Below are 230,686 nucleotides of genomic sequence, written 5' to 3'. Positions count from 1 at the left end.
ATGTGATGTACTTTTTCATAATGTAGGTTTTACGGTTGTCTATCACAAAGTTAGCGTTTGGTTTACATTAAAAAAACTTTTTGGTAACAATTTGGTAACATTGGTTGAAAACTTAACATTGGAAAATAAAAAAACCGGCGTCAAGCACCGGTTTTATTGGGGTTTCCGAGATTCTCGGAAATTGCCGTTATTTCAGTAATTCATCCAATTGCGCGGTCAAACCAGGATCAGAAGGCCGTTTTGCATCGGCATCGACCACTTTTCCGTCTGGCCCGATCAGAATAAAACGCGGGATGGAATTGATATCGAAGGCACGTATAAAGTCTGAACTCCAGTCTTTGTCGGCCATTAATTGCACACCGCCCAATTGCTTTTCCTTGACGAAATTCTTCCACTTGTCGTGGTTTTTCATCTCGTCAATCGAAATGCTCACGAACTCAATGTTCTTCCCGTGGTATTTCTCCTCAATTTTCTGCAGGAATGGGATTTCCATCCGGCACGGGCCGCACCAAGTTGCCCAATTGTCGATGTAAACATATTTCCCTTTGAAATCTGACAACTTCGTTTTGCCGCCTTTGTAGTTTTCAAAGTTGAAATCCGGCGCAGGCTTGTTGTTCCATTTCGAGGCAGCGGCGGCCTTGGCATCCATGTATGCTTTCATTTGCGCCTGCTGCTCGGCTACCGCGGCTTTCTGCTTGTCTTCGTAGGCTTTTTTCAGTCCGGGATCTACACCGTCGGCCGTAAGCTTCTTCTGAAAGGTAGCGTTGTGCGTCATGATGATTTTCTGGACTTCCATCGGCTGGTCTTTCACCGCCATGAGCTGTTCCTCCAGCTTTTCTTCCGCCAAGGTATTTTGGGCCAGTATGTTGTTCTCGTTGGCGCCTTTCCCTTTGTAGCTGATGGATTCGTCGAATTGTGCCGTATCGAGCGACATCGTCAAATCGAAACCATTCTTGAGGTAAACTTCGCTGTATTCGGCGCCGTCAAACAGTTCATACAGGCCTTCAGGTGCGTTGAAGGAAGCCGAAAAACTACCGTCCTTGGCCACCGGGATAACCTGTTTGAATGTGCCGTTTTTCAAGACAAGCTTGTCGCTGTTAGGGTTCTTGATCTGGCCCGAAAATTTGACCACATCTTGTGCGAAGCAGCTAACCGTGGCGAGCAGAAAACATAAAATGGTGTTTTTCATTGGAAGGTGATTTTTAGAATGAACCCAAATGTAATAAAAATCCATTCTTTCCCCGACGATTTTTAATTCAGATTTAACCTATCGAAATTGACAATTACTATTTAAATTTGCGACAAATTTTTCACCATGTACAGAAGCCACAACTGCGGAGAACTTACCGCCGCACACATCAATACCGAAGTCACCCTGGCCGGCTGGGTCCAGAAATCACGCGATAAGGGATTCGTGAATTGGATTGATTTGCGCGACCGTTACGGCATTACCCAGTTGGTATTCGATGAAAGCCGGACCGACAAAGCGGTATTCGAGCTTTCGAAAACCCTCGGCCGCGAGTTTGTGATCCAGGTGAAAGGCAAGGTCATCGAGCGTGAATCGAAAAACAAGAACATCCCGACCGGCGATATCGAAATCCTCGTGGCCGAACTCAATATCCTCAACCCGGCCTTACTCCCGCCGTTTACCATCGAAGACGATACCGATGGCGGCGAAGACATCCGGATGAAATACCGCTACCTCGACATCCGCAGAAATCCGGTGAAAAACGCCTTGCTGTTCCGCCATAAGGTCACGATGCAAGTGCGCAATTACTTGTCGGACCAAGGTTTTTGCGAAGTGGAAACGCCGTACTTGATCAAATCGACACCGGAAGGCGCACGTGATTTCGTCGTTCCTTCGCGCATGAACCAAGGACAATTTTACGCCTTGCCGCAATCGCCACAAACCTTTAAGCAGCTCTTGATGGTGGGCGGCATGGACAAATATTTCCAGATCGTGAAATGTTTCCGTGACGAAGATTTGCGCGCCGACCGCCAGCCCGAATTTACGCAGATTGACTGCGAGATGGCGTTCGTGGAACAGGAAGACATCCTGAACATTTTTGAAGGATTGACGCGTCATCTGTTGCTGAACATCAAGGGCATTGAAGTGGATAAATTCCCGCGGATGACCTACGACCACGCCATGAAAACCTATGGTAACGACAAGCCGGACATCCGTTTCGGAATGGAATTCGGCGAACTCAATGCCGTGGCGCAACACAAAGACTTCGCCGTATTCAACAACGCCGAACTCGTCGTGGGCATCGCGGCCCCGAAATGCGGAGAAATGACCCGCAAGGAAATCGATGCGCTCATTGACTGGGTGAAACGTCCGCAGATTGGCGCTTCGGGAATGGTTTACTTAAAATGCAACGAAGACGGCAGCTTTAAATCTTCTGTCGATAAATTCTATGATCAAACCGATTTGGCGAAATGGGCCGAGGCCACCGGCGCCAAAGCCGGCGACATGATTTTTATCCTGTCAGGCAACGCACACAAAACCCGCACACAGTTGTCGGCGCTGCGCATGGAACTGGCCACTAGGCTTGGCTTGCGCAACCCGAACGAATTCGCGCCGCTTTGGGTCGTGGATTTCCCGTTGCTGGAACAGGACGAGGAAAGCGGCCGTTGGCATGCGATGCATCATCCGTTCACCTCGCCAAAGCCTGAGGACATGGCGCTGCTGGAAACCGATCCGGGCAAAGTACGGGCGAACGCGTACGATATGGTGTTGAACGGCAACGAAATCGGCGGCGGATCGATCCGAATCCACGACAAAGCTACGCAACAACTGATGTTCAAATATTTAGGTTTCACCGACGAAGAAGCGCGCAACCAATTCGGCTTCTTGATGGACGCGTTCCAGTTCGGCGCGCCACCGCACGGTGGCTTGGCCTTTGGCCTCGACCGTTTGGTGGCGATTTTGGGCGGACAGGAAACCATCCGCGACTTTATCGCGTTCCCGAAAAACAACTCCGGCCGCGACGTAATGATCGATGCGCCATCGGCCATCAACCCGGCGCAATTGGAGGAACTTGCCATTAAGGTGGATTTGCAGAAAGTTTAACCTTTCCTTTAAAAATATATTTTCGGGCGGAAGCGTTTGTAAAAGAAAACGCCTCATGGAATCTGCTGCCCAACAAAAAGCCTGGATGGCCAAGATATTTGGCTCCTGCTATTTCATCCTTTTAGGATTCACTTACGCCATCATGGAATTGGTCTCCGGACATTTCTCCTTTGCCGATTTGTGCGTGCTGCTTTGGGCCTGCCTGCCGATTCTCATCAACAAACGTTGGCTTTACGTAGTATTCGGCGGCGTAAACCTCTTGGTCTGGTCGTACATCGCACTGGGAATGATGGTCATAAGCGGCGGCGATGCGGTCGGTTTACTCTTTATGGCGATCATTACCGCCGGCGCGGTTGTGGCTTCCTTGCTGCTGATTTACTCGGCCATCAGCATTTCCGAGAAACGGTTTAGCCTGATTTAATTATTTTTTTGCGATTCGGCGTTTGTATCAGTTAAAAGTATATTTTTACGCATTATTAAATTATTATCCATATTACAATGCGTACAGGTACAGTAAAGTTTTACATTGAGTCCAAAGGTTTTGGGTTCATTACAGATTCAGAAACCGGCAAGGACATTTTTGTTCACGCCAGTGGCCTCAAAGTAGAGGCGATTCGTGAAGGTGACACAGTAAGTTATGAAGAAGAAGAAGGCCGAAAAGGGAAAATTGCCGCTCAGGTAACCACCATCGAAGCCTAACAAACATATCTTTTGTTATCAGGAAAGCGCCCCGTTGAAGGGCGTTTTTTTATGGCCGGAAGTCATCGGTTTTTGTCCTTATTTATAATGATTAAAAATTAGGCGTAAAACTGTCGCAAACCCAAAACGAAAACGCACATGCATTGCATTTTATATTTTGGAAAAGTATCTTTGCCGTTGATTTATCTAAAAGTTTCCGCTATGCAAAGCACCCAGATCGATTACTTCCCGATTATCATGCAGTTGCTGCTCGCCGTAGGATTCGTCGCCGGCACCATCGCTATTTCCGGTTTGCTCGGCCCAAAGCGCAATTCGGCCAACAAAGACAAGAACTTTGAGTGCGGGATCGAATCCGTCGGCAACGCAAGGATTCCATTTTCGGTGAAATACTTTTTGGTGGCCATCCTGTTTGTCCTGTTCGACGTAGAGGTGATTTTCCTTTATCCGTGGGCGGTCAACTTTAAGGAACTCGGCATGGACGGCATGATCAAGATGGTCATTTTCATGGCGCTTTTGCTGATAGGTTTCTTCTACATCATCAAGAAGAAAGCGCTGGAATGGGAATAAAAAGACAAGGATGAATTTTGAATGATGAATTATAAATGAGGCACCGCTGCGAAATAATTTAGAATTTAAAATTTATAATTTAAAATAACTCAAGCAATGAGCGATTCAAAAATAAACACCAACGCACCGGCTCCGGAAGGCTATTCCGGAGAAGGCTTCTTCGCGGGGAAACTCGACGATATTGTTGGACTCGCCCGCGCCAACTCGCTTTGGCCGCTGCCTTTTGCCACCTCTTGCTGCGGCATCGAATTCATGGCCACCATGGCCTCGCACTATGACTTGGCCCGTTTTGGATCCGAGCGTGTGAGTTTCTCGCCGCGTCAGGCCGACATGCTCATGGTCATGGGTACGATTTCCAAGAAAATGGCCCCGATCCTGCGCCAGGTTTACGAACAAATGTCTGAACCACGCTGGGTAATTTCGGTGGGCGCGTGCGCGTGCTCAGGCGGTATTTTCGATACGTATTCTGTGTTGCAAGGCATCGACAAAGTCATCCCGGTAGATGTTTACGTTCCGGGTTGCCCACCGCGTCCGGAGCAAATCGTGGAAGGCGTGATGAAACTACAGGAACTCGTAAAAAGTGAATCGGTACGGCGCAGGAGTTCAGACGAATACAAAGAACTGCTCGCTTCCTATAACATCAAATAAATGGCATTAGAAAATTCTGTCATCCAGGACAAATTGACGTCAACCTTCGGGAATGACGTATTCGATTTCGACCCTACCAAAGATATGCTGACTTTTGAGGTGTCGCCCGATATCATCACCGCATTGCTGTTGTTCCTCAAAAACGACGAAACGCTTCGGTTCAATTTCCTGACCACGATGTGCGGCATCCATTATCCCGACAACGATGTGGAAAGGCAATTCGCGATGGTGTATCAGATGCACAACTGGATCGACAATGTCCGCATCCGCATCAAAACATTTCTGAACGGGGAAAATCCCGAAATAAAAACGGTAACGACCATTTTTGACTGCGCCAACTGGATGGAACGCGAAGCCTATGATTTCTACGGCATCAACTTCATCGGGCATCCGCAATTGAAAAGGATTTTGAATATGGACGAAATGGTGTCGTTCCCGATGCGCAAGCAATTCCCGATGGAAGACAGCGGCCGCACGGATAAAGACGACCGTTTCTTCGGACGCACCGTAACCAACCAACCTTTATAATCGAAGCCATGTCAGATCTTTTGTTACCACCAGAACACCGATACGCCGAGATTATCAAGCAAAGGCGAAATGACGACGGCGCCGAATTGTCGATCCTGAACCTGGGCCCGACACACCCGGCCACGCACGGTATTTTCCAAAATATCCTGTTGATGGACGGCGAACGCATCCTCGAAGCCGAACCTACTATTGGTTACATCCACCGCGCCTTTGAAAAGATTGCGGAGAACCGTCCGTTCTACCAGATCACGCCGCTTACCGACCGCATGAATTATTGTTCATCGCCCATCAACAACATGGGCTGGTGGATGACGGTCGAAAAACTGCTCGGCGTGGAAGTCCCGAAACGTGCGCAATACCTGCGCGTGATCGTCATGGAATTGGCGCGCATCGCCGACCACTTGATTTGTAATTCCATCCTGGGCGTCGATACCGGCGCATACACCGGGTTCTTATATGTATTCCAGTTCCGCGAAAAAATCTACGAGATCTACGAAGAGATTTGCGGCGCGCGACTCACCACGAACATGGGCCGCATCGGCGGTTTCGAGCGCGATTGGTCGCCGAAAGCCTTCGAACTGCTCAACAAGTTCCTCGAAGAATTCCCGCCGGCCTGGAAAGAGTTTGAAAACCTTTTCGAACGCAACCGGATTTTTATTGACCGTACCGTAAACGTGGGCGGAATTTCAGCCGAAAAAGCGTTGCAGTATGGCTTTACCGGTCCAAACCTGCGCGCTGCAGGCGTAGATTATGACGTTCGCGTGGCCTCGCCATACAGTTCGTATGAGGATTTTGATTTCGTGGTTCCGGTAGGCAAATCGGGCGATACGTATGACCGTTTCTGTGTCAGGAATGCAGAAGTATGGGAAAGCATCAGCATCATCAAACAGGCCTTGGCGAAGATGCCCGAAGGTCCGTACCATGCAGATGTTCCGGATTATTACCTGCCGCCGAAAGAAGATGTGTACAACAACATGGAAGCGTTGATTTATCACTTCAAGATTGTCATGGGCGAAGTGCCGGTGCCGGTGTCCGAAGTGTATCACGCCGTAGAAGGCGGCAACGGCGAACTCGGTTTTTACTTGATTACCGATGGCAGCCGCACGCCATACCGCTTGCATTTCCGCAGGCCGTGTTATATTTATTACCAAGCGTATCCCGAAATGATTAAGGGCGCGATGCTCTCGGATGCCATTGTGATTTTGTCGAGCTTAAACGTCATTGCGGGCGAACTCGACGCGTAAATTATTATAAATTATGGATTATAAATTTTAAATTATCTCGGGCTTCTCCATTTAAAATTTAGAATTTAGAATTTAAAATAACCGAAAATGGGCGGACATGTAACATACGGCGCAATCAAACAGGACATCAATATGACCGATGCCCTGATGGCGCGCATCAACGAACTCATCAGCCACTATCCTGAAGACAAACGCAAATCTGCGCTCTTGCCGGTGTTGCACGAGGTCCAGGACGCGCACGACAACTGGCTCTCTATCGAACTGATGGACAAAGTGGCCGAAATCCTGCGCATCAAACCGGTGGAAGTGTATGAAGTGGTGTCGTTTTATACGATGTTCAACCGCCGCCCGATCGGGAAATTCATGTTTGAATTCTGCCAGACTTCCTGCTGTGCGACGCGCGGCGTGGAAGACCTGATGGATTACACGTGCCAGAAACTGGGCGTCGGCATCGGCGAACCTACTCCGGATGGCCTATTTGAAGTACGTGGCGTAGAATGTCTCGGCGCTTGCGGGTATGCCCCGATGATGCAGTTGGGCGACACCTACCGCGAGTTCCTGACCAAAGAAAAAATCGACCAGATCATTGACGATTGCCGCGCAGGAAAAGTCAATCTATATTTCAACGCTGATCACAATGAGTAAGAAAATATTATTAGACAAGATCAACGTCCCGGGCATCCGCACCTACGAAGTGTATCGTAAGGAAGGCGGCTATGCGTCGGTAGAGAAAGCGCTCAAGACCATGACGCCCGACGAAATCGTCAACGAAGTGAAGACTTCAGGGCTGAAAGGCCGTGGCGGCGCCGGATTCCCAATGGGCATGAAATGGAGTTTCATCGACAAGAAATCGGGCAAGCCGCGCCATTTGGTGTGCAACGCCGACGAGTCTGAACCGGGTACATTCAAAGACCGCTACCTGATGGAATTCATTCCGCACCTGTTGGTGGAAGGCATGATCGTATCGAGTTTCGCTTTGGAGGCGAACCTGTCGTATATCTACATCCGCGGCGAATACATGTGGGTTTACAAAATCCTCGAGAAAGCCATCAAGGAAGCGTATGCTGCGGGCTGGCTGGGTAAAAATATCTTGGGCACCGGATACGATTTGGACCTGCACGTCCACGTGGGTGCCGGCGCCTACATCTGTGGCGAAGAAACTGCGCTCATCGAATCGTTGGAAGGCAAACGCGGCAACCCGCGCATCAAGCCGCCATTCCCTGCGATTTCCGGCTTGTGGCAAAATCCTACTGTGGTGAACAACGTGGAATCGATCTCTGCCGTGCCGTGGATGATCTTGAACGGCGGTGCAGAATATGCCAAAATCGGGACGGAAAAATCTACCGGAACCAAGTTGATTTCGGCTTCCGGACACATCAAAAAACCGGGTGTTTATGAAATTGAACTCGGCATTTCGGTGTACGATTTCATCAACTCAGACGAATACTGCGGTGGCATGCTGGACGACCGCCCTTTGAAAGCGCTCGTTCCGGGCGGTTCATCGGTGCCTATTTTGCCCGCACACTTAATCTATAAAACGGCTAATGGCGAAGACCGATTGATGTCTTACGAATCCATGTCGGACGGTGGATTTGCCTCGGGTTCCATGATTGGTTCCGGCGGATTCATCGTGTACAACGACACGACCTGTATCGTCCGGAATACGTGGAATTTCTCGCGTTTCTATCATCACGAAAGCTGCGGACAATGTTCGCCTTGCCGTGAAGGAACAGGCTGGCTGGAAAAGGTATTGCACCGCATCGAAACCGGTCACGGACGCGAAGAAGACATTGATCTTTTGTGGTCGATCCAGGCGAAAATCGAGGGCAACACAATTTGCCCGTTGGGCGACGCGGCAGCCTGGCCAGTGGCAGCGGCCATCCGTCATTTCAGGGATGAATTTGAATACCATGTTCGTTTCCCTGAAAAAATCAAGGATCGGAACCATTTCGTCCACGAACCATTTGAAAAAGTAAAACATCTCGTGAGTAAAGCCACAGTATAAGTTGAATGTCTGTTAGCGGTTCTTCTAGCCACTAGCAACTAGCAACTAACAACTAATATTATGAAAGTAACCATAGACGGACAAAGCATCGACGTTGAACCAGGAACAACGATCCTGCAGGCGGCGCGTATGATTGGCGGGGAAAGTGTTCCGCCGGCCATGTGCTATTATTCGAAACTCAAAGGAAGTGGCGGCAAATGCCGTTGCTGCTTGGTGGAAGTTTCCAAAGGCAGCGAAGCCGATCCGCGTCCGATGCCAAAACTCGTCGCATCTTGCGTAACCGGCGTCATGGATGGCATGGAAGTGAACAGCGTTTCTTCTGAACGTGTGACCGAAGCCAGGAAATCGGTGACGGAATTTTTGCTCATCAACCACCCGCTGGATTGCCCAGTGTGCGACCAGGCCGGAGAATGCGACTTACAGAATTTGAGCTTCAAGCACGGGAAATCGCAGACGCGTTTCATTGAAGAGAAAAGGACGTTTGAACCGGAAAATATCGGGCCGAACATTCAGTTGCACATGAACCGTTGCATCTTGTGTTACCGTTGCGTCATGGTGGCCGACCAACTCACCGACAACCGCGTGCACGGCGTGATGGACCGCGGCGACCACTCGAACATTTCCACCTGCATTTCCAAGGCGATCGACAATGAATTTTCGGGCAACATGATCGACGTTTGCCCGGTGGGCGCGCTCACCGATAAGACCTTCCGATTCAAATCTCGGGTTTGGTTCAACAAGCCTTATGATGCGCACCGCGACTGCCCGACGTGTTCCGGAAAAGTAACCGTCTGGATGTTCGGCGACGAGATACAGCGTGTGACGGGCCGCAAGGACGAATACCACGAAGTGGATGAATTCATCTGCAACACCTGCCGTTTCGACAAGAAAGATGTAAACGACTGGGTGATTGAAGGACCGCGCAAGTTTGAAAAAGACTCGGTCATCAACCAAAACAACTACACGCGCAAACTGGATAAAGTGGTGATCGAGACCGAAAAGAACATTCTGTTGGGCCGCGATGAAGACCGCAAGAAAATCAGTATGACCGAGATCGATTACAACGAAGGAATCGACGGAAACCTAATAGACCCGAAACATGGATAGTGCGTTCATCATAGAAAAAAGTATTTTCATCACCGCCATTTTCGCCATTACGATGGTTATGGCGATGTATTCCACTTGGGCCGAGCGCAAGGTTGCCGCATTTTTGCAAGACCGCATCGGGCCTAACCGGGCCGGTGTCTGGGGATTGCTCCAACCATTGGCCGACGGATTGAAATTGTTCTCGAAAGAAGAGTTTTTCCCAAATACCCCGAACCGTTTCCTGTTCATCGTTGGGCCAGCCATTGCCATGAGTACCGCTTTGATGACCAGCGCGGTGATGCCGTGGGGCGACAAGCTCATCATCGGCGGACGTGAAATTATTTTACAGGCAACGGATATCGACGTGGCGCTTTTGTATGTGTTCGGCGTGGTGTCTGTGGGCGTGTATGGCATCATGATCGGCGGATGGGCATCGAACAACAAGTTTTCGTTGATGGGCGCCGTGCGTGCGTCTTCGCAGATGATTTCATATGAAGTGGCGATGGGCTTGTCAATCATTGCGCTGTTGATGATGACCGGAACCTTGAGCCTGAAAGAGATTGCCGCACAACAAAGCGAATGGCGTTGGAACGTGTTGTACCAGCCGGTATCGTTCCTGATTTTCCTGATTTGTGCATTTGCCGAAACCAACCGGACGCCATTTGACTTGGCGGAATGTGAATCGGAATTGATTGGCGGCTACCACACCGAATATTCGTCCATGAAAATGGGCTTTTACCTGTTTGCGGAATATGCGAACATGTTCATTTCCTCGGCGTTGTTGTCGGTGCTGTTCTTTGGTGGTTACAACTATCCGGGGATGGCATGGGCGATTGAAAACTGGGGCGTGAATACGGCGAACATCTTAGGGATTTTAGCGTTGTTCATCAAGATTTGCGGATTCATCTTCTTTTATATGTGGGTGCGCTGGACGATTCCGCGCTTTAGGTATGACCAGTTGATGAACCTGGGCTGGAAGATTTTGATCCCGTTGGCGATTGTGAATATCGTGGTGACGGGAGTTTGTATGCTGGCTTTTAAGTAGGCCTGATAGAATACGGGATTTGAAGAATAGCCCCGATGGAGGCGGTATCCTTTTTTGCGGGTTCGAGTGCGGCGCAGCCGTGTATCGAGAACCGGAAAAAATATAAAGCCGAAAGCGGGACGAAACAAGATAGCAAGAGCGCTGCTGTGCTCCTAAAAAAACAACAAAATGTCAATAGAAACGATTTCATTATCGGGACGTAAAAAACAGGTTTCCAACAAGGAAATGTCTTTCATAGAAAGGCTATACCTGGTGGCCATCGTCAAGGGATTGTTCATTACGATCAGGCACTTGTTCAAGCGCAAGGTGACCATTAAATATCCGGAAGAAGTGCGTCCGCGGAGCGAAGTGTATCGCGGCCAGCACATGCTCATGCGTGACGATCAAGGACGCGAGCGTTGCACCGCCTGCGGATTGTGCGCGTTGTCTTGTCCGGCCGAAGCCATCACGATGAAGGCCGAAGAGCGCAAACCCGAAGAAAAGCATTTGTACCGTGAGGAGAAATACGCCTCGATTTACGAAATCAATATGTTGCGTTGCATTTTCTGCGGACTGTGTGAGGAAGCGTGCCCAAAACAGGCCATTTACCTGACCAAATCAAAAGAACTCGTACACACCGAATATACCCGCGAGGATTTCATTTACGGAAAAGACAAACTGGTGATGCCGCTTGAAATGGCCATTGCCAACACCAAAGCTTAATATGGATAACTTACTCATCCTTTTTTACGTACTGTCGGCAGTGACTTTGGGCACGGCGCTCTTGACGATCATCAGCAAGAACCCGATCCATAGCGCCATTTACTTGGTGATCTGCTTTTTTTCGATTGCGGCGCATTACTTTTTGTTCAATGCACAATTCCTGGGCATCGTCCACATCATCGTGTACGCCGGCGCCATCATGGTGTTGTTTCTCTTCACGATCATGCTCATGAACCTCAACAAGGAAGACGAACCGCACAAACCATTGGTCACGAAAATGGCCGCAACGGTTTCGGCCTGCCTGGTAGGTTTGGTGCTGGTGGCCGCATTCGTCCGGGCACAACAAACCGTGGCACCGGAATATGTAGTATCGGGCGAAGATTACCAATCGATCAAAAAACTCGGGCAGGTATTGCTCAGCGACCAGGAAGGCGGCTTCATGGTACCGTTTGAGTTTGCATCGATCCTGCTTTTGGTAGCCATGATTGGTGCGGTACTATTGTCTAAGAAAGAAAAACAGATGGATTGATGGAAAATATCCTGCAACATATCGGCATTGAGAATTACATTTTCCTGTCGGCTTTATTGTTCTGCATCGGCGTTTTTGGTGTACTGTACCGACGCAATGCCATTATCATGTTCATGTCAATCGAGATCATGCTCAACGCAGTGAACCTGTTGTTTGTGGCATTTTCTACGTATCACCAAGACGCGCAAGGACAAGTGTTCGTGTTCTTCTCGATGGCCGTAGCCGCTGCAGAAGTAGCGGTTGGATTGGCGATTTTGGTGGCCATTTTCCGAAACCTCGGTTCGATTGACATCGACAATTTGAAAAACTTAAAAGGATAACCCCGCATGGATAACAGCATGATTTTACTTTTACTCTTGTCTCCGCTCGCCGGGTTTGTCATCAACGTCTTTTTTGGGAAGCAACTCGGGAAAACCGCTGCTGGTTGGCTTGGCACCGCAGCAGTGGCCGTGTCATTTGCCGTGACGTTGAATTTCTTCCTTCAAGTGTCGCAATCGGGGCAACCCATCAACGTATCGCTCTTTGATTGGATTTCCTTCCAGAATTTTACCGTCGATGTGGGCGTACAATTAGACCAACTCTCATTGTTGTGGCTGATGTTCGTTACCGGAATCGGATCTTTGATTCACATGTACTCTATCTCGTATATGCACGACGACGAAAACCTGCACAAGTTCTTTGCATACCTGAACCTGTTCGTGTTCTTCATGATTGCGCTCGTCTCGGGCAGCAACCTTTTGGTGATGTTCATCGGTTGGGAAGGCGTTGGTTTGTGCTCGTATTTGCTCATCGGCTTCTGGTACAAGAATCAGGATTACAACGATGCCGCCAAGAAAGCCTTCATCATGAACCGCATTGGTGACTTGGGCTTCCTGATTGGTATTTTTATCCTAGCAATTACATGCAAAACACTGGATTATGTTGCCTTGAAACAAGCCATTTTATCCGGCGCAGTCAGCCCGTATTGGTTGGGAGCAGCGGCATTGGCCTTATTCATCGGCGCTTGCGGAAAGTCGGCGCAAATTCCTTTGTACACCTGGCTTCCGGATGCAATGGCAGGCCCGACTCCGGTTTCGGCGCTCATCCACGCCGCGACGATGGTTACCGCCGGTATTTTCATGGTCACCAGAATGCACTTCCTGTTTGACCTTGCACCTGAAATACAGACCGTGATTGCCGCTGTGGGTGCGTTCACTGCATTGATGGCCGCAACGATTGGCTTGGTTCAAAACGACATTAAGAAAGTACTCGCCTATTCTACCGTTTCGCAGTTGGGACTTATGTTCCTCGCGCTGGGTTGCGGTGCTTACGAAGTCGCCGTTTTCCACGTAATCACGCACGCATTCTTCAAGGCTTGCTTGTTCCTTGGCTCGGGTTCAGTGATCCACGCGATGCACGGCGAACAAGACATGCGCAACATGGGCGGTTTGAAAAAGGCCATGCCGATTACGTTTTGGACGATGATGATTTCGTCGTTGGCGATTTCGGGGATATTCCCGTTGGCTGGCTTCTGGTCCAAGGACGAAATCTTGCTGACCGCATTCCACCACAACATTCCGCTTTGGGTTATCGGCTCGATTGCGTCCATCATGACCGCATTCTACATGTTCCGATTGATGTACCTGACGTTCTTCAAGGACTTCCGCGGTACCGAACACCAAAAACACCACCTGCACGAAAGCCCGGCATTGATTACCATTCCGTTGGTGATCCTTGCGATTCTCGCGGCCATCGGTGGCGCCATCAACCTTCCGGGAAGCACGTGGCTCAACCATTATCTGGCTCCGTTCCTGGACAAAGTAGGACACGGCGAACACCATCTGGACAACACGGCGTATATGCTCATGGGCATTGCTACGGTTGGTGCGCTTGTCGGCATCGGCATCGCATACGCCAAATACATCAAGCAATCACAAGTGCCGGAATCTGATGAAAATATCTCCGGATTCGCCAAGGTGCTATACCACAAATATTATGTCGATGAATTGTACAACGCCTTGTTCGTAAAACCGTTGCACGCTTTGTCTCGCTTTTTCCGCGATGTCTTGGAACGCGCGCTTTCGGGCTTCGTTTATGGCTGGGGCAGAATGGCGAATTCCATCGGCACGCAAGGCCAAGCCATGCAGAACGGCAACATCGGGTATTACCTTTTTGCTTTCGTACTGGGCGTTTGCAGCATCTTGACTTATCTATTCCTAGCATAACAAACCAAAAATGGACGTAACTACAATACTGATTATTCTGCTCCTCGGCGCGCTGGCTACTTACTTGAGCGGCGACAAACTCGCGTCGAAAGTTGCGTTGTTGTTCAGCGTGGGCGCATTTGCCGCTACGATTGCGCTGTTGGCAAGCGCAAACAATGGTGCCGATGTGAGTTTCTCAAGTGTCTGGATTTCCAACCCGCAAATCAACCTGGCCTTTTTGGGCGACGGCCTGTCATTGGTGATGGTTTTACTGACCACGTCATTGATGCCTTTGATTGTCTATTCAGGTTTTGGCACCGACTTTAAGAATGCACGCGCCATTTACGGACTGATGCTTTTCATGGCCTTTGCGATGTGTGGCACATTCCTGGCCGGCGACGGACTTTTATATTATATTTTCTGGGAACTGGCGCTCGTCCCGATTTACTTCATCGCACTGCTTTGGGGTAACGGCGATGCCGAAGAACGCAAGAAAGCCGTCGTAAAATTCTTCATCTACACTTTTGCCGGATCGCTTTTCATGCTGGCAGCATTTGCCTATCTCTATCAAAAAACCGGCAGTTTCCTTTGGGAAGATCTGGCCGAAGTCAACCTCACGGAGCGCGAACAATACTGGACGTTCCTGGCATTCTTCGCGGCTTACGCCATCAAGATTCCGCTGATCCCGTTCCATACGTGGCAAGCTGCCGTTTATCAGAAAGCGCCAACCGTGGGTACCATGTTGCTCTCGGGCATCATGCTCAAGATGGGCTTGTACAGTGTCATCCGTTGGCAATTGCCCATCGCGCCGTTGGCCGCCAAAGCCTGGTTGCCGATATTGCTTGGCGTAAGCATCGCCGGTGTGATTTACGGATCAATCGTTGCGCTTCGCCAGAAAGATTTGAAACGCCTGCTTGCCTATTCATCATTGGCGCACGTGGGCTTGATTGCCGCAGGTTGTTATACTTTGACGCTCGATGGTTTGAAAGGCGCGGTCTTGCAGATGATTGCACACGGTTTCGTGATCGTTGGCTTGTTCTTCGCCGCAGAAATCATCTACCGCCGTTACCAAACACGTACGATTGCAGATATGGGCGGCATCAGGATCCAGGCGAGTAAATTTGCGTCGATGTTCATGATTCTGGTGTTGGCATCGGTCGCCTTGCCGTCAACGTTCAACTTCGTGGGCGAATTCATGGTGTTGTACAGCTTGTCGCAGATTGACATGGTGTTTGCCGTGTTGGGCGGTTTGACGATTATTCTCGGCGCAGTATACATGCTCCGGATGTTCCAGCGCGTCATGCTCGGCGAAGCGAATGCAAAACCTTTCGCCGAGGTAACGTTCAACGAAGGTCTGCTTATGGTGTTGGTGATTGCCGTATTGCTTGGCTTCGGCTTTTTCCCGAAACCATTTACAGATATGGTCACCCCAAGCCTTGAAAATATTTTAACGCACATTAACCGATACAATTCCTAGATGAATACACTCATTGCCATTATAGGATTGGGCATCATTTGCCTGCTGATGGAAATCCTCAACGCGCGTAAAGCCATTGTCGCCGTTACGGTGATTGGTCTTTTGGCGGTGCTCGGGCTTACCGTTGCCGAGTTCGGGATCGCTGATTCGCGCTTCAACAACATGGTCGTCAACAGCAAATTCGCTACGTCATTTTCGGGACTGTTCATCATCCTGACGTTGTTCTTGGTATTGCTCGGCGGCGATTTCTACAAAGCACATCCAAAAAAATTGTCAGACTATATTGCCATGAAAATCTTCTTGTTGGCCGGTGCCGTCGCGATGGTGTCGTTCGGGAATCTGGCCATGTTTTTCTTGGGTATCGAAGTCCTGTCGATTGCACTTTACGTGTTGACCGGCAGCAACCGTTTGAGCCTGAAAAGCAACGAAGCCGGCATGAAATATTTCCTGATGGGTTCGTTCGCTTCAGGGTTTATCCTGTTCGGGATTTGCTTGATTTACGGTGCGACGGGTTCGTTCGATGTGGCCGAAATCTATGAATTGTCCAAATCAGGACTGATTCCGCAGTGGTTCAATATCGGTCTGGGCATGATGGTGATTGGGATGCTGTTCAAAGTAGCCGCGGCACCATTCCACTTTTGGGCGCCAGACGTTTACGAAGGCTCGCCATCGTTGACTACCGCACTCATGAGCACGCTGGCAAAGGTTGTGGCCATTGCGTCGCTGTACAAACTCGTGAGCGGCCTGAACGCCGAAACCGATTTGCGTTTTGAATGGGTCATCGGAATCATTTCGGTATTGTCTATGACCGTGGGCAACCTCTTGGCCTTGCGTCAACAAAACGTCAAAAGGATGTTGGCGTTCTCGGGTATTTCACACGCAGGCTTCATGCTGCTGTTTTTACTGAACCTGACCGTTTCTCCAGGCACACTGCTCTACTATGCCGCAGCCTATGCGTTGTCGGGCATCGCATCGTTTGCCGTCATCATTTATGTGTGTAAGGACAAAGACAATGAGAACATCGTCAACTTCAATGGACTTGGCAAAACCAACCCAGTAATGGCCGCGGTGTTGACTTTTGCGTTGTTATCGATGGCTGGTATCCCGATTTTCGCAGGCTTCTTCGCGAAGTTCATGCTGTTCACGCAAACGGTTGAAGGCGGCTATCTCGCTTTGGTGATTGCTGGTGTGGTGAACTCGATTGTGAGCGTCGGCTATTATTTCAAATTGATCCTGGCTATGTACACCAAAGATGCCGAAGCCGAGAAACAATCGGTTCCCGTGGCCTACTACATCGTGGCCGTGGTTGCCATTATACTCAATGTTGGCATGGGTTTGTTTCCGTCGGCCATCGTTGATTTACTGTCATAAAAACCGGATGTAAAAATACAGAGGCGGCTTTCGGGCTGCCTTTTTTTATTGGCCGACTTTTTCCAGAATCGATTGCAGTAATCGTTTTTGCTCTTGAAGTTCCATTTCCAACTGGTTGATTTTCTCCTGTTGCGTTGCTGCTGCTGTCTCCAGCGCGGCATTTTTATCGTTCAGTTCACGTATCGCATTGACCGACGCAATCAAAATGGCGTGCATATTAAAGTTTAGGTAACCATCTGCGTCCGTGCCCACCGCTTCCGGGAAAATCTGCCGCACTTCCTGCGCGAGGAAACCAGGGAATTCTTCATCGAGCACTTTCTGCTCAAACTTCCGGTCGCCGACATTTTTGTAATGGTACCGCACCGGCCGGAGTTGTGCGATGTCGGCAAGACCTTTCTCATAAACGCCGGAAACGTCTTTCAACCGGGCGTCGGATACAATCGTCCACGTGTTCGTGCCCGGTTTGCGGCCTTCATTCAACGACAGCTCGAATTGGCCGCCCGGTGCTGCCGTCCCGATGCCTACATCGCCGGTTGCCGTAATCCTGAGTCTTTCATTGAGTATGCCCCCCGAGTTGGTCTTGAACGACAGGTAACCGTCGCTGCTTCCGCTGGTGGCATTGGCCTTTCGACCTTCGACGGTGCCGAAAACCCGGTACACCGTTCCGGCATCGTCTCGGTAGCCGCCAAGGGAAATCGAGCCGCCCACGTCAATGCCTTGCACGTTGTTGCTCATCACATTCAAGATGCCCGGCGTGGCGCTGGCTGTCACCACATTTGTGCCTTCAATGTCAAGTTCAGTTCGCGGCGATGTTGTCCCGATACCTACATTAACGGAACTTGTAGCGCCGTTTACACCTGCAATGCTCCCCAAAACCATCACGTTTGACGTTGTTGCCATCGCGCGCGCGCCAATAGCCGTGCTGTTGCTGTTGTTGCCCACATCAGTCAAATAACCCACACCGGTGCTTTGGCTACTGAATAAACTCGTGTTCAATGCACTATGCCCGATGGCCACGTTATTCGCTGCAGCAGTGCTGTTGCCAAGCGCGCTCTTGCCCAACGCCGTATTATTTGAACCTATACTATTTGACGACAAGGCTAAATGACCCACGGAAACATTGTCTGTTCCAACGGTGTTGGCCTGGAGCGCCCGACTGCCGAAAGCCGTATTGTTACCTACAGAATTCACGCGAAGCGCATTGAAACCGAATGCGGTATTGTCATTCAACATAGCCCCGGACAAAGCATCGACACCGAATGATGTACTATTGTTGCCCAAGCGGCCAGACAAAACGTTGTTGCGCTTGAAAATAACGTCCTGATTGTCTATCGTTCCGATGAAATTCGTAGCCGATGATGTGCCTGCATTGCCGTTGATTCCCCAAGCATTGGCTGATACATTTTGCCAAGTGGCCGTTCCGTTGGCATCACTGGTCAATACCCTACCGGAAGCTTGATTCCCGTCTACCATACGGATGTTGCCCACCACGTGGAGACGATCGGCGGGTGTCGTGGTGCCGATGCCTACATTTACGGTTACGGATGCACCATTGAAGCCACTAATACTGCCTAGCACCAGTGCATTGGAAGCCGCAACCTGGGCATTTGCGCCAAACGCTGTGGCATTGGTAAGGCCTGCAGCCGAAACGTCTGAGTTGTACCCGATGGCAGTGTTGAAGGAACCCGTAGTGTTGGTATTCAAGGCTTGCATACCGATGGCAATATTGTTGTCTCCGCTAGTATTGCTTGAAAGCGAATAACTTCCTATACCGGTGTTCTGGTCGCCACTGATGTTATTTTCAAGCACAGATCGGCCCACTGCGACATTGTAAAAACCATCAACATTGTCCCGCAGCGCGTTCGCCCCAAAACCAGAGTTGTTGTGTCCGTCGACATTTGACTCCAAAACGCCGCTCCCAAAGGCAGCATTCAGGAAACCGGCAGTGTTGAGCGTCAATGTATTGGCGCCAAATGCGGAATTCGAAAAGCCTCCATTTGAAATGAATGAAGATGCACCAAACGAAGTATTGGAGATTGCGAGCCTTCCGGAGACGACATTATTACGCCTAAAGACCAAGTCTTGATTGTCTGATGTCCCGACGAAATTTGTTCCCGGAACCGTTCCTGAATTGCCCAATAAACCCCAGGCGTTCGCCGACGCATTCTGCCAAGTGGCCGTACCGTTCGCATCACTGGTCAAGACTTTACCTGCCGCCTGATTTCCATCTACCATCCGGATGTTGCCGGCCACGTGCAACCTGTCTTGCGGGGTCGTTGTCCCGATGCCAACGTTGACTGAACTGGTTGCGCCGTTAACCCCGGCGATACTACCCAATACCATGCTGTTACTTGCTCCAACCGAAGCATCTGCACCAATCGCAGTCGCGTTGGCAAAGCCGCCTGCCGTGGCGTTGCTCCCAACCATGGTCATCCGGCTCGCATTCGACGATCCTGCACCAGCAAAATAGCCGATCGCGACATTATTGTCTCCTGTGAACAACCGTCCGGCAGACACCCCGAGCGAAACATTTTTTGATCCAGCCCCGGCCAACCCGCCTGCCAACTTCCCGACAAATACATTTTCAGCGCCCGAAATATTACTGGCACCGCTGAAACATCCAATAAAAGTATTGTCTATTCCCGTGGTGCTGTTTTGTCCTGCGGAGGCGCCAAAAAGCGAGTTGAACCCACCGGCATTGGTGAGGTTCTGCCCGGCATCCATTCCGAAATGGATACCGGTGCCGCTGATACTTCCGGCCTTACTGGCACCCATTTTAAACATGAGCGGTTGACCGTCGGTGGTTCCGATGAAATTCGTGGCTGGCGATGTTCCGGCATTTCCCGTCAAACCCCAGGCATTGGAAGTATTTTTTCCCACGCCAACCCAACTCACGGACGCATTGTCCCAATAATAAAATCCGGGCTGGTTACTCCCGACGACAGTCGTCAGAAAAACCATCATGCCGTTTTGGTTGGCGGTGGGGTTCACGGCCGGAAACGCATTGACGCGCGGTATGAGAATACCGTCCGTGTTGGCTGGTGTAGCGATATTCGAAGCCGAAATGTCCAGTTGGGCTTTAGGATCTGTATTTGCGATTCCGACCTGCGCGAAGCTTTGCAAACCGAACAGAACGATTAGGGAAAGGGCCAGCTTTTTCATACCATCAAATTTGAGATACTCAAAAATGTGTTTTTCCACAAGGCTGTACAATACGTATTTAGGGGTAAGATACTTTTAGGACAAACACGTCCAACCCCATGAAAAACAAGTAATTATGCCTAATTCACCGATGAAGGCAGAAGAAACGACGGTATAGCGCCATTGTGGTTAAAAAATTAACTACGCACAACCGCGTACACCATTTTCTTACAGATTCTGAAAGGGGATTACCGGGTCGGGAAAGGCACCGAAAAAATGACGGTCAAACCGTACGCTTCTTGATATTTTACTGTGCCCCGTAAAGACGATATGCGTTTCTGGACATTGCGCAGCCCATTTCCGAATTGGTTGGTTTGCGACGCGCCCGACCCGTTGTCTGAAACAACAATCTGCAGGCCTTTGCGATTAGGCGAGCCAATCGTGACTGAAATCTCGGTCGCACCGGAATGTTTCACAGCGTTGTTGATGGTTTCCTTGATGCAAAAAAATAGGTTTTTCCGGAAGTATCCGTCGAGTGGTCTTGCTTCGACACCCTGAATAGCCTGCGAAAACCGAAACGCTACGCCAGAACCGTCGAGCAATTTGGAACCGTATCGGTGCACATATTCACAAAAATGCGACACGTGGTTATTTTCAGTATGAAGCGACCAGATGAACGTGTTGAGCCGTTCGGAAATCTCGGTGCCGGTTTGGGCAATTTTGTCGAGCAGCAATTTCTGTTTGTCATTGGTATCGAAGTTTTTGATGAGCAGATTCGTGTTGATCAAAATGCTGCTGAGTTCGCTACCGATATCGTCGTGCAAATCCTGGCTGATTTCACTCTTCTGGTCGAGCAACAACCGCTGGAGTTTGTTCTTCCGCCTGAAGAAAATGGCAACGAACAACAACACTAAGAAACCGAACAGCGCCGCCAACAACTGCAGAATCCGGATATCACGCTCTTGATCGAGCTCATTGATACGCGCATTGAGCAATTTATTTTCATTGGTCATGTAACGTTCCATGATGTTCTGTAGGTAGCGGTTCGCACGGCCATTGGTTTGCTCGTTTACGGCGATGATCTTTTCCTGGAGTTGGCTCACCTGATCCTTGTCGCCCATTTTCTTAAGAACCGCCAATGCCTCTGCGTAAAAATACCGCTTGTAGGTATTGTTGATTTCGTGGTTGCCGATAAAATCCAAACCTTTCTGGTAGTACTGACGCACTTTTTCGGAATCGCCTAAATGCACTTTCATCAGGTAGGCGCAGTTGATTGTCGCGACGTCCTCCATCCCGTACTTTATCGCAGAATTCAGGCTTCGGGTCAGGTAGTGCGCCGCGCTGTCTGCTTGTTGCTTTTCAGCGTAGATCAACCCGAAAGTCTGTTCGCCGTTTACGATTCCGCGGTAATTCTTACCTGTTTTGGCCAGCGCATACACTTTCCTGTTGTAGAAAAATGCCGAATCGAGTTGCTTGAGTTGCAGCTTGATTTGCGCGAGATTGTTGTAGATGTAGGCTTTTCCGATGATTGTTCGGACGTGTTTGCCGACATCTCTAGGATAATATTTCTCGGATAGGTGCAAGTCGCGTTCGGCTGGCGCCAGGAGTTTCATCTCGATTTGATTGATGCCCTTAAAAAAATGCGCGTCGGCTAGAAACGCGCTATCCTTTAAAATCTTGGCACACTCGATTCCTTTTTCGGCCTCGTGCTGCCCGAATTGGTACAATTCCGTGTAATAGAAAATCTCAGACTGCAGGCTGTTGATAAAATAGGAAATACTGTCGCGTGATTTACCCCGGTGGATTTTCTTGGCGTAATTCAGCCATTCCTGGGCTTGGTCCATGTGGTCGGTTTCGACGAATAACTCAGCGATTTTCACCGACTCAGACAGCGCGCACACTTCTGTATCACAGGCCTTGAAAGCTTTGATTTTCTCCTGGACGGTTTGGTCCTGACCGAAAACAAAAACCGGCATCAACATCACTATCGCTAAACTGGATCGCATCATCGCTTGAGGTAAATGTTGACGGCTTCAACGCGCGTGTTGACGTGCAGTTTCTCGTAAATATTCTGGATGTGTTTGCGCACCGTTCCGGGACTGATGTCCAAAGCATCGGCGACTTCTTTGTTGAGCTTACCCTGGGCCAGCAAATCAAGGGTTTGTCGTTCGCGCGGCGTGAGCGACTGTATTTCTGCATGTTGGGTTTCGAACCTCGAAAAACTGGCTACCACTTTGCGGGCGATGTTGCTGCTCATCGGGCTTCCGCCTTCGAAGAGATCGGCCAAGCCGTCGATGATTTTTGTTGGGCCGTCGGTTTTGAGGATGTAACCGCTTGCACCAGCTTCAAGACTTTTGAAGATTTTTTCATCATCTTCATAGGACGTGCATATCACGAACAAGATTTCAGGATGTTCGCGCTTGAGTATCGACACGCACTCGATGCCGTTATAACCCGGCAGGTTGATGTCCATGAGCACCGCGTCTGGCTTGGTTTCCGGAATGAACTTGAGCGCGAACTCGGCGTTTTCGTAACTGCCACAAACTTCGAAATTCTCGGCAAACTGGATCATGAGCGCCAATGCTTCGCGCAAATCACGGTTGTCTTCTACGATGGCGATTTTCTTCATCCTGTTTTTCGTGGCAAGTTAAAGATAGTAAACCGCGGGTGAAATACGAAATAGCGCGTAGGAATAGGCAGAAATGTGAAGATTATCGGAAATCCCTGCTTTTCAACAGATTGTTTTGGAAGACTCGCGGCATCGGCGTTATTTCACATCATCAAAATGCTTAAACGCTGTTGGGGCAAAAAGCAGCACGATATAAAACACCAATTCACAATCAATTCTGAAAAGTCCGGCAGTCAAACCGGACTTTTTCTTTTGTAGTGGTTTGTTAAAAAACCATTTAGAATTTAGAATAATAAAAAAACCTCTCAAAAAGAGAGGTTTTTTGTACCCGGGGCCGCAAACTAGGTGGTTTGCGAGCCCAAAAAAAAAGCCCCAGATTTCTCTGAAGCTTTGTACCCGGGGCCGCAAACTAAAAGATTTGCGAGCCCAAAAAAAAAGCCTCAGATTTCTGTGAAGCTTTGTACCCCGGGCCGCAAACTAGGTGGTTTGCGAGCCCAAAAAAAAAGCCCCAGATTTCTCTGAAGCTTTGTACCCGGGGCCGGGCTCGAACCGGCACGGTTTCCCACAGGTGTTTGAGACCAGCGCGTCTACCAATTCCGCCACCCGGGCATTCAAAACAGGACATTGTCATGTTTCGAGAGTGCAAATGTATAAAATATTCTTTTTTGTCAAAGAAAAATACTTAAAAATATCCTTTAGGGATTGGATTTTATTCCTAAATTTGCACCTCGCTAACGCGAAACACAACCAACTAACTACATCCGAGACGCTTACACACGAGACTTTACGGCCAACTGTGCAACCGCCCCGGAATAAAAACAACACACAATGTCGCACCTTGAACCGGAAGCAAAGATTTTTGCTTGTTCTGAAAGTGTATACCTGGCCGAAGAAATTGCCAAGCATTATGGCACCGAGCTGGGTAAAGTAACGTTCTCAAAATATAGTGACGGAGAGTTCCAGCCTTCTTACGAAGAATCGATCAGGGGTTTGCGGGTCTTCATTGTTTGTTCGACGTTTCCGAGCGCCGACAATTTAATGGAACTGCTGCTCATGGTGGATGCTGCGAAAAGGGCTTCGGCCAGGCACATTACTGCGGTTATCCCGTATTTTGGCTGGGCCAGGCAAGACCGTAAAGACAAGCCGCGCGTCCCGATTGGCGCCAAGCTGGTCGCGAAATTGCTCGAAGCAGCCGGCGTAACGCGCATCATGACGATGGACTTGCACGCTGATCAGATTCAGGGATTTTTTGAAAAACCGGTGGATCACTTGTTTGCTTCGACCATCTTTTTGCCTTATGTAAAAAGCCTGAACCTCGAAAATTTAACCATCGCGTCGCCGGACATGGGCGGATCGAAAAGAGCGTATGCCTATTCGAAATTCCTGGAATCTGACGTGGTGATTTGTTACAAGCAACGCAAGGCCGCCAACGTGATTGATACGATGGAGTTGATCGGCGAAGTGAAAGGTCGTAACGTCATCCTGGTGGACGACATGTGCGACACCGGAGGCACGCTGGCCAAAGCCGCCGATTTGATGATCGAACGCGGCGCGCTGAGTGTCAGGGCGATTTGTACGCACGCGATTTTGTCGGGTGACGCGTATGAGAAGATTGAAAAGTCAAAATTGACCGAATTGATTGTGACGGATTCGATTCCGTTGAAGAAACAATCATCGAAGATACGTTCTGTAAGTTGTGCGCCTTTGTTTGCCGAAGTGATGCACATGGTTCATCATAACAACTCGATCAGCGGGAAGTTCTTGATGTAAGACAGTGGCTAGTTGCTAGTTGTTAGTGGCTAGAAGAAAGTCTGACCGATTGTTCTTTCGGAAGATTGATTTTGCGTGCGTAGCACAGTGGATGATTTGCGTTAGGGATTGAAGCAAGCTACCATGTAGCGCGGAAAGCCCGGCCCGCAGGGAAACGCCAAAATAAAAATGGAAAGTTGAAAGTGTTTTTCTAACAACTAGCAACTAACCACTAGAAACTGAATTTTATTTATTAATTATATTTTACAAACAATGAAATCGATTACGATTAAAGGATCTGAAAGAGAAAGCGTGGGCAAAGTTTCGACTAAAGCCTTGCGTAATGCTGGAATGGTTCCTTGCGTGTTATACGGAGGAAATCAGACGGTACATTTCTCGGCGGAAGAAATTGCATTCAAAAACCTGGTTTACACTCCAAACGCGCACACTGTTGTGATTGATTTGGGCGACAAGAAATTCAATGCGGTGTTGCAAGACATCCAGTTTCACCCGGTAAACGACCGCATGTTGCACGTTGACTTTTTCCAATTGTTCGACGACAAGGAAATCACCATGGAAGTTCCTGTACGCATCGTGGGTACTTCTCCGGGCGTATTGAACGGCGGCGTACTTCGTTTGAACCAACGCAAATTGAAAGTGAAAGCGTTGCCTAAAAACCTTCCTGACTACGTTGATGCCAATATCAGCGAGCTGGAAATGGGCAACAAGTTGTACGTAACCAAACTGGTAAGCGACAACTACAAACTGTTGCACCCAGACAACACGGTTGTGGCACAAGTGAGGATTTCACGTGCGGCGATGAAAGCGGCCCAGGAAGCTGCAAAAGCTGCAAAAGGTGCTGCGCCTGCAAAAGGAAAGAAAAAGTAATTTTTTCCAGCATAATAATAAACACCGGTCTTTTGATCGGTGTTTTTTTATGGGCGTTGCGCAAGCGCCGGGCCATTCTCTCCAATCTTTTCCCGTTCGAGTGCGGCTGGAAGCCGTGTATCGAGAACCGGGAAAAGGATTTCCGTTGCTGTCCCTAACGCGTACTATCCAAGTGCTGCGCACGCGATCAATTACCATTAAAAGTTTGAGGTTAGCATCGACTAACTTCCAACTTTAACTTTAAACCACTTCTAAACTATTAAATTTGCCACATGAATTGGCTCACGAACATTTTCAAACCGAAGCAACAATCGTCTGAACCAAATCCGATAAAACCTCTCGTACAAGAACAAAAACAACATCAAACCGTGAGTAAAAAGTTTCTCATCGCGGGCCTAGGAAACATCGGCGCCGAATACGTCAATACCAGACACAACATTGGTTTCAAGATTCTGGATTTCCTCGCTTCAAAAGAATCGTTATCTTTTGAAACCGCCAAGCTCGGGGCAATCGCCGAATACAAATTCAAAGGCCGTACGTTTTTTCTTTTGAAGCCAAATACCTATATGAACCTAAGCGGCAAAGCCGTCAAGTACTGGATGGATAAGGAAAATATTCCTCTGGAAAATGTCTTGGTTATTACCGATGATTTGAACTTGCCGTTCGGTTCCATCCGCATCCGGCCTAAAGGAAGTGACGGCGGCCACAACGGATTGAAATCAATCCAGCAAACCTTGGGAACGGCCGATTATCCGAGGTTTCGTTTTGGCATTTCCGACGAATTCAAAAAAGGCCAACAAGTGAACTATGTCTTGGGCGAATGGGGCGAAGACGAAAAAACAAAACTCCCAGAACGTCTCGAACTCGCCGCAGAAATCATCAAGTCTTTCGGAACGGCCGGCATCGGAAATACGATGACTGCATTCAACGGTAAATAACCTCATTTGATTCCATAAAAAAAGCGGCCCAAGAGCCGCTTTTCTGTTGTCTATAAATCTAAGGTTATTCAACCACGATCTTCTTCACCATTTTCTTGTTTCCGTCTTGAACGGTTACCAGATATATTCCGGTTTCTGCACTGTTTAACGCAATGTTCTGCATGAACATACCGGTGTTGGTGTATTTGCTTTCAAATACTTTCCTTCCGCGGATGTCGTGAACCATTACGGCAACGTCTCCAGCTGTTGGCGAAGTGTACTGAATAGAGAAGTTTCCGTTGTTCGGGTTAGGGTAAATCGCGAAATCACTTTCGTCTACGCCTGGTGTTCCAAGCACGCATCCAAAATCAACACCCCACGAAACAATGCTTCCAGTATCTTGGTTAAAGAAATCCTGAATGTTCAGCTGCCATGTACCATTCGTTACTTTGCCGTTGAACGCTGCCAGTGTTTGTGATGGCGCGTAAGTCAAGCCATTGTTGGCATTAGGACAGTTCGTGGCATTCAGGGCCAAGCCGCCGTCTTGGAAAACTACATTCACGCCTGACTGTTGCGGGTTGTTGCAACTGCGGTTCCACAGTGTACGGGTTGTTCCATCAGGGTGAATCACCTTCACAACCATATCACCAGCCCAAGTGTGATCAGACTGGAACATAACTTTCATATTACTGATGGTACCAGCTTGAACAACGTTGATAGTTGTTATCGCCGCTGAGCCTGGGCTGTTTGCCCCCAAACCGTCAGGGATAGAAAGTCCTGGGTTATCGCTCGCCACATTACAACTGTAACCGATAGAAAACGGCTTTGAATTCACTGCAAAATAGATGTTCCCCGTTGGTTGAATCCAAATGCGGCAGTTTTGGGCAGTTACACTAGGAACTGTAATGGCTTCGCTACCATCGTTTGGAGTGTTTGACGCCAGAGTATATGGCCAAGTTACGCCACCGTCGGCAGACATTTTAATATCTACGTTAGCCGAACCAACCAATGAAGTTGTACCTGCAACATCCCAAGTAATGGTTTCGGTGCCGCCTTGCTGCCAGCTCACACCTGCGGCATCTTGTGAAGTCACAACGAAAGGCCCAAATGTGCTACTTACAGTGATCAGGGTAGCATCTTTTTTTGTTTGTCCCCCGTTCGGATGACTGTCGCGTGCCGTGAAGTTGAAATTCAAATTCCTTCCTACTGTCGAAACGCTTTCCCAAGTGCCTTCCAGATTGCCTGCCAATACCGCGCTCAATTGTGGCATGATACGCACAGGACTGGCTGTAGGCAAGAATGACCTCCAGTTAGGACCAACTGTTTTCGTTCCGTATGCAAAACTGTTGTCGCCGGTTACGGCCGCTGTAGCATTGTCGTTCTGTTCCCAAACATAGCTGAGCGTATCGCCATCGGCATCTGAACCTGTACCGGTAAGGATAAAAGCTGTTCCCTTTGGAATCGTCCAGTTTGGACCGGCATCCACAACTGGAGGCGTGTTTGTTAACGGCGTATTGGTCGAGCAATTGTGTGCTGCCTGAGCCAAATTGGTTTGCATTTGCAAGATGCTCCTGTACGCATACATTGCAATAGAATGCGACTGAACATCATAGCCTCCGGTCACACCGGCATATCCCATAATGGTGACACCAGAACCTGGTTCAATGTTAACTCCGGCGCCTTCCACCTGATGTGAGAACGTGTGGTTCGCACCCATTTGGTGGCCCATTTCGTGTATTACGTAGTCGATATCAAAACTATCGCCTTGTGGAATGCCATCGGCTGGCGAGGTGTAGCCGCTGCCTTTGTTTTTATCAGTGGTAGAGGCTGTATCGTCCACACAAATACAACCAATGCAACCGGCATTTCCGCCGCCGCCAGAAGCACCAAACAAGTGACCAATATCATAAGCGGCATTACCCAACACGCTCGTCAGGTTGTTTTGCAATTCAGTATTCCATGCGCCACCAGACCCAGCGCCTGCAGCAGAATAAGGATCGGTAGCTGCGTTGACATAAACAACAGCCGAATTTCCTGGAATGATTTCCAGCTTCACTGCCATATCGATGTCCAAAACACCATTTACACGGGTCATGGTTGCGTTCATGGCCGCCAATGCACCCGCAACCGTCCCGCCATGATATGCCCCGTACTCACCTGTACATGACAAGGCCAACCTATAAGTCCTGAAAACTTGGTTGTCTGCCCTTGAGGTTTGCGCCTCGGCTTGGGCAACCAAATCATGGTTGATGGCGACGTCTTCGGTGCCACAATTGAATGGCAACCGGTTCTTCACACGGGTTTTCGCATCAAACGCAACATAAACCGAATTGTCTGAAGTATATGGCTCGATGAATTCAGTGCCGTTATCTGGCCTGATGACCATCGTTGAAAGGCCTTTTTCAGGGGAAATACTAAACCTGATGTAAGCCGCAGGATCTGTAATGCCGCGTCCTACGTATGATTTAATGTCCGGGAATTGCGCCCTGAGTTCAGGGGCAAAGTTAGAGGTTTCCCAAACCTTGAACTTTTCTTCACCACTTACAGTAGGGAGTGTAATTTCAGTGCCTCGTCCGGTGCCCACTTCAGCGACAGCCGTCAAGGATTGTTTAAAGCCCTGCAAGTCGAGTTCCATCAATTTCTGGTTGGCAGAATAAACGCCTTCCCGAATCCGGTTTGCATTGCTAAGCTTTTCTGTTGATGCTTCGCGCCATGGCAAACGCTTCTGGGCCCCGGCAAAACCGAAGACCAGCATCAACGCCACGCATAGTAATAGTTTTTTCATTTTTTTTAGTTGATTTGAAATAGAAAAAACAAAAATAGCATATTTTTTTAATTGTCAATGGAATGACTCGCAATTTAATAGGTAAACAACAGGGCTACATTCCGCAATTTTAAAAAGTATAATTACCTTTGCGCTTTCAAAAATAGCGTGAGGGTTTTTAATTCTATAACGACTTTTCAGTCTCCGAAAAAAACGGTGGTAACCATCGGCACGTTCGATGGCGTGCACATCGGCCACAGGAAAATCCTGTCGCGGGTACTGCGTGATGCTTCTGAGTTGGATTGCGAAAGTGTCGTGCTGACGTTCTTTCCGCATCCGCGAATGGTTTTACAAGGGAATGACGGCATCAAACTGTTAAATACCATCGCCGAAAAAGAGCTCCTTTTGAAAGAAGCAGGGCTCGAAAACCTCATCGTTCACCCGTTTGACAAGGACTTCGCAAACCTCTCGGCCCGCGAATTCGTCGAAGATGTCCTGGTCAAAAAACTGCGCGTTCAAAAAATCATCATCGGGCATGACCACCGCTTCGGTAAAAACCGTGATGCCGGCATTGACGATTTAATTTTGTTCGGGGAAGAATTCGGTTTTGAAGTCGAACAAATCCCCGTGCATGAAATCGATGATGTCGCGGTGAGTTCCACCAAAATCCGCCACGCGCTCAACGAGGGCAAAATGGATTTGGCCAACGATTATTTGGGTTATCCGTACTTACTAACCGGAACCGTCGTCAAAGGCCGCCAATTGGGCCGGACGATTGGTTTCCCAACGGCTAACCTACAAATCGAGGAGTCGTATAAGTTGATTCCAAAAAATGGCGTGTACGTCGCCCAAAGCAAAATTGACGGCCAGACGGTAAACGGCATGCTCAGCATCGGGACAAATCCGACCGTGGGTGGAAAAGACTTGTCCATCGAAATTTACTATTTGGATTTCAATGCCGATCTGTACGGAAAAAACCTGCTTATTTCCATACTTCATTTCATTCGGGACGAGGACAAATATGACTCGATTGACCTGCTGAAAACTGCGATTGAAAACGACAAGGCCGCAACCTTGGCCTTCCTGCGTAAGTAACCTCAGGGACATTTTCCGGTATTAAAGTTTTACTAAAACGAAAAAACGCCTTTTGTTTTTTGGCTAAATTTATAATAGCACGATGGCTTGCCGCCGTCATTTTTATTCATCCACCAAAAAACCAACGTTATGAAATTCAAGAGAGAACTTACCAACGGAATCCTAATTTTCGTCCTGATGGGCATTTATTTCCTTATCATGGAATCGGCCAAACTTTCACACATTTTCTATCTGCGCATCTTCAATATCGTCTTTGTCATTTACGGCGTCAACCGCACCATTAAAGGCAACTACGAAGCGGGCGTGCGAGGTTACTTTACGCATCTCATGGGTGCCATGATGACGTCCATGATCGGCGCGGTACTGAGCATTGCGGCATTGCTGGTTTACTTAAAATCGAAAGGCGGCGCTGGTTATTTGAACGACCATCCGATGCGTTACATTTTCGGGTCCGAGACCACAAGCGTAGAATATTTTTGCATCGGACTCTTTTTCGAAGCCGCTGCCGCGTCCTTGGCCGTTTCGTTTTGCCTCATGCAATACTGGAAAGACAAAGTGGAAGTCATCAACAAAGTAGATTGATAGACCTAGAAAATCATCATAAAGCTTGCCCCGCGGCAGGCTTTTTTTGTGGCCGAATAAAACTTTTTTACTCCATTTGAATTGGTTACTTTTGGCAAGACAAAACCACATCCATGAGCGACATCAAACACCACTGGACCAAGGAAGAAATCATTGAAATATACAACAAACCGTTGATGGATTTGTTGTTCGAGGCGGCATCCGTACACCGTAAATACCACGATCCTAATGTGGTACAGGTTTCCACATTGCTGTCTATCAAAACCGGCGGTTGTCCTGAAGACTGCGGTTATTGCCCGCAAGCCGCCCGCTACCATACTGATATTGAAGGAAACGACCTGATGTCTGTCACGCAGGTGAAGGCGCAGGCCTTACGTGCGAAAGCCAGCGGATCCTCGCGCGTTTGCATGGGTGCGGCGTGGCGGAATGTCAAGGACGGACCCGAATTCGACCAGGTCTTGGAAATGGTGCGAACCATCAACAAACTTGACATGGAAGTATGTTGCACACTGGGCATGCTTACCGAAAACCAGGCGCAACGTCTCGCCGAAGCCGGATTGTACGCCTACAACCACAACCTCGACACCTCTGAAGAATACTATAAGGAAGTGATTTCCACGCGCGGTTTCGAAGACCGTTTGCAGACGATTGAAAATGTCCGAAAAACCAATGTAACGGTCTGTAGCGGCGGCATTATCGGCATGGGCGAAAGCGTCGAAGACCGCGCCGGCATGTTGGTGGCTTTGGCGACATTGAACCCTCAGCCGGAATCGGTGCCGATCAACGCGTTGGTTGCTGTAGAAGGCACGCCGATGGAAGACGAAAAACCGGTGGAAATCTGGGAAATGATCCGAATGGTTGCCACGACCAGGATTGTTATGCCCGAAACGCAGGTGCGCCTGTCTGCCGGACGCACGAACATGAGCCGCGAAGGCCAGGCCATGTGCTTCTTTGCGGGCGCCAACTCTATTTTTGCGGGCGACAAACTGCTTACGACGCCAAACCCTGACGTAAACGAAGACATGAAGATGTTTGAAATGTTAGGCCTGCAGCCACAGAAACCATTCATCAAATTGATGCAACCGAAAACCGTTGAAGCGGAAGATTCGCAATTCCAATCTTTGGGCGAAAAACCAAAATGGTCGCGGCCAGGACATGCCATCGAGCGCAACTTGGCAGCTTCCGGAAAAGGAAAATAAGAGCAATACATGCATAAAAAAATCCCGTTTTGAAGCGGGATTTTTTGTTTTTATTGAAATGTCATTCGCTGTTATTTCGACACTACTTTCTTGCTCACCGTTGCGCCGTTATCGAGCGTAACTCTTACGATTAAGGCTTGTTGTCTGGCGATATTACTGATGGTAAATTCGTTCGCATCGATGCCGGATTTCTCGAACAACTGACGGCCCAGAATGTCATATACAGCCACCGACTCGATATTGGCCATCGGCGATGTCACTTTGATGACACCATCGGCAGCGGCCACAAAAATCTGGGTTGCCGCTATTTCAACTTCTGGGTTGCCCAGCGAAGACGCGGTGTAGCGCAATTGAAAGCGTTCGTCAAAAGTACCGGCTTGCGTATCAAAACTGTAGGCTGATTCTTTGAGATTGTGGATCACGTTGAGCCATTTATCTTCAATGTAAACCGGCATAGCTTCATCGGCGAAAATACCTTCGGTCTGGCCAATGGTGATGGAATAATTCCCCGGCGCCATGGCATAGTAGCCCAATGGGACGATATCGTCCGCATCAAATGCCGGACGTGCTTGGATGCGATAAGGTTCATTATCAATCAACGAATAAAAACTCACAGAATTCTGCGACGGATTTACCCTGCCGTCGAAAGCGGTGTCAACACCCAAAGTCGTGTTTTGGAAATAGGCCACCAATTGTTGGCTGAACAAACCATTGGCATGCGTGAAATTAAGCCATAACCTGTCCTTTTGCGAAACTTGTGCCTGTGCTGACGATGCCATCCTGAAAAACTGACTGTTGTTATACGTCTTGCTCCGCATACTGTTGTTGAATGTGGCGGCGGTTGCACCCGTAGCGGCTTCCACGAAAAATCCTTCGCCCGAGGCAATTTCGCCCGTTGGAATGGCGCTTCCGGTAGCGCTGGCCACGCCGCCAGACATCGTATAAGATGCATAGTCAGCGGTGATGAAATTGTATTGATTTGGCCCCGGGATCGGCGCGATTGGCGCGTTATGCGTCCAGAAATACAATGTTCCTGTAATCTGATTCGACAAGACCGCATTGGCATTGATAAAATCGTATCCCGACAAAGCGGACGGATATGGGTTGCCAATCAGGTTAAAGTCGTCGTTTGTGTTTGCCACATTCTGACTTTGCGCCAACGGAATGGTAATCACACCATTGTTGACCGCGCCGGAGAAGTTCACCGTTGCCACAGCAGTCGGCGAAAACACCACCGATGTCGGCCCCATGATCGCGTAGCCTTTGCCATTCACCATCGTGGTCGCCGGACCGGCAAATTGCCAAGCATCGCCGTTGTCATCAAACCCATCGGCAGGCGCCAAACCGGTAGAAGCCGTTAAAACATCCATGAACGTTGCCGTATTGAAACGGAAGGAATAATCTGTACGCCATCCGGTAAATGTGGTGCCGATATTGGCGTTGGCCACCGGCGACGACCAATACGTATAATCGAACTTGCGATACGGAGCCGTAATTCTCGTGACTTGCGTCGTGCCGCTGTTGGTTACTACGCCGGCATCGTCTATCATCACCAGCGAACCGTCATCCTGGACGGACAATGTGCCGCCGACATTTACCGTTAAATCATTCTGAATGTTCACATAATCGTTCGGCGAAACCGTCAATGTCGCTGGGCTGTTCACCACAAGACTACAGGCATCGATATCGCCATTCACACTCGTATTATATGACCCATTGATGACGGCGATGTTGCCGATGGTCGGCGCACTTGGCGACCATGTTGTGCCGTTCCAAGTGCACGTGAGCGCTTCACTGATTTTGATCGCGTTTGTCGCGGTGTAACAAGTACCGGTATTCTCCCTGATCTGGCAATAATACTGGTAGCCGTCAAGTCCTGCAATGTTCGAGATGTTCAAGGTTGCCGCCGTGGCGCCGGAATAAACGCCGGAATTCGTCAATGCCGTCCATGTAGCCGTGTTCGGTGCTACAGCATACCATTGGTAGGTAAGCCCTATGAGATCCGGGAAGCCTTCGGTACCGGCAACCGTCATCGAAATGGCTTTACAAGACGGTGTGTAGTTAGGGTTTTGCGTGACTGTCGGTGGCGTGCCCGTTGAAAAATCGTAGATGCCTACATTGGTGTAATCGTTGTCGGCACAGGCTGTCCCTGGATAATCGATGATGTTCCAGTCGTTGTTATTGTACGTTGTATTCGGCAAAGGCGACACGGTATTCTTTCTTCGGAAAGTGGCGCCATTGGTTCCGATTGATGCCGGTGCCCAATTCGTGCTCCCGAAAACACCCCAACTGTCAATTTTTGTTGCGGCTTTAAACAATCCAATGTGGTCATGCCCGCCCGACGTAAAGTTGACACCGCCGCCCGCATTCACCTGTACAGCATAAGAACCGTCTCCGCCAGGTGTCGCGCAGGAATTGTCATCGCCTAAAGCAATCACATAAGTCGCTCCGGCGGCGATTGTTCCGGTCAGTGCGAGTGTGAAACCGAATGCGCCACCATTGTTCGCCGTCTGGATGGAGTACGACCCCGCTCCGAGGTTAATCGCCGAAGCGGTTGGATTGTAGAGTTCTACATAGGAAAGCCCGCCGTTATTGGAATCGGTAACCTCGCTGATGAAAATCTCCGTCAACGTCGCACCGCCCAAGCAAGTCGCTATCGCATTATCCACTACCGTAAAAATATTCGATGCCGTACAGCCTTGCGCATTGGTCGTAACCAAGTTACCCGTTACCGCGCCGGCCGGCACTATTACTTTGATGTGCGTGGCGTCTATCGGTGTAACGGTGGCTGCGATACCGTTGAAGGTAACGGTGGCTCCCGTAAGGTTATTGGCCACTGCGGTGATGGTTACTTCGGTTCCCACAGGTCCGGAAGTTGGCGTCATGGTGTTGGTTGCCGTGGCACAATTCCCGCTACCTTGTATGTTGAACGTATATGTTGGTTCGTCGGCATCATCGCTGTAAACCGTCACCGTCGCGTTGCGCGTACCAGCGGCCGTCGGTGTAAACGTGACGCTGAAAGTGGTGTTGCCACTCGCGGCTATCGACGTTGCAGGCATCACCGAAATGGCAAAATCTCCGGGGTGTGCGCCGCCAAGTGTGACGAAAGAACCGGTCAACGTCAAGGTCGCAGTTCCCAAATTCTGTATTTCATAAACCTTAGGTGCAGAGGTCGTGGCGATTGTCTGACCCGCAAACAAGGTAAAGTCCAGTCCGCTTGGCGTGTTGCCCGGCGGGATTGTGATGCTGTTGCCGCGAATGTTGATCTCCGGTGCCGGCACGACGCCAACTCCTGTAAAATTAATGGTGTACGAAGCTTCGTCCGGATCATTGCTCGGAATCACGATGCTGCCCGTAAACGTACCGCCTGCCAATGGCGTAAAAGTCACCACGAAAGTTTTTGTGCCCGATGGCCCGCTAACGTTTCCTGCAGTATATGCCGTTGTGTAAACGTAAGGCGCAGCGGGCGATGTGGTCGGTAAGCCCACCGTCAAAATCTGCTGCCCAATATTCTGGATCGTAAAAGTGACTGCGTTGGTGTTACCAACCAAAATGCTCCCGAAATTATACGTCCAACCCGAAGCATTACTTACCACGCTTGCACCGCCGTAAACATTGATGTCTGGATCGCGCCGTCCGGCCGTGACGTGGTTGGTTGCCCCAACGGTACAAGGAACCGTATTGGTGACATTTGTGACGGGATTCACAGTACTGCCTCCGTTAGACCATACCGTTCCGTTCCATTTGTTACCGATGTAGTTGGCTTCTTGTGCGGGCGAATTCACATCAACGTCCAAGTAAGTTCCACTGGCCGTAAATGCAGTTGGCGCCGTAATTCCCGAAGTCGTAACGTCCCAATAACGAGTGATGTATTCACTGGTTGCGTCAAAACTCGGATGCTTAATGTCATTGACCGCAACACCCGCATAAGCGCTGGCATAGGTGCCGCCAGTAAAACTGACCGTTACCGGGGAATACTGTGATCCGTCAGCGGAAGCCGCACGATCACCTACAGGAAACGTGTAAGCGCCGGCCGCCGTAAATATTTTTCGAAGAGATGCAGAAGCGCCGTAACCGCCATCGGCGATAACATAATTGGTCGACGAAGACGTAATACCTGCCGCGGCAGCCATTGTCAACGGATTATTACCCAAGTCCAGACAACCGCTGGTCAAAACCAGGTTGGCGTTTACCGTCAGTGGCGTACCCAATGTACAGGCAACTGGTGTAACGGCGGTACGGTTTATCGTAAACGTTCCTAAATTCTGAGCGCCGGCCGTGAAGTTCATGGTGCCGATGCTTCCCGTTCCCAATAGTGAAATATTGGAACCTGTGGTTCCTGAAAAAGTTCCTGCTCCGGATATGGTGTTGGCGATGCCCGCTGATCCGATAGTCAGCGTCCGACCCGAAGAAATTCCGAAGATGTCGGCAGCGCTGCCGAAACTGATGGCGTTTCCACCGATCGGCGCAGTAACCGTTAAGTTCCCCACGCCAGATAATTGTACGGTACGGCTACCAACGGAGTCAAAAACAATATAGGGTATGGTAAGCGCTGTGGAAGAGGTAATCGATTGTGTTCCTGACGACTTTGTAAACCAAACCGCGCGGTTATTGCCGTTAAAGGTTCCAGTATTAGAGAAATCGCCGCCAATACGAAGATCATCACCTGCGGCGTTCCCCAAGGTCATCGTTCCTGTAAGTGTGAGATTTCCGGCGATTGTCAGCGTACCGCCCGAGGCGCCGCCGCCGTCGGCCATATTGAAATTCGCAGCCGTAGCAACCGTAAGGTTACCTGCAATGGCCTTGGCCAAAGGCGTTCCGTTATTGTAATTAAGTGTAGTTCCGGGGCTGACGATTACGTTGTTCGGATAACCCGGCGTTACGCCAATCGTGCCCACGCCCAACGCCATCCATTCAAAGCCACGGCCATACGGTGCGCCTGTATTGTAATTTAAGGTCGATGCGGCGCCATAAATCACGGCGTTGCTAGCGAAGTAGCCGCCCGAATTGATCACGCACGAGCCATTCATGGTCAAAGTTGACCCGCCGTTGAACGTAACACCAAGCGAGCCACCTACGTTACATGCACCGGAAATCGTTCGAGACGTGCTGTTCAACGTGATGCCGCCCTGGATCAGGCTTACGTCCACCGGCCCAGATGCTGCTGGCCAATACGGATCGGTGTTGGCGACGCCGTAATTTCCGGATGTATTGAAAATCAGTCTTCCGGCAGCGCCATATGTAAATGCAGTGCCCGTAACCGAACCGCCGGTATTGATTTGAAAAGTACCATTTACGGTAGTCGATGCCGAACGGGTAATTCCGGCCGCCACGCTCACATTATCGCCCGCCAGAATGGTCACTGTGTCGCCATTGGCCGGAACGCCTACCGGATTCCAAGTAGCCGCGGTATTCCAATCTCCGCCGCCCGTGCCGTTGGACACTTTCCCTGAAGCAGCAGAAAGCGACCCTCCGATGGCCAAACCATACTGACCCGCCGCCGGAGAATTGAATCCCCAGCCACCCGTTGTGGTTTGCCCGCTGGCGTAAAAGCGCAAATAAACAGTTGTTCCTGCCGCGACATTTTGCAATGCCGCAATGCCGGAAACGTCAATCTGCGTTAGCGTAGCTGGAGTTCCTATGAGCACTTGGGGAGAAGCAATCAGCGTAAACGTTGTACCGTCCAAACTATACGCAAATTGATTGGAAACACCTGGTGATGCCGCAAAACTTGCTGTTCCCGCAAAACGCGCATCTATAGTGCTCAAGGACATTTGATATCCGGTCGATGCGGACAGCGTAATTTGAAAGTAGTCTGTGTTAGCCGTAGCAATACCATTGTTCTGGAAACCAGTCGTACGAAATGAATTGGCTCCAGCACTGGCTGCGGCGCCACCACCACGGGTCATCGTAGAAGATGCGTCCATATTGGCGTCATAAACTTCGGCAACCGAAGTGGCAACGGTGTTTTCACCGGTGAAATCCCAAGCGGCAATTTGCGCTTGCGAAACCTGACCTGTCAAAGCAATTACAAGCGCGATAAAAAGTAATCTCAATTTCATACTGTAGGGCATCTTTCTGGGTTGACATTCGCTCGGGCTGGCGTGCGGTTAAATCACAACAGTCCGGCCTACAAAATTAGATTTAATTTGCTTAATTTCAATACTTTTGCATTACTAATTTGTTAACACAATATCACCTGTTCTCAAACGATTTCGCATGCAAAACCCGTTGACAATCAATGAAGTTACGAAAAAGATGGAAACCTACTGCGCCTATCAGGAACGTTGCCATGCCGAAGTGGTTTCAAAAATGCGGAATCTTGGGCTGAAGTCTGTCGAAATAGATGAGATCGTCGTGCATTTGATTGCGCAGAATTTCCTCAATGAAGAGCGGTTCGCTCAAGCCTTTGCGCGCGGCAAGCACCGTATTAAAAACTGGGGCGTCCAGCGCATCGTCAATGAATTGAAAGCCAAGAACATATCGTCTTACAACATCAATACAGCGCTGAAGGAAATCGATGCCGATGAATACCTGACCGCATTTCACACGCTGGCGGAAAAACACTGGGAAAGCCTGACGGAAAAAAATGCGCTCAAAAAACGAAAGAAGTTTTGTGATTTCTTGTTACGAAAAGGATACGATGCCGATCAGGTTTATGCGAAAGCGAAGTGGCTGGAAAAAAACACTGACTAAGACTTGCGCAACAACACGCTTACTGCATTTCCGCCAAAACCCACGGAATTGACCATAATGTAATCCAGCTTTTTCGCAGTTTGTTGCGGCTGGAAAGGCGTACCAACGAACACCTGATGCTGCAACATCAATATTGCCATTTCTACGCTCAACATGCCCGAAGCGCCAAAAGTGTGGCCGGTTTTCCATTTGTTTGTCGTGACCAAAGGCCATTTATCCCCAAAGATTTTTTGGACGGCTTTGAGTTCTGACATGTCACCCGAAATTGTTCCCGGCGCATGCATGACGATCGCGTCAACGGTTGGGTTTCCGGCGTCGGCAAGCGCCATGGCCATTGATTTTTGGAAACAATCAGCCGCCGCGGAAATGGAAACCGGATGTTCCAGGATTTCTGTGGCGTAACCAATGCCGGCGATGAGCGCAAGTGCACGTGAAGTATCTTTTTCCACGCAACAGACTGCGGCGCCTTCGCCCAATATCATCGTATTCTGCTTTTTGTTGAAATCGCCGGCGCGACACGGAAACGCGTCGTCTTGCTTGGCGTAAATTTTCATGGCCTGCATTTGCGCAACCGTAAAACCCGTAAGTGGTGCTTCGCTGCCGCCCACAAGGAACTGCGACGCCATGCCGGACCGCAACCAAGCCACGCCGTTGAGCAGCGCATGTAGTGCTGTTGAGCAGGTGATGGAATGTGAAATATCGGGGCCGGACGCCTTTAAATCGTGCGCCACCCAAGAGGCGATGTTGCCCAATGTCGTGGTGGGCGATGCCAATGTTTTGGTGCGGCCTGTCTGGATGAAATCAAGGTGATGTTGTTCAAATAAAGCCGTGGCACCCCGCGACGAACCGATGTTAACCCCAAAATTACCGTCGTGCCAGCCCGCGTTCTTGACGGCTTGGCGTGACGCAGCAATCGCCATCAGGACGGAGCGGTCCAACAATTTGTAATGCGCGTCACTTTGGCGGAGCTGGGCAAGGATTTCCTCGGACGAAGCATCGAGCGGGGCGACCGGCGCGCTTTGGTTGCCGAAGGATTTTTCGGTGAAACAATGGCGGCCGGATTGATAATTTTTCCACACGTTTTCGGCCGAATGCCCAAGCGGGGAAACGGATGCGATGGCGGTAATGGAAATAGGCTCGTTCACGGGAATTTTTTGCAAAAGTACGATAAAATAAAAGTGTGTTCCGGGAATTTTTACACTGGAATGATCAGGCCGCGGCCCGCGTGAGGGATGGAAGCGGCAGCCCGCAGCGCCAGCGAGGACTACAGCGGACAGCCCGACGGCTTGACGACTGCTGTTGGGATAAATGAAGCCGCATAAGCCGGCACGCCCAAACCCGCGTACAATGCTCCTGAAATCATGACTTTAACTGACCTGATCCAGCGCTTTGGCGACTGTAGCGTAAATGGTGGCGAGTTGTTCGTTGGTGATGACGTACGGCGGCAAGATGTAAACGATGTTCCCGACTGGGCGAAGGATGACGCCGTTTTGAATGAAGAAATCGTAGAGTTTGTTGCGCAGGTTTCCGTAGTAACTTTCGTGGTTGTCTGTCTTGATTTCGATTGCGCAGATGACCCCGATCAAGCGGGTTGTGGCTACGCGTGGATGGGTTTTAATGGTGTCGAGAAAGTTGCGGTGTTGCATATTGATGCGCGACACATTTTCCTGCATGCCGGGTTGTTGCCAGAGTGAAATGGCGGCGAGTGCGGCGGCGCAACCAGTCGGGTTGGCCGTAAAGGTATGCCCGTGGAAAAGCGCTTTGTTGATGTCGTCGCTGTAAAACCCGTCGAAGATTTGTTGTGTGAATGTTGTAATGGCCATAGGGATGGTGCCGCCGGTGAGCGCTTTGGACAAACACATCATGTCCGGCTGCCGTGCGAGATAGTCGCAGGCGAACGTTTTGCCGGTTTTGCCGAAGCCGGTCATGACTTCGTCGGCAATGGTCAGAACATGACTTTCTTTACAGATGGCAATGAGTTCATCCAGAATTTGCGGTTCATACATGACCATTCCGGCCGCGCCGAGTACGAGCGGTTCGAAAATGAACGCCGCGCAGTCGTGGTTTTGGATGGCCTCGCGCAAGGCGGCCTTGCTGTCTTGTTCGCGTCCCGGAACTGGCACGGGAATGCGCACGACGTCTATCAACATGCCTTGGAATGCTTGGGTGAAAAAGGAAATTCCGCTGGCTGCCATCGCGGCAAACGTATCACCGTGGAACGCATCTTCAAAAGCAATGACTGTGGTGCGCTTCTGGTTTTGGTTGTGGAAATATTGGAGCGATGCCTTGAGGGCGACTTCAACTGCCGTAGAGCCGTTGTCGGAAAAAAACAGTTTTTGCTGGTTGCGCGGCAGGATTTCGATGAGTTTTTCAGCGAGCAATACGGCGGGTTCGTGGGTAAATCCGCCGAACAACACGTGCTCCAATGAGGTCAATTGTTTGTAGATGGCATCGGCAATGAAACGGTTTGAATGCCCGAAAGGATTCACCCACCAAGAGGCGATGGCGTCTATGTATTGCTTGCCGCTTTCGTCCCAGAGCAATGCGCCTTGGCCACGTACAATAGCAACAGGCGGTGCCGCAGTTTTGTGCTGCGTATACGGATGCCAGAGGTGTTTTCGGTCGCGGTCTGTAAGTGACATGGTAGTTGTAGCGTTGATTATCGGTCTAGTGCCAGTAAGTTATCGCGGAACTGGTCGGCGTAGTCAAGGATAACATTCTTGTCAAAGTATGGTTCTTGGTTGATGCGGCCGAGCTTGTCGAGGCCCGTTTTCTTGAGGATGATGTTTTCGGTGGAAGGGTTTTCATCGCCATTGAAAATGATACCGGCGATGTTGGTTTTCCTGTTGCGCAGCGCTTCCACGGTGAGCAGCGTATGGTTGATGCTGCCCAGGTAATGCCGCGAAACAACAACGATTTTATAATCTTCCCGAATCAAATCCGCAATCGTAGCCGTATCGTTCAAGGGCACGAACAATCCGCCGGCACCTTCAATGACGAGATGGTTTTCGGTTTTCGGTTCTTTGATTTTCTTCACGTCGATGTTCACGCCGTCAAGCTCGGCGGCCAAATGCGGGCTGGCCGGTGTGCCGAGCGCATAACTGTTTTCATGGATGACGGTTTTCTTGTTGGACAATAAAGCCGTGACTTTGTGGCTGTCTGACCGGTCCAGATCGCCAGCCTGAATCGGCTTCCAATAATCGGCCTGCAAGGCTTCTGTGATGATGGCCGAGGCGATCGTCTTGCCCACGTCTGTCCCGATTCCGGTTACAAATATCTTCATACGGATACAATTGGCTGCAAAGATACGCAAGCCATTTGATGACGCAGGCGAACAAGGGAGAAAATTGCCGTGACGTTTACTGGTCGGCTTTGAACTCGAAACCGCAGTCATTGCAACGGTAGCGGTATTTGATGAAGGGCAGCGCGCCGAGCAACAACGTCACCACAAAACCAAGTTTGGAGGAATCGTCTTTTACCGATGTCATCATGGTGACTTTTCTTCCGCTGCAATTCGGGCATTGCAAAGGTTCGCCGTTCTCGCCGAGCGAAACTGCACTGATAGACGAATACACCTGCTGCGCCTTCTCGATCTGTTCAGTCCTGACATACAATTTCACGCCGCCTACCGCCGTACTGTACAACGGATTGGCTTCCACGATATGGTTGTCGCGCAACGCCGTGTCAATGCCTTCCGCCTCGAGTTTGCCTTGGACGATGTAGGCTTCGGACGGAATCGAAAAGGTTTCCAACAACGTAAAGATTTCTTCCATCACAGTAATTTTTGCAACGCGTCGAGCAAGCCGGACATTTCGGTTTCGGTATTGTAGCTGTGCAAACAAATGCGCAATCGTTCTTGTCCAACCGGCACCGTCGGCGACAAGATGGCCTTCACTTCAAAGCCTTGTTGCTGCAACTGCAACGCGACAGATTTCACTTTTTCGTTTCCGGGAATGATGGCAGACTGTATGGCCGACTTACCATAGACGAACAACGGTTTCAACCCGAGCCGAAGCTTTTCACGGTTAAAGAAATTGATGTTGTCCCGAAGCGCTTGCCTTGCCACGGCGTCGTTCTGCAAATGTTGATACGCGGCGGCAATCGTGGCGAGCGAATGCGGCGGCAATCCTGTCGTATAAATAAAACTCCGGGCGAAGTTTACCAGATACTTCCGCAAGTCTTCGGCACCGATTATGGCCGCGCCATGGCAACCCAACCCTTTTCCGAAAGTCATGATACGAGCGAAAATGCGGTCGCCGAAAGGTTGCGCCAAGCCTTCCCCGCAATCCCCGAAAACACCCAGCGCGTGGGCTTCGTCGAGAATCAGGTAGCAACCGTACTCTTGGGCCAGCAAAACCATTTGTTCCAGTTGGGGCGAATCGCCGTCCATGGAAAATACCGATTCCGTAGCGATATATATTTCGGTAACGTTGTCTCGGTGCTTTTGGATCAACGACCGTAATTCGTCCAAATCATTATGCGCGAACTTAAACGATTTGGCGGCCGACAACCGAATGCCGTCGCGGATGGACGCATGCGAAAGTTCGTCAAACAGAATCACATCGTTGCGTTGCGGCACGGCGCTGAAAAACCCGACATTGGCATCGTACCCGGAATTGAAAAGCAGTGCCGATGGAGCCTGATGGAACTTTGCGATCTGGCGTTCGGTTTCCTCATACAACGGATAGTTCCCGGAAATCAATCGTGAGCCGGTGGCGCCGTTTTGGACAATGCCCTGACGGACCAAAATCTGGTGCGCAGCTTCAAAAATCGCTGCCGATTTGGAGAATCCGAGATAGTCGTTGGAGGAAAAATCGATCCTGTTGGAATGGACAGGCAACTGGCGCAAGGCATCGGCGCTTTCGCGTTGTTGCAATTTCTGTTGTAAAGATGCGGGAAAGTTGTCCATGAGGCAAAAGTAGGAAAACTTTACGGACGGACTGTCGTCGTCGCCCCGCAAGGTAAAAACAAAAAAGCCCGACAGTTGCCGGGCTTTTCCAATATATAGGCTGGTCTTAGTCGACCAGGACAATGACTTTGTTGTGGTTCATTTCAATCGTTCCCGATTGGATGGCCAGTGTGTAGGTCTTGTCATCAACCTTTGTGAATTTATCTTTGGTTTCCTTGCTGAACTGAAACGCATTGGCTGCAATCCTGATGACACCTGCCTTAAGGATGGATACAATGGGCGCGTGGTTGTTGAGCAATTGGAAACTGCCGTCCACTCCTGGAAGCGTTACCGAAGTAACTTCTCCTTTAAATAATGATGCTTCGGGCGATACGATTTCTAATGTCATAACTTCAATTGTGAATTATGAATTGTGAATTGTGAATTGGCGATCATTCACCATTCACCATTTACAATTCACCATTTATTAAGCTTCCGCCAACATTTTCTGTCCGGCCTCGATAACGTCCTCGATGGTACCTTTCAGGTTGAACGCCGCTTCCGGCAAGTGATCCAGTTCACCGTCGATAATCATGTTGAATCCTTTGATGGTGTCCTTGATGTCAACGAAAACGCCCGGGATACCGGTAAACTGTTCGGCCACGTGGAACGGCTGCGACAAGAAACGTTGTACACGACGCGCACGTGATACGGAGAGTTTGTCTTCTTCGGACAATTCTTCCATACCCAAGATCGCGATGATGTCTTGCAATTGCTTGTATTTTTGGAGGATTTCTTTTACGCGTTGTGCACAATCGTAGTGCTCATCGCCCAAGATTTCCGGAGTCAAAATCCTTGAAGTCGAATCGAGCGGGTCAACCGCAGGGTAAATACCCAACTCGGCGATTTTACGGGACAATACGGTGGTCGCATCCAAGTGGGCGAATGTTGTTGCCGGCGCCGGGTCGGTCAAGTCATCCGCAGGTACGTAAACCGCCTGTACAGAAGTAATGGAACCTTTGTTGGTCGATGTAATACGTTCTTGCATCGCGCCCATTTCCGTAGCGAGTGTAGGCTGGTAACCTACCGCCGATGGCATACGGCCCAAGAGTGCAGATACTTCTGAACCTGCTTGTGTAAAACGGAAGATATTGTCAACGAAGAACAGTACGTCTTTTCCTTGATCTGAACCGGCTCCGTCACGGAAATACTCCGCGATAGAAAGTCCTGACAAAGCCACACGTGCTCGTGCTCCTGGCGGCTCGTTCATCTGTCCGAACACGAAAGTCGCTTTGGATTCGCGCATACCCGGCTTGTCTACTTTAGACAAATCCCAGCCGCCGTTTTCCATAGAGTGCATGAAATCGTCACCATACTTGATGATGCCAGACTCCAACATCTCACGCAACAAGTCGTTTCCTTCACGCGTCCTTTCACCTACACCGGCGAACACGGAAAGACCGCCGTGGCCTTTTGCGATGTTGTTGATGAGTTCCTGGATCAATACAGTCTTGCCTACACCGGCACCACCGAAGAGACCAATTTTACCACCTTTTGCATAAGGCTCGATCAAGTCAATTACTTTAATCCCGGTGAAAAGTACTTCAGATGAAGTAGAAAGGTCTTCGAATTTCGGGGCCGGACGGTGAATTGGCATCCCGTCGTTACCTGCTTTAGGCAAGTCGCCCAAGCCATCGATAGCGTCGCCGATTACATTGAAAAGACGGCCGTAAACGTCCGGGCCGATTGGCATCTGGATTGGGTTTCCGGTAGCGACAACTTCGTAGCCACGGCTCAAACCGTCGGTCGAGTCCATCGAAATGGTACGAACGGTATTTTCACCAATGTGCGACTGTACTTCCAATACCAGTTTGGTACCGTCTTCCCTAGTGATTTCGAGTGAATCGTAAATCTTAGGAAGCTCAACATCCTTACCGCTGAAAACCACGTCCACAACCGGGCCGATGATCTGCGCAACTTTTCCTGTAACTTTTGACATTGCTTATGTTATTTAAATAGCTGTTTGAGATTGTTAAAGCCTGTTTTTCAACGGCTTCATTTTCGGGTGCAAAGGTAGCTTTTTAAAATAAAAAATCAATAACTTTTTGATAAAAAAATATCACCCATTTGCACTATTCTTTGCGCCGATGGCCAATCTTGAAAAATATCGTATGGATTGGCCAAAAATAAAAAAGCCATTCCGCTAGGGAATGGCCTTTTTACGTAAAGAGTGAGGTTAGAGTTGGGCCGGATACTGGATCTGGTAATCCGCAGGATCCACGCCCTTAAAGTTCGAGCCGTATTTGGCGTTGATGGCTTCAAGCATTTTGTTGGCGATGAGTGCGTAACCGCGAGCGCCAGGGTGAACACCGTCAAGTGAAAATGCACCGCCGGTCACGAATGACGCAGACATGTGGTAATTCCCGAAACGGATGCCACCGTTGTACACTTGCTGCAACAGCGAGTTGGCATCAAACAAGGCCAATCCTTTAGAATCAGCCAAAGTCGCGATAGACGCGTTATAGGCATCGGTTGCAGTCTTGATTTCGGCCACTTCGTCCTTAGACAATACCCAGCTGTCGGCCAATGGCACTGATAGCCCGTTTACCGCTGCAGGATTTCCGCCTACTGTTGTACCGATGAAACTGCGTGCCGTAAGCAAAATCAAATCTTCAGCAGTCGCCTGACGATAAGAAGGCAAACTCAAGCCCGCCAAGTTGGTTAGGTAACTATCAACGATAACAACTTTGTTGCCCGCGCCGGCCTGAAATGAAATCGTACGCCTTGTGGCTTCCTCCGGAGAAATCAATCCGTTGGCTGCTGCCACCTGCAAACCGCCGTTGTACGGAGCGAATCCGGCATTCAGCTGAGCAGCCGTCGCGGCATCAAGCGGCACCGGGTTGTACGGAACGGTCCTGAAGAACGGAATCGTTGTTACGTAAGGAATATTGCCAACCACGCCTTTCGCGCCATTGGCCGTCATGCCATCAAGCAAACCACTATATACGTTAGCGAAAACGCCCGGGTCGGTGATGTCGTTCGGGCCATAAGTTGCCGGGTTTAGGTTGCCCACCTGATTGGTTCCGGTTCCGCCCGAAGTAGCATACGCCAATACGTCGTTATTGCCAATCCAGAGCGAGAAAAACGTTGGGTTTTGTGCCATTGCATCACCTAAGATCGTGGACGATGACGATGAAGCGAAACGTGCGTAATATGGGTTGGCTTGCCCTGTTGCCACACCGGCCACGTTGCCATAGCCCGGCGCGATCAAATGGAAACTCTTGGCACCCGGAACGCCCATATTGTTGAATGGCCCGGTCAACTGGTTGGTCACTTCTGTTACTGGCGCAACCGGAAGGCTTCCGATATTTGGCGTGCTGCCCGAAAATCCTAGAATCGCCAAACGCGGCCCTTGGATTTGTGTGCCACCCAACAACAACCCGCCGATGTTGTCATCGCCCACGAACGGCGTCGTGAACGTGCCGCCGCCGGCCAGCGCAAATTGCTGGGACATGATGTTGGGGTAGGCATTTTCCTGTCCGCGCTTGAACAAGGCATTGTCTGAGAAACCAGCGGTGAGCGAGTTGCCCAACGCTACATATTTTGAAAAGTCGGCCGAACCTGCCGTGATGGGTTCATCTACAGTTCCGCCTTCATCATCGTCACTGCTACAGGCCGCAATGGTCAGCGAGAGCAAGAGCAGCCATTTATAATTCTTTATCATGGTTCTTTAATTTTTATGGGTTAATGGTAATCGATGCAAACCACTGTTGGCCAATTTGGCCCGCGCCAACCACTTGGATGTAATCTTCGCCGAACAAGTTAGCAGCGCCAACTTTCAATACCGTTTTCAACTTTGGAATCGCGTAGTTGATCTGTGCGTCAAGCACCGTGTTTTCAGGAACAACACCTGTTGCGAAAGATGATTGCCAGATGTACTCGCTGTTCCAACGTACATTGATGTTGAAACCAAAATTCTTGAATGCTTTCGGGTTTCCGAACGAGCCTTTCAAGCGGTGTTTCGGCGTGTTGAAACCGGCTACGAAATCTGGATCTTCTTCTTGGTCGAACTGGAACTCGGCGTAGTTGTAGTTGACGCCCAATTCGAAATCCTTGTAGACTTTTTTGGAAATGCCTGCGCCGAAGCCAAGCGATGTAATTTGCGATTCTGTGTTGGTGTACACTTGGTAAACCCTACGGTCGCCGTTGGCCAAAGCCTGAAACGATTCTACCGAACCTACGGTTCCATAATAAGGCGTGATGACGCGCGTAAAGTTGTTGAAATCATTGTAGATGTTGTAGTAGCCGCTGATGTCTACCGAAAGGTCTTTATTGACTACTGAGCGATAACCCACTTCGAACGCCTGAACCCTTTCAGGTTTGATCAGGCTGATGTTTGCTTTTTGGAGATCGGCAGGGTTGCCCGATGCTGCGAAAGCCGTTACCGAACGAAGCGTGTAAGCATTGTTGTAGGCATCTTCTCCTGTCAGGGTAACTTCAGCCGGGAAACCTTGCGCCTGTGCAGCAACACTTGTCGGGAGCGTTTCGACATAGCGTGTCAAGTTGTCTGAAGCCGAGCCAATCAACGCAAACGGGCCAAGGTCAAGACCGATATACAAATCCTGGGTGGTCGGGTTGCGGAAACCTGTTTGGTATGATGCGCGGAAGTTGTGGACTTTGTCTTTTCCTGCCGAATACACGAAGGCAACACGTGGCGACACGAATCCGTCGAACAATTTCGCCTTGTCATAACGCACCGATCCGGTGAACTTCAATCTTTCGTCTTTGAGGAATTTCTTGGTAACCTGTGTATAGATACCGAATTCTTCGTATCGGATCGGGCCGTCTGTATCGGTGAAGATTGTCCCTTCAGAATTCAACTCATATTGACGCGCCGAACCGCCGATCATGATTTCGGCGAACTTGATCACTTCCTTGAAGTTGTAGTTAACGTCTGAGTGGTAAATGCGGGAGTTGTCTTTAAACTTCGCGCCGGTGGTCAGGTTCGGGTCGTTGGTCACGGTTTCCAAAGCATTGTTGAACGCCGCAGTACCAGGCTGGAATTGTGGCAAACCGCCGCCGGTAGGAACCAATGGCAATCCCGGAGAAACGTTGGTGTCTGCGAAAGTACGTGAATAATTCGCTGCACTTTGCGCGTCAAGGCCCAAGACGGCACTAGACAGTTGATACGCCGTTGCATAATCCGTGAACCATTGCGTATTGGTTTTGGCCAAACGGTTGATGTTCCAGGCCGCGAAACGCATGTCGTATGAATCGCCTGCGTCTTCGTCGGTAACGTAAGCCCTGACAAAGAAATTGCGGTTCTTGACCTCAATCTTCCCTTGTTGCATCAGGAAGTTTTTCAAAGCGTAACGGTTTGCGCCTTGGTAAATCGTGTTACCGAAACCTACCTTATATTGTGCGATAATTTCAAAGTCATTTGCCCAAGGCTTGATGTGTGCCGAGAAATCTGCTTTGACACTTTTGATGTCGTTGTCGTTGAGGAAACGCTCTGCGTAACCGGTACGGCTCACCTGGCCCACGTTCGGGATAAAAGTCGTGACCTCATCGCCATAGATGTTCAATCCGTCATAGTTAGGGTTGGTGCGATCATTACCGCCGGAAGTGGTGCTGTTGTAATCTGCGGCAATCCATTCCGTCGCCCTGATGATATTGATGTTGGCCTTACCCGCAAAATGTGGGGTGAAGGCTTTTGCCATACGCAAACCAAAGTCGTAATAATCGTTAGTACCGGCTGCATCCTGATACGTTTTCCCGTATTTGAAATACGTCGAAACGCCTTCATTGGTGAACGGGCTTTTGCTGTTCATAAATAAAATACCGTTGAACGCATTCGCCCCATAAAGCGCAGAAGACGCGCCCGGCAGCAATTCTACGCTCGCCACGTCCAGTTCGTTAAGCCCGACAAGGTTGCCGAGTACGAAGTTGAGTGCCGGCGAGGAGTTGTCCATGCCGTCCACGAGCTGCATAAAACGCGTGTTGGCAACGGTTGCGAAACCACGGGTGTTGATGGATTTGAAAGACAAACTACTGGTGTTGAAATGTACTTCCTTGAGGTTTTCAAGCCCGTCGTAGAACGTCGGAGAAGAAGTCGCTTTGACATCGGCGGCGCTCATCCTTTCGATGGTGACCGGCGATTCGAGCACACGCTCAGGCGTTCTTGAAGCCGACACGACAATCTCATTGAGTTTTGTTTCTTCATCGGCCAGTGAAACCGTTACGGTACTGCCGGTTACGTTCACCGTCTTCGAAGCAAAGCCGATGCTGGAAACCTCGATGCTGAACGGCGGTTTTTTGTTGATGGTGAAATTTCCGCTGTCGTCGGAAACCGTCGCCGTCTCTTCGCCTGTTACTTTGATATTCGCGCCTGGAATCGGCAGCCCGTTGGAATCTTTTACAGTTCCGGAAACCGATTGCGCCGACATCATGCCACAGAAGAACAGTGACAAAATAAGCAAATACACTCTCATTTGGTTAAAGGGATTAGTTAGTTTATATCGCCAATGTACAAATAATATTGACATATAAAATACACCCGTTTTAAATTGAATGTTTATCGAATTATCAAAAATGTTGTGATTTATTCATTATCTGATATTTTTTTTAATTTTCATTAACACTTACTGCGATTGTGTGGCATAAAGTAGTATGCGTACATATAAAATTTGCGTTTTATGCAAAATCGTTAATTTTTCAACAGGTGTTTAAAACAAAAAAGCGGGACAAACGCCCGCTTTCCATAAAAATATCGAATTTAAACTTACTCCACCGTGACCGACTTGGCCAAGTTACGTGGTTGGTCTACGTTGCATCCGCGCATCACCGCAATGTGGTAAGACAAGAGTTGCAACGGAATAGTTGTCACGAGCGGCGACAAAGCGTCTGAGGTTTCCGGGATTTCAATCACGTAGTCCGCCAGTTCGCGCACTTGCACGTCGCCTTTGGTCACCACGGCAATGATGCGGCCGCTGCGGGATTTGATTTCTTGGATGTTGCTCACGACTTTGTCATAGTGGCCTTGCTTTGGCGCGATGACAATGACCGGCATCGATTCGTCGATGAGCGCGATCGGGCCGTGCTTCATCTCGGCAGCCGGATAACCTTCGGCGTGGATGTATGAAATTTCCTTTAATTTCAGTGCGCCTTCCAAGGCAACCGGGAAGTTATAGCCGCGCCCGAGATACAAACAATTGGTTGAGTCCTTGAACTTGTCGGCAATTTCCTTGCACACGTCGTTGGTGTTGAGTGTCTCTTCCACTTTGTCAGGTATGACTTCCAATTCCTGCAAATACCTGTGGAAATCTGAGTTGGACAACGTGCCTTTGGCTTTGGCCAGACGCAGTGCAATCATGGTCAAAACGGTGATTTGTGTCGTGAAGGCTTTGGTCGAGGCCACACCGATTTCAGGACCAGCGTGCGTATAAGCGCCTGCATGTGTTTCCCTTGAAATCGAAGAGCCAACTACGTTACAAACCCCGAACACAAAAGCGCCTTTTTCTTTCGCGAGCTTGATGGCGGCCAAGGTATCGGCGGTTTCTCCGGATTGTGAAATCGGGATGACGACGTCTCCGGCGTTGATGATTGGGTTGCGGTAACGGAATTCGGAAGCGTATTCCACTTCTACCGGAATGCGCGCAAACTCCTCGAAAATGTACTCGGCCACCAAACCGGCATGCCACGACGTACCGCAAGCCACAATCAGGATGCGGTCTGCGTTGAGGAATTTCTCAAGATTGTCTTCTACGCCAGCCATCTGGATGATGCCGTCGTTGGCGTGAAGCCTTCCGCGGTACGTATCTTTAATGACGCTCGGTTGTTCGTAGATTTCCTTGAGCATGAAGTGGTCGTAACCGCCTTTCTCGATTTGCTCGAGGTTCATTTTCAGTTCCTGAATGTATGGATCAACTAAACTGTCGTCCTTGATTTTGCGCACTTTCAATGGCTTGTGCAAACGGACGATGGCCATTTCTTCGTCTTCCAAGTAGATTGCGTTAGACGTATATTCGATGAATGGTGAAGCATCGGAAGCGATAAAGAACTCGTCTTTCCCGATGCCGATAGCCAACGGGCTACCCAAACGTGCCACCACGATTTCGTCGGGCTTGTTTTTGTCGAACACACAGATGGCATAAGCGCCAACCACTTGATTGAGCGCCACCTGTACGGCCTTTCCCAATTTCAATCCGTCTTTTTTCTGGACATCTTCGATGAGGTTCACCAATACTTCGGTGTCTGTATCTGATTTGAAAACGTATCCGCGCTTGATCAATTCTTTCTTGAGCGGTTCGTAGTTTTCGATAATGCCGTTGTGGATGATCGCGAGATTGCCCGAGTTAGACAAATGCGGATGCGAATTCACATCGTTCGGAACACCGTGGGTTGCCCAACGGGTATGGCCCATGCCGATGGTTCCGGATTGGCTTATTTCTTTTGCGCGCTCTTCCAGATCGGTGACTTTGCCCTTGGTTTTGGAAACCTTGATGCCGCTTTGGTCACACAACATGACGCCGGCGCTGTCATAGCCTCTGTACTCGAGTCTTTTCAGTCCTTTAATGACGATCGGGTACGCGTCCCGATGGCCAATATAACCTACAATTCCACACATAGTATTATTCTTTTTTGGTGTAATAAATCTTAAGCTGCAGCCTTTTCTCGTCTATCACCGCCGGGTTGCTGCCATACAAGACAACGCCACGCTGGCTGGTGGTTGCTGCTCCGGGAATCACATCAATACTTCCTGACAAATCCGTTCCCGGCAAGGCAGTCTTCAACTTGGTATTGTATGTACTGCTGATACTTTCGGTCACGACCAGTCCTAGTTCTACGTTGGCCGAATCGATGGCACGATCCACCAAATTACGGATGTGATTGGTCAACCTAATCGTATAGCGTTTCTTTTCCTTAATGTAAATCCCGCCGTGTACAAACTTATTGTATTGCGGCGCGCCACTCACGGTTGTCACATCGAAATCGTAATCCACAAGTCGCTTTTTATTCTTCAAATCATACAAATACAAGCGATAAGCCGGCTTTTCTACATCTGGATTCATTTGGTCTTCGTCCAAAAAGAACGACAAACTTGCGTCGTTGATCAGCCAGTTCTTCTCGCGCAATTCGTCCAATTCATCGGGAACGTTATTCGGCACGTCTACCAAGACGTTAGGAATATTCGGATCGTCTGGCGTGTCATAATCGTTGTCATCATCGTAACCATAGTTGTCCGCGCTCGGGAAAAGCTTGATCACGGCCATCGATCCCGCGCCGCCTTTCAGCCAAATCCGGCTGTCGCCATTGGTTAAATCAGGCGCCGTAACTTGGCTAAGATAATTACTATTGTATTCATTTTCAAAAAGATTGACGGTATTTCCCGCCAAGTTGAGCACCAACGTCTTCGGATCTGTACGCACGTCGCTGTCCTCGTCTTCTTTTTCGGTGTAGGTTACCGTAATGGTTCCTTGCTTGAAATTCATTTTGGCCAGACTGCCCTGATTGGGCGAGCCCGCGGCTTCCTCGACCTTGAAATACAACCCGCGGCACCATTCCTTAAAAACGTTGTTGGTCACCAGTTTTCCTTGCGCGGATGCACTGAAAAGTTTCTCCTGGAAATAGTCGTTGCGCAATTGCAGCCTCATTTCCGGTGAGCGGCGTTCGTCCACGACCTGCAGGCCATCATCGTTTGTTGTATAGGTTACTATTTCGGCCGGATCAAAATAAAACTGGTCGTTTTGCTTTTCCTGTGAACTGTTGTTCAATCGGCCGGGAATAACCGCGCCGGCAATATCATCGGCTTGGTCTGAATAGTATTTCTGCACTTCCTGAAAACCGGTTGACGGATCAAAATCGCGCAGGTAATATCCTGAGGCAAATACGCTCAATTTTATTTTGGAACTGCCCTGCAACGAATCGAGTTCGTACAAGCTGTTGCCGTCGTCGTCAACGGCTGTACGCGTTGCGAAATATGGGATGTTGAGTTCCACTTTCTCGATTTGCGGATCGAGGTCTAGATCGATGGTCGGGTTCGGGTCGTCCAACTCCAACTGTGTTACAAAGCTGGCCTTGACCTTTCCGAACACGGAATTGTTGTAATATCCTAAAGCATTTATGGGCATGTCCACCACGCTGGTGGTTGCTTTACTGGTTTGTACCGTCCCGTAGAATTGATTGTAGGCCAAAACCGGCATCAGCGCGACTTCAAAACCAAAATGGTCTTCACCAACGATACCGGAACCAATTTCATTGTAGTCTTTATCGCACGAAACGGCAAATCCTACAACAGCAAAAAAAAAGAAAATTTTTAGAAAAGAAGCACGCATTTGTTCAAGCAATTTTATTTATAGCACCGTGTTTTTGTAGAAAGAAGTATAGGCTTCCGCGAATTTTTCTTTCGGGGCGAAAGGTAAAAAAGGTTTACCCGTTGATTCTATAAATTTTGTTAAACTTGGCGAGAGGTTTTCAGACGCTATAATCACTGCATCAGAGTGGTTTACCGATACTTTTATGAGGTTTTCGTAATCTGGCGTCTGGAGGTCTGCAATGGCATCGCCTGGAATATTATCGAACTTTACTTTGTTGATCATACCCTGGTCCAGCGTACCTTCAAAACCTTGCGCATACACCGAAGTGACGATCTTGGTTTGAGCAAAAAGCGCCTCGTCTTTATAGAAATGCTTCATATAGACCGGAAGCATGCCAGCCAACCAGCCGTGAACATGGATGATGTCTGGTACCCAGTTGAGTTTCTTGACGGTTTCCACGACGCCTTTCGCAAAGAAAATCGCCCGTTCGTCATTGTCCGGATATAGCACGCCTTCCTCATCGGTAAACGTGGCTTTGCGCTTAAAATAGTCGTCGTTGTCAATGAAATAGACTTGGATGCGTTCTTTCGGGATCGAGGCTACTTTAATGATCAGCGGCATGTCCAGGTCGTTCACCACCAAATTCATCCCCGAGAGGCGAATCACTTCGTGCAATTGATGCCTGCGTTCATTGATGTTACCGTATCGCGGCATGAAAATCCTGATCTGGCAACCCTGATCATTAATCATTTTCGGCACATCGTATGACATTAGGGAAACCTCATTTTCGGCCAGGTAAGGCACTACTTCTGACGATACATACAATATCCTCTTATCCTCCATTTTCAATGCGGGTGTTTTTATATGGCTTTAAAAGCACGCAAAAGTACGAAATTTTATGACGTTGTTAACAAAAAACTTAAGTTTGCACCTCATTTAACTTTTGAATATGCTCATTTTCAACAGGCAGACAGACTTGAAGGCACACCTTGCATCGCTTCGCCAACACAAGTCTGTTGGTTTTGTCCCAACGATGGGCGCACTCCACAGCGGGCATCTGTCTTTGCTTTCGGAATCGTTGCAACACAACGAGGTGACGGTCATCAGCATTTTCGTAAATCCGACGCAGTTCAACAACGCCGAAGATCTGGCGAAATATCCGAGAACAATAGACGAAGATGTCGCCAAAATAAAAACGCTCAACCCTTCCGTTATCATCTTTGCGCCAACCGTAGATGACATGTATGGCGGCCAAACCGTGTCTGAACATTTTGATTTTGACGGACTGGAAAACCAGATGGAAGGCCGTTTCCGACCGGGGCATTTTGACGGCGTGGGCACCATAGTGAAGCGTTTGTTTGACATCGTCCAGCCCGACAATGCATACTTTGGGGAAAAAGATTTCCAGCAACTGCAAATCGTCAAGAAACTCGTATCGAAATACAACATTCCCGTAAACGTCGTGGGTTGCCCGATTCACCGCGAAGCCAACGGGTTGGCGATGAGTTCCAGAAATGAACGGCTGTCACCTGAATTACGCGAGGAAGCCGCATTCATCTACCAGACGTTGTTGCAGGCCAAAAAAGAATTTACGTCCGAAAGCATCGAGGCCCTTAAGCAAAACGCCGAAAAGGCTTTCCGCAAACACCCGGACTTTGAATTGGAGTATTTCGAGATCGCAGACGAAGCCACGCTCGAACCGGCAACCGAAAAAGAAGCAGGCAAAAGTTACCGCGCGTTCACTGCTGTTTTTGCAGGAAAAATAAGACTTATCGACACCGTTGCGTTAAATTAATTCCCTTGGTTTTTGACTTTCGACTTTTGACTTTCGACTTTTGACTTAATTAACTACCTTTGCGCCATGCAAGTCCACGTTGTAAAATCAAAGATTCACCGCGTTACCGTTACCGGTGCAGACCTCAACTATATCGGGAGCATCACGATTGATGAAGCGCTCATGGATGCCGCCAATCTGGTGGAAGGCGAAAAAGTTTCCGTCGTCAATGTCAACAATGGCGAGCGGCTTGAAACGTACGTTATTAAGGGCAATCGCTACAGCGGCGAAATCACGTTGAACGGGCCGGCGGCGCGCAAAGTCCACAAAGGCGACATCATCATCATCATCGCATACGGCATTCTCGATATTGAGGAAGCCAAATCGTTCCGCCCAAGCTTGGTATTCCCGAACGAGAAAGACAATTCCCTGAAATAATTACCGGACCGCCGTGCAAGATGCTTTAGAACATTCCGATGCCGAGGCGGTTCGAGACGATTCACCACAGCAACCCAAAACCTGGAAAAGTATCGTCAGCAAATGGCTGTCGATTGTCTTGCCATTGGCGCTAGGATTTGCGCTGATCGTTTACCAATACAACCAGTTTACGCCGCAGCAATTGCAGGAAATGAAAGGCTATTTTGTTTCCGCCAACTATTTCTACATCGGGCTTTCCTTGTTTGTGGCTTTATTCGGATTCCTGTCGCGCGCCTATCGTTGGAAGTTTGCGCTGGAGCACATGGGTTATCAGACGCATTTTAAAAACAACCTGATGGCCGTTTGCATCTCCTACTTCATCAACCTGACCATTCCGCGATCGGGCGAGATTTCGCGCGCCGTAATCTTGAAAAAATACGAAGATGTGCCGTTCTCCAAGGGTTTTGGAACCATCGTCGCCGAACGCATCGTGGATTTGGCGATATTCTTCCTGTTCGTATGTGTGTCATTGCTGTTTCAATTTCGTACGCTGAAGAATTTCATTCTCGAATATATTCCGGTCGAAAAACTGATTTGGCTGGCCGTCATCGGATTCGTTGGATTCATTGCCTTCATTGTCATTTGGATTTATTCACGGTGGACACTCATCGAAAAATTGAAAACCAAGGTCTCTGGCCTGACGGAAGGCTTGTTGAGCATTTATTACATGGAAAAAAAGTGGCCGTATCTGTTCCACTCCTTCTTCATCTGGTTCACCTATTTCATGATGTTTTACATCACCATTTTCGCGCTACCGGAGACAAGCGACATTCGGCTGGGCGCGGTGATGATTGCGTTTGTGTTCGGGAGTCTGGCCATGGGTTTCACCAACAGCGGCTTCGGTGCTTTCCCGCTACTGATTGCGCAGATTTTCCTTTTGTATGGTGTGTCCAACACGGCCGGAACGGCATTCGGCTGGCTCGTCTGGATATCGCAAACACTGCTCATTGTCGTGCTCGGATTGGTGTCGTTCATCCTGCTGCCGGTCTTAAATCGTAACAAATAATTTTATATATTGGCGAACCCGAATTGAACGCCTGCTGGTGCAATTGTTCCAACCGAAAACCAATACTATGAAACGTTTGCTGCTCTTGGCGCTCTGCCTTGCCTTTTATTCGGGCTATTCACAAAAAATCACCGATACCATCCATTCGCAAAAGCTGGACGAAGACCGCGTCATCCAGATCAGCGTGCCCGAAGGCTACAAGAAAAATCCCGGCAAAAAATACCCGTTGCTCGTGTTGCTTGATGGCGATTACCTGTTCGATGCCTTTCACGGCGCACTGGCCTATGGCGGTTATTGGGATGACTTGCCCGAGATGATCGTGGTCGGCATCAACCAGGAAAAAACACGCGACGCAGACTGTACCGTCGATGCCGAAACCGGCTTGCCGTCCGAAAAAGGGGAGCGCTTCTTCGAGTTCATCGGCGAAGTCGTGGCATCGGTCGAGAAGCAATACCGTATTGCGCCGTTTCGCATCATCGCAGGACACGACGTGACCGCTGGTTTCATGAATTTTTACCTGTACAAAGACCAGCCGCTGTTCAACGCCTACATTTCGATGAGTCCGGAATTGCCTGCAGAAATGGAAAAACGCATCCCGGAACGCCTGGCGACCATCGAAACGCCACTTTTTTATTATCAATCTACAGCCGACGGCGACCTCAAGAAAATGCAGGAACGCATTCGGGCGCTCGACAGCGATGCCAAGAAAATAGCCAAGCCGACACTGAATTACAAATTCGATGAATTCAAGGGCGCGTCGCATTATTCCTTGGTGTTGCATTCCATCCCGAGCGCGTTGTACCAGTTCTTCTCGGTCTATCAGCCGATTTCCACGGTTGAATTCAACGACAAAATCGTGAAATTGCCATCGGGTTACGTGGATTATCTCGTCCAGAAATACGAACTGTTGGAGAAAGTATTGGGAACGAAAATGCAAATCAGGATCAATGATTTCAAGGCCATCGAAGCGGCGATCTTGAAGAACAAAGCCTACGACGAATTCGACAAACTCTCAGACCTCGCCCGCAAAAGTTACCCGAAAGCCATGTTGGCCGACTATGAACTGGGTCAGATGTACGAAAAGAAAGGCGACTACAAGAAAGCCGCGAAATACTATCAGGCCGGTTTCCAGAAAGAGGAAATCGGAGATTTGACTAAGGATTTGATGCTGGAAAAGGCAGACGAAATGAAGGGAATGTAAACTAATTAATAATTAATAATGGATAATTAATAATTAATAATGTGCAGCGGCGGTTTGTCGTTAGTGTGAAAAAACTACACTGTGAACCTATTTATGCATCTTTGTTCTATTTCCCGTCAACTGTTTTTCGTTTAATTATTAATTATTAACTATTAATTGAAAATAAAAACAACCTTCTTTTGCCAGAACTGCGGCGCCCAATATGCCAAATGGCAAGGCCAGTGCAATTCCTGTAAAGAATGGAATACGATTGCCGAAGAAATCATCCAGAAGGCCGAAAAAGCATCATGGAAGCCGGACGATAATTCCAGCAAAAAGGCCGCGAAACCGCTTCGGGTCAACGAAATTGATTCGTCGGCGGAAGTACGACTCGACACGCGCGACGGCGAACTCAACCGCGTGTTGGGCGGCGGCATCGTTCCCGGATCAATGATTTTGTTGGGCGGCGAACCCGGCATCGGGAAAAGTACCTTGCTTTTGCAGATTTCGCTGCGGCTTCCGTATAAAACGCTTTATGTTTCGGGCGAAGAAAGCCAGAAGCAAATCAAGATGCGCGCGGAACGGATTACGTCGCAGGAAGACAATTGCTACATCCTGACGGAAACGAAAACGCAGAACATCTTTCGTCAAATCCAGGAAATCGAACCCGATGTGGTCATCATCGATTCCATCCAGACTTTGCATACGGATTACATCGAATCGGCCGCCGGAAGCATTTCGCAAATCCGGGAATGTACCGCCGAACTGATCAAATTCGCCAAGGAAACCGGAACGCCGGTCATCCTGATCGGGCACATCACCAAAGACGGCAACATCGCCGGGCCGAAGATTTTGGAGCACATGGTTGATACCGTTTTGCAATTCGAAGGCGACCGCAACCATGTGTACCGCATACTCCGCTCGCTCAAAAACCGTTTTGGATCGACAGCCGAACTCGGCATTTACGAAATGCAGGGCAGCGGACTTCGCGAAGTCGCCAATCCGTCGGAGATATTGATATCACACCACGAAGAAAACCTATCGGGAACGGCCATTGCCGCCACACTCGAAGGCATGCGCCCGCTCATGATTGAAATCCAAGCGCTTGTTTCAACTGCTGTTTATGGCACGCCGCAACGTTCCACGACCGGCTACAACGCCAAACGATTGAACATGATTTTGGCCGTACTGGAAAAACGTGCGGGTTTCCGTTTGGGGATGAAAGACGTGTTCTTAAACATTACAGGCGGGATTTCCGTTGACGATCCGGCGATTGATCTGGCTGTCGTGGCCGCAATTTTGTCCTCGAACGAAGACATTCCGGTGGAGAAAGACTGTTGCTTTGCGGGCGAAGTGGGTTTGTCGGGCGAAATCCGGCCGGTGAATCGCGTGGACCAGCGCATCCTAGAAGCCGAAAAGCTTGGTTTCGCGTCGATCTTCGTGTCAAAATACAACAAAATCACCGTCAAAAATACGCTCATCAAAGTCCGGCTCGTGTCCCGGATTGAAGATGTGGCGGCCGCCTTGTTCGGGTAAACTTTTATCCGTACTTTTATTCCAGCAACTTTAGGATGAGAAGGGAAACTAAGACTAAACTCAAGCGTTGGGGCGTGCTCACCGCAAAAATCGTATTGGCCTTATTGGTCTTGCTCGCGGCGGGCTATTTCATTTTTCGGGGCATGATCCTGGAGAAAGTCATCGCGAAAATCAAGGAAAAGACGCAAACCGAATACGACGCGACTTTTTCGGTGAAGGAAGCCAGATTCCGCGGGCTGGCCGGCATTGATTTGACCGATGTCGCACTCGTGCCCAACAACGCCGATTCGCTCTTTAAAGTCAGTTCGATCAAGGCCGATGTCAACATCATGAAATTGCTCGTGGGCAGCGTACAACTCGAAGACTTGGAACTTCGCGACGGCTTCATACAACTGGTCAAGAAAGATTCCATCAAGAATTTCGATGCGTTCATCAAGAACAAGAAAGACGCGGCGGAAGTGGAAGTCGTGACCGACAATAAAAAAGACTACGCCCGCAAAACGTATCGCATCTTGTCTCGGTTGCTCAACCTCGTCCCGACCGACATGAAATTGACTAATTTATCGCTGCGCATCAACGACAACGGAAAGAAAGCCGAAGTCAACCTGCAGGAATTGCAATTGCAGGACGAACAACTCGAAACGTCCATCCGCGTAAAAACAGACACATTCGCCCAGCGTTGGCGCATCAAAGGCATGGCCGACCCACGCGACCGCAAGGCCGATCTGAAATTCTTCAACCTCGACACCGGCGCCATCCGCGTGCCGTATCTGGACGAACGTTACAACCTCAAAGCGGGTTTCGATTCCATCCGGGTGAATTTGTCGAATCTCGAAATGGACGGCGGCGAACTCCACGTGGACGGCTTTGCTTCCATTGCCGGACTGCGCATCAACCACAAGAAAATCGCTTCCAAAGATGTGTACATCAACAAGGCACGTTTCGACTACAACTTCTTGTTTGGCCCAGATTTCATCAGGATTGACAGCACTTCCACCGGCACGCTGGACAAACTCAAATTCCATCCGTTCGTCGAGTATAGCATCGCGCAAGACACGACTTATGCACTCCAAATCGACATCCCGAAAATGAAGGCGCAGGACTTCATCGAATCCTTGCCGAAAGGACTGTTTTCGCATTTCGAAGGCATGGTCGCCGAAGGTTCGTTTGACTATCATCTTGATTTCAAATACAACAAGAACAAGCCGCGCGACATTGTCCTGAACAGCACGCTCAACAAAGACGGCCTGAAAATCCTGAAATATGGCGAGGCCGATCTGGCAAAAATCAACGGGAATTTCACCTACCGTGCCATCGAGAATGGCCGCCCGCAACGCCCGATTTCAGTAGGGTCAGGGCCAAATTATACGCCGCTGAGCCAGATTACGCCGCTGCTCCGGCACGCCGTGCTGACGTCTGAAGATCCGTCGTTCTTCTCGCACAAGGGTTTCATCAGCGAAGCCTTCAAACAATCCATCATCAAGAACATCAAAACCAAGAAATTCGCGCGTGGCGGCAGTACGATTTCGATGCAACTCGTCAAGAATGTTTTCCTGACGCGCGAGAAAACGCTCTCGCGGAAACTGGAGGAAATCCTGCTGGTATATGTCCTGGAAAACCAGCGCATCAGCAGCAAGGAACGGATGCTGGAAGTGTATTTCAACATCATCGAATGGGGTCCGAACGTGTACGGCATCACCGAAGCCGCGCGGTTTTATTTCCAGAAACACCCATCGGAATTGAACCTCAAGGAATGTCTTTTCCTGGCGTCGATCATCCCGAGCCCGAAACGTTTCATGTGGCAATTCGACGACCAAGGCGAACTCCGTACGGCCTATTCGCGGCATCAGGAACGGCTCACCAGATTGATGTTCCAGCGCGGTTTGCTGCATACCGAAGACACGCTGTATCAAATCAAAAAACTCCTCATTTCCGGCCCGGCGCGTTCGTACATCAAGGTGCGCGACGAGGTAGAATTGGTAAAACCCGATCCCGAAATGGACGAGTTCGATTTCTAAATCACTGATTCCTAACGCTGTTTTTTAATTCTCCGCACGCCTGCCAACCCGCGCGCCTTTTCCATGCTCTTGTCTTAAAAATCAAGAGTCATGAGAAAAATCATCATCGTGGGTTTGTTGCTGCCAATGTTGGCCATCGCCCAAAAACCTGTTTTCACGACCGCCAAGGTCAAAGCCGCCACCATTTATTACAACGCCGCCGAACTCTCGCAATCGGCTTCGATTAATTTGCCCGCCGGAACGAGCGAAGTCGTGGTCAAGAATGTCGCGAATGAGCTGAGCGAGAACACGGTTCAAATCGGCGCGCCGTCTTCGGTAACGGTGTTGTCTGTACAGTTCACCACCAATTACATTTCCGAGTTCGAACCCGACGAAAATGCACCAGCCATCAAGAAAGTACGCGACAGCATTTCGATGGTCAAAAAAGAAATCGCCAAGGTTCAAATCGAAAAGAATACAGGTTCGAAATCACTGGAACTCCTGGACCGGAACATGAGCGTGGCCGGCGCCAACACAGGTTTGAGCGTGGCAGAACTGACCAAACTCCTCGACTACAATAAAGCCAAACGCATCGAGATCAACAATGCCATCAATGCATTGCAAGAGCGCGAAACCAAGCTCAATGCCATTGTGCAACGATTGAACGCCGCACTGGAAACGAACGAAAAAGAACTTGAAAAAACCTCTAACGGCAAATTGATCCTGCAAGTGATGAACGCCGTCGCGGGGAATGTCTCGCTGGACATCAACTACATCACCAATACCGCTTCATGGAAACCATTTTACGATTTGCGGGCAGACAACATCAATGCGCCCATCAACATGCTCTACAAAGCGCAAGTGACACAATACAGCGGCATCGACTGGAAAAAAGTCAAACTCAGTCTGTCAAGTGGTTATCCGAACCAGAACAATCAGGCACCCATTCTTTCACCTTGGTTCTTGGCGTACTACCACCCAGCCGAACAACTTCAAGGATACGCATCTGATGCAGCGCTGCAAGAAGTCGTCGTACAGGCGTACAAACCTGACCGCGAAACAAAAATCCGGGGCGTGGCCAGTACGGTGGAAGCAAGACAAACCACGACGCAACTTACTGTAAATTTCGACATCGACATCCCGTATGATATCTTGTCGAACGGAAAAGCGCACAGTGTTGCCCTGAAGGAAATCAAGCTGCCGGCCAAATACAAATATTACGCAGCGCCGCGGGCCGAAACAGATGCGTTCCTGATGGCTTCACTCGATGATTATTCTGCGTACAATTTGTTGCCGGGCGAAGCCAACATCATTTTTGAAGACATGTACGTGGGCAAAACAATGATCAACCCTAACGAGACTGCGGACACGCTGAGCCTGAGCATGGGCCGCGACAAAAAGATTTCCATCCGCCGCGAAAAAATCGTCGAGAAATCCGGGACAAAATTCCTGTCGTCGTCAAAGGAACAAATCTTCACGTATGACATTATCGTTAGGAACAACAAGAAAGAAATGGTGGAACTTTCGCTGCACGACCAATACCCGATCAGCACAGACAAAGACGTCACCGTAGAATTGCTGCAGTCCGACAAGGCGAAAGAACAGCAAGAAACCGGGCTGTTGCGCTGGGAGTTGAAACTGGCGCCTAACGAAACGCGAAAAATCAGGATCAGTTACAAGGTCAAGTCGCCGAAGAACAAGACTTTCGCAAACCTATACCAATAAATCGAGCATCCTCCGGGATGCTTTTTTATGGCAATTATGTAACACATTTACAACACGTTGCTGTTTTTTTTCGGACTTATTTTTTTACATTTACACGATTAACCTAAAAAAATCAGCTATGAAAAAACTTACTTTTTTGGCGTTGCTGCTTCCTGGACTGATGCTCGCGCAGACCTTCGGTATCGCAACGTACGTGACCGGCATGAACGGCGCGGTTGAAATTGCGCATCCGCCAGGTGATTCGCGCTTGTTCGTGGTGCTGCAATCAGGCGGCATCAAAATCGTCAAACCGTCAACGCCAACGACGGGCGTGGCCAATGCCACCAACTTCTTGACCTTGACCACTACAACAATCGTCAGCGGCGGTGAACGCGGCCTGCTCGGTTTGGCGTTCCATCCGAATTATGCCTCAAACGGTTACTTTTATGTGAATTATACCCGCGCCGGCGATGGTGCCACAACCATTGCCCGATACAAAGTAAGCGACGCCAACCCAGACATTGCCGACCCAACTTCGGGAACGGTTCTGCTGACGGTGACCCAACCGTTTTCCAACCATAATGGTGGTACGATTCATTTTGGTACCGACGGCTATTTGTATATCGGAATGGGCGACGGTGGCAGCGGTGGCGACCCGGGCAACCGCGCACAGAACATCAACGACAATCTCGGGAAAATGCTTAGGATTGATGTCGATTCGGCTTCACCGTATGGCATTCCGGCGACCAACCCGTTCGTAGGCGTAGACGGAAACGATGAAATCTGGGCCACCGGATTGCGCAACCCTTGGAAATGGTCATTCAACCGTTTGAATGGCGACCTTTGGATTGCCGACGTCGGCCAAGGCGAAGTGGAAGAAGTCAACAAAGTAGCGGCACCGCTGTCTCCTGGATTGAACTTCGGCTGGCGTTGTTATGAAGGTTCTGCATCTTTTAATCCGAGCGGCTGTTTGGCAGCCTCAAATTACACGTTCCCGCTGGAAGACTACACCCAAACCGCTACCGGCGGCTGCGCGGTAACTGGCGGCTACTATTACACTGGAAGCCTTTACCCGAATTTCAACGGGAAATACATCTTCGGCGATTATTGTCTGGGCAAGATATTTTCACTTACCGACGCCGGCGTGCTCACCATTTCGCCGAACATCGCCGGAATGGGCAGCGTAACGACTTTCGGTGAAGATGTCAACGGCGAACTTTACGTGGCCAACGCCGGAACAGGCGCCATTTTCAGGATTATCGACACGTCGCTGGGCGTAGCCAATGTGGCCGAAAGTGGCTTTTCGATTTATCCGAACCCAGCCCAAACGGAAATTTTCGTACGCAATCAGTCAGGCGTTTCCGCGACGCGCTTCAGTGTTTATGATTTGTCGGGCAAACGCCTGATGAGCCAGCCGCTGAACGACATGGAAACCAATTCCGTTGATACGAGTATGCTGTCTGCCGGATTGTATATCGCCACCGTGGAAGATGCCGCGGGTGCCAGATTCACCTCCAAGTTAAGTATCGAGTAACGCCCGTCGAGCCCAGCTTGTTTAACCGGCACGGCATTGTTTTCAAGAAATAGCGCCAATCTATAAGAATGTTTTGTAAATTTAGACGCCAAAACATTTTTATGAAAAAACTTTTTTTGTCCGTTGGTTTCTTCGGGCTGTTGTGCTCTGCCCAAAACATCCAAATAGTGCCATTTGCAACGGACTTTAATTACCCCGTGGAAATTACAACGGCTGGTGACGACCGCCTTTTTGTGGTGGAAAAAGAAGGGCTTATAAAAGTCTTGAACGCCGACGGAACTGTAAATTCAACGCCATTCCTGACGATGCCGGAAGGACTGCTAAATACGATGTCAGACCGGGGTTTACTCGGCATGGCTTTTCATCCAAACTATGCTGCTAATGGGTATTTTTATGTTTACTACACGAACGGCATCACCAATTCTGTAGAATTGTCACGCTATTCGGTAAGTGCCGATCCTAACATCGCAGACGCAGGTAGCCAGACGGTATTGGTGACGATACCGCACCCTTTTTTCAATCACTATGGCGGGACGATAAAGTTTGGCGCTGACGGGTATCTCTACATTTCGATTGGAGACGGTGGAGACGGTGGCGCCCGCGCGCAAAATATTCAGGAAAGCCTCGGGAAAATCATCCGGATAGATGTAGATGCCACAGCGCCCTATATTCCTGCTGGCAATCCATTTGTCGGGGCCGACGGCAACGACGAAATTTGGGCTATGGGCGTGAGAAATCCGTGGAAATTTTCATTCGACAAACAAACCGGCGACCTTTGGATCGCAGACGTCGGTGAACTATCCCAAGAAGAAGTGAATAAGATTTCAGCACCGCTACCCTCAGGACTTAATTTCGGTTGGCCTTGTTATGAAGGAACACTTCCATATAACACCGCGGAATGTTCAGTTACTGCGATGCTCACGGCTCCGTTTGCAGTTTACGGACATAGTCAGGGTTGTTCTGTAATTGGCGGTTATGTATATCGCGGAAGTATTTACGAATCGCTTACCGGCAAGTATCTTTTCACTGATTTCTGCCGAAAGCGCATCGGCATCATTAGTGAGGCAGGAACCATTAGTTATACGCCTGATTTTGAAACGGATTACGCATTCATCACTTTTGGTCAAGACAGCAGCGGCGAATTGTATATCGCCACTGGCGCCACAATCTACAAGATTATTGATGCTGATTTGAGCACCACCGACCAACGCGCTACGTTGGCGAGTGTCGCGCCGAATCCAGCGCATTCATTTTTGAACATTCGAAATACGTCGGGTAAGACGCTCGATGCTGTCTCAATATATGATGTGTCCGGGAAGTTGTTGCATCAGCAAAAACTCGGCGAAAGTGATGTCGAAACCGTTTCTATAAACCTTAGTGCTGGTCTTTACATTGTACAAATCACGGACGCTACCGGCGGTCGCCAAGTATCCAAAATCACGGTCAACTAAAGAGATTCCTCTTTAAAGATCGTTCAACATTTTTGAAATCTCGTCCAGTTTTGGCGTCAGGATGATTTCGATGCGGCGGTTCTTGGATTTCCCTTCAGCCGATGCATTGCTCGCTACCGGCGCATATTCGCTGCGTCCGGCCGCTGTCAGGTTTTGCGGGCTAATGCTTTTGTTTTCGCTCAGTATCGCGACGATGGCTGTGGCGCGCTTGGTCGATAAATCCCAATTGTCGGCAATAGGACCGGAACCGGCGTATTCCACGTTGTCCGTGTGTCCTTCAATCAACACCGAAATATCTGGGTTGGCGGCCAAGACTTTCCCGACTTCCACTACGGCTTTCCGGCCTTCTGAACCAACGGCCCAGCTTCCGGAACCGAACAATAATTTGTTTTCCATCGACACATAGACTTTCCCGTTCTTTTGCTGCACGGTCAAGCCTTTGCCCTCGAAATTGTTGAGCGCCTTAGACAACGTTTCCTTGAGTTTTTTCATGCCCGCGTCTTTGGCGGCAATCATGCTTTCGAGCTCATTGAGTCGTTTGGAACTTTCGTTGAGTCTGGATTGTTCTTCGGCCAGCGCTTTTTCCTTGGCTTCCAATTGCGCCAACAGATCGCGGTTCTTTTTCATGTTGGCCTCCAACGCTTCGTTGCTGTTGTTTTCGAGTGCCGTATAGGAACTTTGCAGGGTTTTGAGATTCTTCTCAGATGCCGACAAGTTCGCCTGAAGCTTGTTGCGTTCGGCTGTCAGTTTGTCGATTTCGCCCTGAAGGTTGACGTTTTCGGTTTCGGCTTGGGCTTTGGCCGTACCCAGCGAATCAATCTGGTTTTGCAAATGTCGGTTTTCCTTCTTCAGGTCGGCGTATTTGCCCTCAAGTTCGGTATAGACTTTTTTGGAAACGCAGGACGCAAGCAACGCTATACTACACAATGCGAGTGATAATCTTCTAATCATTTTTGTCTTGTTTGTTAGCCGAAAAGTAAACAAAAGCCAAGTCCGGCTGTCGGGATGAAAATAAAGTTTTCAAAAACGATATTAACGAAATTGTATGCCGCCAAGTTTGTAGCCAGACAATATGAAAGTTTCCTTGCCCGGTCTGGGCCAAAATATCCAGGGATAAGCCCGCCCCTTCCCTGAAGGTAAACTACAAAACCCCGGAACGACACAGCTGCGGGAAAGCCACACTTTTCCAAACAGAGCTTGCATCGAAAACCTTAGTCTATTTCCAGCAAAATCGGGCAATGGTCTGAATGTTTTGCTTCAGGCAAAATCACCGCTCGTTTCATCCGGTCCTTCATGGGTTCAGACACCAGCGCATAATCGAGCCGCCAGCCTTTGTTGTTGGCCCGCGCGTTGCCGAAGTTGCTCCACCAAGTATATTGGTGCGGCTCTTTGTTGAAGTGACGAAAACTGTCTATGAAACCACTTTCCATGAATTTGGAAAACCACTGCCGTTCTTCGGGCAGAAAACCCGAAACCCGCACATTGCGCACCGGATCATGGATGTCGATGGCTTCGTGGCAAATGTTATAGTCGCCGCACAAAATCAAGTTCGGGCGTTCTTTTCTGAGGTTGTCGATGTAGTTGTGGAAATCGTCCATGTACATGAACTTGTGCGGAATCCGGAGCGCATTGGTGCCGCTGGGCATGTAGAAACTCATCACGGAAACATCGCCGAAATCTGCCCGGATGTTTCGGCCTTCAAAATCCATGTGGTCGATGCCGGTCCCGAAAACCACATTGTCCGGTTCTTGTTTAGACAAAATCGCCACGCCGCTGTAGCCTTTCTTTTCTGCCGAATACCAGAAGTGATACGGATAACCCGCCAGTTCAAAATCCAGCAACGGAATTTGTTCTTTCGTGGCCTTGATTTCCTGCAAACAGATGACATCCGGATCGGCGGCCTGAAGCCATTGTACAAAACCTTTATTGATCGCGGCACGGATGCCGTTGACGTTGTAAGAGATGATTTTCATGGACGGATTTTGCCCTCGAAAATAACAAAAAATACGTCTGCCACGACCTGAAAATCGCCTTTGCCCGTATGAGTTTTTTGCTATCTTTGTTTTTCCCTTATAAACAAAACTACGCATGGGTTTAGTAACCGCCAAAGAAGTTGCAAAGGCAATCAATGCTGACAAATACGGCTTTTTGGGCACCTTTTCTGGGTGGTTGCTGATGAAAGTACTCCGGATCTCGCACCTCAACGAAATCTACGACCGCAACAAACACCTGAAAGACCTTGAATTCCTCAACGCCATCCTGGATGAATTCCAGATCAAGTTCGAGATTCCGGAAGAAGACCTGAAACGCCTGCCGAAAGAAGGCGCTTACATCACGATATCCAACCATCCGCTGGGCGGCATCGACGGCATTTTGCTGCTGAAACTCATGCTCGAGCGCGAACCGAATTTCAAGATCATCGCCAACTTTTTGTTGCACCGCATCGAACCGATGAAACCGTACATCATGCCGGTGAATCCGTTCGAGACGCACAAAGACGCCAAATCGAGCACCGTTGGGCTGAAGGAAACCTTTCGTCATTTGAGCGACGGCAAACCGCTCGGCATGTTTCCGGCCGGTGAAGTCTCGACCTATAAAGATGGCAAAATCGTCGTCGATAAAGATTGGGAAGAAGGCGCCATCAAAGTCATCCGAAAGGCGCAAGTACCGGTTGTCCCGATTTATTTCCATGCCAAGAACAGCCGATTGTTTTACCATCTGTCAAAGATCAGCGACACGTTGCGCACGGCGAAACTTCCCTCGGAATTATTCTCGCAGAAAGACCGCGTGATCAAGGTCAGGATCGGCAAGCCGATTTCCGTGGCCGAACAGAATGAACATGAAACCCTCGAGCAATACTCGGAATTCCTGCGCAAGAAAACCTACATGCTGGCCAATGCGTTTGACAAAGACAGCTCGTTCCTGAACACAACCAACCTGAAAATCCCGAAATCGCCGAAAACCATTGCCACGCCGGCCAACACCGAAGCCATGGCAAAGGAAATTGCAGAATTGCGAAAAGGCGACGCCCGGATGCTGCAAAGCAAAAATTACGAAGTGTTCTTTACCGAAGCCTCAAAAATCCCGAACATCTTGCACGAAATCGGGCGTTTGCGCGAAGTGACGTTCCGTGAAGTGGGCGAAGGCACGAACGAATCCATCGACATTGACCGATACGACAAATATTACCACCACATGTTTTTGTGGGATTCAGATACCAACCAAATTGCGGGCGCATACCGCATGGGATTGGGCTCGGAAATCTTCCCGAAATACGGCATCGATGGCTTTTACCTACAGGAATTGTTCAGGTTTGAACCCGAACTTTTTGACATGATGAGCAAGTCCATTGAAATGGGCCGCGCGTTCATCACCAAGGAATACCAACAAAAACCAATGCCGCTGTTCCTGCTCTGGAAAGGCATCGTACACACGACGCTTCGTTATCCAGAACACAAATTCCTGATTGGCGGCGTGTCGATTTCAAACCAATTCTCGGATTTCTCGAAGTCGCTGATGATCGAGTTCATGAAGTCGCATTATTACGACCCGTATGTAGCGCAATACGTCTATCCGAAGAAGGAATACAAGGTAAAGCTTAAGGACGCCGACAAGGATTTCGTATTTGAGGAAGCCGAAGCCGATCTGAACAAATTCGATAAAATCATTGACGAAATCGAACCCGGGAGTCTGCGTTTACCGGTGCTCATCAAGAAATACATCAAGCAGAATGCGCGCGTGATCGCGTTTAATGTGGATCCGCTTTTCAACAATGCTGTTGACGGTTTGATGTACATCCGCATCGCTGATTTGCCGGAAAGCACCGTAAAGCCGGTCATGGAAGAATTTCAGGCCGAACTCGAACGCAGGCTGGCAGAAAAAGGCGAATTACAATAAGTCGTGCTTGACTTTTTCCTTTAGGTATTTCCACTCTGCATCGGTGAGCACTTTCTGGGAAGTGTATTTTTTCCCTTTCACATAGTCGAGAATGGCCTTGGCGCGCTCCTTTGATTCGGGGTGCGTGGACATCCAATACACGGCTTCTGGCAAGTCTTGCTCTTCGGCCATTTTGTACATCAAATCGGCAAAAGGCGTAGGGTCGATGTTGGCTTTGATCATGTAATCCACCGACGTAAAATCGGCTTCACTTTCCAGCGAGCGGTCATACGCCGAAGAAGAAAGCGCCTTCACGGCTTCGGCGGTGACGCGTCCGGCGTGGCCGCCAGAAATAGACAACAAGACCGAAAGGCCAAATTCCTTGACCATTTTCTTCATGACGTGGCGTTTCTGCAAGTGCGCGATTTCGTGCCCGAGTACGCCTGCGAGTTGCGCTTCGTTGTCGCACTCGTCGATCAGGCCGGAATACACGATCAGGTAATTGCCCGGCATCGCAAAAGCGTTCATTTCATCTTTGTCGATGATATGTAGCTTGATCTCGTCGCGTTTGATGCCGTTTTCCTTGGCGAGTTTCGTCACGAGTTTATCGACGGCGCTGTTCACCGAATCATTCCGGATGACATCTTCGGAACGTTCGATGCTTTCCCAAAATAGGTCGCCGAGTTTTTGTTCGAGGTCATCGGTCTTGGCATCGACCTTCATGATGCGCATAAAGTCAATCTGCGACAGACCAAACCAGAGCGCGACGACGATTAAAATGGCAATGAATCCTTGGAATAATGTCTTTGCTCCCATGTTACTTCCTGCAAATTAAATTAGTGAGTCCGCTGAAGAAAAAGATTTCTACGTGAATGCCTTTGCGCACCTGGACAGCCGCATAAATGGTTGAGGCAAATTCCACGAGATTGACGATGATTACAGTAAAGAGATAGGCAAAATATTCATTGCTGACAGATTCGCCACCGAACAAAATCGACATCGTCCACCAGAAACTGGCGCTGTTCAAGCCCAAAATGCAGAGTTGCGAAAAAAGCGCTTGCGTACAATGCCAGCGCACGAAATACGTGGATTTGCGGTTGGCCAGATAGAACGCAAACGTCGCGAAAAGATTGATGATCGGGATCGGCAATCCGGCCACCAGCGCCACAAGTGACATCAGGTAGCTGTTGGAAGCTTTCTCGGCTTCGTGCTCGGTAGGCTTTGTAGGGAATTTGCTCATATTTTGTAGAAGTTCCATATCCAGTTGATGAGAACCAGCGCGACCAGCACCGCGGCGATCCATTTGATGCGAACGATTTTTTCGGTTTTTTGATAAACGCCCAACAGGGTGCTTTTATTGGCAATCAGGTCATACACGAGCCACGGCGGCAAAACCACCATAATCCCGAAAATGACAAAGCCTATCGGGTTGGCATAAAATGCGCCGCTGATGTCGCCATTAAACAATCGCAGCACGGCATGCGTGGAACCGCAAGTCGGGCACGGTATTCCAAAAACATTCCTGATGAAACACAAGTGAATGCCTTCGGTTTGGCGCATTTGCCAGTTGGCATAAAAAAGCCAGCTGTATCCTACCAGACAGGCAATGCCCAAGATAAGATACAGCCGGCTTCGTGTCATGTATTAGTATGCCGACGATTGGAACGCTTCCATGTTCTTCTCGCGGGTAGCGCCCATGATCAGGAACCAATCAATGATGGTCCAGATGCCGAGGCCGCCGCACGTAAGCAACTTTGCGATGCCCAAACCGGTGTCACCAATGTAGAAACGGTCAATGCCCAAACCGCCGATCAAAATCGAAATGATCAACGCTGTTGTTGGGTCTTTGAATTGTACCATTTGCATGGCCGAAGATTTAGAATCGTCAAGGCCAACCAGCCTTTCGCGCACCGCGCCGAGATGATGGCTTTCGAAAAATTTCGAGTTCATCATCATGAACATGTCTACTTTCTGTGTATCCATTTTGCTCTGTTTATGTGTTAGGTGATAAATGTAAAAATTATTTTAAATCTTGAATTCTAAATCTTGAATTATTTTGAACAATCTCACTGTTGGCGACTTGTCATTGCAGATTTCCCCAACGGAAATCATCCTACCATCCCAATTTAGAATTTATAATAGCTATAAAAAAGCCCTATCCTTCGGTTCCCAAAGCTCAATCTTATTGCCTTCCGGATCTAATATCCAACCGAATTTCCCATAGTCATAACTTTCCGGCTCGCCCACAATGGCAACGCCTTCTTCCCTGAGTTTCGCCAGCAATGCGTCCAAATCGGCCACGCGGAAATTCTGCATGAACTGTTTTTCGGACGGGTTGAAATAATCCGTGCTTTCCTTCATTGCGGACCATTGCGTTGAACAATCGTTTCCGGCCGAATCTTTCCACCAGAACGTACAGCCGTAATCATCGGTATTCAGTCCTAGATGTTCATGATACCAAGCCGTCAATGCTTTCGGATCTTTGGCGCGGAAGAAAAAACCGCCGATCCCTGTGACGCGCTGCAACGGCTTTTCAGGTGTTTCCGGATGGTACAATTGCCTGATTTTATCGACGATGACTTGCGCCAACCGTTCTTTGCTCTCGTGCGTCCAGCCCGCGATGTGTGGCGAAAGAATCACGTTATCTGCCCGCAGCAAGTATGCAAAGGCTTCCGGCAACTCGGCTTCAAATAGGTTTTCGAACGACGTTTTTTCGTACTCCAAGACGTCCAGCCCGGCGCCCAGGATTTTGCCGGATTGCAGCGCCGCCACCAAATCATCGGTCACGACATTCTTGCCGCGCGAGGTGTTGATGAGCCAAAAAGGCTTTGCAAATGCGTTGATGAAATCGGCATTCACCATTTTATCGGTATGATTGGTCCAGGGAATATGTAGGCTGAGCACGTCGGCCTTTTGTTGCAATTCTTCCAGCGGAACCTGTTTGGCGTTGGCATCGCCCACCTGCGGCAGTATGTCATGGCATAACACCGTCACATCAAACCCGCGCAGTTTCTTCGCGAAGGATTTGCCCATGTTGCCGTAACCGATGATGCCCACGGTTTTCCCGTCGAGTTCATGGCCGCGGTTGGCTTCGCGGTTCCAGTGCCCGCTTCTGATTTCTTTGTCGGCGATATTGATTTTGTTGAAAAGCGCCAGCAGCATGGCCAACGAATGTTCGCCCACGGCATTGCGATTGCCTTCGGGCGCGGCGATGAGCGCGATGTTCTTTTCGGCGGCGTATTCGGTGTCGATGCTTTCCAGGCCGGCGCCGACCCGTGCAATGAATTTCAGGTTGGTGGCCGCATCAATGAATTGTCGGTCTATCTTGAACCGGCTGCGGATGACGATGCCTTCGTAGGCTGCCATCTTGGCTTCGATGGCGTCTTTGGGCAAAGTATAGTCTTCATGGTTTTCGAAACCGGCGTCTTGCAATTGTTGCAGCAGCAGCGGATGGTTGCGGTCTAGGTGTAAAATGGCCACAGCAAAATTCGTTTCCCCAAAGATAAACAATCTGGGGCGTTGGCGCGTTTTCTCAATTGGGCCGAATCTGTATCTTTGGCGACGATGAAAAACTTTCTCCGCAAGATTGGGCTGTTTGCCGCATTGACCTTGGCCTTGGCCATTGGCCTGCAGGCTTTTTTGTCTTGGCGGATGCACGATAAAATTTTGATCGGAAGCGACAATTTGCACCTACACGACCAACCAGCCGATTTGGTCTTGCTGGGCAGTTCACGTTGTTGGGCGCATTTTGACCCCAAGTTTTTTGAAAAAGAATTCGGCACGAAAGCCATCAATATCGGGATGAGCGGGCATTCTGAAATTGACTTGAACCGCTTGCGGCTGGAAAGTTACTTGGCGAAGAATAAAAACCCACGTTTCGTAATCTTCAATTTTGACCCGATGGCCAGCCCGGACAGCGTCAACAAAGGTGAAAATTACGTACTGAAAGATATTTATTCGCGCTATGCGTTCTGGCCCGACAAACACAACGCATCGATCCTGGATTTCCTCAAATACAACTGGGCCGAAAAATACATTCCTGCGTTTGCGCTCATCAAATACAAAATGGTCATGCCGGCATTGCGGCCGCCAAAAGAAGTGGCGTACGTAACCTACGGCTATGAAAATACCACGCGGCATTGGGACACGATAGCGCAACCGCCGTCTGGCGTGATGAAGCAATATTTCTTTACGGAAAAAGACGTGTCTGCGATTACCCGCGCGTTGGCGGCGTTGAAGAAAACCTGCGACGCGCACCGCATTAAATTGCTGTGCATCCAGACGCCAATCTACAAGTCTGCGTATGATGCAAAGGCGTTTGCGAGAACCGGCGACATCTGCAAAAATCTCGGGATTGATTTCCTAGACACGGACAGCGAAGCGTTCCGCAATTGCATTGATTGTTTCTACAACTCCAACCACATGAACCGCACGGGCGTGGAAAAGATGAATGCTGTTCTGGCCGATGACGCGCGGTTAAGACAATTTCTGCAATAGCGACGCCTGTTCCGGTAGCGGCAGCGCGTTAAGGATGGCAGCGGCAGCCCGCAGCGAGGCCACGAGCGAGGACTACAGCGGACAGCCTGGGCCAAAGGCAACGCCCTAAAAACCCAAAATCAATTTCGCAATGGAAAAGTAAATCAGAATCCCACAGATGTCATTGCTGGTGGTGATGAACGGCCCGGTGGCGAGCGCCGGATCGATTCCGAACTTGTCTAGCAACAACGGGACAAACGTGCCAATAAGCGACGCAATGACAATGACCGTAATCAAAGCAATCCCGACGATGATGCCGATGGTCGTATCAACCTGCAGCAGGAAATGCGACCCCAAAAATAGAATCGCGGCCAGTATGATGCCGTTGAGCAAGGTCAGGGAAACTTCTTTGACCAACCGTTGGAATACCGTGCCGCTCAAGGTATTGTTGGCCAAACCCTGGACGATGATGGCAGAAGATTGTACGCCTACGTTTCCAGCCATCGCGGCAATGAGCGGCGTAAAGAAAAACAGGTTGCGGTGGCCGTCCATGGCGCCTTCGAAAAGCCCGAGTACGTGGACGGAAATCATGCCGCCGAGCAACGCCAAAACAAGCCAAGGTAGGCGCGCGCGCGTGAGCTCGAGAATGCTGTCGTCGGCCTCGACGTCTTGCGAGATACCGGCCGCGAGTTGGTAATCTTTGTCGGCTTCTTCCTTGATTACGTCTACGATGTCGTCGATGGTGATGCGGCCTACCAAGCGACCCATTTCATCTACGACAGGAATGGCTTCAAGGTCGTACTTCTGCATGATGCGGGCGACTTCTGTATCTTCGGTGTCAACGTTGACCCAATTGAGCTTGCGGATGTAAATGTCGCTGATGGCTTTCTTGGTGGAACTCACCAACAAATCTTTGAGCGACAGACGGCCTTTTAGACGGTCTTCGTCATCGACGACATAGATGGAATGTACACGGGAAATGTTTTCGGCCTGGATGCGCATTTCCTTGACGCAATGCAACACCGTCCAGTTCTCGTTGACTTTCACCAATTCTTTGTGCATCAAACCGCCGGCGGTGTTTTCCTTGTAGCGAAGGAGTTCGACGATGTCTTTGGCATGCTCGATGTCCTCGATTTCCTGGATAACTTCTTCCTTCTTCTCGCGGGAAAGTTCGGCGATGATGTCTGCGGCATCGTTGGTTTCGAGCTCATCCAACTCTTCGGCGATTTCCTTCGGCGACAATCTGCTGAGGATTTTCTCGCGCAGGTCGTCCTCCATTTCCAGAAGGATTTCCGCGGTTTTCTCGGATTCAAGGACTTTGAAGATGTACGTGGCTTCGTCGATGGTGAGCTCATCGAGGATTTCGGCGATGTCTGCTTGGTGCATGTCGGCCAGCAACGCCTCTAACGCTGTACTGTTATTGCCTTGGATGAGCTCCTGGAGCTGCGCAATGAGTTCTTTGCTGATTTTAAACTCCATCCGACTGAATTTTGAGGGTCAGTTCTATGAATTGTGCCACGCCAAGCTGTTCTGGACGCAGCGCAAATATAGCATCTTCCCGCAAACTATCAGATAAATTCAGGGTTTTTAAACTGTTGCGAAGTGTTTTTCGTCGTTGTTGGAACGCGGTCTTGACGACGTTGAAGAAGAGTTTCTCGTTGCACGGCAAATGGAAATCGGGCTTCCGGGTAAGCCTGAGCACGCCTGACTTGACTTTCGGCGGCGGCGTGAAGACGTGTTCCGAAACCGTGAAAAGATATTCGGCATCATAAAACGCCTGCACGAGCACCGAGAGAATGCCATAGGTTTTGCTGCCTTGCTTTTCGCAGATGCGTTCGGCGACTTCTTTCTGGAACATGCCCGAAAACTCCGGGATGCGCTCACGGAACTCCAGTGCGCGGAACACAATCTGGCTGGAAATGTTGTACGGGAAATTCCCGATGACGGCGAACGGTTTGCCATCGAACAACGTGTTGATGTTGTATTTGAGGAAGTCGCCGGAAATGATGTGCCCGTGCAATTTCGGGTAATGCCCGTTGAGATAATCGACCGATTCTGTATCGATTTCAATCACGCTCACATTGACTGGTTTGTCGAGAAGATATTTGGTAAGCACGCCCATGCCCGGCCCGATTTCCAGGATGTGGTCATAGCCTTCGAGATTGAGCGTATCGGCTATGCGGCGCGCGGTATTCTCGTCGTTGAGGAAATGCTGCCCGAGGTGTTTTTTGGCTTTTACTTTATCCATGGAATCGTTGGTGAACAGTCGAAAGACTTGCAGGGGAACAGCTAAAAGATGAATAATTACAGTGGTCTTTCCACTTTTCGACTTTCAACTATACTGCTTTATGATCGCTGATGAACTGCAACTCCGTCCTGAACGACACGACGTGGTCGCCGAATTTCCCGCGGGTTTTGGCGCGCAAACGCTCGGCGTCTTCTTCGTAGTAACGGTCAAGCATGGCTTTGCTTTCGGTGTAGAATTGCACGGAATACGTCGTGCCGCCCATGTCTTCCTCGACGAGAACCTTGACCAGTCTGGCTTTGATGAATTTACCGGTGGCAATCATTTCAGGGATGTGTTCGTGTTGCATCCAGTGCAACCATTGGTCATGGAAGCCGTCGGCGATGTTCGAAGTGACGTTGTAGATAATCATTGTTTAAGTGTTTTTGTCGCCGCGTAACTGCCTGAACGCATTGCGGGCGTCGGTAAAATAAATGCTGTCCTGATGTTCGAAAATGATCTTTTCGTATCGCGATTTCGCCTTTTCCGGGTCGGCGAGTTTCTTCTCGTACAATTGCCCCGAGAAATACAAGGCTTCGTCTGTGTAAATGCCCTCGGCGTGCTGTTCGATGATGGCTTCGTATTGGGCAAGCGCGGCTGGGTAATTCCCGAGTTTTTCCTCGGTCTGTCCGATTTTGAGCATCGTCGCCGCTTCGATTTCGTTGCCTTTGTCTTCTACAAGGATTTTTTTGAACGCGGCCAACGCTTCGCCGGTTTTGTTCTTGTACAGCAAATAATCGGCACGCGCGAATTTCTTGAGAGCAACCTGCGTGGAATCAGCGGCAGTGTTGTCTGAAATCAACAGGAAATACTGCATGGCATCATTGGCGATGAGTTCCGAAGATGCCGATTTCAACTCCTGGAATTGTTTCTGCGCCCACTCGAAATCGCCTTTGAAATAACTGGTCTTGGCCGACTTGAGACTGGCTTCATGACCCACGGCATCGTTCTTCAAATCTTCCTCGATTTGCGAATAATTGAGCAGCGCCTGATTGAATTTTTCTTCGTACAGGAAAATATCGGCAAGCTCCATCTTGACGTCGGCACGCTCAAACTTGCTCAGGTTCAACTCCAGCGCTTCTTTTAGAATGCTCTTGGCCTTCTCCGGATTGTTCAGGTTGAACGTCAGGAATTGCGCCTGCAGGATTTGCAGTTTGAGCGAATACTGGCTTACCATGAATTCGTCGAGCAGTTTCTGCAGGTCGGCTTCGATGGCTTTGTAATCTTTCTCCTGGGCATTTTTGATGCGCATGTCCATCAAATAGTAATGCGCCTGTACGAGCAATTCCAGATCGTTCGTGTTCTCGAGCACGAAACCGAGAATTTCCTTGGCGGTTTCCTCTTCGCCTTCGGTAATAGCCAATTGCCCGAGGTTGACAATGTTGGAGAATGTTTCAGGATTGCGTTTGTAAATCGCTTTCTCTTGTATGAATGCCTTGGCGTAATCTTTTTGCTGGACGAAATACCAACTCAGGAATTGGTTCCAGAAAATGTCCTGTCCTTTCTGGGCGCGAAGCAACAACGCCTTACGGAGCGAATCGTTGAAATTGACATCGACTTCCTCGGTCATGAAACGCGACAATTGGTTTTGGATCATGACCATACTGTTCGGGTTGGCGTAGGCTTCGTCAAGGAACGTCGAAATCATCATCTCGGAATTGCCCAATTGGCCGTAGAGCAACGCCACCTGATAGTTGAAATTGAATTTCGGCTCCAGCTCCTTGCCTAGTTTGTAGGCGTTGAGTGCATAATCGAGTAGCACACGCCGTTCGAAAACCGCTGCAATGCCGAAGACTTCATTTGGATTCTTGCGGATCGCATCAATGGCTTGGTCGTAGTATTTCTTGGCTTTGTCTTCGTCTTTCTGCAGGTGGAAATTGTAGCCCAATTCTACCAGCAGTTGGCCCTGCCGGTATCTGTCGTAGCGTTCCTGGATCGCTTTGGCCGCTTTGTCGTACTGTTGCAATTGCTGATACGATTCAATCAAACGTTGGAAATAATACCCGTTGGAAGGTTGTTGGACCAACAATTCCTGATAACTGATGAGCGCTTTTTCGAAATCGCCCTTGTCGAAATAGTTCTGGGCGAGCTGCTCGTTCTGCGCGGAAACCGTCAGCGAAAACAAAAATGCAACAAGGAAAAATGCCTTTTTCATATCAAAAACAAACTGCCACTAAAGTAAACCTTTTGTGGCAGATAGTATGGTTATTCGGGAAAGATTAACGAACCCTTTAATCGATGATGTCGAAACCGCAATACGGACGCAAAACTTCCGGGATGACAATGCCTTCCGGCGTCTGGTAATTCTCGATGATGCCGGCCAAAACGCGCGGCAACGCCAATGAACTTCCGTTAAGTGTGTGCGCCAGCTGGTTTTTGCCGTCTTTGTCGCGGTAACGCAATTTCAAGCGGTTGGACTGGAATGTCTCGAAATTCGATACCGATGAAATCTCCAGCCAACGGTCTTGCGCAGTCGAGAACACTTCGAAGTCATACGTCAAGGCCGATGCAAATCCCATATCACCGCCACACAAACGCAGCACGCGGTATGGCAATTTCAATTCGTCGAGGATTGATTTGACATGTTCCACCATGCCATCGAGCGCCGCATAAGAGTTCTCCGGTTTTTCAATGCGGACGATTTCGACCTTATCAAACTGGTGCAAACGGTTGAGGCCACGCACATGCGATCCATAAGAACCGGCTTCGCGACGGAAACATGGCGTATAACCCGTAGCCAATACCGGCAGTTCGTTTTCGGACAAAATCACGTCTCGCCAAAGATTCGTGACCGGGACTTCGGCCGTCGGGATCAGATAAAGATCGTCGATGCCCACGTGGTACATCTGGCCTTCCTTGTCGGGCAATTGGCCCGTGCCGTAACCCGAGGCTTCGTTCACCAAATGCGGCACCTGGAATTCCTGGTAACCGGCGGCGGTGTTCTTGTCGAGGAAATACGAAATGAGCGCGCGTTGCAACCTCGCGCCCTTTCCTTTGTAAACCGGGAAACCTGCGCCGGTAATTTTTACCCCGAGTTCAAAATCGATGATGTCATATTTCTTGACCAATTCCCAGTGCGGCTGCGCGCCATCGTGCAAAGCCGGAATCTCGCCGGACTGGAAAACGGTCAGGTTGTCTTCGGGCGTTTTGCCTTCCGGAACGATATCGGCCGGTGTGTTCGGGAGTGTGTACAATTTCTGGGTGAGTTCCTGCGCCAACGCATCGCCTTTCTCTGAAAGCTGCTTGCTTTGTTCCTTGAACTGCGCCGTTTTTTCCTTCAGGATTTCTGCTTTGGCTTTTTCGCCCGATTTCATCAGCTCGCCAATCTCGCGCGATAACTTGTTGGATTCCGACAAAATGTTGTCGAGCGCCACCTGCGTGGCACGGCGCGCTTCATCGAGTTTTAAGACGTCGGCCACTGCCTCGGTGGCGTCGATGTTCCTTTTGGCCAAAGCCTGAATGACTTTCTCCTGATTTTCCCGGATGACGGATAGCTGTAACATGGCGTTAAATTTTGAGTGGCAAATGTAAGGAAATGTGGTGAAAGACTAAAGAGCAAAGTCAAAAGTCGAAAGACCAAAGACATCTGACTAAGGTGGCACTTGGGATTTATATTTTAAAAAAACATGCGGGTTTTCCACAACGGTAATTTTTGAGGCGTGTTATCTTCGGGTAATGGGACGGGGGCAATGGAACTCCCCTAAGAAAATAATGACAACCGTAGGTGCGGGAATACCGGAAATTATCTTAAATAGTCGAAAGTCGAAAAGGCTTCAGGCTTAAATCAGAATTAAGAAAAAGTATAGATTTCCCGCAGCCACAATTTTCAGGAAACCGTATCTTCGGGCAATGGGACGGGGGCAATGGAACTCCCCTAAAAAATAACGGCAAAAGCGGTTACGGGAATGCCGTAAATATTGTTAAAGTGAAAAGACACGCCCGTCGCAATCGTGAATCAGAAAAATAATCGGCTGAAGCACTCAAATTCACAACTCCTTAAAAATTAAACACTTTTCGTTAGAATAAATCGGCCCTTAACAATTGTTTCGTGCTTTTATCGCTATATTTGGGCGCAAAAATTTAAAGATTCAACAAAACCCAAATGAAGAACTTTTACCTGCTAGCTACCCTACTGGCGTTTTCCGGAACTTTCGGACAGGTTACCGATGTAGAACGCATCGCCGAATCGGAAATGAAATCGTCTGCATCGCTGATGAGCGTTGCGGTAAACCCGAACACGCAAAACTACGACGTCACGTACCACAAACTGGAATTGACCGTTAATCCGGCGCAGCCTTCGGGCCAATTGACCGGAAAAGTGACCACGACTTTCACCGCGCTGAACAACATGACGTCGGTGGTGTTTGATTTCAACAACGACCTGACGGTAAGTTCCGTTAAAAAAGGCGCGACCACCCTGACTTTTACCCAAAGTGCGACCGAATTGTCCATCAATCTGGGCGGCACGCAAACCGCCGGCACATCGGCTACCGTTGAAATCACGTATTCGGGCGTTCCGCAATCCAACGAAAATGCTTATGTCCGGACAACGCACAACGGGCAGCCCATCATCTGGACCTTGTCTGAGCCTTTCGGCGCCCGCGATTGGTGGCCGTGCAAGCAGGATTTGAACGACAAGATCGAATCCATCGACGTTTACATTACGGCACCGTCGCAATACACATCGGTATCCAACGGCGTGCAAATGGGAACGACCACCAGCGGCAGCAACAAAACGACACATTTCCACCACGGTTTCCCGATTCCGGCTTATTTGGTGGCTTTCGCCGTGAGCAACTACAACACTTACACGATTCAGGCGGGCACCGCGCCCAACACATTCCCGATCGTCAACTATATTTATCCTGAGGATTTTGCTTCCGCGCAAAGTGAAGTTCAGGAAACCGTTGCCATCATGGATTTGTTTGAAAGCCTGTTTGAAACCTATCCGTACCACGAAGAAAAATATGGCCATTGCCAGTTTAGCGGCGGCGGCGGCATGGAACACACGACGGTTTCATTCATGGACGGTTTTGACCGACAGCTCATCGCACACGAACTCGGCCACCAGTGGTTTGGCGACAAAATTACCTGCGGCACTTGGAAAGACATCTGGCTCAACGAAGGTTTTGCCACTTACCTTGCGATGCTGGTCTATGAAAACATCGACGGCGTGGATACGTTCATCGGATACAAATTCAACGTCGTGGAATTCATCACCTCGCAACCCGGCGGCGCGGTTTATTTGACCGATTCCGAAGCACTCAATTCAGGTCGCATTTTCAGCAGCCGTCTGAGCTACAACAAAGGCGCGATGGTCTTGGAAATGTTGCGCTGGAAATTGGGCGATGCCGTATTCTTCCAGGCCATCAAGAATTATTTGGCCGACCCGAACCTGGCCTTCAAATACGCTGTAACCGCAGACCTGAAAGCACATCTTGAAGCCGCTTATGGCCAAAGCTTGACTGAATTCTTCAACGATTGGGTGTACAACCAGGGCTATCCGATGTACGACATCACGGTTCAGGGCACGAGCGGACAAGTCACCGTGACCATCAACCAATCGCAATCGCATGCGTCGGTCGATTATTTTGAAATGCCTGTGCCGATCCGTTTTTATGGAATCGGCGGCCAAGTGCTCGACGTGACGTTGGACAATACGTTCAACGGCGAAACCTTCCAAGTAAATGTACCGTTTACGATCCAGAGTTTTGACTTTGATCCAGATGTTCATTTGATTTCCAAAAACAATTCGACGTCTTTGGGCACAACGCCAGTGAGCGAGTTGGCACGCGTGAAATTGTTCCCGAACCCGTCGGCTGCTTCGCTACAATTGTCGTTGCCTTCGGGCGTGTCGTTGAAAAGCGCCGTGTTCCACAACCAACTGGGGCAAGTGGTTTTAAAAACCGACGACCAAACCACTTGGGATGTATCCAAACTGGCTACGGGCGTACATTTCGTGACGCTCGAAACCGATGCTGGTTCGCGAACCCTGAAGTTCATCAAAGAATAAAACAGGCGGGCATTGTCCCGCTTTTTTTTGCAGTAATGGTTGCGCGGGTACAATTAACATAGTTTTAATTGGCCCAACATCATATCTAAGCAGAATAATGTACTTTTGTCCGTCGAATTTAATATTGAAAAATGGAGATTGCCATCAAACTCGCCCAATTCATCCTGAGCCTTTCTTTGCTCATTGTACTGCACGAATTGGGACATTTCATCCCTGCCAGATTGTTCAAGACGCGCATCGAGAAATTTTATTTGTTCTTCGATGTGAAATTCTCGTTGCTCAAAAAGAAAATCGGTGAAACCGAATACGGCATCGGCTGGCTGCCGTTGGGCGGTTACGTGAAAATTGCGGGTATGATCGACGAAAGCATGGACAAAGAGCAAATGGCCTTGCCGCCGCAACCGTGGGAATTCCGCTCGAAACCGGCCTGGCAGCGTTTGATCATTATGCTCGGCGGCGTGATCGTGAACTTCATTTTGGCTTTTCTGATTTACATCGGGATGACGTTTGTTTACGGTGATTCTTACATCGCCAACAAAGACGTGACCGACGGCGTTTGGGTAGCGAACCCCGTGGTCAAGAAAACGGGGTTGCAGACAGGCGATAAAATTATCTCGGTAAACGGTGTTCCAACAGACCGTTTCGAAGATGTAAACATCCAGTTGATGCTCGCCGAAGACATTCTCGTAGAACGTAACGGAAAACAAGAAACCATCCACGTGCCGCATGATTTCGTTGGGCAACTGCTCGGCGGTAAGAAACAATCCATCGTTGAATTCCGCGTGCCGTTCATCGTTAGTGAAATCGGGAACGATTCGCCGAACAAAGATGTATTCAAATCAAAAGACATCATCACCAGTTTCAACAACGCGCCCACCAAGTATGCCGACCAGGTTTTGGACCAACTCGAAAGCCTAAAAGGCAAAACGGTTCCGGCAACGGTAAAACGCGACGGAAAAGAAATTGCCGTGTCTGTCAAAGTCACGGACAGCGCGAAATTGGGCTTGGTCTATGCCGGAAGATTGCCGTACAGCAACATGGAAAAATTAGGGCTTTACAAAGTCACGCGCGAACAATATGGCTTTTTCGAATCGTTCCCTGTCGGGATTGCGAAAGGCGCCGATCAAGTATCAGGTTACTGGCAACAACTCAAGGCCATTTTCACGCCATCCACCGGCGCGTACAAAGGCGTTGGCGGCTTCAAGGCCATCTTTGACATTTTCCCTGAACAATGGAGCTGGGAAGCGTTCTGGTCTATCACGGCCTTGCTTTCCATCATGTTGGGCGTCATGAACCTCTTGCCGATTCCGGTGCTCGATGGCGGACACGTCTTGTTCTTGTTGTTCGAAATCATCACCAGACGCAAGCCGAGCGACAAGTTTATGGAGTACGCGCAAATCACCGGTTTTATCATCTTACTGGCGCTGGTATTGTTTGCAAACGGCAACGATATTTACCGTGCGATTACCCGCTAAGAAAATTTTGAATTTTTGGGATAAAATATTTGCGAAAAGAAAAAATCGCACTATATTTGCCCCGCTTTAAAAGGCATACGCCTTCCTCCTTAGCTCAGTTGGTTAGAGCATCTGACTGTTAATCAGAGGGTCCTTGGTTCGAGCCCAAGAGGGGGAGCATAAAAGCCACTTGCAAAAGTGGCTTTTTTTTATCGGCCTCGTAGTTCAACGGATAGAATAGATGTTTCCTAAACATTTGATCCAAGTTCGATTCTTGGCGAGGCTACCAAGCTGCACTACGGTGTGGCTTTTTTTATGGGCGTTGCCTATGGCCCGGGCTGACCGCTGTATCTTTTGCGCGATTTGAGAATCACTCCATCCAAGTCGCGCCACCATTATACAAATCGCGCAAAAGGATGCCGCTTCCATCCCTAACGCGTCCCAGCCGCAGCTGCAGGTTTCAAAACTTTAACACCCGACCTATGCCGCGCAGGCACGGTGTTTGGAAACCGCCAAATCGTTATCCTAAATCTTAAATCATGAAAACGCTTAATTGTCTTGTCATCGGCGTCTTGATGTCAACCTCCTTTTCTTTTGCACAAGTTTCGGTAAATGTCAATGTGGGCATTCCGGCCTGGGGCGTGCCGGTCACTACCGAAAGATATTATTACTTGCCGGACATCGAAACCTATTACGACATTCCATCGCGCGAATATGTATACCTCCACAATGGGCTGTGGGTTCGGTCGGCTGCCGTGCCGGTCGTGTACAGGCAATATGATTTCCACCGCGGGCGTAAAATCGTCATCACAGATTATCGGGGCAACGCGCCTTATGCCTTCTACAACATTCATCGCGTGAAATACGTCCCCGGACCGCACCGGATATACGCGCGGGAAAAGCACCATCACAAATACAAACATGGCCACGGAAAAGCACACAAGCGTGGCCACCGTCACTAACAGAATGCCGTCATATACTGACGGCTCTTTTATTTTGTAACAAATTCCCCGATGCCGCTACAAAGTATTGTCCAGCAAGGGTTATTTGCTATATTTGGCCCTGATTTACTGCAGACAATCAATAATTAACAACCTGATACACGATGAAAAAAAACACGTTGAGACTTCCGATTTTGGCCGCCGCCTTTTTAATGGTTTACGCTTGCGGAAAAAATGAAAAATCGGAAGAACTCATCTCCGGTATTACCGTGAAAAACATGGACACGCTGGTGAAACCCGGCGATAATTTCGACGCATACGTGAACGGCGCCTGGATCAAGAACAACCAGATTCCGGCCGACAAGGCATCGTTCGGCAACTTCGACATCCTGCAAGACAAAGCCGAAGAAAATGTAAAGGCCATTATCGAAGCTTCGGCGAAAGGCGATTTTGCGGACGGCTCAAATGAGCAAAAAATCGGTGATTTCTACGCTTCCTACATGGACATCAAAGCCCGCGACGCCAAAGGCATTACACCGCTCGAAGGCGAAATGAAAGCCATCGACGCCATTAAGGACTACAACGAACTGGCTGCGTATTTTGGCAAGGCGAACCAAACCGGTTTGTCAATTCCTTTCGGGGTGTTCGTCACCGAAGATTTTAAAGATCCAACCAAGTACATGCTGGCTACCTGGCAAAGCGGCATCGGGCTTCCGGAGCGCGAATACTACTTGCTGACCGACGCCAAATCCAAGGAAATCCGCGACAAATATGTAGCGCACATCGCCAAGATGTTCGAGCTGTGCAACCTGCCGGACGCTGCCGCATCGGCCCAGAAAATCATGGCGCTTGAAACGGCCATCGCCACACGGCACATGAAAAAAGAAGACACGCGCAACACGCCTGCCTTGTACAACAAATACGCGATTGCAGACTTGGGCAAACTCATGCCTTCATTCGGTTGGGCGGCAATGCTCCAAAATGCCAACATTCCGGCATCTGAGAAAAACATCGTCATTACGCAGGTTGACTATATGAAATCTGTTGACGCACTCATCAAATCCACGCCAATCGACACTTGGAAGACGTATCTGAAATGGAGTCTGATCGATCAAAACGCATCGAACCTGACTGCTGCGCTCGACAAACAAAATTTCGAATTCTTCGGCAAAGTCATCAGCGGAACAACCGAACAACGCCCAATGTGGCGCCGCGCCGTCAATGCCGTCAATGGCAACCTGGGCGAAATCGTGGGCGAAGTCTATGTGAAGAAGCACTTCAAACCGGAAGCCAAGGAACGCATGGAAAAACTGGTTAAAAACCTGCTCAAGGCTTATGAAGCCAGCATCAAGGAATTGACTTGGATGACGCCGGAAACCAAAAAAGAAGCGTTGAACAAGTTGTCTAAATTCATGCTCAAGATCGGCTACCCTGACAAATGGCGTGATTATTCCGCGCTTAAAGTCGTGAAAGGCGATTTGTACGGCAACATGACGCGTTCAACGGCTTTTGAGTACAACCGGCAATTGAACAAACTCGGCAAACCTGTTGACCGTGGCGAATGGGGCATGACACCGCAAACCGTGAACGCCTATTACAACCCGGCGCTGAATGAAATCGTATTCCCAGCCGCAATTTTGCAGCCGCCATTCTTTGACATGAATGCAGACGATGCCGTGAATTATGGTGCCATTGGCGCTGTGATCGGGCATGAGATCGGACACGGTTTTGACGACCAGGGTAGCGCTTTTGACGGCAACGGCGTACTGCGCAACTGGTGGACACCGAAAGATACGGAAGCCTTCAAACAAAGAACTTCCGCGTTGGTGTCGCAATACAGCGCATTCAAGGCTTTTCCTGACCTTAACGTAAACGGCGCTTACACTTTGGGCGAAAACATCGGCGATTTGGGCGGCTTGACCATTGCAGTGAAAGCCTACAAAATGAGCCTGAATGGCAAAGAAGCACCAAAAATGGATGGCTTTACCGGCTTGCAACGTTTGTTCATCGGGTTCGCGCAAGCCTTTCAGGAAAAACAACGTCCTGAAGCGCTCCGCAACCAGATTGCGTCCGATCCGCATTCACCGGCGCACTTCCGGGTGAACGGTACGGTAAGGAATGTTCCGGAGTTCTATGAAGCATTCAACGTGAAACCGGGCGATTCGCTTTACATTGCGCCGGACCAACGCGTGAAGATCTGGTAACGTCCGATTAAGAGAAAAATAAAACCCTGCCATTCGCGGGGTTTTTTATTGTCAAGTATTTCCTAACGCCGGCAGCGCTTTGGGTTTTTTGATGTAAATTAGAAAGCCAAACAACTAAACCTATGGAAGAAAATTTCAACGCAATCGCACGTGCATTGCAAGAGGCCGGACTTCAGGCTTCGGCCGAAGACGCCGCTGGAAAACCTGTAGATTTCAAGATTACACCATATTCATTGAACACCAAATTGAGCTTTCGGTTTTCGAACCTGACTGAGTTCAAGGCATTTTTGGGCCTAACTGACGCGAGTCGGGAAGAAGAGCGTTTGGCGAAAATACAGTCCGCGTTCATGGATTTAGGGCTGAACCCGGAAGAATTTTTCTATGTCAATTTCTTTGAAAAAGGCAAAGAACTCGAGATGTAGTATGAAAAATGCTGCATAAGCCTATCACGGACGTGTGTTCGACAGCTATGAAATGACCTTTCCAAAATGTTATTCCATAGTGGGTTCTTACTCGCATGCAGACTTGTAACCAGTCTGATGGATTGAGATTTTAGGACTTCAACCCACAATTTGGGATTGTCCAAACTCTTTCTCAGACAGTCGTCACGTGCATTTTACAGAATTGCCACGATGGGATTGAAAATTCCGCTGACAATCGTGTAACGCGTTTGGTACGGAAAAAGCCTTACTTTGACAGTCCAAAAATAAAGAATGCACCGCTTCTTAATTGTCAAATGATGAACATCCGCAACGCCATTCCGGAAAATCCTTACTTCCACATCCACGATCAAAGGGTCGATATTTTCTATCGGAAGAATGCTTGCAGCGTGCCCATCAAAAAAATCAGGAAAATATACCTTTCGAAAAAGAAATTCGGAAACTGGGTTACGATTACCCGCGCGGCGCTTCTCCTTCCGGACAATGGCTATAAATTCCACATCGCTACCGACGAGAAAGAAATTATCTTCCCCGTCAAATCTTTCGAAAAGCAACATTTTGTGCAGTTGATTTCCTGGATCAGGAATCATGCAACCTAAGCAAACGGCTCAATATCAATTTATTGATTTGCATTCTTCGTCTGAATCGTCTTTTTTCATTACGGCATTCTGCACAGAAAACGTTTTCGGAATTTATTTTTTACAAAAATCAACTCCACCCCTATTTTTTTAAGCCTTTGAGCATAAATTAATGACTTTCATTCGCTATTTTAGTCCGAAATAATAGGGTATGACAACGAAAATCATTAAAAAAGAGAAGCGATGGGCTGTTGCATTTACCTTTTTAGCGATAATCTCCATCATGGGTGTTTTTTGGACGCCCAGCACAATCGACCTTGCGATGTTCAACGCTTCCGATACCATCAACGGTGGCGACGTCGCTTGGATTCTTACGGCGTCTTCTATGGTGTTGTTTATGACGCCTGGCCTGTCCTTTTTTTACGGCGGCATGGTCGGCAAAAAGAACGTCATCTCGACCATGTTGCAAAGCTTTATCTGTTTGGGTGTCGTCACTTTGCTTTGGGTGACTGTCGCGTTTAGCTTGGCTTTCGGCGAACCTGTTGGCGTGAATCTGACGGAAGGTTTTTATAGTTTCTTCGGCAATCCGGGTACATTCACTTTCATGGACAACGTCGGGCTGCTGCCGCACAAGCAACTCGCGCCTACAATTCCGTTCTTGCTCTTCGCGTTATTCCAGATGAAGTTCGCCGTCATCACGCCAGCCATCATTACGGGTTCATTCGCCGAGCGCGTCCGGTTCATTTCGTTTTTGCTGTTCATTTGCTTGTTCACGATTTTCATTTACGCGCCACTTTGCCACTGGGTTTGGTACCCGACAGGATTTCTTGGCAGCTACTTCGGCGTCAAGGATTTTGCGGGCGGAACCGTTGTACACATGAGCGCAGGTTTCGCGGCATTGGCCGGTGTATTGGTCTTGGGCAAGCGCAAGAATGCCAACCACATTCCCACGAACATCCCTTTTGTATTGCTCGGAACCGGCATGCTCTGGTTTGGCTGGTTCGGGTTCAACGCGGGCTCTGCATTGGCCGCGAACGGCACGGCTGCAATGGCATTCGCAACGACCACAACGGCTTCGGCGGCCGCCATGCTGGCTTGGTTGTTTTTTGACAAACTCAACGGGAGAAAAGCCTCGGCGCTTGGTGCCTGCGTGGGCGCCGTCGTCGGGTTGGTGGCCATCACGCCGGCAGCCGGATACGTTTCCATCCCCGAAAGCATGTTCTTCGGGTTCAGCACCGCTATTGTTTCCAACCTAGTCCTGTACGCGCCATTCATGAAGAAAATCGACGACACGCTCGACGTTTTCGCCTGCCACGGCGTGGGCGGCATCATGGGCATGATCCTGACGGCCATTTTTGCGCACGGTGAAAACGCCAGTCTGCTACACGGCGGCTGGCTGGTTTTTGCGCACCATTTGACCGCGCTCGTCGTGGTTTCGGTGTTTACTTTTTTTGGCGCGCTCGTACTCTTCAAATTGACCAACGCCATTATTCCGTTACGGGTTTCGGCCGAATCCGAGCAAAAAGGGCTCGATTTGTCACAGCACGGCGAAAGTCTCGAGCAAATCAAGAACGAACCTTTGGGCATCGCCAACCTGATGAAATAGGATTTTTGTACATTTACGAAAAGCCAATCATGAAAAAACTCGTTCTCCTGTTGCTTGTCGTTACGTCGGCCATCGCACAACAACCTGACCCAGATAAAGCCGCAATAAAAGCTACGCTCGATTTGTGGCACAAAGCAGCCGCCGAAGCCCAGTTCAAACCATATTTCGCCCTGATGACAGACGATGCCGTATTCATCGGGACAGACGCCACCGAAAACTGGCAACTCGACGCGTTCAAGGCATTCGCGAAACCGTATTTCGACAAAGGCAAGGCGTGGAACTTTACGGTCATCGAACGAAATATCTATCTCAGTCCTGCTAAGGATTTCGCTTGGTTCGATGAATTGCTCGACACCCAGATGAAGATTTGCCGCGGCTCAGGCGTACTCAAAAAGGTAAATGGTCAATGGCGGATTGCGCATTACGTGCTGTCGATGACCGTACCGAATGACAATGTCGACGCCGTCATCAAACTCAAGAAAGCCTTTGACGACGATTTGCTCAAAAAACTAAAGCCGTAACTATTTCGAGAGGTTTTCCAACATCACTTTGGTCATTTCCTGCAGGTCGAATTCGTGCTTCCAACCCCAGTCTTTCCGCGCCGACGAATCATCGATGCTTGCCGGCCAACTGTCGGCGATTTGTTGGCGGAAATCCGGCTTGTAAGTGATTGCAAAATCCGGGATGTGTTTCTTGATTTCGGCTGCGATTTCCTTCGGCGTGAAACTGATGCCGGACAAATTATACGACGAGCGGATCTTGATGTTTTCGGCGGGCGCCTGCATGATTTCAATCGTAGCGCGGATGGCGTCGTCCATGTACATCATCGGCAGCGCCGTTTCTTCGGAAAGGAAACATTCGTACTTGCCGTCCTCTAGGGCTTTGTGGTAAATGTCCACGGCGTAATCTGTCGTGCCGCCGCCGGGTGGCGTGGTCCAACTGATCAAGCCCGGATAACGGATGCTGCGTACATCGACCCCAAAAATATGGTTGTAATATTCGCACCAACGTTCACCGGCCTGTTTGCTGATGCCATAAACCGTAGATGGCTCGGCGATGGTGTATTGCGGCGTGTTGTGCTTTGGTGTCGTCGGGCCGAAAACGGCGATGCTCGACGGCCAGAAAATCTTCTTGATCTTGCCCGCTTTGGCCAGATTCAAGACATGGAAAAGTGAATTCATGTTCAGATCCCACGCGAACGCCGGGTTTTTTTCAGCGGTAGCAGACAAGAGCGCGGCCATCAAATACACCTCATCGATGTCATATTGTTCAATCAGATGTTGAATCTGGTTGTAATCAAGGGCATTCACGACTTCGAACGGTCCGGAATTTACCACGTCGTTGTTGAGTTTTCTGATGTCTGAAGCGATGACGTTCTCGACGCCGTAGATTTTGCGGAGTTTGTGGGTAAGTTCGGTCCCGATTTGTCCGCAGGCGCCAATGATAAGGATTCTGGTTGACATGTTGTGTTGTTTGGGCCACAAATATAACGTTTTCGTAGCGCAAATTCCGACCGCGGATTAACAAATAATTGTCAGGCGGATTTCCATATTTACCCGAACGGATTTGTAACTTTGCGCCCGAGGTTAATCCACTTTCCCATGAAGCGTTCGCCATTGTTGCTCCTGCTTTTAGCGCTGGTCTTGTTCTCCTGCAGTGACGACGAGAAGCGCCAGGCCGAAATTGCGCGCGACCTGAAAAAACAGGAAGCCGTGTTCAAGACCGTGAGCCAAGCCTGGAATTTTAACACCGGGCCGGTAAACGAAACCTCATCGACGTTGTTCAAATCCTGGAACGAATGGCGCGTACTGATGAACGAAATGGCGCAGAAGCCTAAAAGTACGATCGGCGCGTTCCGGACCAAAGCCAAAACGATGTCCGCCAAAGCAGGCGAACTCACCAACACGGTTCCAGGGCAGTTCAATCGTCCGGAAATCAAAAGCCGCGTGTCGGTACTGCAAACCAAGATCAACGCGCTGAATCTTTACATCAACTTGGGCGACATTCCAGATCAAAAAGTCGTAGCGCTTATCGGCGACATCAATACCGAAATCCGGGCGCTGCAAAGCCAAATGGGCGAAATCGTACGGCGCAGTCAAATCCCGATTGAAGAAGGAGAAGCCGACATGTTGCGCATGCTCGACACCGCGCGCGCCATCCCGAACACGCCTGCGCCCGAGGCCGCTCCCAAACCCATGACCAAGGAAGACAAAATGCGTCGCCGTGCCGCGATGATGGATTTAATCAAGAAGTAAGTTTGAGCAAGGCCGCCATTTTCAGCCAATACGACCGCCATCCTAAAATCGGGCAACTTGCCGCGAAACTGCAGCGGCGCGACAGTAAAACCCACGTCAAGGGATTGCTGGGTTCTTCGCTGTCGTTTGCCGTGAAAGCCGTTTTCGGACAGTGCGAATTGCCGTTTTTACTGGTGTTCAACGACAAGGAAGAAGCCGCCTATTACCTCAATGACCTGGAAATGCTCATCGGCGAAAACGATGTGTTGTTTTATCCAGGTTCGTATCGGCGTCCGTACCAGCTTGAAGAAACAGACAACGCCAACATCCTCTTGCGCGCCGAAGTCCTGAACCGCATCAATTCCCGGAAAAAACCCGCCGTCATCGTCACCTATGTCGATGCCATTTTCGAGAAAGTCATCACCCGGAAAGAACTCGAGAAAAACACCTTGAAGGTTTCCGTCGGCGACCAGATTTCGATTGATTTCATCAACGAAGTGCTGCACGAATACGAGTTCCGGCGTGTCGATTTCATTACGGAACCGGGCGAATTCTCGGTGCGCGGCGGCATCATCGACGTGTTTTCTTTTTCTAACGACAACCCTTACCGTATCGAATTTTTCGGTAACGAGGTGGATTCCATCCGGACGTTCGATGTGGAGACGCAGCTGTCTGTCGAAAAACAGAAAAAAATCACGATCATCCCGAACGTGGAGAACAAATTCTTTCGCGACAAACGGGAAAGTTTCCTGGAATACATCAGCAAAGACACGGTCATTTTCCTGAAAGACACCGAACTTTTGCTGACGCAACTGGACAAATTATTCGAGAAAGCGTCGGAATCTTTCGAAAAGCTGGAAGCCACCATCAAACACGTACAACCCAGCGAATTGTTTCTGGACCGCACCCATTTCACGAGCGAAGCCAGCCGTTTTGCCATCGCCGAAATCGGATCAAAAGCCTATTTCACACCTGAGGAAACGATTACGTTCAACATCCAGCCACAGCCTTCTTTCAACAAACAATTCGATTTGCTCCTGAACAATCTGAGCGAGAACAAAGCCTCGGGCATCAGGAATTATCTTTGTTGTTCGAACGAGACGCAGGCCAAGCGGTTCCACGACATTTTCCAATCGTTGGATGAGGAAAACCACGAAGACATCCGCAAGCAATATGACACGATCGTGCTGCCGTTGTACCAAGGTTTCATCGACCTGGACAGCCGAATCGCCTGTTATACCGACCACCAGATTTTTGAGCGCTACCACAAGTTCAGCATCAAGAACGGCTATGCGAAAAAACAGGCCATCACGCTCAAGGAACTCAATACGCTGCAGGTTGGCGACTATGTGACGCACATTGACCACGGCATCGGGAAATTTGGCGGCTTGCAGAAAATCGAGGTCGAGGGCAAGATGCAGGAAGCCATCAAGCTCGTGTATGCCGACAATGACATCGTGTATGTCAGCATCCATTCGCTCCATAAAATCTCGAAATACAACGGGAAAGACGGTGCGCCGCCGAAAATCTACAAACTGGGTTCCGGCGCGTGGAAAGCGCTCAAGGCGAAAACAAAGGCGCGCGTGCGACACATCGCATTCAACCTGATTCAGCTGTATGCAAAACGACGGCTTGAAAAAGGCTACCAATACCATCCGGACAGTTACCTGCAACTGGAACTGGAATCGTCGTTCATTTACGAAGACACCCCGGACCAGACCAAGGCCACGGCAGAAGTAAAAGCGGACATGGAAAGCGAGCGCCCGATGGATCGATTGGTATGCGGCGACGTCGGGTTCGGAAAGACCGAAGTGGCAATACGCGCGGCATTCAAGGCTGTGGACAACGGCAAACAAGTGGCGATTCTGGTTCCTACGACGATTCTGGCATACCAGCATTTCCGGACATTCTCTGAACGGCTGAAGGAAATGCCCGTGACCATCGGGTATTTGAACCGCTTCCGTACGGCAAAGGAAAAGGCCGAAACGCTCAAGGATTTGGCCGACGGGAAACTCGATATCGTCATCGGGACGCACCAACTCGTCAACAAAAATGTCAAGTTCAAGGATCTAGGCCTGCTGATTGTGGACGAGGAACAGAAGTTCGGCGTGAACGTCAAGGACAAACTCAAGACGATTGCTTCCAACGTGGATACGCTCACTTTGACCGCGACGCCGATTCCCAGGACGTTGCAATTCTCGCTGATGGCTGCGCGCGATTTGTCGGTCATCACCACGCCGCCGCCCAACCGCTACCCGATTGAGACGCACGTTGTCGGGTTCAACGAGGAAACCATACGCGATGCGATATCCTACGAAATCCAACGCAACGGCCAGGTGTTTTTCATCAACAACCGGATCGAGAATATCAAGGAAATTGCAGGGATGATCCAGCGATTGGTTCCCGATGCCCGCGTTGGCGTAGGGCACGGCCAGATGGACGGCAAAAAGCTCGAGGAATTGATGTTGGCTTTCATGAACGGAGAATTCGACGTGCTCGTCGCGACTACCATTATCGAAAGCGGACTGGACGTGCCGAATGCGAATACGATCTTCATCAACAACGCCAATAATTTCGGGCTTTCGGACTTGCACCAGATGCGTGGTCGCGTAGGCCGAAGCAACAAAAAAGCTTTCTGTTATTTCATCACGCCGCCATATTCGGCCATGACCGACGACGCGAGAAAACGCATCCACGCGTTGGAGCAATTCTCTGAACTGGGCAGCGGTTTCAACATCGCGATGAAAGACTTGGAAATTCGCGGTGCCGGAGATTTACTGGGCGGCGAACAGAGTGGTTTCATCAACGAAATCGGGTTTGAGACCTACCAGAAAATCATGAACGAAGCCATAGAGGAATTGAAGGAGAACGAATTCCGCGACCTCTATCACGCCGAGGAAACCGAAGAAACGGAGTTCGTCAAGGACGTGCAGATCGACAGTGACTTTGAATTGCTGTTCCCTGATGAATACATCAACACGGTTTCCGAACGACTGGTTTTGTACAACGAACTCAGTTTAATCAAGGACGAACAATCGCTATTGGAATACGAACAGCGACTTATTGACAGGTTTGGACCGCTGCCGAAACCTGCTGTGGCGCTGCTCAACAGCATCCGCATCAAATGGATCGCGGCCAAGCTCGGCATCGAAAAACTGGTGATGAAACAAGGCAAGTTGATCGGGTATTTCATTTCAGACCAACAATCGGATTTCTATCAATCGCATCGGTTCACCAAGTTGTTGGAATTCGTCCAGAAACACGCAGACCTTTGCCGCATCAAGGAGAAACAAACCGCCAACGGTTTGCGGTTGATGCTCACTTTCGAAAACGTTCGTTCGGTGCGCCGCGCATTGGAAGTGATGCAAATGATGGAGCAATAAAAAAAGCCGCTTTTCGGCGGCTTCTCTCATGCTCGATTGTTTTCTTTACTCTTTTACGATCTTGATGTTGGCTTCTTTTCCGCCGACAAAATTCAGCTTAAAGAAATACGTGCCGGTTGAGAATGCAGAAACATCGACCTTTTTGATCAAACCGTTGTTTTTGCTCTGATACAACAACTGGCCTTGAATGTTATAGACTTTGATGTCTTCCATTTCGGTGTTCGACTCGATGTTAACCGCGCCGTTGGTTGGGTTCGGATAATATGTAAAGTCAATGACGTTGCCGAGTTGGTCGCCGCCGAGACTCTGCAGACAGGTTACGTTGGCCGCGTAGCCGCTTTCCACAACGCCTTGGTCCGAGAAGAAATCCAAAGTCAGTGCGCCGTCATTGGAGAAAGATTCGATTGGGCTAATGATATCAGTTCCAGTGAAGGATCCAATCATTACGTCTTCCGTCCCAATTCCGTTATAAACCGTCAGATAGTCATAGTCTAACTCAAGGTTAAATTGGGTAAAAGCCAACTTGATTTTCTTCTGCGGAAGGTTCGGGATCAATACACGTATGTAACGCTGATTGTTAGTGTAATCGTTATTTACGCCGCCTGTATCCGTGATAACCACTCCGTTACACCAATTCGTCGGCGTTGCAAAAACGGAACTTCTGGACGTAGACTCGGACGCCTCACATATCGGACGCACTTTGACATTGTAAAAAGTGTTGACGGACAACGTGTTTGGTGTGGTATAGGAATTTGTGCTAACCGAGACCCAATTGTCTGTGTTACTTGTAAATGGGGTCACACTTACTTCCCACGAGGCCGCGCTTCCCTGATCATTCCATGTGATTGTTGCTGAGGTCTGCGTTGGAAAAGTTACTGCGATATCGGTAACGGCATTAATACAAGTATTGATGCAGTCTGTGCTGAGACAGCCCGAACTGTTTACAGTATTCACGATAGCCGCTGCCGGCTGCGGTCCAAATCCGTTGTTTAAACCGATTCCAACACCGCCAATTAAGTGGCAATAACTCATAATCGTACCCTTTTCAGATGCACTAGGTATTGGTCCTTCTGCGCAACTCCCTTCATTATATCCTGCCTGGGTACCGCAACCGTCAATCGAAGTGTTGTTCCCGTTCCAAACGCAAGCGTGCGTGTGGCGTGAACCAAGCAAGTGACCGAACTCGTGGGTAACGACTTGTATCGTCCAAGAAAAAGTCGGCACAGTACTAAAACTGAGGTTGACATCGGAATAACTGAAATTATTCTGGCTGCACAACCCATCGATCGTCACCGCGACACCGCCCAAGCCTCCCGGATCGATGCCCACCAACTGGCCTACATCGCCGTCAAAAACCGGCCGCGTGTCGCCAAAAAGATAAAGGTAGTCGGCAGACGAATCGCCTATGCCTTCGTAAATGTCGGGTTCGGTCCAGATGTAAATTGACTTCAGTGACACCGTGATGCCATCATTTTCGTAAAGTGTCTGCACGTTGTTAAATACAGATGTCATCCAATTGGTCGTCTGCGTGGTATCGCTTCCATTTTCCTCGTACAGATTGTAATCTACCTCAAAGTACATGGTCACGCAACGGTCGGTGAGCGCGTTGCGGCCAACATTCGGATCGACATCGTGGGATGCCCCGTCGTCTTTGAACGCACAATTAAAACCACTCATTACACGTAGGTCAGTATCGGAATAGACAATATAATCTGAGGTGTTACCTGGCTTTTGGAGTTTCCCGACCACAACGTTGCCGATTCCATCCGCCGAAATAATCCCATTCAATTCGTTGTTGAAAAAGTTGAACGATACCACTGACGCGTCGTCCCCTTTAACAATACCGCGGTAATAAACACCACGCCGGTAGCTGATATCCTTTGCTTTATCGGTATCGAGATGAAAACCTTGGTTGAATGGATCTGACTGATAGAGTTCGACAATGATGCTCTCGCCCAAATATGGTATTTCAAGCTCTAAGTATTCGTAACGACTAGTGACGATATCGTTCACAGACGCGGTGTTGATTTGTGCCAACGTCGATTTTGTCACCGCACGACTTACTGCATCATCCGCCGGAAGGCTTGTCGGGGTCAGCACGGCGAGACGTTGGAAGGTAGCGCCCATTGCTTTAACCGCTGCGACTTTCCCGGCGACTTTGCGCTGTTGGGAAACGACTGCAAGACTTGTGAAAAGCAACAAAAGGGTAAGGATTCTTTTCATTTTTAAATGTTTGTAATTTTTGATGCCAAATGTAGCAATATTTTGATTTAAACCGGCTTATGATTAACTATTGTTGAACGATTTAACGCCTAAAAATAATAAAACGCATCGGTGATGTGTGTAATCCTGAAACCATTGTTTACCTTATGTACACCAACGATATCAAAACGTACTGACGCATCAATATCACGACTCGTGACGAATGCATTTACGGCCCGGACCAACAATCGGATTTTTTTCGTGTTTACAAATTCTTGCGGCAAGCCGAAATCTGTACCCGAACGCGTTTTAACTTCAACAACCGAAAGCACATTTTCCCTAAGTGCGAGAATGTCGATTTCGGCTTTTTCAAAAACCCAATTCGTTTCCAAAATATCGTACCCTTCTTTGCGGAGGTAATCTGCCGCGAGTTCTTCGCCGAGCCGCCCTAAATCATTGTGTTCGGCCATTTTGGGTTCCGATTATTCAAACGTGATTTTGACTTCGTTGCTGTTCGCGTCGATAGACACTGTTTTACCTAAGATTATCGCGCGGTTATCCTTGATGTGGCCGGCAGGAAAGCCATATATAATTGGGAATTTGTAATCCTTGAGGATGTCTTGGATGATTTCCTGCGCATCCTTTCCCCAAGGAATGTCGTTGTCGTTCATCTCGGTCATGCCGCCGACAACAACCGCCTTGACACCTTCAAACCATCCGTTTCGTTTGAGATTCATCATCATACGATCGATGTGATACAGATACTCGTCCAAGTCTTCGATGAACAGGATTTTGCCCTTGAAATCAATTTGTGATTTTGACCCCATGATGCTGTACAGTACCGATAGGTTTCCACCGACGATTTCGCCTCTCGCTTTTCCGTTCCTATTTTGCTTGTTGGCTGCGATGGTATATTGGAGTGGCTCACCAAACAACGACCGCCGAAGCGATTCCTTGGCTTCTGGCGTGGCCGATTTAGCGCTGACGGCCATCATTGCATGCAAGGTTTCGATGCCCATGTTGTTAATGTGGCTGTGCAATACCGTAACATCACTGAATCCGACGACCCATTTCGGATTCATCCTGAACTTCGTAAAGTCAATCCGATCGATGATTCTCACCGTGCCGTATCCGCCTTTGGCAGCCCAAATCGCCTTTATCGACGGGTTATCGATCATGTCCTGAAAATCAGTGGCGCGGAGCCAATCCGGACCGGCCAATTGGTTTTCTTCTTTGCCGATGCTGCGCCCGATGACCACGTGCAATCCCCAGCTTTCCAAAAGTGCTTTTGCTGGTTCAAGTGTGGATTCATCAATCTTTCTCGCGGTCGCCAAAATAGCAACCGTATCGCCTTTCTTGAGGTATTCAGGTGTAATCATTTTTCGTTGGGCTTGCGTTTTTAAACTGAAACAGCCGAAAAAAAATGTAACGAGCAACAAAAATTTAAGGCCTTTCATCGTGGGTATTTAGTTGAACAAATATAACCGAAAACCCTCTTTCGGATTTACGGTTTTGCCGCAGATGTCCACTTGTTTTCAACAGCCGGCTCCCTTTGAGCGAATTCACTGTACTACCTCTCACGCGTAGCCGCATCTTCGCCGTGCTGATTTGTCAGATGGGAGGCAACGGGGTCGAATCTCTCCTGCCAAAAAACTCAAAACTTTGTCGTATTTTTGCCGTCTATTTTATTTTTATGCAACATCCGAAAAGATATACGGTCACCGCGGCCCTGCCTTACACAAATGGGCCAATCCACATTGGGCATCTCGCCGGCGTTTACGTGCCGTCTGATATTTACGCCCGCTATCTTCGGCAGATGGGCCGAGACGTGGCGTTTATCTGTGGCAGTGACGAGCATGGCGTGGCGATTTCCATGAAGGCCAAAAAGGAAGGCATTACCCCGCAAGAAGTGATCGATAAATACAACGGCATCATCAAAAAATCATTCGATGATTTCGGGATTTCATTCGACAACTACTCGCGGACTTCAGCTAAAATCCACCATGAAACGGCTTCGGCGTTCTTCAAAAAATTGTACGACGAAGGAAATTTCGTCGAAGAAGTTACCGAGCAGTTGTATGACGAAAAAGCCCAGCAATTCCTCGCAGACCGTTTTGTTACAGGAACATGCCCAAAATGTGGCAATCCTGAAGCCTACGGCGACCAATGCGAAAGTTGTGGCTCTACACTCAACGCCACCGATTTGATCAATCCAAAATCGACCGTATCTGGCGAAACGCCCGTAGTCCGGGAGACAAAACACTGGTTTCTGCCACTCAACCGCTATGACGATTTTCTGCGGGACTGGATCTTAAAAGGCCACGCCAAAGACTGGAAGCCAAATGTATACGGGCAAGTGAAGTCTTGGATTGACGGAGGTCTCGAGCCACGCGCCGTTACCCGCGATCTTGACTGGGGCATTGACGTACCGGTGCCGGGCGCCGAGGGCAAAAAACTATATGTTTGGTTTGATGCACCCATCGGATATATCTCCTCAACCAAAGAATGGGCACAGCGCGAAGGCAAGGACTGGGAGCCTTACTGGAAAAGCGACGACACCAAACTTGTTCATTTCATCGGGAAAGACAATATTGTGTTCCACTGCATCATTTTTCCCGTCATGCTAAAAGCCGAAGGCAGTTATATCTTGCCCGACAATGTCCCGGCCAATGAATTTTTAAACCTCGAAGGCAACAAACTTTCCACCTCCAAGAACTGGGCGGTTTGGTTGCACGAATACTTGGAAGATTTTCCAGGGCAACAGGATGTTCTGCGTTATGTACTGACGGCCAACGCACCCGAGACCAAGGACAATGATTTTACGTGGAAAGATTTTCAAGCGCGCAACAACAATGAGCTGGTCGCGATTTTCGGAAACTTCATCAATCGCGTTGCGGTACTTACCCATAAGTATTATGACGGCGTGGTTCCTGAACCCAACACATTTAATGACATTGATGAACAGACGTTAGCGGAAATGCGCGCCTATCCTGACGTAATTGCTAGTTCTATCGAACGCTATCGTTTCCGTGAGGCGCTCGGTGAGCTGATGAACCTTGCCCGTCTCGGAAATAAATATCTTGCCGACGAAGAACCGTGGAAGCTCGTCAAGGAGAACCCCGATCGCGTGAAAACGCAAATGTTTGTGGCGTTGCAAATTGCCACGGCACTCGCGGTATTGTGCGAACCTTTTTTGCCTTTCACCTCTAGGCGTTTGCGTCAGATGCTGGCTATTCATCCTAGTCCAAAAGGCGTAAGCGATTGGAATGAGGTAGCCAAACCACAAACTATATTATCATCTGGAACCCAGTTGGGCGCCGCCGAATTGCTGTTCACTAAAATCGAAGATGGCGATATTCAAAAACAAACCGACAAACTTGAGGCAACCAAATCCGCAAACAAAAACGACAATAAAAAAGTGGACGCACAGAAAGACTTAATCCAATACGACGATTTTGCAAAAATGGACCTGCGCGTAGGTACCATTCTGGAAGCCGAAAAAATGCCGAAAGCCAACAAACTTTTAGTGTTGAAAGTGGACACCGGCCTCGACGTACGTACAATCGTTTCGGGTATTGCAGAAAGCTTTTCCCCTGAAGAAGTGATCGGAAAAAAAGTAACGGTTCTCGTTAACCTCGCACCGAGAAATCTCCGGGGTGTAGAAAGTCAAGGGATGATCTTGATGACCAATAGTCCGGAAGGGAAACTTGTTTTTGTAAACCCCGACCAAGACGCCGCCAACGGCGAAACAATTAACTGATGAAGCTACAGGACATTAAAGTCATCGGGTTTGACGCGGACGACACGCTCTGGGTGAATGAACCCTATTTTCAGGAAACCGAAGAAAAGTTCTGTGAACTCATGGCGCCCTATCTGTCGCGGCATTCGCTGTCGCAAGAGCTTTTCAAGACCGAAATTGCGAATTTAAAACTCTACGGCTACGGCATAAAAGGCTACATCTTGTCTATGGTTGAAGCCGCGCTTGTGATTTCCAACAACACCATCAGTGTGGACATTGTCGAAAAGATTATTCAGTATGGCAAAGAACTTTTGGAAAAACCGATTGAACTGATTGACGATGTCGAGCGGACCCTGGAAACGTTGCAACAAGATTATAAATTGGTCGTAGCCACAAAAGGCGATTTGCTGGACCAACGCCGAAAGCTGCACAATTCCGGTTTGGGTCGTTTTTTCCATCACATCGAAGTGATGTCTGACAAGCAAGAAAAAGACTATGCCGACCTTGTAAAACGACTGGACATCCAACCGTCTCAATTCTTGATGATCGGCAATTCGCTTAAATCTGATGTGCTGCCAGTACTGGGTATTGGCGGACACGCAATCCACATCCCGTTTCATACAACCTGGGCGCACGAAAGGATTGACCACAAAGTGGAACATCCGAACTTTCGGGATTTTGGACGTATATCTGAAATAATGAGCCTGTTCCGTTGAAACATTTTCTCGACATAGAAAATTGGTCACGAAAAGAACACTTTCATTTCTTCAGGAAATTCGAAGAGCCTTTTTTTGGCGTTACTGTTTCGGTGGACTGCACCAAAGCCTATGCTGCGTCGAAAAAACACAACGTTCCTTTCTTTGTTTTTTACCTGCACAAAGTCCTGCTCGCCGTCAATCAAGTAACCCCTTTTCGTTACCGGATTATGGGTGACCAGATTGAGGTATGGGACCAAATTGACGCCTCGCCGACCATCAGCCGGGAAGACGGGTCGTTCGCTTTCTCGCTGTTTACTTTTACACCATCGCTTCAGGCTTTTACAGAAATCGCCAAAACAGAAATTGAACGGGTCAACAGAACGCCAGGGCTATTCACGCGCTCTTTCGACAACGATAACATCATCCATTTTTCCGCATTGCCTTGGATTGACTTCACTTCACTTTCGCACGCCAGAAGTTTTTCTTTCCCAGACAGCTGCCCGAAAATTTCCATCGGAAAGGTCACAACAGACCGCACCGGGCGCAAAACATTTCCAGTATCCGTACACGTACACCATGGCCTGATGGACGGTTTCCATGTCGGACAATTCTTTGAGGTGTTCCAAAATGCGTTGGATACAGACTGACGGGCTTCCAAAATTCCTAAAACGAAAACGCGTCCGGCGTGAGCGGTTCAGAAGATGTACGTCCAATTCAGGCCGTCACTGATGACAATCACAGTCTTTACTAAAGCGTTCGCTGGCATGACCAAAGGTTGCGGGGTCGCGGTATTAGAGTCTTTCGCAAAAAATTGCCCGCCAGCTGCGTAAAGTGTCGCATCGACGCTATTGGAAATATTCCTGAGAATATAAATCCTTCCCGGTACGGTGGCCGCATTGGGCAAATAAAATTCAGTGCTGCCCGCGGTAGGCGTCAGGGAAATGTAAACCCCGTCGTCAATGGGCGTAGCGCTGAAGGCCGGACCGCCATATAATGGCGTTGGGATACCGATGGTTTTCACGGATAGATTCCCATTCAAATCGAGCGTGCTGAGCGGCGTAGTGGTATTGATCCCGACTTGCGCACAGAGCATAAGCGGGAACGCCAAAACAGTTAATACATGGGAAATCTTCACACGCATCGCTAAGGAATTAGGAAGGTTAATTTCTTCAATAAAAGACAATTACCTAAAAAATTAACTTACTTCCTATTCTATACACAGCCGAAAACGTTTTCGTGTTGACAACTTTATCAATGATACCTGACAAAACGACAAATAGTCTTACTTTCCGCCGAGGAGCAACAATTCATTCGCTACCACTTCGGTAAAGTATTTCTTGTCGCCGTTCTTGTCTTCATACGACCGGTGTGTCAGCTTGCCTTCAATAGCAACTTCTTTTCCTTTGGCGAGATACTTTTCGATGAGCTCTGCCGTCTTACCCCAGGCAACCACATTATGCCATTGCGTGTCCGTAATTTTCTCGCCGGCTTCGTTCTTATAGGTTTCGTTGGTGGCGATTTTGATTTTCACGACCTTTTTTCCGGAGGCCAAGGTAGTTACTTCAGGATCATTCCCCAGATTTCCGATCAATTGTACTTTGTTTCTCAATGCATTCATGGCTTGTAATAATTTAAATGGTTAATACTTCATCGCTGGAACAAATCAGCTGGACAAAATTCCAAAGCACACGTCCGATTATGCGGTATTTAATCATTTGAAATCGGTTGTAAATATTTGCAAACGTTTGCAAGTGGAAATGTTTTTCTATATTTGATTGATTTATAAGCCATATAGTGATGTTAAAAGCCTGTTTAGAATGTTCCGAAAAAATCGTCGGCCGTGAAGACAAAAAATTTTGTAGTGACGGCTGCCGTAACGCTTACAACAACAAAATCAACAAGGACAGCAACAATTTCATGCGCAACGTCAACAACCGCCTGCGCCGGAATTACAGGATTCTTTCCACATTGAACGTGGACGGAAAAACCAAGACGTCCAGGATGAAACTCGCCGGAAAAGGTTTCGATTTTGAGTATTTCACCAACATCCGGCACTCGCGCAACGGAAATACCTATTATTTTCTCTATGATCAGGGATATATGCAGTTGGATAACGATTTTTACATTTTAGTCCGAAAAGAACCCTAGCCTTTTCAGTACATGAAAAAAAACCAACCTAACCTACTATCTGCCCTTTTTGTCATCGCCGTCATCTGCTGGATTTTCTATACGATGATGCCGCGTTGGATTTCCGCCGACGACGTGCCACTTGCCGAATTTTCCACGCAACGCGCCATGCAGCACGTGACTGAAATGGCCAAATCGCCGCACTATGTCGGGTCGAAAAACCACGAAAGCGTGGCGCAATACGTCATCTCCGAACTCAAAAAACTCGGCCTTGAAGTGACCACCGAAGAAGGCACGACGCTTACGGGCTGGGGCAATCTTTCGAAATCCAAAAACATCCTCGCCCGCATTCCCGGAAGCCAGAATACCAAAGCGCTGGTGCTACTCTCGCATTACGACAGCGCGCCACATTCTTCCTCAAAAGGTGCCGCCGATGACGCGGCCGGTGTTGCAGCCATACTTGAAACCACGCGTGCATTCCTGCACAACAATACGCCGCACAAGAACGACATCTTCATTTTGTTTACCGATGCGGAAGAGCTCGGCCTGAACGGCGCCGCCCAATTTGTGATGCAAAGCAAATCAGCAAAAGAAGTCGGGCTGGTACTCAACTGCGAAGCCCGCGGTACGTCCGGGCCATCATACATGCTCATGGAAGTCAACAAAGGAAATGCGGCGATGGTGGACGGCTTTACCCGGGCTGGCGCGCAGTTTCCAGTAGCCAACTCACTCATGTACAGCATCTACAAAATGTTGCCGAACGACACGGATCTGACCGTTTTTCGGGAGCAAGGGAATATTCAAGGGTTCAATTTCGCCTTCATCGACAGCCACTACAATTACCACACAGCGCAGGATGATGCCGCCCATCTAGACATGCGTTCCTTGGCCCACCAAGGCAGTTATCTCGTGCCGTTGCTGGATTATTTTTCCAACGCCAACCTCACAAATTTGCAGGCAGATAACGACGATGTTTACTTCTCGACACCTGTCAATTTCATGAGCTATCCCTTCGGGTGGAATGTCCCGTTGCTCATACTGGCCATCGTTTTGTTCGCGTTCCTGGTCTTCGTCGGGTTGGGCAAGCGCACGCTGGTGCCATCCGAAATCGGGAAAGGTTTCCTAAACTTACTTGGCGCGATACTCATTGCCGGGCTGGCGGGGTTTTTCGGATGGAAAATCGTCTTAGCGGCATATCCCGAATATGCGGACATCCTGCACGGTTTCACCTATAACGGCCATGCCTACATTTTTGCGTTCATTCTTTTGGCGCTGGCCATTTCATTTATTTTCTACTACAAACGGCAAGGCGAAAACATCGTGATGAGCCAAGCCGTGGCGCCGATTACGGTTTTGCTGCTGGTCAACATCGGGGTTGCCCTTTACCTGCCGGGCGCCGGGTTTTTCATCATTCCGGTTTTTGCCACACTGGTCATGTTCGGATTCTATGTCGTGACCCAGCGCAGCAATATTTTCCTGAACCTAATTTGCAGCATCCCGGCCTTGGTGTTGCTCACGCCTTTCATCTGGATGTTCCCTATCGGGCTCGGGCTGAAAATCCTCTTCGGCAGCATGGCTTTGACCGTGTTGGTGTTCGGATTGCTTTTGCCGGTTTTCGGGGCTTTCAACGGAAAAGGCGCTTGGTCTATGCTGCTATTTTTGGCGTCCATCGGCTGTTTTGTCTATGCACACCTGCACGCCGGATACGAACCGGGCAAGGCCAAACCCAATAGCTTGGTCTACATCCTCGATGCCGAAAAAGACCAGGCGCATTGGGCTACATACGACAAAAACCTGGATGATTGGACACATTTGTATCTGGGCGAAAATCCGGTGAATGCCGATGTGGTCAACGCAGATAAATTGTTCAGTAAATACAACACCGCATTCACGTTTGCTGCCGAAGCCCGCGTGCGCGATTTGGCCGAACCGACCATTGAATTCCTGCGCGACACTGTCGTGGGCGGATGGCGTCGGGTGAAAATCAAGATTACGCCCAACCGAAGCGTCAATCGGTACGATATCTTCGCCAATGACCAAATGGTTTTCCATCATTTCAAGGCCAATGGCGCCCAATCCATCGAACAACGTGGCAGTATTTTCCCTCGTCACGACAGGAAACTATTGGGTTATTATGTGGTTGACAACGAACCGCTCGTGATGGAATTTACCGTAAATCCGAAAACGCCGCTTGACATGTCGCTCATGGAATCATCGTTCGATTTGATGACCAACCCAACCTTTGACGTCAAGAAACGCAGCGCCAGCATGATGCCGACACCGTTTGTTCTGAACGACGCCATCATCATCAAGAAAAAAATCCGGCCGACGCCAAAAGTGGTTCCGCCGGTGGCCGCCATACCGATCCGGATTACAGCGCCGCCGACCGTTCCCGTTACCGATACGATTCCAGATGCCGATGCCGAAAATTAGCATTCTGGGTTGCGGCTGGCTTGGATTGCCTTTGGCCGAAAGGCTATTGGCCGACGGCTACGCGGTAAAAGGCTCGACGACATCGACCGAAAAGATACCATTACTCCAGGCCGCCGGCATAGAGCCATTCGAAATTGTGCTTTCCGCAGACGGCGTTTCCGGCAACATCGAGCATTTTCTGGACAGCGACATTTTGGTGATTGACATCCCGCCGAAACTCGCGCAAGGACTGTTTACCGACAAGATAAAAGCCTTGTTGCCGCATTTGCACCGCGCTCCAGTAACACGGGTGTTGTTTGTAAGTTCCATTTCCGTTTACGCGGAAAATGCAGGCGATGTGGACGAGAACAGCGCCGCCAATCCCGAAACGGAAAACGGCAAACAATTGCTCGAAGCCGAAGCTTTGCTGCGCAGCGACACCCATTTCCAAACCACGATATTGCGTTTCGGCGGACTCATCGGCAACGGCCGGCATCCGGTGAAATACCTTGCCGGACGCGAAAACATTCCCAGTCCTGACGCGCCCATAAACCTCATCGATGCCGAAGATTGCATCGGGATTATCCAACAAATAATTGCTTTGGAAAAATGGGGCCAAACCTACAACGCTGTCGCGCGGTATCATCCGACCCGCAAAGATTACTACACGCAAAAAGCTGAAGAATCCGGGCTGTCCTTGCCGCATTTTGCAGACGACAACGCTTCCGGAAAGACCGTCAGTTCGCAAAAAATCACAGCCGATCTTCACTACGATTTTCGCAAACCGCAACTTTAATCCTAAAAAAAATCCCGGCCTGAACCGGGAGATTGTTACCATATCTTGACGCGTTTGGACGGTTCGATGTACATGCCGTCGCCGGGCTTGATCTTGAAGGCTTCGTAAAACGCATCAACGTTCAACAGCGGCACGTAGGCGCGGTATTGGCCGGGCGAATGCGGATCGGTCTTGACCATATTCTTGATGGCTTCGTCGCGCATCTTGGAACGCCACACGGTAGCCCAAGAAATGAAGAAACGTTGCTCGGGCGTAAACCCATCGATCAACCCCGGATTCCCGTTCTGCTTGAGATGGAGCATCAATCCGTCGTAAGCCGCATTCACACCGCCCAGATCGCCGATGTTCTCGCCCAAGGTGAACTTTCCATCGACCTTCGTGCCCGGCAGCGGTTCGAGCGCGCTGTATTGGTCGGCGAGTGCGGTTCCGAGTGCCGTAAACTGTTTCAGGTCTTCGTCAGACCACCAGTTCACCAGATTGCCCTCGGCATTGTAGCGCGCCCCGGAATCGTCAAACCCGTGTGAAATCTCGTGCCCGATGACCGCGCCAATACCGCCGTAATTCACGGCGTCGTCTGCATTGAAATTGTAGAACGGCGGTTGCAATATGGCCGCCGGAAACACGATTTCATTGAACGAGGCATTGTAGTACGCGTTGACGGTTTGCGGCGACATGCTCCAGCGGGATTTATCAACCGGCTTGGCCAAATCCTGGATGTCTTGGTTGTAACGCCATTTTGCGATGCTTTCCATGTTGGTGAAATAGTCGCCGCCTTCTGACTTACTGGCCACAACCATCGCGGAGTAATCTTTCCACTTGTCGGGATAGCCGATTTTGATGGCCATTTTCCGGAGTTTGTTGATGGCCGCTTTCTTGGTGTCGGCGTTCATCCAGGTCAGGTTGTTGATGCGCGCTTCGTACGCCATGACGACGTTCTGGATCATCTGCTGCGCCTTGGCTTTGGCTTCGGGCGGAAATTTTTTATCTACATACAATTTGCCTAGCGCTTCGCCGATACTGCCGTTCACGACCTGCAAAGCACGTTCGTCCGTCGGGCGTTGTTTGGCTGCGCCGCCCAAAGTCTTGCCATAGAAATCCCAATTGGCGTTTTCTATTTCGGTGCTCAGGCGTGCGGCCGTTCGGTTGAGCAAGGTCCAACGCATATAGGCTTTCCAGGCGTCGATTTTATTTTGTGTGAAAATGGTTTGCAACGCGGCCATGTATTTGGGTTGCGACACGTTGATGACACCGCCGGTTGGCATGCCTACGCCGGCGAAAAGTGACTTCCAATCAATCGCGGGGACCATTGCCTGAAGTTCGTCGATGGTTTTCGGATTGTAGGTATTTCGGGCATCTCGGCGCTCTACGCGGGTCAATCGGGGGTGTGAAAGTGCGGTTTCAAAGGCGAGGATTTTCTCTGCATTGGCCTTGGCGGCTTCCGGCTTGTCGCCTAGGAATTGTAGCATTCGTGTGAGGTGCGCCACATACTTCTGGCGTTTTTCCTTTGAGTCGGCATCGTCGGAAACATAATAATCACGATCTGGCAACCCGACGCTGCCCGGCCGGATCTGGATGATGTTCTTGTTGCTGTCTTTGGCATCCGGCCCAACGCCAATCCCGAAAAACCCGACACCGCCGAATGGTTCCATCTCGGTCATCAGCTTCTGCAGATCAGCCATATTTTTCACCATGTCGATCTTGGCCAGATAGGCTTTGAGCGGTTTGATGCCAGCCTTATCTCTGGCCACGGTATCCATCACTGCCGCATAGAGATTGATGGCTTTGCCTTGGTCTGTCTGGGAACTGTACGCATTTCCTTTGGAAGCGTCCCGCAAAATCGCCAGCATGTCTTGGTCTGTGCGCTGGCGAAGCTCGTCAAAACTGCCCCAGCGCGAACGGTCGGCGGGAATGTCTGTTTTGTCCAGCCATGTGCCGTTGACATATCGGAAAAAGTCGTTGGCCGGACTGACTTTGGTGTCCATCAATTGGAGGTTGATGCCAGGTTCCTTTTGCGACTGGCATGGCAGAAACGCCAAGGCCAGCGGCAAAAAATATAGAAAGCGTAATTTCATGTTACTTGATTTTTAGGAATACAAATTTATCTTTTAATCGGTAGTGGCGTGTTAAATTTATCAACAGCATGCCAATCTGTTTCGTACTTTTGCCACAATTTTACCCGATGGTTTTCTTGAAAAAATACCGGATTTTCTTTTTGACGATGCTTGTCATTTCCGTCGCCGCAATCACCGCATTCTATTTTGTATTGAAGCCTGAATACGCACTGAAAATCTACAGTCCGGCGGATGTAAACCCGGAACTTGTGGACAGTTTGATCCAGTACAAAAAGCGCGACCATCGTATCGCGGACTTTTCGTTTGTCAACCAGAACGGGAAAATCGTTACACAGAAAGATTACGAAGGAAAAATTTATGTGGCCGATTTCTTCTTTACGACCTGCGGCACGATTTGCCCGAAAATGACCGCGAACATGGTACAAGTGCAAGCGGCAATTAAAAATAATCCGAAAGTGATGTTGTTGTCGCATACGGTCATCCCGGAAATCGACAGCGTCCCGGTACTGAAAAAGTACGCCATCGAAAAGGGTGTGGACGATAAAAAATGGAACTTGGTCACCGGCGACAAGAAAGCGATTTATGATATGGCGCGCAAGTCATACCTTGCCGTGAAACTTGGCCGTCCCGAAGAAGCCTATGACATGGTGCACACCGAAAACTTCGTTCTGGTAGACAAAAAACGGCGCGTGCGTGGGTTTTACGACGGGACGAACCCGGAAGCGATCAAGAAATTGATATCGGATATTGAATGGCTTAGCGCCAACGAGTAGCCTTTTTCTGCAAGGCTTTGTCTACACTGATCAAACCTTAACGATTTTTGCGGCCTTTCCCGCATCTTCAGATACCGCCACTTTATTAGGGGAAAACCCATGTTCCCCCTACCCACGGCTGGAAGCTACGATTCCTGCAGAACACCACGACGGGAAAACCGCGTCATTTCATAGATCAGTTTCGTATACCTTAACGATTTTTGCGGCTTTCCCGCATCTTCAGATACCGCCAATTTAATAGGGGAAAACCCATGTTCCCCCTACCCACGGCTGCAAGCTACGATTCCTGCAGAAACACCGCGACGGTAAAACCGCGTCATTTCATAAATCCCATCGGGTTGCGTTTCTACGACATACAAAATCCACGTCGTACGCCTTTCTCTTGTGCGCTAACATTTTCCTTCGACTTTTGGCACGTTGAAACCTTGACTTTCCCCAAAAAGCGCTACTTTTGCTTATTCATTCTAAATAAGCATTGCAAACCACCATAGAATCCCTCAAAAAAGGCGAAAAGGCCGTCATCTTAGATTTTGACGTTGACCTCATGCCGCTCAAGCTGCTTGAAATGGGTTGCTTGCCGGGCAACACCGTAGAGTTGTTGCAGGTGGCACCTTTCGGCGACCCGCTTTACCTTGACGTAAACGGTTCGTTTTTGGCCATCAGGATGGAAACGGCGCGCAACATCACCGTCGAGAAAATTACGCCATGAGCAACGAAAACATCAATGTCGCGCTGATCGGTAACCCAAATACGGGCAAGACGTCGGTGTTCAATGCACTGACTGGCCTGAACCAGCAAGTGGGCAATTATCCCGGGATTACCGTCGAAAAGAAAATCGGGTTCTGCAAACTCTCGCAACACATCAAGGCAAACATCCTCGATTTGCCCGGAACATACAGCCTCAACGCCAGTTCGATGGACGAAAATGTAGTCATTGAATTGCTGCTCAACAAGAACGACAAATTGTATCCGGATGTGGCCATCGTCGTGTCCGACGTGGAAAACCTCAAGCGGAACTTGCTGCTGTTTACCCAAATCAAAGATCTGGAAATCCCGACGATTCTGGTCATCAACATGGCCGACCGCATGACGCGCAAAGGCATTTCGCTGGACATTCCTTTTTTGGAGGAAAAACTCAACACCAAGATTGCACTGGTCTCTACCCGAAAAGGCACCGGAATCGAGGAATTGAAAAACCTCATCACGCAATACAAAACCATCTCAAGCGAACCTTGCTTGAATGCCTCGGTCATCGATCCGGAATATTTTGACCGATTGCGCCGCGCGTTCCCGAACCAATTGCTGTACAAACTCTGGCTCGTAATCACGCAGGACGTGAATTTCCTCAACTTGGAGCGCAACGAAATCAAAAGTACGTTCACGCGGTCGCACTCGGAACTCAAACGGCTGCAGCAGAAAGAAACCATCAAGCGCTACCAATTCATCAACGATGTGCTCAAAGAAGGCCAAAAGATTGACGCCAGCCAAGCCACAGATTTCCGTTCGAGGCTAGACCGCGTACTCATGCACAAAGTTTGGGGTTACCTGATTTTCTTCGGGATTCTGTTTGTGATCTTCCAATCGATATTCGTTTGGTCTGAATGGCCGATGGACATCATTGACCGCTCATTTGCGACGCTGTCGTCGTATGCCGGCGAACATTTACCCGCCGGAACGCTCACAAGCCTGATTGCCGAAGGCATTATTCCTGGCATCGGAGGCATCGTGATTTTCATCCCTCAAATCGCATTTTTATTTCTGTTCATTTCCATACTCGAAGAAAGCGGTTACATGAGCCGTGTCGTGTTCTTGATGGACCGCGTCATGCGGCGTTTCGGGCTCAGCGGCAAAAGCGTCGTTCCGCTCATTTCGGGTACGGCCTGCGCCATTCCGGCGATTATGGCCACGCGCAACATCGAGAGTTGGAAAGAACGCCTGATCACGATTTTGGTCACACCGTTCACGACCTGTTCCGCGCGGCTTCCGGTGTATGCCATCATCATCGCGCTGGTCATTCCGAGCGACAAAGGCTTTCTGGGCTTCAGCCTGCAAGGCCTGACCTTGATGGGATTGTATCTGGCCGGTTTCGGAATGGCGATTTTTTCGGCCTTCATCCTCAACAAAGTCCTGAAATTCAAGAGCAAAAGTTTCTTTGTCGTGGAAATGCCCGGTTACAAATTGCCGCTCTGGAAAAATGTCGGGATCAACGTCGTCGAAAAGACAAAAGCTTTCGTCTTCGGCGCCGGAAAAATCATCCTCGCAATTTCTATTGTGTTGTGGTTCCTGGCTTCTTACGGCGGAAAAGAATTCGACAACGCAGACCGCATCATACGCTACGATAAAAATGGCGATTTCCGTAAAATAGATCCGGCGGTCGCCGATGAATTGGTCGCGTCCTACAAACTTGAAAACTCCTACATCGGCATGATGGGCCGCGCCATTGAACCGGTCATCCGGCCATTGGGTTATGATTGGAAAATCGGTATCGCCGTGATTTCATCGTTTGCCGCGCGTGAGGTTTTCGTTGGCACTTTGGCCACGATCTATTCGGTAGGCGATGCCGACAACGAGAACACCATCAAGGAAAAAATGGCGTCCGAAATCAGGCCGGACGGGCGCAAAGTCTTTGATTTTGCCACCGGGATTTCGCTCCTGCTATTTTATGCATTCGCCATGCAATGCGCCAGTACGATAGCCGTGGTCAAGAAAGAAACCAACAGTTGGCGCTGGCCACTGGTGCAATTGGTATTCATGAGTAGTTTCGCGTATGGCGTCGCACTCTTGGCCTATCAGCTTCTGAAATGATGAAAAAGATTGTCCTTGCCGCGCTGTGTTTTTTTTCACTGACACTTCATGCGCAGAAAATCGAGCGTTCCAAAGACGAACTAAAATCGTCACCCAGCCAGTCTTCGGGGAATTCGTCCGGAAGTTCAAATTCGTCGCGCAGCAACTATGCAGACGACGACAACAACATTTGGCTCGAACTGCTTTTCAACATCGCCTTCGGCGTATTTAAATATGGCCTGATTGGCGATTATACAAAGGAAAATGACCTCTACAACCGGCTCACGATGTATCCGTACGCCGATGGCTTTTCAGGAAATTACACGCCCGATTCCGTCGCCGGCAAAAAATTCAGGATCGACCTTGAAGACCACGTCTTGTACAGCAACAACAACTTGTTCGGAAATCATGTGAAGGCCAAAATCCGGCCGTTCCAATATTTCTTTGTGCAGGCAGATTACCGCGAACTTTTCGAGCGCCGTACAGACAATACCACCGACAACCTGACGTTATTCCATTTCAATATCGCCTATGACCGTATCAGGCTCAGGCATTTCAATCTCGGATGGACTTTGGGCGCGAGCTACGTCGGTTCCCAAGTGCGTAAAGCCGGCTTCAGTTACGGTTTGCAGGCCGAATATTTTGCCGGAAAACACATCAGTTTTTCGGGTTCGGCCAAATGGAGTAACATCAATGGCTATCCGGTAAACGCCTATGAGTTTCAGGGCCGCTGGCATAAAAAGCAATTCTTCGCGTCGGCAGGTTTCCAACATTTGAAAATCGCGACGCCAACGTACAACTTCTTTACCGTAGGAGGCGGACTTTATTTATGATACAGCAAATCCTCGCACTGGCGCTATTGGTGGCCGCCGTGGCCTTTCTGATCAAGAAATTTTTCCTGAAGAAAAGCGGCAAAAAGCCCGGTTGCGGCCCAGACTGCGGTTGCAGTTAAGCCAATCGGACAAACAAATTCCCTGCGATTTTCGCCGACACCGGCAACTGTTTTCCGTTGACCTTGATCACGAGCGACAGGTCGAAACGCTCGCGCGACATGACTTCAATAGACGACCCCAGCGCAATCCCGTTTTTGTCCAGGTATTTCAGGAATTCGCTCGACGAATCTTTCACGCCCACACAAATCCCTTGTTGGCCTTCATTGAGCTCAGACAGCAGTTGCTTCTCGATGGTATTGATCCGGCCCGAAGCGTCCGGAATCGGGTCGCCGTGCGGATCTTGCGTCGGGAAACCCAAAAATTCATCGAGCTTGTTGATGAGTTGCTCGCTCTTGATGTGTTCCAATTGTTCGGCAATGTCGTGTACTTCGTCCCATGAAAAAGCGAGCTTATCCACCAGAAAAACTTCCCACAAACGGTGTTTGCGCACAATCATCTTGGCCGAAAGCAAGCCGCTCGGCGTCAGGGAAACGCCTTGGTATTTCTTGTAGGCAATCAGGTCTTTGTCGGCGAGTTTCTTGAGCATATCCGTCACAGACGAAGCCTTGGTTTCAATCCGTTCTGCAATGGCATTGGTGGTCACGCCCGCGCTCGATTGCGCCTGCAAATGGTAAATCGTCTTGAGGTAATTTTCCTCCGAAAGTGTCATCATATCTTTTAATTGGGCGTTGCCTGCGGCCCGCGCTATTCGCTTCAAGTCCTCGCTCGTGGCCTCCCTGTGGGCTTTCCGCTGCTATCGCTAACGCAACCACACCCAAAACCGTCGTCATCAAAATTAAGCAACAGGATTTTATGTAGTCTCGGTCCGCAATTATTAATTATTCATTATTAACTATTAATTCTTGATAATGTACAACGGAACCTTGATCCCGTGCCGCACCTTATCCACAGTCGTCCCAAAAATCAAATCCTTGAATCCGGAATGGCCGTGCGTGCCCATGACCAGAAGGTCAAAACCACCTTCGTTCACGATTTTCGGGATCATTTTCGCCGGTTCGCCAAAGGCCAACTGGGTTTGTGCGCGGTAGCCTTTCAGCAGCAAAATATCTTTGTATTCCGCCAAAAGCTTCTCGTCCACGGAAGTTTCGTGGTCTTCAATACTGTCGCCGTACATCATCGCGCCCACGGTTTCCACGACATGGATCAGCGTATAATTCGCTTCCTCGCCGCCCAATGAAAAGGCGTGGTTGAGCGCGCCTTCATCCGCTGCAGAAAAATCCACAGAAACGGCAATATTTTTCTTTTCACGTATCGCCGCCGCACCCACTTTCAGTTTCAAGCTATGCGGCGAATGGTTGTAAATATCGGTTTTCGTCCGCGAGAAAAACGGACGGAAAATAATGTACAGCAACAGCAGCGCAAAACCAATGGCCAACGGCACGACCGTAAGCCACAGCACCGTCGGGTTCGACGAACTTTCCAGCCAGCCCGTGATTTCTTCATACACCAAACGCGCGTTGAGCGACACGATGACCAGCGCAATAATCCAGGCGGCGATCTGTGTGGGCAAACCAATGTGAAAACCTTTCATTTTGTGCTTGTCGCTCACAAAATGGATCAGCGGAATGATGGCAAAACCCAGCTGCAGGCTCAGAATCACCTGACTTAATATGAGCAATTTCCCGGTAATGCCTTCGCCGAAAATCGTAATCACGATTACCGCCGGTACAATTGCAATCAATCGCGTCAAAATCCGTCGTACCCAAGGCCTGATGCGCAAATTCAGGTAACCTTCCATGATGATCTGGCCGGCGAGCGTACCGGTAATCGTAGAACTCTGTCCGGCCGCAATCAAGGCCACGGCGAAAAGTATCGGTGCCCATTTCGTTCCCAACAACGGTTCAAGGAATTGGTGCGCGTCTTGGATTTCGGCCACGTCGAACATGCCGTTTTTATAGAACGTGGCCGCGGCCAGGATCAAAATGGCGGCATTCACGAAAAACGCAAGATTCAGCGCAATGGTAGAATCGATGAAATTGTATTTGATGGCTTGTTTGATGCCTGATTTCGTACGGTCGTATTTCCGGGTTTGCACCAACGAAGAATGTAAATATAAATTATGTGGCATGACCGTGGCGCCAATGATCCCGATGGCGATGTACAACGCGGCTTCGCCCGGCAAGGACGGAATCAATCCTGTGGCGATCTTGTCCAGTTCGGGCTGCGCGAAAATCATCTCACACACGAACGACACGCCGATGATGGCCACCAGCGTGATGATGAACGCCTCCATTTTCCGGATGCCTTTGTTGATCAAAAACAGTAACAAAAATGTATCGAGCACGGTAATGATCACACCGTCGATGAGCGAAATCCCAAACAACAAATTAAGCCCGATGGCCATACCCAAAACCTCGGCCAGGTCACACGCCGCGATGGCGATTTCGGCCAAGAAATACAGCACGTAGTTCACCGGTTTCGAGTAGGTTTCCCGCGAGGCCTGCGCCAAGTCACGTTGGGTTACAATGCCCAGACGCGCGCTCAAACTCTGGAGCAAAAGCGCCATGATGTTGCTCATGAGCAATACCCAGATCAGCGCATACCCGAACTGGCTGCCACCGGCGATATCGGTCGCCCAGTTGCCCGGATCCATATACCCGACGCTGATGAGATACGCCGGCCCGAAAAACGCCAATATCTTGCGCCACCAAGTGGTCTTACTCGCCGGATTGACCGACTCGTGTACTTCTTCCAAGGATTTGCTTGCCATACCGAATTTATTTAAATTGTTTCAAAATTACAGATAATTTATATATTTCAAAATTAATTTTTAGATTTGTCTAAATTTAAGTTTTTATGAAACATTTCTTCCCGCTTCTTGTCATGCTATTCTTTATCGGTGAAGCCGTCGCACAGGAACAGCAACAGCGCGAACCCATCCAGACCGACCGCCCAGACCAGACCGAAACCCCGGCGCTCGTGCCCACAGGCATGTTCCAGATGGAAAACGGTTTCCTGTATCAAAAGGAAAATGACGACGAAAACAGCTTGGTCACACCAACGATTTTGGCCAAGTACGGCGTGAATGAAAACTTTGAATTGCGCCTGATTGTTGAATACAACACCATTGAATCTGGCGACCAAAAAACCTCAGGCTTCAACCCAGTTTTGATTGGCACCAAAATCAAGATGTGCGATGAAAAAGGCATTGTCCCGAAAACCTCGTTCATCGGGCATTTGCTCCTCCCGAAATTTGCTTCCGAAGATTTCAAAGCCGATTACTACGCCGCGGAGTTCCGCTTTGTGATGCAACACACCTTAGCCGAAAACCTCAGCCTGTCGTACAACCTCGGCGCCGAATGGGACGGCATTACGCCAGATGCCACGTTCATTTACACCTTGGCCACGGGCTTCACTTTTACAGACAAACTCGGCGGCTACGCGGAACTGTTCGGGTTCGCGCCACAAAACGATACCGCCAACCACAGCTTTGACGGCGGCTTTACGTATTTGCTGTCAAATGACATGATGGTAGACCTTTCCGGCGGTGTGGGATTGACTGACAACGCGCCCGATTATTTCGTTTCCTGCGGGTTTTCGTTCCGGATTTAACTTATCTTCGCCTTTATTTCTGGGCGATGAAGCATTACGATTACATTTTCACCGGCGGCGGGCTTTCGGCCTTGATGACGGTTTACCGGATGGCTGTTTCCGGAAAATTTTCCGCGAAATCTGTGCTGATCATCGAAGCAGACGCGCAAAAATCCAATGACCGGACATGGAGTTTTTGGGAACCAAACGGCGGCGAACTCGATGCCGTCGTGACTCGAAAATGGGACGCTGCGCTTTTTGCCGACAGCGACTTCCGCAAGGCGCTCGACCTCTCGCCCTACCGCTACAAAACCATCCGCAGCCATGACTTCTACGACCTGGTTGATAAGGTGATTTCGGCGCAGTCCAACATCGAACGCATCCACGAAAAAGTCGTTGATTTTTACGAGGCCGGAAATCATGGTGTGGTGAAAACCGAAAGCAGAAGTTTCACCTGCAACAAAGTCCTCAACAGTATTTACAGCCCGGATTGGGCCGCGGCTCAAGACAAATATCCGGTGTTGCAGCAACATTTCATCGGCTGGTTTGTCAAGACTTCAGCACTCGTGTTCAACCCAAACCAAGTGACTTTCATGGATTTTTCGGTCGCGCAACAAGGCAACACGCGTTTCATGTATGTGTTGCCGTTTTCAGAAACCGAAGCGCTGGTGGAATACACTTTATTTTCCAAGGATTTGCTCCCGGAAAATGCCTACGAAACCGCGATTGAAGCCTATCTCAAAAATCTTGGCACGACTGATTTTGTGATTACCGAAAAAGAACGTGGCAGCATTCCGATGACGTGCTACAAATTCTGGAAACGCAACTCGAAACACATCCTGAACATGGGCTCGGCGGGCGGCTGGACCAAAGCCAGCACGGGTTACACGTTCAAGAATACCATGAAGAAATCTGCGGCGCTGGTGAAATTCCTGGAAACGCATACCGACATGCGGCAATTCCATCATACCAACCGCTTCTGGTTCTATGATTTGCTGTTGCTGGACATCCTGGATCGGCACAACGGTCGCGGGCACGAGATTTTTTCATCGATGTTCCGACGCGCAAACCCGGTCACAATCCTGAAATTCCTGGACGAGGAAACCTCGCTTTCAGAAGACTTGCACATCATCTGGAACTGCCCGAAAAAACTGTTCATCAACGCGCTTTTTAAAAGGCTTGTGCGATGAATAGCCCAAAGCTATAGCGGCGATACCATTTATCAATTGTCAATTGTCAATTGTCCATTCGTCTTTCGTAAATTTGCGTCCGAAACTTACACTCAAGATTATGTATCCAGAAGAAATGGTAAAACCCATGGAAGCCGAACTTACGGCAGCCGGTTTTGAAGCCTTACATACAGCCGATGCGGTTGAAAACGCCATCAAGAAATCAGGGACGACGCTCGTCGTGGTGAATTCCGTTTGCGGATGCGCCGCCAGAAATGCGCGTCCGGGCGCGAAAATGTCGCTCGACAACGGTAAGAAGCCCGAAAACCTCATCACCGTTTTTGCCGGTGTAGACCGCGAAGCCGTTGATGCCGCACGCCAGCACATGTTCCCGTTTCCGCCATCGTCGCCAAGCATGGCACTGTTCAAGGACGGCGAACTCGTACACATGTTGGAACGCCACCACATTGAAGGCCGTCCGGCAGAAATGATCGCCGACAACCTCAAAGACGCGTACGACGAATTCTGCTGATAAAAGCGAAAGATTTTAAGCCACGGGTTGACGGATTTTTATTCGTGAATCCGTGGTTTTGTTTTAGGGCTGGACGAATTCGGAAGGAATGGCGAATAATAAATCCTGTTCCTGTAAGAAATGCGACAGTTGCGTGATTTCTTCGTTATCGGAATCGACGTGTCCCGAAAGCAGCTTTTCAATATTCGCTTTGGTTTCGGCCGAGGTAAATTTCACCAGGAATTCCTTTCCCGGGGCGGTAATCAGACAGTCTTCGTCTGAGAAATCTGCATTGAGTTCCGGGTGGAAAACAAACTGTTTTGGCATATCCGGAAAAGCCTTTTGCAATAGTTTGTACAACGCGCCCAAGACTTTTTCGGGCGTGGTCGAGGTCAGGCAAACGCGGTCTTTGCAATTCAGGATGACATCGTAATTACAACGCAGGTCGCAATTGCCGGCCTTGCCCCAAACCACTTCATTGTGCGTGGAGAAACAGCCCCACGAACCCGGTCCGGTTGGGCCGTAAATACCCACGATGGGCACATTGAAAGCGCCGGCCACGTGCGTAATACCGGCATCGTTCCCGATATGGAACATCGCGCCGGCCATGGCTTTGCCTACATCGCCGATTCCGCCGGTGACCAATTCCACATAATCGGGTTTTTCCGCAAAATGGGAAAGCAATTCCGGATCGTCCGGGCCTTGGATGACTTTGCACCTGAGTTGCGGATACAACTTGTGGATTTGCTCAACCAGCGCGGCGTAACGTTCGGCGGGCCAGACTTTCAACTGGAAACCTGCGCCCGGATGAATCGTATAATACGGGTTCTTGAAATCGGTGCTGCGCCTGAAGTATGGGAATTTTACGCCTGTGCGATGCGCATCCGGATGGAACTTCAGCATCGCGTCGATGTAATGCCCGATGGCGTGCTGTTTGACTTTTTTGTGCGTGGCGTAGCGGATGGCATGCGGCAAATCGTATCCTCGGAATGCGGGATAATTGCCCAACTCTATGACCAAGTCGAACTCCGATTCACGTACCGGGATTTCGGTTTCATCCACTACGGTAATTCCGGGCAGGTGCTGACCGAAAAAGGAAACCAAACGCGGCGCCACGGCGAATGATACGTGTTGCGCGGTTTCTTTCAACACATACAATGACGGCAAGCAGAAAAAGATGTCGCCCAGACCGCCGTAAGACTTATAGACGAGCACGTTGCCAAGGGTTTTCTCGACCGGTTTCACCACGGCCAACGCCACAGCCACGGCGTCCCAGAAATTATCGGGCGTTTCGCGGATTTCCTTTTTGGCGCGGGCGATGTCGTTCGGATAAAAATCAAAAGAAAACGTTCCGATGCGGTCGTTGCCGATGATGTCGCAACCCGACAGAAACGCTTCGGCGGCCAACCGTCCGGAAGGTTCGGGCCAATACGGCTGGCAAAAAAAGGTCTTGGTCTTGCCCAGTATTTTCAGGACTTCATCGTTCGGTATCGGTTCCTTGAAAATCACGTTGCCCGGAATCGGCTTTTGGATTTGGTTCGCGCCATACACCACAAACCGCCTGTCCGGGTTCTCGGCGGCAAAATCAACAAATGCTTCGCCGCCTTTCAAAAAACTCAGGTCGCCGAAGAAAGGAACGGTGTATTCGTCTTTTTTGGCCGACGGCTGCAGCGCATCCACATCTACCGTTGGCGGCATGATCATGTGGTGTTTCACCGCCTCGCCGTAGAATTCCCTGTGGCTTTCGTAGTGCTTGGGCGACTGGAAGAAATTCATCCTGGAATGGGCGAACAACTCTCGGTACAAATGAAATTTATCGGTGTTGCAACACAACCTGTATTGCCGGTCAACGGTACACAAAATGTTACGCCTGACGCAGAAGTTGTAGTCGAATTCAATCTTGACGTATAGCGTCCCGCTGGAGATGATGTGCTGGAGCAATTCCAACTCAAAACGGCACCGCGACGTGCTGTTGACCACGACCAGATCGGCGCCGGTGATTTTCTCTTTCACCGACGCAAAGTGGCGCAGCAAATCATGAGAAACGCGAAAACCCCGCTTTATTCCCAGTGCCATTAACTGATTGATCGTCAACTCGGCACCGCGCAACAAAGCGAGGTTTGTATCGTGTAAAAAGAGGATGTGCTTCAAGACAATCGGTTAATCGTCATAGTAACCATCATCGTAATAGCCGTCATCGTAGTAACCGTCATCATAATAGCCATCGTCATAGTAACCGTCGTCATAATAACCGTCATCGTAGTAGCCATCGTCGTAATAGCCGTCGTTGAAGTTGTCGTCGTCGCTGCTGCAAGAAGCCAGGCTGTTGCCCACGACAAAAAGGCTCGAAGTCACCAAGAGTAACTTGCCCGATTGCGATAAGAATTTCCGTCTGTCCATAGCCGTATGTGTTTCAAATTGGTGAAAAAACGCAGGGATTGGCGTATAGGGTCGCGTCCCTGCTATCAGAGGAACAAGTATAAAACAAATTTCCCTACCTTTGCAACCTAAAATATTTTTCTCACTTAATTTGTTTATAGCATGCAACTGTACAACACGTTAAGCGCGGAAGAGCGGGCCAAGCTTATTGACGAGGCCGGAAAGCAGCGACTCACGTTGTCTTTCTACGCTTATGCGCGCATCAACAATCCTAAACAATTCCGCGACGACTTATTCTTGGCCTGGGAACCGCTAGAGGTTTTGGGGCGCATTTACGTGGCGCACGAAGGCATCAACGCGCAACTCTCTTTGCCGGCCGACCATTTCTATACCTTCCGCGACACACTCGAAGCCTATGATTTCATGCAAGGCATCCGATTGAATGTAGCCGTGGAGCAAGACGACTATTCTTTTTTAAAACTCACCATAAAAGTCCGCGACAAAATTGTGGCCGACGGACTCAACGACGACACGTTTGACGTGACCAACAAAGGCATCCATTTGAAGGCGGCCGAATTCAACAAGATGTTGGAAGATCCGAACACGATTGTGGTGGATATGCGCAACCATTACGAAAGCGAGATCGGGCATTTCGTGGGCGCCATCAAGCCCGATGTGGACACGTTCCGCGAGTCGTTGCCGATTATCGAAGACCAACTTTCGGACGCAAAATCGGGGAAGAATTTCCTGATGTATTGCACCGGCGGCATCCGCTGCGAGAAGGCGTCGGCGTATTTCAAACACAAAGGTTTTGAAAACGTTTATCAGCTGGAAGGCGGCATCATCGAGTACGCGCGCCAGGTGAAAGCCGAAGGGTTGGAAAGCAAGTTCATCGGGAAGAATTTCGTGTTTGACCATCGTTTGGGCGAACGCATTACGGACGACATCGTTTCGGAATGCCACCAATGCGGCAAACCGTGCGACAACCATACGAACTGCGCCAACGAAGCCTGTCATTTGCTGTTTATCCAGTGCGACGACTGCAAGTCCACGATGGAAAATTGCTGTTCGACGGCCTGTGTTGATGTGATCCATTTGCCGGAAGAGCAACAAAAAGCGCTGCGCCGCGGGACGATGAACGGCAACATGATTTTCAAGAAAGGAAAGTCTGATGTGTTGACGTATAAAAACCATGCGCATGGCGTGGTCGGGAAAGCGGTCGAGTCGAAAGTCGAAAGTCGAAAGTCAAAAGAAAAAATACAAAAGACCTTAATCGGCAAAGGCATCCACTTTTTTCCAAAGGCATCTATTGGGCAATTTTTGATTGAAAAAGACGAATTGAAAACCGGCGACCAAATCCTGATCAAAGGCCCAACGACCGGCGAACAAATACTGACCGTGAACGACATGTTCGTGAACGACGCGCCGGCCACTTCGGCTGCGACAGGCGATTTGGTATCCATCAAACTCGACTTCCGGATCCGGCTGTCCGACAAGTTGTACCGCATCAATCCGTAACCATGAAAAAGATAGAACTCATGGCGCCCGCCGGTGATTTTGAATCGCTGCAGGCCGCGCTCGACAATGGTGCCGATTCGGTCTATTTCGGGGTGGAACAACTCAACATGCGCGCGCGTTCCACGGTGAATTTCACACTCGAAGATTTGCCGGAAATCGCCAAAAGGTGTGCGGCCAAAAACGTCCGGACCTATCTGACGCTCAACACGATCATCTACGACCATGATTTGTCGGTGGTGAAAACACTGCTGCAGGCCGCGAAAAAAGCCAACATCACGGCAGTCATCGCGTCCGACCAAGCAGTCATTGCCATGGCGCGCGAAATGGGCATCGAAATCCATTTGTCAACACAGCTCAACATCACCAACATCGAAACCATCCGGTTTTACAGCCTGTTCGCCGATACGATGGTCTTGAGCCGTGAATTGAGTTTGCGTCAGGTGAAGAAAATCACCGCGCAAATCGAGAAAGACCAGATCAAAGGCCCGTCGGGGAAACTGGTCGAGATCGAAATCTTCGGGCACGGCGCGCTGTGTATGGCGGTTTCAGGCAAATGTTACCTGAGCCTGCATTCGCACAACTCGTCGGCAAACCGCGGCGCCTGCAAGCAAAACTGCCGCAAGAAATACACGGTCATTGACCAGGAAACCGGCTTTGAGATTGAACTCGACCACGAGTACATGATGTCACCGAAAGATTTGTGCACCATTGATTTCCTGGACCAGATTGCCGATTCGGGCGTGCAAGTCCTGAAACTCGAAGGCCGCGGCCGCGCACCCGAATATGTCGCGACCGTTACCCGCTGTTACCGCGAGGCGATTGACAGTTTGCACGACGGCACGTATTCGGACGAAAAGGCAAAACGCTGGATGGGCGAATTGGAAACCGTGTACAACCGCGGCTTCTGGTCTGGGTATTACCTTGGGCAGAAACTCGGCGAATGGAGTGCGGTTCCAGGATCGATGGCCACGCAGAAAAAAGTCTACGTCGGGAAAGGCAAACATTATTACCCGAAAGCCGGCATCGGCAGTTTCCAGATCGAAGCCTACGATTTGACCGTGGGCGACAAAATCCTGATCACCGGCCCAACCACCGGTGCGCAACAACTCGTGCTGGAAGAAATGTTCGTGGACGACGCCGCGAAAGACAAGGCGGTAAAAGGCGAGGTATGTTCGTTTGCGTTGCCGTTTCGGGTCAGGCTGTCGGACAAACTCTATAAAATCGTAGAGAACTGATGCTTGTCGTGACGCTGCAACGCCAGAAATGCATCGGCTGCAATTACTGCGTAGAAATGGCGCCGGCACATTTTGCCATGTCGAAAAAAGACGGCAAAACGGTGTTGCTCCACAGCCAGGACAACAAAGGTTTCCACACGTTCAAAACCAAGGAACATGTGCTGGAAGAAACGTTCGAGGCGGCGGCCAAAGCCTGTCCGGTGCACATCATCAGTTGCAAAACCACGTAATCGTTAAAAATGACCGGGCGCGCCACGCTGTCGGGCAAATTGCCTAACTTGCCACGCTGATTTGCCATGGACATCTACAAAATCCTCAAATTCAACCAATTCATCAAAAGCCACCGCATCAAGTTCCTGGGGTTGTGGTTGCTGTCGGTCTTGAACAAACGCTATCTCGCGATTCAGTTCGATCCGGTTTTGGCCTGTAACCTGCGTTGCAAGATGTGTTATTTCACCGACGATGAATACGTCAGGAAAAACATGAAAGGCATGTTCAAGGAAGACGACATTGAACCTTTAGCCAAAGCATTTTTCAAGAATGCACTCAAGTTGCAGATTGGTTGCGGCGCCGAACCGACACTTTTCAAGCACAATGTAAAACTCATCGAAACCGCAAAAAAGCACCGTGTTCCGTACATTTCCATGGTGACCAACGGGAATTTGCTCACCGCCGATGACGTCATGGCGTTCGCGAAAGCCGGCATGGACGAAATCATCCTGTCGATGCACGGCGTCACGCGCGAAACGTATGAGGATTTGATGGACAAAGGCGATTACGACAAATTCCACGGGGTTTTGCAAGCCGTGACCGACGTCAAGAAAACCTACCCGAATTTCAGGTTGCGCATCAATTACACCTTCAACCAGGACAATTTTTACGAGCTGAAAGATTTCTTTGACGTGTACGGCAAGTATGCCATCGACATTATTCAGTTGCGCCCGATCGACAAAATCGGGGAAACGACGTACCATGAATTCAGCCTGAAAAAAATCGAACAGGATTATGCGCAGGTTTCGGATTTCCTGAAGGACGAAGCGCAACAACGCAAAATCACCTTGCTCTACCCGAAATCCATTTCCCGAAACGAAGAAGTATCGTTGACAGTCAAAACCGAGAACAACAGTTCGTACCTCATTCCGTACACGTATTGCTACGTTTCGCCGCGCTATTCCTGGAAAGACGATTTCAATTGGCGCGAAGAATCGTTCGCGGCCTGGCAAAAACGCAACGGCTGGAACAAAGAACTGCTCCGAAACACCTTTATTTCGCTGGAAAAACTGGAGAAAATCAACCGGAACATGCTGAATTATTCGGTGGAGATCAACTAGGTTTCCGAAATACCGAAAAACTCACTTTAAGCATCGGCCAAAATAGGCGATTACGTGTCGGTAAAATAACTGTTCCGTACGGTTTGTCGGATAAATTGTATAAATTTGACGCTTAGATAAAATTTGCCAAATAGTGAAAAAATATTGCCTCGTCCTGCTATTCTTTTCTTTGTCGGTTTCTGCCCAAATCGTTTTCGTTAAAACTTTCGGCGGACCGGGAAATGATCGCGCCAATTCGATGAAGAAAACATCTGACGGCGGGTTTATTTTTGCGGGTTCATCAGGGCAAGCAGGCGGTGATGTTACCCAGGAATTTCCCGGGCAATATATGTGGGTTTGGAAAACTAGTTCATCAGGTACTATTGAGTGGCAAAAATCATTATTATTGGGAACGTTCGGTTTCGACGAAGCATTCGATATCGTTCCTGTTGCAGACGGCTATGTTTTAGCCGGATCTGAAGTGTTCTCAGCTTATGTCGCAAATGCAGCGGCCATCAAACTCGACGCCGATGGCAATGTGATGTGGCACCAACAGTTTAACTCCGGACCTGCATCTACCGGCGGTCGATACATTCGACAACTTCCCGACGGTGCCTTTGTATTTACTGGAACTACGGCTCTTCCCCATTGCTGTTCGGAATTTTTTGTGAGGAAGTTGAATAGCGCCGGTGAATTAATTTGGTCACACAGTGGCGCGTCTTATACGGCTCAAACTTTAGCGATTTACCCGAATGGTGTTAGCTTATTTGTAACTACAGGGGTAGCAGGCTCTGTTCCGGCAGGTGCTTCGGTCAAAAAATACGATGCTAATGGATTATTGTGGAATTCCGTTTATTACCCGTCTGGTTTTTCTTACTACCCAAACAGTGTAATTCTCACCGATGACGGTGGGTTTCTGTTGGCTGGCAAAAACCTTAATGACGGTATTGTTACAAAGTTTGACAGTGCCAATGCCATAACATGGAATCATATTTACAATAAAAATGCGATAGACGAGATATCTTCGATCAAACCTACACCGGATGGCGGATACATTGCCGCAGGCACTTCTGATAGTGACATTTGGCTTTTGAAAATCACGGCTACCGGAGAGTTGGAATGGGAGCAAACTTTCGGTGGTTCGGGAATAGAAATCGTCAATGAAATAATCTCACTGTCCGATGGAACTTATATGATTTCTGGCTCAACAACCTCTACAGACGGCATTTTCTCACAAAACCATGGCGGTTCCGATGGTTTTATGCTGAAATTTAATCCAAGTTTGCTTCAGATTAGCGAACATCAACAACCATCACCTGTCATTTTTCCAAACCCCGTTGCAGACTTCGCAACCATACAAGTTCCCGACGATTTGGCATTTGAAGCCTCGGTTTACGACTTGACCGGAAAATTACTTCTAAAACAAAAATCTGATTCGACAATCGATTTGCGTTTACTAGCGTCAGGTGTTTACATTATCGTCATCCAAACCGAAGCGGAATCGTATCGTCAAAAACTGGTTAAGCGTTAATCGGAAAAGTCCGCCTTCAAAGGCGAAAACTCCATTTCCCGTTAGCAAAAAAATACTATCTTTACCCACTAAACGTTTTAAGCAAAAAGTTGTGCGCGTCACAACATCGAGATATTATGGCATGTGCAAGTTGTTCAACCGGTACCGGAGGCAGTCCGGCAGGTTGCAAAAATAACGGTACTTGCGGCACCGACAGCTGTAACAAACTGACGGTTTTTGACTGGCTCGCCAACATGAGCCTTCCTAACGGAGAAGCGCCTTTTGACTGTGTCGAGGTGCGTTTCAAGAATGGCCGCAAAGACTTCTACAGAAATACCGAAAACCTTTCCCTGAGTATCGGCGACATCGTGGCTACCGAAGCCTCGCCGGGACATGACATCGGCATCGTTACCCTGACGGGCGAACTGGTGAAAATCCAGATGAAGAAGAAAGGCGTGAGCCCGAAAGGCCATGAGGTCAAGAAAATTTACCGCAAGGCATCGCAAAAAGACATCGACATCTGGTCCAAATCGCGCGATCGCGAAGAACCGATGAAAGTCCGTGCCCGCGAATTGGCCATTGCGCTCAAGTTGCAGATGAAGATTTCCGACATCGAATTCCAGGGCGACGCGTCTAAAGCGACGTTTTATTACACCGCCGAAGACCGCATCGACTTCCGCCAGCTCATCAAGGATTTTGCGCGCGAGTTCAACATCAGGATTGAGATGAAGCAAATCGGTTTCCGTCAGGAAGCCTCGCGTCTGGGCGGTATCGGCTCATGCGGACGCGAACTGTGCTGTTCGACCTGGCTGACTGATTTCCGAAGCGTGAACACCTCGGCGGCGCGTTACCAGCAGTTGTCGCTCAACCCTCAGAAACTGGCCGGACAATGCGGCAAACTCAAGTGCTGTCTCAATTACGAGCTCGACACCTACATGGACGCGCTCGCGGATTTTCCTGATTTCGAGACGAAACTCCATACCGAAAAAGGATCGGCCATCTGCCAGAAAATGGATATTTTCAAAGGATTGATGTGGTTCGCTTACCCCGAAAATTTCGCGCAATGGCACGTCCTGAAGATTGAACAGGTCAAGGAAATCATTGCCGAAAACAAAGAAAAACGCAAGGTTACGGCGATTGAAGATTACGCCATCGAGGCCGAAGCGCCGGAAAAAGAATTCACCAACGCCATGGGCCAGGAAAGCCTGACGCGTTTTGACCAACCGAAAAAGAAGCGCAACCGCAACAAAAAACGCGGCGACCGCAAGGAAACCGCCGATGCCGGGCCACGACCGCCAAAACCGCAAGGCCAACGCGACAATCGCGAACCACGTGAAAACCGCGACGGACAACGTGAAAGGCAGCCGCGCCCGCAAGGCCAAAATCAAGGCGAGCGTCCGGAAGGCGACCGCAACAGAAACAAGAACAGGAATAAGAAAAGGCCAGATTCCAGAAGGCGTCCGGGCGATGAAAACAAAGGCAATTCCAATGAGCCTAAAGCATAGCGTATGGTTTCTTGTCGTCGCGATCCTATTGGTGTCTTGCGACAAGAACAGGGTTTTTGACGAGTACAAATCTGTGGACAACGCCTGGCACAAAGACAGCGTCGTTTCTTTTGATTTGCCCGAGCTCGACCCGGCCAAAACCTACAACATGTACGTGAACCTACGCGGCAACAACGACTATCCGTACAACAACATTTTCCTGATCGTTTCCCTGGATGAACCGGGCCGCGTCACCAAAGTCGATACCTTGGAATACGCCATGACCGACGCCGACGGCAACCTTTTAGGCAACGGTTTTTCGGACATCAAGGAAAGTGCGCTGGTGTACAAAAAGCGCGAAAAGTTCAAGAAAGGACAGTACAAAATCCACATCAGGCAAGCCGTACGCGAAACCGGTAAGGTGGCCGGCGTCAAGGAACTCAACGGCGTTACCGAAGTAGGCTTCCGGGTGGAAACAGCAAAATAAGCAATGACAACAACACAAATCAAGGACATCCATTACTACAAAAGGAAATTCTGGAGGATTTTCTTTTACAGCTTGGCGGGCATTCTGGTTTTCTTCCTTTTTGCTGCCTGGGGAATTTTCGGTCACATGCCTGATTTCGAGGAATTGGAAAACCCGAACTCGAGCCTGGCCACCGAAATCATCGGTTCAGACGGCGTGACCATCGGGAAATTCTACAACGAGAACCGGACGTCGATAAAATACCACGATTTGCCCAAACACTTGGTTGACGCTTTGGTGGCCACCGAAGACGAACGTTTCTACGAACATTCCGGCATCGATTTCAGGCGCACGACCACGGCCATGATGAGCTTAGGACAACGCGGCGGCGCGAGTACGATTACACAACAGCTCGCAAAGTTGCTTTTCCACGGCGAACGTTCCAGAAACCCAATCGTGGCGGTCGTACAGAAGGTAAAGGAATGGATCATCGCCACGCGGCTCGAAAGGCAGTACACCAAGAACGAAATCATCGCGATGTATTTCAACAAGGCCGATTTCGTGAACACCGCAGTTGGTATCCGGTCGGCGGCCAGGGTGTATTTCAACAAAGAGCCAAAAGATTTAACGGTTGATGAAGCAGCTATGCTCGTGGGCATGCTCAAAAATCCGTCGCTGTTCAACCCAATTAAAAGGTTGCAGAAAACGCAAGACCGACGCAATGTCGTGCTCAAACAGATGGTGCGCAACGGCAAATTAACCGAAGCCCAGAAGGAAAGCTACCAGAAAAAACCCATTGTGCTGGATTTCCATCCGGAAAGCCACGATTCGGGGACGGCGACTTATTTCCGGGAATACCTCCGCGATTACATGAAAGCCTGGATCAAGGAAAACAAGAAACCGGACGGCTCAGATTATGACATTTACCGCGACGGACTGAAAATCTATACGACGATTGACTCGCGCATCCAGCGTTACGCCGAAGAAGCCGTGGCGGAACACTTGCCGAACCTGCAACAGGAATTCGACAGCCAGCAAAAAGACAACAAGAACAGGCCATTCTTAAGGCTCAACGAAGCCGAAACGGAGAAGATTATGGCCCGCGCGATGAAAAATTCGGAGCGTTGGCGCGAGATGGAAGCCCAAGGAAAAAGCGAAGACGAAATCAAGAAATCGTTTAACGTGAAAACCAAAATGCGCGTCTTCACCTGGAAAGGCGAGCGCGACACGGTGATGACGCCGCGTGATTCCATACGGTATTTCAAACAATTCCTGCAAACGGGTTTGATGTCTATGGATCCGCGTACCGGCCATGTCAAGGCTTGGGTGGGCGGCATCAACTACAAGTATTTCCAGTACGATCACGTGGGCCAAGGCGCACGCCAGGTCGGGTCAACGTTCAAGCCGTTCGTGTATGCCACGGCCATCGAACAACTCAATTATTCACCGTGCGATTCCATCATTGACGCGCCATATACCATTCCGAAAGGACGCCATCACGTGACTGAAACCTGGACGCCGTCCAATTCGAATGGCGAATACCGCGGCATGGTGACGCTCAAGAAAGCGTTGGCGTTGTCCATCAATACCGTTTCGGCGAAATTGATCGACAAAGTTGGGCCAGAAGCCGTCATTGAACTCACACGCAAACTCGGGGTGAAATCCGATATTCCGGCGCAACCTTCAATTGCATTGGGCGCCGTTGAAATTACCGTACACGACATGGTGGCCGCCTACAGCACATTCGCCAACCAAGGGGTGTACGTCAAGCCGCAATTCATTGACCGGATCGAAGACAAAAACGGCGTCGTGCTGTTTGAACCCATACCTGAATCTCACGATGTATTGAACAAAGACATCGCGTTTGCCGTCATCAAATTGCTTGAAGGCGTTACCGAAAGCGGTTCGGGTGCGCGGCTCAGGACGCAAGGCGGCGGCCACGGTTACAACCGCGTCACGGGTTATCCGTATGTGTTCAAGAACCCGATTGCAGGCAAAACCGGAACCACGCAAAACCAGTCTGACGGTTGGTTCGTGGGCATGGTGCCAGACCTGGTGACTGGCGTTTGGGTGGGTTGCGAAGACCGTTCGGCCCGATTCAAAGGCTTGGTGTACGGCCAAGGCGCCACAGCAGCGCTCCCGATTTGGGGACTAATGATGAAGAAATGTTACGCCGACCCGGACTTGAACATCTCGACGAAAGATTTCGAGCGACCAGCCAACCTGTCTATAAAAGTTGATTGCTGGACGCCACCGCCGGCTGTTAGAGATTCAACGGCCGTACAGGAAGAACAAAGTACCGACGAATTTGAAATGTAACGCCGGGCTGCGTTAGCGATTGAAGCGAAAATCCTTTTGTAAACCCCAAAAGGTTTTGAAAACCTTTGGGGTTTACAAAAGATTGCAGCGGAAAGCGCGACGCGAGGCCACGAGCGGAACGCCCAAAACCATATGATCAATAAGAAAGTAAACTCCGTTTCTGACGCGCTCCAAGGCATTGAAGACGGCATGACCATCATGCTGGGCGGCTTTGGATTGTGCGGCATCCCTGAGAATTCCATCGCCGAACTGGTCAAGAAAGGCACGACCAACCTGACGTGTATTTCCAACAACGCCGGTGTCGATGATTTTGGCCTCGGGCTGCTGTTGCAAAAGCGCCAGATCAAGAAAATGATTTCGTCTTACGTGGGCGAAAACGCCGAATTCGAGCGCCAGATGCTTTCCGGCGAACTGGAAGTGGAACTCACCCCGCAAGGCACGCTGGCCGAAAAATGTCGCGCCGCACAAGCCGGCATCCCGGCGTTTTACACGCCCGCTGGCTACGGGACAGAAGTAGCGGAAGGAAAGGAATCACGCGAGTTCAACGGCAAGATGCACATTTTGGAACACGCGTTCAAGGCTGATTTTTCCATCGTAAAAGCCTGGAAAGGCGACGAAGCCGGAAATCTCATCTTTAAAGGAACGGCCCGCAATTTCAACGCCCCAATGGCCGGCGCCGCGAAAATCACGATTGCCGAAGTCGAGGAATTGTTGCCCGTAGGCAGCCTTGACCCGAACGAAATCCACATTCCGGGCATCATGATCCAAAGGATTTTCAAGGGCGAAACGTTTGAAAAAAGGATTGAACAACGAACGGTAAGGAAAAAGTAATTGGAAATCGGGCAATTTGAAAATTCGATAATTGCCCAGCTTTCAATCGCTAAAACCTTTTGAGACCCCGAATTTCAAATCTGCAGGCTGGATTAATTGCAACACGACGCACGACCCAGCCTGAACCCAAACCTGTAGAAGTAAAAAATAATTTGTTGATTTCGAAAATCACTTTCTTTTAAGGGAAGACTTATTTTCAAATTTCCAAATTCTCAAATTTCCAAAGTATTATGCTCGGTAAAGAAGACATCGCAAAACGCATCGCCAAAGAAGTCAAAGACGGTTACTACGTCAACCTCGGCATTGGCATCCCGACACTGGTGGCCAACTATGTGCGCACAGACATTTCGGTAGAATTCCAGAGTGAAAACGGCGTGCTGGGCATGGGTCCGTTTCCGTTCGAGGGCGAAGAAGACGCCGACATCATCAACGCCGGCAAGCAAACCATCACGACGCTACCGGGCGCGAGTTTCTTTGATTCGGCCTTCAGTTTCGGGATGATCCGGAGTCAAAAGGTTGACTTAACCATTCTCGGCGCTATGGAAGTCTCCGAAAACGGTGACATCGCCAACTGGAAAATCCCCGGAAAAATGGTCAAAGGTATGGGTGGTGCCATGGATCTGGTCGCTTCGGCCGAAAACATCATCGTGGCCATGATGCATGTCAACAAAGCCGGCGAATCCAAAATACTAAAACGTTGCACCTTACCGCTTACCGGTGTAGGCTGCGTCAAGAAAGTCGTCACAGAACTGGCCGTCATGGAAATCACGCCGCAAGGCTTTAAACTCCTGGAACGCGCGCCCGGCGTATCGGTCGAGCACATTATCGCTTCCACCGAAGCCGACCTGATCATCGAGGGCGACATTCCCGAAATGGTCATTTAAACCCAAAACAGCAGACATAGGCCGGACATTGTTCGGCTTTTTTATTGGGCGTTGCCTAACGGCCGCGCTATACGCTATTATCTTTTTTGGCGTAGGATTGTCTGCGCCGGTTGTTTCGAAAAGCCAAAAAAGGATAGACGCTGCTATCGCTAACGCGACACCGCCGCATCAGCGCCAAAAAAACAAGACTACCGACAGCACGGTGAGTCCGCCAACGCGAAACAACAGTTTCCGGAAAAAATCATCTTTTGATTTCGAATACATCACTACCGCAATGACCAGCATCGGCACCAAGCCCAACAGCCCAATCAGCAACATCGCCGCCGCGCCCGGCCAGTGCATGATACGAAACAACAACCCGATCATCGCGCACGCCATCAAATAACCTGTGAGCAGCGCCATGGCCACACGGACTGCTTTTGGCTTGTAAAAAGTCATGTCGTTCACAACAATCGGCACTTTCGGGTCAAACAAAAAATACGACCCAATCAAATAGAAAAATAGGGCCACCGAAAGCGACAAAACAGTAAGGATGTTACCGCCCGGAATATGCGCCAATTTGAGAACGTTGCCAATGAGGATCAATGCCCACAATATTACTTCTGCTTTCTTCATACCCCAAATTGCTGTAAATGATGGTCCAGATGGATGTACATCAACGAACCCCATTCCTCATGCGTCATCCGGCCAAAAAACGGGTGTTTGTCAATCGCAATGCTGTTCGTTCCTAGTTCGCCCAGGGTGGCCACCATAGCCAGCAACTGCTGTTTTTCCGTCTCGAAATCGGGCTCGTTTTTCACCCGGAACAACGGATGTGTGGGCGCATTTTTCCCGAAGCCGCGCATTTTGAGGAAATTGTTCTTGGCCATCTTACCGAACAGAAATCCCAAAAGGCCGCCTTTGAGCGGCAGCTTGCCGGTCATGACTTCAATCGGTTTCTGGCAATGTACCAGCATTTGAGAAACGGTCATTTTTCCCCACAACGGTTTTGATTCGGTCGTGAGTTGGCCGAGCCGTTGCGCGATGTCGAGATTGTCTTGTGGGTTGAAAATGTCTTTCATGATGCAGTTTTGGTTATCAGTATTTTCTTCTAAAAATGGGGTTGATTTGCCTTTTACCGTGTTTATCTGCTTGTTGCGGAAAAAACGCGGCCATTGCCCAAAACGACAGTAACTTGCGAAAGAAATCACCTTTTTCCCAAGCTGCCGTGAAAACAAAACTACTTTTTATTTTCGTTTTTTTCGCTGTTTTCTCCCAGACTTCCCGGGCGCAGGAATACCATCCGCTTTTGGAGAATATTTCTTGGGTCGTGAGTGATTGGGTATCGTGTTGCAGGCAGCCGTATGTGCGACAGATTGCACCGTCGGTCACGGAAGAAATGGGCACTTTCACGTACCACAAATTCCGGAATCCGTTCCCGTTTTCGGGCATCGATACCGTTTATGTTCGCGAAGACGTCGTGGAGCGGAAAGTCTATCGGCACCATCCGCAGCACGGCGATGTCCTGATTTACGATTTCAGCCTTGAAGACGGCGACCAGATCACGTTGGACATGTACAATATCTATGGCGAAATCACCTTTAATGTGGCCGTTGACGAAATCACCTGCAACGTAGGCAACCGCAAACGGATTGTCCTGTCAAGCGTCGAGCAATACAACGGGCATACGTTTCAGCAGACCTGGATTGAAGGTGTCGGATCTCCGGCGCATCCGCTGTATCCGGCGGCCAATATGTACAACGTGCTTTCTTCGGGCGGCGGCACGGTCTATACCACGCGGTGTGCGTTCCAAAACCAAGAGCACATTTACGGAAACCCGGACAATTGTGTGCAATATTTGTCGGCGTCAGGCATCGAAGACCAGCCCGCGCACGTGTCGGTTTACCCAAACCCATTTGCCCGGCAATTCACCATCGGTACCGATGTATATCTGGAAAACGCCACACTAAAAATCTTCAACCTGCAAGGTCAATTGGTGCGCGAAGCCAAAGTATCGGGTCAGGAAATCACCATCGATCGTAACGCGCTCGCCTCCGGATTGTATTTTGTGCAATTGACGCAACAAGGCCAAACCGTGTTCGTCGGCAAGATCATCGCGGAGTAGCGGTTGTCAACGCTTTCCCGTCTGAATGCCGTAAATTCTATCGGACGAAAAACCAACTCGCCACGAAAATAGCGGCAATCACGCAAATCAAATCCACGAGCAACATCGCGCCAAGCGTGTAACGCGTATTCTTTACTTTTATCGACCCGAAATAAACGGCAATCACGTAAAATGTCGTTTCGGCGCTGCACTGGAAAATACACACCAGCCTTCCGGTGAAGGAATCTGGCCCGAAGTTGCGCATGGCGTCAATCATGAACCCGCGCGAACCGCCAGAAGAGAATGGACGCAACATGGCCACGGGCAAGGAATCCGTGATGTCTTTGGCCACGCCTACCGAGGCAAAACCATACGCGATCCAGTTGGAAATGATCTCGAACAAACCACTGTTCCTGAACAACGAAATGGCCACCAACATACCCAATACATAAGGAAAAATCGTCACGGCCGTAGTCATGCCGTTCTTGGCGCCGTCCACAAACGAATCAAAAACCGTCGTGTCTTTCGCGACGAACTTCTTCTCGTTGATCCAAGCAAAAAGTAACGTCACGCCGATGATCGCGATGAGCATCATGCCTGATAAATTCCCGGTAAACGAATGCTTCTGGATAATGTCAAGGCTGTTGATGTAGAACATCAGACCTGTAATGGCGCCCACCAAAGCCATGAGCGTGGCTATAAGGGAAACGCTCAGAAAGTTGATGCGCTGGCGGATGCCGATGATTAGGAATGCGGCGATCGTCCCGATGAACGAGGTGATGATGCACGGCAACATGACGTCGGCCGGATTTGACGCGCCTTCCGCCGCACGGTAACCAATGATTGAAGTTGGAATCAAGGTCAGGCCCGCAGCGTGCAAACACATGAACATGATTTGCGCGTCTGACGCACGGCTTTTGTCCGGATTCAATTCCTGCAAACTTTCCATCGCTTTCAGGCCAAACGGTGTGGCCGCCGAATCGAGCCCGAGGAAATTGGCCGCGAAATTCAGCGTCATGTAGGAAATCGATTCGTGTCCTTTGGGTACGGTTGGAAAGACCTTAACAAATACCGGACTGAGTAATTTGGCGAGCTTTTCCGCGGCGCCCGAATCAATCAAAAGCTGCATCAGTCCGCAGAAGAAAACCAGATATGCCATGAGCGGCAAAATCAAATCAATCAGCGTAGATTTACACGTCGGCAGCAACCCGTCCGACTTTTGGACGCCGCTGTAGATCTGGACGGTCTGGTTTTTATAGACATATGTCGTATCGGCATCGGCCTTGACTTGGTTCAGGACGAACGTCTTTTCGTCGGACTTGTTGATGCTGTCCTGCAGCGCAACCGGCAAGTCTTTCAGGTATTTTTCTGAAACCAGCATCGGGTCGTCCTTCTTGCCGTTGAGGATGTAATCTATCGAATAGCTGTTGGAGAGCACCACGCCTGCAACGATGAACACGATGGAGGAAATAAAGATGACGAGCCAGAACCGGGAAAGTACCATAAGCGGAATTTTTGTAAATGTAGGATTTTGGGCGGAAAGAAGAAAGTCGAACGTCAAATGTCGAACGATGGCGACGATTGGATGTCTCGTTTGATGTTCGACGTTTGACGTTCGACGGGCTGCGTTAGCGATAGCAGCGAAAAACCCACAGCGAGGCACGAGCGAGGATTTGCAGCGAATAGCGCGGGCCGCAGGCAACGCCCTAAACATGCAAGATTTCGTCGTCCACCAGCAATTCTTCGCGGCGCAACCTAAGGAATACCTGGGCGACGGCAATGACGTCTTTCTCGCAATAAGTGACAATGCGGTCTATGTCTTTCTCAACATAATACACGTGGCCAACCTGACTGCCGTCGATGTCGCCTTTCGGGGACGGAATGCCCAATACTTTCGTGAGCAATTTCAACGACGTGAAATGTTTGTAGTCACCGAATTTCCAGAGTTCGAGCGTGTCCAGATGCGGCACTTCCCAGGGTTTTTTCCCGAACAGGTTGAGCTTGTCGGGCAGCGTAATCCCGTGGATGATCATGCGCCGCGCGATGAACGGCAAATCGAACTCCTTGGCGTTGTGGCCGCAAAGCAGGTGCTGCGCCTGCGAAAAATGATTGGTCATCAAGTTGGCGAAATCTTTTAAAATCTTGAACTCGTCGCCGATGAAAGACGTTACCCGAAAATGCCGCACATCGCCTTTATGGTTGAAATAGCCGCAGGAAATACAGATGATCTTGCCGAATTCGGCCCATATGCCGGCGCGCTCATAAAAGTCCTCGGGCGTGTATTCGTCGCGGCGCTGGTATTGGGTTTTCTGTTCCCACAATTGCTGCCAATCTTCGTCGAGGTTGCGGTAATTTTCCTCGGCCGGCACGGTTTCGATGTCGAGGAACAATATGTTGTCTAGCGGAATTTTATGGATCATCGCAAGTGAATTAACCCTGTAAAGTTAGCGAAGTTTCCCTGCTACAGCTACGGGAAAACCGTAGGAAATGCAAACAATCGAACGTGGGGAACAGCTGTAAACAAACGTTAAATAAAAGTAAAACTTTATTTATTGATAGTATTACTATTATTTTTGCAAGTGTAAAATCGAAAATATGCTTGCCAGTATCAAAATACAAGTCAGCCCGAAGATCTATCTGAAAGATCCAGAAACCAGTACGCTGGGGCAAAACATCATCCGGGAAAGTATTCACCTGATCGACGAAATCGGGTTTGAGCACTTTACGTTCAAGAAATTGGGCGAACGCATCCAGTCCAACGAAAGTTCGATTTACCGGTATTTCGAGAACAAGCATAAGTTGCTGGTGTATCTATCTTCATGGTATTGGGGTTGGATGGATTATCGCATCACGTTAGCCACCACAAACATTTCGGATGTCAGGGAAAGACTATCGAAAGCCGTGACGGTGGTAACCGAAAACATCAAGGACGACTCGGCCACCACGCACGTGGACGAATCGGTTTTGAGCCGCATCATCGTCATGGAATTCACCAAGACGTTTCTCACCAAAGAGGTCGATATTGAAAATCGAGACGGGTTTTTCTTGGTGTACAAACAGGTCATCAACCGACTCATCGCCTTGATTTCGGAAGCCGATCCAGACTATAAGTTCAGTAAAAGCCTCGCCTCTTCCATCGTGGAAGGTTCGCTCCACCAGCACTTCCTGAAAGACCATCTCAAGACCATCACCGATTGTTCGGGCCAAGTAAGCCCAACAGATTTTTACCTGGACCTCATTTCTAAAACACTCCGCTAATGTCACCCGCAAAAAGACTTTTAAACCTGTTAAAGCTCGATAAGAAAGACGTGCTGCAGATTTTCTTCTACGCCGTTTTTGCCGGAATCATCAGCCTTTCGTTGCCGCTGGGCATTCAGGCCATCATCAATTTCATCCAGAGCGGCCGCGTGAGCGTGTCCTGGATCGTATTGGTTTTTGTGGTCACCGGCGGCGTGGCCTTGGTTGGGCTGATGTCGCTCATGCAGCTGCGCATCACCGAAAACCTCCAACAGAAAATCTTTGTGCGTTCGTCTTTCGAGTTCGCGTACCGATTGCCCAAACTGCGGTTCAACCAATTGTACAACACGGCTTATCCGCCGGAACTGGCCAACCGTTTTTTTGACACTTTGACCATCCAGAAAGGCGTCTCTAAAATGCTGCTCGACTTTTCGGCGGCGTTGCTCCAAATCGGGTTCGGCATCATCCTGCTGTCTTTGTATCATCCGTTCTTCATTTTGTTCGGTGTATTCCTCGTCGTGCTTTTGTATTTGATTTTCAAGTTCTCGTACAATCCCGGTTTGGAAACGAGCTTGAACGAATCGAAATTCAAATACCGCGTGGCCGACTGGCTGCAGGAAATCGCGCGGAACAATTCCAGCTTCAAGACGCCGTTCAACTTCAATTTCGCACTCAAGAAAAACGACGGTTTGGTAGGCGGCTACCTGCAATTCCGGGAGAAACACTTTAATGTGATCAAGCGCCAATTCGTGCAGCTCATCACGTTTAAAATCATTATCACTGCCGGTTTGCTGCTCATTGGCGGCTATCTTGTGCTCGAGCAGCAAATGAACATCGGGCAGTTCGTGGCGGCCGAAATCGTCATCTTGTTGGTGATCAATTCGGTCGAGAAAATCGTCCTCGGGTTGGAAACGTTTTACGATGTGCTGACGGCAACCGAAAAAATCGGGCAAGTGGCCGACATGGATATCGAAGACGGCTACAAATCTGACGCGAAGCCAAGCAGGCGTAAGATTTCGCTGGAAACCGAAAGCCTGCGTTTCCGCTACCCGGGCGCGGCCAACGACTTGCTCAAGAACATCACGATAAGCGTGTCGCCGGGCGAGAAAATCATCCTCAAAGGCCGCAACGGAGCCGGAAAGACAACGTTAATAAGAATTTTGTCCGGTTTGCTCCAGCCGACATCGGGCGTGTTTTCGATCAATGCCGACACGTTCAAGAAAATCGATTTGCCGATGTACCGCTCCATGATTGGCACCATCGTTCACGGGGAAACGCCGTTTGAAGGCTCGATTCTTGAAAACATCACGTTCAACGATCCGAACATCAGTGCAGATGACTTGCGATGGGCGCTCGATGCCGTACAATTGACATCCTACATCAAGAGTTTGCCTGATGGCCTGGAGACCAAAATCCTGCCCGAAGGCAAGCAACTTTCCTCGTCGAACGCGCAGAAAATCCTGTTGGCGCGGTGCATCATCCGCAAACCGTCCATTTTGTTTTTAGAAGACCCGACAGACCGCATGGATGCAGATACCGCCGCCGAAATCATCGACTTCATCGCCTCGGGCCAGCATCCGTGGACGGTCATCGTTTCGTCTTCGAACCCGCATTGGGAAAAATGCTGCACACGACAAATCACGATGGAAAACGGAAAAATCATTAACGACATCCAGCAACCGCCATGTTAAATATATCGACCAACAAAAAAGCACACATAGACGCCGACGGTTTCGTGACGTTGCGCTACCTGAGCGCGCGGCCGCACTATCGGATCCTGAACAAAATCATCCTCGGCTTGGCCATTACCGCCGTGCTGGTGTTGTTCCTGCCTTGGACGCAGAACATTTCCGGCGCGGGCTACGTCACCACGCTCAAACCGGGCCAACGCCCACAGACCGTACATTCGGCCATTGCCGGGCGTATCGAGAAATGGTACGTACAGGAAGGCGACTATGTCAAGAAAGGCGATACGATTTTGTTCATTTCCGAAATCAAGGAAGATTATTTTGACCCGAACTTGGTTGAAAACGTAAAAGACCAGGTCGAAGCCAAGAAAAACGCGCTGCAATCCTACGACGGAAAAGTGGGCGCACTCGAATCGCAAATGGCGGCGCTGGGCAACGAAAAGAAGCTCAAACTGGAGCAAGCCGCCAACAAAGTCAAACAATCCATCCTGAAAGTCAAGAGCGACAGCATTGATCTGGAAGCCGTGAAAACGCAGCTCCGCATCGCCAACACGCAGTTTGACCGGTCGGTGCAACTCAACAAGGAAGGCTTGAAACCCTTGACGGATGTCGAGGAGAAACGCCTGAAATTGCAGGACGCGCAGGCCAAGATCATCACGCAGGAAAACAAGTTGCTCGCGGCCAAGAACGACCTCATCAACGCCCGCGTGGAAATTGGCCGCATCAACGCCGAGTACGCCGAGAAAATCTCCAAGTCCAGCAGCGACCGTTTTACCGCGCTCAGCAGCCAGTATGACACCGAAGCCCAAGTCAACAAACTGCAGAACCAGTACGTGAATTACAGCATCCGCAACGGTATGTACTACATCACCGCGCCGCAAAGTGGCTACGTGAACCGCGCCTTGCAGTCTGGTATTGGCGAGACGATAAAAGAAGGCACATCGGTAGTGAGCATCATGCCGGCGGCGTACGAAATTGCGGTGGAAACCTACGTGAACCCCATCGATTTGCCACTGCTCAAAAAAGGCGACCGCGTGCGCGTCTGGTTTGACGGTTGGCCTACGATCGTATTCTCGGGTTGGCCGGGCATGTCATACGGAACATTCGGCGGACGGATTGTGGCCATCGAGAATTTCATCAGCCCGAACGGCAAATACCGCGTCTTGATTGCGCCGGACAAAGCCGAAGCACCGTGGCCGAAACAACTCAGCATCGGAGCCGGTGCGCAAACCATCGCCTTGTTGGATACCGTTCCGGTCTGGTTCGAGATCTGGCGGACGCTCAACGGCTTCCCGGCCAATTATTACAAAGGACAGCAACCTGAAAAGGACAAAGAACAGAAATGATGAAGCATTTGATTTTGTTGTTCAGCGTAGCCATCGGTTTCGCCCAAACGCCTGAACCATTGGGCTATGGCGAGTTCCTCGGCTATGTCAAGAAATACCATCCGATGGTGCGGCAGGCCAACCTGGAAATCACGGCGGCGGAAGCGGCACTCATGGCGGCGCGCGGCGGTTTTGACCCAAAGATCGAGGTGGATTATGAAAGCAAGGAATTCAAGGGAACCGAATACTATTCGCTGCTCAACAGCAGTTTCAAGATTCCGACGTGGTACGGCGTAGAATTCAAGGCTGGGTTTGACAACGCCGAAGGCATGTACGTAAATCCGGAACACGTAACGCCCAATTCGGGACTGACGTCGTTCGGGGTAACCGTTCCTATCGGGCAAGGTTTGTTCATCAACCAGCGCATGGCCGACGTGAAAGCCGCCAAGGCCATGGTGCAACTCGGGCAGGCCGAACGGAATTTGCGCGCGGCCGCCGCCATTTATGAAGCCTCGAAAGCGTATTTTCATTGGAAACGCTGCTATGACGAAGCCGAACTCTACAAAACGTATCTCGATGTCGCGCAAACGCGGTTCGTCGGAATCCGAAAACTCATCGAGGCCGGAGACAAACCTGCGATTGACAGCGTCGAGGCCGGCATCATCGTCAAGAACCGCAAGCTGTCGTTTAATGAATCGCAACTGAAATTGACCAAGGCAAGGCTTGAACTGTCAAACTTTTTATGGATTGAACAAGTGCCGGTCGTGTTGGCCGATAACGTCGTCCCTGAAGCCAGTATAGAAACGTCAGTCGTGGATGCATTGGGTTTGGCTTCGTCGTTGACCGCTACACCTTCGGTTGAAAATCATCCCAAAATCACCGCGTTGCAAAGCAAACAGGACGTGCTGGATATCGAACGCCGATTGAAAGCGAACATGCTCTTGCCGCGCATCGACGCGAGCTACAATTATTTGTCTGAACCGTCGTATATCGACAATTATCGCTTCGAGGATTACAAGGTCGGGCTGAACGTGAGTTTCCCGTTGTTCCTGCGAAAAGAACGTGGCGGGCTGAAACTGGCCAAAGCCAAGCTCGAAGACAACCGGCTGGAACTCGCCCAACAGCGGCTGGAACTGCGCAACAAGATTACGGCACAACAAGCTGAGATTGCGCTCGTGGCCGGGCAAAAGGAAACCGTCGCCGATTTGGTGAAAGACTACACGCGCATGCTGGAATCTGAGGAGCGCCTTTTTTCGGTGGGCGAAAGCTCGGTGTTTTTGATCAATTCGCGGGAAAACAGCCTGGTGAGTGCGCGGTTGTCGCAAATCGATATGGACAACCGTTACCTGATGAGTTACGCGGAACTCTACAAAACACTGGGCGCGCCCGGATTGTAATTACAATTTCAGGAACATGTAGCCGCCTTTTTCGGCACCCCAAACCTGTTTGCCTTCTTTGTCGAAACCTTGATCCCAGGACACGATTTTCCCTGGCGTAATGGTCACGACCGATGTGGCGTAACTTGCGCCGCGCAATTCACTTGGGCACGTGCCTTTTCCGGTGCTGCCGCTGTAGGTGTCTTTCCCGGTTTTGGTCAGGACGACTTCGCAACCTTGCTTGAGTTCGATATCGGCGACTGGCATGGCGTCAAAGGCTTCGGGCGTGGTCCATTTGCCGATCCAGTCCTTTTCGTTCTTGAGCGTATAGACTTCGCTGATGAATTTGCCGTCTTTCTCCACCAATCGGTAAATGCGCACGCGGTACGGCTTGTCCAACTTGGAAGCGATGGCCTGCTCCACATACAGGTAATGCCCGCGGTCTTTCCAGATGGGCGTCATGCGCAGGCTGATGTTGTAATAGTTGGCGCTGTCTGCCTTGGATTGCGCTTCGGACGAATAATGGCCTTGCATAAGCTGTTGCAAGGCATCGAGGGATTTGGATGATTGTTTCGATTGCGCGGTCAGGGAGCAAGCGGTGAGCAGCAATAGGAATAAATATTTTTTCATGACGGTTCGTTTGGGCAAAGCTATTTATTTTTCCGATGGAAAACATTTATATTCGCCGCAAACCTCACGCAATGAAATTGACCCGAATCCTTTGGATGGTTGCAATCGCTTGTATCGGCTGCGCCAAGGAAAAATCGGCACCGGAAACGAAAACCGCCGAAACCGTACAGTACAGCCAAACCCAAGAAGCCGAAGACATCCGGCAACCTGAGCAATTCATCCCGGACGGCTTTAGATTGTTTGAACAGACCGACGGCGACCTCAATAAAGACGGCCTGCCAGACCGCGTCCTCATCATCAAGGCGACCAATCCAGACAGCATCGTGCCCAACAGGAACGACGAAAAGGTGGACCGCAACCGCCGCGGCATTTTGGTGTTGTTCAACAGAAAGAACGGTTACGTTTTGGCCGCAACAAACAAAACCTGTTTCTCCTCAGAAAACGAAGACGGCGGTGTGTATTATGCGCCTGAAATGGCGGCAACCATCAAAAACGGGAAACTCTACATCGAATATGCGCACGGCCGCTACGGTTACTGGAGCTATACGTTCCGCTACAACGGCAACGACTTCGACCTTATCGGCTATGATTCGAGCGACAACCACGGCCCAATCACCAACAGCGAGACCAGCATGAATTTCCTGACGCACAAGAAATGCGTATCGGTGAACATCAACCGCGACGATCCGGACGCCGATGAAAAGTTTGAGCAGCATTGGACGGCCTTGGAAAAACTCCCGCCGATGCAATTGTCGGCCATCAAGGATTTTGACGAGATCAGCTTTGCGGCTTACGATCCAGACGAAGAATGACGTTAAAAATGGTTTAACAGAGATGACTTTTCGAATCGAGGCTTCTTTATTAGGTCCAATATTAAGTAAGCGATGATTAGCAAAAAAAAAAAGCGCCGAAAGGCGCTTTTCACAACTTCTATAACTAAAACTTAATTCAAGTCAAAACGGTCGGCTTCCATAACTTTCACCCAAGCCTTGACGAAGTCGTTCACGAACTTCTCGCTGGCGTCGGCTGAACCATAGACTTCGGCCACGGCGCGCAATTCTGAATTCGATCCGAAAACCAAGTCGGCGCGCGTTGCCGTCCATTTCACGAATCCGGTGCTGCGGTCGCGGGCTTCGTACAATTCCTTGTCTGCGGTACGCGCTTTCCACTGCACGCCCATGTCGAGCAAATTCACGAAAAAGTCGTTGGTGAGTTGCCCTGCCCGATGGGTGAATACGCCGTGTTTCGAGCCGTCGTAATTGGTGTCGAGCACGCGCATCCCGCCGAACAATGCCGTCAACTCCGGTGCGGTCAGGTTGAGCAATTGCGCCTTGTCGATGAGCATGGCTTCGGTCGAGGCTGGCAATTTCCCCTTGCGGTAGTTGCGAAAACCATCAGCCATCGGTTCCAGATAGCCGAAAGATTCCACATCGGTTTGCGCCTGCGAGGCATCGGTTCTGCCTGCGCGGAACGGCACCGAAATATGGTGCCCCGCTGCTCTTGCCGCGATTTCGACCCCGGCGTTTCCGGCCAGTACGATAACATCGGCCAGCGAAACATATTTGCCCGAGGCATTAAAATCCTGCTGGATGCTTTCCAATTTCGAGAGCACTTTCTGCAACTGCGCCGGATTGTTCACTTCCCAATCTTTCTGCGGTGCCAGCCTGATGCGTGCACCATTCGCGCCGCCGCGTTTGTCTGAACCGCGGAACGTCGACGCAGATGCCCAAGCCGTTGACACCAATTCTGAAACACTCAGCCCGGAATCGGCGATCTTTGTCTTGATGGCCATAGCGTCGGCTTCAGAAATGAGCGGTTGTTTCGCCGCTGGCAGCGGATCTTGCCAGAGCAATTCTTCTTGCGGCACTTCCGGGCCGAGGTAGCGCGACTTCGGACCCATGTCGCGGTGCGTCAATTTGAACCACGCGCGGGCAAAAGCGTCGGCGAACTGGTCCGGGTTTTCAAGGAAACGACGCGATATTTTTTCGTATGCGGGGTCAAAACGCAAAGACAAATCCGTGGTGAGCATGGTAGGCACTTTATTCGGGCCGCCGAAAGCATCCGGGATAATCGCCGGAGCGTTCTTGGCTACCCATTGGTGCGCGCCGCCCGGGCTTTTACTGAGTTCCCATTCAAACCCGAACAGGTTTTCAAAGAAATTATTGCTCCATTGGGTCGGTGTGGTTGTCCAGGTGACTTCCAGCCCAGAGGTAATCGCATCGGCACCTTTCCCAGAACCGAAGCGGTTGTGCCAGCCGAAGCCTTGCAGTTCGAGGTCGGCGCCTTCGGGTTCTACCTCAACATGATCAGACGTTGACGCGCCGTGCGTCTTCCCGAACGTATGTCCGCCGGCAATAAGCGCTACGGTTTCTTCATCGTCCATCGCCATACGGGCAAACGTGACGCGAATGTCGTGGGCCGCCCTAATCGGGTCGGGGTTGCCGTCCGGGCCTTCCGGGTTGACGTAAATCAAGCCCATGTGCGCGGCCGCCAACGGTTCTTCCAGCTTGTAGGAATGGGTTTGTCCATCGGCGTCCTGATCAGACGGCAGCACGCCTTCGCCTGTCTCGCCTTGCACGCCACGGCCGTATCTGTCATCGTTGCCGAGCCAAGTATTTTCATTTCCCCAATAAACAGATTCGTCCGGTTCCCACACATCGGCACGCCCGCCGGCAAACCCGAAAGTTTTGAAACCCATCGATTCCAGCGCGACGTTTCCGGCCAAGATCATCAAATCGGCCCAGGAAATCTTCTTGCCATATTTCTGCTTGATCGGCCAAAGCAACCGGCGCGCTTTGTCCAAGCTGACGTTGTCCGGCCAGCTGTTGAGCGGGGCAAAACGTTGCATACCCGCACCCGCACCGCCGCGTCCGTCGTGTACGCGATAGGTTCCCGCGCTGTGCCAGGCCATCCTGATGAACAAGCCGCCGTAATGGCCAAAGTCTGCCGGCCACCAATCCTGAGAATCGGTCATGAGTACGGTTAGATCTTGCTTTAAGGCGTCAAGGTCTAAGGATTTGAAAGCTTCGGCGTAGTTGAAGTCTTTGTCCATCGGGTCGGACGCCGAAGAATTTTGCCGAAGGATGTTTAGTTTGAGTTGGTTAGGCCACCAATCCTGGTTTCTGGTGCCCGAACCCGCCACAGCGTGCTGGCTGTGATACGGGCATTTACTGATGTCATTTGAATTTCCCATGTTGTTCTATTAGTAATGAGTTGGTTGAGGTTTATAAAGTTAAACCTTTAATGGCTCGCCTTGAACAACTTGTAATGGTAAATTCTATTTGTTGATAGGATTTGGCAATAAATGATTGGGGCGTTGCCTGTGGCCCGGGCTGTCCGCTGTATCTTTTGCCCTGCTCCGCGTGCAAAAGGATGCCGCTTCCATCCCTAACGCGGGCTGCGTTGGCCCAACATCTTATAGGTTTCTTCCAGGAAAACCCAGAAATCCTTGCTGTGCGGGCCATCGGTGTTGGCCAATCGGCCTTTGCCCAAACGCACGATGATGAGTTTGTCGTCAGGGATAACGATGGTGTATTGCCCCAAATGACCACGCATGTAAAACACGTTCTTACCCTTGAATTCGGCCAGCCACCAGCCGTAACCGTACTGCGGCGAATCCGGGAAACGCGGCGCGATGCTCTTGGCCACGAACGCACTGTCCAGGATTTGCTGCCCGTTCCACTTCCCGTAATGTTCGTACAATTTCCCGAATCGGGCAAAATCACGCGCATTGGATGCGATGCAGCAATAGGCTTTCACACGTCCGTTTTCCTTGTCGGTTTGCCACAAGGCCGGATGTTCGGCGCCCATCGGTTTCCAGAATTTTTCCGAAACATAGTCCGCAAGGCTTTTCCCGACGGCTTTCTCGACGACCATCGCCAGCAATTGCGTATTGCCGCTCAAATAGATATAGCTTTTGCCGGGTTCGTCCACGCATTTCAATCCGAGGATGCATTTATCCAGTTCGGGGTCAAAATAGGCGCGCGTCGTTATCGAAAAAGGACTGTAGTAATTCTCGTCCCAGTTGAGCCCGGAAGCCATCGACGACAAATCGCCAACCGTGAGGTTCGCGGCTTTTCCGTCCTTGAATTCGGGGTAGAAATCGCCCACTTTCTGGTCTAGGCTTTTGATCTTGCCTTCCATGATGGCCTTTCCCAATGCCGCCGAAACGACACTTTTCGCCATCGAGAAGGAATTGGATTGGGAATCTTTCCCGTAATCTTCATAATAGCTTTCGTGCCACAGGCTGTCGTTCTTGATGACCAAAAATGCCACGGTTTGCGCTTGTTTGTGCACGGCTTCAAGCGCGTCGGTCGCTTTTATTTTATTGTAATCCGTCGCGACGGGCCAAGGTTGCGCCTGCCCATTCTGGATGGTTCGGTTGTCGAAATACTGGTAATCTTCCAAAAAAGCGGTCACGTGCCCATTGAAATAAATCGTCCGGATGGCCGTCAACAGGTAATCGTATCCGGTGATGTAGAGCAAAAGCACCAGGAATGCCAGTATCCCGGCAAACCAAAGCAAGATTTTCTTCAGTCTTTTCATCGTGTAAAATATACGGTGTTGCCGCGCACGCCTTTTTGCATGACCAGCGTTGTTTCGTTGACTTCCCTAATGTACCAAACGGTTTTCATGCCTTCCACGAACAATTGCACGCTTCTGTTTTCAGGCCCGAATTTCCAGTCGCCTTTCTCCTCGACGCCCATGATCATGGCGTTGTATTTTCCGTCGTCGCCAAAGGTGAAATAACTCCCGGCGACTTTGTCTGGCGCCAATTCGATCTTTTTAGGATTGAGGACTTTTTCGATATGCCATTTGCCCGAGAGTTGCGCCGGCGTGGCCGCCACCGTGTTGGCCAACGGTGCGCGCAGGTTGTCTGCCGGATTGGCTTGGGAAAAAACCGTCAGCGCGAAAAACAGCGCGAAAAAAACCAACATCTTTTTCATGTTATCCTTTTTTGACAAACGTCATGCGCTTAGACGACGTGTCATTCTGCATAATTAACTCCGTATCAGAAATCGCGTAGATGTTCCAAACCGCCTTTCCGTCTTCGGTGTCCACGTTGATGGTCATGTTGCCCGCGCCGAACGCCCAGGTGCCGTGTTGCTCCACCATGAGCGCCTTGGAATGGTATTTCCCGTCGGACGTGAATTCCACGAATGAATCCTTCATGATTTCGGCGGCCGCTTCCGACAACTTTTTGTCGGTGGATCCGGTCACCATCCATTTTCCGGTAATTTGTTTGTGCGTCGCGGCTACTTTTGGCGTAGCAACCGGTGCGTCGTCGGGTGTTGCGGACACTTTTTTCAAAATCATCGAGCCGGCTTTGTCGAGGGTCAAGATCAGCTCGTCGGCGGTTAGTTTGATGATGGTCAGCGTCATGGCGTTGCCCCGTTCTGAGGTTGCCGTAATTTCATTCGGGTTTTCCTTGCTGAAGGCGTAGGTTCCGGTTTCCGGCTTTTTGCGCATGGCCAGAGACATGGTGTTGTCTGGTCTGAAATTGATGGTCAATTCCTTGAAGAGCATCGCTGCCATTTGCTGGCCTTGCTCGTCAACCGAAGATTTGTCGTACAGATCAGAGAATGCCCATTTTCCGATGATGAGTTTGTCGTTTTGTGCGATTCCGACTGTCGTGACCAACAGCAGCGCCAAGAAAGTGATTTTCTTCATGAGGGATTTTGCTTTTTGCGAATATAAACATTTTACGCAGTCGCGAATCCGACTACGGAGATTTACCGATGGAATTCAGGCGTTTACCTCTTTAACTTTTCTCAAGCTGATTTTATGCGTTGATTTGCAGCCAGATAAAAAGCACAACCGACGACAAAAAAGCGTCGTGTAACGCATCATAAGTCCTTAACCTACGAAAAACGGCTCCCGGAAACTGGAGCCGTTTTGAATTAAAATAGGCTTTGTTGCGGCGACGGATTCTCGTGTTCCAACAACCACTTCTTGCGCCACAAGCCGCCTGCGTATCCGGTCAGCGAGCCGTCTGAACCCACAACCCGATGACACGGCACGACAATCCAAAGTGGATTTTTACCGTTGGCCGAGGCAACCGCACGAATGGCTTTTACGTCGCCGAGTTTTTTGGTGATGTCCATGTAAGAAACGGTTTTGCCGTAGGGGATTTTGAGCAATTCCTTCCAGACATTTTGCTGGAATTCGCTGCCCGAAGGATTAATCTTGAAGGTAAATTCCTGGCGTTTGCCCTGGAAATATTCTGAGAGCTGCGACGCGGCTTCCTTTAGTTCCGGCGGGATTTTTTTAGTTGTGGCGTGTGCGCCATCCAACACGTGGATGACCGATATGCCGTTTGCATCGCCGGTGATTTCGGCCGTCCCGACCGGGGTTTTCACGTATGCCGTTTGCATCATCGCCGCTGGTTATAGATGATGGATTTGATTAACATATCGGTGACTACGCCCAGGAATAAATCGCGCCCGTTGACGTCTTGCGGCACGTCGCACACCGGATCAAACCGATAGGGCGGCACCGAGACTACCGTTGCATTTGACCATGATGTCGTTGGGAGTAAAACCTCTCTTTGGCAACTATTGTCCTGCCTGGAAAGTGCCATTGTTCTTTCCACGGTTACCGGCCCGCGGAAGATTTCACGGCTGTACAACAATGAAGTTTTGGCGCACGGTTCGGTTTGCGCCAAGACAGCCATCGGAAAAACCAGCAAAGCAATTGTTTTCATGCGCAGGATTTTCCCGACAAGATACAATGATTTGTGTTGCGGCGCAAGCCTTATTTCGCGAAGGAGAGCACGTAGGCCTGCAAACCTTGCAGTTCTTCGTCGCTCATGTTTTTGGTGATCGAGAAGTTGGTCTTCATGGTTTCGTATTGGCTCGGATCGACGATGGGTTCGGCCTCTTCGCGAAGAAATTTAACCATGTCTCCGTTTTCCTTTTTGTAAATCGTCGCGATTTCGACGAGTGACGGCGCAATGATTTTCTGGTCTGGCTTATGGCAGGCGAAACAGTTGCCCTTGCCGTTGAAAAGTTCCTCACCGAACTGCTCGGGTGTTTGCGCTTCCGATTCGGTGGCCGCTGTTTCCTCGGAAGCCTTTTGTTCCTTGCCGCAACCTGAAAGTAATGTGGCGATGACAAGCGTTTGTAGTATGCGTTTCATTTTTGGGTTTTTGGTGTAAACCTCAAAGGTTTTAAAAACCTTTGAGGTTTTCCCTGACAGCAGTCAAGTTTCAATTTTATTTCCAATCGTCGTTACGGCAAAACCGTAAAAATTCCTAAAGTTTTTGGTTCAACAACGCTGAGGCTTCCTTCGCAAAATACGTCGAAATCAAACTCGCGCCGGCCCGCTTGATACAGTACAATTGTTCAATCATGATGCGGTCATGGTCCAGCCAGCCGCGTTCGGCAGCCGCCTTGATCATGGCGTACTCGCCCGAAACATGATATACGGAAACCGGTACGTTCACCGCGTTCTTCACTTCGCGTACGATATCCAGATACGCAATGCCGGGTTTTACCATGACAATATCGGCGCCTTCGGCCACATCATCCAGCGCTTCCTTGATGGCTTCCAGACGGTTGGCGTAATCCATCTGATATGTCTTTTTGTCTTTCGGTACATCTTGCAGGTCAACCGGCGCAGAATCGAGCGCATCGCGGAACGGTCCGTAAAACGCAGACGCATATTTGGCAGAATAACTCATGATGCCTACGTTGTGGTGCCCGTTTTCCTCAAGTGCTTTCCGGATTGAGAGCACGCGCCCATCCATCATATCCGACGGCGCCACGAAATCGGCTCCGGCTTCGGCGTGACTCAAACTCATCCGGGTCAAGGCGTCAACCGTGGCGTCATTCACTACATAGCCGTTCTCGATGATACCGTCGTGGCCATAAATCGAATACGGATCGAGCGCCACATCGGGCATGACGATCATTTCCGGAACGGCATCCTTGATGGCGCGGATGGTTTGCTGCATCAATCCGTCTTTGTTCCAAGCTTCCTTGCCGGTGTTGTCCTTTAAATTATCGGACACTTTAACGTAGATGTTTACAGCCCGTATGCCCAAATCCCAGGCTTCTTTCACCTCGCGGAGGGTATGGTCGAGCGAATGGCGGAAAATCCCTGGCATAGACGGAATGGCCGACTTAACATCTTTGCCTTCCGCGACGAACATCGGCAACATGAAATCTTGCGGGGAAAGCGACGTTTCGCGGACGATGCTTCGTATAGATTCATTGGTGCGCAAACGGCGGTTACGTTGTAATGGAAACATAGGATATGCTTTAAATTATTTCTTCAATTTACTTTTGAGTTTGTCTTTTCCCTGACGGAGTTTTTCCGGCGGATCGAATCGGAAACCGATAAATGCCGTGGCGTAACCCGTTACATCGGAAAGGGTAACCGAAGACTGCGCGTCACGTCCGTTGGCGTTGGCCCAAATCATGGCGCCGGCAAAAAAACGCTCATTGTTGTAGCCCGGTGCCAGCATCAGCCCGGCTTTGTACAACACCGAAGAATAGGTCTTGTCGTCTTTGGTCCAGCTGCCGCCGATGCCCAGTGTGGCCGATGCCGAGAACTGCAAATTCCTGGCGGCAACCCAGGTGTAATAATACGATGCTTCGGCTGCAATATCCACGATTCTGACATGTCCGCCAATTTCGGGTTCGTCCTTGGCTTCAAGGCGTGTGTATTGGTAGGAAATCCCCGGAGCAAATGTACCCGCACTTTTGAGTTGCTTGGCGTTCTGCAAGTTGACTGCCCGCGCCGAATATTTCGGGTTAAGCAAGTATGCGGTTTGCCCGTTGAGGATAATCGATTTAAACCGCGGGAAATACTGCCCCGTGCCCGTGTCGGGGCTTTCAATCGACATGCCTTTTTGGTAGTGCAGTTCGAGGTGTTGCATGAAACGTCCAGGGAAAATATCGGTGGCGAACGACATCATCTTAGAGCCTTTGTTGTCTTTGTTGTCGGCAAAAAAAGACGGCGCAAAACCAAAACTGAAAGATAAAATATCATACTGCCCGCCGGCATTAAGCGTGGTCTTATGGTTCGGGATGATGTTCACGTCGAGATTTTCCGCCGCGTAATGCAACCGGTAATCCACCGAAGTATTGAGCACGAAAAAACGGAGTGCAATCTGGTCGTCATAACGCCGTACATAGGTGCTGTCTTGTGCGAAAGACGACAAACTTACAGACAATATGACTATCCATCTTACAGCCATTCCTTAGGACTTTGCAATACGGAGATGAGTTTTTCCTCGTCACTTCCAGGCGCCGGATGATGGTCATACACCCATTGCACATGCGGCGGTAAACTCATCAAGATGCTTTCGATGCGTCCGTTGGTTTTCAACCCGAAGAGCGTGCCTTTGTCATGGACGAGGTTGAATTCCACGTAACGGCCACGCCGGATTTCCTGCCAATCGCGCTGGGTTTGCGTATAGGGTAATGTTTTTCTTCTTTCTACAATCGGCAGGTATGCATCCAGGAAACTATCGCCGACTTCGGTCACGAAATCATACCAGGATTGCATTGTCATGCCATTTTCGGCCTTGCAATAGTCGAAGAATAACCCGCCGATGCCACGTGCTTCGTTGCGGTGCGCGTTCCAGAAATAGGCGTCGCACTGTTTTTTGTATTTCGGATAAAAAGAAACATCGTGCTTGTCGCAGGCCGTTTTGCAGACTTGGTGAAAATGTGTCGCGTCTTCTTCGAACAAATAATAGGGTGTCAAATCCTGGCCGCCACCGAACCATTGATTGATGACATTCCCCATGCTGTCGTACATCTCGAAATACCGCCAGTTGGCGTGCACGGTTGGCACCATCGGTGATTTTGGATGGATGACCAAACTTAGCCCGCAGGCGAAAAAATCCACTTCGCCGACACCAAACATTTTCTGCATCGCGTCGGGCAATTTGCCATGCACGGCCGAAATGTTCACCCCGCCTTTTTCAAACACATGCCCGTTTTCAATCACGCGTGTACGTCCGCCGCCGCCTTCGGGCCGTGTCCACAAGTCTTCACGGAATTGCGCCACGCCGTCCGTCCGTTCCAGTCCGGCACAAATCGTGTCCTGCAATTGCTGGATATAGTCGTAAAATTTACTCTTCATTTTCACCGGTGTCAACAGACAATTTGTAGGTCTTGGTCAATTCTTCCACTTTATCGGGCTGTCCGAAAATATACCATGCGGTTTGGTCGCCGGTTGTTACGGGCACAAATTGTTCGGGCATCCGGACTTCGGCTTTCAGGGCATCGAGCAGTTGCGAAAACGCCGCCAGGTCATACCAATCGCCGGTATCTTCGGGCACGACGACGAAACATTTGTTGTTGCAGATCACCATGAAACGGTAGTCGTATAGCTCTTTTTTCTTGTCGTAACGCGTTTGCACATAACGCTTGAACGGCCCGAATTTGCCGTGCGATGCTTTCGAGAATTTGTCGAGCAAGTCACCATACGGCACCGGGATTTCATCGGCTTCCGTATCGAAATTGACGTGGATGCCGGCCATGTCCAGCGCGCTGTAGATGTTGTTGGCTTCCTCTTCGTATGGATTTTCATTTTTATACGCGGCAATGTCTGCCTCCGTTATGGCCTTGTCGGTTAGTCCGAGCGACTTGAGATAGTCGCCATGCTGTGCCGCCGTCCGGGTATTGATGACGTACAGATCGAGCAACTCCTTGCGGAAGGCTTCCTGTTTGACGTTGGCTGCGTATTTCTTGAAATCATCGGCCGAGAGCCTTTTCAAGCTTTGGACGAAACGCTCTTTCTCGTTGCGCGCATCGCTCAGCGGGAAAAGTGTAAATGCCTTGCCGAGCAAATCCGGATCGTTGGCCAAATTAGGCAGGTTGTTGAGATCGTCCAGACCATCGAAAAACATTTCCGGGGTAATGAACATCGCCAAAATCAGCGTGCGTTGTTTGGCCGGATCGACTTGTTTGATGTACAACATGTCGAGCGCCTGATCGATCTCATCCTCGCTCATTCTGTCTTTCTTGGCCGAGCGCTCGTTGTGGATTTTGATGACTTTCTGCAAGGTCGGGCGCATCTTCTCGCGTTGGCCGTATTGGGACGCAATCTTGTAAAATTCCAAGTATTGGCTGCCGGTGTTCAGTGAATCGGTTTCGCGCTCCGGAACCATACCGTGCGGGAAATTCTTGTCGAGATAATCGTAGGTGATGTTCAGGATTTTTGCCTTGTCTGCCTCCGGCGCTTTCTCCATATAATCGAAAAGGCTTCCGGGTGTCCAGCTTGCGTCTTCAAAGAATTTCGGGTCACGATTATAGGTCTTTACGACAAAATCGATGGCGTCCGGATGCGGGCCGTCGTCGGCGATCCAGTAAAACAAACGGTCGGCATCTACCGATTGCCCCGAGAGCAAACGCTTTTCGAAAACCGGTATGCTGCCCGCCACATCGTTGTAGCCGAGGAATTGCACTGCGCGGGCTTCGAAAGTTTCATCCTGCACGAGTGCGAACAAGGCATTGGTCACTTCTGGGTCGAGCGCCACTGGTTTGGTGTCCTCGAAATCGCGCGACATCTGGTTGAGGAGTTCCTCGATTTTGTCTTCGTCCATGCTTTTGAGCGTCGCCATGACTTCGCCCATTGCGGTTTTGTCGCCCTTGATGTAACGCACGCCCGGCCGACTCTCGCGCATGGCTTTGTCCTTGGCTTCGGCGTCTTTCGCAAGTTTGTCCTTCGCATCGATGTAGGCCGAAATCACGGCCACTTTCTGCGGATCGGAAATCGTAAAAATCCTCGGGATGGTTTTGCCCTTGTCTGCTTCCTTGAGGAATTTGTTGATCTGGATGCTGTCTTTGGCTAGGGTTTGCGCCGATGCCGATGTCATTGTCAGGATGGCGACTGCTGCGCCCAAAATCAAGGTAGTTTTTTTCATGTTATTCTGTTTCTAGGTGAACGTCTCCGTCCGGGTTTCCGAGTGTTTTGGTTTGATAACCCGGTTTGGAAAACTCGACCGTATAGTCAGGGCAACCGCCGAACGTGCAGCCGCCGAAAGGCCCTGTAATGTAGTAATATCCGGTTGAATCAGTGTAAAAAAAGTTGCCGCCATTGGCGTCGCGATACGCCGCGCTGTCTATGGGTTGGTTGGTTTGCGCATCGCGGATATAACCCTCGCCGATGCGTTCGCCTTCGCACGCGAAAGACAAAAAACACCCGAATATGAGCGCGAATTTCTTCATTACTGGTTGTATTCCTTTACCGCGTCGATGAATGCCTTGGCGTGATCTACTGGAATGTTCGGCAAGATGCCGTGGCCCAGATTCACGATGTAGCGGTCTTTCCCGAATTCATCGATCATCTGTTTGACCATTTTCTTGATTTCCGGAATGGGCGACAACAACCGAGACGGATCGAAATTGCCTTGCAGCGTAATCTGTCCGCCAGACAAATAACGGGCATTGCGCGGTGAACATGTCCAGTCTACGCCGAGTGCCGAAGCCTTGGATTTGCCCATTTCATTGAGTGCGAACCAACAGCCTTTCCCGAACACGATCACATGTGTCATCGGGGCCAACGCTTCCACGATCTGGTTGATGTATTTCCAGGAGAATTCCTGATAATCTACCGGCGAGAGCATGCCGCCCCAGGAATCGAAAACCTGTACGGCGTTGACGCCTGTTTCCACTTTTCTCTTCAGGTAAGCGATGGTGGTATCGGTGATCTTTTGCAAGAGCGCGTGCGCCGCCTCCGGATGCTGGAAACAAAATCCTTTAGCGGTATCAAAACTCTTGGAGCCTTTACCTTCCACGGCATAACAGAAAATCGTCCAGGGCGAACCGGCGAACCCAATGAGCGGCACTTCATCGTTGAGCATTTCCTTGGTGAGCTTGATGCCGTCCATGACATAACCCAACGTCTCGTCGATGTCCGGGATGATGACTTTTTCGACATCGGCCGCCGAACGGATCGGGTTGGGCAGGAATGGCCCGACGCTTTCCTTCATCAATACTTCGATGCCCATGGCCTGTGGCACGACCAGAATGTCTGAAAACAAAATGGCCGCATCGGGTTTAATGATGCGAATCGGCTGCACCGTGATCTCGGCCGCCAGTTCAGGCGTCTGGCATCGGGTAAAGAAATCGTATTTGTCGCGCAGGGCACGGAATTCAGGCAAGTATCGCCCGGCCTGGCGCATCATCCACACGGGCGGTCGTTGTACGGTTTCGCCGCGAAGGGCTTTTAAAAAGAGGTCGTTTTTCATAGTCAAATGTCGAATGTCAAACGTCGAATGAAGCTTCACCGCAAGACAAACCTTTGTGTATTTTATGGTTAGATTCTGTTTCCGTTATCCGGTCGTTCGACATCGGTCGTTCGACGTTCGACGAAATAGTTTATGCACTGCACGATCACGTTTTCCACCGATGGCTTGTTCGCGATGATGATTTTATCTGTTTTATCTTTTAACGCTTTTGCAGTGGTTTCGCCGATGCAAAAACAGGTTTGCTTACCTAATGTATTGGTCTGTAAAAAACTCTCGACACCCGATGGGCTGAAAAACAAAACGCCGTCGGTTTCACTGACTTTAACCGGTGTCAGCGTGGTTTCATAGACCGGGATTTCGTTGTAGTCGATGTTCCATTCACCAAACCAAACAGGCAAGGTTTCCATCCTGAGATTGCCGCAGAAAAAGGTAAAGCTTTCTTTCGGATATTTCTCGTTGATGATCATGCCCAGACCCGCAGCATCGTCGGCGGTTTCAATTACGGTAAAACCCACTTCATCGAGCACCTCGGCCGTCTTGCCCGAAGTGGCAAAACAAGGCTTGCGCCTGATGTCTTGCACCTGCGGATGATCCGCTACCGACCTGACCGCATTGGCGCTGGTGAATATAAGGTTTTGTTTGATGTCGCGAAGTGCGAATGCAACGGGTTGCGTCTGGATAAAGTCGGCGTCAACTACAGAAAAACCTGCATTGAGCAGGAATTGTTTCTGGTTTACCGGTAGCTTTTTTGTTGACAGTATCCGGATCATTTGCCTAGGTCGCGTTTGATTTTTTCCATGACCGATGCGCCGCCGTTGGCCAGTATTTCCTCGGCGCAACTGCGGCCGAAACCGTTTCGCCCGTGCGACAACGCAGTGGTTTTCTCGATGTGGATTTTTTCTTGTCCGTCTACCGAGCACAACAAACCTTCAAACCTGATGTCATTCCCGATGACCGTCGCCAGCGCCCCGATGGGTGCCGTACAGCCGCCTTCGAGCGTCCTCAGGAATTCGCGTTCCACCAACGTGCAAATGTCGGTTTCCAAATGATTTAACTTGGACACGGCGTCCACGCAAAAAGCGTCTTCCTGCATCGCCACGACAACCATCGCACCTTGTGCAGGCGCAGGAATCATCCAGTCCAAATCGATGTGGTTTTCAGGTTTGATACCGAGTCGATCCAGTCCGGCGGTCGCGAAAACGGCGCCACCCCAATCATTGTCGGCCAATTTCTGCAGCCGTGTATTGACATTGCCGCGCAAATCAACGACGTTGTGGTGCGGATACCGGTTGAGCCATTGCGCCTGCCTCCGAAGGCTTCCGGTGGCAATGGTGAGCTCTTGGGTAAAATCCGGCGCTGCGTTAAACACCAAGATGTCTTTTGAGTTTTCACGTTCCAAGACGGCGGCTTGCACAATCCCTTTCGGGAGCGCGGTCGGCACGTCTTTCATGGAATGCACCGCGATGTCCACCTGGCCTGAAATCATGGCGACGTCTAGCGTCTTGGTGAAAATACCGGTGATGCCGAATTCATACAACGGCTTGTCGAGGATGAGGTCGCCGGCGGATTTTATGGGGATGACCTGCGTGTCATAACCCAGATCGTTGAGTTTTTTTTCTACCGTATAGGCTTGCCACAAAGCCAGTTGGCTGTCGCGCGTCCCGATTCTGATGGTCTTGTTTGCCACTTTTACTTTTTAGCCGCGGTTCGCGAATTCGTGGTTATCTATTTTGAGGTTTCGAGCTGGAAGATTTTCTCGATCCATTCAATGCTGTCGTCGTTGCCGTCCTTTAAATGGTTGGCGAAATGCGTCGTGATTTTCTGGATGATGCGCGTGGAAATGATCTCCGCTTGTTCTTCGTCAAAATTAGAGAGTTTCTTGCGCTGGAAATTCAGCTCGGAAGTCTTGATGGTATTGAGTTTTTCCTTGAGCGCGGTAATGGTCGGGGCGAATTTTCGGGCATTGACCCAGCCGATGAATTCGTGTTTGATCTCCGCGATAATGGCCTCGGCATCCGGAATGTACTGCTTTCGTTTCTCAAGGGTTTCGTCCGTAATTTGCGAAAGCGCGTCGAGGTGAACCAACGTTACACCTGGAATCGATTCCACATTTTCATCGACGTTTTTCGGGATCGACAAATCCAGGATCAACAACGGTTTTTTCAGGTTCAGGATGGCTGCGTCAACCGTTGGGTTCTGCGCGCCCGTGGCCACGACCAGCACGTCGGCTTTTTGGATTTCGAGATGCAGATCAGCGTAATCCTTGACAATCAAATTGAACTTGCCCGCAATTTTCTCGGCCTTGTCTTTCGTACGGTTGATCAGCGTGATGTGTTCGTTCTTGGTGTGCTTGACCAGATTTTCACAGGTGTTGCGCCCGATTTTTCCGGTACCGAAAAGCAAGATGTTTTTATTGGAAATGTCCGCGACGTTTTTAAGGATGTATTGCACCGATGCAAATGACACGGACGTTGCGCCCGAACTCAAACCGGTTTCATTCTTCACACGCTTGCTGGCCTGGATGACCGAATTGACCAACCGTTCCATAAAGGCATTGGCCACCCCGATTTTCTTGGCTTCGTTGAAACTGCCCTTGATTTGGCTGATGATTTCAAAGTCGCCCAAAATCTGGCTGTCCAAACCCGTACCGACGCGAAACATGTGCATCACGGCGTCATTATTCTTATAAATGTAGGCGAATTGCTGGAAGTCTTCCACCGTGCCCTGACTGTTGTCGCACAACAATTTGATGAGTTGGAACGGATGCTCGGCAAAACCGTAGATTTCCGTGCGGTTGCAAGTTGAAGTCACAATCAAACTGTCAATGCCCGAAGCCTGCGCCTGATGCAACAACTTGGTCTTGGCCGCATTGTCAAGGCTAAATCTTCCACGGATTTCTGCATCGGCTTTCTTATAACTAAGCCCGATGGCATAGAAAGTCTGGTGCTTGGACAGATGGTTGTTTTGCATTTTCAAACTTCACGTTCTAGGATAAGCAAAACTATTGCGAAGGATTTTATAAAAATAACGCTCAAAGTACTTTTTGCATCGCTTCGTGATTTGAGACATTCAATTGCTTGTAATGTCAGAAAATAAGCTACTTTTGCAATAAAATCAGGCGTTCGCGATTGTGTTATTTAGAGTTGTTCTAAATAAATTTTTCCTGATATTTGTCATTTAGTCTACAAAAAATATCGCTATGGGTTCCGCAGAAGTAATTACGATTGAAGACGATTTTACGCTGATCCGTTTCCAGAATGATTCCGAAGAAACCTTCCGGGCGACGCACGAGGTCAAGACCGGTTTGATCCAGTTTCACTTTGGGCTCAAGGGTAAGGCCAAACTCATTTTCAACCATGGGAATTACGCGCTCGATTTGCCCGAAGAAAAGTCGCTGTTGTTGTACAACCCGGACAAGGAATTGCCGTTGAACATAGAACTGGCGCGGCAATCCTGGGTGATTTCGGTGATTATTTCCATCAAGAAATTCCATGCCCTTTTTTCAACGGAAGCCGACTACATTCCGTTTTTGAGCGAAGAATACCGCGACAAGAAATACTATAAGGAAGAAGACATTTCGCCGTCCATGGCCATTGTTTTGAGCCAGTTGTTCCATTACAACTTGCATCCGCAAATCAAGAATCTGTATTATAAGGGGAAAGGCTACGAATTGCTGAGCCTGTACTTCAACCGCGCCGAAAATGCCGACGCCGAACAATGCCCGTTCTTGGTGGACGACGACGTGTTGAAAATCAGGAAAGCGAAGGAAATCGTCGTGCAGCACATGGCCGAGCCGCCCGGACTACAGGAATTGGCCGATGCCGTCGGGCTGACGCTCAAGAAGCTCAAAATGGGTTTCAAGCAGATTTACGGCGATACCGTGTACGGTTTCCTGTTCGATTATAAAATGGATTACGCACGCAAACTGCTCGACACCGGTTCTTACAATGTGAACGAAGTCGGGCTGAAGATCGGCTACAGCACCGGAAGCCATTTCATTTCGGCCTTCAAGAAGAAATTCGCCACGACGCCGAAGAAGTATTTGATGTCGATCAACAACGGGTCATAATTTGAAAATTTGAAAATGAGTTTGCGCTGACTCCGAGTTGTCGGCCTACTACAAATGATATGATTGAAAACAAAAAAATAATCTTATTTGGAATGAGGACTTAAGGATTGGTGTTACGCCAATTTTCAAATTTCCAAATTTCCAAATTTCCAAATTCAACACTGTGAAAGGAGTTCTCTTAGTCAACCTCGGTTCGCCCGACAGCCCAGATCCAAAAGACGTCAAGCCTTACCTCGACGAGTTCTTGATGGATAAATACGTCATCGACGTGCCTTATCTATTGCGTGCCCTTTTGGTGCGCGGCATTCTCATCAACGCCAAAAAACGCCACATCAATTCGGGCAAAGCCTACAGCCGGATCTGGACCGATGAAGGCTCGCCGCTGATCGTGCTATCGAAAAAAATGCATGCGAAAGTGCAACAGCATACGGCGCTTCCGGTGTCGCTCGCGATGCGCTACGGAAAGCCGTCCATCATGAGCGGGCTTCAGGAATTGCACGACAAAGGTGTGACCGAAGTGCTGCTCTTTCCGCTCTATCCGCAGCATGCGATGGCTTCTACGGTAACCATCAACGTGCTGGCCGAAGAACTGCGCAAGAAGCATTTTCCACACATGAAGATGACCAAGGTGCCGGCGTTCTACAACCGCCCGGAATACATTCAATGTCTGGCCGATTCCATCAAGCGCGCGCTCGAAGGCTTCGACTATGACCATTTGCTGTTCTCCTACCACGGCATTCCTGAGCGGCACATCCGCAAGACCGACGTCACCAAATCGCATTGCAAGATCAACGAGACTTGTTGTTCGGTTCCGTCGCCGGCGCATGAATTCTGCTACCGCCATCAGTGTTTCGAGACGACAAGGCAAGTCGTGGAATTGCTCGGCATCCCGAAGGAGAAATACTCGGAGAGTTTCCAATCGCGCATCGCCGGAGACAAATGGCTTGAACCTTATACCGATGTCGAGATCAACAAAATGCCCGAGAAAGGCATCAAGAAATTGGCGGTCGTGACACCGGCATTCGTGTCTGACTGTTTGGAAACGCTTGAAGAAATCGCGATGGAAGCCAACCACCAGTTCAAGGAACACGGCGGCGAGCAATTCATGGCGATTCCGTGTTTGAACGACAATGACGATTGGGCCGAAACGGTCGCCGGCTGGATCAACCATTGGGCACACGCAGAAGTGGTCGCCAACGCCTAACCCATGGAATATTACAATTACATCAAATCGCTGCACCTGATTTTCGTGATCACCTGGTTCGCCGGACTGTTTTACATCGTGCGGCTGTTTGTGTATCAGGTGGAAGCCGCGGCGAAACCATCGCCCGAAAAAGAGATTTTACAGAAGCAATTCAAGCTCATGGCGTACCGGCTGTGGTTCATCATCACCTGGCCATCGGCAGTATTGGCGAGCATTTTCGCGTTTGCGTTGCTGTATCTGATGCCTGGTTGGCTCGATCAGGGCTGGATGCACGTCAAGCTCGCGTTCGTGCTGTTGCTGTATCTCTACCATTTGAAATGCCACCAGATTTACCGGCAATTGCAGCGCGATGAAGTGAGCTATTCCTCGAACTTCTTGCGGTTGTGGAACGAAGGCGCGACGATTATTTTATTTTCGGTGGTTTTTCTGGTCATCCTGAAAAATGCCGTCGATTGGATTTTTGGCGTGGTCGGCCTCATTTCGCTGTCGGTTTTGCTGATGCTCGGCTTTAAGATGTACAAACGCATCCGTGCGAAAAAAGAATGAGCAAAAGTTGGCTGAACATATCGATGCTGTCATTGCGCACGAGGATTTTCCTGTCGATGATTGTATTGATTTTGATTTCATCTGTACTGCTGGCCTCAATCTCCATCATCCAGTTCAAGAACGAGGCGCGCGAATACCACCAGCAGCGACTGGAAGCCAAGGAAAATACCATCCGCGAACACATCAATTATATTTTATCGACCACGACCTATCCGCTCACCACGCGCAACCTGCCGCTGATTTTCAAGGACCGGATTTATGAGCTGGCCGACATCCACAACCAGGAAATCAATATTTACGGCCTGAACGGAAAATTGCTCAAATCGTCCAAAGCGTCATTTTCGATTGACAAACCGGCACCGCCGATCCCGAAATTCATCCTGAAACTGGTGCAGTCGTCCATCGAAAAACGGTATGTTGACATCAAAAGCGTGGACGGATTGCGCAAACGCTCTTCGTACACGGTCATTAAGGACGACAAGTTCAAGCCGCTTGGCATCCTGAATTTGCCCTACGTGGAAGACGACGGTTTTTACGAGAACGAACTGCAGAATTTCCTGATCCGTCTCGGGCAAGTCTATACCTTTACACTCTTGATTGCGTTCGCATTGGCGTACTTCCTTTCGGCGTACATCACGCAGTCACTCAAGACGATTTCGGACCGTATCACCGAGACGAGCTTCAACCAGCGCAACGAAAAAATCCGCCTGAAGGCCAACAGCCGCGAGATTGACACGCTGATCAAGGCATACAACAAAATGGTGGACGAACTCGAGGAAAGCGCCGCCAAACTGGCCCAAAGCGAGCGCGAAGAAGCGTGGCGTGAAATGGCGAAGCAAGTGGCGCACGAAATCAAGAATCCGCTCACGCCGATGCGGTTGACCGTGCAAAGTTTTCAGCGTAAATTTGACCCCGACGACCCTGATCTCAAACAGAAAATCAACGATTACTCCAAGACGCTGATCCAGCAGATCGACACCATGGGCGCAGTGGCCTCGGCGTTTTCCAACTTCGCATCCATGCCGGCGCAGCAGAATGAAAACCTCAACGTGGTAAGCGTCGTAGACTTGGCGCTCGACATTTTCAACGAAGATTTCATCAAATTCCAAAGCGACGAAAAAGTCATTGTGGCCAAAATGGACCGCACGCAACTCATCCGGGTGATCACGAACCTGGTGAAGAACGCCATCCAGGCCATTCCGGACGAGCAACCCCAAAAATCTGTGGTCGTGGCCATCCGCCGCACAGACGATTGGGTGAAAATCTGTGTGAGCGACAACGGCACCGGCATTGCGCCACAAGACGCGCCGCGCATCTTCGAGCCGAAATTCACGACCAAATCCAGCGGCATGGGATTGGGTTTGGGCATCATCAAGAACATCATCGAAAATTATAAAGGAACCATTACCTTTGAAACCGAAGTCGGAAAAGGCACAACCTTCACGGTGTCGCTTCCGCTCGTCCACTTAAACCCGTAACACATGAGCTACAACAACATTCTGGTCACCAAAGCCGACGGTATCGCTACGGTAACCATCAATCGTCCTGAAAAACTCAACGCACTCAACAAAGCCACTATTGGCGAACTCAATGACGCTTTTGCCGCGCTCGACGCCGATGACTCGGTGCGTGTCGTCATCGTGACCGGAAGTGGTGAGAAAGCCTTTGTGGCTGGCGCCGACATTTCGGAATTTGCGAATTTCTCGGTTGCCGAAGGTGCAGAATTGGCCGCACAAGGACAGGAATTGTTGTTTGATTTCGTCGAAAATATGAAAACGCCCGTGATTGCCGCCGTGAACGGTTTCGCGCTCGGTGGCGGACTCGAATTGGCCATGTCTTGTCATTTCCGCATTGCGTCGGACAACGCCAAGATGGGATTGCCCGAAGTGTCTTTGGGCGTGATTCCGGGCTACGGTGGAACACAACGCCTGCCGCAATTGGTCGGTAAGGGAAAAGCGATGGAGATGATCATGACCGCAGGGATGATTTCGGCTGACGAAGCCAAAGCCTGCGGACTCGTGAATCATGTCGTCCCGCAAGCGGAATTGCTCGATTTCTGCCATGGCATCGCGCAGAAAATCATGAAGAATTCACCCTATGCGATTGGAAAAGCCATAGTTGCGGTGAACGCGAATTTCCGCGACGGCGTGAACGGTTTCAAGACCGAAATCAAATCGTTCGGGGAATGTTTCGGCAGTGACGATTTCAAGGAAGGAACGACGGCGTTTTTGGAAAAACGGAAGGCTTCTTTTACAGGGAAATAATCAAGGCCGGGTACTCCGGCTTTATTTTTCGCCTCGCCACTCGGCATAAAACTGCGCCAGGAAATCTTCCATATATTGATGACGTTGAGCCGCGATGCGCTTACCGGTTTCGGTATTCATGCGGTCTTTGAGCAACAGGAGTTTCTCGTAGAAATGGTTGATCGTTGGGCTGTCGGATTTTTTGTAATCTTCCTTGGACATATTCATCACCGGCGGAATCTCGGGATTGTACAATGCCCGATTCTTAAAACCGCCGTAGTTGAAACAGCGCGCAATCCCGACGGCGCCAATGGCATCCAAGCGGTCTGCATCCTGGACGATGTCGAGTTCCTTCGAATGGAAATTCCGCTCGAAATTGCCGCCTTTAAAGGAAATGTTCTCGATGATGTTCACGACATGTGCGATGGTTTTTTCATCAACATCGTGCGATTCCAGAAACACACGTGCCTTTTTCGGTCCTACGGTTTCGTCGCCAGCGTGGAACTTGCTGTCGGCGATGTCGTGCAACAAGGCTGCAAGTTGCACCACAAGCAAGTCGCAAGTTTCGCCTTGCGCAACCAACAGCGCATTCTTCCAGACGCGCTCAATGTGGAACCAATCATGGCCGCCCTCGGCATTTTCAAGTTCCTTTTTTACAAACTGTATGGTTTGGTCGACGAGTATTTTGTCCATGATGATACGTTCAAAGTGTAAGGTTCAAGGTTTTCCACTTTAAACCTTGAACTTCTAGGCCGGCGTTACCCATTTGAACACGTGCGATTCTTCCGGGATAACGAGGCGCTCAGAAATCTTTGCCATTCGGTCTGGGAGTTTCATCAGGAAATCTCGAGCTTTCTCGGCTTCTGCTGTCAGGTCGGTCATGTTGCCGATGTCCCAACGTACGATCAGCTTGCGCAAAATATCCACGTAATCGTTGGCGGTGTAAACGCCGATGCGCTGCGCCGAATCCGAAAAATGTTCGAAGGCCGCGCCCATTTTGTGTCCGGCTTCGCGAAGGAATTGCGCCGGCATCACAATTTTGTGTTTCATCATGTGTTGGAACGCCAACATCATTTCGCTCGGGTCAACCTGGAAAATACGGTTGACGAATTCGCTGTAGGCATGGTGGTGGCGCATTTCGTCGCCCGCAATCATCTTGCAGATTTTGTTGAGTTTCTTCTCGCCATATTGTTTGGCCAGTTGCCCGACGCGGTTGTGCGAGACGTATGTAGCCAATTCCTGGAAACTGGTGTAGATGAAATTTTTGTACGGATCGACGCCCGTGCCCGGATCGAAACCGTCGGTCAGCAAATGCTGTGTCGTGATTTCCACTTCGCGCATGTTCACGCGGCCGGACAGGTACAAATATTTGTTCAAAAGGTCGCCGTGACGGTTTTCCTCGCCGGTCCAATGCCGAAGCCATTTAGACCAGCCGTTGTTTTCCTCTTGCCCGACGCCTTCCATGTTCATGAGCCAGGATTCGTACGTGGGCAGCGCTTCTTCGGTGACCATGTCGCCAATCAGGACAATCCAGAAATCGTAGGGCAAATCTTTCGCGAGTTCGCGCAGTTCCTTGACCTGGTCGAGGAATTCCTCGCTGTTGGACGGCGGCAGAAAATCGGCGGGTTGCCAGATTGTATCGATGGGAATTAGGTATTCGTCCACGAAGGCATCGACATCTTTTTCAAGGAATCGCATGACTTCGAGGCGTGTATTTTGGAGCATTTCAATTGACATTTTCTTAATTTTTAATGGCGCCGACTACGGCTTTTTCAGTGTTGGCCATGAGTTCATCTACCGGCATCGAACCTACGGCAATCGGGTCATGGACGGTGAAAGTTAAATGGTTGCCTAAACCCATCGGGAATGTGCCGAACCGCACCATTTTCCACGAGTTGTTGATTGTAACCGGAACGACGTAGGCCGATGGCGCATATTTGCATAAAATCTTTAATCCCGTGGTGGCGAATGCTCTCGGCTTGCCGGTCTTGCTGCGCGTGCCTTCCGGAAAAATCACGGCCGAGCGTTTGTTTTTTTCAATGTACTCAGACAAGCCTTTGATGACCGGAACGGCTTGTTTCGGGTCTTTGCGGTCGATGAGCACCGAGCCGCCATGCCTCAAATTGTACGACACACTCGGAATGCCTTTGCCCAACTCTTTCTTGCTGACGAATTTCGGGTGGCAGCGGCGCATGAACCAAATAATGGCGACAATATCATACAAGCTCTGGTGGTTGGCGACGATGATCATCGGAACGTCCTGCGGAAGCTTTTCACGGCCTTCAAAGGTATACGTCGTGCCCAAAAGATGCGTGCACCGCAACAAACAAAAATTCAGATAATCCACGCTCTTCTTGTGCGCCTGATACCCCAACACATTGAAGCAAACCCATTGTATGGGGTGAAAAACGACCAGACATAAACCAAAGAACAGGTAATAAATTACGGAAATCGGGTACGAGAGGATTTTTTGCATTCGGATGGTAATCTCGCCCAAAAGTACGACTTTTTTTAGTACCGTTGCGCTTTAGTGGCCAGACGTTCTATCTTACGAATCGTCGTCATTCAACTTCTGGGGTAACATCATAATCCTGCTATACTTCCGTATTAAAATCGATTTTGTCAGACAAGAAATCATCTGGCCGCCAGCCACCAACAACCAGCAACTTATTTTTAAGAAAAGTTACGGGAAAACCACGTCAATCCCAACGCTTTTAACAGCAAATTTGTTTGTTTATAAATAGTTCCCGACCAGCAGGAAACAGTCGAAAAAAGCAGTAATTTTACGCCACTAATACGAGAAAAAATGAGTTCAGAGAAAGAAGCCAAACTAAAAGCACTCCAATTAACCCTTGATAAATTAGACAAAACGTACGGCAAAGGCACCGTAATGAAATTGGGCGACCAGGCCGTGGAAGAAGTAGAAGTGATTCCATCGGGTTCGCTCGGGCTGGATTTGGCCTTAGGTGTAAACGGCTATCCGAAAGGCCGCATCGTGGAAATCTTCGGGCCGGAATCTTCGGGTAAAACAACCTTGACTTTGCACGCGATTGCAGAAGCGCAAAAAGCCGGCGGCATTGCGGCTTTTATCGATGCCGAGCACGCTTTCGACCGCCATTACGCCGAGAAACTGGGCGTTGACGTCGAAAACCTCATCATCTCGCAGCCGGACAACGGCGAACAGGCTTTGGAGATTGCTGAAAACCTGATCCGTTCAGGCGCGATTGACGTGGTCGTGATTGACTCTGTGGCTGCCCTGACGCCAAAGAGCGAAATCGAAGGTGAAATGGGCGACTCCAAAATGGGCTTGCACGCGCGTTTGATGTCGCAGGCGCTCCGTAAATTGACCGCTACCATCAGCAAGACAAATTGTACCGTTTTCTTCATCAACCAGTTGCGGGAGAAAATCGGGGTAATGTTCGGCAACCCGGAAACCACAACCGGCGGTAATGCGTTGAAATTTTATGCATCGGTACGTTTGGACATTCGCCGCTCGTCGCAAATCAAAGACGGCGACAACGTCATCGGCAACCGCACGAAAGTAAAAGTCGTCAAGAACAAAGTTGCGCCGCCATTCAGGACGGCTGAATTTGACATCATGTACGGCGAAGGTGTTTCCAAAACCGGAGAAATCCTGGATTTGGCCGTTGAGTTTGAGATCATCAAGAAGTCTGGCTCGTGGTTCAGTTACATGGACTCCAAGTTAGGCCAAGGTCGCGACGCCGTCAAGATTATGTTGAAAGACAACCCTGAACTGTCTGAAGAACTTGAGGAAAAAATCAAGCAGACCATTAAGGAACAAGCAGAATAAACACCAACCCGGAAAAAAATCCGGGTTTTTTTACACCCTAACGCAACCCTTTTTTACATTTTGTATCTTGGGTCTATAAAACAAAAACAGAAAATGAAAAAATTGGTTCTCCTGGCATTGGCCATCGTCTTTTTTGCATCGTGTGACACGGGCGGCGAAGACAATCCACAATTTGCCCTTGGGCCGGTTCATGAGGTAACAATGGCGAGTTCTTTTAAAGTGGACAGTATTTCTGAAATCATGATCCGCTATAAAAGACCGGACGACAGTCACATCTTTCAAGGGTTTTATTACCAAGCGGTAGATTTCAACCGGGTTGTGGCCATCGAATACGCCAAAGTAAATACGGCAAATCCCGGCCAGGACGATCAGATTTACGAAGTGCCGTTGAAGTTCAAGCCAAGGTTTCCCGGAACTTATGTGTTTAAGTTTTGGGACGGAACAAACCAAGACGGAACAGACCATTTTTATGTAGCAGAAGCAGTAGTCAACAACTAATTGTACGGGTTTGAGTTTAGATCAGCTCATCCATGATTGCAAAAACAACGATACCAAGGCCCAAGAACAATTATACAGATTATTTTCATCTAAGTTGTTTGCGATATGCTTGAAGTATTCGCGCAATTATGCGGAAGCTGAAGACAATTTACAGGACGGATTCCTGATCGTTTTCGATAAAATCCACCAATATAATTTTAAAGGTTCTTTTGAAGGCTGGATCAAGCGGATCATGATCAACAACATTCTCCAACAATACCGCAAGGTGAGTTTTTTGGAGTTGACCCATGAGAATATCGCCGATGAGCCAGAGGTTGAAATCGATGAAACGGTATCGCTCGACTTCCTGATGAAAATCATCCAGGAATTGCCCGACCGCTACCGGCTGGTGTTTAACCTCTATGTGATAGACGGCTATTCGCACAACGATATCGCGGATATGCTCGACATTTCAACCGGAACCTCAAAATCAAACTTGTCTCGGGCGCGGGTGATTTTGAAAGAGAAAATAGAAAGCCACACGGCTCAAAATAATTTACCATCGGCAAGATGAGCGAAAGAAAGAATATAGACCGCCTTTTTCAGGAACGTTTCCGGGACTTCGAAGTCACGCCGGACGAAAAGGTATGGCAAAATATTGAAGCCGAGCTCAAGGAAAAGAAACGCCGCCGGATTATCCCGATTTGGTGGAAAGTAGCCGGTGTTGCGGCATTGCTAATGTTGGGATTGCTGATTTTTAACCGATTCACTGCCGCGAAAACGGCAACCGAAAACGCGGTGGTCAATACAGAATCCAACGGGAATTCCGAAGGCAATACCAACGAAAACCAAAGCGTGAATCCTGGCGTAAATACCGGAAACAACCAGTCAACAAATCCGGATTCCATCGCGCCAAACGCATCAGGAACTGAACCGAATCAGAATGTCGCGCCAAACAACCTGACGCCAAAAATTTCCGAAAGAGCCATCGCGGCATCGCCGTCAGGCAGCGGAAATCCTCAAGAGAAGATAAGTGAAAAAGAAATAACTATCCAACCGGGCGCAGATCGCCGCAAGCTTTCCGCTCCCAAAAAACCAAATGCCGTTGGCCAAAACGCCAACAGTGCCATTGCCGCAATGCCTGGAAAGGACGGCCGGATAAATTCTGACGGAAGCTATGCCGCCGGAAATGATTCCGTCAAGAATCAAGGCATTGCAGCCAATGGACACAACAACCAAAGCCAAGGCAATTTGCCAGCCGACGGCTTGAACCATCAGCCTATACGCCAAGAAAACCAAAAAACGGACGACAAACTGGAAGTACAAACCCCTCAAAACACTGGTGTCGCTGCCAACGACATCGAATTAAAAAAGGATTCAGCCGTTGTTGCTGCCGCTGAACCTAACGTGTTGGAAGAATTGTTAAATGAAAAAGAAAACAAAGTTACCTCCAGAGAACAAAAAATAAATAGGTGGCAAATTACCTCCAATGTTGCCCCTATTTATTTTAGTTCTGTGTCCCAGGGTTCGCCGCTGGATTCTCGTTTCGAAGGCAACCGCAAAAGCTACGCGCCGAGTTTGTCATATGGTGTGGGTGCCAAATACAACATCAATAAAAAGTTTGCCATCAAGTCCGGGGTCAATGCCCTTGCGCTTGAATACAATACCACGGACATCGTGTTCTATCAAACCGAAAATGCCCGCGTGATCGAGAACCTCAAACCGAATATGGCGGGTTCATTCGTTCAGGTTGAAAATAAACCTGAAGCCAACGCGGTAACCACAATGAGCCGTGCCCGCAGCCAATATAGTGGCGAAGTGAACCAAAAAATCGGGTATGTAGAAGTTCCGGTTGAAATGACCTACCAATTGCTGGACAAGAAATTCGGAATGGAGTTGATTGGCGGCGTGAGCACACTGTTCCTGAACCGCAATGAAGTGTCGCTCGTTTCGCCGGGCTTGGACATGACCATTGGCGAGGCCGACAACCTGAATTCGGTGCATTTCAGTACAAACGTAGGCGTTGGCTTCCGGTATAGCTTCCTGAAATCATTCCAGGCGAATGTGGAACCGATGTTCAAATACCAAATCAACACGTTCAGCAACGATGCCGGTAATTTTAAGCCATTCTTCTTCGGCCTGTACACTGGCGTCAGCTACAGATTCTAAATTATGTTGGGTTAATTGTTTTATAGTTAAGTTAGAGCTGAGGGATCAGCGGAAAAGCGCCGGGGAAGATGAACCGGCGCTTTTTTTTATTGGAACAATTGCAATTGGTTGTGGATGGTTTCCCAAGCCTTTTCGCGCAACTCCTTGATTTCCTTCTTGTCTGCGGGGCGGTCTTTTGTTTCCATGAACGGATGGATTTTCACCCGCATCATACCAGGACTGCCACTGAAAAACGTGTAGGAAAGCCGCTTTTTGTTGTCGGCGAAAGTAAGCGGCACGATTGGGATTTGGTGTTCAAGCGCCATCCGGAATGCGCCGTCCTTGAATTCGTCGAGCAAAATCGATTCATCGGGCACGCCGCCTTCGGGGAAAATACAGATGCTCAAGCCCTGGTGCAAACGCCGCTGCGCACGTTCAAAAACCTCCATCCGGCTTTTCTGGCTGCCGCGATCGACCATGATGCTGGTGCGTTTGTAGAAAAAACCAAACAGCGGAATCTTGGCCAGCTCTTTCTTCCCGACAAACACGAACGGGTTGCGGACAACGGCCAGCATCAGCATGATATCGGTCATGGAAGTGTGATTGGCGATGAACACATAACTCTCGTGCGGCTTGAGTTCCTGATCGGTCTCGACCTTGTAGTAAAAACCCATACCGTACAAAATGAATTTGGCCCAGATGCGCGCCATGATGAAAAAATACGGATACCATTTCTCCCGCAGAATCGACACGAACAAAAAGGGAAACATGACAATAATGGGCAACGCAATCAAGATGTAGAACCACACGCGCCACAGTATCCAGAAAATACCCTTTAAAATTCTCATACGCCCAAATGTACGGATTGTTTGACAAATAGCTTTACCTTTGCAAAAAATGGTGAAAGACACTAAACACAGGGCGCACGACAAACTTCCGAACCTTGAACTTTAAACCTTGAACTCAAAAACAATGGCCAGAATCCTCACCGGAATCCAAAGCACCGGAACGCCGCATTTAGGAAACCTGCTCGGGGCAATCGTCCCGGCAATCGCATTGTCTAAAGACGCAAAAAACGAAACCTTCCTGTTCATCGCAGATTTGCACTCGGTGACACAGATCAAGGACGGAAACGAATTGCGTCAAAATACGCTGAGCGTGGCCGCGACTTGGCTGGCTTTCGGGTTAGACGTCGAAAAGGTAGTCTTTTACCGACAGTCCGACGTGCCGCAAACCGCAGAGCTTTCCTGGTATTTGAGTTGCTTTTTCCCGTTCCAGCGATTGACCTTGGCGCATTCTTTCAAGGACAAGGCAGACCGTTTGGACGATGTTAATGCGGGCTTATTCAGCTACCCGATGCTGATGGCCGCCGATATTCTTTTATACGACGTGAACTTCGTTCCGGTCGGGAAAGACCAATTGCAACACATCGAGATTACCCGAGACGTTGCTTCGCGGTTCAACCACCAAATGGGCGATACGTTCGTCATCCCGGAAGCGTCCGTCCAAAAAGAAACGATGTATGTTCCCGGTACCGACGGCCAAAAAATGAGCAAATCGCGCGGCAACATCATCAATATTTTCTTAGACGACAAAGCACTCCGCAAACAAATCATGTCTATCGAGACCGACAGTACGCCGCTGGAAGAGCCGAAGAATCCGGAAACTTGTAAAGTCTTCGCGATTTATCGGTTGCTGGCGACTGAATCGCAAGAGACAGAGATGCGCGTAAAATACGCCAACGCAACCCGTGATTTCGGTTACGGACACGCCAAGCAAGCGCTGTTCGAATTGATTGCGGAACGTTTTAAGACCGAACGCGAGAAATACCACCATTACATAGCCAATCCGTCGGAAGTCGAGCAATTGCTCCAGATTGGCGCGCAGAAAGCCGCCGCAGTAGCGAACGGGGTCTTGGTGCGCGTACGCGAAAAATTGGGGTTTAAAGCCTAGAAAACGAATTCGCCCGGTCGCTGTAGCGTATCATTCACGGCTTCCATGCCAACCGATGAAATCTTGAGTTGTCCACCGGTTTTACTGATGGTCACATCCTTGGTAAACTTGAACCGCTTGTTCAGGATTTCTCGGCAGTACGGCGCGGGTTTACGGAACCGGACCTCGGGCAACGAATCGCGGCGCGTCAACTCCATACCGCTGCTCTTGAACGACGCCAGTTTATTCCCGAAATAGAATGTAAACTCATCGCGCACCTCGCCCGTTGTCAATAATGTCAAGGTCAACTTCTCGCCAGATTTGATGAAATGGGCATCTTCCGGTGCATTCACCTGGATCACGCCGCCGTATTCCAGCAAGACCAGATCATACGGCGAATCATTCGTGAAGGTCACGTCGGATGGCGTTTGATTGGATTTGTATGTGATTGGGATGCGCCGCACCAGCGAACTTCTGAACGGATTCTGCCCGGTCGTGATTGTATCCGCAGACTTGACTTCGGTGATGGAATCGCGGTTGAACGCCGCCAGGTAATCCATATTTTCCGAAGACTGCACATCGGCCTGGCGCATGTCATACGTGTAGCCGTAAGGCTCATAACTTGAATTGTAGTCGTAATTGCTGCTGTTGTTGCTGCATTTACTCGAGAAGATGATGACCTTGATGATCAGGATGATGACCAAAAATACCACACGGCCCGAAATGCCCGAACCGGACGATGACGACGACCGTGACACCGCAGCCCCGTTGATGATTTTACTGTTGCCCTGTGTCACGCGGTTCAACTCGTCGTCGAAAGCGTTGTAGGACGGCAAACAAACCATGACGTCGCTGGCAAATTGCGCCTCGCGCCTGCTGTTGTACATGTCCGAAGTCCGGTTGATGACGATCCGAATCTTGTCGTCGAGTTCAATCGAGCGGAAATGCGACAAGACTTCGTAGAAACTCATCAAGCGCATGTATTGGATGGACGAGGTGTCAATTGCGCCTTCCCTTGGCATTCGGCCAATCCCGAATTCCAGTTTGCCCGTAACCCGTTTTTCCAAGCGGTGCAGCGACTCTTCGGGCAAATATTGTTTGACCGTCAAGAAATCGCGGATGGTACTGAAGCGCTCGTTGGTTAATGCCTGGTCTAGCCTAAGCTCCAAGTCGTCGGACAAAAACCTCGAGATGAATGCCCGGACTTCTTCTTCGGAAACATCCGGAAGATATTCGGGGAACGCCTTCCGCGCCAAATCCTTCCCGGTAAAGAAATTATACAAATGACGGCTGCTCAAGACCATAAGCAACGCCCGCGGGTAATCGCGTAGCGCCGAAATCAGGTTGGCCGCCGTGTTGGTGTCAATATCCGGATTAAGCTTCCGTTCCACATTGAGCTGTTTCTCGATGCGGATGATGTCGTTGGCGCTGTGGCCCGAAATGGCGTCGCGCTGAAGTTCTAACCGGGTAAATAATTCGATGATATTCATAGCTTTTTCATAGGCAGCCCGACAAAAATAGGATTTTAAACGAACCGCAGAATCGTTTCCGGAAAAAAACAAATAATTGTATCTTGCCCAGCCTGAATAAGCATCTATGAAAGAAATCATCAACCAATTGTTCGAAATCGAAAAAAAGGTTTCAGACCATAAACTGGATATGCTCGAGCGCAACCTCCAGCGCATCGCACACCAGTTGGAGGAAATGGGCTACCAAGTCGTCAACCCGATCGGGACGCGGTATGACGAACGCGACGCATCGGTGGAAGCCAACATCCTGAACCCGAACGCAAAAACCATTACCCGCGTACTCAAACCCGTGATTTACGCTACCGAAAACGGCAATTACACGCTGCTGCAAAAAGGCGTCGTCATCGTTGAATAAATAGCTATGGACAACATCAATTTTGGCATCGACCTGGGCACGACCAACTCCGGCCTGGCGATGTACGACGGTGGAAAAATCACCGTATTTAAAAACCCGGTCGGTTTCCGCGACACGATTCCGTCGGTGGTTTCGTTCCGAAAAGGACGCATCCAGATCGGCGAGAAAGCCCGTGAACACATCGCCTCGAATACCGGCAACGTCTTTTCGTCGTTCAAGCGGAAAATGGGCTCGGACGAATCGTATGCCGTGCCCGATATCGGAAAATCCGTTTCGCCTGTGGAACTCTCTGCCATGGTGCTCAAGGAATTGCTTTCGTTCGCGCAAGGCCATGCGCCCAAATCCTGCGTGATTACCATTCCAGCGTCGTTTGATACCATCCAGAGCAACGCCACCAAAAAAGCCGGTTACGAAGCCGGATTGCAGGAAGTCGTGTTGCTTCAGGAACCGATTGCGGCTTGCCTCGCCTATTCCAACGCGCAAGGCCAAAACGTGACCGAGGAAAAAAAATGGCTGGTATATGACTACGGCGGCGGCACGTTCGACGCGGCCTTGGTGAGCATCAACGAGCGCGAACTGAACGTCATCAGCCACAAAGGAAACAACTTTTTGGGCGGCGTTGACCTGGACAATCTGATGGTCGAGAAAATCCTGTGTCCGAAAATCGAGAAAGCGGCGAACCTCTCGGGTTTGTGGGCGAAGATGGTTTCGGGCGAAGACTCGTCCATGAAGAAATTGTACTTCGAGTTGCTCTTCAAGGCCGAAGAAGCCAAGAAGGAACTCTCGCTCAAGGACAGCGTTACGATTGAAATCGACACGGAATCGCCGGAACTGTCGGTGGAAATCGATATTTCGAAAACCGAATTCGAAAACGTTTTGGCACCGAAATTCGAGGAAACCTATTCGCTGATGGAAAAACTCCTGCGCGAGAACAACATGCGTTTCCAAGACATCGAACGGATTATACTGGTCGGCGGAACGACTTACATCCCGTATGTCAGGGAAGAACTCCAACGGCGGAGCGGCGTTACCGTAGATTCGAGCATTGACCCGACAACTGCCGTATTGGTGGGCGCGGCGTATTATGCCGGTGCGAAACCGTCCGCACTGGAAGACGAAAAGACCGATGACTTGCCTTCTTTCAACACCAATATCGACCTGAACCTGATTTATGAACCGCATTCCAAAGACAGCGAAGAATTGGTGGCCGGAATCGTTGAGGGTCCATTCAATGGCTACTACCGCATCATGCGCGGCGACGGCGGTTTTGACACCGGCGTGTTGAAGATGGCGCAACGCTTTTCGGAATTCCTGCCTTTGCTCCCGAAAACCACCAACTTGTTTACGCTGTATCTCTACGACGACAACCAGCGTCAAGTGCATACCGATACCATCAAGATCACCAACGGTTTGTATAATATTTCGGGGCAACCGCTCCCGAACGACATCTGTCTGGAGCTGGACGAATCTTCGGGTAAAACCATTCTGGAGCGCATTTTCCGCAAGAATGACATCCTGCCATTGAAGAAAACGATCTACAAGACGTGCTCGAAAAACATCCTGAAGAATTCGGACGACAAGCTCATCATCAATATCGTGGAAGGCAACGCGGGCAGCATGGTGGGCAGCAATTTAAGCATCGGATACGTGGAAATCAGCGGACGCGGCTTCCAACAGGATTTGCTCAAAGGCATGGACATCGAACTCAATTTCAAGATTTCCGAATCGCGGGACTTGAGCGTAAACGTCTACATCAGCTCGCTTGATTTGGAAATCAGCGAAGTGTTCAACCCGCACCAACGGGCCGTTTCGGTGGAGAAATTGCGGTCTGAGATCAAGGACGCGATGGACGAAATCAACCACGAAATCTGGAACGAGGAAGCCGAGGAAAACTTCGATTACCTTTCCAAACTCAAGCGCTGTCTGGACCATTTGGCCGTGTTGTACAATGAAGCGTCGGACATTGCCGAAGACCATTCCACCGACAAGAAATACCAGCTCGACGAAATGAAACGCCTTGCCGTGCAGGAATTCGATGATTTGGTGCGACACAAACACGTGCTCAACGAACTACGGGAATACCAGGACACGCGCGACCTTTTCGAACAATACCTGGAAAAAGCAAGTCCGAAACAGAAAGACGAATTCGAGAAAATCATCCGCAACGAAAAGGAAACGCTCGAGTCGGGCAACAAATACCTGATCCGGAAAAAGAACAAGGAACTCGAGGATTTGCTCAACGACATTTACCGCAACACGCAAGAACGCTACATCGATATTTACTACCATCTGCGTTTTTACGATCCGCGTGAATTCCGCGACCCGTCCAAATTCGAGAAACTCTGCGACCTTGGCGCAAAAGCCATCGACAACCAGAATTATCCGGAGTTGAAATCCATCTGCAACCAAATGTGGACGCTATTGATCAACAAACCGAAAGGCGACGACGATTTGTCTTCGTTCGACGGCAACCTCGGGCTCAAATAACCTCGAAGGATTTGCCCGGCAACGGCCGCACGGCGTTCTTGAGTTCCAGCCCGAGCAAAATCGATGATGTCTTGGAAACCGGCAGGCCACAACCCAGCGCCAAATGGTCGAGCTGTTGCCTGCCGTTGGCTTTCAGGAAATCGTAAACGGGTTGTTCGTCCGGGTCGAGCGCCAAGAAAAGCTGCGTTTGAACGGGTTTGGGTTGTTGTTGCAAATCCCAATTGAGTTGATACACCAAATCTGCGGCGCCGGTGAGCAGCATCGCTTTTTGCGACTTGATCAAGTTGTGGCAACCGCGGCTGAAATGGTCCGTGACGCGCCCGGGAACGGCAAAGACATCGCGGTTGTAATCGTTGGCGATGTTGGCCGTGACGAGCGATCCGCCTTTTTCGGCCGATTCGATCACGATCGTGGCTTCCGAAACCCCGGCGACGATGCGGTTGCGCCTCAGGAAGTTCTCGCGGTTTGGCGCGGTATTGCTCCAAAATTCCGTGAAGAAACCGCCGTTGGCTTCCATTTGGCGGGCATATTTTTGGTGCTGTTTCGGATAGATTTGGTCTAATCCGTGGGCCAAAACCCCGATGGTTTGCAAGCCATTGTCCAAGGCCGCCAAGTGCGCGGCGATGTCGATTCCGTACGCAAAACCACTGACGATGATCGGGTTTACGGGCGTCAAATCGGCGATGATCTGGCGACAGGCTTCAATGCCGTGCGGTGTGGCCTGCCGTGTCCCGACGATGCTGATGATTTTGCGGTCGGCCAACCCGATGTTCCCCGAAGAGAACAAAATAACCGGGCCGTCCGGACAATGCTTCAGCCGAAACGGATAATCATCGTCCAGAAAACCATACGCGCGGATGCCGTGTTTTTCGATGAAAGACAATTCGCCTTCGGCCTGTATAAGGTTGGATTTCTGGTGGATGTTCCGCAGCCGGAACGTACCGATGCCATCTATTTTGGCGAGTTGCGGCCACTTCGCTTGGAAAACCGCTTCGGCGCTGCCGCAATGGGCAAGTAGCTTTTTGATGGAGACATCACCGATGCCTTCGGCCTTTTGCAAGGCGAGCAAGTAAAATAATTCTGTATGGCGCATAATAAAATCTGAATCCCGAAGGTAGAAATTTATGGACTGTTAATAAAATTTGTTGATAAAATTTTGCAGACGGCACTCAATGGTTAAATTTGTTTCCATGAAGATTGAACAATACATTTCGCAGCTTTTGTATCGTTACCAATGTGTTACGGTTCCTGGCTTCGGCGCATTTCTGACCGAAACGCAGTCGGCACATCTCAACGAGAGCTCGAATGCCTTTTATCCGCCTAAAAAACTGATTTCATTCAACGCCTACATCCGCCATAACGACGGGTTGTTGGCCAACCATATCGCTACGGCAGAGAAAACGTCTTACGAAAATGCCGTGGAAGCCATCCAGAGCGAAGTGGACATCTGGAAAAACATCCTGGAAATCAACGAAAAGTTCACCCTGAAAAATGTGGGCGAACTGTCTTTGAACACCGAGAAAAACCTAGTGTTTTCGCCATACGAACAATTGAATTACCTGACCGATGCTTTCGGGCTCAATTCATTCGTGTCGCCGGCCATCAAACGGGAACATTTCAAGCAAGAGGCCCAAGCCGTCGAAGAGAAAGCGCCGGTGGCCTTTACGCCTGAAACGCGCGCCAAACGCGGTTACCTGAAATACGCCGCGATTTTCGTGCTGGCGTTGGGCGTTGCCGGTGCCATCGGGTTCAAGCTCCAGCAAGACAAAGTAGCCGCTGAAACACTTGCGGTGCGCGAAGAAGTCCAGAAGGAAATCCAAGGGAAGCTACAACAAGCAACGTTCTTCATCCAAAGCCCGATGCCGGCCGTATCGCTTTCGGTGACCGAAGCCGAAGAAAAGGCCGACTTGCCATATCATATCGTATCGGGTGCATTCAAGCTGGAAATCAACGCGCAGAAAGCCACCGACGAGCTCGTGGCAAAAGGTTTCCAGGCGCGCAAACTCGAGCGCAACAAACACGGGCTCTATCCGGTAGCCTACGGCAGCTACGCCACGCACGCCGATGCCAAAGCCGCACTTTCACAGATCAAACGCGACGAGAACCCGAATGCCTGGTTGCTCATCGAAAAGAAATAAGTGTTGAGACATTAACACGTTGCCGCGCCAAGGGAAAAACCGTCCGTAGGCGCGGTATTTTTTTGTAAACCCGTTACCTTTGCAAAAAAAACGATGCACCCGAAAACGCCTTCTGAATCATTGACGGTATTGACCGATCTGGTCTTGCCCAGCGAAACCAATCCGCTCAACAACCTTTTTGGCGGTGAATTGTTGGCCCGCATGGACCGCGCAGCCAGTATTGCCGCTAGAAGACATTCGCGCCGCATTACCGTAACGGCATCGGTGAACCACGTGGCCTTCAACCGCGCCATTCCTCTAGGTAGCGTCGTGACCGTGGAAGCGAAAGTGTCCAGGAGTTTTAAAAGTTCGATGGAAATCTTCCTTGATGTCTGGATTGAAGACCGCGAATCCGGCATCAGGACAAAAGCAAACGAAGCGATTTATACTTTCGTGGCTGTGGACGACACCGGACGGCCTGTTGAAGTGCCGGCCATTACGCCCGAAACGGAACTCGAAAAGGAACGATTTGACGCGGCGTTGCGTCGGAAACAGCTCAGTTTGGTGTTGGCCGGAAAGATGAAACCGGACGATGCCACCGAACTCAAAGCGCTTTTTATATAAAACCTTAAGCCGCGAATTCACGAAATTCGGATTGGATATCTCTTGAAATTCGTGAATTCGTGGCGTCTTTTCCAGACTTACATATTGTAAATCCAGTCCTGCGGATTGTTGTAAACCGTATTTTGCAGGATGATGAATTTCAGGACGGTTTTGCCGGTATCGCCGCTCGTGCGGATTTTCCCGAGCGACTGTTTCATCGAGACTTTGTCGCCTTTGTTCACCGAAACGCTGCTCAGGTTCTGGTAGATCGTAAAGTAATCACCGTGCTGCACCATGACAGCTTTATTGAGCGGTGAAATCACGATGACGCGGCTTACCTCGCCACCAAAAACCGCGCGCGCATTGGCACCCGCTTCGGTGGTAATCTCCACGCCGCTGTTGTGCACTTCGATGGTTTTATACACCGGATGCGCTTGGTTTCCGTAGCCCAAAGTCACGACGCCCTTTTCTACCGGCCAAGGCAATTTCCCTTTGTTGGACCGGAAATTATCGGCAATGACCTTGCTTTCGGGCGTAAGGACAATCTTTGTGTCTGACGCTGCTTTCGGACTGGCTTTCCCCGGTTTTCCTTTGGCTGCCGCTACGGCCGTCTTCTTGTTGGCGGCGGCAATCGCTTCGCGGATGAGTTTGTCGATCTGGCGGTCAATGGCCTTGCTTTCCTGCTGTTTCTTTTTGATGTCGGCCAGAATCTGCTTCTTGTCCTTCTTGATTTCCTGAACAATCTTCTCTTGTTCTTTCTTTTCTTGTTCAAGCGCTTCCTTTTCCTTCTGATTTTCAGCCAACAGCTTGTCTTTCTGTCCTTTCTGGATGCTTAACTTTTGGTTGTATACATCCAGATCGAGGGTTTTCTGCCGGATTTCCTCGCCTTGCGCCCGGCGGTAACTGGCGTACTGCTTCATGTACTGTGCCCGTTTGTAGGCTTGGAGGAAACTATTGGACGACAGCAGGAACATCGCACGGCTTTGCTCCGAACGCGCCTTGTAAGACTTTTGGATCAGCGCCGCGTAATCTTCCCGAAGCCTGGCCAAATCTTTCTTGAGCCGGTTGATTTCCACCTGATTGATGTACATGTCGTTGCTCAGCAACTTGGTTTGCTTTTCGGTCGTGCTGATGAGTTTTTGCTTCAGCCCGATTTTTTGCTGCTGCAAAATGAGTTGCGTCGTGGCAGTTTTCTCTTTGTTTTTGACCGATTCCAGCAACTTTTTGTTCTCTTGGATTTCTTTCTGGATCTGCGCCTTACGGGCTTCCAGTTTTTCCTGCTGGGTTTGCTGGGCCATGGCCAACGACGCCAGACAACAGCCTAAAAAGGTTAAGATTTGCTTTGGCATGGTGTGTTTATTCTATGGAAATCCGTTTGTAATCGCCGGGCACGCTGTACGGGAAATTCATTTCTTCGTTGAACGTGGCGGCGTTGTATTCGATGTCGATCCTGACTTTGCCCTTTGGCTGGCTGGCTTCGATGTTGATCCCCGAAGGCAGTGCGATCTGGCCTGATTCATTGAAATTCGGATAAGCCACTTTAAGCATCCTATTCTGCTGTGGTTGGATAATCTGCTGCTGCTTGATCAAGAACTTCCCTGCCTCGAAATAAAACGCTTTCATCGTGCGCTCGTCTGTCGTTTCCAGACGGTACAAAGCATTGTCGATCGTGGCATTGTATGTTCCTTGGGTCAAATCGTCCATGGCCAAACCGATGAGCAGATTCTGGACTTTTTGATAATCCAGATCGGTTCCGAGCCAACGGCTGAGGCTGCTGTAATCGCCTTCGAAATACTCGCCGTTGAGCTTTTCGTAATACTTCACCTCGGTAGGCGTAATGAGCGCTTTGGCCATCGTGATGCCCAAAACACGGATACTCACCAGGATTTTCTCGTCTTTCTTGATCTTGATTTCGGCACTTACATTCTGGGTGTTGTCATTGTCTTCATACCGCGCCGACGACCTGATGTATAACGTACTGAAATCTTTCTTGTTCTTGTAATGGTTCCGGATGATACTGTCTGCAGACAAGGTTTCCTTCGCCTTTTGTTCTGCCAACACGGCCTTGGGTTTACATCCGGCCAATATGATAATAGCGACGAGCGCCAATACTTTCCTCATTTCTTCTTTTGTTGCTGGATCAGCTTTTCCGCCTTCAGGAAATACTGCTCCTTTTTCTTCTGGTCGCCGAGCCCGTTGTAGGCTTCGCCGAGTTGTATGTTCATGTTGATTTCCAGGTCTGTGTCGCCCACGAGATATTCCAGTCCGGCTTCGAGCGCGTCTTTGGCTTTTTTGAATTCCTTTCGCTGGTTGTGCGCCAAGCCTGAATAATAATAGAATTGCGGTTGCAGCGGGAACAGTTCCAGCAAGCCGTCTGCCTTTGTGGCAAGTGCCGAAAAATCGCCTTTTTCGGTGTAGGCCTGCAGCAAAAGCATCGCAGCTTCCACGTCGTCCGGATGGTTGTCCAGCTGGATGGCGTAATACCTGGCGGCTTTGTCCCACATTTTCTTGTTCTGGTAGAACTTGCCCAATTCCTTCGGTACTTCCACGGTATTGTCGTTGCTGAAGTACCCGATGGCTTTCTCCAACGCCGCATCATATTGGGGTTTGTCGATGGCGAAAATCAGAAACTCATTCAGGATGCGGTGCTTGATTTTACCGTCGATTTTTTTGCTCTCGAGCACTTGGTTCATGGCCTTGACCGCCGCATCGCCTTCGCCGTTGTTCAAATGGAATTTAAACAGGCTGACCTGCGCCCAATCAGAAGTCGGGATTTCCTTCTCCAACTGTTTGGCCACTTCCATCGCTTTTTCCTCCTGGTTGCTTTCCGAATACAGGAAAATCAGGGAAATGTAATTGGATTCTTCCTTCGGATTCTTCTTGATCTGGGCAATTAAATTCGCTTTCTCCGGACCTTGGTATTTCGCGTCCTGCAGGATTTGCGCCTTGTAATTGTCGCGGATTTCGCTCTTGCCGATTTCGTCGTTGAGTTGGTTAATCAAATCAAGCGCCTTGTCAAACTGCTGCGTGGTCATGTACAACGACAACAGGTCTTCCCTATAGTCTGCCTTGAACGGTATCAGTTTTTCGACAATCGTAATGGCTTTGTTGTAGTCCTTGGTTTCGTAACACACGTCGTACATGCCTTGCAGGTACCAGCGGTTTTTCGGGTCGAGCTGTGCGGCCTTGTCGAAATATTCGTAGGCTTTCGCATATTGCTTGAGCTTGAGGTAATTCTTACCGAGTTCGAAGAAAATCACCGGATTGTTCGGTTGCAGTTGCAGACACTTTTCCAGCGAAATGACAGCGCGGTCGTAATTCTCGATGCCTTTTTGCTTCAATGCCTCGTAGAACGAATCCTGGAATGCATCGGTATTGAGGGCGATGTCGTCGGGTTCCTGTGGCGGCTGGACTTGTGCCATGGCAATATCAGACATGAAAATCACGCCCGAAAAAGCCAACCCGAAAAATATTTTCCTCAACTCCATTCTGATGTTATTCCAGCACCGAATAATCGCCGATGCTGATGCTGGTGAATTTCCCGTCAAAAGACGCGTGGTTGCCAATCATGGCATTGTCCAGGTTCGCGTTCTTGATGTGAGCATGCGTTTGCACCAAGCTGTTCTTGATGCTACTATCGATGACGTGGCAGCCGCGGCCCAGCGACACATTCGGGCCAACCGTGGCATTGATCAGCACGACATCGGCACCGATATGGCATGGCGGAATGATGGTCGAATTCTCCATCTTTACATTTGCATCCACGAGGTTTTCGCCGTCCTGGTGAAGGAAACCGAGCATGCGCGTATTGGTTTCCACCGTCACGTTTTTGTTGCCGCAATCCATCCACTCGTCCACTTTTCCGGGAACGAACTTCAAGCCTTTCTGTTTCATGTTCTCCAAACCATCGGTGAGTTGGTATTCGCCGCCCTTCACGATGTTGTTGTCCAGCAAATACTGTAATTCGGCGCGCAGGGTTTCGCCGCTCTTGAAATAGTAAATCCCGATGATGGCCAGGTCAGACACATATTCCTTTGGCTTTTCGACGAAATCCACGATGCGTTCACCGTCGAGTTTCACCACACCGAACGCGCTCGGATCATCAACCTGCTTCACCCAAATCACACTGTCGGCCGAAGTATCTAACGTGAAATCGGCACGGAATAGTGTATCGGCATACGCCACGACAATTGGGCCTTGCATGGAATCCTTCGCGCACATGATGGCGTGCGCAGTGCCCAAGGCTTCATTCTGGTAGTAAATGGTACCGCGCGACCCGAGTTTTTCGGCAATCGCGACCAGTTCTATCTCGACCTGTTTGCCGAAATCCTTGTGGATGATGAACGCGATTTCTTCGATGTCTTGGTTGATCACGCCGGCGATGTCTTCCACCAAGCGGTGTACGATAGGCTTTCCGGCAATCGGGATCAGTGGTTTTGGAACGGTTAACGTATGCGGACGCAATCTGGAGCCGCGACCGGCCATGGGTACGATTATCTTCATAAGTCAAATGTCGAAAGTCGAAAGTCGAAAGAGGTTTCCGACGCTAACTTTCATTATTAATTATTCATTATTAACTATTAATTACTTCCTGTGCTGCCGAATCCTCCGGCGCCGCGATCTGTTTCGCTCAAGGCCGAGACTTCTTGCCACTCGGCGCGTTCGTGTTTGGCGATGACCAATTGGGCGATGCGCTCGCCGTTTTCGACGACAAATTCATCGGCCGATAAATTTACTAAAATCACCCCGATTTCACCGCGGTAATCTGCATCGACCGTACCCGGCGAATTCAGGACCGTAATGCCTTTCTTGGCCGCCAAACCAGACCGCGGACGCACTTGCGCTTCATACCCGATGGGCAACTCAATGAACAGCCCCGTCTTCACGATGGCGCGTTCGAGCGGTTTTAGTGTAATGGGTTCAGCTAAATTTGCACGCAAGTCCATTCCGGCTGAGGCGATGGTTTCATAATTGGGCAACGGATGCTGCGACTGGTTGATGATCTTGATGGTCATAATTCTTCTTCTTCGTCTTTAATGACAGGTATCGTTTTACCCGTGCGGCGTTTGATGATTTTCTGTAGCGTGTCTTTCTCGTTGTGGTAGATGAAATACAGGAACAGCAGCATGAGCGCAGCGCCAACGTAATAATTTTCGCGGAAAAAATAAAATGACACACCCGAAAAAAGGATCGAAATGCCCATATAGCCGCCAATGCGTTTCATGTCATACGGAATCGGGTAAGCTTTCCTGCCCATGAAATAAGACATCGCCATCATGGTGCCGTACGCCGCGATGGTGGCGATGGCCGAACCCATGTAGCCGTTGTGGCCTTGCGCTTCCATAAAGGGGATGAGCAGGAAGTTCAGAATGAGTGTTACCGCCGCGCCCACGAGCGAAATCCAGGCACCGATGTGTGTCTTGTCGATCAACTTATACCATACCGACAAATTCGTGTAAATGCCCAGGAAGAAATTCGCCAGGATGATGAGCGGCACGACCTTCATCGCCTGCCAATAGGATGGATCGCGGATGATAAACTGTTTCAGAATGTCGGCCGTGACGATGACCGACAAAAGAATGAACGAGCCGAAAATCACGAAATACTTGGTGACGGTGGCATACGTTTGTTTCGCGTTTTCCTGGCCGGCATGGCTGAAGAAAAACGGTTCGATGCCCAGCGTGTAGGCCGTTCGGAACAGCACCATGAACAAGCCCATCTTGTAACAGGCCGCATACACCCCGACTTCCTCGTGGGCAATTTCGGCCGGGAGCAATTTCGACAACAGGATTTTGTCGAACTGTTCGTTGATGGCGAAGGCGATTCCGGCGAACAAAATCGGCCAGCCGTACCGGAACATCTGTTTCCAAAGCCCGGCGTCAAACTGCCATTTCAGTCGGAAATAGCCGCCGGAAAGCGCAACCAATGTGGCGGCGCTGGCGATGATGTTCGAAACGAAGATGTAGCCGATCTGGAAATCTTCAACGTATATTTTTGCGAAAAGTCCGTCCGGATTGGCGTGCGCGAGTTTCGGCAAGAAAATCAAGAAGAAAATATTGAACGCGAAATTGAGCGCGACGTTCCCGATCTTGATGGCGGCATAACGCATCGGCCGTTGCTTGGCGCGCAGCTGCGAAAACGGCGCGATGACCAAGGCATCGAGTATCACAATCCAAATCGTGTACGTCACATACTTGGCATCGAACCCTGACCAAACCGCCAATTGGTTCCGCAACGAGAGTGCGACGACCAGAAACGCCAATGTGGACCAAAACAACGAAATCGTCGTGGTGGCCACCACTTTCTCTTTGTCGGCTTCCTTGTTGTAAAACCGGAAAAAAGCGGTTTCCATACCATAGGCCAAGATGACGTTGAAGAAAATCATGTAGGCGAAGATTTCGCTCACTTGTCCGTATTCGGCCAAATCGAGTACGCCCGGGCTGGTGTAGAGCGGTGTGAGCAAAAAACTCATCATGCGCGGAATGACGGTAGCCAACCCGTAAATCGCGGTCTGTTTGAAGAGGTTTTTGTACAGGCTCATCTTGTGGATTCTGTGGCAAAAATAACCAATTCCGCGGTTGCCCTTGGCGTAAAAAAATTTACTTATACGCTGCCTTCTGTTGAAAAGTAGGCTTCGCGAAATAAAAAAGCCGGACAAACATCCGGCTTTTGTATTATTGTTCAGATAAATGCTTATCCGTTCAAGGCTTCGGCGCCACCAACAATCTCCAAGATTTCGTTGGTAATGGCCGCCTGACGCGCCTTGTTGTAGGTCAATTTCAACTGGTTGCGCAAAGCCGTGGCGTTGTCGGTTGCCTTGTGCATGGCCGTCATACGTGCACCGTGCTCTGAAGCGAACGAATCGCGGACAGATTTGTACAACTGCGTCTTGAGTGTTTTCGGGATGAGCGTCAGGATGATTTCCTCTTTCTCAGGCTCGAAAATATAATCGACCGAATTCACGACTTTGTCTGATGCAACCGGTGCCAATGGCAGGAATTGCTCGGTCTTGACGATTTGCGTGGCGGCATTCTTGAACTGGTTGTACACCACGATGATGCGGTCATACTTGCCTTCGCGGAACATCTGCATCAACTCTTCGGCGATTGCAGAGACGTTGTCGAAAGTCAGATCGTCGAAAACGCCGTTGTTGTTGTGCACCACATTCCCGGTTTTTTTCAAGGCGTCATTCCCTTTTTTTCCGATGGTGACGTAATCGACTTTTTTGCCGGCATACGCGTTCTCGGTCAAGTTGCGCACTTCCTTGATGACATTGGAGTTGAATGCGCCGGCCAAGCCACGGTTTGAAGTCACGGCCACGATGAGCACGTTCTTCACTTCACGCTGTACGGTGTATTCGCCACCAGTATCGCTGTCCATGGTTGATGACAGGTGCTGCAACAACTCGGTGAGTTTTTCGGCATACGGACGCATCGCAGTGATGGCATCCTGGGCTTTCTTGAGTTTGGCCGCAGAAACCATCTTCATCGCCGAGGTGATTTGCATCGTCGACGACACCGAGGTGATTCTGTTGCGGATTTCCTTTAAGTTTGCCATATTTTTAGTTGCTAGTTCTTAGTTGCTAGTTGTTAGATGGTCTTTTCTAGCCACAAACAACTAACAAACATCAACTAATTAGTTATATTTTGCTGCTACTTCTTTCGCTACTTTCTCGATCACGTCGGTGATTTCGTCAGTGAATTTGCCTGCTTTCAAGGCGTCAAGCGTATCGCGGTGTGAAGCATTCATGAACGACAAGAAGTCTCTTTCGAATTCCTTCACTTTGTTCACCGGCACGTTACGCAACAGGTTTTTGGAACCGGCGTAGATGATCGCTACTTGGTCTTCAACAGTGAACGGATCGTTCTGGCCTTGCTTGAGGATTTCCACGTTGCGACGGCCTTTTTCGATTACGTTGAGTGTAACGGCGTCGAGGTCTGAACCGAACTTGGCGAAGGCTTCCAATTCACGGAACTGCGCCTGGTCAAGCTTCAATGTACCCGCAACCTTCTTCATCGACTTGATCTGAGCGTTACCACCAACACGCGATACCGAAATACCTACGTTGATCGCCGGACGTACACCGGAGTTGAACAGGTCAGACTCCAGGAAGATCTGTCCGTCTGTAATGGAAATTACGTTGGTTGGGATGTACGCCGAAACGTCGCCTGCTTGTGTTTCGATGATCGGCAATGCGGTCAATGAACCGCCGCCTTTTACGATTGGCTTCAAGCTGTCTGGCAAGTCGTTCATGCCTTTGGCGATACCATCGTCATTGATGACTTTACAAGCCCTTTCCAAGAGACGGCTGTGCAGGTAAAATACGTCACCTGGGTACGCCTCACGTCCTGGTGGACGACGCAAAAGGAGCGACACCTCACGGTAAGCCACCGCTTGCTTAGACAAATCATCATAAATAATCAACGCCGGACGGCCTGTGTCACGGAAATATTCTCCGATGGCAGCACCAGCCATTGGCGCGTACACCTGCATTGGCGCAGGGTCGGAAGCATTTGCGGCTACGATGATGGTATAAGCCATCGCGCCTTTTTCTTCCAATTTCTTGGCAATACCTGCTACGGTTGATGCCTTTTGGCCTACCGCAACATAGATACAATATACCGGTTGACCGGCGTCATAAAATTCTTTTTGGTTCAGGATGGTATCGATACAAACCGTTGATTTACCGGTCTGACGGTCACCAATTACGAGCTCACGCTGGCCACGGCCTACCGGAATCATCGCGTCGATCGCCTTGATACCCGTTTGGAGCGGCTCGGTTACCGGCTGACGGAAGATTACACCCGGCGCTTTACGCTCGAGCGGCATCTCGTACAAATCGCCACCGATCGGGCCTTTGCCGTCAATCGGCTCGCCCAGTGTGTTGACCACGCGGCCCAACATCTCTTCGCCTACTTTAAGCGATGCGATGCGTTGTGTCCTCTTGGCAGTAGAACCTTCTTTGATAGCAGTTGAAGGACCGAGCAATACGACACCAACGTTATCTTCCTCAAGGTTCAAAACGATACCTTGCATACCGTTTTCGAACTCCACAAGCTCTCCGTATTGTACGTTCGACAATCCGTAAACGCGGGCAATACCGTCACCCACCTGAAGAACTGTTCCCACTTCTTCCAACGTAGCTCCGGACTCAAATCCTGAAAGCTGCTTCTTCAAAATTGCTGAAATCTCAGCAGGCTTAATCTCTGCCATAATTTATAATTTGTTTTTTAACTCCTGTTTTTACTCTTATTATCGACCGATGGAGATGTTCACCCTCGGGTTGTCATCGTCGTCATCGCGCTCTCTTATGATCACTGTATTGTTGTTGCCGCGGTTGAGTTTGTCGGAAAACGATGTTCCGTATTTCTCGACCAGCCTGTTGACACGGTCTTCGTCCAGCGTGCCGTCGGCGGCCACCACTTTACCATTGTACAAAATCTGGATGATGTCCTTGAAGAATTCGCGGACTTCAATTTTTCGGTTCAACCCTAAAAACGACACTTCGTAATAGTTCGGGTCACCATATTTATTGAACAGCATGTTGGTGGATGGCTCGCTTTGGATGAACTTGATGAAGACGATTTCTTCACCGCTGGCGTTGATCAGCGAACAAACGCTGTCCCAGCCGCCGCATCCGTCGTATTTTAACCAAGCCGCTTCGTCGACCAATACATCGCCTTTCTTGAGCTTGACCTTTTGGGCCGAAGCAGAAAATGCCACGAGGCAAACCAAGATGAATATGGCGCGGAACGACTTCATTAGTTGGCCATTTCTCGTTTCAGGTTCAACAATTTGTCGGCTACCGAAGCATTGTATTGCCTGTCGCCGATACGCAACACAAACCCGCCGATGATGGCCGGGTCAACAATATTTTCCACCACGATTTTCTTGTTTGAAAATTCGAGGATTTTAGACATGACTTTCGCTTCGAGGTCTTTGTCCATTGGGAACGCGGTAGTCACCGTTGCGGTTTCCACACCGTTCATCTCTTCGAACATTTTGCTGTATTGTTCGGCGATGGCACCCAAGATTTCGAAACGCTTGTTTTCGAGCAACAACTTAAAAAGTCCTTTCGTGACACCGTTGGCGCCAGAAAACACTTCAAGCAAAGCACTTTCCTTGACTTCTGATGTCGTGGTCGGGCTCAACAAAAAGCCGCTCAAATCTTCGCTTTCCTTCAAAGCTTGCGCAATACCGAGCATGTCGTTGTTCACGTCTGTGGCAACGCCTTTGTCGTGCGCGATGTCGAGGATTGCTTTTGCGTAGCGGATGGCTGCTCTAGACATATTAGTTCAGTTTAGCGTCGCCCAACATTTTTTCTACAAGCTTCACCTGCGATTCTTTGTTGGATAATTCTTCTTTCAACAGTTTTTCTGCGATCTCCAAAGACAATGAAGAAACCTGCGCCTTCAATTCGGCCATGGCGGCGTTCTTTTCACCTTCGATGGCAGCTTTGGCCTGAGCGATCATTTTTTCGCCTTCGGCTTGCGCGTCGTTCTTGGCTTCCGCAATCATTTTCTCTTTCATTTCGCGCGCTTCCTTAAGCATGGTGTCGCGCTCCATACGGGCTTCCTGTAAAATCCTTTGGTTGTCGGCCTGCAGGTTCTGCATTTCGGCGCGGGCATTCTCGGCTGACTGGAGTGCATTCTTGATGCCTTCCTCACGCTCGTTTACCGCATCAAGGATGGGTTTCCAAGCGAATTTCTTCAAAAGCAAAATCAACCCGATAAACAGAAGGGTTTGCATGATAAACAAGCCTAACGAAAACTGTCCAAATAATTCTTCCATTATATAAAGTATTTTATTGTCGTGGGTTTAATGTTTAAACAAAAGCTGCAACCAACCGTTACAGCTTTTGATCTTTTTGATTACGTTGCAAAGATTGCAGCGAAACCGATACCTTCGATAAGAGCGGCAGCGATCAACATCGCAGTCTGGATTTTACCAGTCGCTTCCGGCTGACGGGCGATAGCATCCATCGCTGAACCACCGATACGTCCGATACCGATACCAGCTCCGATTACTACCAAGCCTGCTCCAATAATCCTAGGAATTTCCATAAAATATGTATTAAAAATTAAACATTCGATTCTTTAGTCCAAAGCCGAAGGCCGAATGACCATCAACCCAAACTTTCTTAGTGATGGGCCACCTCGTGGTGCTCATCGTGGTGATGCTCTTCCACAGCCGCACCGAAATACAGCGCCGCGAGCATCGTGAAAATATAGGCCTGCAACAGCGCGACCAATACTTCAAGGATCATCAACACAAATGCGAGCAAGAATGTCAATGGACCGCCGATAATGTGGTTGGCCGAGTACATCAACGCGACAAGGCTCATGATGACCACGTGACCTGCAATCATGTTCGCAAACAAACGAATCATGAGCGAGAACGGCTTGATGATGGTGCCGAGCAATTCAATCGGCGCAAGGATAATTTTCATCGGCCATGGCACACCCGGCATCCAGAAAATGTGCATCCAGTAATCTTTCTTCGCGGTAAAAGTCGTGATCAGGTAAGTCAGGACAGCCAATGCAGCCGTAATCGCGATATTACCCGTGACGTTTACGCCCAGCGGTGTCAATCCGAAAATGTTCATGAACCAGATGAAGAAGAAAATCGTCAACAAAAAGCTCATGTATTTTTTATAATGTTTCTGACCGATGTTCGGGATGGCAATTTCGTCGCGGATGTACAAAACGATCGGCTCAAAGAACCTTCCGGCACCTTTGGCGATTGAACCATTTTTCTTGTAAGACTTGCCCAATCCAGCGAACAACAGGAAAATGAGCGTGCCCACAAGAAGGATCATGAACACGTTTTTCGTGATCGAAAGATCAAGCGGCTGCACATTGGTGAGATGGCCTTTTGCATCAAGTGTTTCGGTGCCCTGCGCATCTGTACGGTAAATCTTGCCATTATGATGGCTGATCATGTAGTACTTCCCGTTAGACTCGGCTACGGCATGGCCATGCTCAAATTTGGACGATGAAAACACGTGCAGGCCTTCATCCCAAAGAATAACCGGCAACGAAAAACCGACATGGCTTGGGTGCTCTTCGCTTCCGTAAGAAAACAAGTGGAAATCGTGCGAGTCGAGCAAGTGATGCTTGATGAATTCCTTGCGCTCCGCGTCTTTCTTCTCGGCTTCAGACATCGGGGCGGCGGACTCAGCGTGTGGAGAATTGGCCTCTTTGTGTACTGCTACCGAATCGGCAGGATTGGCCCATCCGAAAGCAGAAACCAACATCGAAAAAGTAACAACTATATTAAGGAGTGGTTTTTTCAAAAATACCATAGCGCACGAACTTGATTTTAGTTTCCTGAAATTCGGTGCAAAGGTACATCTTTTCCTGACAAGAAAAATAGTTCTAAAAAATATTTTTGTCGATTTTCCTGATAAAAAACGCATTTATTGCTATTTGTGCAACAAGCTGGTTTTGAAGTGGCTGGTTATTGTTAAAAAGAAAGTAAAAAGGGATTGGTCAACGCTTTTGAAGCATCCGGATGGACACAATAGTCTCAATGGCCAGAAAGATGGCGAACACAGCAAAAAAATTGGCCTTTTCGAACTTGACGTGCGGATGATGCGCCTGCAGGATCGGATGTAACATTACGTACGCCGCCGCGGCTTTTACACAGGTAAACAACATGAAGGTATTGCCTACACTGTCTATGTTTCTCTGCTTCATCCTGATGAGCCACAGCACGATGATCACCGAGCAGACGAAGAAAAAACCGTAAATGGTGACGATGCTGTATTGCCAGTAATCGGTCCAGGTGGACCAGAAATAGCGAAGTGCGACAAAATGTATCGCAAATGCCACGACGGCGAGCGTCATCGCTTCGAATAAAGGCCGGAATCTAAGACTGCTCATCATCTCTATTAATGTCCTTCAACTGCCGGTTCACGTTGTAGAACGCAATGGCAACGCCCGCGAGCGTCAGGATTTTTACGTAAAGGTTGTGTTTGTTCGGGTAATGCGCATCAAGCCATTTTCCGCCGTAGGCAAACAGGAACACGATGACGCCCATTTGTACCGGAATGTTGACGAGCGCCAGCCACTTATTGCGCTTGCGCTTCGGATCTTGGTTCTGGTTGCTGCTCATGCGCTGGCAAATTTTTGATGGCGGATTTCATCACGCACGATGCGCTGAACTCGGCACCCGGTTCAACCGAGAGTTTACTGCAAACCACTTCGCCGTGGATGCTGGCCTTTGACTTTACATTCAGGATTTCGGCCACCTGGATTTTCCCGTCGAACTTGCCTTCGATATCGGCATTCTTGCAGATGATGTCGCCCTTGACCGATCCGGCTGGGCCGATGACGATTTTCCCGTCGCTCTTGAAATTCCCCACCAAATCACCGTCGAGCCTGAAATCGGCGTGCGACAAAATGTTCCCGCGGATAATCGTGCCTTCCACGATGCGGTTGGTTTTGCCGAGCAAATCGGTGTAGGATTTTGGGCTTTTCTCGAACATGGCTTATCGTTTCTGGTCTGAACCCGTTGGCGGCGCGCCCAATGACGGTGGCTGCGACAACTTGCTCTTGTCTTCGGTTTTGCCACCTTGGTTTGGCATGCCCGGCATTCCCGGATTGGCGCCCGGCGGCATGGTAGAAGTTGGCACGGCTGGCATCTGGTCTTTCTGTTCGCGTTCGGCGCGTTTGGCCGGTGGTGGCGGCGTTGCGGCTTTCGTGCGTTGTTTGGCTGGCAATTGGTCTGTCACGGATTTGGTGTTGAACGTCGGGTTGGCCAGGTAATCGCCGATGTTCTTCTTCATCTGGACGATTTCATAATTCTGCCCCGAGATGATAATCGGCACATCCGGCACTTTGTATTCCTTGAAATCCTTCAGGATGCCGGCAATGCCTTTGGCGTTTTCCTCGGACACCATGCCGTGGATGACCACGAAATTGTATTCTTCCGTATAGACATCAAAAGACATCTTGAGTTTTTTCCAATCGCGTTCGCCCAAGAATTTCTTGACCTTGTCCACGAGGTTTTTCGTCGCCTTTTCGTTCGGGTCTTTTGCCAGATACAGGATTTTCCAGTTCGATGTTTCCGATGAACTGAATTCCAGCGCGGCCAACGCCGGTACTTCGGTGCCCAGCAAGGCTTCGGCTTCTTTGCCTTCGGCGCTGTTCGGGTAATTGAGCGCCACGAAATTCAAGGCTTTCTTGTATTCTTCCACACCGCGCAATTTGCCGATAGTGCGCGCTTTCAGGATTTCGAGCTTTGGCACGATTTCATCGCCGGTATATTGATCGATGGCTGTTTCCAGATCAACAAGCGTGTTCTTGTAATCGCCTTCGTTATAACGCTTGAACAACCCGTTGTAGGCGGCTTCCGGCGATAGGCTGGCCACGCTTTCTGAATTGGTATTGCTCAAAATTTGGGCATAACGCGAATCCGGGTATTGGTCGATGATGCGGACTTTCATGGCCACGGCTTTGTCTTTGTCGATGATTTCGTAAATCTTGTACAAATGATACATCGATGGCAACACCAATCGTTCCTCAGGCTGGCTGTCTAATAGCTTTTCGAGTTTGTCGGCGGCACGTTTGTATTCCTTGAATTTTTCCTTGTAAATGACGCCCAACTGGTAATACGCGAAGTTGCGTTCCTTGGCAAGGTTGTCGGCTTCTTTTTGTGTCGTCGGCAATTGCCCGATGTAGAACTCCGGCGTGTAGCGCGGTTCGGGTTTGTCTGATTTTGCATCGGCCACGGCATCGTCATCGTCGGCATCATCGTCGGAAGGCTTGTCGGAGTCAGATGATTTCGTTGCGGTCGTACGCCAATTCTCGGCGAGCGCCCTGTTGCCCCATTTTTTCTTGAATTCCGCGATGCCATAGGCTACGGTCGCTTCATTATAGAAATAAAATTGCCCAGCCTGACCTTGCGTGCCGAGGTTTCTCGGTCTGGTCACATCGTCCATTTTTTGCAGGGCCGCATTCGCCGGTTTGTTGTCTGTCTCGTCAAATCTTGCTTTGGCAGCGCGCACACTTTCGCGGCTGTCATCGCCTGAAACGCCACCACTTGCGGCCATCGCTTCCTGTTCCTTGGCTAATTTCTCTGCTTCTTTGCGACGCGCTTCGTCTTCCTTCTTGAGTTGGTCGATGTATTTTTCGTAATACGCGACGCGCTCCGGGCCAGACATCGCCAGCACCGTCAAAATGCTGTCGTTTACCCGCGCAATGCCTTCGTACTTGATGACATCCACGAGATTCTCGCGCTTCTTCTTGATCAGGTTGTATTCGCGGGTGCGTGGCCTGAGTTGTACGAGCGTAGAATCGTAGTAATTCCCCGCGGTCACATATTTGGCTTGGTTGAAATAAATCTCGCCAAGATTGCGGTAATTGGACGCCGTCAGGTATGGGTCGCTCGCTTTCTGGTTGAGCGATGCGTTGTAGAACTTGATGGCCTGCTTGTCATTCTTGTATTTCTCGTAGAATAACGCCATCTGGTGGTTGATCACGCCCAGAAACGGCCTGTTTTCGCGGTCTTCAAGCAGCTTTTTATATTTTTTCAAAAACGCGATCGAGTCGCCGTTTTTCGCGGTGTATTGCTTGGCCTGCCCGGCGTGCGCTTGGATGACGTACACCCGTGGCGATTTGCGTTTCATGTCGATGACCGATTGATACGTGGCAAACGCGCTGTCCGGTTCGTTCATTCGCTCATAGAGCTGCGCGAGGATAAACCGATAACGCGCTTTTTCTTCGTTGGACTTGGTGAACTTTGTGGCCAGCCTCAATTTCGCAATCGCGCTGTCTTTCTGTTCTACGTTCAAATACGCCTGCGCCATCGTAGCGTTGGCATCGGCAAAAATCTGGTCTTTGAACTTGATTTCCTTGAGCAATTTTTCAAGGTTTTGCACGGCCAACACGTCGTTTTCAAGGCGCATATTGGTTTTCTCGCGCCAGATCTTGGCTTCGTAGATTTTGTCGCTTTTCGGGTATTTGTACAACACGTAATTGAACGCATCGAGCGCCGGCAAGTAGCGTTTGTCATAGTAGCGCGCCTTGCCCAGCATGAGATAGGCTTCGTCCATCTGTGGGTTTTTCTCGGTGCCGTCAATGTTCATCGAATGCTTCTGGATGGCTTTGGTGGCTTTCTCTTCGGCACGGGCAAAATTGGCATTCGGTGTGGCGGTTTGCCCCGGCGGCAGCTCCTTCTCTCCGGGTTGCATGCGCTCAATCGGCAAAACCTCCCAGTAATTGTCGGCATAGGTTGTCTTGAGTTCCTCAATGCCTTTGTCGAGCGCAATCCCACCGTTGTACAAGATGTTATACTTGGTGCTCAGCGCGTGCGAATTCCTTGACACGAAAGTATCTTTCCTGACCGAACACGCAATCATGAAAATACAGAAACCGGTAAAGAGAATGTATTTGAGTAAGCTGGTTTTCAATGCAAAAAACGTTTTTATCCTTAACTTTTAAAAGCGGTATTTAGTATACAGACGGGTAAAAATACGTTTCTTTTTGAAACCGCAAGCAATCAGGCATACAAAACGCCGCGAATTCACGAATTCAAAGGTCAAATTCGTGGATTCGCGGTTATTCTTAAACTGCGAAAAATTCCTCCAATTCCTTGAGTGTTTCAGCCGATGTCTGGATGTCTTTCACGACTTGCCCTTTGTTGAGCGCGACGATGCGGCTGCACACTTCCACGGTATGGATCAAGTCGTGGCTCGAGACCAGCACGGTTACATTCGGGTCGTCGGCCAATTCCTTGATGATTTTCTTCAATCGGTTGACGGTTGTCGGGTCAAGATTCGCAAACGGTTCGTCCAGGATGATGACTTCCGGGTTGCCGATGAGCGCCCCGATGATGCCCACTTTCTTCATGTTGCCTTTCGATAGATCGCGCAGGTATTTCCCGCTTTTCAGGATTTCGTTGTTGAAGAATTCCTTGTGTTTTTCCAGCAAGGCATCCACATCGGCTTTATTCTGGCCGCGCAGATCGCCGATGAAGTAGAAATATTCCTCGGCCGTGAGGTAACCGATGATGAAACTTTCGTCGATGAAGGCCGAAGTGAACGGTTTCCAGGCTTCGCTTTTATCGACCTCGACCTTGTTGTTCTTGATGCCGCCGGTGGTAGGCTGGATCAAATCGAGCAAAAGGCTGAAGAACGTGGTTTTCCCCGCGCCGTTGTTGCCTACAAGACCAAAACTTTGGCCTTTCGGGATGTCGAGGTATTCAATGTTCAAAACGGTAATGCCGTTGTATTGTTTGGTGAGGTTTTGCGCTGTAATCATGGTCAATTATTGTTTTGTTTGTAGGCTTGGATGGTGGAATATTTTTCGGTCTTGTACACTTTTTCAATCTTGGCAAAGACTTTATCGCGGAAGATGAACCCGACCACGCCGGTAAGCGCCACGAGTATCAGGCCCAGTTCAGGGGAAACCGCGACGTACCCGATGCCATAGAGCAACATGGGCAAAAGCAGTTTGGGAAGCGAGATGAGCATCGTCTTGGCGTTGAAGGCTTTCTTGTCGCCGAAAGCAGCCTTGCTCGAGGTCAGGTCAACAGGCGTTTTGGTATAAGCGCCGCCAAGCAACACCAGGTGCGAGTTGAAACCCATGTTGTAAATGGCGCCCACGACAATCATCAGATAGATGTGCAGTCCGAAATACAAATAGAACGAAGCCAGGATTGTGGAAATCGCGGTCGCAATGACAATCAACCACCATTTCGATTCCAGGTAACCTTTGTATGGGATGTTCTGGGTCATCATTAAATTGTAGTACGCGCTGTCCCAACTCGGAACGAATTGCCCAAAGGTGAACAGGAATCCGCCGGTGACAAAAATCCCGGCGAACATGTGCATGAACGGGTTGTTATAGGCATCGACGATTTGGGTGAAAAACAACAGTCCGTAAAATAGGAACATCACACTCATGACAATCGTCATCTTCGAGCGTTTGTTGCGTTTGATGAGCCTGATGTCGTTCTTGAGGAATGTACCCATGTTTCCGAATTTGTCAAGCCATTCAAACTGCTCGGTCTTGGCCTGCTCGCGTTTGACCGACAATCCGGTATCGAAATACATCGCATTGACCAGGTATTTGAATGTCACTACATACAGCCCGACCAAGAATGCGACCGGCAAGATAACCATCCAAACGGTATTGAAGACTTTGTCGAAGAACACGAAAGTATATTCGGTGACATCAAAGAGTTTGTAGTATTGCAAACTGCCGAAACCTGCCAGCAGCGCCAGAAAAATGATGAACAAGTAATCTTTGTCGTTGAGCAGAATATTCAGGAAATTGTTGGCGTAAATCAGCGCCATCATGCCCACGAACCACAACGCCACGCTCAACCCGTCGTAGCCTTTGACGAGCATGACAATAGAAAAGGGCAAAAAGAAAAACCAATGGATGGCGTTGAAGAATGACACCAGCATTTTCCCCAGCGCAAAATTCACGATCGTGCCGCGCTTGATTGGCGTCACCAATAGCGGCCGGATGTTGATGACGGGGATTTTCTGCAAGAGCAGCTTGAAGGTCAAGTCGGCCACGAGGTAATAAATCATGAACTTGTTGACGGTTTCAATCGGGCTTAGGTTCATTTCCTCGATGATGAAATACGTGCTGACGCCCAGCACCAGGAAAATGGCCATAAAGTACACGGCCAAGAAACCCATCAGGATTTTCATGGCCAGATTCGTACCCATGGAGGCCGATCGGAAAAAGGCTTTCCATTCGAGCCAGAGGAATTTTTTGATCATTTTGTTGTTGGTTTGGCGAATGAGTGGCTAAATGTAATAAAAAGTTACATCGGTTATGTGCGGCGTCATGGCGAGTTTTGATTAATTTTGCCGAATTACGTTTCCCTATCACTATGTCAACATTCTACAAGCTTTCCATAAACGAAGTCCGCCGCGAAACCCCTGATGCCATTTCGGTTTCCTTTCACATTCCGGCCGAACTCAAACCAACCTACCAATTCACGGCCGGTCAATATGTGACGCTTAAACTCACGCTCGATGGCCAGGAATTGCGCCGCGCCTATTCCATTTGTTCAGCGCCCGGCAGCGGTGAACTACGTGTGTCCATCAAGGCCGTATCAACCGGAGCATTTTCCAAATTTGCCAACACGTCACTCAAGGCCGGCGACATCTTGGAAGTAAGCCCGCCGGAAGGCAAATTCACCTTTGATCCGGAGGCTTCGCGCGTTAAGAATTATGCGGCATTCGCGGCCGGCAGCGGCATTACGCCGGTCATGGCCATTTTGCAATCGGTGCTGGAAAATGAACCGCAGAGTTCATTCGTGTTGGTCTATGGCAACAAATCACCTGAACAGACCATTTTCCATGACCAATTGCACGACTTGCAGCTCAAATACACCGGCAGGTTTTTCGTCTATTTCATGTACAGCCAGGCCAAGGTTGACGGCGCTTTGTTCGGACGGATCGAGCGTTCTACCGTGAATTTCATCCTCAACAACAAGCATAAGGAAATGGAATTCGACAAATTCTACCTGTGCGGTCCGGAAGCCATGATCAATACCGTCAGCGATGTCTTGAAAGAACACAACGTCAAGGAAAAAGACATCAAGTTCGAGTTGTTCTTTGCCGCCACGGCAGACAATAAAATCGAAGCATCACTGGAAGGCCACACCAAGATTACCGTCATGGTTGATGGCGACGAAACCACGTTTGAAATGTCGCAGAAACAGACGCTTCTGGAAGCCGCGCTCAAGCAAGGTTTGGACGCGCCGTATTCGTGCCAGGGCGGCATTTGCAGCAGTTGCATGGCGCGCATCACCAAGGGTTCGGCCGAGATGAAAAAGAACACCATCTTGACCGACGGCGAAATCGCGCAAGGGCTTATTTTGACTTGCCAGGCGCACCCGACTTCTGCTGAAGTGTATGTAGATTATGACGACGTGTAACCCGTGAAATGGCTTCGCCTGATTGGATTGTCCGTGGCATTTTCGCTGCTGGCCTTCAGCGACAACTTTTCGCATACCGAGATCATTTCCTACACGGTAAATCTGCAAAAGCAGGATCTGCAACTGTATTGGAAAGATGACAAGGGCCAAATCATCGGCAACTTCAAGAACCTGCAATCACTCCTCAAGAAAAACCACCGCGAACTCGTATTTGCGATGAACGCCGGCATGTACCGAAAAGACCAGTCGCCGCAAGGCTTGTTCATCCAGCAACGGAAAACAAAGGCGCCTATCGATAACGGCAACGGCAGCGGGAATTTCTACCTAAAACCCAACGGCGTATTTTATTGGGTCGGAAAAAAAGCGCATGTCGTCAAAACCGAGGATTTCCGCATGAAAAACAACATCGATTTCGCCACGCAATCCGGCCCGATGCTGGTCATTGACGGCAAAATCCATTCGGCGTTCAAGGAAGGATCAACCAACCTGAACATCCGTAACGGCGTGGGTATTTTGCCCGACGGAACCATCGTCTTTGCGCTCTCGAAAACGGAAACCAACTTCTATGACTTTGCGAAGTACTTTCAGGAGTTGGGCTGCAAAAATGCGCTGTATTTGGATGGTTTCGTCTCGCGGATGTATTTGCCCGAAAAAAAATGGGTGCAAACTGACGGGAGTTTTGGCGTAATGATCGGCGTGACGAAAAAGCGCTAGTGTTTTATCCGAAAACGATAGCCACAACCAACGCGACCAATACCATTGCTACGAAAAGCAACAACATTTTTTTAAATGAATGCGCCAAGACATATGCGCCGTAACGGTCGTACTTCGAGTCGAAATTATCCGCCAGAAACGCTGCCCGAACTTTGCGGTCCCGGAACTTGAATCGGGCGAAAGCGGCGCCAACCAATGTCAGATACAAATCGCCAAGAATCGTTTTCATCGCGACGCCAACAAAGTATGAATCTTCGCTATGATTGTGTCTGGTGCAATCGTCCGCATCGCGTCTTCATAGCCGGCCACTTTTACATTTCCGTAAACCGAAGTAGGTAATTTCGGGAACTGTTCGCGGTCTGCGGTAAGCGCATTCCCTAACGGCTGCGCGAATGGTGCAAAGCCCGTAAACGGATGCGTCGCGCCCCAAAGCGTCACGGTTTTTACGCCGTACATGGCGGCGATGTGCGCGTTGCCCGAATCCATGCTGAGCATCAAATCGAGGTTTGAAATCAATTGCAATTCCTGCGTGAATTTGATTTTTCCGGCCACGACAATGACGTTTTCACGGCCTTTCGCAAACCGATTTAAAATATCGGTTTCAGCATTGCCCGCGCCGAAGAGGAAGATTCTATCACTGGCATTTTCAGCCAATTGGTCAATGACTTGTTGCATCAGATCTGCCGGATAGACTTTGCCCTGGTGTTGCGCAAACGGTGCGATGCCGATCCATTGGCCTGATTTGGCGCCGGCCAGCGACCGGACGACTTCGTCCATCTGCTTATTGGCCGGAAATATCGGGTGCGACAAATCTATCGGGAAACCCAGCGCGGCAAAGACCTCTGCATGCCGTTCGGTAACGGGTTTGAGAGGCTTGAACACTTTATTCTCTGGACGGATGAGGGCGCGCTTCTCGGCCCGGGCCTTGTCTGTACTAGCGGTGTTTTTCCCTACCATAGCGAACAGCAGGCGAAGGATTTTCGACCGCAATACATTGTGTAAATCGGCAAGCGCATCCACCTTCAATTTGCGCAAATCGCGAAACAGCCTGATGATGCCGGACAATCCGGTGCCGCGTTCGGGTGTGTCGGCTGCCAAGAATGATACATTCGGGATGTCATCGAAAAAAGGCTTGAAAAAACCTTTCGACACGACCGTGATCTTCAACTCAGGGTATTGCGCGACAAGTTGCCGTAAAACAGGAACCGTCATCGCGACATCTCCCATAGCGGAGCGCCTGATGACGGCAATATGTTTGATTTTGTAAGACAATTATTTTTTGCCTTGGTACAATACCGGGTTGAGCGCCTCGTCGTTGTACATTTTCATCTGTTTGTACACCTTCATGTATTTGTCACCCGACGCGATATCGTTGAGCAAATCGTCGATGGCCGAACTCAAGTCGATTTTCTGCTCGAGCAGGATGTCGAGCTTGGTCTGGCAAGCCGCGCGGTGTTCGGGTGTGGCATCAACGCGTGTGGCTTCTTCTCGCATGTGGTAAATCTTGAGCGCCAGGATTGAAAAGCGGTCAATGGCCCAAGCCGGGCTTTCTGAGTTGATCTTGGCCGATGGCTTTGGTGTGACGTCGGCGTATTTCTGGAGGAAATAACTGTCGATGAACTCGACCATGTCCGTACGCTGCTGGTTGTAGGCATCTATGCGGCGCTTGAGTTTCAGGGCTTCCACCGGATCGATTTCTGGGTCGCGGATCAAATCCTCGAAATGCCATTGTACGGTGTCGATCCAGTTTTTGAGATACAGCAAATGTTCGATCTGCTCTTTCGGATACGGGTTCGAGACCGGCTGGTCAATGTTGTCGTGCACGTGGTAATCCTTGATGCACTGCTCGAAGACAGGGAACGCGAGTTGTGAAAACATAGTCTGAATTTTAAAGAGCAAAGATACTTTTTATAATTTTACGTTCTAAATATTTCTTATGCAGATCCATTACATTTCGCAGGAAAACAGCATCCTAAATCACTTTCTAGGACAAATCCGGGACGTCAATGTTCACCACGATTCCATGCGTTTCAGGCGCAACATCGAGCGCATCGGCGAAATCATGGCCTACGAAATGAGCAAGACTTTCAGTTATGCGCCGGTTGACATCCAGACGCCGTTGGGCACGAAACATACCACGCAATTGGCCGACAAGCAAATTCTGTGTTCGATCCTGCGCGCCGGATTGCCCTTGCATTTGGGCTTTTTGAACATCTTCGACAATGCCGAGAACGGATTTGTTTCTGCGTTCCGGCACCATACCGACGACGAGAACCATTTTGACATCGTCGTGGAATACCAGGCGATTCCGGACATCAACGGGAAAAACCTGTTGCTGATTGATCCGATGCTCGCCACAGGGCAATCGATGGTCGCTGTTTTCAACCGGCTGATGCAACGCGGGACGCCCAAGGAAATCCATCTTGCCGTAGTCATTGCCGCGCCGGAAGGCATCGAACACCTGAACCGACACCTGCCGGAAAACGTGCATTTGTGGGTGGCCGCGCTCGACGAAAAACTCAACGAAAAGAACTACATCGTTCCCGGATTGGGCGACGCCGGTGATTTGGCGTATGGGAATAAATTGTAATTGTGTCGTAAACCCGAAAGGTTTTAAAAACCTTTCGGGTTTACGCCCTTACAAAAAAACGATTTCCAAACCACATCGCATTACGGCTTTCCAGTAAAAATCGTTAATCACAACTGCAGGAAAAACAAGAACATTCCTGCCCCAATGACCACCGCCAGGATAATATCTTCCTTGATGGTCGGGTACTTATATTCGATGGTCGCTGTTGCCATAAATGATAGCGGGGCCACGGTAAACACCAGTAAATCGTTGCTCTTTACAGGCGAAATCAGAAAAATTACCACCCCAATAAAGAACGACGCCACGATTTTTTTATACGACGATTGCAACTGCAGCGGGCGATGGCCTAATGTGAAAACCATCGCTGCGGTAAAATACAAGGCCATGACCGCATACGTTGATAGGGCAATGTTTTGCGATTGGTCGGTGAAATAATCAATGGATACATTGGTTTGCATCTTCTCCTGCAAATGTTCAAAGACAGACGCATCGAACATATACGCATACAACATGAACAATGTGGCAATGGCCAAAAAAGCCATGAAGGGCAAAATCCAGTTGCGATAGTCGCGGGAAACGTGGAACAGGATCGAGATGAACACCAAAGCAATGAACAGGATGCTCCAAAAGTGGAACAACGCCGCGACGAAAATCCAGAGCGAGGCATCAAAGATCTTTTCCTTGGAAGCCTTCAACGAATGCAACGACACCAACCGGCGCAACGCCAGGAGAATAAAAAAGTGGGACAAAATCAGGTTCGGGCTGTCGAATAACGACGGGAAACAAACCAAAAACATCAGGTAGCAAACCACTGTGTAAGCGCTGTCACGGCTGATGGTGTTCTTCTTGACGATGAAATTCGCGGTGAACATCGAGAACAAAATCACGAGCCATAACCCTGTCTTTTCCAGCCAATTGACCGAGCCTATTAGTCGGTACACATGCCCGAACTGGTACATGAAAAAGAGAACGGTTGCGGCAATAATGACCAGTGCATAGTTCAGCGGCGTAGATTTTCGAAAAAGACTTGTGAGCATTAGGATATTTTATACTTTTGTAAATGTAAAAATAACGCTCATAAAAATGAAAGCATTTTTCGAAGGAATCCAGACACTGTTCGTTGACTATCTTTTTGCGCCGCTTGATTTCCTCAGGCATACCGAGCCATCAACCTGGTGGGGCGCCAACACGATGAACTGGATTTTTATGATCATTTGTGCCGGTGCTACCTACTATTGGTGCAAACAGCTCAAGCTGCACAAAGACAACGGGGAAGAAAACCAAGATACTACGGCGCACTCGTTCCTAAAATAAGAACCCATTTAAGCGTTTTCAGCTTGGCTGCAAGTACTTAAATAAGTTCTAAGTCGAAGCCGATATCTTTTCTATAATACATCTTATCAAAACTGATCATCGAAAGGCTTTGGTAAGATTTTTTTATGGCCGAATCAAACGTATCGCCATACGAAGTCACGGCCAGCACGCGGCCGCCGTTTGAGACGACTTGATTGTTTTCTAGTTTTGTCCCGGCGTGGAAGACGATGGATTCCGTGACGTTCTCTATCCCTGAAATCACTTTCCCTTTTTCGTAATCTTCCGGATAACCGCCAGAAACCATCATAATTGTGGCGGCGCTTCGCGGATCGATTTCCAAATCGACTTCATCCAGTTTTTGCTCAGATACGGCCGTAAACAATTCCAACAAATCGGATTGCAGGCGTGGCATGACGACTTCAGTTTCCGGATCGCCCATGCGCACGTTGTATTCGATGACAAACGGTTCGCCTTTCACTTTAATCAGACCGATAAACACAAAACCTTTGTATTCGATACCGTCTTTCTGCAAACCGGCAATGGTTGGTTTCACAATACGGGTTTCGATTTTCTCCATCAGCACGTCATCGGCAAACGGAACCGGTGAAACCGCGCCCATGCCGCCGGTATTCAAACCCGTGTCGCCTTCTCCGATGCGCTTGTAGTCTTTCGCGGTCGGCAGTATTTTGTAGTTCTTTCCGTCAGTCAGGACAAAACAACTCAATTCGATGCCGTCGAGGAATTCCTCGATGACGACCTTCGCGCTCGCACTCCCGAACTTCTCGCCTTCGAGCATCAACCGCAATTCTGCTTTGGCTTCTTCCAATCCGGCCAGAATCACGACACCTTTCCCTGCGGCCAATCCATCGGCCTTCAACACGTACGGCGGTTGCAGGGTTTCCAAAAATTTGCAGCCTTGGTCAACCGTTTCTTTGGTAAAACTCTCGTATGCTGCGGTCGGGATGTTGTGGCGCATTAGGAATTGCTTCGCGAATTCCTTGCTACCTTCGAGCGCCGCGCCTTGTTTGGACGGCCCAATGACCGGAATGTGTTGTAGCGCTTCGTCGCTTTGAAAGAAATCGTAAATGCCCTGCACCAAAGGATCTTCCGGGCCAACCACAACCATATCTACGCTTTCGCGGATGCAAAACGCTTTGAGGGAATGGAAATCTACCGGGCTGAGATCAACATTGGAAGCAATCGCGGCGGTTCCGGCGTTACCGGGCGCAACGAACAATTGGGTGCAATTCTGGCTTTGGAGGATTTTCCAGGCGAGTGCATGTTCGCGGCCGCCCGATCCGAGGAGTAATACAGTCATAATGTTGTGTTGTCGCGCAAAATTAGCCCGTTTTGCCCTGAAATAAAATTAAATCCAAAAAAGTTTTCGCCTCATTTGCCGCACTCGCCAGAAATAGTAATTTTGGACAAATCCTTTACCCATGAACGAAACGTGTAGAAACTGCCAGCACGAGGTTGTGGCGAATTTCTGTGGCAATTGCGGCCAGAAAAAACACAAGCGCATCGATGGCAAATACATCAAGGATGAGATGCAGTATGTGCTCATCCATACCAACAAAGGACTTTTCTACAGCATCAAGAAAATCATGCGCGCACCCGGCACGACGGCTTTGGAATTTATCCACGGCAACCGGGTAAATCATTACAAGCCCATTCTGTTGGTATTCTTGCTTGCCGGTATTTCGGCGTTCATTACCAACGCTTTCATCCATCCGCTTGAAGTGCAGCAAAAATTCAACGAGATGCAAAACGTGAAAAGCACTTTCGCCGATGGCTTCTCCGCGAGCTTTATGAAATACCAAGCCATTTTCATGTTGCTGTCGGTTCCTTTTGCCGCTATTTTTTCTTGGATTTCATTCAAAAAATGGGGACTAAATTACTGCGAGCACGTCATTGCCAATTCCTATTTCTACGCGGCGACACTCATTTTCAGCATCACGGTGACTTTGCCGATCCAGTATTTTCTTCGTGAAAGTCCAATGTTGTTTGTAATGATTCCGTCCGTGCTGTCATTGTTTTCGATGTTTGGGATCGGAATCTGGTTTTTCGTCCAGCTATATCCAGACAAACCGACCGGCCCAATCATCTTGCGGTTGATATTGACATTCGTGTTGATGTTCGGGACAATAATGGTATTGGCCTTGGGCGGCACGCTGTTATACTTGCTTTTAAATCCGGAAGTATTAGAAACCATGAAAGCGGCCCAGCCAAAATAAAATGCCTAAAATATTCGACATCTCGCTCCAACTCAATGGCTTCCCCATCGGTAAGGCACGCGAGCAATTGTCGGAAATATTGGCCGTGCCCGAGGCTGAATATCAAGCCTTCATCGACCAGAAAAAACGGGAAATCGTGGCGTACCACCAAATGCGCAATAAGCTGTATCAGGACATCGCGGGCCGCGAGCCGATTCAAGATTGGGCCTCGGTGCCCATCATGAAAAAAGCGGATTTGCAACGGCCACTCCGGGAACGGCTTTCTGACGGCTACACCGAGAAGAATGTTTTTATCAACAAGACGTCCGGATCCAGTGGCGACCCGATGGTTTTCGCCAAGGACAAACCCTGCCACGCGTTGATCTGGGCCAACATCATGCGGCGCTGGAACTGGCACGGTATCGATTACAACACCTCTTTACAGGCGCGATTCTACGGCCGGACGCTGGACTTTGTGGCCGGGCTGAAACTCAAACTCAAGGACGTGTTGAGCCGCCGGTACCGGTTTGACATCTTCGATTTTTCGGATGCCGGCATGGCGCGGATGGTCGATGTGTTCCGTAGAAAGAAATTCGATTACATCAACGGCTATACGAATTCAATCGTGCTGCTGGCCAAATACCTCAAGGACAGAAACCTCATTTTGAAAGACGTTTGCCCGACGCTCAAAGTCTGCATCACGACTTCTGAAATGCTGTTCGAAAAAGACCGGAAGTTGCTCGAAACCCAACTCGGCTTGCCTGTCGTGAACGAATATGGCGCAGCCGAACTGGATTTGATTGCCATGGAAAACGCTTCGGGAGAATGGCAGGTGAACGCCGAAACCTGTTTCGTGGAAATCGTGGACGACGCCGGAAACATCCTGCCCTACGGACAACAAGGCCGCATCATCGTGACGTTGTTGTACAACAAAGCACACCCGATGATCCGGTACGATGTGAACGACATCGGCATATTGGATGAAAAAAGCACCGCCAAGAAACCAATCCTGAAAAAACTCATCGGGCGCTCCAATGATGTGGCTATTTTGCCGAGCGGGAAACGGTCTCCGGGCATGACGTTTTATTCCATCACAAAAAAGCTCTTTGACGATGACGGAAATGTCAAGGAATTTACGATCAAGCAAATAAAAACCGATACTTTTGACATCGATTACGTCAGTGAACGGCCGCTCAACGAAACCGAGATGACACACTATTCAAATGTGTTGTGCGATTATCTCGAACCCGGACTGGCGTTCCGTTTCCATCGTACTGACGTATCGGAACGCGGGAAAAGCGGCAAGCTCAAACAATTTACCTCGCTCGTCCAATGAAAAAATTGATTGTTATAGTAATCGTAATTTTTTCGCTTTCCGGCTTTGCGCAACCGCAGCCCGAAATTGTTGCACCGATGACCGGACAGCGCATGATTCCGGCTATCATCGACGGAAAATACCAGATCACGATTTTCCTCCAATATGAGGACGCCGATATGGACGCCCGATCGGTCTATTCGGTCAGCGGCTGGTATGTCTACGACAACAAGCAGATCAGGATTCCGCTCGTCGGGATTTACTGCAACGGATTGACGCTGTATAGTTTTGCATCGGACGAAAAACGAAACCAGGTGACGACGCTGCAAGTCGAGGGCAACAACGTCTGGGAACGCGCTGAAAAACTGCAAAATCTGAGCGGATATGACGAAAAATTTACCTTTGCGCATGAAGGCGATTGTTTGGTCGGAAGTTGGCAAAAAGGGAACAGGAAACTGCCCGTCGGCGGCGTATCGGCTGACGAAATTGCCGTCTGGAAAGAACGGGAATTCCTGCGCATCCCGCAAAAAGAGGAAGACGTTTGGATTGACCTGCGCCAATTGAACCTGTACATTCACGATTTTACGCTCGAAGGTTTTTACCGCGGCAAGGAAGAAAATCGCGCGTTGCTCAAATACGATTGCCCGTCGCGCGACAATGTGCAAGGCATGTGCGGCGCCGGACAGGAAATCGGTTACGTCACGTTGCACTTCGACGAAGTGATGAATCTCGAATCAATAGATGACGATCGCGTGGAAAGCTGTCTGAATGGCTTTACCCACGAAACCGATACAAAAGATCCGAACAAAATTATTGTCTCTCCTTTCGGCGACAAACCCAAGGTATATTACCGAATCGATGCCGCCAAGGCGCAAATCATTAAACTGAAGCAATGAACATCACGATAGTTGCCGGCGCACGCCCGAATTTCATCAAGATTGCCCCGATCATCAAGGCGATTGAAGCCGCGCACACCGCCGGAAACCAAATCAATTACCGGTTGGTGCATACCGGCCAGCATTACGACAAAAACCTCAGCGATACTTTTTTTGAAGAACTAAACATCCCGCAGCCACACGCCAATCTGGAAGTGAAAAGCGGTTCGCAAGCCATACAGACTGCAGCGATCATGGTGGCTTTCGAGAAAGAACTCGAACAACACCCGTGTGATCTGGTCTTGGTTGTGGGCGATGTGAATTCCACCATGGCCTGCGCGATCGTCGCCAAGAAAATGCACATCAAGGTCGCGCACGTGGAAGCCGGCATCCGGTCTGGCGACATGGAAATGCCCGAAGAAATCAACCGCATTGTTACGGATTCGATTACGGATTATTTCTTTACCACATCAACGACTGCGGGCGAAAACCTGCTCAAATACGGTGCGGACAAAAACCACATCCATTTCGTGGGCAACGTCATGATCGATACGCTGCTGGGTAATCTCGACCGCATCAAAAAACCGGATTTCTGGGAAGCGTTCCGGCTTGAAAAAGACAATTATGTCATCCTGACGTTGCACCGGCCATCGAACGTAGATGAAGAACAATCATTGGTGAAACTCCTACAGGGCATCGATAACATGTGCGAAGGCAAAAAGGTGATTTTCCCGATTCACCCCAGGACGAAAGCCATTTTGGGCGAACAAAACCTCAACTTGAAAAACATCCTGTTCACCGAGCCGCAAGGTTATCTGAACTTCATGTATCTGATCAAAAATGCCTTTGCGGTGATTACCGATTCGGGCGGCATTTCAGAAGAAACAACCGTGTTGAAAATCCCGTGCTTTACGATGCGCACCACAACCGAACGGCCTGAAACGCAAACCATTGGCACCAATACACTCGTGGGCGTCAAACTGGAAAACCTTGCGTCGGCCTACACCTCTTTCTTAAAGAACGGACCACGCGACAGCGGCATTCCAGAGCTTTGGGACGGACGCGCGTCGGTACGCATCGTGGAAATCCTACTCCGGAAATGACCGAGCCAATCCTCATCATATCCAACTATTATCCGCCGGAAAAAGGCGCGGCGGCCAACCGCATCGAACAGCTTGCGTTGAAATTGCAACAAAACGGCTACGAGGTTAAAGTGGTGTGCCCATTGGCGAATTACCCGAAGGGCGCGTTGTTTCCCGATTACAAAGGCAAATTCTCGGTGCGCGAAAACCTGCGCGGCATTGCGGTGAAACGACTCTGGATTTACCCGAGCAACAGCAAAAACATCCTGAAGCGGATTGTGTCGATTTTGTCCTTTTCGGTCGGGTTGTTCTTCCATTTGCTTTTCGGAAAATTGCCCCAGAAAGTCGTCGTGCAATCGCCGCCGCTGCTGCTGTCGTTCATCGCCGTCACGGTGCTGTCTTGGCGCGGACGCAAAATCATACTCAATGTTTCTGATTTGTGGCCGTCTGCAGCCATCGAACTCGGCGTCTTGAAAAAGGATTCGTTTTCGCACAAACGCCTGCTTTGGATTGAAAAATCGATTTACCGGAAAGCCACGCTCGTGCTGGGCCAATCCAACGAAATCATCAGCCATGTGCAAGGCATCGTCCCGAATAAACCGTGCTTTCTCTACCGAAATTTCCCCGAACACGAACCTGGGTTCTCACCCAAAGAAAGCGGGCAGCACATCAGGCTTTTTTATGCGGGATTGCTCGGTGTGGCGCAAGGTGTTCTCGAATCGTGCGACAAGATGCAATTGTCCGGACTGAACATCGAATTCCACATCTTCGGCGACGGTGCCGAAAAAGCACAGATCGAAGCTTACATCGCGTCGCATCCCGAAAAAAACATTCGGTTCCACGGCATGCTGGAACGCCAGGCATTACACGGGATGTTGGAGACTTTTGACATTGCATTCGTACCGCTCACCACAAGGATTTACGGTTCGGTGCCATCGAAAATCTTCGAATACGGCGCGCTCGGCTTGCCACTGTTGTATTTCGGTGGTGGCGAAGGCGGCGACATTGTTCGGGAAAATAACCTTGGCTGGGTGGCCGAAGTAGGCGATTTTGACGATTTGAACGCCAAGCTCCGCGAGATTGCTACGCTTGACAAGTTACACATCGCATCGATGAAAAAACAAGTGTTCGAAACGGCTTCTCGGGAATTCAACCTCGACGCGCAAATGGCCGGATTGATTGAAAAGCGCGTGTTTTAGTAGGCTTTCTCTTCGCCCTTAAAAATGTTGATGACGGTTTGGACGATGATCTTCAGGTCGAGGAACAACGACCAATTCTCTATGTAGAATACGTCAAACTTGATCCGGTTGACCATGTCTTCGTCGGTCTCGATTTCGCCGCGATAGCCTTTCACCTGCGCCAATCCGGTAATGCCTGGTTTCACGTAGTGGCGCACCATGTATCGCTTGATCCGGTTGCCATAAGCTTTATTTTGCGACCATAAGTGCGGACGCGGCCCAACGACAGACATGTCGCCCAACAATACATTGATGAATTGCGGGAGTTCGTCCAAGCTTGTTTTGCGGAGAAACCGCCCGACTTTGGTGACGCGTGGGTCATTCTTCGAGGCTTCACGCTCAGTGGTCTTGTTGATGCGCATCGAGCGGAATTTATAACAGAAAAATTCGGTTTCATTCAACCCGGGACGGCCTTGCTTGAAAAATACCGGGCCACGTGATTCGAGCTTGATCAATATGGCCAGAAGCGGCGTAAGCCAAGACAAGAGCAAGACAATCACCAAAAACGAAAAAACAATGTCGAAAGCGCGTTTAAAGGCTTTGGTCACCGGGTCGTGCAACATGGTTTTGCGCAGCGAAAGCACCGGAAACATTTCGTAGTAGTCAATTTTCAGGTTTTTGGAGAAAATCTCCTTCGTGTCGGGAATGAACTTGAGCGTTTTGTTTTGCTCGTCGGCGAAATCGACTAAGTCCTTAAGTTGGTCATTGCTGATTTCGTTGAGCGAACAATAAATCTCATCGACGTTGTTGGCGATGACAAATGGTTTTACGTCATCGATTTTTCCCTTGATATTCGGGTTGGTTTTCTTGTCCGAGAAAAATGCCATGAACCGGTAGCCGTAATCGTTCCTGGTCATGAAAACTTCCTTGAGATTGATGGCTTCGGGCGTATAGCCAATGATGACCGCGCTGCGGAAGTTACTGCCGGTAACGATGCGGTATTTCTTTAAGTAGTAAAACCACATCGTCTTAGACAAGGTAATGACGGCAAACGACACGCTAAGACAAATGGCGATGGCCTTTCCGCTGAAGATGGATTGCTTCGAAAACGGAAAATACGCAATAACTACGAGCAGGAAAATGGCGCCTTGCTTGACGAGCTTCGACAGGATTTCGACGGGCGTCGTAAAGCGATAAATGCTGTAAAACTTGACAATATAGGCAATCAGCAACCACGCGATGACTTGATACAATAAGTAAATGTGGAAATCCAGCCGTAAATCACGGTAGAAATATAGCGCAAAGACGGTAATTACGGCCAAATCAAAAAACACGCTGATTGGCCGGATGTACTTAGAATATCTTCCTGTTTGCGCTGCGACCATCAATGAATATACTTCGTGAAATCCTTGTGTTCTTCTTTCAGAAGTTCTTCGTCAGACAATGATTTGAAATATTCGTAAGTGATTCTCATCCCTTCGGCACGACCCACTTTTGGCTCCCAATCCAGAATGGCTTTGGCCTTAGTGATGTCTGGCTGACGTTGCAACGGATCGTTCATCGGGAGCGGATGATAAACAATTTTCTGATCGGTTCCGGTGAGTTTGATGATTTCTTCCGCAAAATCCTTGATCGTGATTTCATCTGGGTTGCCAATGTTCACCGGATAGGCGTAGTCGCTATGCAACAGCCTGAATACGCCTTCCACTTGGTCGTCAACGTAGCAGAAAGAACGTGTTTGCGAACCGTCGCCGAAAACGGTTAAGTCTTCGCCACGTAATGCCTGGCCGATGAAGGCCGGGATGACGCGTCCGTCGTTCAATCGCATCCTCGGGCCGTATGTATTGAAAATACGCACGATGCGGGTTTCAACCCCGTGGAACGTATGGTAGGCCATTGTAATTGATTCCTGGAAACGCTTGGCCTCATCATACACGCCGCGTGGCCCGATGGTATTCACGTTGCCGTAATATTCTTCTGTCTGCGGATGCACGAGCGGATCGCCATAAACTTCAGATGTGGATGCAATCAGGATGCGGGCTTTCTTGACACGCGCCAAGCCAAGAAGGTTGTGCGTACCAAGTGAACCGACCTTGAGCGTCTGGATTGGAATCTTCAAATAATCGATTGGGCTGGCCGGCGAGGCGAAATGCAGGATGTAATCTAGCTTTCCGGGAACGTGTACGAACTTAGTGATGTCGTGGTGATAAAATTCGAAATCTTTGTGTTTAAAAAGGTGTTCGATATTTTTGAGGTCGCCGGTGATAAGGTTGTCCATCCCTATAACGTAATATCCTTCTGCAATAAAACGGTCACAGAGGTGCGAACCAAGAAATCCGGCGGCTCCGGTAATGAGGATTCTTTTCATGTGCGATTTTGTTTATAACCGAAGCTTGGATACTACCGTTATATACTGTGTTGCAAACATAAAAATTTGGCGCGTATTAAACTACCGTTCTGTAGATTTCTTTACACTGTTTAAGAAAAGTGTTGGTTGTGCGCGCGCCACTTTTCGGTTACAAAAGATGTTATTTCCTTTTCGAACCGGTCTGTAGAGAATCGCATGGCATGTGTCCGAATGGCGTGCGCGTTGAACGAAGTAGATTCAAACATTTCGAGTGCGCGCCCGAGCGACTCCACAGTTTGAGCTTCAAAAAATACGCCTGTCTCGCCCGGTTTGACGGTTTCGACCACTCCGCCATCGGCGTAGGCAATTACAGGAGTTCCGCATGCCTGCGCCTCGATAGGTGCAATGCCAAAACCTTCGATTCCGGTCTGGATAAATCCTCTTGCTTTACTGACGTAGTGGTGAACCTCTGAAGAATCTAGAAATCCGGTAAAGATTATATTCGGACCAGCCATCTTTTTGAGGTAGCGCGCCTGATCGCCATCGCCTATCACAATCAACTTTTTCCCGCTTTTGTTAAATGCTTTAATGGCAATGTCGAAGCGCTTTACATAAACCAACCTGCCCACGGCAACGAAATAATCTTCTTTTTCTGTTTCCAAATGAAAAGGCTCAAGATCTACCGGCGGATAGATGACTGTTGACTCCCTGCCATATTTTTCCCTAACCCATTGCTGTACGAAGACTGAATTGCTGATAATGTAATCTGGATTTTGACCTTGCCGAATGTCTTCTTTGCGAAGGTAGTGCACCATAGGATACAGCAAATGCCTAAACGCCCCGAAATACAACTTATAGTCGCTCCATATGTAGTTGAAATTACGCGCTTGGAAGTAGCTGATGTGCAATTGGTTTGGACGGCTTTTCCGGACGCCTTTCGCCACTGCGTGCGAGGAAGACAGGATCAAATCTATATCGCGGTCAATCTTGATGGTCTTGATAAAATGCTGGAACGAGAAGAAAACAACCCTGAACTTTTTATTGAGTTTCTTCAGCCTAGTTTCCTTGAGTACTTCAGTGCCCTTGGGATAAATTTTCCTAAGGTTGTCCTGTTCCATGATGTTCACCAACGTGTAGGTAACATCAAATGAAAAAATCTTCTCAAATGTGGCAATAACTCTTTCGGCGCCGCCGTATTTGTCAAGCCAGTCAACAACGAGTGCTTTTTTCAACGAATAAAGGTATTGGATTGGATGGCCAAAAATAATCTGTTTTTTTCCGACAAAAAAGAAAAAGCGAAACTTTAAGCCTGTGGCGGCGCTACCGGATTTTGTTTCTTGGGATGCAGACTGACAAAAGCCAGGAGCAAAATGAAGTAATAATTGCCCATTTGCCTGTTCATTACGTTTTCGACAACGAAGAAAAACATGATGGCGACCAACATGGCCACTTTCGTGAAATCTTGCCGATAGCAAATTAGGCCAGACGCAAAAAAAAGCAAAATTAAGCCAAGACCTATAATACCGGTAAGGAGATAGTAGCAAATGTACTGGTTGTGCGTGTTGAGCTTGCGCTCGATGAAAAAGTTCGCCCTATGCTTGTTTTCCATTTTAGTACCATAGCATTCAATGAGTTTGTCATCTAGTACGCTATACGAAGTAAGCCCGACGATTGGGTTGAAGTTATGGTCTATAGCGATGTCGTGTGCGCAATCCCATGTGATGAGTCGTGGTTCGTAACGCTTGAGTGCCTTAACGGACGATGCCCAGTCTTCTCCGATAAAAAACCGCATCCGTAAATTACTGCTCGATAAAATAATGAGCGCCGGGATGAGCAACATGACGGACACCAATCCGATCCGCTTTATGGACGACATTTTTATATAAAATATGAAATAAAGCGCCGTCATCGCCAAAATAGTGAGCACTGAGATACGCGCCGAAATAAAGAAAACGAACAAGGCGATGTAAACCGCAATAGACAATAATGCCACTTTATACCGAGGATACTCCGAGGCCAGCCTTAGTGCCGAAAAAACGCTGATCACGCAAAGGAAACCCAGATACGGTCTTTCCATTCCAAGCAAATCATTGATGAACGTGCCCTCGCCGAGACTGAGTTGTTCGACTTTAAAATAAAACGACAGAAGATTGTATATCGCCGGAACCGAAAGCACGACCGCCGAGAGTAAGAAGGCCCACAATAATCGATTGAAGTCGGTAATCTTGAGCGCCAGAATCGGAATCGCTACCAAAAGCGGAAACAAACCATACTTGTTGTCCGCCAAAACGCCCGTTACGGCGCCCATTAGCAGAAAATAGGCGAGAAATGTCAGAAAAATCATCAACGGCCACGTCTTGAGCCTGCTAAATGATAGGGATTTTATTGCTTTATAGTCGGCCAGAAAGAAAACACCGAGCGCCATAAGAATGATATTGGGCGCTTTGTTTGAATACGGTATAGAAAGTATGAGCAAGCAAAACATGAAATCGTAGAGCTCGTTTTTTGAAAGGCGCATGCGAATTTAGGTTTTGGTGGTAAAAATAAATCAAAAATAGGTTCCGGTTCGCGGGTTTGTTTTTTAATGTTACTTTTGCGCCGAAATACGTTGCATTTTTATGGATTCTGCCCTCGGTTCAAAAGCTAGGATAATCGTGCTGATGTCACACTACAATGACAATGAGCGCATAAAACAATCGCTGGCATCTTTTGATGAAAACATCCCGATTGACATCTTGATTGTGGATGACGGAAGCACAGTCCGGCCACAGGAAGCCGAACTTCAACCGTATTTTAAACCCGGCAAACTGCGGATTGTAAACATGGAAAAGAACGGCGGTTGCGGCGCCGCGCGTAACTTGGGTTTGCTGCGTATTACGGAAATGCAGCCCGCCTATGAATTCATCGGCACCATGGACTCCGACGACTTGAACAAACCCGGCCGATTCAGGAAGCAACTCGAATATCTTGAGAAAAACACTGATATCGCCTTGATTGGCTCTTGGATAGATTGCATTGATAGTAAAGGTAATTTTCTATACACGCACAAATATCCGGTCAAAGACAAAGAAATCAAGAAACACATGTATGTCAACTCCATGTTTGCCCATCCTACGATGTTGTTTCGAAGTGAAATCTTGAAAACCGTAGGGTTTTTCCCAGAGAAATACCGATGGTCCGAAGACTATGCTTTTGTTTTTAACGTTTCAAAAAAATTCAAAGTCGAAAACCTTCCAGAAGCGTTAATTTACTATACCATCAACGAAAAAGGCTATTCGTCAAAGAACCGCCGTGCCCAAGTATGGGACCGACTCCGGATCATCAAAGACAATTTCGAGTTTGGCTTTTGGCCGGTGTACGGCCTGCTTCGGAATTTCCCCTTGCTGTTCATGTCTCGCGAGTTTCTGGTCCGGATCAAAAAGCTCTTGCGAAAAAACAGTCTTTAGACCTTTTCGGAATAAGATCACATTGCTTTTTCATCGAAAAAACAGCGGCCTAATGTGATTGGCCCTGCAACTCTTTTTGTGTTGCTTGGCGAAGAGCCAGTAACCGGATCATAATCACAAAACAGAGCCAAAATGCGTACTGACGGAAGAAGTCTGTCTGGAGCCAATTCAGGCTCATGCCCGTAAACGAAATCAAGAGAATAAAGGCTAGTACTTTCTCATATTCTTTTGAGGTTTTGAATAGCCTGATGGAATTTGCGATGCAGAGATAAATCATAAAACACCAAATTAGGACGCCGATAATGCCCGTTTCAGCCAATAATCTAGTGTAAAGGTTATAAGATGTGGGAAAAGAAGGGAAATTCTTGTTGAGGTACATGGCCTTAAATTCCCAGTTGTCCTTCTTTGCCCAGCCGGGATATTCAAACCGTGTATAATAGGCTTCCTGACCGAAGCCGACACCAACAACGGGATGCTCCTTGAACACCTGAAGAGACGCGTATTGCATGCCAAATCGCGACTGGTTGGACACATTCTTCTTCAGGTTCTGCGAAAAATTTAAACTCTTTAGTTTCTCGTCAACAGACCTGACGATGTTCTCGCCGTTGGCGGCCAGCATGATGGCGGCAACAATGGCCACGTAGCCGAAGCCGACGGTGACAGTTCTGCGATACTGAGGCATCGCGTACATGATTGCAAACAAGATAACGGCCTGTAGTCCTACCGTCGCCATGGCTGTACGCGAACCCGAAAAGAAAGTAAGGAACAGTACCATTAGTGTTGGCAAGAACTTGTAAAGGTTATTTTTTTCCGTAAGAATATAACTAAACATCCATCCGGAAACCGCAATGAGATAGTTGCCAAGCGCCGGCGATTCATATGCGACGGACGAAATACGGCCGCCCGGTGGAAAATTAACATCGAGAAATGGGAAATAATCGAACAAGTCAAGGATTGGTCTGGCGGCACCGACGTTGAAATAAACAATTGCCGTTTCGAGCACGCCATAAGAAAAAGCGAAAATCATACAGTATAACAAAACACGTCTGATTTTGGTTAAGATTTCTATGACCGACCATCTAACAATCACATTCCAGAAATACAGTAAAAACAAAAATGTGGATATAAGCAACGAAATAAACTGCCGTATAAACCTGTAAATTCCGGTAGTATGCTTAAAGTAACTGTCGGATACGCTATTAAAATTCAAGACAATGGTGATGACGCACCAGATTAAGAAAACCATCAGAACCTGAAAAATCCGACTTTTATAGGGTATTGATATTTTTCCCCTATACAAACTTTCTATTCCGAAAAAAAGAAAACCCAAGAGAAAAAAGTAAGCGCCCGCTTCGTTCTTGAATTCTCCAAGCGGTTCAAAGCCTTCAAAATCATTGAAGGGAAAGAAAAACAACCCAATGAGAAAAAGTGTTACGTAAATTTTCCTGATCGAAAGCATATCAATGATTTGGCTCTTGGTTTACTATTTTTAAGAGTAATTGTCGAAGCAATATACTGCGGAATAGCCAGATTAAGATCATGGCAAGTATAATCCATTCCAGCGCATTAAAAAACAAAAACGCCAAACCGATTATTAAACCGGCCAAACCGATGAAAATAAGATTTGCCTTTTGGAGCGTCTTTACCGTTGTCTTGGCTTCGAACGCCGATAAAATGGAAGCAGAATACAGCCTTGCTACGCCCAAGATCAATAATAGTAAAATGACCGCCTGATACCGCCCGAAATCAAAATTAAGCCGTACAAAACGCCCAACAATGGCCGGAAGGAAATACAAACCTATTCCCATGGCAAGGCTGAACAATAGGATTTTTCGGTTCAAGGCGTCGAACCCAGTCATCGTGAAATGCTTTTTGAAAAAAACCAACTGCTTAAAACCCACATAGTTTTGCAAGATTGAAAACGGCGCCAAAAAAAAGTTCGTGAGGTAAAAATAATTGCCGAAACCCGCCACACCGAATTTTCGCTCAATGATAAAACGGTCGCCGAACATCAGCAGCGAAAATGCTGATATCGAGATAAACTGATGGAAAAACATCGTCAACGTTTCTTTTCTCGACACAGATTCATCGTACACGAATTGTATCCGACGGAAAAAGACGAAAAGCGCAATGGCAACTGAAATAATTATGGCAGCCATCAGTATGTCTATCAACATCGGCAGCCCGGCCAACCACTTAAAGTACCATAATACCGCAATCGGGACGAGCACGATTTTCCAGAAGTTGGAAAGGAACTGCGCGAATACAAATTGCCCATTCAAGCGAAAAATATTGAAAAGGTACAACAATCCAATAATCCCTAGCGAAGATAGATAAAGCATTACAATGCTGCAGTGCGTCGCATGACCATATCCGACCGCGAAAAATACCGTCGCCAAGACTGAAGTAATCAAGATAACGCAAATGATAAGTTGCTTTTGAAAGCGCTGCGTCGTAATGGTGTTTGGCCCAATATGATGTGAAAACCGAAGAAAAAGTTGCTCCGACCCCAATAACCCATACATATATATGATTGAAAAGTACGTTATTGCGATTGAGTATTGCCCGTACGCTTGTTCAGACAAAACCTCTTTCAACAAAATGTTAGCGGCAAAAAAGCACGCGGCGCCAAGAATGATGATAACCAGTGACAGGTGGCCAGTGGCTTTGTCGATAAGTCTTTTCAAACGGTTAGCGGTTGGTTTAGGAACAGGCTTTTAACAAAAAAACACTCTTTCGAGTGTTTCAATTTACTTTTTCCACGTATTTCAATTTCGGGAGTATCTCGCCGCCGATCGGAAATTGCTCCAAGGTTTTGTTCGGCACACCCCTAACAACATGGTTTGTGCCATCGGCAATAGAATTAAGATAGTCTGTTGTGGCAGGTTCAGACATTGCCCTCCAGCGCAATCCATCTTTGATGACAAACCATTCGCCTGTTTCAGATTCAACAACCTTCCCTTCATACCTATCTACATCCGTCAGCGTATCTGCCTGGACTGCCGCTTGCGCCTCAGTATTCTCCGCTTCTTTTTCAACTTTATTGTTACATGAACAAAAAATCGCCAAAATGGCCATCGCTCCAAATAATACCTTTTTCATGTCTTTTTTTTAGTTGTTTCAATGAGCAAAAGTAAACGTTTTTAAACAAAAAGCAAGTGAACACGCCCCGAAATTCAAATTCCTAAAAGCATCGGTTGACGCCTTAAGATTCCCTTAAGAACAGCACTTCATAGAGTTTAAAAACCCTTACGTCGAATAAATAAATGTTTTCCTAACCATTTATATACATTTGGATCGCTTAAAATCAATCCCTTAACGTATTACGCAATGAACAAAATTACCTACTTCTTTTTTACATTGATTTGCCTTGGCTTTGTGAGCCCTTCGCAAGGACAAGTGGTAATCAACGAAGTCCTTTCTTCAAACACTACCATTAATAAGGATGAAGACGACTCTTATCAAGACTGGGTAGAGCTCTACAATGCTGGCGCCTCGGCAGTTAATCTCAATGGTTACGGACTGACCGATGATGCCGCGCTCCCGTACAAATGGACATTCCCGGCGGTCAGCATGCCGGCAAACAGCTACTTGCTGATTTGGTGTTCAGACAAAAACCGTACGGTCGTAGGCCAGCCTTTGCACACCAATTGGAAAATCAGTTCGGCAGGCGAAACCATTACCCTGAGCGCTCCGGGCGGCATCACAGCAGATTCTGCTCCGGCTGCACCGGCAACTTCCAATATTTCCTGGGGCCGCATCCCCAATGGCACCGGATCGTTCATGTACATTACCGCCGTTACCCCGGCTGCACAGAACGGAAGCGTGGGTTATACCGAAATCCTTCCGGCGCCTACGTTTTCACAAAACAGCGGTTTCTACACGGCCGGTTTCAACCTGACGATTTCCACTACGGTTGCGGGCGGCACGATTTACTACACAACCGATGGGTCTGATCCATCACCGACAAACCTGGCGGGAACCACGTATCAGTATCGCAACGTCTACGCAGAACAACCTGGTGATTCCGAAGGGCCGCTGCTCACCAAGAATTACCAGTCGTTCGCCTACACGGCTCCGATTGCCATTGCAGACCGCACGTCGCAGGCCAATGACATCTCGATGATCAATGCGACGTACAAACACAATCCCACGTATTTGCCATCGACGTTTAATATTTTCAAAGGAACCGTGGTACGCGCCATCGTCGTGAAAGCCGGTGCACTCACCAGCCCGATCGCGTCGGAAACGTACATCGTAACGCCTTCGGGCGCGAGCCGTTTCTCCTTGCCGGTGGTTTCCATCGGAATCACCGAAGCCAAACTCTTCGACTACAACAACGGCATCTACGTAGCCGGTAAAGACTGGGACGACTGGCGCGACGCCAACCCTGCCGATACGCCGGAATATGTGGAAGTGGGCAACTACTACCGCTCGGGCATCGCTACCGAACAAACCGCCAACCTGACCTACTTGGTCAATGGTGAGGAAGTGGTCAACCAAACTGTTGGCTTGCGCATCCACGGCGGGGAAAGCAGCACTTACGAAAACAAGTCGTTCAACGTATACGCCCGTTCTGAATACGGCGCCGACAAAATCAACTACAAATTCTTCAGCAACCTGATTGAAGACAAATTTGACCGATTGGTCATCCGCAACGGCGGCGGCGATTTCCGTAACACGATGTTGCGTGACGTGGTGAACCACCAAATTTGCCGCAACCTGTTGCCGACGATTGAAGAATACCAGCCGGCCATTGCCATGATCAACGGAGAATATTGGGGCATCATGGACATGCGGGAAAAACGCGATGACAACTATTTCAAAAGGGTGTACGGCATTGACGATGCAGATCTGGATTTGCTCGAAAATGACGGCATCGCTACAGAGTACATCGAATCGGGCGACAACATTGATTGGCTCGATCTTCAGACTTGGTTTGAAAACAACGACCCGATTTCAGACGCTAATTACGCTTACGTGAACACGCGTCTGGACGTAGAGAATTTCGCCGATTACTACATCGCCAACATTTACATGGACAACCAAGACTGGCCGGGTACCAACCGTGTATACTGGCGCAAGCGCGTACCGTTTACACCGGGCGCCGAATACGGCCACGACGGACGCTGGCGTTTTGTGTTCCATGACATGGACGACAGTTTCGGCATCACTTCAGACAACTACAGCCACAACAACCTGGCGGCGGCCACGGCGGCCAACGGCCCGGCATACCCGAACCCGCCGTATTCGACGTTGTTCCTGCGTAAATTGTTGCAGAACACAACGTTTAAAAATTACTTCATCAACCGTTTCGCCGACTTGATGAACACCACGTTCCTGACTTCGCGCGTGACGGAAATATTGGCCGATATGAATGGTGCGATCCTTCCGGAAGTGAACGAGCACATTGCCCGTTGGAAAAACCCGGAAACCCTAGACACTCGCGACTATTACATCAACTTCTACAATGAATTCGCGAACCAACGCCCGGCGTTCCAGCGCAACCACATCCGTAGCAAGTTCGGCATCACTTCAAACATCAACGCGACTTTGAACGTGTCTGACGTTGCGGCCGGTTACGTCAAGATCAATACAATCGACATTAAAGATGGCACCGACGGCATCACCGGAAACCCATATCCTTGGACGGGCGTCTATTTCTCGAACATTCCGGTGAAATTGAAGGCCATCGCCAATCCGGGTTATATATTTGACCACTGGACCGGCGCTTCTACCGCGACGACCGATGAAATCACGATCAGTTCGGCTTCGGCGTTTTCAGTAACTGCCGTGTTTGCTCCGGTCACGGTAGCCCAAAGTGAGCCAATCTATTTCTGGTACATGGACAGCAACATCCCGAACGACACGCCGCTCACCGACTTGGCCACGACTTTCGAGGCCGATGCCGTTGATGGAAACATTTCCTACACGTCTTGCTTGCCGGGCTATCCATACACATCGGTTGACCCATTGTGGCGTCACGGTTCGATGGAACGCCGCAACAAACCAACGCCTTTGAACTACATTCCGGAAGCCAACGGTGGCGCAGCTTACGTCGCGGCCAACATGAAAGGCTTGCAGATTACCGAACCTTTGGCGAGCGGCGCAAACGGCAACACGATGGTGTTTAACTTCTCGACGGTGAACTACAAAGACATCAAGTTCTCTTTTGCGGCGATGAACGAATTGACCAATGCCACCGGGATTTTGGTAGACTATTCCGTAAACGCAGGCACGCCGGTTTGGTTGACGACTGGTTTGGCATCTTCAACCTTGACGCTGAATTCGGTATTTGAACTTTACACGGTTGATTTTACGCCGGTATTGGCAGCCAACAACAACGCCAACTTCAAGGTCAGGCTGCGTTTCACGGGAAGCAATATGGAAGTCGACAACGGCAACCGCATTACCTTTAACAACATTGCGGTTCACGGTACGACCACACTCGATGCGCCAACGCAAGATCTGGTAAAACTCATCGTTTATCCGAACCCAACCAGTGGCATCATCACGGTGGCCGGAACCAATGGCGAAGTGACCTTCAACGTCTATTCGATGGACGGCCGACTGGTGAAAGCCGGAAAACTCAGCACAGAAGCGCAACTTTCCATTGAAGAACTCAACAGCGGCCTGTACTTGCTGCAACTCAACAGCGACGGCAGGACCGAAACGAAGAAAATCTTCAAGAAATAAACATATCTTTTTGATTGAAAAAGGAGGTCTCGATGGCCTCCTTTTTTATTTTGTGGCGGTCATCTTTCGAATTATCAGGGCTTTCCTGCAACAATTTTCCTTAAGTGACTTTTAAGCGATTTTTAAGTTTGGCAACCTGCAATTCATCGTCAAAATGCGCCGTGTAACGACTAAAATTTAGCGTCCGTTGTGGTTTGGCTACCTTTCCCGCTTAAACACAAACAGCTAGATGATCCGATATTTACGCGCGGCATTTTTTGCCTTTTCACTGTTACTTTCCAGCCATGCCCAGAGCCAGGTCGTGGTCAATGAAGTCGTTTCCGGGAATACGTCCATCAATACCGATGAAGACGGCTCTTTCCAGGACTGGGTAGAATTGTACAACAACGGTCCGGCGGCGGTCAACCTCAACGGGTATGGCCTTACCGACGACAGCGCGCAACCCTACAAATGGGTGTTCCCGAACGTAAACTTGCCCGCCAATGGATATCTGCTCATCTGGTGTTCCGATAAAAACCGCACCACGCCGGGCCAACCGTTGCACACCAACTGGAAAATCAGCGGCGGCGGCGAAGCCATCACACTGACTGCTCCCGGCAACGTTACGGTGGATGTCGCGCCGGCCACGGCCATCCCTAACAACCAATCGCTCGGACGCCAGCCCAACGGCACGGGCAGTTTCAATATCATCGCCTTGGTCACACCCGCGGCCCAAAATCCAAGCGCGGGTTCCGGAGGGCAACTGGATCCGCCAACGTTCTCGCAACAATCTGGTTTCTTCACGACAGGATTTACCCTGACATTAACCAGCAACGAACCGGGCGCAACGATTCTTTACACGCTCGATGGTTCAGAGCCCAGCGCGGCGAATTTGGGCGGCACGACCTACAACTACAAGAATTCGTATCCGGAAATACCCGGGCAACCTTTTGGCCCGATGCTGTTCCGGTCATTCCAAACCAATACCTACAGCGGCGCGCTCACGTTGAACGACCGCACGTCGCAACCCAACAAGATTTCGATGACCTCATCGACGTTTGACTTTTCGCCGGACTACTTACCCGGTGTAAACATTTTCAAGGCAACGGTTGTCCGCGCAAAAGTGGTCAAGGTCGGTTTTCAGGACAGCCCGGTCGTGACCAAAAACTATTTCATCACGCCATCGGGCAATTCCCGTTTTTCGTTGCCGGTATTTTCGCTGAGCATCGACGAGAACAAGCTGTTCGATTATGAAGACGGTATTTATGTGGCCGGACAGATTTTCGATCAGTTCCGGACAGATTTCCCGACCGAACCCGCCGATTATCCCATCGGAAATTACACCCAGAAAGGATCGGCCTTCCAGCGCGACGGTCATTTGAACTATTTCGTCAATGGGCAGGAAGTCTTGAACCAACCCATCGGCGTCCGCGTGCAGGGCAACTACTCACGCCTGTACCCGAGCAAATCGATGAACATCTACGCAGACCAAGACGGCATGGCGTATAAGTTTTTCGCCGACGAACCCTATACGAATTTCAAACGCGTCGTGCTGAAAAACTCGGGCAGCGACTTTTACAATTCATTCTTTAAGGATGCGCTCTGTTCGGAAATGGCGCGTTACCTGCACACGCAAACCGAGGCGAGCCAGCCCGTGGTGACGCTCATCAACGGCGAATACTGGGGTTTGTTGACCATGCGCGAAAAATACGACGATGAGTTTTTCCTCCGGGTGCACGGCATCCCGAAAAACCAGATTGAGCTTCTGGAAAACGACGGCAGCGACCAGTACATCGAGGAAGGCGACAACGACCATTACCTGGCAATGATTGACTACATCGAGAACAATTCGCTGGTGCCGCAAGCCAACTACGACTACATCAGGACGCAGATGGACACCGAGAGTTTCATGGATTATTTCATCACCAACATCTTCATCGCTAATGAAGACTGGCCGGGCAACAACATCGTGTTTTGGCGTAAAAACACGACCTACGACCCGAACGCGCCTTACGGAAGCGACGGCCGCTGGCGTTGGGCCACGCACGACATGAGCTCGACCATGTACAGCGACAATGAAAACATACTTGCCGTAGCTACCGAACCCAACGGGCCGGATTTCCCGAACCCACAATGGTCGACGCTCATCCTGCGCAAATTGCTCGAAAACCCAAGCTTCAAGAACGATTTCATCTCCCGTTTCGCCGACGTGATGAATACGTCGTTTTTACCATCGCGCGTGGTATCGATCATCAATGCGATGAAGGCGGAAATCGAACCCGAAATGGCCGAGCAGGTTGCCCGTTGGAAAGCGCCTTTCGATTTGGACGAATGGGAATATTTCGTAGGCGAGCGGCTGCATTTCGCTAACGACCGCCCGAACCACCAGCGCCAGCACATCCGCGCCGAATTCGGGATTTCGAACAACATCAACGCCACGCTGAACGTCTCGAACGCCGCGCACGGCTACATTAAGATCAACACGATCGACATCCAACAAGGCACGCCCGGCATTACGGCCGCCAACCCATATCCTTGGACGGGGATTTATTTCTCGAACATTCCGGTGAAACTCAAGGCCATCGCCAAACCGGGATATATGTTCAGCCACTGGACCGGCGCATCAACCGCCACAACCGATGAGATTACCATTACTACAGGCGCCAGTTTTTCGGTGACTGCGGTATTCATCCCGGCGAGTTTTTCGGCCGAAGTATCGGTGCCCATCAACTTCTGGTACATGAACAGCGCCATCCCGAACGACACGCCGCTCACCAACCTGAGCTCATTCTACGAAGTTGCGACCGACGGTGTCATCAATTTCGAATCGGCATTCGCCGGATATCCGTATGATGCGTCGCACCCGAACTGGCGTAAGGCATCCATGGAACGCCGGAACAAACCCACCCCGATCAATTACCGTCCGGAAGCCAACAGCGGCAACCCGTATGTGGCCGGCAATATGCGTGGCTTGCAAATCACGCAGCCATTCCAAGACAACGGCCGAGAAAACACCTTGGTCTTCAACCTCTCAACCAAAGATTACAAAAACATCAAATTTTCCTTCGCGGCCATGGACGAAAATGCCGCCACCGGAATTACGATTGATTATGCGGTAAATGCTGGTGCGCCGGTGTGGACAACAGCCGGTTTGTCGGCCACTTCATTCGCATTGGTGACCAATTCATTCCAGTTGTACGAAGCCGATTTTACAACCATTGCTGCCGTAAATGACAACCCGAATTTCAAGGTCAGGTTGCGTTTCACCGGCCCAGATATGACCGCATCGGCCGGAAACCGCGTCACCTTCAACAACATCGCACTCGACGGCGTAAAACTGCCGCTCATTTATCCGTCGCCAAACACATATTTGACCGGAACAGCCATCACACCGCTGACGCCAACGGTTGCTGCCAGCGTGACAAGTTACAGCGTTTCTCCAGCGCTTCCTGCTGGGTTGTCACTCGACACGACAACAGGAATTATTTCGGGAACGCCAACCGCCGTGACACCAACGAATACCTACACCGTAACGGCCACCAATGCTGGCGGCACCGCGTCTTTTGGCATCGTCATCACGGTAAACGCGCCTGTTGTAGCGCCGAGCAATTTATCTTACAGCTCGCCAAACGTTTTCACCAAGGGGGTTTCCATCGGCAACTTGAACCCAAGCGTAACAGGGACAGTTGTTTCGTACAGCGTTTCACCGGCGTTACCGAACGGGTTGGTCTTGAACACCTCAACCGGTGTCATCTCCGGAACACCGACATCGGTCACCGCGACCGCGACTTACACCGTGACCGCAACCAATTCAGGCGGAAGCACGACGTTCGGGATTGTCATCACCGTGAACGATGTGGCGCCAAGTTCGCTGACCTATACATCGCCAAACGTGTTCACCGTCGGAAGTGCGATCTCGAACTTGAACCCAAGCGTGACCGGAAACGTGGTTTCCTACAGCGTTTCACCGGCGTTGCCTTCAGGGTTGGCCGTGAACACATCGACCGGCGTGATTTCCGGGACACCGACTGCCGTGACCGCGACCGCGACTTACACCGTGACCGCAACCAATTCAGGCGGCAGCACGACATTCGGAATCGTGATCACCGTGAACGATGTCGCGCCAAGTTCGCTTACCTATACCTCGCCGAACGTGTTCACCGTTGGAAGTTTGATCTCGAATTTGAACCCTAACGTGACCGGAAACGCCGTTTCGTATAGCGTTTCACCGGCGTTGCCTTCAGGATTGATGTTGAACACATCGACCGGCGTAATTTCCGGAACGCCCGCTGCCGTAACCGCGACTGCGACTTATACGGTTACTGCCACAAACTCCGGCGGAAGCACGACCTTCGGAATCGTCATCACCGTGAACGATGTCGCGCCGAACTCGCTCGTTTACACCTCGCCGAACGTGTTTACCGTCGGGAATACCATTGCAAACCTCAACCCTTCGGTTACCGGAAGCGTGGTCTCTTACAGCGTTTCGCCGTCGTTGCCGACTGGATTGAACCTGAACACCTCAACCGGTGTCATCTCCGGAACGCCGACATCGGTCACCGCGACCGCGACTTACACCGTGACCGCAACCAATTCCGGCGGGAATACNTCTTTCGGTGTCGTCATCACCGTGAACGATGTCGCGCCGAACTCGCTCGTTTACACCTCGCCGAACGTGTTTACCGTCGGGAATACCATTGCAAACCTCAACCCATCAGTGACCGGAAATGTTGTTTCCTACAGCGTTTCACCGGCGTTGCCTTCAGGATTGACGCTGAACACATCGACCGGCGTGATTTCCGGGACACCCGCTGCCGTAACCGCGACTGCGACTTATACGGTTACTGCCACAAACTCCGGCGGAAGCACGACCTTCGGAATCGTCATCACCGTGAACGACGTCGCGCCAAGTTCGCTTACCTATACATCGCCGAACGTGTTCACCGTTGGAAACACGATTACGAACCTGAATCCATCGGTGACAGGAAGCGTAGTTTCATACAGTGTTTCGCCATCGTTGCCTCTTGGATTGAACCTGAACACCTCAACCGGCGTCATTTCCGGGACACCGACTGCGGTGACCGCGACTGCGACTTATACGGTTACTGCCACAAACTCCGGCGGAAGCACGACCTTCGGAATCGTCATCACCGTGAACGACGTCGCGCCAAGTTCGCTTACCTATACATCGCCGAACGTGTTCACCGTTGGAAGTGCGATCTCGAATTTGAACCCTAGCGTGACCGGAAACGTCGTTTCGTATAGCGTTTCGCCGTCGCTGCCTCTTGGATTGAACCTGAACACCTCAACCGGCGTCATCTCCGGGACACCGACTGCGGTGACCGCGACCGCGACTTACACCGTAACGGCCTCGAACACCGGCGGCAGCACGACCTTTGGTGTCGTCATCGCCGTGAACGATGTCGCGCCTTCAGGACTGTCATACACAACACCAAATATTTTCACGGTTGACGAAGCAATTGTGCCGCTTGCCCCGACTGTGGGTGGAAACGTCGTGCTGTTTAGTGTCTCTCCAGGTCTTCCTGACGGGTTGGTGCTTGACCCAATTACGGGTGTAATTTCAGGAACGCCAACAACAGAAACTTCGGCTTCGATTTATACTGTTACGGCTACCAATTCGGGGGGAATGGTATCGTTTGACATTGTCATTACTGTTAATCCGCACGCGCCTTTCTCATTGGTTTACCCGACGCCGAATGTGTTTACCGTTGGCTCGACGATAATTGATTTGATTCCTGCGGCGTCAGGCGTCATCGATATGTACACGATCGTTCCGGCATTGCCTGCCGGTTTGTCTCTGGATACTTCAACGGGCATCATTTCGGGAACACCAACCGCGGTAACGCCGCCAACCAACTTTCTGGTTACGGCCACGAACGCCGGGGGCAACGTATCGGCCGTGTTGTCAATAACCGTCAACGATGTCGCACCGAATTCCCTGACCTATACATCGCCGAACGTATTTACGGTTGGAAATGCGATCTCGAATTTGAACCCAAGCGTAACCGGAAATGTTGTTTCCTACAGCGTTTCACCGGCGTTGCCTTCAGGGTTGACACTGAACACCTCGAC

At 49.5% G+C, this 230,686-nt stretch carries 201 protein-coding genes, 3 tRNA genes and 2 pseudogenes (1 of these 206 only partly in view); 104 read left to right on the top strand and 102 right to left on the bottom strand.

What is annotated here, in order from left to right; all coding sequences use genetic code 11:
* Both ACM9J1_RS04385 and ACM9J1_RS04380 read right to left on the bottom strand, forming a co-directional pair.
* On the bottom strand, positions 1–19 hold the start of the coding sequence (locus tag ACM9J1_RS04385) for a toxin-antitoxin system YwqK family antitoxin (RefSeq protein WP_415580725.1). Its footprint begins 323 nt before the window's first position; 19 of the gene's 342 nt are visible here — the first part of the coding sequence; it begins with the start codon at positions 17–19; its stop codon lies beyond the left edge, outside the window.
* Between the two features lie 168 nt (positions 20–187).
* On the bottom strand, positions 188–1,189 hold the full coding sequence (locus tag ACM9J1_RS04380) for a TlpA family protein disulfide reductase (protein WP_415580724.1): 1,002 nt from the start codon (positions 1,187–1,189) through the stop codon (positions 188–190).
* 126 nt (positions 1,190–1,315) lie between these two features.
* Here ACM9J1_RS04380 and aspS point away from each other — a divergent pair, with 126 nt between their 5' ends.
* The 17 genes from aspS to ACM9J1_RS04295 all read left to right on the top strand — a co-directional run bounded on the left by aspS (position 1,316) and on the right by ACM9J1_RS04295 (position 17,157).
* Positions 1,316–3,073 carry an aspartate--tRNA ligase gene (gene aspS, locus ACM9J1_RS04375; RefSeq protein ID WP_415580723.1) on the top strand — a complete coding sequence of 586 codons (1,758 nt, stop codon included), beginning with the start codon at positions 1,316–1,318 and terminating at the stop codon, positions 3,071–3,073.
* A 55-nt stretch (positions 3,074–3,128) separates the two neighbouring features.
* Positions 3,129–3,494, top strand: a complete 366-nt coding sequence (locus ACM9J1_RS04370) for a hypothetical protein (protein ID WP_415580722.1) — start codon at positions 3,129–3,131, stop codon at positions 3,492–3,494.
* A 77-nt stretch (positions 3,495–3,571) separates the two neighbouring features.
* Complete coding sequence (locus ACM9J1_RS04365) at positions 3,572–3,772, top strand: cold-shock protein (protein WP_415580721.1); 201 nt, start codon at positions 3,572–3,574, stop codon at positions 3,770–3,772.
* 201 nt (positions 3,773–3,973) lie between these two features.
* Positions 3,974–4,339, top strand: coding sequence for an NADH-quinone oxidoreductase subunit A (locus ACM9J1_RS04360; protein WP_415580720.1), 366 nt, complete (start codon positions 3,974–3,976; stop codon positions 4,337–4,339).
* Between the two features lie 96 nt (positions 4,340–4,435).
* The gene (locus ACM9J1_RS04355) at positions 4,436–4,987 is read left to right on the top strand and encodes an NADH-quinone oxidoreductase subunit B (RefSeq protein ID WP_415580719.1); all 552 of its coding nucleotides are present in this window, start codon (positions 4,436–4,438) and stop codon (positions 4,985–4,987) included.
* Positions 4,988–5,515: an NADH-quinone oxidoreductase subunit C gene (locus ACM9J1_RS04350; RefSeq protein ID WP_415580718.1), complete on the top strand. Its 528-nt coding sequence runs from the start codon at positions 4,988–4,990 to the stop codon at positions 5,513–5,515. It begins immediately after the preceding gene.
* An 8-nt stretch (positions 5,516–5,523) separates the two neighbouring features.
* Positions 5,524–6,759, top strand: coding sequence for an NADH-quinone oxidoreductase subunit D (locus ACM9J1_RS04345; protein WP_415580717.1), 1,236 nt, complete (start codon positions 5,524–5,526; stop codon positions 6,757–6,759).
* An 87-nt stretch (positions 6,760–6,846) separates the two neighbouring features.
* Entirely contained in the window at positions 6,847–7,404 is a 558-nt protein-coding gene (locus ACM9J1_RS04340; protein WP_415580716.1) for an NADH-quinone oxidoreductase subunit NuoE family protein, read from the top strand.
* A complete protein-coding gene (gene nuoF, locus ACM9J1_RS04335) occupies positions 7,397–8,764 on the top strand; it encodes an NADH-quinone oxidoreductase subunit NuoF (RefSeq protein WP_415580715.1) in 1,368 nt (455 codons plus the stop codon). The genes ACM9J1_RS04340 and nuoF overlap by 8 nt, the downstream gene beginning before the upstream one ends.
* Positions 8,765–8,824: 60 nt before the next feature.
* Positions 8,825–9,871 (top strand): NADH-quinone oxidoreductase subunit G, encoded by a 1,047-nt coding sequence (locus tag ACM9J1_RS04330; protein ID WP_415580714.1) that lies wholly within the window; start codon positions 8,825–8,827, stop codon positions 9,869–9,871.
* A complete protein-coding gene (gene nuoH / locus ACM9J1_RS04325) occupies positions 9,864–10,895 on the top strand; it encodes an NADH-quinone oxidoreductase subunit NuoH (protein ID WP_415580713.1) in 1,032 nt (343 codons plus the stop codon). The genes ACM9J1_RS04330 and nuoH overlap by 8 nt, the downstream gene beginning before the upstream one ends.
* 168 nt (positions 10,896–11,063) lie before the next feature.
* Complete coding sequence (nuoI, locus tag ACM9J1_RS04320) at positions 11,064–11,597, top strand: NADH-quinone oxidoreductase subunit NuoI (RefSeq protein WP_415580712.1); 534 nt, start codon at positions 11,064–11,066, stop codon at positions 11,595–11,597.
* 1 nt (position 11,598) lies between these two features.
* Positions 11,599–12,126, top strand: a complete 528-nt coding sequence (locus tag ACM9J1_RS04315) for an NADH-quinone oxidoreductase subunit J family protein (protein WP_415580711.1) — start codon at positions 11,599–11,601, stop codon at positions 12,124–12,126.
* The gene (gene nuoK / locus ACM9J1_RS04310) at positions 12,126–12,446 is read left to right on the top strand and encodes an NADH-quinone oxidoreductase subunit NuoK (protein WP_415580710.1); all 321 of its coding nucleotides are present in this window, start codon (positions 12,126–12,128) and stop codon (positions 12,444–12,446) included. Before ACM9J1_RS04315 ends, nuoK begins: the two co-directional genes overlap by 1 nt.
* A 6-nt stretch (positions 12,447–12,452) precedes the next feature.
* Positions 12,453–14,330: an NADH-quinone oxidoreductase subunit L gene (gene nuoL, locus ACM9J1_RS04305; RefSeq protein WP_415580708.1), complete on the top strand. Its 1,878-nt coding sequence runs from the start codon at positions 12,453–12,455 to the stop codon at positions 14,328–14,330.
* A 10-nt stretch (positions 14,331–14,340) separates the two neighbouring features.
* Entirely contained in the window at positions 14,341–15,786 is a 1,446-nt protein-coding gene (locus tag ACM9J1_RS04300; protein ID WP_415580707.1) for a complex I subunit 4 family protein, read from the top strand.
* Positions 15,787–17,157: an NADH-quinone oxidoreductase subunit N gene (locus ACM9J1_RS04295; protein ID WP_415580705.1), complete on the top strand. Its 1,371-nt coding sequence runs from the start codon at positions 15,787–15,789 to the stop codon at positions 17,155–17,157. It begins immediately after the preceding gene.
* 45 nt (positions 17,158–17,202) lie between these two features.
* Here the strand turns inward: ACM9J1_RS04295 and ACM9J1_RS04290 are convergent, their stop codons facing one another.
* From ACM9J1_RS04290 to ACM9J1_RS04275, 4 genes are all read right to left on the bottom strand, one after another.
* Complete coding sequence (locus ACM9J1_RS04290; protein WP_415580704.1) at positions 17,203–20,319, bottom strand: tail fiber domain-containing protein; 3,117 nt, start codon at positions 20,317–20,319, stop codon at positions 17,203–17,205.
* 227 nt (positions 20,320–20,546) lie between these two features.
* The gene (locus ACM9J1_RS04285) at positions 20,547–22,307 is read right to left on the bottom strand and encodes a tetratricopeptide repeat-containing sensor histidine kinase (RefSeq protein ID WP_415580703.1); all 1,761 of its coding nucleotides are present in this window, start codon (positions 22,305–22,307) and stop codon (positions 20,547–20,549) included.
* On the bottom strand, positions 22,304–22,927 hold the full coding sequence (locus ACM9J1_RS04280; RefSeq protein WP_415580702.1) for a response regulator: 624 nt from the start codon (positions 22,925–22,927) through the stop codon (positions 22,304–22,306). The genes ACM9J1_RS04285 and ACM9J1_RS04280 overlap by 4 nt, the downstream gene beginning before the upstream one ends.
* A gap of 529 nt (positions 22,928–23,456) precedes the next feature.
* Positions 23,457–23,536, bottom strand: a tRNA-Leu gene (locus tag ACM9J1_RS04275).
* A gap of 219 nt (positions 23,537–23,755) precedes the next feature.
* Between ACM9J1_RS04275 and ACM9J1_RS04270 the strand changes: the two genes are divergently transcribed.
* The 3 genes from ACM9J1_RS04270 to pth all read left to right on the top strand — a co-directional run bounded on the left by ACM9J1_RS04270 (position 23,756) and on the right by pth (position 26,502).
* Positions 23,756–24,697, top strand: a complete 942-nt coding sequence (locus ACM9J1_RS04270) for a ribose-phosphate pyrophosphokinase (RefSeq protein ID WP_415580701.1) — start codon at positions 23,756–23,758, stop codon at positions 24,695–24,697.
* A gap of 252 nt (positions 24,698–24,949) precedes the next feature.
* Positions 24,950–25,564, top strand: a complete 615-nt coding sequence (locus ACM9J1_RS04265) for a 50S ribosomal protein L25/general stress protein Ctc (protein ID WP_415580700.1) — start codon at positions 24,950–24,952, stop codon at positions 25,562–25,564.
* 272 nt (positions 25,565–25,836) lie between these two features.
* On the top strand, positions 25,837–26,502 hold the full coding sequence (pth, locus tag ACM9J1_RS04260; protein WP_415580699.1) for an aminoacyl-tRNA hydrolase: 666 nt from the start codon (positions 25,837–25,839) through the stop codon (positions 26,500–26,502).
* Positions 26,503–26,566: 64 nt separating this feature from the next.
* Here the strand turns inward: pth and ACM9J1_RS04255 are convergent, their stop codons facing one another.
* On the bottom strand, positions 26,567–29,266 hold the full coding sequence (locus ACM9J1_RS04255; protein ID WP_415580698.1) for a zinc-dependent metalloprotease: 2,700 nt from the start codon (positions 29,264–29,266) through the stop codon (positions 26,567–26,569).
* A 147-nt stretch (positions 29,267–29,413) separates the two neighbouring features.
* Here ACM9J1_RS04255 and ACM9J1_RS04250 point away from each other — a divergent pair, with 147 nt between their 5' ends.
* From ACM9J1_RS04250 to bioB, 3 genes are all read left to right on the top strand, one after another.
* Positions 29,414–30,340 carry a bifunctional riboflavin kinase/FAD synthetase gene (locus tag ACM9J1_RS04250; protein ID WP_415580697.1) on the top strand — a complete coding sequence of 309 codons (927 nt, stop codon included), beginning with the start codon at positions 29,414–29,416 and terminating at the stop codon, positions 30,338–30,340.
* 129 nt (positions 30,341–30,469) lie between these two features.
* A complete protein-coding gene (locus tag ACM9J1_RS04245; protein WP_415580696.1) occupies positions 30,470–30,922 on the top strand; it encodes a hypothetical protein in 453 nt (150 codons plus the stop codon).
* Between the two features lie 113 nt (positions 30,923–31,035).
* Complete coding sequence (bioB, locus tag ACM9J1_RS04240) at positions 31,036–32,121, top strand: biotin synthase BioB (protein ID WP_415580695.1); 1,086 nt, start codon at positions 31,036–31,038, stop codon at positions 32,119–32,121.
* A 71-nt stretch (positions 32,122–32,192) separates the two neighbouring features.
* Here the strand turns inward: bioB and ACM9J1_RS04235 are convergent, their stop codons facing one another.
* A complete protein-coding gene (locus ACM9J1_RS04235; protein WP_415580693.1) occupies positions 32,193–38,183 on the bottom strand; it encodes a choice-of-anchor D domain-containing protein in 5,991 nt (1,996 codons plus the stop codon).
* A 157-nt stretch (positions 38,184–38,340) separates the two neighbouring features.
* On the opposite strand from ACM9J1_RS04235, the gene ACM9J1_RS04230 reads away from it, so the two are divergent.
* Complete coding sequence (locus ACM9J1_RS04230; RefSeq protein ID WP_415580692.1) at positions 38,341–38,817, top strand: regulatory protein RecX; 477 nt, start codon at positions 38,341–38,343, stop codon at positions 38,815–38,817.
* Here the strand turns inward: ACM9J1_RS04230 and ACM9J1_RS04225 are convergent.
* The 12 genes from ACM9J1_RS04225 to ACM9J1_RS04170 form a co-directional block, all read right to left on the bottom strand.
* Positions 38,814–39,962: a beta-ketoacyl synthase N-terminal-like domain-containing protein gene (locus tag ACM9J1_RS04225; RefSeq protein ID WP_415580691.1), complete on the bottom strand. Its 1,149-nt coding sequence runs from the start codon at positions 39,960–39,962 to the stop codon at positions 38,814–38,816. The two genes, ACM9J1_RS04230 and ACM9J1_RS04225, sit on opposite strands and share 4 nt — an antisense overlap.
* Before the next feature lie 222 nt (positions 39,963–40,184).
* On the bottom strand, positions 40,185–41,459 hold the full coding sequence (bioA, locus tag ACM9J1_RS04220; RefSeq protein ID WP_415580690.1) for an adenosylmethionine--8-amino-7-oxononanoate transaminase: 1,275 nt from the start codon (positions 41,457–41,459) through the stop codon (positions 40,185–40,187).
* Between the two features lie 17 nt (positions 41,460–41,476).
* A complete protein-coding gene (gene bioD, locus ACM9J1_RS04215) occupies positions 41,477–42,100 on the bottom strand; it encodes a dethiobiotin synthase (RefSeq protein WP_415580689.1) in 624 nt (207 codons plus the stop codon).
* A gap of 76 nt (positions 42,101–42,176) precedes the next feature.
* Positions 42,177–42,590, bottom strand: coding sequence for a putative signal transducing protein (locus tag ACM9J1_RS04210; RefSeq protein WP_415580688.1), 414 nt, complete (start codon positions 42,588–42,590; stop codon positions 42,177–42,179).
* Positions 42,590–43,726, bottom strand: coding sequence for an aminotransferase class I/II-fold pyridoxal phosphate-dependent enzyme (locus ACM9J1_RS04205; protein ID WP_415580687.1), 1,137 nt, complete (start codon positions 43,724–43,726; stop codon positions 42,590–42,592). The genes ACM9J1_RS04210 and ACM9J1_RS04205 overlap by 1 nt, the downstream gene beginning before the upstream one ends.
* A 106-nt stretch (positions 43,727–43,832) precedes the next feature.
* Positions 43,833–44,114: a FoF1 ATP synthase subunit delta/epsilon gene (locus tag ACM9J1_RS04200; protein ID WP_415580686.1), complete on the bottom strand. Its 282-nt coding sequence runs from the start codon at positions 44,112–44,114 to the stop codon at positions 43,833–43,835.
* Positions 44,115–44,192: 78 nt separating this feature from the next.
* Positions 44,193–45,704 (bottom strand): F0F1 ATP synthase subunit beta, encoded by a 1,512-nt coding sequence (gene atpD, locus ACM9J1_RS04195; protein ID WP_415580685.1) that lies wholly within the window; start codon positions 45,702–45,704, stop codon positions 44,193–44,195.
* A gap of 237 nt (positions 45,705–45,941) precedes the next feature.
* Complete coding sequence (locus ACM9J1_RS04190) at positions 45,942–47,429, bottom strand: G-D-S-L family lipolytic protein (protein WP_415580684.1); 1,488 nt, start codon at positions 47,427–47,429, stop codon at positions 45,942–45,944.
* 13 nt (positions 47,430–47,442) lie between these two features.
* Positions 47,443–50,196 (bottom strand): carboxypeptidase-like regulatory domain-containing protein, encoded by a 2,754-nt coding sequence (locus ACM9J1_RS04185; protein ID WP_415580683.1) that lies wholly within the window; start codon positions 50,194–50,196, stop codon positions 47,443–47,445.
* A 290-nt stretch (positions 50,197–50,486) separates the two neighbouring features.
* The gene (gene glmS / locus ACM9J1_RS04180; protein WP_415580682.1) at positions 50,487–52,331 is read right to left on the bottom strand and encodes a glutamine--fructose-6-phosphate transaminase (isomerizing); all 1,845 of its coding nucleotides are present in this window, start codon (positions 52,329–52,331) and stop codon (positions 50,487–50,489) included.
* Between the two features lie 4 nt (positions 52,332–52,335).
* The gene (locus tag ACM9J1_RS04175) at positions 52,336–54,039 is read right to left on the bottom strand and encodes a DUF4270 domain-containing protein (RefSeq protein WP_415580681.1); all 1,704 of its coding nucleotides are present in this window, start codon (positions 54,037–54,039) and stop codon (positions 52,336–52,338) included.
* 18 nt (positions 54,040–54,057) lie between these two features.
* The gene (locus tag ACM9J1_RS04170; protein WP_415580680.1) at positions 54,058–54,864 is read right to left on the bottom strand and encodes a glycogen/starch synthase; all 807 of its coding nucleotides are present in this window, start codon (positions 54,862–54,864) and stop codon (positions 54,058–54,060) included.
* Between the two features lie 106 nt (positions 54,865–54,970).
* On the opposite strand from ACM9J1_RS04170, the gene panC reads away from it, so the two are divergent.
* The 9 genes from panC (at position 54,971) to ACM9J1_RS04125 (ending at position 66,680) form a co-directional block, all read left to right on the top strand.
* Positions 54,971–55,816 carry a pantoate--beta-alanine ligase gene (gene panC / locus ACM9J1_RS04165; RefSeq protein ID WP_415580679.1) on the top strand — a complete coding sequence of 282 codons (846 nt, stop codon included), beginning with the start codon at positions 54,971–54,973 and terminating at the stop codon, positions 55,814–55,816.
* A gap of 66 nt (positions 55,817–55,882) precedes the next feature.
* Positions 55,883–56,233, top strand: coding sequence for an aspartate 1-decarboxylase (gene panD / locus ACM9J1_RS04160; RefSeq protein WP_415580678.1), 351 nt, complete (start codon positions 55,883–55,885; stop codon positions 56,231–56,233).
* Positions 56,234–56,246: 13 nt separating this feature from the next.
* On the top strand, positions 56,247–57,278 hold the full coding sequence (locus ACM9J1_RS04155) for a lysylphosphatidylglycerol synthase transmembrane domain-containing protein (protein ID WP_415580677.1): 1,032 nt from the start codon (positions 56,247–56,249) through the stop codon (positions 57,276–57,278).
* A gap of 67 nt (positions 57,279–57,345) precedes the next feature.
* On the top strand, positions 57,346–58,479 hold the full coding sequence (locus ACM9J1_RS04150) for an alpha/beta hydrolase-fold protein (protein ID WP_415580676.1): 1,134 nt from the start codon (positions 57,346–57,348) through the stop codon (positions 58,477–58,479).
* A 156-nt stretch (positions 58,480–58,635) separates the two neighbouring features.
* On the top strand, positions 58,636–59,994 hold the full coding sequence (gene radA / locus ACM9J1_RS04145) for a DNA repair protein RadA (RefSeq protein ID WP_415580675.1): 1,359 nt from the start codon (positions 58,636–58,638) through the stop codon (positions 59,992–59,994).
* Positions 59,995–60,029: 35 nt separating this feature from the next.
* Entirely contained in the window at positions 60,030–62,012 is a 1,983-nt protein-coding gene (locus ACM9J1_RS04140; RefSeq protein ID WP_415580674.1) for a transglycosylase domain-containing protein, read from the top strand.
* Between the two features lie 90 nt (positions 62,013–62,102).
* On the top strand, positions 62,103–63,716 hold the full coding sequence (locus ACM9J1_RS04135) for a DUF4139 domain-containing protein (RefSeq protein ID WP_415580673.1): 1,614 nt from the start codon (positions 62,103–62,105) through the stop codon (positions 63,714–63,716).
* Positions 63,717–63,834: 118 nt separating this feature from the next.
* Positions 63,835–65,229, top strand: coding sequence for a PQQ-dependent sugar dehydrogenase (locus ACM9J1_RS04130; RefSeq protein WP_415580672.1), 1,395 nt, complete (start codon positions 63,835–63,837; stop codon positions 65,227–65,229).
* A gap of 101 nt (positions 65,230–65,330) precedes the next feature.
* Positions 65,331–66,680, top strand: a complete 1,350-nt coding sequence (locus tag ACM9J1_RS04125; RefSeq protein WP_415580671.1) for a PQQ-dependent sugar dehydrogenase — start codon at positions 65,331–65,333, stop codon at positions 66,678–66,680.
* 12 nt (positions 66,681–66,692) lie between these two features.
* Here ACM9J1_RS04125 and ACM9J1_RS04120 read toward each other — a convergent pair whose 3' ends face one another.
* Positions 66,693–67,631: an OmpA/MotB family protein gene (locus ACM9J1_RS04120; protein WP_415580670.1), complete on the bottom strand. Its 939-nt coding sequence runs from the start codon at positions 67,629–67,631 to the stop codon at positions 66,693–66,695.
* Between the two features lie 260 nt (positions 67,632–67,891).
* Positions 67,892–68,653: an exodeoxyribonuclease III gene (locus tag ACM9J1_RS04115; protein WP_415580669.1), complete on the bottom strand. Its 762-nt coding sequence runs from the start codon at positions 68,651–68,653 to the stop codon at positions 67,892–67,894.
* A gap of 115 nt (positions 68,654–68,768) precedes the next feature.
* Here ACM9J1_RS04115 and ACM9J1_RS04110 point away from each other — a divergent pair, with 115 nt between their 5' ends.
* Positions 68,769–70,577, top strand: coding sequence for a GNAT family N-acyltransferase (locus tag ACM9J1_RS04110; protein ID WP_415580668.1), 1,809 nt, complete (start codon positions 68,769–68,771; stop codon positions 70,575–70,577).
* Here ACM9J1_RS04110 and ACM9J1_RS04105 read toward each other — a convergent pair.
* The 6 genes and pseudogenes from ACM9J1_RS04105 to ACM9J1_RS04080 all read right to left on the bottom strand — a co-directional run.
* Positions 70,569–71,372: a M48 family metallopeptidase gene (locus tag ACM9J1_RS04105; RefSeq protein WP_415580667.1), complete on the bottom strand. Its 804-nt coding sequence runs from the start codon at positions 71,370–71,372 to the stop codon at positions 70,569–70,571. The two genes, ACM9J1_RS04110 and ACM9J1_RS04105, sit on opposite strands and share 9 nt — an antisense overlap.
* Position 71,373: 1 nt before the next feature.
* Positions 71,374–71,796: a magnetosome magnetite crystal formation protein family gene (locus ACM9J1_RS04100; protein WP_415580666.1), complete on the bottom strand. Its 423-nt coding sequence runs from the start codon at positions 71,794–71,796 to the stop codon at positions 71,374–71,376.
* Positions 71,793–72,197 carry a DUF2752 domain-containing protein gene (locus tag ACM9J1_RS04095; RefSeq protein ID WP_415580665.1) on the bottom strand — a complete coding sequence of 135 codons (405 nt, stop codon included), beginning with the start codon at positions 72,195–72,197 and terminating at the stop codon, positions 71,793–71,795. Before ACM9J1_RS04095 ends, ACM9J1_RS04100 begins: the two co-directional genes overlap by 4 nt.
* A gap of 3 nt (positions 72,198–72,200) precedes the next feature.
* Entirely contained in the window at positions 72,201–72,539 is a 339-nt protein-coding gene (locus ACM9J1_RS04090; RefSeq protein ID WP_415580664.1) for a TM2 domain-containing protein, read from the bottom strand.
* A 159-nt stretch (positions 72,540–72,698) separates the two neighbouring features.
* Entirely contained in the window at positions 72,699–73,082 is a 384-nt protein-coding gene (locus ACM9J1_RS04085; protein ID WP_415580998.1) for a VOC family protein, read from the bottom strand.
* Between the two features lie 12 nt (positions 73,083–73,094).
* Positions 73,095–74,060 (bottom strand): annotated as a pseudogene (locus ACM9J1_RS04080) (2-hydroxyacid dehydrogenase); the annotation flags it as partial.
* Positions 74,061–74,120: 60 nt separating this feature from the next.
* Between ACM9J1_RS04080 and ACM9J1_RS04075 the strand changes: the two are divergent.
* Positions 74,121–75,053 carry a hypothetical protein gene (locus tag ACM9J1_RS04075; RefSeq protein WP_415580663.1) on the top strand — a complete coding sequence of 311 codons (933 nt, stop codon included), beginning with the start codon at positions 74,121–74,123 and terminating at the stop codon, positions 75,051–75,053.
* Between the two features lie 105 nt (positions 75,054–75,158).
* Here the strand turns inward: ACM9J1_RS04075 and mgtE are convergent, their stop codons facing one another.
* From mgtE to serS, 5 genes are all read right to left on the bottom strand, one after another.
* Complete coding sequence (mgtE, locus tag ACM9J1_RS04070) at positions 75,159–76,511, bottom strand: magnesium transporter (RefSeq protein ID WP_415580662.1); 1,353 nt, start codon at positions 76,509–76,511, stop codon at positions 75,159–75,161.
* On the bottom strand, positions 76,501–77,280 hold the full coding sequence (rsmA, locus tag ACM9J1_RS04065; RefSeq protein WP_415580661.1) for a 16S rRNA (adenine(1518)-N(6)/adenine(1519)-N(6))-dimethyltransferase RsmA: 780 nt from the start codon (positions 77,278–77,280) through the stop codon (positions 76,501–76,503). The genes mgtE and rsmA overlap by 11 nt, the downstream gene beginning before the upstream one ends.
* Positions 77,281–77,368: 88 nt before the next feature.
* The gene (locus tag ACM9J1_RS04060) at positions 77,369–77,689 is read right to left on the bottom strand and encodes a DUF4286 family protein (protein WP_415580659.1); all 321 of its coding nucleotides are present in this window, start codon (positions 77,687–77,689) and stop codon (positions 77,369–77,371) included.
* A gap of 3 nt (positions 77,690–77,692) precedes the next feature.
* Entirely contained in the window at positions 77,693–79,471 is a 1,779-nt protein-coding gene (locus ACM9J1_RS04055) for a tetratricopeptide repeat protein (RefSeq protein ID WP_415580658.1), read from the bottom strand.
* Positions 79,472–79,547: 76 nt separating this feature from the next.
* On the bottom strand, positions 79,548–80,819 hold the full coding sequence (gene serS / locus ACM9J1_RS04050) for a serine--tRNA ligase (protein WP_415580657.1): 1,272 nt from the start codon (positions 80,817–80,819) through the stop codon (positions 79,548–79,550).
* A 599-nt stretch (positions 80,820–81,418) separates the two neighbouring features.
* Between serS and ACM9J1_RS04045 the strand changes: the two genes are divergently transcribed.
* The 10 genes from ACM9J1_RS04045 (at position 81,419) to ACM9J1_RS04000 (ending at position 91,073) form a co-directional block, all read left to right on the top strand.
* The gene (locus ACM9J1_RS04045; protein ID WP_415580656.1) at positions 81,419–83,329 is read left to right on the top strand and encodes a M1 family aminopeptidase; all 1,911 of its coding nucleotides are present in this window, start codon (positions 81,419–81,421) and stop codon (positions 83,327–83,329) included.
* 131 nt (positions 83,330–83,460) lie between these two features.
* Positions 83,461–84,804: an RIP metalloprotease RseP gene (rseP, locus tag ACM9J1_RS04040; protein WP_415580655.1), complete on the top strand. Its 1,344-nt coding sequence runs from the start codon at positions 83,461–83,463 to the stop codon at positions 84,802–84,804.
* Positions 84,805–84,887: 83 nt separating this feature from the next.
* Positions 84,888–84,961: transfer RNA gene (locus ACM9J1_RS04035), tRNA-Asn, on the top strand.
* Positions 84,962–84,997: 36 nt separating this feature from the next.
* Positions 84,998–85,072 (top strand) — tRNA-Arg (locus tag ACM9J1_RS04030).
* Between the two features lie 250 nt (positions 85,073–85,322).
* On the top strand, positions 85,323–85,745 hold the full coding sequence (locus ACM9J1_RS04025; protein WP_415580653.1) for a hypothetical protein: 423 nt from the start codon (positions 85,323–85,325) through the stop codon (positions 85,743–85,745).
* Between the two features lie 143 nt (positions 85,746–85,888).
* On the top strand, positions 85,889–87,928 hold the full coding sequence (locus tag ACM9J1_RS04020; RefSeq protein WP_415580652.1) for a M13 family metallopeptidase: 2,040 nt from the start codon (positions 85,889–85,891) through the stop codon (positions 87,926–87,928).
* A gap of 122 nt (positions 87,929–88,050) precedes the next feature.
* Positions 88,051–88,350 (top strand): hypothetical protein, encoded by a 300-nt coding sequence (locus tag ACM9J1_RS04015; RefSeq protein ID WP_415580651.1) that lies wholly within the window; start codon positions 88,051–88,053, stop codon positions 88,348–88,350.
* A gap of 317 nt (positions 88,351–88,667) precedes the next feature.
* Complete coding sequence (locus tag ACM9J1_RS04010) at positions 88,668–88,967, top strand: hypothetical protein (protein ID WP_415580650.1); 300 nt, start codon at positions 88,668–88,670, stop codon at positions 88,965–88,967.
* Positions 88,968–89,229: 262 nt separating this feature from the next.
* Positions 89,230–90,552, top strand: a complete 1,323-nt coding sequence (locus ACM9J1_RS04005; RefSeq protein WP_415580997.1) for an ammonium transporter — start codon at positions 89,230–89,232, stop codon at positions 90,550–90,552.
* 29 nt (positions 90,553–90,581) lie between these two features.
* A complete protein-coding gene (locus tag ACM9J1_RS04000) occupies positions 90,582–91,073 on the top strand; it encodes a nuclear transport factor 2 family protein (RefSeq protein ID WP_415580649.1) in 492 nt (163 codons plus the stop codon).
* Here the strand turns inward: ACM9J1_RS04000 and ACM9J1_RS03995 are convergent, their stop codons facing one another.
* On the bottom strand, positions 91,074–92,015 hold the full coding sequence (locus ACM9J1_RS03995) for an L-threonine 3-dehydrogenase (RefSeq protein WP_415580648.1): 942 nt from the start codon (positions 92,013–92,015) through the stop codon (positions 91,074–91,076).
* Between the two features lie 138 nt (positions 92,016–92,153).
* Here ACM9J1_RS03995 and ACM9J1_RS03990 point away from each other — a divergent pair, with 138 nt between their 5' ends.
* Both ACM9J1_RS03990 and mfd read left to right on the top strand, forming a co-directional pair.
* Positions 92,154–92,807, top strand: a complete 654-nt coding sequence (locus ACM9J1_RS03990; protein WP_415580647.1) for a hypothetical protein — start codon at positions 92,154–92,156, stop codon at positions 92,805–92,807.
* 2 nt (positions 92,808–92,809) lie between these two features.
* The gene (gene mfd, locus ACM9J1_RS03985; RefSeq protein WP_415580646.1) at positions 92,810–96,169 is read left to right on the top strand and encodes a transcription-repair coupling factor; all 3,360 of its coding nucleotides are present in this window, start codon (positions 92,810–92,812) and stop codon (positions 96,167–96,169) included.
* A gap of 45 nt (positions 96,170–96,214) precedes the next feature.
* On the opposite strand, the gene ACM9J1_RS03980 is transcribed toward mfd, so the two are convergent.
* From ACM9J1_RS03980 to ACM9J1_RS03970, 3 genes are all read right to left on the bottom strand, one after another.
* Positions 96,215–98,392, bottom strand: a complete 2,178-nt coding sequence (locus ACM9J1_RS03980; protein ID WP_415580645.1) for a M12 family metallo-peptidase — start codon at positions 98,390–98,392, stop codon at positions 96,215–96,217.
* An 89-nt stretch (positions 98,393–98,481) separates the two neighbouring features.
* The gene (locus ACM9J1_RS03975) at positions 98,482–98,841 is read right to left on the bottom strand and encodes a YraN family protein (protein WP_415580644.1); all 360 of its coding nucleotides are present in this window, start codon (positions 98,839–98,841) and stop codon (positions 98,482–98,484) included.
* Positions 98,842–98,853: 12 nt separating this feature from the next.
* Positions 98,854–99,750, bottom strand: coding sequence for a S66 peptidase family protein (locus ACM9J1_RS03970; protein ID WP_415580643.1), 897 nt, complete (start codon positions 99,748–99,750; stop codon positions 98,854–98,856).
* A gap of 314 nt (positions 99,751–100,064) precedes the next feature.
* Here ACM9J1_RS03970 and metG point away from each other — a divergent pair, with 314 nt between their 5' ends.
* From metG to ACM9J1_RS03955, 3 genes are read left to right on the top strand one after another with little or no spacing between them, the layout of a single operon-like run.
* Positions 100,065–102,131, top strand: a complete 2,067-nt coding sequence (metG, locus tag ACM9J1_RS03965) for a methionine--tRNA ligase (protein WP_415580642.1) — start codon at positions 100,065–100,067, stop codon at positions 102,129–102,131.
* Positions 102,131–102,826, top strand: a complete 696-nt coding sequence (locus tag ACM9J1_RS03960) for an HAD family hydrolase (protein ID WP_415580641.1) — start codon at positions 102,131–102,133, stop codon at positions 102,824–102,826. Before metG ends, ACM9J1_RS03960 begins: the two co-directional genes overlap by 1 nt.
* The gene (locus ACM9J1_RS03955) at positions 102,823–103,455 is read left to right on the top strand and encodes a CatA-like O-acetyltransferase (RefSeq protein WP_415580640.1); all 633 of its coding nucleotides are present in this window, start codon (positions 102,823–102,825) and stop codon (positions 103,453–103,455) included. The genes ACM9J1_RS03960 and ACM9J1_RS03955 overlap by 4 nt, the downstream gene beginning before the upstream one ends.
* A gap of 47 nt (positions 103,456–103,502) precedes the next feature.
* Here ACM9J1_RS03955 and ACM9J1_RS03950 read toward each other — a convergent pair whose 3' ends face one another.
* Both ACM9J1_RS03950 and ACM9J1_RS03945 read right to left on the bottom strand, forming a co-directional pair.
* Positions 103,503–103,949 carry a hypothetical protein gene (locus ACM9J1_RS03950; protein ID WP_415580639.1) on the bottom strand — a complete coding sequence of 149 codons (447 nt, stop codon included), beginning with the start codon at positions 103,947–103,949 and terminating at the stop codon, positions 103,503–103,505.
* A 141-nt stretch (positions 103,950–104,090) separates the two neighbouring features.
* Positions 104,091–104,426 (bottom strand): single-stranded DNA-binding protein, encoded by a 336-nt coding sequence (locus tag ACM9J1_RS03945; RefSeq protein ID WP_415580638.1) that lies wholly within the window; start codon positions 104,424–104,426, stop codon positions 104,091–104,093.
* Positions 104,427–104,605: 179 nt separating this feature from the next.
* Between ACM9J1_RS03945 and ACM9J1_RS03940 the strand changes: the two genes are divergently transcribed.
* From ACM9J1_RS03940 to ACM9J1_RS03930, 3 genes are read left to right on the top strand one after another with little or no spacing between them, the layout of a single operon-like run.
* Positions 104,606–104,956, top strand: coding sequence for a hypothetical protein (locus tag ACM9J1_RS03940; protein ID WP_415580637.1), 351 nt, complete (start codon positions 104,606–104,608; stop codon positions 104,954–104,956).
* A gap of 12 nt (positions 104,957–104,968) precedes the next feature.
* On the top strand, positions 104,969–107,368 hold the full coding sequence (locus tag ACM9J1_RS03935; protein ID WP_415580636.1) for a M20/M25/M40 family metallo-hydrolase: 2,400 nt from the start codon (positions 104,969–104,971) through the stop codon (positions 107,366–107,368).
* Complete coding sequence (locus ACM9J1_RS03930; protein ID WP_415580635.1) at positions 107,355–108,143, top strand: SDR family oxidoreductase; 789 nt, start codon at positions 107,355–107,357, stop codon at positions 108,141–108,143. The genes ACM9J1_RS03935 and ACM9J1_RS03930 overlap by 14 nt, the downstream gene beginning before the upstream one ends.
* A 35-nt stretch (positions 108,144–108,178) precedes the next feature.
* Here ACM9J1_RS03930 and ACM9J1_RS03925 read toward each other — a convergent pair whose 3' ends face one another.
* Complete coding sequence (locus ACM9J1_RS03925) at positions 108,179–110,215, bottom strand: M13 family metallopeptidase (RefSeq protein ID WP_415580634.1); 2,037 nt, start codon at positions 110,213–110,215, stop codon at positions 108,179–108,181.
* 68 nt (positions 110,216–110,283) lie between these two features.
* Between ACM9J1_RS03925 and ACM9J1_RS03920 the strand changes: the two genes are divergently transcribed.
* From ACM9J1_RS03920 to ACM9J1_RS03900, 5 genes are all read left to right on the top strand, one after another.
* Positions 110,284–110,988: an SCO family protein gene (locus ACM9J1_RS03920; RefSeq protein ID WP_415580633.1), complete on the top strand. Its 705-nt coding sequence runs from the start codon at positions 110,284–110,286 to the stop codon at positions 110,986–110,988.
* Between the two features lie 475 nt (positions 110,989–111,463).
* Positions 111,464–111,697: a FeoA family protein gene (locus ACM9J1_RS03915; protein ID WP_415580632.1), complete on the top strand. Its 234-nt coding sequence runs from the start codon at positions 111,464–111,466 to the stop codon at positions 111,695–111,697.
* On the top strand, positions 111,694–113,793 hold the full coding sequence (gene feoB / locus ACM9J1_RS03910; protein ID WP_415580631.1) for a ferrous iron transport protein B: 2,100 nt from the start codon (positions 111,694–111,696) through the stop codon (positions 113,791–113,793). Before ACM9J1_RS03915 ends, feoB begins: the two co-directional genes overlap by 4 nt.
* On the top strand, positions 113,790–114,605 hold the full coding sequence (locus tag ACM9J1_RS03905; RefSeq protein WP_415580630.1) for a hypothetical protein: 816 nt from the start codon (positions 113,790–113,792) through the stop codon (positions 114,603–114,605). The genes feoB and ACM9J1_RS03905 overlap by 4 nt, the downstream gene beginning before the upstream one ends.
* Complete coding sequence (locus ACM9J1_RS03900) at positions 114,602–114,724, top strand: FeoB-associated Cys-rich membrane protein (RefSeq protein ID WP_415580629.1); 123 nt, start codon at positions 114,602–114,604, stop codon at positions 114,722–114,724. Before ACM9J1_RS03905 ends, ACM9J1_RS03900 begins: the two co-directional genes overlap by 4 nt.
* On the opposite strand, the gene ACM9J1_RS03895 is transcribed toward ACM9J1_RS03900, so the two are convergent.
* Both ACM9J1_RS03895 and ACM9J1_RS03890 read right to left on the bottom strand, forming a co-directional pair.
* Entirely contained in the window at positions 114,721–115,374 is a 654-nt protein-coding gene (locus tag ACM9J1_RS03895) for a metal-dependent transcriptional regulator (protein ID WP_415580996.1), read from the bottom strand. The two genes, ACM9J1_RS03900 and ACM9J1_RS03895, sit on opposite strands and share 4 nt — an antisense overlap.
* Positions 115,375–115,560: 186 nt before the next feature.
* Complete coding sequence (locus ACM9J1_RS03890) at positions 115,561–117,435, bottom strand: Nramp family divalent metal transporter (RefSeq protein ID WP_415580628.1); 1,875 nt, start codon at positions 117,433–117,435, stop codon at positions 115,561–115,563.
* Positions 117,436–117,521: 86 nt separating this feature from the next.
* On the opposite strand from ACM9J1_RS03890, the gene ACM9J1_RS03885 reads away from it, so the two are divergent.
* The 3 genes from ACM9J1_RS03885 to ACM9J1_RS03875 all read left to right on the top strand — a co-directional run bounded on the left by ACM9J1_RS03885 (position 117,522) and on the right by ACM9J1_RS03875 (position 119,957).
* On the top strand, positions 117,522–118,277 hold the full coding sequence (locus ACM9J1_RS03885) for a transporter (protein WP_415580627.1): 756 nt from the start codon (positions 117,522–117,524) through the stop codon (positions 118,275–118,277).
* 26 nt (positions 118,278–118,303) lie between these two features.
* Positions 118,304–119,446: a lycopene cyclase family protein gene (locus ACM9J1_RS03880; RefSeq protein ID WP_415580626.1), complete on the top strand. Its 1,143-nt coding sequence runs from the start codon at positions 118,304–118,306 to the stop codon at positions 119,444–119,446.
* 100 nt (positions 119,447–119,546) lie between these two features.
* Positions 119,547–119,957, top strand: coding sequence for a BrxA/BrxB family bacilliredoxin (locus ACM9J1_RS03875; RefSeq protein WP_415580624.1), 411 nt, complete (start codon positions 119,547–119,549; stop codon positions 119,955–119,957).
* Between the two features lie 63 nt (positions 119,958–120,020).
* Here the strand turns inward: ACM9J1_RS03875 and ACM9J1_RS03870 are convergent, their stop codons facing one another.
* Positions 120,021–122,087: a glycosyltransferase family 9 protein gene (locus ACM9J1_RS03870; RefSeq protein WP_415580623.1), complete on the bottom strand. Its 2,067-nt coding sequence runs from the start codon at positions 122,085–122,087 to the stop codon at positions 120,021–120,023.
* Positions 122,088–122,096: 9 nt separating this feature from the next.
* A complete protein-coding gene (locus ACM9J1_RS03865) occupies positions 122,097–122,336 on the bottom strand; it encodes a hypothetical protein (protein WP_415580622.1) in 240 nt (79 codons plus the stop codon).
* Between the two features lie 141 nt (positions 122,337–122,477).
* On the opposite strand from ACM9J1_RS03865, the gene trhO reads away from it, so the two are divergent.
* From trhO to ACM9J1_RS03815, 10 genes are all read left to right on the top strand, one after another.
* Positions 122,478–123,833 carry an oxygen-dependent tRNA uridine(34) hydroxylase TrhO gene (trhO, locus tag ACM9J1_RS03860; protein WP_415580621.1) on the top strand — a complete coding sequence of 452 codons (1,356 nt, stop codon included), beginning with the start codon at positions 122,478–122,480 and terminating at the stop codon, positions 123,831–123,833.
* A gap of 2 nt (positions 123,834–123,835) precedes the next feature.
* Complete coding sequence (locus ACM9J1_RS03855) at positions 123,836–125,068, top strand: peptidase U32 family protein (RefSeq protein WP_415580620.1); 1,233 nt, start codon at positions 123,836–123,838, stop codon at positions 125,066–125,068.
* Positions 125,068–125,298 (top strand): ferredoxin, encoded by a 231-nt coding sequence (locus ACM9J1_RS03850; protein WP_415580619.1) that lies wholly within the window; start codon positions 125,068–125,070, stop codon positions 125,296–125,298. Before ACM9J1_RS03855 ends, ACM9J1_RS03850 begins: the two co-directional genes overlap by 1 nt.
* 66 nt (positions 125,299–125,364) lie before the next feature.
* A complete protein-coding gene (locus ACM9J1_RS03845; protein ID WP_415580618.1) occupies positions 125,365–126,399 on the top strand; it encodes a radical SAM protein in 1,035 nt (344 codons plus the stop codon).
* Positions 126,400–126,532: 133 nt separating this feature from the next.
* Positions 126,533–127,909: a T9SS type A sorting domain-containing protein gene (locus ACM9J1_RS03840; protein WP_415580617.1), complete on the top strand. Its 1,377-nt coding sequence runs from the start codon at positions 126,533–126,535 to the stop codon at positions 127,907–127,909.
* Positions 127,910–128,025: 116 nt separating this feature from the next.
* Positions 128,026–129,393: a PSP1 domain-containing protein gene (locus tag ACM9J1_RS03835; RefSeq protein WP_415580616.1), complete on the top strand. Its 1,368-nt coding sequence runs from the start codon at positions 128,026–128,028 to the stop codon at positions 129,391–129,393.
* Positions 129,377–129,859, top strand: coding sequence for a gliding motility lipoprotein GldH (locus ACM9J1_RS03830; protein ID WP_415580615.1), 483 nt, complete (start codon positions 129,377–129,379; stop codon positions 129,857–129,859). Before ACM9J1_RS03835 ends, ACM9J1_RS03830 begins: the two co-directional genes overlap by 17 nt.
* 3 nt (positions 129,860–129,862) lie before the next feature.
* Positions 129,863–132,157 carry a penicillin-binding protein 1A gene (locus tag ACM9J1_RS03825; protein WP_415580614.1) on the top strand — a complete coding sequence of 765 codons (2,295 nt, stop codon included), beginning with the start codon at positions 129,863–129,865 and terminating at the stop codon, positions 132,155–132,157.
* Positions 132,158–132,289: 132 nt separating this feature from the next.
* Positions 132,290–132,988, top strand: a complete 699-nt coding sequence (locus tag ACM9J1_RS03820; protein WP_415580613.1) for a CoA transferase subunit A — start codon at positions 132,290–132,292, stop codon at positions 132,986–132,988.
* 230 nt (positions 132,989–133,218) lie between these two features.
* Positions 133,219–133,872: a CoA transferase subunit B gene (locus tag ACM9J1_RS03815; RefSeq protein ID WP_415580612.1), complete on the top strand. Its 654-nt coding sequence runs from the start codon at positions 133,219–133,221 to the stop codon at positions 133,870–133,872.
* Between the two features lie 168 nt (positions 133,873–134,040).
* On the opposite strand, the gene ACM9J1_RS03810 is transcribed toward ACM9J1_RS03815, so the two are convergent.
* Together ACM9J1_RS03810 and ACM9J1_RS03805 are read right to left on the bottom strand one after the other, a co-directional pair.
* A complete protein-coding gene (locus tag ACM9J1_RS03810) occupies positions 134,041–134,487 on the bottom strand; it encodes a GldL-related protein (RefSeq protein WP_415580611.1) in 447 nt (148 codons plus the stop codon).
* Complete coding sequence (locus ACM9J1_RS03805) at positions 134,484–134,933, bottom strand: DUF1569 domain-containing protein (RefSeq protein ID WP_415580610.1); 450 nt, start codon at positions 134,931–134,933, stop codon at positions 134,484–134,486. The genes ACM9J1_RS03810 and ACM9J1_RS03805 overlap by 4 nt, the downstream gene beginning before the upstream one ends.
* Positions 134,934–135,079: 146 nt before the next feature.
* On the opposite strand from ACM9J1_RS03805, the gene ACM9J1_RS03800 reads away from it, so the two are divergent.
* Positions 135,080–135,976, top strand: a complete 897-nt coding sequence (locus ACM9J1_RS03800) for a T9SS type A sorting domain-containing protein (protein WP_415580609.1) — start codon at positions 135,080–135,082, stop codon at positions 135,974–135,976.
* 37 nt (positions 135,977–136,013) lie between these two features.
* On the opposite strand, the gene ACM9J1_RS03795 is transcribed toward ACM9J1_RS03800, so the two are convergent.
* Both ACM9J1_RS03795 and ACM9J1_RS03790 read right to left on the bottom strand, forming a co-directional pair.
* A complete protein-coding gene (locus tag ACM9J1_RS03795) occupies positions 136,014–137,459 on the bottom strand; it encodes a nucleoside recognition domain-containing protein (protein ID WP_415580608.1) in 1,446 nt (481 codons plus the stop codon).
* A 202-nt stretch (positions 137,460–137,661) separates the two neighbouring features.
* Positions 137,662–138,375, bottom strand: a complete 714-nt coding sequence (locus ACM9J1_RS03790) for a 3'-5' exonuclease (protein WP_415580607.1) — start codon at positions 138,373–138,375, stop codon at positions 137,662–137,664.
* A 166-nt stretch (positions 138,376–138,541) separates the two neighbouring features.
* Here ACM9J1_RS03790 and ACM9J1_RS03785 point away from each other — a divergent pair, with 166 nt between their 5' ends.
* The 4 genes from ACM9J1_RS03785 to ACM9J1_RS03770 are packed head-to-tail and all read left to right on the top strand — an operon-like array spanning position 138,542 to position 143,602.
* On the top strand, positions 138,542–139,213 hold the full coding sequence (locus tag ACM9J1_RS03785; RefSeq protein ID WP_415580995.1) for a TetR/AcrR family transcriptional regulator: 672 nt from the start codon (positions 138,542–138,544) through the stop codon (positions 139,211–139,213).
* On the top strand, positions 139,213–140,883 hold the full coding sequence (locus ACM9J1_RS03780) for a peptidase domain-containing ABC transporter (protein ID WP_415580606.1): 1,671 nt from the start codon (positions 139,213–139,215) through the stop codon (positions 140,881–140,883). The genes ACM9J1_RS03785 and ACM9J1_RS03780 overlap by 1 nt, the downstream gene beginning before the upstream one ends.
* Positions 140,877–142,226: an HlyD family secretion protein gene (locus tag ACM9J1_RS03775; protein ID WP_415580605.1), complete on the top strand. Its 1,350-nt coding sequence runs from the start codon at positions 140,877–140,879 to the stop codon at positions 142,224–142,226. The genes ACM9J1_RS03780 and ACM9J1_RS03775 overlap by 7 nt, the downstream gene beginning before the upstream one ends.
* Positions 142,226–143,602, top strand: a complete 1,377-nt coding sequence (locus ACM9J1_RS03770; protein WP_415580604.1) for a TolC family protein — start codon at positions 142,226–142,228, stop codon at positions 143,600–143,602. The genes ACM9J1_RS03775 and ACM9J1_RS03770 overlap by 1 nt, the downstream gene beginning before the upstream one ends.
* Here the strand turns inward: ACM9J1_RS03770 and ACM9J1_RS03765 are convergent, their stop codons facing one another.
* Positions 143,603–144,211, bottom strand: a complete 609-nt coding sequence (locus tag ACM9J1_RS03765; protein ID WP_415580603.1) for a chromophore lyase CpcT/CpeT — start codon at positions 144,209–144,211, stop codon at positions 143,603–143,605.
* 71 nt (positions 144,212–144,282) lie between these two features.
* Here ACM9J1_RS03765 and ACM9J1_RS03760 point away from each other — a divergent pair, with 71 nt between their 5' ends.
* Entirely contained in the window at positions 144,283–145,023 is a 741-nt protein-coding gene (locus tag ACM9J1_RS03760; protein WP_415580602.1) for a hypothetical protein, read from the top strand.
* A gap of 131 nt (positions 145,024–145,154) precedes the next feature.
* Here the strand turns inward: ACM9J1_RS03760 and katG are convergent, their stop codons facing one another.
* The 16 genes from katG to hemA form a co-directional block, all read right to left on the bottom strand.
* Positions 145,155–147,404, bottom strand: coding sequence for a catalase/peroxidase HPI (gene katG, locus ACM9J1_RS03755; RefSeq protein WP_415580601.1), 2,250 nt, complete (start codon positions 147,402–147,404; stop codon positions 145,155–145,157).
* Between the two features lie 194 nt (positions 147,405–147,598).
* Positions 147,599–148,756, bottom strand: coding sequence for a serine hydrolase domain-containing protein (locus tag ACM9J1_RS03750; protein ID WP_415580600.1), 1,158 nt, complete (start codon positions 148,754–148,756; stop codon positions 147,599–147,601).
* Positions 148,753–149,157 carry a hypothetical protein gene (locus ACM9J1_RS03745; RefSeq protein WP_415580599.1) on the bottom strand — a complete coding sequence of 135 codons (405 nt, stop codon included), beginning with the start codon at positions 149,155–149,157 and terminating at the stop codon, positions 148,753–148,755. Before ACM9J1_RS03745 ends, ACM9J1_RS03750 begins: the two co-directional genes overlap by 4 nt.
* Position 149,158: 1 nt before the next feature.
* Complete coding sequence (locus ACM9J1_RS03740) at positions 149,159–149,881, bottom strand: lipocalin-like domain-containing protein (RefSeq protein ID WP_415580598.1); 723 nt, start codon at positions 149,879–149,881, stop codon at positions 149,159–149,161.
* Between the two features lie 230 nt (positions 149,882–150,111).
* Positions 150,112–150,585: a methylated-DNA--[protein]-cysteine S-methyltransferase gene (locus ACM9J1_RS03735; protein WP_415580994.1), complete on the bottom strand. Its 474-nt coding sequence runs from the start codon at positions 150,583–150,585 to the stop codon at positions 150,112–150,114.
* Positions 150,585–150,914, bottom strand: a complete 330-nt coding sequence (locus ACM9J1_RS03730) for a hypothetical protein (protein WP_415580597.1) — start codon at positions 150,912–150,914, stop codon at positions 150,585–150,587. The genes ACM9J1_RS03735 and ACM9J1_RS03730 overlap by 1 nt, the downstream gene beginning before the upstream one ends.
* Positions 150,915–150,964: 50 nt before the next feature.
* Positions 150,965–151,348, bottom strand: a complete 384-nt coding sequence (locus ACM9J1_RS03725) for a c-type cytochrome (RefSeq protein ID WP_415580596.1) — start codon at positions 151,346–151,348, stop codon at positions 150,965–150,967.
* 115 nt (positions 151,349–151,463) lie between these two features.
* A complete protein-coding gene (gene hemB, locus ACM9J1_RS03720; protein WP_415580595.1) occupies positions 151,464–152,462 on the bottom strand; it encodes a porphobilinogen synthase in 999 nt (332 codons plus the stop codon).
* A 15-nt stretch (positions 152,463–152,477) separates the two neighbouring features.
* Positions 152,478–153,413 carry a DUF4421 family protein gene (locus ACM9J1_RS03715; RefSeq protein WP_415580594.1) on the bottom strand — a complete coding sequence of 312 codons (936 nt, stop codon included), beginning with the start codon at positions 153,411–153,413 and terminating at the stop codon, positions 152,478–152,480.
* A complete protein-coding gene (hemF, locus tag ACM9J1_RS03710; protein ID WP_415580593.1) occupies positions 153,404–154,306 on the bottom strand; it encodes an oxygen-dependent coproporphyrinogen oxidase in 903 nt (300 codons plus the stop codon). The genes ACM9J1_RS03715 and hemF overlap by 10 nt, the downstream gene beginning before the upstream one ends.
* On the bottom strand, positions 154,296–156,092 hold the full coding sequence (locus ACM9J1_RS03705) for a hypothetical protein (RefSeq protein WP_415580592.1): 1,797 nt from the start codon (positions 156,090–156,092) through the stop codon (positions 154,296–154,298). The genes hemF and ACM9J1_RS03705 overlap by 11 nt, the downstream gene beginning before the upstream one ends.
* Before the next feature lies 1 nt (position 156,093).
* Positions 156,094–156,396, bottom strand: a complete 303-nt coding sequence (locus ACM9J1_RS03700; protein WP_415580591.1) for a peptidase associated/transthyretin-like domain-containing protein — start codon at positions 156,394–156,396, stop codon at positions 156,094–156,096.
* On the bottom strand, positions 156,396–157,418 hold the full coding sequence (gene hemE / locus ACM9J1_RS03695; RefSeq protein WP_415580590.1) for a uroporphyrinogen decarboxylase: 1,023 nt from the start codon (positions 157,416–157,418) through the stop codon (positions 156,396–156,398). Before hemE ends, ACM9J1_RS03700 begins: the two co-directional genes overlap by 1 nt.
* Before the next feature lie 68 nt (positions 157,419–157,486).
* The gene (locus ACM9J1_RS03690) at positions 157,487–158,188 is read right to left on the bottom strand and encodes a uroporphyrinogen-III synthase (protein ID WP_415580589.1); all 702 of its coding nucleotides are present in this window, start codon (positions 158,186–158,188) and stop codon (positions 157,487–157,489) included.
* Positions 158,185–159,105 carry a hydroxymethylbilane synthase gene (gene hemC, locus ACM9J1_RS03685; protein ID WP_415580587.1) on the bottom strand — a complete coding sequence of 307 codons (921 nt, stop codon included), beginning with the start codon at positions 159,103–159,105 and terminating at the stop codon, positions 158,185–158,187. Before hemC ends, ACM9J1_RS03690 begins: the two co-directional genes overlap by 4 nt.
* 38 nt (positions 159,106–159,143) lie before the next feature.
* Entirely contained in the window at positions 159,144–160,388 is a 1,245-nt protein-coding gene (gene hemA / locus ACM9J1_RS03680) for a glutamyl-tRNA reductase (protein ID WP_415580586.1), read from the bottom strand.
* A gap of 229 nt (positions 160,389–160,617) precedes the next feature.
* Here hemA and ACM9J1_RS03675 point away from each other — a divergent pair, with 229 nt between their 5' ends.
* From ACM9J1_RS03675 to ACM9J1_RS03655, 5 genes are all read left to right on the top strand, one after another.
* Positions 160,618–161,487: a helix-turn-helix transcriptional regulator gene (locus ACM9J1_RS03675; protein ID WP_415580585.1), complete on the top strand. Its 870-nt coding sequence runs from the start codon at positions 160,618–160,620 to the stop codon at positions 161,485–161,487.
* A 163-nt stretch (positions 161,488–161,650) separates the two neighbouring features.
* Positions 161,651–162,691, top strand: coding sequence for a ferrochelatase (gene hemH, locus ACM9J1_RS03670; protein WP_415580583.1), 1,041 nt, complete (start codon positions 161,651–161,653; stop codon positions 162,689–162,691).
* Between the two features lie 3 nt (positions 162,692–162,694).
* Positions 162,695–163,237 (top strand): CopD family protein, encoded by a 543-nt coding sequence (locus ACM9J1_RS03665; protein WP_415580582.1) that lies wholly within the window; start codon positions 162,695–162,697, stop codon positions 163,235–163,237.
* A gap of 56 nt (positions 163,238–163,293) precedes the next feature.
* A complete protein-coding gene (locus tag ACM9J1_RS03660; RefSeq protein ID WP_415580993.1) occupies positions 163,294–164,715 on the top strand; it encodes a sensor histidine kinase in 1,422 nt (473 codons plus the stop codon).
* A gap of 3 nt (positions 164,716–164,718) precedes the next feature.
* Complete coding sequence (locus ACM9J1_RS03655; RefSeq protein WP_415580581.1) at positions 164,719–165,501, top strand: enoyl-CoA hydratase/isomerase family protein; 783 nt, start codon at positions 164,719–164,721, stop codon at positions 165,499–165,501.
* Between the two features lie 21 nt (positions 165,502–165,522).
* Here ACM9J1_RS03655 and ACM9J1_RS03650 read toward each other — a convergent pair whose 3' ends face one another.
* The 3 genes from ACM9J1_RS03650 to ACM9J1_RS03640 are packed head-to-tail and all read right to left on the bottom strand — an operon-like array spanning position 165,523 to position 167,956.
* Complete coding sequence (locus ACM9J1_RS03650; protein ID WP_415580580.1) at positions 165,523–166,173, bottom strand: HD domain-containing protein; 651 nt, start codon at positions 166,171–166,173, stop codon at positions 165,523–165,525.
* 54 nt (positions 166,174–166,227) lie between these two features.
* Entirely contained in the window at positions 166,228–167,205 is a 978-nt protein-coding gene (locus tag ACM9J1_RS03645; RefSeq protein ID WP_415580579.1) for an acyl-ACP desaturase, read from the bottom strand.
* Positions 167,206–167,221: 16 nt separating this feature from the next.
* Complete coding sequence (locus ACM9J1_RS03640; protein WP_415580578.1) at positions 167,222–167,956, bottom strand: lysophospholipid acyltransferase family protein; 735 nt, start codon at positions 167,954–167,956, stop codon at positions 167,222–167,224.
* 330 nt (positions 167,957–168,286) lie between these two features.
* On the opposite strand from ACM9J1_RS03640, the gene recA reads away from it, so the two are divergent.
* From recA to ACM9J1_RS03620, 4 genes are all read left to right on the top strand, one after another.
* Positions 168,287–169,291 (top strand): recombinase RecA, encoded by a 1,005-nt coding sequence (gene recA / locus ACM9J1_RS03635; protein ID WP_415580577.1) that lies wholly within the window; start codon positions 168,287–168,289, stop codon positions 169,289–169,291.
* Between the two features lie 93 nt (positions 169,292–169,384).
* Entirely contained in the window at positions 169,385–169,789 is a 405-nt protein-coding gene (locus ACM9J1_RS03630) for a hypothetical protein (RefSeq protein WP_415580576.1), read from the top strand.
* A 10-nt stretch (positions 169,790–169,799) separates the two neighbouring features.
* Complete coding sequence (locus ACM9J1_RS03625; RefSeq protein WP_415580575.1) at positions 169,800–170,342, top strand: RNA polymerase sigma factor; 543 nt, start codon at positions 169,800–169,802, stop codon at positions 170,340–170,342.
* A complete protein-coding gene (locus ACM9J1_RS03620; protein ID WP_415580574.1) occupies positions 170,339–171,937 on the top strand; it encodes a hypothetical protein in 1,599 nt (532 codons plus the stop codon). Before ACM9J1_RS03625 ends, ACM9J1_RS03620 begins: the two co-directional genes overlap by 4 nt.
* An 86-nt stretch (positions 171,938–172,023) precedes the next feature.
* Here ACM9J1_RS03620 and ACM9J1_RS03615 read toward each other — a convergent pair whose 3' ends face one another.
* A complete protein-coding gene (locus ACM9J1_RS03615) occupies positions 172,024–172,764 on the bottom strand; it encodes a lysophospholipid acyltransferase family protein (RefSeq protein ID WP_415580573.1) in 741 nt (246 codons plus the stop codon).
* A gap of 124 nt (positions 172,765–172,888) precedes the next feature.
* On the opposite strand from ACM9J1_RS03615, the gene trpS reads away from it, so the two are divergent.
* Positions 172,889–173,869 (top strand): tryptophan--tRNA ligase, encoded by a 981-nt coding sequence (trpS, locus tag ACM9J1_RS03610; RefSeq protein WP_415580572.1) that lies wholly within the window; start codon positions 172,889–172,891, stop codon positions 173,867–173,869.
* Here the strand turns inward: trpS and ACM9J1_RS03605 are convergent.
* Positions 173,866–175,338: a hypothetical protein gene (locus ACM9J1_RS03605; RefSeq protein WP_415580571.1), complete on the bottom strand. Its 1,473-nt coding sequence runs from the start codon at positions 175,336–175,338 to the stop codon at positions 173,866–173,868. The two genes, trpS and ACM9J1_RS03605, sit on opposite strands and share 4 nt — an antisense overlap.
* Positions 175,339–175,444: 106 nt before the next feature.
* Between ACM9J1_RS03605 and ACM9J1_RS03600 the strand changes: the two genes are divergently transcribed.
* Together ACM9J1_RS03600 and ACM9J1_RS03595 are read left to right on the top strand one after the other, a co-directional pair.
* On the top strand, positions 175,445–175,732 hold the full coding sequence (locus ACM9J1_RS03600) for a hypothetical protein (protein WP_415580570.1): 288 nt from the start codon (positions 175,445–175,447) through the stop codon (positions 175,730–175,732).
* Positions 175,733–175,738: 6 nt separating this feature from the next.
* Complete coding sequence (locus ACM9J1_RS03595) at positions 175,739–178,219, top strand: Hsp70 family protein (RefSeq protein WP_415580569.1); 2,481 nt, start codon at positions 175,739–175,741, stop codon at positions 178,217–178,219.
* Here ACM9J1_RS03595 and dprA read toward each other — a convergent pair.
* Entirely contained in the window at positions 178,212–179,312 is a 1,101-nt protein-coding gene (dprA, locus tag ACM9J1_RS03590; protein WP_415580568.1) for a DNA-processing protein DprA, read from the bottom strand. The genes ACM9J1_RS03595 and dprA overlap by 8 nt on opposite strands.
* Positions 179,313–179,409: 97 nt before the next feature.
* Here dprA and ACM9J1_RS03585 point away from each other — a divergent pair, with 97 nt between their 5' ends.
* Both ACM9J1_RS03585 and ACM9J1_RS03580 read left to right on the top strand, forming a co-directional pair.
* Positions 179,410–180,357 carry an HU domain-containing protein gene (locus tag ACM9J1_RS03585; protein ID WP_415580567.1) on the top strand — a complete coding sequence of 316 codons (948 nt, stop codon included), beginning with the start codon at positions 179,410–179,412 and terminating at the stop codon, positions 180,355–180,357.
* Between the two features lie 93 nt (positions 180,358–180,450).
* Positions 180,451–180,960, top strand: coding sequence for an acyl-CoA thioesterase (locus ACM9J1_RS03580; RefSeq protein WP_415580566.1), 510 nt, complete (start codon positions 180,451–180,453; stop codon positions 180,958–180,960).
* Between the two features lie 77 nt (positions 180,961–181,037).
* Here the strand turns inward: ACM9J1_RS03580 and ACM9J1_RS03575 are convergent, their stop codons facing one another.
* The 19 genes from ACM9J1_RS03575 to ACM9J1_RS03485 all read right to left on the bottom strand — a co-directional run bounded on the left by ACM9J1_RS03575 (position 181,038) and on the right by ACM9J1_RS03485 (position 199,678).
* The gene (locus ACM9J1_RS03575) at positions 181,038–182,288 is read right to left on the bottom strand and encodes a murein hydrolase activator EnvC family protein (protein WP_415580565.1); all 1,251 of its coding nucleotides are present in this window, start codon (positions 182,286–182,288) and stop codon (positions 181,038–181,040) included.
* A 7-nt stretch (positions 182,289–182,295) separates the two neighbouring features.
* Positions 182,296–183,060, bottom strand: coding sequence for a lipoprotein insertase outer membrane protein LolB1 (gene lolB1, locus ACM9J1_RS03570; RefSeq protein ID WP_415580564.1), 765 nt, complete (start codon positions 183,058–183,060; stop codon positions 182,296–182,298).
* Positions 183,057–184,427, bottom strand: coding sequence for a tetratricopeptide repeat protein (locus ACM9J1_RS03565; protein WP_415580563.1), 1,371 nt, complete (start codon positions 184,425–184,427; stop codon positions 183,057–183,059). The genes lolB1 and ACM9J1_RS03565 overlap by 4 nt, the downstream gene beginning before the upstream one ends.
* 7 nt (positions 184,428–184,434) lie before the next feature.
* Positions 184,435–185,442 (bottom strand): sugar phosphate nucleotidyltransferase, encoded by a 1,008-nt coding sequence (locus ACM9J1_RS03560; RefSeq protein ID WP_415580562.1) that lies wholly within the window; start codon positions 185,440–185,442, stop codon positions 184,435–184,437.
* A 77-nt stretch (positions 185,443–185,519) separates the two neighbouring features.
* Positions 185,520–185,954, bottom strand: coding sequence for a dUTP diphosphatase (gene dut / locus ACM9J1_RS03555; protein WP_415580561.1), 435 nt, complete (start codon positions 185,952–185,954; stop codon positions 185,520–185,522).
* The gene (locus ACM9J1_RS03550) at positions 185,951–187,480 is read right to left on the bottom strand and encodes a lipopolysaccharide biosynthesis protein (RefSeq protein WP_415580560.1); all 1,530 of its coding nucleotides are present in this window, start codon (positions 187,478–187,480) and stop codon (positions 185,951–185,953) included. The genes dut and ACM9J1_RS03550 overlap by 4 nt, the downstream gene beginning before the upstream one ends.
* 152 nt (positions 187,481–187,632) lie before the next feature.
* On the bottom strand, positions 187,633–188,496 hold the full coding sequence (gene atpG, locus ACM9J1_RS03545; protein ID WP_415580559.1) for an ATP synthase F1 subunit gamma: 864 nt from the start codon (positions 188,494–188,496) through the stop codon (positions 187,633–187,635).
* A gap of 78 nt (positions 188,497–188,574) precedes the next feature.
* A complete protein-coding gene (gene atpA / locus ACM9J1_RS03540) occupies positions 188,575–190,152 on the bottom strand; it encodes a F0F1 ATP synthase subunit alpha (RefSeq protein ID WP_415580558.1) in 1,578 nt (525 codons plus the stop codon).
* A gap of 39 nt (positions 190,153–190,191) precedes the next feature.
* The gene (locus ACM9J1_RS03535) at positions 190,192–190,701 is read right to left on the bottom strand and encodes a hypothetical protein (RefSeq protein WP_415580556.1); all 510 of its coding nucleotides are present in this window, start codon (positions 190,699–190,701) and stop codon (positions 190,192–190,194) included.
* Positions 190,701–191,228: an ATP synthase F1 subunit delta gene (atpH, locus tag ACM9J1_RS03530; protein WP_415580555.1), complete on the bottom strand. Its 528-nt coding sequence runs from the start codon at positions 191,226–191,228 to the stop codon at positions 190,701–190,703. The genes ACM9J1_RS03535 and atpH overlap by 1 nt, the downstream gene beginning before the upstream one ends.
* Position 191,229: 1 nt before the next feature.
* Positions 191,230–191,730: a F0F1 ATP synthase subunit B gene (locus ACM9J1_RS03525; RefSeq protein ID WP_415580554.1), complete on the bottom strand. Its 501-nt coding sequence runs from the start codon at positions 191,728–191,730 to the stop codon at positions 191,230–191,232.
* A gap of 80 nt (positions 191,731–191,810) precedes the next feature.
* Positions 191,811–192,002: an ATP synthase F0 subunit C gene (gene atpE, locus ACM9J1_RS03520; protein WP_309640610.1), complete on the bottom strand. Its 192-nt coding sequence runs from the start codon at positions 192,000–192,002 to the stop codon at positions 191,811–191,813.
* Between the two features lie 77 nt (positions 192,003–192,079).
* On the bottom strand, positions 192,080–193,243 hold the full coding sequence (atpB, locus tag ACM9J1_RS03515) for a F0F1 ATP synthase subunit A (RefSeq protein ID WP_415580553.1): 1,164 nt from the start codon (positions 193,241–193,243) through the stop codon (positions 192,080–192,082).
* Positions 193,244–193,430: 187 nt separating this feature from the next.
* Positions 193,431–193,823, bottom strand: a complete 393-nt coding sequence (locus ACM9J1_RS03510) for a hypothetical protein (RefSeq protein WP_415580552.1) — start codon at positions 193,821–193,823, stop codon at positions 193,431–193,433.
* On the bottom strand, positions 193,810–194,055 hold the full coding sequence (locus tag ACM9J1_RS03505) for an AtpZ/AtpI family protein (protein WP_415580550.1): 246 nt from the start codon (positions 194,053–194,055) through the stop codon (positions 193,810–193,812). Before ACM9J1_RS03505 ends, ACM9J1_RS03510 begins: the two co-directional genes overlap by 14 nt.
* Complete coding sequence (locus tag ACM9J1_RS03500; RefSeq protein ID WP_415580549.1) at positions 194,012–194,428, bottom strand: bactofilin family protein; 417 nt, start codon at positions 194,426–194,428, stop codon at positions 194,012–194,014. Before ACM9J1_RS03500 ends, ACM9J1_RS03505 begins: the two co-directional genes overlap by 44 nt.
* 3 nt (positions 194,429–194,431) lie before the next feature.
* Entirely contained in the window at positions 194,432–197,353 is a 2,922-nt protein-coding gene (gene porW / locus ACM9J1_RS03495; protein WP_415580548.1) for a type IX secretion system periplasmic lipoprotein PorW/SprE, read from the bottom strand.
* A gap of 154 nt (positions 197,354–197,507) precedes the next feature.
* Positions 197,508–198,203: an ABC transporter ATP-binding protein gene (locus tag ACM9J1_RS03490; protein WP_415580547.1), complete on the bottom strand. Its 696-nt coding sequence runs from the start codon at positions 198,201–198,203 to the stop codon at positions 197,508–197,510.
* 2 nt (positions 198,204–198,205) lie between these two features.
* Entirely contained in the window at positions 198,206–199,678 is a 1,473-nt protein-coding gene (locus ACM9J1_RS03485; RefSeq protein WP_415580546.1) for a DUF5687 family protein, read from the bottom strand.
* Positions 199,679–199,791: 113 nt separating this feature from the next.
* Here ACM9J1_RS03485 and ACM9J1_RS03480 point away from each other — a divergent pair, with 113 nt between their 5' ends.
* Both ACM9J1_RS03480 and ACM9J1_RS03475 read left to right on the top strand, forming a co-directional pair.
* On the top strand, positions 199,792–200,844 hold the full coding sequence (locus tag ACM9J1_RS03480; protein ID WP_415580545.1) for a 2Fe-2S iron-sulfur cluster-binding protein: 1,053 nt from the start codon (positions 199,792–199,794) through the stop codon (positions 200,842–200,844).
* A gap of 3 nt (positions 200,845–200,847) precedes the next feature.
* Positions 200,848–201,558, top strand: a complete 711-nt coding sequence (locus ACM9J1_RS03475) for a phosphodiester glycosidase family protein (protein WP_415580544.1) — start codon at positions 200,848–200,850, stop codon at positions 201,556–201,558.
* 4 nt (positions 201,559–201,562) lie between these two features.
* Here the strand turns inward: ACM9J1_RS03475 and ACM9J1_RS03470 are convergent, their stop codons facing one another.
* The 3 genes from ACM9J1_RS03470 to ACM9J1_RS03460 are packed head-to-tail and all read right to left on the bottom strand — an operon-like array spanning position 201,563 to position 203,436.
* On the bottom strand, positions 201,563–201,787 hold the full coding sequence (locus ACM9J1_RS03470) for a hypothetical protein (protein WP_415580543.1): 225 nt from the start codon (positions 201,785–201,787) through the stop codon (positions 201,563–201,565).
* The gene (locus ACM9J1_RS03465; RefSeq protein ID WP_415580542.1) at positions 201,784–202,830 is read right to left on the bottom strand and encodes a glycosyltransferase family 9 protein; all 1,047 of its coding nucleotides are present in this window, start codon (positions 202,828–202,830) and stop codon (positions 201,784–201,786) included. Before ACM9J1_RS03465 ends, ACM9J1_RS03470 begins: the two co-directional genes overlap by 4 nt.
* Positions 202,831–203,436 carry a DUF4254 domain-containing protein gene (locus tag ACM9J1_RS03460; protein ID WP_415580541.1) on the bottom strand — a complete coding sequence of 202 codons (606 nt, stop codon included), beginning with the start codon at positions 203,434–203,436 and terminating at the stop codon, positions 202,831–202,833.
* Positions 203,437–203,494: 58 nt separating this feature from the next.
* Between ACM9J1_RS03460 and upp the strand changes: the two genes are divergently transcribed.
* Positions 203,495–204,148: a uracil phosphoribosyltransferase gene (gene upp, locus ACM9J1_RS03455; protein ID WP_415580540.1), complete on the top strand. Its 654-nt coding sequence runs from the start codon at positions 203,495–203,497 to the stop codon at positions 204,146–204,148.
* A gap of 107 nt (positions 204,149–204,255) precedes the next feature.
* On the opposite strand, the gene ACM9J1_RS03450 is transcribed toward upp, so the two are convergent.
* Positions 204,256–205,185 (bottom strand): DUF6427 family protein, encoded by a 930-nt coding sequence (locus ACM9J1_RS03450; protein ID WP_415580539.1) that lies wholly within the window; start codon positions 205,183–205,185, stop codon positions 204,256–204,258.
* Positions 205,186–205,231: 46 nt separating this feature from the next.
* On the opposite strand from ACM9J1_RS03450, the gene ACM9J1_RS03445 reads away from it, so the two are divergent.
* Positions 205,232–205,462, top strand: coding sequence for a DUF6341 family protein (locus tag ACM9J1_RS03445; RefSeq protein ID WP_415580538.1), 231 nt, complete (start codon positions 205,232–205,234; stop codon positions 205,460–205,462).
* 37 nt (positions 205,463–205,499) lie between these two features.
* Here the strand turns inward: ACM9J1_RS03445 and purD are convergent, their stop codons facing one another.
* Complete coding sequence (purD, locus tag ACM9J1_RS03440; RefSeq protein ID WP_415580537.1) at positions 205,500–206,780, bottom strand: phosphoribosylamine--glycine ligase; 1,281 nt, start codon at positions 206,778–206,780, stop codon at positions 205,500–205,502.
* A gap of 121 nt (positions 206,781–206,901) precedes the next feature.
* Here purD and ACM9J1_RS03435 point away from each other — a divergent pair, with 121 nt between their 5' ends.
* From ACM9J1_RS03435 to ACM9J1_RS03415, 5 genes are read left to right on the top strand one after another with little or no spacing between them, the layout of a single operon-like run.
* Positions 206,902–207,696: a DUF3667 domain-containing protein gene (locus tag ACM9J1_RS03435; RefSeq protein WP_415580536.1), complete on the top strand. Its 795-nt coding sequence runs from the start codon at positions 206,902–206,904 to the stop codon at positions 207,694–207,696.
* A 1-nt stretch (position 207,697) separates the two neighbouring features.
* Positions 207,698–209,011: a phenylacetate--CoA ligase family protein gene (locus ACM9J1_RS03430; protein WP_415580535.1), complete on the top strand. Its 1,314-nt coding sequence runs from the start codon at positions 207,698–207,700 to the stop codon at positions 209,009–209,011.
* Complete coding sequence (locus ACM9J1_RS03425; RefSeq protein ID WP_415580534.1) at positions 209,008–209,886, top strand: hypothetical protein; 879 nt, start codon at positions 209,008–209,010, stop codon at positions 209,884–209,886. The genes ACM9J1_RS03430 and ACM9J1_RS03425 overlap by 4 nt, the downstream gene beginning before the upstream one ends.
* On the top strand, positions 209,883–210,968 hold the full coding sequence (gene wecB / locus ACM9J1_RS03420; RefSeq protein ID WP_415580533.1) for a non-hydrolyzing UDP-N-acetylglucosamine 2-epimerase: 1,086 nt from the start codon (positions 209,883–209,885) through the stop codon (positions 210,966–210,968). The genes ACM9J1_RS03425 and wecB overlap by 4 nt, the downstream gene beginning before the upstream one ends.
* On the top strand, positions 210,965–212,146 hold the full coding sequence (locus ACM9J1_RS03415) for a glycosyltransferase family 4 protein (RefSeq protein ID WP_415580532.1): 1,182 nt from the start codon (positions 210,965–210,967) through the stop codon (positions 212,144–212,146). Before wecB ends, ACM9J1_RS03415 begins: the two co-directional genes overlap by 4 nt.
* Here ACM9J1_RS03415 and ACM9J1_RS03410 read toward each other — a convergent pair.
* From ACM9J1_RS03410 to ACM9J1_RS03395, 4 genes are all read right to left on the bottom strand, one after another.
* Entirely contained in the window at positions 212,143–213,459 is a 1,317-nt protein-coding gene (locus tag ACM9J1_RS03410; RefSeq protein ID WP_415580531.1) for an undecaprenyl-phosphate glucose phosphotransferase, read from the bottom strand. The genes ACM9J1_RS03415 and ACM9J1_RS03410 overlap by 4 nt on opposite strands.
* Positions 213,460–213,509: 50 nt before the next feature.
* Positions 213,510–214,493 carry a UDP-glucuronic acid decarboxylase family protein gene (locus ACM9J1_RS03405; protein WP_415580530.1) on the bottom strand — a complete coding sequence of 328 codons (984 nt, stop codon included), beginning with the start codon at positions 214,491–214,493 and terminating at the stop codon, positions 213,510–213,512.
* Between the two features lie 110 nt (positions 214,494–214,603).
* Complete coding sequence (locus tag ACM9J1_RS03400) at positions 214,604–215,704, bottom strand: glycosyltransferase (RefSeq protein WP_415580529.1); 1,101 nt, start codon at positions 215,702–215,704, stop codon at positions 214,604–214,606.
* A gap of 71 nt (positions 215,705–215,775) precedes the next feature.
* Positions 215,776–216,990 (bottom strand): O-antigen ligase family protein, encoded by a 1,215-nt coding sequence (locus ACM9J1_RS03395; protein WP_415580528.1) that lies wholly within the window; start codon positions 216,988–216,990, stop codon positions 215,776–215,778.
* 142 nt (positions 216,991–217,132) lie between these two features.
* On the opposite strand from ACM9J1_RS03395, the gene ACM9J1_RS03390 reads away from it, so the two are divergent.
* Positions 217,133–217,918, top strand: coding sequence for a glycosyltransferase (locus ACM9J1_RS03390; RefSeq protein ID WP_415580527.1), 786 nt, complete (start codon positions 217,133–217,135; stop codon positions 217,916–217,918).
* Between the two features lie 49 nt (positions 217,919–217,967).
* Here the strand turns inward: ACM9J1_RS03390 and ACM9J1_RS03385 are convergent, their stop codons facing one another.
* The 3 genes from ACM9J1_RS03385 to ACM9J1_RS03375 all read right to left on the bottom strand — a co-directional run bounded on the left by ACM9J1_RS03385 (position 217,968) and on the right by ACM9J1_RS03375 (position 221,020).
* Positions 217,968–218,945, bottom strand: coding sequence for an O-antigen ligase family protein (locus ACM9J1_RS03385; RefSeq protein ID WP_415580526.1), 978 nt, complete (start codon positions 218,943–218,945; stop codon positions 217,968–217,970).
* Positions 218,946–219,378: 433 nt separating this feature from the next.
* Positions 219,379–220,200 (bottom strand): hypothetical protein, encoded by an 822-nt coding sequence (locus tag ACM9J1_RS03380; RefSeq protein ID WP_415580525.1) that lies wholly within the window; start codon positions 220,198–220,200, stop codon positions 219,379–219,381.
* 463 nt (positions 220,201–220,663) lie between these two features.
* A complete protein-coding gene (locus ACM9J1_RS03375; RefSeq protein ID WP_415580524.1) occupies positions 220,664–221,020 on the bottom strand; it encodes a hypothetical protein in 357 nt (118 codons plus the stop codon).
* Positions 221,021–221,248: 228 nt separating this feature from the next.
* On the opposite strand from ACM9J1_RS03375, the gene ACM9J1_RS03370 reads away from it, so the two are divergent.
* From ACM9J1_RS03370 to ACM9J1_RS03360, 3 genes and pseudogenes are all read left to right on the top strand, one after another.
* Positions 221,249–224,614, top strand: a complete 3,366-nt coding sequence (locus ACM9J1_RS03370; protein ID WP_415580523.1) for a CotH kinase family protein — start codon at positions 221,249–221,251, stop codon at positions 224,612–224,614.
* A 229-nt stretch (positions 224,615–224,843) separates the two neighbouring features.
* Positions 224,844–229,201, top strand: a pseudogene (locus ACM9J1_RS03365) (putative Ig domain-containing protein); the annotation flags it as partial.
* A 1-nt stretch (position 229,202) separates the two neighbouring features.
* Positions 229,203–230,686, top strand: a 1,484-nt coding sequence (locus ACM9J1_RS03360; RefSeq protein ID WP_415580522.1) for a putative Ig domain-containing protein, incomplete at both ends; no start/stop codon positions are given.

Origin of the sequence: Flavobacterium longum (assembly GCF_965137575.1) — a bacterium.
GTDB classification, from domain to species: domain Bacteria; phylum Bacteroidota; class Bacteroidia; order Flavobacteriales; family Flavobacteriaceae; genus Flavobacterium; species Flavobacterium longum.
The sequence above is the reverse complement of the archived record's forward strand: the minus strand, read 5'-3'. Positions and strand labels throughout refer to the sequence as shown.

What these genes read in the sequence shown, in the direction of transcription:
- ACM9J1_RS04380 (WP_415580724.1), bottom strand. Translation starts at nt 1,189, where the DNA reads ATGAAAAACACCATTTTATGTTTTCTGCTCGCCACGGTTAGCTGCTTC.
- aspS (WP_415580723.1), top strand. Translation starts at nt 1,316, where the DNA reads ATGTACAGAAGCCACAACTGCGGAGAACTTACCGCCGCACACATCAAT.
- ACM9J1_RS04370 (WP_415580722.1), top strand. Translation starts at nt 3,129, where the DNA reads ATGGAATCTGCTGCCCAACAAAAAGCCTGGATGGCCAAGATATTTGGC.
- ACM9J1_RS04365 (WP_415580721.1), top strand. Translation starts at nt 3,572, where the DNA reads ATGCGTACAGGTACAGTAAAGTTTTACATTGAGTCCAAAGGTTTTGGG.
- ACM9J1_RS04360 (WP_415580720.1), top strand. Translation starts at nt 3,974, where the DNA reads ATGCAAAGCACCCAGATCGATTACTTCCCGATTATCATGCAGTTGCTG.
- ACM9J1_RS04355 (WP_415580719.1), top strand. Translation starts at nt 4,436, where the DNA reads ATGAGCGATTCAAAAATAAACACCAACGCACCGGCTCCGGAAGGCTAT.
- ACM9J1_RS04350 (WP_415580718.1), top strand. Translation starts at nt 4,988, where the DNA reads ATGGCATTAGAAAATTCTGTCATCCAGGACAAATTGACGTCAACCTTC.
- ACM9J1_RS04345 (WP_415580717.1), top strand. Translation starts at nt 5,524, where the DNA reads ATGTCAGATCTTTTGTTACCACCAGAACACCGATACGCCGAGATTATC.
- ACM9J1_RS04340 (WP_415580716.1), top strand. Translation starts at nt 6,847, where the DNA reads ATGGGCGGACATGTAACATACGGCGCAATCAAACAGGACATCAATATG.
- nuoF (WP_415580715.1), top strand. Translation starts at nt 7,397, where the DNA reads ATGAGTAAGAAAATATTATTAGACAAGATCAACGTCCCGGGCATCCGC.
- ACM9J1_RS04330 (WP_415580714.1), top strand. Translation starts at nt 8,825, where the DNA reads ATGAAAGTAACCATAGACGGACAAAGCATCGACGTTGAACCAGGAACA.
- nuoH (WP_415580713.1), top strand. Translation starts at nt 9,864, where the DNA reads ATGGATAGTGCGTTCATCATAGAAAAAAGTATTTTCATCACCGCCATT.
- nuoI (WP_415580712.1), top strand. Translation starts at nt 11,064, where the DNA reads ATGTCAATAGAAACGATTTCATTATCGGGACGTAAAAAACAGGTTTCC.
- ACM9J1_RS04315 (WP_415580711.1), top strand. Translation starts at nt 11,599, where the DNA reads ATGGATAACTTACTCATCCTTTTTTACGTACTGTCGGCAGTGACTTTG.
- nuoK (WP_415580710.1), top strand. Translation starts at nt 12,126, where the DNA reads ATGGAAAATATCCTGCAACATATCGGCATTGAGAATTACATTTTCCTG.
- nuoL (WP_415580708.1), top strand. Translation starts at nt 12,453, where the DNA reads ATGGATAACAGCATGATTTTACTTTTACTCTTGTCTCCGCTCGCCGGG.
- ACM9J1_RS04300 (WP_415580707.1), top strand. Translation starts at nt 14,341, where the DNA reads ATGGACGTAACTACAATACTGATTATTCTGCTCCTCGGCGCGCTGGCT.
- ACM9J1_RS04295 (WP_415580705.1), top strand. Translation starts at nt 15,787, where the DNA reads ATGAATACACTCATTGCCATTATAGGATTGGGCATCATTTGCCTGCTG.
- ACM9J1_RS04290 (WP_415580704.1), bottom strand. Translation starts at nt 20,319, where the DNA reads ATGAAAAAGCTGGCCCTTTCCCTAATCGTTCTGTTCGGTTTGCAAAGC.
- ACM9J1_RS04285 (WP_415580703.1), bottom strand. Translation starts at nt 22,307, where the DNA reads ATGATGCGATCCAGTTTAGCGATAGTGATGTTGATGCCGGTTTTTGTT.
- ACM9J1_RS04280 (WP_415580702.1), bottom strand. Translation starts at nt 22,927, where the DNA reads ATGAAGAAAATCGCCATCGTAGAAGACAACCGTGATTTGCGCGAAGCA.
- ACM9J1_RS04270 (WP_415580701.1), top strand. Translation starts at nt 23,756, where the DNA reads ATGTCGCACCTTGAACCGGAAGCAAAGATTTTTGCTTGTTCTGAAAGT.
- ACM9J1_RS04265 (WP_415580700.1), top strand. Translation starts at nt 24,950, where the DNA reads ATGAAATCGATTACGATTAAAGGATCTGAAAGAGAAAGCGTGGGCAAA.
- pth (WP_415580699.1), top strand. Translation starts at nt 25,837, where the DNA reads ATGAATTGGCTCACGAACATTTTCAAACCGAAGCAACAATCGTCTGAA.
- ACM9J1_RS04255 (WP_415580698.1), bottom strand. Translation starts at nt 29,266, where the DNA reads ATGAAAAAACTATTACTATGCGTGGCGTTGATGCTGGTCTTCGGTTTT.
- ACM9J1_RS04245 (WP_415580696.1), top strand. Translation starts at nt 30,470, where the DNA reads ATGAAATTCAAGAGAGAACTTACCAACGGAATCCTAATTTTCGTCCTG.
- bioB (WP_415580695.1), top strand. Translation starts at nt 31,036, where the DNA reads ATGAGCGACATCAAACACCACTGGACCAAGGAAGAAATCATTGAAATA.
- ACM9J1_RS04235 (WP_415580693.1), bottom strand. Translation starts at nt 38,183, where the DNA reads ATGAAATTGAGATTACTTTTTATCGCGCTTGTAATTGCTTTGACAGGT.
- ACM9J1_RS04230 (WP_415580692.1), top strand. Translation starts at nt 38,341, where the DNA reads ATGCAAAACCCGTTGACAATCAATGAAGTTACGAAAAAGATGGAAACC.
- bioA (WP_415580690.1), bottom strand. Translation starts at nt 41,459, where the DNA reads ATGTCACTTACAGACCGCGACCGAAAACACCTCTGGCATCCGTATACG.
- bioD (WP_415580689.1), bottom strand. Translation starts at nt 42,100, where the DNA reads ATGAAGATATTTGTAACCGGAATCGGGACAGACGTGGGCAAGACGATC.
- ACM9J1_RS04210 (WP_415580688.1), bottom strand. Translation starts at nt 42,590, where the DNA reads ATGGAAGAAATCTTTACGTTGTTGGAAACCTTTTCGATTCCGTCCGAA.
- ACM9J1_RS04205 (WP_415580687.1), bottom strand. Translation starts at nt 43,726, where the DNA reads ATGGACAACTTTCCCGCATCTTTACAACAGAAATTGCAACAACGCGAA.
- ACM9J1_RS04200 (WP_415580686.1), bottom strand. Translation starts at nt 44,114, where the DNA reads ATGACATTAGAAATCGTATCGCCCGAAGCATCATTATTTAAAGGAGAA.
- atpD (WP_415580685.1), bottom strand. Translation starts at nt 45,704, where the DNA reads ATGTCAAAAGTTACAGGAAAAGTTGCGCAGATCATCGGCCCGGTTGTG.
- ACM9J1_RS04190 (WP_415580684.1), bottom strand. Translation starts at nt 47,429, where the DNA reads ATGATAAAGAATTATAAATGGCTGCTCTTGCTCTCGCTGACCATTGCG.
- ACM9J1_RS04185 (WP_415580683.1), bottom strand. Translation starts at nt 50,196, where the DNA reads ATGAGAGTGTATTTGCTTATTTTGTCACTGTTCTTCTGTGGCATGATG.
- glmS (WP_415580682.1), bottom strand. Translation starts at nt 52,331, where the DNA reads ATGTGTGGAATTGTAGGTTATATTGGCCATCGGGACGCGTACCCGATC.
- ACM9J1_RS04175 (WP_415580681.1), bottom strand. Translation starts at nt 54,039, where the DNA reads ATGCGTGCTTCTTTTCTAAAAATTTTCTTTTTTTTTGCTGTTGTAGGA.
- ACM9J1_RS04170 (WP_415580680.1), bottom strand. Translation starts at nt 54,864, where the DNA reads ATGGAGGATAAGAGGATATTGTATGTATCGTCAGAAGTAGTGCCTTAC.
- panC (WP_415580679.1), top strand. Translation starts at nt 54,971, where the DNA reads ATGCTCATTTTCAACAGGCAGACAGACTTGAAGGCACACCTTGCATCG.
- panD (WP_415580678.1), top strand. Translation starts at nt 55,883, where the DNA reads ATGCAAGTCCACGTTGTAAAATCAAAGATTCACCGCGTTACCGTTACC.
- ACM9J1_RS04150 (WP_415580676.1), top strand. Translation starts at nt 57,346, where the DNA reads ATGAAACGTTTGCTGCTCTTGGCGCTCTGCCTTGCCTTTTATTCGGGC.
- ACM9J1_RS04140 (WP_415580674.1), top strand. Translation starts at nt 60,030, where the DNA reads ATGAGAAGGGAAACTAAGACTAAACTCAAGCGTTGGGGCGTGCTCACC.
- ACM9J1_RS04135 (WP_415580673.1), top strand. Translation starts at nt 62,103, where the DNA reads ATGAGAAAAATCATCATCGTGGGTTTGTTGCTGCCAATGTTGGCCATC.
- ACM9J1_RS04130 (WP_415580672.1), top strand. Translation starts at nt 63,835, where the DNA reads ATGAAAAAACTTACTTTTTTGGCGTTGCTGCTTCCTGGACTGATGCTC.
- ACM9J1_RS04125 (WP_415580671.1), top strand. Translation starts at nt 65,331, where the DNA reads ATGAAAAAACTTTTTTTGTCCGTTGGTTTCTTCGGGCTGTTGTGCTCT.
- ACM9J1_RS04120 (WP_415580670.1), bottom strand. Translation starts at nt 67,631, where the DNA reads ATGATTAGAAGATTATCACTCGCATTGTGTAGTATAGCGTTGCTTGCG.
- ACM9J1_RS04115 (WP_415580669.1), bottom strand. Translation starts at nt 68,653, where the DNA reads ATGAAAATCATCTCTTACAACGTCAACGGCATCCGTGCCGCGATCAAT.
- ACM9J1_RS04110 (WP_415580668.1), top strand. Translation starts at nt 68,769, where the DNA reads ATGGGTTTAGTAACCGCCAAAGAAGTTGCAAAGGCAATCAATGCTGAC.
- ACM9J1_RS04105 (WP_415580667.1), bottom strand. Translation starts at nt 71,372, where the DNA reads ATGGGAGCAAAGACATTATTCCAAGGATTCATTGCCATTTTAATCGTC.
- ACM9J1_RS04100 (WP_415580666.1), bottom strand. Translation starts at nt 71,796, where the DNA reads ATGAGCAAATTCCCTACAAAGCCTACCGAGCACGAAGCCGAGAAAGCT.
- ACM9J1_RS04095 (WP_415580665.1), bottom strand. Translation starts at nt 72,197, where the DNA reads ATGACACGAAGCCGGCTGTATCTTATCTTGGGCATTGCCTGTCTGGTA.
- ACM9J1_RS04090 (WP_415580664.1), bottom strand. Translation starts at nt 72,539, where the DNA reads ATGGATACACAGAAAGTAGACATGTTCATGATGATGAACTCGAAATTT.
- ACM9J1_RS04075 (WP_415580663.1), top strand. Translation starts at nt 74,121, where the DNA reads ATGAAAAACTTTCTCCGCAAGATTGGGCTGTTTGCCGCATTGACCTTG.
- mgtE (WP_415580662.1), bottom strand. Translation starts at nt 76,511, where the DNA reads ATGGAGTTTAAAATCAGCAAAGAACTCATTGCGCAGCTCCAGGAGCTC.
- rsmA (WP_415580661.1), bottom strand. Translation starts at nt 77,280, where the DNA reads ATGGATAAAGTAAAAGCCAAAAAACACCTCGGGCAGCATTTCCTCAAC.
- ACM9J1_RS04060 (WP_415580659.1), bottom strand. Translation starts at nt 77,689, where the DNA reads ATGATTATCTACAACGTCACTTCGAACATCGCCGACGGCTTCCATGAC.
- ACM9J1_RS04055 (WP_415580658.1), bottom strand. Translation starts at nt 79,471, where the DNA reads ATGAAAAAGGCATTTTTCCTTGTTGCATTTTTGTTTTCGCTGACGGTT.
- serS (WP_415580657.1), bottom strand. Translation starts at nt 80,819, where the DNA reads ATGTTACAGCTATCCGTCATCCGGGAAAATCAGGAGAAAGTCATTCAG.
- ACM9J1_RS04045 (WP_415580656.1), top strand. Translation starts at nt 81,419, where the DNA reads ATGAAGAACTTTTACCTGCTAGCTACCCTACTGGCGTTTTCCGGAACT.
- rseP (WP_415580655.1), top strand. Translation starts at nt 83,461, where the DNA reads ATGGAGATTGCCATCAAACTCGCCCAATTCATCCTGAGCCTTTCTTTG.
- ACM9J1_RS04025 (WP_415580653.1), top strand. Translation starts at nt 85,323, where the DNA reads ATGAAAACGCTTAATTGTCTTGTCATCGGCGTCTTGATGTCAACCTCC.
- ACM9J1_RS04020 (WP_415580652.1), top strand. Translation starts at nt 85,889, where the DNA reads ATGAAAAAAAACACGTTGAGACTTCCGATTTTGGCCGCCGCCTTTTTA.
- ACM9J1_RS04015 (WP_415580651.1), top strand. Translation starts at nt 88,051, where the DNA reads ATGGAAGAAAATTTCAACGCAATCGCACGTGCATTGCAAGAGGCCGGA.
- ACM9J1_RS04010 (WP_415580650.1), top strand. Translation starts at nt 88,668, where the DNA reads ATGAACATCCGCAACGCCATTCCGGAAAATCCTTACTTCCACATCCAC.
- ACM9J1_RS04005 (WP_415580997.1), top strand. Translation starts at nt 89,230, where the DNA reads ATGGGTGTTTTTTGGACGCCCAGCACAATCGACCTTGCGATGTTCAAC.
- ACM9J1_RS04000 (WP_415580649.1), top strand. Translation starts at nt 90,582, where the DNA reads ATGAAAAAACTCGTTCTCCTGTTGCTTGTCGTTACGTCGGCCATCGCA.
- ACM9J1_RS03995 (WP_415580648.1), bottom strand. Translation starts at nt 92,015, where the DNA reads ATGTCAACCAGAATCCTTATCATTGGCGCCTGCGGACAAATCGGGACC.
- ACM9J1_RS03990 (WP_415580647.1), top strand. Translation starts at nt 92,154, where the DNA reads ATGAAGCGTTCGCCATTGTTGCTCCTGCTTTTAGCGCTGGTCTTGTTC.
- ACM9J1_RS03980 (WP_415580645.1), bottom strand. Translation starts at nt 98,392, where the DNA reads ATGAAAAGAATCCTTACCCTTTTGTTGCTTTTCACAAGTCTTGCAGTC.
- ACM9J1_RS03975 (WP_415580644.1), bottom strand. Translation starts at nt 98,841, where the DNA reads ATGGCCGAACACAATGATTTAGGGCGGCTCGGCGAAGAACTCGCGGCA.
- ACM9J1_RS03970 (WP_415580643.1), bottom strand. Translation starts at nt 99,750, where the DNA reads ATGATTACACCTGAATACCTCAAGAAAGGCGATACGGTTGCTATTTTG.
- metG (WP_415580642.1), top strand. Translation starts at nt 100,065, where the DNA reads ATGCAACATCCGAAAAGATATACGGTCACCGCGGCCCTGCCTTACACA.
- ACM9J1_RS03960 (WP_415580641.1), top strand. Translation starts at nt 102,131, where the DNA reads ATGAAGCTACAGGACATTAAAGTCATCGGGTTTGACGCGGACGACACG.
- ACM9J1_RS03950 (WP_415580639.1), bottom strand. Translation starts at nt 103,949, where the DNA reads ATGCGTGTGAAGATTTCCCATGTATTAACTGTTTTGGCGTTCCCGCTT.
- ACM9J1_RS03945 (WP_415580638.1), bottom strand. Translation starts at nt 104,426, where the DNA reads ATGAATGCATTGAGAAACAAAGTACAATTGATCGGAAATCTGGGGAAT.
- ACM9J1_RS03940 (WP_415580637.1), top strand. Translation starts at nt 104,606, where the DNA reads ATGTTAAAAGCCTGTTTAGAATGTTCCGAAAAAATCGTCGGCCGTGAA.
- ACM9J1_RS03935 (WP_415580636.1), top strand. Translation starts at nt 104,969, where the DNA reads ATGAAAAAAAACCAACCTAACCTACTATCTGCCCTTTTTGTCATCGCC.
- ACM9J1_RS03930 (WP_415580635.1), top strand. Translation starts at nt 107,355, where the DNA reads ATGCCGAAAATTAGCATTCTGGGTTGCGGCTGGCTTGGATTGCCTTTG.
- ACM9J1_RS03925 (WP_415580634.1), bottom strand. Translation starts at nt 110,215, where the DNA reads ATGAAATTACGCTTTCTATATTTTTTGCCGCTGGCCTTGGCGTTTCTG.
- ACM9J1_RS03920 (WP_415580633.1), top strand. Translation starts at nt 110,284, where the DNA reads ATGCCAATCTGTTTCGTACTTTTGCCACAATTTTACCCGATGGTTTTC.
- feoB (WP_415580631.1), top strand. Translation starts at nt 111,694, where the DNA reads ATGAGCAACGAAAACATCAATGTCGCGCTGATCGGTAACCCAAATACG.
- ACM9J1_RS03905 (WP_415580630.1), top strand. Translation starts at nt 113,790, where the DNA reads ATGATGAAAAAGATTGTCCTTGCCGCGCTGTGTTTTTTTTCACTGACA.
- ACM9J1_RS03900 (WP_415580629.1), top strand. Translation starts at nt 114,602, where the DNA reads ATGATACAGCAAATCCTCGCACTGGCGCTATTGGTGGCCGCCGTGGCC.
- ACM9J1_RS03895 (WP_415580996.1), bottom strand. Translation starts at nt 115,374, where the DNA reads ATGACACTTTCGGAGGAAAATTACCTCAAGACGATTTACCATTTGCAG.
- ACM9J1_RS03890 (WP_415580628.1), bottom strand. Translation starts at nt 117,435, where the DNA reads ATGGCAAGCAAATCCTTGGAAGAAGTACACGAGTCGGTCAATCCGGCG.
- ACM9J1_RS03885 (WP_415580627.1), top strand. Translation starts at nt 117,522, where the DNA reads ATGAAACATTTCTTCCCGCTTCTTGTCATGCTATTCTTTATCGGTGAA.
- ACM9J1_RS03880 (WP_415580626.1), top strand. Translation starts at nt 118,304, where the DNA reads ATGAAGCATTACGATTACATTTTCACCGGCGGCGGGCTTTCGGCCTTG.
- ACM9J1_RS03875 (WP_415580624.1), top strand. Translation starts at nt 119,547, where the DNA reads ATGTATCCAGAAGAAATGGTAAAACCCATGGAAGCCGAACTTACGGCA.
- ACM9J1_RS03865 (WP_415580622.1), bottom strand. Translation starts at nt 122,336, where the DNA reads ATGGACAGACGGAAATTCTTATCGCAATCGGGCAAGTTACTCTTGGTG.
- trhO (WP_415580621.1), top strand. Translation starts at nt 122,478, where the DNA reads ATGCAACTGTACAACACGTTAAGCGCGGAAGAGCGGGCCAAGCTTATT.
- ACM9J1_RS03855 (WP_415580620.1), top strand. Translation starts at nt 123,836, where the DNA reads ATGAAAAAGATAGAACTCATGGCGCCCGCCGGTGATTTTGAATCGCTG.
- ACM9J1_RS03850 (WP_415580619.1), top strand. Translation starts at nt 125,068, where the DNA reads ATGCTTGTCGTGACGCTGCAACGCCAGAAATGCATCGGCTGCAATTAC.
- ACM9J1_RS03845 (WP_415580618.1), top strand. Translation starts at nt 125,365, where the DNA reads ATGGACATCTACAAAATCCTCAAATTCAACCAATTCATCAAAAGCCAC.
- ACM9J1_RS03835 (WP_415580616.1), top strand. Translation starts at nt 128,026, where the DNA reads ATGGCATGTGCAAGTTGTTCAACCGGTACCGGAGGCAGTCCGGCAGGT.
- ACM9J1_RS03830 (WP_415580615.1), top strand. Translation starts at nt 129,377, where the DNA reads ATGAGCCTAAAGCATAGCGTATGGTTTCTTGTCGTCGCGATCCTATTG.
- ACM9J1_RS03825 (WP_415580614.1), top strand. Translation starts at nt 129,863, where the DNA reads ATGACAACAACACAAATCAAGGACATCCATTACTACAAAAGGAAATTC.
- ACM9J1_RS03820 (WP_415580613.1), top strand. Translation starts at nt 132,290, where the DNA reads ATGATCAATAAGAAAGTAAACTCCGTTTCTGACGCGCTCCAAGGCATT.
- ACM9J1_RS03815 (WP_415580612.1), top strand. Translation starts at nt 133,219, where the DNA reads ATGCTCGGTAAAGAAGACATCGCAAAACGCATCGCCAAAGAAGTCAAA.
- ACM9J1_RS03810 (WP_415580611.1), bottom strand. Translation starts at nt 134,487, where the DNA reads ATGAAGAAAGCAGAAGTAATATTGTGGGCATTGATCCTCATTGGCAAC.
- ACM9J1_RS03805 (WP_415580610.1), bottom strand. Translation starts at nt 134,933, where the DNA reads ATGAAAGACATTTTCAACCCACAAGACAATCTCGACATCGCGCAACGG.
- ACM9J1_RS03795 (WP_415580608.1), bottom strand. Translation starts at nt 137,459, where the DNA reads ATGGTACTTTCCCGGTTCTGGCTCGTCATCTTTATTTCCTCCATCGTG.
- ACM9J1_RS03790 (WP_415580607.1), bottom strand. Translation starts at nt 138,375, where the DNA reads ATGATCCATAAAATTCCGCTAGACAACATATTGTTCCTCGACATCGAA.
- ACM9J1_RS03780 (WP_415580606.1), top strand. Translation starts at nt 139,213, where the DNA reads ATGTCACCCGCAAAAAGACTTTTAAACCTGTTAAAGCTCGATAAGAAA.
- ACM9J1_RS03775 (WP_415580605.1), top strand. Translation starts at nt 140,877, where the DNA reads ATGTTAAATATATCGACCAACAAAAAAGCACACATAGACGCCGACGGT.
- ACM9J1_RS03770 (WP_415580604.1), top strand. Translation starts at nt 142,226, where the DNA reads ATGAAGCATTTGATTTTGTTGTTCAGCGTAGCCATCGGTTTCGCCCAA.
- ACM9J1_RS03765 (WP_415580603.1), bottom strand. Translation starts at nt 144,211, where the DNA reads ATGAAAAAATATTTATTCCTATTGCTGCTCACCGCTTGCTCCCTGACC.
- ACM9J1_RS03760 (WP_415580602.1), top strand. Translation starts at nt 144,283, where the DNA reads ATGAAATTGACCCGAATCCTTTGGATGGTTGCAATCGCTTGTATCGGC.
- katG (WP_415580601.1), bottom strand. Translation starts at nt 147,404, where the DNA reads ATGGGAAATTCAAATGACATCAGTAAATGCCCGTATCACAGCCAGCAC.
- ACM9J1_RS03750 (WP_415580600.1), bottom strand. Translation starts at nt 148,756, where the DNA reads ATGAAAAGACTGAAGAAAATCTTGCTTTGGTTTGCCGGGATACTGGCA.
- ACM9J1_RS03745 (WP_415580599.1), bottom strand. Translation starts at nt 149,157, where the DNA reads ATGAAAAAGATGTTGGTTTTTTTCGCGCTGTTTTTCGCGCTGACGGTT.
- ACM9J1_RS03740 (WP_415580598.1), bottom strand. Translation starts at nt 149,881, where the DNA reads ATGAAGAAAATCACTTTCTTGGCGCTGCTGTTGGTCACGACAGTCGGA.
- ACM9J1_RS03735 (WP_415580994.1), bottom strand. Translation starts at nt 150,585, where the DNA reads ATGCAAACGGCATACGTGAAAACCCCGGTCGGGACGGCCGAAATCACC.
- ACM9J1_RS03730 (WP_415580597.1), bottom strand. Translation starts at nt 150,914, where the DNA reads ATGAAAACAATTGCTTTGCTGGTTTTTCCGATGGCTGTCTTGGCGCAA.
- ACM9J1_RS03725 (WP_415580596.1), bottom strand. Translation starts at nt 151,348, where the DNA reads ATGAAACGCATACTACAAACGCTTGTCATCGCCACATTACTTTCAGGT.
- hemB (WP_415580595.1), bottom strand. Translation starts at nt 152,462, where the DNA reads ATGTTTCCATTACAACGTAACCGCCGTTTGCGCACCAATGAATCTATA.
- ACM9J1_RS03715 (WP_415580594.1), bottom strand. Translation starts at nt 153,413, where the DNA reads ATGGCTGTAAGATGGATAGTCATATTGTCTGTAAGTTTGTCGTCTTTC.
- hemF (WP_415580593.1), bottom strand. Translation starts at nt 154,306, where the DNA reads ATGAAGAGTAAATTTTACGACTATATCCAGCAATTGCAGGACACGATT.
- ACM9J1_RS03705 (WP_415580592.1), bottom strand. Translation starts at nt 156,092, where the DNA reads ATGAAAAAAACTACCTTGATTTTGGGCGCAGCAGTCGCCATCCTGACA.
- ACM9J1_RS03700 (WP_415580591.1), bottom strand. Translation starts at nt 156,396, where the DNA reads ATGAAGAAATTCGCGCTCATATTCGGGTGTTTTTTGTCTTTCGCGTGC.
- hemE (WP_415580590.1), bottom strand. Translation starts at nt 157,418, where the DNA reads ATGAAAAACGACCTCTTTTTAAAAGCCCTTCGCGGCGAAACCGTACAA.
- ACM9J1_RS03690 (WP_415580589.1), bottom strand. Translation starts at nt 158,188, where the DNA reads ATGATCCGGATACTGTCAACAAAAAAGCTACCGGTAAACCAGAAACAA.
- hemA (WP_415580586.1), bottom strand. Translation starts at nt 160,388, where the DNA reads ATGCAAAACAACCATCTGTCCAAGCACCAGACTTTCTATGCCATCGGG.
- ACM9J1_RS03675 (WP_415580585.1), top strand. Translation starts at nt 160,618, where the DNA reads ATGGGTTCCGCAGAAGTAATTACGATTGAAGACGATTTTACGCTGATC.
- ACM9J1_RS03665 (WP_415580582.1), top strand. Translation starts at nt 162,695, where the DNA reads ATGGAATATTACAATTACATCAAATCGCTGCACCTGATTTTCGTGATC.
- ACM9J1_RS03660 (WP_415580993.1), top strand. Translation starts at nt 163,294, where the DNA reads ATGATTGTATTGATTTTGATTTCATCTGTACTGCTGGCCTCAATCTCC.
- ACM9J1_RS03655 (WP_415580581.1), top strand. Translation starts at nt 164,719, where the DNA reads ATGAGCTACAACAACATTCTGGTCACCAAAGCCGACGGTATCGCTACG.
- ACM9J1_RS03650 (WP_415580580.1), bottom strand. Translation starts at nt 166,173, where the DNA reads ATGGACAAAATACTCGTCGACCAAACCATACAGTTTGTAAAAAAGGAA.
- ACM9J1_RS03645 (WP_415580579.1), bottom strand. Translation starts at nt 167,205, where the DNA reads ATGCTCCAAAATACACGCCTCGAAGTCATGCGATTCCTTGAAAAAGAT.
- ACM9J1_RS03640 (WP_415580578.1), bottom strand. Translation starts at nt 167,956, where the DNA reads ATGCAAAAAATCCTCTCGTACCCGATTTCCGTAATTTATTACCTGTTC.
- recA (WP_415580577.1), top strand. Translation starts at nt 168,287, where the DNA reads ATGAGTTCAGAGAAAGAAGCCAAACTAAAAGCACTCCAATTAACCCTT.
- ACM9J1_RS03630 (WP_415580576.1), top strand. Translation starts at nt 169,385, where the DNA reads ATGAAAAAATTGGTTCTCCTGGCATTGGCCATCGTCTTTTTTGCATCG.
- ACM9J1_RS03620 (WP_415580574.1), top strand. Translation starts at nt 170,339, where the DNA reads ATGAGCGAAAGAAAGAATATAGACCGCCTTTTTCAGGAACGTTTCCGG.
- ACM9J1_RS03615 (WP_415580573.1), bottom strand. Translation starts at nt 172,764, where the DNA reads ATGAGAATTTTAAAGGGTATTTTCTGGATACTGTGGCGCGTGTGGTTC.
- trpS (WP_415580572.1), top strand. Translation starts at nt 172,889, where the DNA reads ATGGCCAGAATCCTCACCGGAATCCAAAGCACCGGAACGCCGCATTTA.
- ACM9J1_RS03605 (WP_415580571.1), bottom strand. Translation starts at nt 175,338, where the DNA reads ATGAATATCATCGAATTATTTACCCGGTTAGAACTTCAGCGCGACGCC.
- ACM9J1_RS03600 (WP_415580570.1), top strand. Translation starts at nt 175,445, where the DNA reads ATGAAAGAAATCATCAACCAATTGTTCGAAATCGAAAAAAAGGTTTCA.
- ACM9J1_RS03595 (WP_415580569.1), top strand. Translation starts at nt 175,739, where the DNA reads ATGGACAACATCAATTTTGGCATCGACCTGGGCACGACCAACTCCGGC.
- dprA (WP_415580568.1), bottom strand. Translation starts at nt 179,312, where the DNA reads ATGCGCCATACAGAATTATTTTACTTGCTCGCCTTGCAAAAGGCCGAA.
- ACM9J1_RS03585 (WP_415580567.1), top strand. Translation starts at nt 179,410, where the DNA reads ATGAAGATTGAACAATACATTTCGCAGCTTTTGTATCGTTACCAATGT.
- ACM9J1_RS03580 (WP_415580566.1), top strand. Translation starts at nt 180,451, where the DNA reads ATGCACCCGAAAACGCCTTCTGAATCATTGACGGTATTGACCGATCTG.
- ACM9J1_RS03575 (WP_415580565.1), bottom strand. Translation starts at nt 182,288, where the DNA reads ATGCCAAAGCAAATCTTAACCTTTTTAGGCTGTTGTCTGGCGTCGTTG.
- lolB1 (WP_415580564.1), bottom strand. Translation starts at nt 183,060, where the DNA reads ATGAGGAAAGTATTGGCGCTCGTCGCTATTATCATATTGGCCGGATGT.
- ACM9J1_RS03565 (WP_415580563.1), bottom strand. Translation starts at nt 184,427, where the DNA reads ATGGAGTTGAGGAAAATATTTTTCGGGTTGGCTTTTTCGGGCGTGATT.
- ACM9J1_RS03560 (WP_415580562.1), bottom strand. Translation starts at nt 185,442, where the DNA reads ATGAAGATAATCGTACCCATGGCCGGTCGCGGCTCCAGATTGCGTCCG.
- dut (WP_415580561.1), bottom strand. Translation starts at nt 185,954, where the DNA reads ATGACCATCAAGATCATCAACCAGTCGCAGCATCCGTTGCCCAATTAT.
- ACM9J1_RS03550 (WP_415580560.1), bottom strand. Translation starts at nt 187,480, where the DNA reads ATGAGCCTGTACAAAAACCTCTTCAAACAGACCGCGATTTACGGGTTG.
- atpG (WP_415580559.1), bottom strand. Translation starts at nt 188,496, where the DNA reads ATGGCAAACTTAAAGGAAATCCGCAACAGAATCACCTCGGTGTCGTCG.
- atpA (WP_415580558.1), bottom strand. Translation starts at nt 190,152, where the DNA reads ATGGCAGAGATTAAGCCTGCTGAGATTTCAGCAATTTTGAAGAAGCAG.
- ACM9J1_RS03535 (WP_415580556.1), bottom strand. Translation starts at nt 190,701, where the DNA reads ATGAAGTCGTTCCGCGCCATATTCATCTTGGTTTGCCTCGTGGCATTT.
- atpH (WP_415580555.1), bottom strand. Translation starts at nt 191,228, where the DNA reads ATGTCTAGAGCAGCCATCCGCTACGCAAAAGCAATCCTCGACATCGCG.
- ACM9J1_RS03525 (WP_415580554.1), bottom strand. Translation starts at nt 191,730, where the DNA reads ATGGAAGAATTATTTGGACAGTTTTCGTTAGGCTTGTTTATCATGCAA.
- atpE (WP_309640610.1), bottom strand. Translation starts at nt 192,002, where the DNA reads ATGGAAATTCCTAGGATTATTGGAGCAGGCTTGGTAGTAATCGGAGCT.
- atpB (WP_415580553.1), bottom strand. Translation starts at nt 193,243, where the DNA reads ATGGTATTTTTGAAAAAACCACTCCTTAATATAGTTGTTACTTTTTCG.
- ACM9J1_RS03510 (WP_415580552.1), bottom strand. Translation starts at nt 193,823, where the DNA reads ATGAGCAGTCTTAGATTCCGGCCTTTATTCGAAGCGATGACGCTCGCC.
- ACM9J1_RS03505 (WP_415580550.1), bottom strand. Translation starts at nt 194,055, where the DNA reads ATGAGCAGCAACCAGAACCAAGATCCGAAGCGCAAGCGCAATAAGTGG.
- ACM9J1_RS03500 (WP_415580549.1), bottom strand. Translation starts at nt 194,428, where the DNA reads ATGTTCGAGAAAAGCCCAAAATCCTACACCGATTTGCTCGGCAAAACC.
- ACM9J1_RS03490 (WP_415580547.1), bottom strand. Translation starts at nt 198,203, where the DNA reads ATGATTACAGCGCAAAACCTCACCAAACAATACAACGGCATTACCGTT.
- ACM9J1_RS03485 (WP_415580546.1), bottom strand. Translation starts at nt 199,678, where the DNA reads ATGATCAAAAAATTCCTCTGGCTCGAATGGAAAGCCTTTTTCCGATCG.
- ACM9J1_RS03480 (WP_415580545.1), top strand. Translation starts at nt 199,792, where the DNA reads ATGTCAACATTCTACAAGCTTTCCATAAACGAAGTCCGCCGCGAAACC.
- ACM9J1_RS03470 (WP_415580543.1), bottom strand. Translation starts at nt 201,787, where the DNA reads ATGAAAACGATTCTTGGCGATTTGTATCTGACATTGGTTGGCGCCGCT.
- ACM9J1_RS03460 (WP_415580541.1), bottom strand. Translation starts at nt 203,436, where the DNA reads ATGTTTTCACAACTCGCGTTCCCTGTCTTCGAGCAGTGCATCAAGGAT.
- upp (WP_415580540.1), top strand. Translation starts at nt 203,495, where the DNA reads ATGCAGATCCATTACATTTCGCAGGAAAACAGCATCCTAAATCACTTT.
- ACM9J1_RS03450 (WP_415580539.1), bottom strand. Translation starts at nt 205,185, where the DNA reads ATGCTCACAAGTCTTTTTCGAAAATCTACGCCGCTGAACTATGCACTG.
- ACM9J1_RS03445 (WP_415580538.1), top strand. Translation starts at nt 205,232, where the DNA reads ATGAAAGCATTTTTCGAAGGAATCCAGACACTGTTCGTTGACTATCTT.
- purD (WP_415580537.1), bottom strand. Translation starts at nt 206,780, where the DNA reads ATGACTGTATTACTCCTCGGATCGGGCGGCCGCGAACATGCACTCGCC.
- ACM9J1_RS03435 (WP_415580536.1), top strand. Translation starts at nt 206,902, where the DNA reads ATGAACGAAACGTGTAGAAACTGCCAGCACGAGGTTGTGGCGAATTTC.
- ACM9J1_RS03430 (WP_415580535.1), top strand. Translation starts at nt 207,698, where the DNA reads ATGCCTAAAATATTCGACATCTCGCTCCAACTCAATGGCTTCCCCATC.
- ACM9J1_RS03425 (WP_415580534.1), top strand. Translation starts at nt 209,008, where the DNA reads ATGAAAAAATTGATTGTTATAGTAATCGTAATTTTTTCGCTTTCCGGC.
- wecB (WP_415580533.1), top strand. Translation starts at nt 209,883, where the DNA reads ATGAACATCACGATAGTTGCCGGCGCACGCCCGAATTTCATCAAGATT.
- ACM9J1_RS03415 (WP_415580532.1), top strand. Translation starts at nt 210,965, where the DNA reads ATGACCGAGCCAATCCTCATCATATCCAACTATTATCCGCCGGAAAAA.
- ACM9J1_RS03405 (WP_415580530.1), bottom strand. Translation starts at nt 214,493, where the DNA reads ATGAAAAGAATCCTCATTACCGGAGCCGCCGGATTTCTTGGTTCGCAC.
- ACM9J1_RS03395 (WP_415580528.1), bottom strand. Translation starts at nt 216,990, where the DNA reads ATGCGCCTTTCAAAAAACGAGCTCTACGATTTCATGTTTTGCTTGCTC.
- ACM9J1_RS03390 (WP_415580527.1), top strand. Translation starts at nt 217,133, where the DNA reads ATGTCACACTACAATGACAATGAGCGCATAAAACAATCGCTGGCATCT.
- ACM9J1_RS03385 (WP_415580526.1), bottom strand. Translation starts at nt 218,945, where the DNA reads ATGATTTTCGCTTTTTCTTATGGCGTGCTCGAAACGGCAATTGTTTAT.
- ACM9J1_RS03375 (WP_415580524.1), bottom strand. Translation starts at nt 221,020, where the DNA reads ATGAAAAAGGTATTATTTGGAGCGATGGCCATTTTGGCGATTTTTTGT.
- ACM9J1_RS03370 (WP_415580523.1), top strand. Translation starts at nt 221,249, where the DNA reads ATGAACAAAATTACCTACTTCTTTTTTACATTGATTTGCCTTGGCTTT.